The organism is Modicisalibacter sp. MOD 31.J (assembly GCF_020147985.1).
GTDB classification, from domain to species: domain Bacteria; phylum Pseudomonadota; class Gammaproteobacteria; order Pseudomonadales; family Halomonadaceae; genus Modicisalibacter; species Modicisalibacter coralii.
The window spans coordinates 1-227,513 of record NZ_JAGXFF010000005.1 but is presented as its reverse complement, the minus strand read 5'-3'; the positions used below and the strand labels follow the sequence as shown (position 1 = coordinate 227,513).

The 227,513-nt window shown below is 67.5% G+C and carries 204 protein-coding genes and 11 tRNA genes (1 of these 215 running past the window's edge); 130 read left to right on the top strand and 85 right to left on the bottom strand.

Annotation, left to right across the window (positions count from 1 at the left end; all coding sequences use genetic code 11):
• From hemN to ccoN, 10 genes are all read right to left on the bottom strand, one after another.
• Positions 1-818: the 5' portion of an oxygen-independent coproporphyrinogen III oxidase gene (gene hemN / locus KGR00_RS17875; protein WP_224418872.1), read on the bottom strand. 595 nt of this gene lie to the left of the window's left edge; only the first 818 of its 1,413 coding nucleotides appear in the window; its start codon is at positions 816-818; its stop codon lies beyond the left edge, outside the window.
• 70 nt (positions 819-888) lie between these two features.
• Positions 889-1,605, bottom strand: a complete 717-nt coding sequence (locus tag KGR00_RS17870) for a sulfite exporter TauE/SafE family protein (RefSeq protein ID WP_224419861.1) — start codon at positions 1,603-1,605, stop codon at positions 889-891.
• Positions 1,605-1,838: a cbb3-type cytochrome oxidase assembly protein CcoS gene (gene ccoS, locus KGR00_RS17865; RefSeq protein ID WP_224418873.1), complete on the bottom strand. Its 234-nt coding sequence runs from the start codon at positions 1,836-1,838 to the stop codon at positions 1,605-1,607. The genes KGR00_RS17870 and ccoS overlap by 1 nt, the downstream gene beginning before the upstream one ends.
• Positions 1,835-4,282, bottom strand: a complete 2,448-nt coding sequence (locus KGR00_RS17860; protein ID WP_224418874.1) for a heavy metal translocating P-type ATPase — start codon at positions 4,280-4,282, stop codon at positions 1,835-1,837. Before KGR00_RS17860 ends, ccoS begins: the two co-directional genes overlap by 4 nt.
• A complete protein-coding gene (locus KGR00_RS17855) occupies positions 4,279-4,785 on the bottom strand; it encodes a FixH family protein (protein WP_224418875.1) in 507 nt (168 codons plus the stop codon). The genes KGR00_RS17860 and KGR00_RS17855 overlap by 4 nt, the downstream gene beginning before the upstream one ends.
• Before the next feature lie 2 nt (positions 4,786-4,787).
• A complete protein-coding gene (ccoG, locus tag KGR00_RS17850; RefSeq protein ID WP_224418876.1) occupies positions 4,788-6,197 on the bottom strand; it encodes a cytochrome c oxidase accessory protein CcoG in 1,410 nt (469 codons plus the stop codon).
• Positions 6,198-6,299: 102 nt separating this feature from the next.
• Positions 6,300-7,223 (bottom strand): cytochrome-c oxidase, cbb3-type subunit III, encoded by a 924-nt coding sequence (ccoP, locus tag KGR00_RS17845; protein WP_129142135.1) that lies wholly within the window; start codon positions 7,221-7,223, stop codon positions 6,300-6,302.
• Positions 7,220-7,429 (bottom strand): cbb3-type cytochrome c oxidase subunit 3, encoded by a 210-nt coding sequence (locus tag KGR00_RS17840; RefSeq protein ID WP_129142143.1) that lies wholly within the window; start codon positions 7,427-7,429, stop codon positions 7,220-7,222. Before KGR00_RS17840 ends, ccoP begins: the two co-directional genes overlap by 4 nt.
• Positions 7,430-7,434: 5 nt before the next feature.
• Complete coding sequence (gene ccoO / locus KGR00_RS17835; RefSeq protein ID WP_224418877.1) at positions 7,435-8,043, bottom strand: cytochrome-c oxidase, cbb3-type subunit II; 609 nt, start codon at positions 8,041-8,043, stop codon at positions 7,435-7,437.
• Between the two features lie 21 nt (positions 8,044-8,064).
• Positions 8,065-9,489: a cytochrome-c oxidase, cbb3-type subunit I gene (gene ccoN, locus KGR00_RS17830; RefSeq protein WP_224418878.1), complete on the bottom strand. Its 1,425-nt coding sequence runs from the start codon at positions 9,487-9,489 to the stop codon at positions 8,065-8,067.
• Positions 9,490-9,692: 203 nt separating this feature from the next.
• Here ccoN and KGR00_RS17825 point away from each other — a divergent pair, with 203 nt between their 5' ends.
• From KGR00_RS17825 to KGR00_RS17800, 6 genes are all read left to right on the top strand, one after another.
• Positions 9,693-10,427, top strand: coding sequence for an alpha/beta family hydrolase (locus KGR00_RS17825; RefSeq protein WP_224418879.1), 735 nt, complete (start codon positions 9,693-9,695; stop codon positions 10,425-10,427).
• 40 nt (positions 10,428-10,467) lie between these two features.
• Positions 10,468-10,543 (top strand) — tRNA-Val (locus KGR00_RS17820).
• 20 nt (positions 10,544-10,563) lie between these two features.
• A tRNA-Asp gene (locus KGR00_RS17815) sits at positions 10,564-10,640 on the top strand.
• A 78-nt stretch (positions 10,641-10,718) separates the two neighbouring features.
• Positions 10,719-10,795, top strand: a tRNA-Asp gene (locus tag KGR00_RS17810).
• A 28-nt stretch (positions 10,796-10,823) separates the two neighbouring features.
• Positions 10,824-10,900: transfer RNA gene (locus KGR00_RS17805), tRNA-Val, on the top strand.
• Positions 10,901-10,906: 6 nt separating this feature from the next.
• A tRNA-Asp gene (locus tag KGR00_RS17800) sits at positions 10,907-10,983 on the top strand.
• Positions 10,984-11,553: 570 nt separating this feature from the next.
• Here KGR00_RS17800 and KGR00_RS17795 read toward each other — a convergent pair.
• Both KGR00_RS17795 and KGR00_RS17790 read right to left on the bottom strand, forming a co-directional pair.
• Positions 11,554-12,057, bottom strand: a complete 504-nt coding sequence (locus KGR00_RS17795; protein ID WP_224418880.1) for a MarR family transcriptional regulator — start codon at positions 12,055-12,057, stop codon at positions 11,554-11,556.
• A complete protein-coding gene (locus KGR00_RS17790; protein ID WP_224418881.1) occupies positions 12,050-12,481 on the bottom strand; it encodes an organic hydroperoxide resistance protein in 432 nt (143 codons plus the stop codon). Before KGR00_RS17790 ends, KGR00_RS17795 begins: the two co-directional genes overlap by 8 nt.
• A 343-nt stretch (positions 12,482-12,824) precedes the next feature.
• Here KGR00_RS17790 and KGR00_RS17785 point away from each other — a divergent pair, with 343 nt between their 5' ends.
• From KGR00_RS17785 to KGR00_RS17765, 5 genes are all read left to right on the top strand, one after another.
• On the top strand, positions 12,825-14,840 hold the full coding sequence (locus KGR00_RS17785) for an FAD-dependent oxidoreductase (protein ID WP_224418882.1): 2,016 nt from the start codon (positions 12,825-12,827) through the stop codon (positions 14,838-14,840).
• 188 nt (positions 14,841-15,028) lie between these two features.
• On the top strand, positions 15,029-16,078 hold the full coding sequence (locus tag KGR00_RS17780; RefSeq protein ID WP_224418883.1) for a low specificity L-threonine aldolase: 1,050 nt from the start codon (positions 15,029-15,031) through the stop codon (positions 16,076-16,078).
• Positions 16,079-16,484: 406 nt separating this feature from the next.
• Entirely contained in the window at positions 16,485-18,407 is a 1,923-nt protein-coding gene (locus tag KGR00_RS17775) for a PrkA family serine protein kinase (RefSeq protein WP_129142140.1), read from the top strand.
• A gap of 127 nt (positions 18,408-18,534) precedes the next feature.
• Positions 18,535-19,818, top strand: coding sequence for a YeaH/YhbH family protein (locus tag KGR00_RS17770; RefSeq protein ID WP_224418884.1), 1,284 nt, complete (start codon positions 18,535-18,537; stop codon positions 19,816-19,818).
• A gap of 22 nt (positions 19,819-19,840) precedes the next feature.
• A complete protein-coding gene (locus tag KGR00_RS17765) occupies positions 19,841-21,391 on the top strand; it encodes a SpoVR family protein (protein ID WP_129140556.1) in 1,551 nt (516 codons plus the stop codon).
• Positions 21,392-21,516: 125 nt separating this feature from the next.
• On the opposite strand, the gene KGR00_RS17760 is transcribed toward KGR00_RS17765, so the two are convergent.
• Positions 21,517-21,831 carry a high-potential iron-sulfur protein gene (locus KGR00_RS17760; RefSeq protein WP_129140557.1) on the bottom strand — a complete coding sequence of 105 codons (315 nt, stop codon included), beginning with the start codon at positions 21,829-21,831 and terminating at the stop codon, positions 21,517-21,519.
• A gap of 243 nt (positions 21,832-22,074) precedes the next feature.
• Here KGR00_RS17760 and KGR00_RS17755 point away from each other — a divergent pair, with 243 nt between their 5' ends.
• From KGR00_RS17755 to KGR00_RS17745, 3 genes are all read left to right on the top strand, one after another.
• The gene (locus tag KGR00_RS17755) at positions 22,075-22,536 is read left to right on the top strand and encodes a methylated-DNA--[protein]-cysteine S-methyltransferase (RefSeq protein ID WP_224418885.1); all 462 of its coding nucleotides are present in this window, start codon (positions 22,075-22,077) and stop codon (positions 22,534-22,536) included.
• A gap of 91 nt (positions 22,537-22,627) precedes the next feature.
• Positions 22,628-22,903 carry an Lrp/AsnC ligand binding domain-containing protein gene (locus tag KGR00_RS17750; RefSeq protein ID WP_224418886.1) on the top strand — a complete coding sequence of 92 codons (276 nt, stop codon included), beginning with the start codon at positions 22,628-22,630 and terminating at the stop codon, positions 22,901-22,903.
• 81 nt (positions 22,904-22,984) lie between these two features.
• Positions 22,985-23,830, top strand: coding sequence for a DNA/RNA non-specific endonuclease (locus tag KGR00_RS17745; RefSeq protein WP_224419862.1), 846 nt, complete (start codon positions 22,985-22,987; stop codon positions 23,828-23,830).
• A gap of 53 nt (positions 23,831-23,883) precedes the next feature.
• Here KGR00_RS17745 and KGR00_RS17740 read toward each other — a convergent pair whose 3' ends face one another.
• The 6 genes from KGR00_RS17740 to KGR00_RS17715 all read right to left on the bottom strand — a co-directional run bounded on the left by KGR00_RS17740 (position 23,884) and on the right by KGR00_RS17715 (position 27,353).
• A complete protein-coding gene (locus KGR00_RS17740; RefSeq protein ID WP_224418887.1) occupies positions 23,884-25,350 on the bottom strand; it encodes a benzaldehyde dehydrogenase in 1,467 nt (488 codons plus the stop codon).
• Between the two features lie 29 nt (positions 25,351-25,379).
• Positions 25,380-26,147 carry a coniferyl-alcohol dehydrogenase gene (locus KGR00_RS17735; protein WP_224418888.1) on the bottom strand — a complete coding sequence of 256 codons (768 nt, stop codon included), beginning with the start codon at positions 26,145-26,147 and terminating at the stop codon, positions 25,380-25,382.
• Between the two features lie 64 nt (positions 26,148-26,211).
• Complete coding sequence (locus tag KGR00_RS17730; RefSeq protein WP_203234861.1) at positions 26,212-26,622, bottom strand: MarR family transcriptional regulator; 411 nt, start codon at positions 26,620-26,622, stop codon at positions 26,212-26,214.
• A 360-nt stretch (positions 26,623-26,982) separates the two neighbouring features.
• Positions 26,983-27,069: transfer RNA gene (locus KGR00_RS17725), tRNA-Leu, on the bottom strand.
• 24 nt (positions 27,070-27,093) lie between these two features.
• Positions 27,094-27,180, bottom strand: a tRNA-Leu gene (locus KGR00_RS17720).
• 86 nt (positions 27,181-27,266) lie between these two features.
• Positions 27,267-27,353 (bottom strand) — tRNA-Leu (locus KGR00_RS17715).
• A 198-nt stretch (positions 27,354-27,551) separates the two neighbouring features.
• On the opposite strand from KGR00_RS17715, the gene rnr reads away from it, so the two are divergent.
• The 10 genes from rnr to KGR00_RS17665 all read left to right on the top strand — a co-directional run bounded on the left by rnr (position 27,552) and on the right by KGR00_RS17665 (position 37,405).
• Complete coding sequence (rnr, locus tag KGR00_RS17710; RefSeq protein WP_129140563.1) at positions 27,552-29,942, top strand: ribonuclease R; 2,391 nt, start codon at positions 27,552-27,554, stop codon at positions 29,940-29,942.
• 92 nt (positions 29,943-30,034) lie between these two features.
• Complete coding sequence (gene rlmB / locus KGR00_RS17705) at positions 30,035-30,766, top strand: 23S rRNA (guanosine(2251)-2'-O)-methyltransferase RlmB (protein WP_224419863.1); 732 nt, start codon at positions 30,035-30,037, stop codon at positions 30,764-30,766.
• Between the two features lie 305 nt (positions 30,767-31,071).
• Positions 31,072-31,464, top strand: coding sequence for a 30S ribosomal protein S6 (gene rpsF / locus KGR00_RS17700; RefSeq protein WP_129140564.1), 393 nt, complete (start codon positions 31,072-31,074; stop codon positions 31,462-31,464).
• Positions 31,465-31,554: 90 nt separating this feature from the next.
• Positions 31,555-31,782 (top strand): 30S ribosomal protein S18, encoded by a 228-nt coding sequence (rpsR, locus tag KGR00_RS17695; protein ID WP_031382360.1) that lies wholly within the window; start codon positions 31,555-31,557, stop codon positions 31,780-31,782.
• A 14-nt stretch (positions 31,783-31,796) separates the two neighbouring features.
• Positions 31,797-32,648, top strand: a complete 852-nt coding sequence (locus KGR00_RS17690) for a hypothetical protein (RefSeq protein WP_224418889.1) — start codon at positions 31,797-31,799, stop codon at positions 32,646-32,648.
• Positions 32,649-32,663: 15 nt separating this feature from the next.
• Positions 32,664-33,110, top strand: a complete 447-nt coding sequence (gene rplI / locus KGR00_RS17685) for a 50S ribosomal protein L9 (RefSeq protein WP_129140566.1) — start codon at positions 32,664-32,666, stop codon at positions 33,108-33,110.
• Between the two features lie 203 nt (positions 33,111-33,313).
• The gene (gene dnaB, locus KGR00_RS17680) at positions 33,314-34,702 is read left to right on the top strand and encodes a replicative DNA helicase (protein ID WP_129140567.1); all 1,389 of its coding nucleotides are present in this window, start codon (positions 33,314-33,316) and stop codon (positions 34,700-34,702) included.
• 134 nt (positions 34,703-34,836) lie between these two features.
• Positions 34,837-35,139, top strand: a complete 303-nt coding sequence (locus tag KGR00_RS17675) for a hypothetical protein (RefSeq protein ID WP_129140568.1) — start codon at positions 34,837-34,839, stop codon at positions 35,137-35,139.
• 62 nt (positions 35,140-35,201) lie between these two features.
• Complete coding sequence (locus KGR00_RS17670) at positions 35,202-37,007, top strand: EAL domain-containing protein (RefSeq protein ID WP_224418890.1); 1,806 nt, start codon at positions 35,202-35,204, stop codon at positions 37,005-37,007.
• Between the two features lie 95 nt (positions 37,008-37,102).
• A complete protein-coding gene (locus KGR00_RS17665) occupies positions 37,103-37,405 on the top strand; it encodes a DUF6482 family protein (RefSeq protein WP_129140570.1) in 303 nt (100 codons plus the stop codon).
• Between the two features lie 26 nt (positions 37,406-37,431).
• Here the strand turns inward: KGR00_RS17665 and KGR00_RS17660 are convergent, their stop codons facing one another.
• On the bottom strand, positions 37,432-37,815 hold the full coding sequence (locus tag KGR00_RS17660) for a DUF393 domain-containing protein (RefSeq protein WP_129140571.1): 384 nt from the start codon (positions 37,813-37,815) through the stop codon (positions 37,432-37,434).
• A gap of 288 nt (positions 37,816-38,103) precedes the next feature.
• On the opposite strand from KGR00_RS17660, the gene hemH reads away from it, so the two are divergent.
• Positions 38,104-39,093 (top strand): ferrochelatase, encoded by a 990-nt coding sequence (gene hemH / locus KGR00_RS17655; RefSeq protein ID WP_224418891.1) that lies wholly within the window; start codon positions 38,104-38,106, stop codon positions 39,091-39,093.
• 13 nt (positions 39,094-39,106) lie between these two features.
• Here the strand turns inward: hemH and KGR00_RS17650 are convergent, their stop codons facing one another.
• Genes KGR00_RS17650 through KGR00_RS17625 form a run of 6 tightly spaced genes read right to left on the bottom strand, consistent with a single transcriptional unit; the run spans position 39,107 to position 44,927 of the window.
• Positions 39,107-39,493: a Na+/H+ antiporter subunit G gene (locus tag KGR00_RS17650; RefSeq protein ID WP_129140573.1), complete on the bottom strand. Its 387-nt coding sequence runs from the start codon at positions 39,491-39,493 to the stop codon at positions 39,107-39,109.
• Positions 39,490-39,759, bottom strand: coding sequence for a K+/H+ antiporter subunit F (locus tag KGR00_RS17645; RefSeq protein WP_129140574.1), 270 nt, complete (start codon positions 39,757-39,759; stop codon positions 39,490-39,492). Before KGR00_RS17645 ends, KGR00_RS17650 begins: the two co-directional genes overlap by 4 nt.
• Positions 39,753-40,250 carry a Na+/H+ antiporter subunit E gene (locus KGR00_RS17640; RefSeq protein ID WP_224418892.1) on the bottom strand — a complete coding sequence of 166 codons (498 nt, stop codon included), beginning with the start codon at positions 40,248-40,250 and terminating at the stop codon, positions 39,753-39,755. Before KGR00_RS17640 ends, KGR00_RS17645 begins: the two co-directional genes overlap by 7 nt.
• On the bottom strand, positions 40,247-41,782 hold the full coding sequence (locus KGR00_RS17635) for a monovalent cation/H+ antiporter subunit D (protein ID WP_224418893.1): 1,536 nt from the start codon (positions 41,780-41,782) through the stop codon (positions 40,247-40,249). The genes KGR00_RS17640 and KGR00_RS17635 overlap by 4 nt, the downstream gene beginning before the upstream one ends.
• Positions 41,779-42,129: a Na+/H+ antiporter subunit C gene (locus tag KGR00_RS17630; RefSeq protein WP_224418894.1), complete on the bottom strand. Its 351-nt coding sequence runs from the start codon at positions 42,127-42,129 to the stop codon at positions 41,779-41,781. The genes KGR00_RS17635 and KGR00_RS17630 overlap by 4 nt, the downstream gene beginning before the upstream one ends.
• A complete protein-coding gene (locus tag KGR00_RS17625) occupies positions 42,129-44,927 on the bottom strand; it encodes a monovalent cation/H+ antiporter subunit A (protein ID WP_224418895.1) in 2,799 nt (932 codons plus the stop codon). The genes KGR00_RS17630 and KGR00_RS17625 overlap by 1 nt, the downstream gene beginning before the upstream one ends.
• Before the next feature lie 657 nt (positions 44,928-45,584).
• Here KGR00_RS17625 and KGR00_RS17620 point away from each other — a divergent pair.
• Together KGR00_RS17620 and KGR00_RS17615 are read left to right on the top strand one after the other, a co-directional pair.
• On the top strand, positions 45,585-46,028 hold the full coding sequence (locus KGR00_RS17620; protein WP_129140579.1) for a DUF3429 domain-containing protein: 444 nt from the start codon (positions 45,585-45,587) through the stop codon (positions 46,026-46,028).
• A 99-nt stretch (positions 46,029-46,127) separates the two neighbouring features.
• On the top strand, positions 46,128-47,435 hold the full coding sequence (locus tag KGR00_RS17615; protein ID WP_224418896.1) for a lytic murein transglycosylase: 1,308 nt from the start codon (positions 46,128-46,130) through the stop codon (positions 47,433-47,435).
• Positions 47,436-47,462: 27 nt separating this feature from the next.
• Here KGR00_RS17615 and KGR00_RS17610 read toward each other — a convergent pair whose 3' ends face one another.
• Positions 47,463-48,176: a 16S rRNA (uracil(1498)-N(3))-methyltransferase gene (locus tag KGR00_RS17610; RefSeq protein WP_224418897.1), complete on the bottom strand. Its 714-nt coding sequence runs from the start codon at positions 48,174-48,176 to the stop codon at positions 47,463-47,465.
• 118 nt (positions 48,177-48,294) lie between these two features.
• Here KGR00_RS17610 and phaR point away from each other — a divergent pair, with 118 nt between their 5' ends.
• From phaR to KGR00_RS17590, 4 genes are all read left to right on the top strand, one after another.
• Entirely contained in the window at positions 48,295-48,744 is a 450-nt protein-coding gene (phaR, locus tag KGR00_RS17605) for a polyhydroxyalkanoate synthesis repressor PhaR (protein ID WP_129140582.1), read from the top strand.
• A 129-nt stretch (positions 48,745-48,873) separates the two neighbouring features.
• A complete protein-coding gene (gene purD, locus KGR00_RS17600; protein WP_224418898.1) occupies positions 48,874-50,160 on the top strand; it encodes a phosphoribosylamine--glycine ligase in 1,287 nt (428 codons plus the stop codon).
• 22 nt (positions 50,161-50,182) lie between these two features.
• A complete protein-coding gene (locus KGR00_RS17595; protein ID WP_129140584.1) occupies positions 50,183-50,632 on the top strand; it encodes a thioesterase family protein in 450 nt (149 codons plus the stop codon).
• Position 50,633: 1 nt separating this feature from the next.
• On the top strand, positions 50,634-51,506 hold the full coding sequence (locus KGR00_RS17590) for a phosphoribulokinase (protein WP_129140585.1): 873 nt from the start codon (positions 50,634-50,636) through the stop codon (positions 51,504-51,506).
• Positions 51,507-51,666: 160 nt separating this feature from the next.
• Here the strand turns inward: KGR00_RS17590 and KGR00_RS17585 are convergent, their stop codons facing one another.
• Together KGR00_RS17585 and KGR00_RS17580 are read right to left on the bottom strand one after the other, a co-directional pair.
• Positions 51,667-53,175 carry a chemotaxis protein CheW gene (locus tag KGR00_RS17585; protein WP_224418899.1) on the bottom strand — a complete coding sequence of 503 codons (1,509 nt, stop codon included), beginning with the start codon at positions 53,173-53,175 and terminating at the stop codon, positions 51,667-51,669.
• Positions 53,172-54,908 carry a PAS domain-containing methyl-accepting chemotaxis protein gene (locus tag KGR00_RS17580; protein ID WP_224418900.1) on the bottom strand — a complete coding sequence of 579 codons (1,737 nt, stop codon included), beginning with the start codon at positions 54,906-54,908 and terminating at the stop codon, positions 53,172-53,174. Before KGR00_RS17580 ends, KGR00_RS17585 begins: the two co-directional genes overlap by 4 nt.
• Before the next feature lie 375 nt (positions 54,909-55,283).
• Between KGR00_RS17580 and KGR00_RS17575 the strand changes: the two genes are divergently transcribed.
• The 3 genes from KGR00_RS17575 (at position 55,284) to KGR00_RS17565 (ending at position 57,038) form a co-directional block, all read left to right on the top strand.
• Entirely contained in the window at positions 55,284-55,625 is a 342-nt protein-coding gene (locus KGR00_RS17575; RefSeq protein WP_129140640.1) for a histidine triad nucleotide-binding protein, read from the top strand.
• Between the two features lie 159 nt (positions 55,626-55,784).
• Positions 55,785-56,426: a 2-polyprenyl-3-methyl-6-methoxy-1,4-benzoquinone monooxygenase gene (gene coq7 / locus KGR00_RS17570; protein WP_224418901.1), complete on the top strand. Its 642-nt coding sequence runs from the start codon at positions 55,785-55,787 to the stop codon at positions 56,424-56,426.
• A 6-nt stretch (positions 56,427-56,432) separates the two neighbouring features.
• A complete protein-coding gene (locus KGR00_RS17565) occupies positions 56,433-57,038 on the top strand; it encodes a DNA-3-methyladenine glycosylase 2 family protein (protein ID WP_224418902.1) in 606 nt (201 codons plus the stop codon).
• A 70-nt stretch (positions 57,039-57,108) separates the two neighbouring features.
• Here KGR00_RS17565 and KGR00_RS17560 read toward each other — a convergent pair whose 3' ends face one another.
• The 3 genes from KGR00_RS17560 to KGR00_RS17550 form a co-directional block, all read right to left on the bottom strand.
• Positions 57,109-57,528: an OsmC family protein gene (locus tag KGR00_RS17560; protein WP_224418903.1), complete on the bottom strand. Its 420-nt coding sequence runs from the start codon at positions 57,526-57,528 to the stop codon at positions 57,109-57,111.
• Positions 57,529-57,595: 67 nt separating this feature from the next.
• A complete protein-coding gene (gene murU, locus KGR00_RS17555) occupies positions 57,596-58,270 on the bottom strand; it encodes an N-acetylmuramate alpha-1-phosphate uridylyltransferase MurU (protein ID WP_224418904.1) in 675 nt (224 codons plus the stop codon).
• Positions 58,267-59,301, bottom strand: a complete 1,035-nt coding sequence (locus tag KGR00_RS17550) for a phosphotransferase (protein WP_224418905.1) — start codon at positions 59,299-59,301, stop codon at positions 58,267-58,269. Before KGR00_RS17550 ends, murU begins: the two co-directional genes overlap by 4 nt.
• A gap of 152 nt (positions 59,302-59,453) precedes the next feature.
• Here KGR00_RS17550 and KGR00_RS17545 point away from each other — a divergent pair, with 152 nt between their 5' ends.
• From KGR00_RS17545 to KGR00_RS17510, 8 genes are read left to right on the top strand one after another with little or no spacing between them, the layout of a single operon-like run.
• Entirely contained in the window at positions 59,454-61,871 is a 2,418-nt protein-coding gene (locus KGR00_RS17545) for an LPS-assembly protein LptD (RefSeq protein WP_224418906.1), read from the top strand.
• A 15-nt stretch (positions 61,872-61,886) separates the two neighbouring features.
• On the top strand, positions 61,887-63,191 hold the full coding sequence (locus KGR00_RS17540) for a peptidylprolyl isomerase (RefSeq protein WP_224418907.1): 1,305 nt from the start codon (positions 61,887-61,889) through the stop codon (positions 63,189-63,191).
• Positions 63,191-64,216 carry a 4-hydroxythreonine-4-phosphate dehydrogenase PdxA gene (pdxA, locus tag KGR00_RS17535; protein ID WP_224418908.1) on the top strand — a complete coding sequence of 342 codons (1,026 nt, stop codon included), beginning with the start codon at positions 63,191-63,193 and terminating at the stop codon, positions 64,214-64,216. Before KGR00_RS17540 ends, pdxA begins: the two co-directional genes overlap by 1 nt.
• Positions 64,217-64,255: 39 nt before the next feature.
• Positions 64,256-65,074 carry a 16S rRNA (adenine(1518)-N(6)/adenine(1519)-N(6))-dimethyltransferase RsmA gene (gene rsmA / locus KGR00_RS17530; protein WP_224418909.1) on the top strand — a complete coding sequence of 273 codons (819 nt, stop codon included), beginning with the start codon at positions 64,256-64,258 and terminating at the stop codon, positions 65,072-65,074.
• Complete coding sequence (apaG, locus tag KGR00_RS17525) at positions 65,071-65,457, top strand: Co2+/Mg2+ efflux protein ApaG (RefSeq protein ID WP_203234862.1); 387 nt, start codon at positions 65,071-65,073, stop codon at positions 65,455-65,457. Before rsmA ends, apaG begins: the two co-directional genes overlap by 4 nt.
• Positions 65,458-65,495: 38 nt before the next feature.
• Positions 65,496-66,320 carry a symmetrical bis(5'-nucleosyl)-tetraphosphatase gene (locus tag KGR00_RS17520; RefSeq protein ID WP_224418910.1) on the top strand — a complete coding sequence of 275 codons (825 nt, stop codon included), beginning with the start codon at positions 65,496-65,498 and terminating at the stop codon, positions 66,318-66,320.
• Positions 66,321-66,363: 43 nt separating this feature from the next.
• Positions 66,364-66,708 carry a thiosulfate sulfurtransferase GlpE gene (gene glpE, locus KGR00_RS17515; protein ID WP_224418911.1) on the top strand — a complete coding sequence of 115 codons (345 nt, stop codon included), beginning with the start codon at positions 66,364-66,366 and terminating at the stop codon, positions 66,706-66,708.
• Entirely contained in the window at positions 66,705-67,844 is a 1,140-nt protein-coding gene (locus KGR00_RS17510) for a polynucleotide adenylyltransferase (RefSeq protein WP_224418912.1), read from the top strand. The genes glpE and KGR00_RS17510 overlap by 4 nt, the downstream gene beginning before the upstream one ends.
• On the opposite strand, the gene KGR00_RS17505 is transcribed toward KGR00_RS17510, so the two are convergent.
• From KGR00_RS17505 to folB, 3 genes are read right to left on the bottom strand one after another with little or no spacing between them, the layout of a single operon-like run.
• Complete coding sequence (locus KGR00_RS17505; RefSeq protein ID WP_224418913.1) at positions 67,841-68,341, bottom strand: DUF523 domain-containing protein; 501 nt, start codon at positions 68,339-68,341, stop codon at positions 67,841-67,843. The genes KGR00_RS17510 and KGR00_RS17505 overlap by 4 nt on opposite strands.
• Before the next feature lie 25 nt (positions 68,342-68,366).
• Positions 68,367-68,885, bottom strand: a complete 519-nt coding sequence (gene folK, locus KGR00_RS17500; RefSeq protein WP_224418914.1) for a 2-amino-4-hydroxy-6-hydroxymethyldihydropteridine diphosphokinase — start codon at positions 68,883-68,885, stop codon at positions 68,367-68,369.
• Positions 68,886-69,239 carry a dihydroneopterin aldolase gene (gene folB / locus KGR00_RS17495; RefSeq protein ID WP_224418915.1) on the bottom strand — a complete coding sequence of 118 codons (354 nt, stop codon included), beginning with the start codon at positions 69,237-69,239 and terminating at the stop codon, positions 68,886-68,888.
• A 91-nt stretch (positions 69,240-69,330) separates the two neighbouring features.
• Here folB and plsY point away from each other — a divergent pair, with 91 nt between their 5' ends.
• Positions 69,331-69,921: a glycerol-3-phosphate 1-O-acyltransferase PlsY gene (gene plsY / locus KGR00_RS17490; protein ID WP_224418916.1), complete on the top strand. Its 591-nt coding sequence runs from the start codon at positions 69,331-69,333 to the stop codon at positions 69,919-69,921.
• 61 nt (positions 69,922-69,982) lie between these two features.
• Here plsY and tsaD read toward each other — a convergent pair whose 3' ends face one another.
• Complete coding sequence (gene tsaD / locus KGR00_RS17485; RefSeq protein ID WP_224418917.1) at positions 69,983-71,014, bottom strand: tRNA (adenosine(37)-N6)-threonylcarbamoyltransferase complex transferase subunit TsaD; 1,032 nt, start codon at positions 71,012-71,014, stop codon at positions 69,983-69,985.
• Between the two features lie 270 nt (positions 71,015-71,284).
• On the opposite strand from tsaD, the gene rpsU reads away from it, so the two are divergent.
• From rpsU to rpoD, 3 genes are all read left to right on the top strand, one after another.
• Entirely contained in the window at positions 71,285-71,500 is a 216-nt protein-coding gene (rpsU, locus tag KGR00_RS17480; protein WP_031382407.1) for a 30S ribosomal protein S21, read from the top strand.
• 135 nt (positions 71,501-71,635) lie between these two features.
• On the top strand, positions 71,636-73,453 hold the full coding sequence (gene dnaG, locus KGR00_RS17475; RefSeq protein WP_224418918.1) for a DNA primase: 1,818 nt from the start codon (positions 71,636-71,638) through the stop codon (positions 73,451-73,453).
• A 242-nt stretch (positions 73,454-73,695) separates the two neighbouring features.
• Positions 73,696-75,555 carry an RNA polymerase sigma factor RpoD gene (gene rpoD / locus KGR00_RS17470; RefSeq protein WP_129140605.1) on the top strand — a complete coding sequence of 620 codons (1,860 nt, stop codon included), beginning with the start codon at positions 73,696-73,698 and terminating at the stop codon, positions 75,553-75,555.
• A 71-nt stretch (positions 75,556-75,626) separates the two neighbouring features.
• On the opposite strand, the gene KGR00_RS17465 is transcribed toward rpoD, so the two are convergent.
• Together KGR00_RS17465 and gcvA are read right to left on the bottom strand one after the other, a co-directional pair.
• A complete protein-coding gene (locus tag KGR00_RS17465) occupies positions 75,627-76,253 on the bottom strand; it encodes a hypothetical protein (protein WP_224418919.1) in 627 nt (208 codons plus the stop codon).
• A 121-nt stretch (positions 76,254-76,374) separates the two neighbouring features.
• Complete coding sequence (gene gcvA / locus KGR00_RS17460; RefSeq protein ID WP_129140607.1) at positions 76,375-77,301, bottom strand: transcriptional regulator GcvA; 927 nt, start codon at positions 77,299-77,301, stop codon at positions 76,375-76,377.
• Between the two features lie 144 nt (positions 77,302-77,445).
• Between gcvA and KGR00_RS17455 the strand changes: the two genes are divergently transcribed.
• The gene (locus tag KGR00_RS17455; protein ID WP_129140608.1) at positions 77,446-78,825 is read left to right on the top strand and encodes an L-serine ammonia-lyase; all 1,380 of its coding nucleotides are present in this window, start codon (positions 77,446-77,448) and stop codon (positions 78,823-78,825) included.
• A 290-nt stretch (positions 78,826-79,115) separates the two neighbouring features.
• On the top strand, positions 79,116-79,910 hold the full coding sequence (locus KGR00_RS17450; protein ID WP_224418920.1) for a Crp/Fnr family transcriptional regulator: 795 nt from the start codon (positions 79,116-79,118) through the stop codon (positions 79,908-79,910).
• Positions 79,911-79,914: 4 nt separating this feature from the next.
• Here KGR00_RS17450 and KGR00_RS17445 read toward each other — a convergent pair whose 3' ends face one another.
• Positions 79,915-80,793 (bottom strand): LysR family transcriptional regulator, encoded by an 879-nt coding sequence (locus KGR00_RS17445; protein WP_224418921.1) that lies wholly within the window; start codon positions 80,791-80,793, stop codon positions 79,915-79,917.
• A 141-nt stretch (positions 80,794-80,934) separates the two neighbouring features.
• Here KGR00_RS17445 and KGR00_RS17440 point away from each other — a divergent pair, with 141 nt between their 5' ends.
• A complete protein-coding gene (locus KGR00_RS17440) occupies positions 80,935-82,044 on the top strand; it encodes an S-(hydroxymethyl)glutathione dehydrogenase/class III alcohol dehydrogenase (RefSeq protein WP_224418922.1) in 1,110 nt (369 codons plus the stop codon).
• Positions 82,045-82,093: 49 nt separating this feature from the next.
• Positions 82,094-82,948: an S-formylglutathione hydrolase gene (gene fghA / locus KGR00_RS17435; RefSeq protein ID WP_129140612.1), complete on the top strand. Its 855-nt coding sequence runs from the start codon at positions 82,094-82,096 to the stop codon at positions 82,946-82,948.
• A 117-nt stretch (positions 82,949-83,065) separates the two neighbouring features.
• Here fghA and KGR00_RS17430 read toward each other — a convergent pair whose 3' ends face one another.
• Positions 83,066-83,947, bottom strand: coding sequence for a helix-turn-helix domain-containing protein (locus tag KGR00_RS17430; protein WP_224418923.1), 882 nt, complete (start codon positions 83,945-83,947; stop codon positions 83,066-83,068).
• 174 nt (positions 83,948-84,121) lie between these two features.
• On the opposite strand from KGR00_RS17430, the gene pobA reads away from it, so the two are divergent.
• A complete protein-coding gene (gene pobA / locus KGR00_RS17425) occupies positions 84,122-85,306 on the top strand; it encodes a 4-hydroxybenzoate 3-monooxygenase (RefSeq protein ID WP_129140614.1) in 1,185 nt (394 codons plus the stop codon).
• A 171-nt stretch (positions 85,307-85,477) separates the two neighbouring features.
• Complete coding sequence (locus KGR00_RS17420) at positions 85,478-86,338, top strand: ion transporter (protein WP_224418924.1); 861 nt, start codon at positions 85,478-85,480, stop codon at positions 86,336-86,338.
• Between the two features lie 20 nt (positions 86,339-86,358).
• Here KGR00_RS17420 and KGR00_RS17415 read toward each other — a convergent pair whose 3' ends face one another.
• Together KGR00_RS17415 and KGR00_RS17410 are read right to left on the bottom strand one after the other, a co-directional pair.
• The gene (locus KGR00_RS17415) at positions 86,359-86,736 is read right to left on the bottom strand and encodes a hypothetical protein (protein ID WP_224418925.1); all 378 of its coding nucleotides are present in this window, start codon (positions 86,734-86,736) and stop codon (positions 86,359-86,361) included.
• A gap of 36 nt (positions 86,737-86,772) precedes the next feature.
• Positions 86,773-87,189: a hypothetical protein gene (locus KGR00_RS17410; RefSeq protein ID WP_129140617.1), complete on the bottom strand. Its 417-nt coding sequence runs from the start codon at positions 87,187-87,189 to the stop codon at positions 86,773-86,775.
• 177 nt (positions 87,190-87,366) lie between these two features.
• Here KGR00_RS17410 and KGR00_RS17405 point away from each other — a divergent pair, with 177 nt between their 5' ends.
• The 16 genes from KGR00_RS17405 to tal all read left to right on the top strand — a co-directional run bounded on the left by KGR00_RS17405 (position 87,367) and on the right by tal (position 102,619).
• On the top strand, positions 87,367-87,711 hold the full coding sequence (locus KGR00_RS17405) for a PepSY domain-containing protein (RefSeq protein ID WP_224418926.1): 345 nt from the start codon (positions 87,367-87,369) through the stop codon (positions 87,709-87,711).
• 7 nt (positions 87,712-87,718) lie between these two features.
• Positions 87,719-88,390: a response regulator transcription factor gene (locus KGR00_RS17400; RefSeq protein ID WP_129140619.1), complete on the top strand. Its 672-nt coding sequence runs from the start codon at positions 87,719-87,721 to the stop codon at positions 88,388-88,390.
• Complete coding sequence (locus KGR00_RS17395) at positions 88,387-89,781, top strand: HAMP domain-containing sensor histidine kinase (protein WP_224418927.1); 1,395 nt, start codon at positions 88,387-88,389, stop codon at positions 89,779-89,781. Before KGR00_RS17400 ends, KGR00_RS17395 begins: the two co-directional genes overlap by 4 nt.
• Before the next feature lie 71 nt (positions 89,782-89,852).
• Positions 89,853-90,815 (top strand): sugar-binding transcriptional regulator, encoded by a 963-nt coding sequence (locus tag KGR00_RS17390; protein ID WP_224418928.1) that lies wholly within the window; start codon positions 89,853-89,855, stop codon positions 90,813-90,815.
• A 113-nt stretch (positions 90,816-90,928) separates the two neighbouring features.
• Positions 90,929-92,236, top strand: a complete 1,308-nt coding sequence (locus tag KGR00_RS17385; protein WP_224418929.1) for a sugar ABC transporter substrate-binding protein — start codon at positions 90,929-90,931, stop codon at positions 92,234-92,236.
• Between the two features lie 93 nt (positions 92,237-92,329).
• Positions 92,330-93,217 (top strand): sugar ABC transporter permease, encoded by an 888-nt coding sequence (locus KGR00_RS17380; RefSeq protein ID WP_129140622.1) that lies wholly within the window; start codon positions 92,330-92,332, stop codon positions 93,215-93,217.
• Between the two features lie 8 nt (positions 93,218-93,225).
• Entirely contained in the window at positions 93,226-94,047 is an 822-nt protein-coding gene (locus KGR00_RS17375; RefSeq protein ID WP_129140623.1) for a carbohydrate ABC transporter permease, read from the top strand.
• A 10-nt stretch (positions 94,048-94,057) separates the two neighbouring features.
• Complete coding sequence (gene ugpC / locus KGR00_RS17370) at positions 94,058-95,203, top strand: sn-glycerol-3-phosphate ABC transporter ATP-binding protein UgpC (RefSeq protein WP_129140624.1); 1,146 nt, start codon at positions 94,058-94,060, stop codon at positions 95,201-95,203.
• A 10-nt stretch (positions 95,204-95,213) separates the two neighbouring features.
• A complete protein-coding gene (locus KGR00_RS17365; protein WP_224418930.1) occupies positions 95,214-95,888 on the top strand; it encodes an HAD-IA family hydrolase in 675 nt (224 codons plus the stop codon).
• 27 nt (positions 95,889-95,915) lie between these two features.
• Positions 95,916-96,704: an L-iditol 2-dehydrogenase gene (locus KGR00_RS17360; protein ID WP_224418931.1), complete on the top strand. Its 789-nt coding sequence runs from the start codon at positions 95,916-95,918 to the stop codon at positions 96,702-96,704.
• A gap of 1 nt (position 96,705) precedes the next feature.
• Positions 96,706-96,858, top strand: a complete 153-nt coding sequence (locus tag KGR00_RS17355; RefSeq protein WP_224418932.1) for a hypothetical protein — start codon at positions 96,706-96,708, stop codon at positions 96,856-96,858.
• Positions 96,859-96,862: 4 nt separating this feature from the next.
• The gene (locus KGR00_RS17350) at positions 96,863-97,612 is read left to right on the top strand and encodes a GolD/DthD family dehydrogenase (RefSeq protein WP_224418933.1); all 750 of its coding nucleotides are present in this window, start codon (positions 96,863-96,865) and stop codon (positions 97,610-97,612) included.
• A 17-nt stretch (positions 97,613-97,629) separates the two neighbouring features.
• Positions 97,630-98,313, top strand: a complete 684-nt coding sequence (locus KGR00_RS17345; RefSeq protein ID WP_224418934.1) for a nucleoside triphosphate hydrolase — start codon at positions 97,630-97,632, stop codon at positions 98,311-98,313.
• A 198-nt stretch (positions 98,314-98,511) separates the two neighbouring features.
• Positions 98,512-99,990 carry a mannitol dehydrogenase family protein gene (locus KGR00_RS17340; RefSeq protein WP_224418935.1) on the top strand — a complete coding sequence of 493 codons (1,479 nt, stop codon included), beginning with the start codon at positions 98,512-98,514 and terminating at the stop codon, positions 99,988-99,990.
• A 90-nt stretch (positions 99,991-100,080) separates the two neighbouring features.
• Positions 100,081-101,577, top strand: coding sequence for a xylulokinase (gene xylB / locus KGR00_RS17335; protein WP_224418936.1), 1,497 nt, complete (start codon positions 100,081-100,083; stop codon positions 101,575-101,577).
• An 88-nt stretch (positions 101,578-101,665) separates the two neighbouring features.
• Positions 101,666-102,619, top strand: a complete 954-nt coding sequence (gene tal, locus KGR00_RS17330) for a transaldolase (protein WP_224418937.1) — start codon at positions 101,666-101,668, stop codon at positions 102,617-102,619.
• Between the two features lie 73 nt (positions 102,620-102,692).
• Here the strand turns inward: tal and KGR00_RS17325 are convergent, their stop codons facing one another.
• The 6 genes from KGR00_RS17325 to KGR00_RS17295 form a co-directional block, all read right to left on the bottom strand.
• A complete protein-coding gene (locus KGR00_RS17325) occupies positions 102,693-103,691 on the bottom strand; it encodes an LLM class flavin-dependent oxidoreductase (protein WP_129140630.1) in 999 nt (332 codons plus the stop codon).
• 96 nt (positions 103,692-103,787) lie between these two features.
• On the bottom strand, positions 103,788-104,462 hold the full coding sequence (locus KGR00_RS17320; protein WP_224418938.1) for a hypothetical protein: 675 nt from the start codon (positions 104,460-104,462) through the stop codon (positions 103,788-103,790).
• A gap of 28 nt (positions 104,463-104,490) precedes the next feature.
• The gene (locus KGR00_RS17315; protein WP_129140632.1) at positions 104,491-105,276 is read right to left on the bottom strand and encodes an SDR family oxidoreductase; all 786 of its coding nucleotides are present in this window, start codon (positions 105,274-105,276) and stop codon (positions 104,491-104,493) included.
• Complete coding sequence (locus tag KGR00_RS22520; protein ID WP_343232810.1) at positions 105,263-107,437, bottom strand: AMP-binding protein; 2,175 nt, start codon at positions 107,435-107,437, stop codon at positions 105,263-105,265. The genes KGR00_RS17315 and KGR00_RS22520 overlap by 14 nt, the downstream gene beginning before the upstream one ends.
• Complete coding sequence (locus KGR00_RS17300) at positions 107,430-108,122, bottom strand: thermostable hemolysin (RefSeq protein ID WP_224418939.1); 693 nt, start codon at positions 108,120-108,122, stop codon at positions 107,430-107,432. Before KGR00_RS17300 ends, KGR00_RS22520 begins: the two co-directional genes overlap by 8 nt.
• 114 nt (positions 108,123-108,236) lie before the next feature.
• Positions 108,237-108,839 (bottom strand): DedA family protein, encoded by a 603-nt coding sequence (locus KGR00_RS17295; RefSeq protein ID WP_224418940.1) that lies wholly within the window; start codon positions 108,837-108,839, stop codon positions 108,237-108,239.
• A gap of 119 nt (positions 108,840-108,958) precedes the next feature.
• On the opposite strand from KGR00_RS17295, the gene KGR00_RS17290 reads away from it, so the two are divergent.
• A complete protein-coding gene (locus KGR00_RS17290) occupies positions 108,959-110,593 on the top strand; it encodes a BCCT family transporter (protein ID WP_224418941.1) in 1,635 nt (544 codons plus the stop codon).
• A 214-nt stretch (positions 110,594-110,807) separates the two neighbouring features.
• Here KGR00_RS17290 and KGR00_RS17285 read toward each other — a convergent pair whose 3' ends face one another.
• Positions 110,808-111,887: an alpha/beta hydrolase gene (locus KGR00_RS17285; protein ID WP_224418942.1), complete on the bottom strand. Its 1,080-nt coding sequence runs from the start codon at positions 111,885-111,887 to the stop codon at positions 110,808-110,810.
• 265 nt (positions 111,888-112,152) lie between these two features.
• On the opposite strand from KGR00_RS17285, the gene KGR00_RS17280 reads away from it, so the two are divergent.
• The gene (locus KGR00_RS17280; protein WP_224418943.1) at positions 112,153-112,341 is read left to right on the top strand and encodes a hypothetical protein; all 189 of its coding nucleotides are present in this window, start codon (positions 112,153-112,155) and stop codon (positions 112,339-112,341) included.
• 19 nt (positions 112,342-112,360) lie between these two features.
• Here KGR00_RS17280 and KGR00_RS17275 read toward each other — a convergent pair whose 3' ends face one another.
• Both KGR00_RS17275 and KGR00_RS17270 read right to left on the bottom strand, forming a co-directional pair.
• The gene (locus tag KGR00_RS17275; RefSeq protein ID WP_224418944.1) at positions 112,361-113,236 is read right to left on the bottom strand and encodes a PhzF family phenazine biosynthesis protein; all 876 of its coding nucleotides are present in this window, start codon (positions 113,234-113,236) and stop codon (positions 112,361-112,363) included.
• A 20-nt stretch (positions 113,237-113,256) separates the two neighbouring features.
• On the bottom strand, positions 113,257-113,418 hold the full coding sequence (locus KGR00_RS17270; RefSeq protein WP_224418945.1) for a DUF1127 domain-containing protein: 162 nt from the start codon (positions 113,416-113,418) through the stop codon (positions 113,257-113,259).
• 165 nt (positions 113,419-113,583) lie between these two features.
• On the opposite strand from KGR00_RS17270, the gene KGR00_RS17265 reads away from it, so the two are divergent.
• Positions 113,584-115,023 carry a PLP-dependent aminotransferase family protein gene (locus tag KGR00_RS17265; protein ID WP_224418946.1) on the top strand — a complete coding sequence of 480 codons (1,440 nt, stop codon included), beginning with the start codon at positions 113,584-113,586 and terminating at the stop codon, positions 115,021-115,023.
• Positions 115,024-115,038: 15 nt separating this feature from the next.
• Here the strand turns inward: KGR00_RS17265 and KGR00_RS17260 are convergent, their stop codons facing one another.
• The 10 genes from KGR00_RS17260 to KGR00_RS17215 form a co-directional block, all read right to left on the bottom strand.
• Positions 115,039-115,464 (bottom strand): hypothetical protein, encoded by a 426-nt coding sequence (locus KGR00_RS17260; protein WP_224418947.1) that lies wholly within the window; start codon positions 115,462-115,464, stop codon positions 115,039-115,041.
• 37 nt (positions 115,465-115,501) lie between these two features.
• Positions 115,502-116,788 carry an MFS transporter gene (locus KGR00_RS17255; RefSeq protein WP_224418948.1) on the bottom strand — a complete coding sequence of 429 codons (1,287 nt, stop codon included), beginning with the start codon at positions 116,786-116,788 and terminating at the stop codon, positions 115,502-115,504.
• Between the two features lie 140 nt (positions 116,789-116,928).
• The gene (locus KGR00_RS17250; protein ID WP_129140848.1) at positions 116,929-118,431 is read right to left on the bottom strand and encodes a CoA-acylating methylmalonate-semialdehyde dehydrogenase; all 1,503 of its coding nucleotides are present in this window, start codon (positions 118,429-118,431) and stop codon (positions 116,929-116,931) included.
• 33 nt (positions 118,432-118,464) lie between these two features.
• Entirely contained in the window at positions 118,465-119,394 is a 930-nt protein-coding gene (iolE, locus tag KGR00_RS17245; RefSeq protein WP_224418949.1) for a myo-inosose-2 dehydratase, read from the bottom strand.
• Positions 119,395-119,449: 55 nt separating this feature from the next.
• Positions 119,450-121,297 carry a 3D-(3,5/4)-trihydroxycyclohexane-1,2-dione acylhydrolase (decyclizing) gene (gene iolD, locus KGR00_RS17240; RefSeq protein ID WP_224418950.1) on the bottom strand — a complete coding sequence of 616 codons (1,848 nt, stop codon included), beginning with the start codon at positions 121,295-121,297 and terminating at the stop codon, positions 119,450-119,452.
• A complete protein-coding gene (gene iolC / locus KGR00_RS17235) occupies positions 121,294-123,246 on the bottom strand; it encodes a 5-dehydro-2-deoxygluconokinase (protein WP_224418951.1) in 1,953 nt (650 codons plus the stop codon). Before iolC ends, iolD begins: the two co-directional genes overlap by 4 nt.
• A gap of 114 nt (positions 123,247-123,360) precedes the next feature.
• Complete coding sequence (locus KGR00_RS17230) at positions 123,361-124,485, bottom strand: Gfo/Idh/MocA family oxidoreductase (RefSeq protein ID WP_224418952.1); 1,125 nt, start codon at positions 124,483-124,485, stop codon at positions 123,361-123,363.
• A 10-nt stretch (positions 124,486-124,495) separates the two neighbouring features.
• A complete protein-coding gene (locus KGR00_RS17225; protein ID WP_224418953.1) occupies positions 124,496-125,359 on the bottom strand; it encodes an ATP-binding cassette domain-containing protein in 864 nt (287 codons plus the stop codon).
• Positions 125,359-126,477 carry an ABC transporter permease gene (locus KGR00_RS17220; protein ID WP_224418954.1) on the bottom strand — a complete coding sequence of 373 codons (1,119 nt, stop codon included), beginning with the start codon at positions 126,475-126,477 and terminating at the stop codon, positions 125,359-125,361. The genes KGR00_RS17225 and KGR00_RS17220 overlap by 1 nt, the downstream gene beginning before the upstream one ends.
• A gap of 45 nt (positions 126,478-126,522) precedes the next feature.
• A complete protein-coding gene (locus tag KGR00_RS17215; RefSeq protein WP_224418955.1) occupies positions 126,523-127,473 on the bottom strand; it encodes a sugar ABC transporter substrate-binding protein in 951 nt (316 codons plus the stop codon).
• Between the two features lie 206 nt (positions 127,474-127,679).
• On the opposite strand from KGR00_RS17215, the gene KGR00_RS17210 reads away from it, so the two are divergent.
• From KGR00_RS17210 to KGR00_RS17195, 4 genes are all read left to right on the top strand, one after another.
• Entirely contained in the window at positions 127,680-128,534 is an 855-nt protein-coding gene (locus KGR00_RS17210; protein ID WP_224418956.1) for a MurR/RpiR family transcriptional regulator, read from the top strand.
• A gap of 22 nt (positions 128,535-128,556) precedes the next feature.
• Complete coding sequence (gene iolG / locus KGR00_RS17205) at positions 128,557-129,552, top strand: inositol 2-dehydrogenase (protein WP_224418957.1); 996 nt, start codon at positions 128,557-128,559, stop codon at positions 129,550-129,552.
• A 28-nt stretch (positions 129,553-129,580) separates the two neighbouring features.
• Entirely contained in the window at positions 129,581-130,384 is an 804-nt protein-coding gene (gene iolB, locus KGR00_RS17200) for a 5-deoxy-glucuronate isomerase (RefSeq protein WP_224419865.1), read from the top strand.
• Between the two features lie 131 nt (positions 130,385-130,515).
• On the top strand, positions 130,516-131,235 hold the full coding sequence (locus KGR00_RS17195) for an extensin family protein (protein ID WP_224418958.1): 720 nt from the start codon (positions 130,516-130,518) through the stop codon (positions 131,233-131,235).
• Here the strand turns inward: KGR00_RS17195 and aguA are convergent.
• The 3 genes from aguA to KGR00_RS17180 all read right to left on the bottom strand — a co-directional run bounded on the left by aguA (position 131,232) and on the right by KGR00_RS17180 (position 135,172).
• On the bottom strand, positions 131,232-132,356 hold the full coding sequence (gene aguA, locus KGR00_RS17190; protein WP_224418959.1) for an agmatine deiminase: 1,125 nt from the start codon (positions 132,354-132,356) through the stop codon (positions 131,232-131,234). The genes KGR00_RS17195 and aguA overlap by 4 nt on opposite strands.
• A gap of 8 nt (positions 132,357-132,364) precedes the next feature.
• A complete protein-coding gene (locus KGR00_RS17185) occupies positions 132,365-133,711 on the bottom strand; it encodes a Na+/H+ antiporter NhaC family protein (RefSeq protein ID WP_129140837.1) in 1,347 nt (448 codons plus the stop codon).
• A 63-nt stretch (positions 133,712-133,774) separates the two neighbouring features.
• Entirely contained in the window at positions 133,775-135,172 is a 1,398-nt protein-coding gene (locus KGR00_RS17180; RefSeq protein ID WP_224418960.1) for an aminotransferase, read from the bottom strand.
• 165 nt (positions 135,173-135,337) lie between these two features.
• Between KGR00_RS17180 and KGR00_RS17175 the strand changes: the two genes are divergently transcribed.
• Positions 135,338-136,576, top strand: coding sequence for a M20 family metallo-hydrolase (locus KGR00_RS17175; RefSeq protein ID WP_224419866.1), 1,239 nt, complete (start codon positions 135,338-135,340; stop codon positions 136,574-136,576).
• A 178-nt stretch (positions 136,577-136,754) separates the two neighbouring features.
• Positions 136,755-138,251, top strand: coding sequence for an aldehyde dehydrogenase (locus KGR00_RS17170; protein ID WP_224424459.1), 1,497 nt, complete (start codon positions 136,755-136,757; stop codon positions 138,249-138,251).
• Between the two features lie 78 nt (positions 138,252-138,329).
• Here KGR00_RS17170 and KGR00_RS17165 read toward each other — a convergent pair whose 3' ends face one another.
• On the bottom strand, positions 138,330-139,172 hold the full coding sequence (locus KGR00_RS17165; protein WP_224418962.1) for a helix-turn-helix transcriptional regulator: 843 nt from the start codon (positions 139,170-139,172) through the stop codon (positions 138,330-138,332).
• 125 nt (positions 139,173-139,297) lie between these two features.
• Between KGR00_RS17165 and KGR00_RS17160 the strand changes: the two genes are divergently transcribed.
• From KGR00_RS17160 to KGR00_RS17135, 6 genes are all read left to right on the top strand, one after another.
• Positions 139,298-139,924, top strand: coding sequence for a YbhB/YbcL family Raf kinase inhibitor-like protein (locus KGR00_RS17160; RefSeq protein WP_224418963.1), 627 nt, complete (start codon positions 139,298-139,300; stop codon positions 139,922-139,924).
• Positions 139,925-140,019: 95 nt separating this feature from the next.
• Positions 140,020-141,675: a VRR-NUC domain-containing protein gene (locus tag KGR00_RS17155; RefSeq protein ID WP_224418964.1), complete on the top strand. Its 1,656-nt coding sequence runs from the start codon at positions 140,020-140,022 to the stop codon at positions 141,673-141,675.
• Complete coding sequence (locus tag KGR00_RS17150) at positions 141,672-143,978, top strand: ATP-dependent DNA helicase (RefSeq protein WP_224418965.1); 2,307 nt, start codon at positions 141,672-141,674, stop codon at positions 143,976-143,978. The genes KGR00_RS17155 and KGR00_RS17150 overlap by 4 nt, the downstream gene beginning before the upstream one ends.
• An 82-nt stretch (positions 143,979-144,060) precedes the next feature.
• Positions 144,061-144,993 carry a cobyrinic acid a,c-diamide synthase gene (locus tag KGR00_RS17145; RefSeq protein WP_129140825.1) on the top strand — a complete coding sequence of 311 codons (933 nt, stop codon included), beginning with the start codon at positions 144,061-144,063 and terminating at the stop codon, positions 144,991-144,993.
• A gap of 198 nt (positions 144,994-145,191) precedes the next feature.
• Positions 145,192-146,361: a toxic anion resistance protein gene (locus KGR00_RS17140; RefSeq protein WP_224418966.1), complete on the top strand. Its 1,170-nt coding sequence runs from the start codon at positions 145,192-145,194 to the stop codon at positions 146,359-146,361.
• A 446-nt stretch (positions 146,362-146,807) separates the two neighbouring features.
• Complete coding sequence (locus KGR00_RS17135; protein WP_129140823.1) at positions 146,808-148,079, top strand: malic enzyme-like NAD(P)-binding protein; 1,272 nt, start codon at positions 146,808-146,810, stop codon at positions 148,077-148,079.
• A 75-nt stretch (positions 148,080-148,154) separates the two neighbouring features.
• On the opposite strand, the gene KGR00_RS17130 is transcribed toward KGR00_RS17135, so the two are convergent.
• A complete protein-coding gene (locus KGR00_RS17130; RefSeq protein ID WP_129140822.1) occupies positions 148,155-148,934 on the bottom strand; it encodes a DUF481 domain-containing protein in 780 nt (259 codons plus the stop codon).
• Positions 148,935-149,043: 109 nt separating this feature from the next.
• The gene (locus KGR00_RS17125) at positions 149,044-151,572 is read right to left on the bottom strand and encodes a penicillin-binding protein 1A (protein ID WP_224418967.1); all 2,529 of its coding nucleotides are present in this window, start codon (positions 151,570-151,572) and stop codon (positions 149,044-149,046) included.
• Positions 151,573-151,811: 239 nt separating this feature from the next.
• Between KGR00_RS17125 and pilM the strand changes: the two genes are divergently transcribed.
• The 13 genes from pilM (at position 151,812) to eno (ending at position 169,587) form a co-directional block, all read left to right on the top strand.
• The gene (pilM, locus tag KGR00_RS17120) at positions 151,812-152,885 is read left to right on the top strand and encodes a type IV pilus assembly protein PilM (RefSeq protein WP_224418968.1); all 1,074 of its coding nucleotides are present in this window, start codon (positions 151,812-151,814) and stop codon (positions 152,883-152,885) included.
• Positions 152,882-153,469 carry a PilN domain-containing protein gene (locus tag KGR00_RS17115; RefSeq protein ID WP_224418969.1) on the top strand — a complete coding sequence of 196 codons (588 nt, stop codon included), beginning with the start codon at positions 152,882-152,884 and terminating at the stop codon, positions 153,467-153,469. Before pilM ends, KGR00_RS17115 begins: the two co-directional genes overlap by 4 nt.
• Positions 153,466-154,089, top strand: coding sequence for a type 4a pilus biogenesis protein PilO (locus tag KGR00_RS17110; RefSeq protein ID WP_129140818.1), 624 nt, complete (start codon positions 153,466-153,468; stop codon positions 154,087-154,089). Before KGR00_RS17115 ends, KGR00_RS17110 begins: the two co-directional genes overlap by 4 nt.
• Complete coding sequence (locus tag KGR00_RS17105; RefSeq protein WP_224418970.1) at positions 154,086-154,643, top strand: pilus assembly protein PilP; 558 nt, start codon at positions 154,086-154,088, stop codon at positions 154,641-154,643. The genes KGR00_RS17110 and KGR00_RS17105 overlap by 4 nt, the downstream gene beginning before the upstream one ends.
• A 137-nt stretch (positions 154,644-154,780) precedes the next feature.
• Positions 154,781-156,847, top strand: a complete 2,067-nt coding sequence (gene pilQ, locus KGR00_RS17100) for a type IV pilus secretin PilQ (RefSeq protein WP_224418971.1) — start codon at positions 154,781-154,783, stop codon at positions 156,845-156,847.
• A complete protein-coding gene (aroK, locus tag KGR00_RS17095; protein WP_129140815.1) occupies positions 156,847-157,389 on the top strand; it encodes a shikimate kinase AroK in 543 nt (180 codons plus the stop codon). The genes pilQ and aroK overlap by 1 nt, the downstream gene beginning before the upstream one ends.
• A gap of 4 nt (positions 157,390-157,393) precedes the next feature.
• Complete coding sequence (gene aroB / locus KGR00_RS17090; RefSeq protein WP_224418972.1) at positions 157,394-158,503, top strand: 3-dehydroquinate synthase; 1,110 nt, start codon at positions 157,394-157,396, stop codon at positions 158,501-158,503.
• 409 nt (positions 158,504-158,912) lie between these two features.
• Complete coding sequence (gene gltB / locus KGR00_RS17085; RefSeq protein ID WP_224418973.1) at positions 158,913-163,364, top strand: glutamate synthase large subunit; 4,452 nt, start codon at positions 158,913-158,915, stop codon at positions 163,362-163,364.
• A gap of 17 nt (positions 163,365-163,381) precedes the next feature.
• Positions 163,382-164,800 (top strand): FAD-dependent oxidoreductase, encoded by a 1,419-nt coding sequence (locus tag KGR00_RS17080; RefSeq protein ID WP_224418974.1) that lies wholly within the window; start codon positions 163,382-163,384, stop codon positions 164,798-164,800.
• 142 nt (positions 164,801-164,942) lie between these two features.
• Positions 164,943-165,512 (top strand): cupin domain-containing protein, encoded by a 570-nt coding sequence (locus KGR00_RS17075; RefSeq protein ID WP_224418975.1) that lies wholly within the window; start codon positions 164,943-164,945, stop codon positions 165,510-165,512.
• A 125-nt stretch (positions 165,513-165,637) separates the two neighbouring features.
• Positions 165,638-167,293 carry a CTP synthase gene (locus tag KGR00_RS17070; RefSeq protein WP_224418976.1) on the top strand — a complete coding sequence of 552 codons (1,656 nt, stop codon included), beginning with the start codon at positions 165,638-165,640 and terminating at the stop codon, positions 167,291-167,293.
• 17 nt (positions 167,294-167,310) lie between these two features.
• Positions 167,311-168,156 (top strand): 3-deoxy-8-phosphooctulonate synthase, encoded by an 846-nt coding sequence (kdsA, locus tag KGR00_RS17065; protein ID WP_224418977.1) that lies wholly within the window; start codon positions 167,311-167,313, stop codon positions 168,154-168,156.
• Between the two features lie 135 nt (positions 168,157-168,291).
• Positions 168,292-169,587 carry a phosphopyruvate hydratase gene (gene eno, locus KGR00_RS17060; protein ID WP_224418978.1) on the top strand — a complete coding sequence of 432 codons (1,296 nt, stop codon included), beginning with the start codon at positions 168,292-168,294 and terminating at the stop codon, positions 169,585-169,587.
• A gap of 581 nt (positions 169,588-170,168) precedes the next feature.
• Here the strand turns inward: eno and fdxA are convergent.
• Both fdxA and mutS read right to left on the bottom strand, forming a co-directional pair.
• On the bottom strand, positions 170,169-170,492 hold the full coding sequence (gene fdxA, locus KGR00_RS17055; protein WP_224418979.1) for a ferredoxin FdxA: 324 nt from the start codon (positions 170,490-170,492) through the stop codon (positions 170,169-170,171).
• A gap of 187 nt (positions 170,493-170,679) precedes the next feature.
• Positions 170,680-173,274: a DNA mismatch repair protein MutS gene (gene mutS, locus KGR00_RS17050; RefSeq protein WP_224418980.1), complete on the bottom strand. Its 2,595-nt coding sequence runs from the start codon at positions 173,272-173,274 to the stop codon at positions 170,680-170,682.
• A gap of 341 nt (positions 173,275-173,615) precedes the next feature.
• Between mutS and KGR00_RS17045 the strand changes: the two genes are divergently transcribed.
• The 9 genes from KGR00_RS17045 to KGR00_RS17005 all read left to right on the top strand — a co-directional run bounded on the left by KGR00_RS17045 (position 173,616) and on the right by KGR00_RS17005 (position 181,097).
• Complete coding sequence (locus tag KGR00_RS17045; RefSeq protein WP_224418981.1) at positions 173,616-174,149, top strand: nicotinamide-nucleotide amidohydrolase family protein; 534 nt, start codon at positions 173,616-173,618, stop codon at positions 174,147-174,149.
• A 148-nt stretch (positions 174,150-174,297) separates the two neighbouring features.
• A complete protein-coding gene (recA, locus tag KGR00_RS17040) occupies positions 174,298-175,365 on the top strand; it encodes a recombinase RecA (RefSeq protein WP_224418982.1) in 1,068 nt (355 codons plus the stop codon).
• Positions 175,366-175,374: 9 nt separating this feature from the next.
• Positions 175,375-175,839, top strand: coding sequence for a regulatory protein RecX (locus KGR00_RS17035; protein ID WP_224418983.1), 465 nt, complete (start codon positions 175,375-175,377; stop codon positions 175,837-175,839).
• 260 nt (positions 175,840-176,099) lie between these two features.
• Complete coding sequence (gene alaS / locus KGR00_RS17030; protein WP_224418984.1) at positions 176,100-178,709, top strand: alanine--tRNA ligase; 2,610 nt, start codon at positions 176,100-176,102, stop codon at positions 178,707-178,709.
• A gap of 119 nt (positions 178,710-178,828) precedes the next feature.
• The gene (locus KGR00_RS17025; RefSeq protein ID WP_224418985.1) at positions 178,829-180,079 is read left to right on the top strand and encodes an aspartate kinase; all 1,251 of its coding nucleotides are present in this window, start codon (positions 178,829-178,831) and stop codon (positions 180,077-180,079) included.
• 213 nt (positions 180,080-180,292) lie between these two features.
• Complete coding sequence (gene csrA / locus KGR00_RS17020; protein WP_129140800.1) at positions 180,293-180,487, top strand: carbon storage regulator CsrA; 195 nt, start codon at positions 180,293-180,295, stop codon at positions 180,485-180,487.
• Positions 180,488-180,667: 180 nt separating this feature from the next.
• Positions 180,668-180,760, top strand: a tRNA-Ser gene (locus KGR00_RS17015).
• 56 nt (positions 180,761-180,816) lie between these two features.
• Positions 180,817-180,893: transfer RNA gene (locus KGR00_RS17010), tRNA-Arg, on the top strand.
• A gap of 127 nt (positions 180,894-181,020) precedes the next feature.
• Positions 181,021-181,097, top strand: a tRNA-Arg gene (locus KGR00_RS17005).
• Positions 181,098-181,291: 194 nt separating this feature from the next.
• On the opposite strand, the gene KGR00_RS17000 is transcribed toward KGR00_RS17005, so the two are convergent.
• The 3 genes from KGR00_RS17000 to lexA all read right to left on the bottom strand — a co-directional run bounded on the left by KGR00_RS17000 (position 181,292) and on the right by lexA (position 183,468).
• Positions 181,292-182,248 carry a tRNA-dihydrouridine synthase gene (locus KGR00_RS17000; protein ID WP_224419868.1) on the bottom strand — a complete coding sequence of 319 codons (957 nt, stop codon included), beginning with the start codon at positions 182,246-182,248 and terminating at the stop codon, positions 181,292-181,294.
• Between the two features lie 117 nt (positions 182,249-182,365).
• Positions 182,366-182,995, bottom strand: a complete 630-nt coding sequence (locus KGR00_RS16995; protein WP_224418986.1) for a YigZ family protein — start codon at positions 182,993-182,995, stop codon at positions 182,366-182,368.
• On the bottom strand, positions 182,995-183,468 hold the full coding sequence (gene lexA / locus KGR00_RS16990; protein WP_129140798.1) for a transcriptional repressor LexA: 474 nt from the start codon (positions 183,466-183,468) through the stop codon (positions 182,995-182,997). Before lexA ends, KGR00_RS16995 begins: the two co-directional genes overlap by 1 nt.
• 188 nt (positions 183,469-183,656) lie before the next feature.
• Between lexA and ccmA the strand changes: the two genes are divergently transcribed.
• The 15 genes from ccmA to KGR00_RS16915 all read left to right on the top strand — a co-directional run bounded on the left by ccmA (position 183,657) and on the right by KGR00_RS16915 (position 200,710).
• Positions 183,657-184,286: a cytochrome c biogenesis heme-transporting ATPase CcmA gene (gene ccmA, locus KGR00_RS16985; protein ID WP_224418987.1), complete on the top strand. Its 630-nt coding sequence runs from the start codon at positions 183,657-183,659 to the stop codon at positions 184,284-184,286.
• 1 nt (position 184,287) lies between these two features.
• The gene (gene ccmB / locus KGR00_RS16980) at positions 184,288-184,986 is read left to right on the top strand and encodes a heme exporter protein CcmB (protein WP_224418988.1); all 699 of its coding nucleotides are present in this window, start codon (positions 184,288-184,290) and stop codon (positions 184,984-184,986) included.
• An 11-nt stretch (positions 184,987-184,997) separates the two neighbouring features.
• Positions 184,998-185,735 (top strand): heme ABC transporter permease, encoded by a 738-nt coding sequence (locus KGR00_RS16975; protein WP_224418989.1) that lies wholly within the window; start codon positions 184,998-185,000, stop codon positions 185,733-185,735.
• 131 nt (positions 185,736-185,866) lie between these two features.
• Complete coding sequence (gene ccmD / locus KGR00_RS16970; protein WP_224418990.1) at positions 185,867-186,058, top strand: heme exporter protein CcmD; 192 nt, start codon at positions 185,867-185,869, stop codon at positions 186,056-186,058.
• Complete coding sequence (gene ccmE / locus KGR00_RS16965) at positions 186,055-186,510, top strand: cytochrome c maturation protein CcmE (protein WP_224418991.1); 456 nt, start codon at positions 186,055-186,057, stop codon at positions 186,508-186,510. The genes ccmD and ccmE overlap by 4 nt, the downstream gene beginning before the upstream one ends.
• A gap of 14 nt (positions 186,511-186,524) precedes the next feature.
• Complete coding sequence (locus KGR00_RS16960; RefSeq protein WP_275423191.1) at positions 186,525-188,513, top strand: heme lyase CcmF/NrfE family subunit; 1,989 nt, start codon at positions 186,525-186,527, stop codon at positions 188,511-188,513.
• Positions 188,510-189,043 (top strand): DsbE family thiol:disulfide interchange protein, encoded by a 534-nt coding sequence (locus tag KGR00_RS16955; RefSeq protein WP_129141948.1) that lies wholly within the window; start codon positions 188,510-188,512, stop codon positions 189,041-189,043. Before KGR00_RS16960 ends, KGR00_RS16955 begins: the two co-directional genes overlap by 4 nt.
• Positions 189,028-189,501, top strand: coding sequence for a cytochrome c-type biogenesis protein (locus KGR00_RS16950; RefSeq protein WP_224418992.1), 474 nt, complete (start codon positions 189,028-189,030; stop codon positions 189,499-189,501). Before KGR00_RS16955 ends, KGR00_RS16950 begins: the two co-directional genes overlap by 16 nt.
• Positions 189,498-190,745, top strand: coding sequence for a c-type cytochrome biogenesis protein CcmI (gene ccmI / locus KGR00_RS16945; RefSeq protein WP_224418993.1), 1,248 nt, complete (start codon positions 189,498-189,500; stop codon positions 190,743-190,745). Before KGR00_RS16950 ends, ccmI begins: the two co-directional genes overlap by 4 nt.
• 106 nt (positions 190,746-190,851) lie before the next feature.
• The gene (smc, locus tag KGR00_RS16940) at positions 190,852-194,361 is read left to right on the top strand and encodes a chromosome segregation protein SMC (RefSeq protein WP_224418994.1); all 3,510 of its coding nucleotides are present in this window, start codon (positions 190,852-190,854) and stop codon (positions 194,359-194,361) included.
• A gap of 197 nt (positions 194,362-194,558) precedes the next feature.
• The gene (gene zipA / locus KGR00_RS16935; RefSeq protein ID WP_224418995.1) at positions 194,559-195,950 is read left to right on the top strand and encodes a cell division protein ZipA; all 1,392 of its coding nucleotides are present in this window, start codon (positions 194,559-194,561) and stop codon (positions 195,948-195,950) included.
• Between the two features lie 132 nt (positions 195,951-196,082).
• Positions 196,083-198,137 (top strand): NAD-dependent DNA ligase LigA, encoded by a 2,055-nt coding sequence (gene ligA, locus KGR00_RS16930; protein ID WP_224418996.1) that lies wholly within the window; start codon positions 196,083-196,085, stop codon positions 198,135-198,137.
• On the top strand, positions 198,134-198,400 hold the full coding sequence (locus tag KGR00_RS16925; protein WP_224418997.1) for a YheU family protein: 267 nt from the start codon (positions 198,134-198,136) through the stop codon (positions 198,398-198,400). The genes ligA and KGR00_RS16925 overlap by 4 nt, the downstream gene beginning before the upstream one ends.
• A gap of 318 nt (positions 198,401-198,718) precedes the next feature.
• On the top strand, positions 198,719-199,861 hold the full coding sequence (locus tag KGR00_RS16920) for a patatin-like phospholipase family protein (RefSeq protein WP_224418998.1): 1,143 nt from the start codon (positions 198,719-198,721) through the stop codon (positions 199,859-199,861).
• Positions 199,862-199,906: 45 nt separating this feature from the next.
• Entirely contained in the window at positions 199,907-200,710 is an 804-nt protein-coding gene (locus tag KGR00_RS16915; protein ID WP_129141958.1) for a 3-hydroxybutyrate dehydrogenase, read from the top strand.
• A gap of 7 nt (positions 200,711-200,717) precedes the next feature.
• On the opposite strand, the gene mnmC is transcribed toward KGR00_RS16915, so the two are convergent.
• From mnmC to KGR00_RS16885, 6 genes are all read right to left on the bottom strand, one after another.
• Positions 200,718-202,745: a bifunctional tRNA (5-methylaminomethyl-2-thiouridine)(34)-methyltransferase MnmD/FAD-dependent 5-carboxymethylaminomethyl-2-thiouridine(34) oxidoreductase MnmC gene (gene mnmC / locus KGR00_RS16910; RefSeq protein ID WP_224418999.1), complete on the bottom strand. Its 2,028-nt coding sequence runs from the start codon at positions 202,743-202,745 to the stop codon at positions 200,718-200,720.
• A gap of 152 nt (positions 202,746-202,897) precedes the next feature.
• Positions 202,898-203,926 (bottom strand): patatin-like phospholipase family protein, encoded by a 1,029-nt coding sequence (locus KGR00_RS16905; protein WP_224419000.1) that lies wholly within the window; start codon positions 203,924-203,926, stop codon positions 202,898-202,900.
• Positions 203,923-205,065, bottom strand: coding sequence for an alpha/beta fold hydrolase (locus tag KGR00_RS16900; RefSeq protein WP_224419001.1), 1,143 nt, complete (start codon positions 205,063-205,065; stop codon positions 203,923-203,925). Before KGR00_RS16900 ends, KGR00_RS16905 begins: the two co-directional genes overlap by 4 nt.
• 15 nt (positions 205,066-205,080) lie before the next feature.
• Positions 205,081-206,814, bottom strand: coding sequence for an alpha/beta fold hydrolase (locus tag KGR00_RS16895; protein ID WP_224419870.1), 1,734 nt, complete (start codon positions 206,812-206,814; stop codon positions 205,081-205,083).
• 263 nt (positions 206,815-207,077) lie between these two features.
• Positions 207,078-207,377, bottom strand: a complete 300-nt coding sequence (locus KGR00_RS16890; protein ID WP_129141961.1) for a YciI family protein — start codon at positions 207,375-207,377, stop codon at positions 207,078-207,080.
• 33 nt (positions 207,378-207,410) lie between these two features.
• Positions 207,411-207,962, bottom strand: a complete 552-nt coding sequence (locus KGR00_RS16885; RefSeq protein WP_129141962.1) for a septation protein A — start codon at positions 207,960-207,962, stop codon at positions 207,411-207,413.
• Between the two features lie 90 nt (positions 207,963-208,052).
• On the opposite strand from KGR00_RS16885, the gene KGR00_RS16880 reads away from it, so the two are divergent.
• Both KGR00_RS16880 and KGR00_RS16875 read left to right on the top strand, forming a co-directional pair.
• Positions 208,053-208,943 carry a PHP domain-containing protein gene (locus KGR00_RS16880; protein WP_129141963.1) on the top strand — a complete coding sequence of 297 codons (891 nt, stop codon included), beginning with the start codon at positions 208,053-208,055 and terminating at the stop codon, positions 208,941-208,943.
• Positions 208,944-209,019: 76 nt separating this feature from the next.
• Positions 209,020-209,643, top strand: a complete 624-nt coding sequence (locus tag KGR00_RS16875; protein ID WP_129141964.1) for an L-threonylcarbamoyladenylate synthase — start codon at positions 209,020-209,022, stop codon at positions 209,641-209,643.
• Positions 209,644-209,752: 109 nt separating this feature from the next.
• On the opposite strand, the gene KGR00_RS16870 is transcribed toward KGR00_RS16875, so the two are convergent.
• Both KGR00_RS16870 and KGR00_RS16865 read right to left on the bottom strand, forming a co-directional pair.
• A complete protein-coding gene (locus tag KGR00_RS16870; protein ID WP_224419002.1) occupies positions 209,753-210,637 on the bottom strand; it encodes an ion transporter in 885 nt (294 codons plus the stop codon).
• Between the two features lie 20 nt (positions 210,638-210,657).
• Complete coding sequence (locus tag KGR00_RS16865) at positions 210,658-211,536, bottom strand: CYTH domain-containing protein (RefSeq protein WP_224419003.1); 879 nt, start codon at positions 211,534-211,536, stop codon at positions 210,658-210,660.
• A 102-nt stretch (positions 211,537-211,638) separates the two neighbouring features.
• Between KGR00_RS16865 and KGR00_RS16860 the strand changes: the two genes are divergently transcribed.
• From KGR00_RS16860 to KGR00_RS16825, 8 genes are all read left to right on the top strand, one after another.
• Positions 211,639-212,319, top strand: a complete 681-nt coding sequence (locus KGR00_RS16860) for a TIGR00153 family protein (protein ID WP_129141967.1) — start codon at positions 211,639-211,641, stop codon at positions 212,317-212,319.
• Between the two features lie 61 nt (positions 212,320-212,380).
• Entirely contained in the window at positions 212,381-213,652 is a 1,272-nt protein-coding gene (locus tag KGR00_RS16855; protein ID WP_129141968.1) for an inorganic phosphate transporter, read from the top strand.
• Between the two features lie 151 nt (positions 213,653-213,803).
• Entirely contained in the window at positions 213,804-215,117 is a 1,314-nt protein-coding gene (gene argA, locus KGR00_RS16850; protein ID WP_224419004.1) for an amino-acid N-acetyltransferase, read from the top strand.
• Positions 215,118-215,961: 844 nt separating this feature from the next.
• On the top strand, positions 215,962-217,455 hold the full coding sequence (locus KGR00_RS16845; protein ID WP_224419005.1) for an ATP-binding protein: 1,494 nt from the start codon (positions 215,962-215,964) through the stop codon (positions 217,453-217,455).
• Between the two features lie 4 nt (positions 217,456-217,459).
• Positions 217,460-217,984 (top strand): hypothetical protein, encoded by a 525-nt coding sequence (locus tag KGR00_RS16840; protein ID WP_129138287.1) that lies wholly within the window; start codon positions 217,460-217,462, stop codon positions 217,982-217,984.
• A 69-nt stretch (positions 217,985-218,053) separates the two neighbouring features.
• On the top strand, positions 218,054-219,424 hold the full coding sequence (gene glrR / locus KGR00_RS16835; protein WP_129138288.1) for a two-component system response regulator GlrR: 1,371 nt from the start codon (positions 218,054-218,056) through the stop codon (positions 219,422-219,424).
• A 455-nt stretch (positions 219,425-219,879) separates the two neighbouring features.
• A complete protein-coding gene (locus KGR00_RS16830) occupies positions 219,880-220,689 on the top strand; it encodes an SUMF1/EgtB/PvdO family nonheme iron enzyme (protein WP_224419006.1) in 810 nt (269 codons plus the stop codon).
• A gap of 475 nt (positions 220,690-221,164) precedes the next feature.
• The gene (locus KGR00_RS16825) at positions 221,165-222,136 is read left to right on the top strand and encodes an SUMF1/EgtB/PvdO family nonheme iron enzyme (protein ID WP_224419007.1); all 972 of its coding nucleotides are present in this window, start codon (positions 221,165-221,167) and stop codon (positions 222,134-222,136) included.
• A gap of 25 nt (positions 222,137-222,161) precedes the next feature.
• Here KGR00_RS16825 and KGR00_RS16820 read toward each other — a convergent pair whose 3' ends face one another.
• Genes KGR00_RS16820 through KGR00_RS16805 form a run of 5 tightly spaced genes read right to left on the bottom strand, consistent with a single transcriptional unit; the run spans position 222,162 to position 227,355 of the window.
• On the bottom strand, positions 222,162-224,369 hold the full coding sequence (locus KGR00_RS16820; RefSeq protein ID WP_224419008.1) for a hypothetical protein: 2,208 nt from the start codon (positions 224,367-224,369) through the stop codon (positions 222,162-222,164).
• Positions 224,366-225,772: a type VI secretion system tip protein TssI/VgrG gene (gene tssI / locus KGR00_RS16815; protein WP_224424458.1), complete on the bottom strand. Its 1,407-nt coding sequence runs from the start codon at positions 225,770-225,772 to the stop codon at positions 224,366-224,368. Before tssI ends, KGR00_RS16820 begins: the two co-directional genes overlap by 4 nt.
• The gene (locus tag KGR00_RS22455) at positions 225,769-225,900 is read right to left on the bottom strand and encodes a hypothetical protein (RefSeq protein WP_275423190.1); all 132 of its coding nucleotides are present in this window, start codon (positions 225,898-225,900) and stop codon (positions 225,769-225,771) included. Before KGR00_RS22455 ends, tssI begins: the two co-directional genes overlap by 4 nt.
• A gap of 4 nt (positions 225,901-225,904) precedes the next feature.
• Positions 225,905-226,897, bottom strand: a complete 993-nt coding sequence (locus KGR00_RS16810) for a type VI immunity family protein (protein ID WP_224424457.1) — start codon at positions 226,895-226,897, stop codon at positions 225,905-225,907.
• 50 nt (positions 226,898-226,947) lie between these two features.
• A complete protein-coding gene (locus KGR00_RS16805; RefSeq protein WP_224424456.1) occupies positions 226,948-227,355 on the bottom strand; it encodes a hypothetical protein in 408 nt (135 codons plus the stop codon).
• Positions 227,356-227,513: the final 158 nt, after the last annotated feature.

Here is a 227,513-nt window from a genome sequence, read left to right as displayed (position 1 = left end):
GCCGGGTCGATGCGACGCTGGGCCTTGAAGCGCGCCGGCAGGTGGGCGTAGTTGAACACCGACAGCCGGGCCGGTGCCAGGCTGATCACCTGCTGCAGGGTGTCGGCGAAACTGTCGCGGGTCTGGTGCGGCAGCCCCACGATCAGATCCAGGTTGAGCGACGAGAAGCCCAGCCGGTGGGCCTCCTCGACCAGGTTCTCGGTCAACTGGCGCGGCTGCACACGGTTGATGGCACGCTGCACCTCGATGTCGAAGTCCTGCACGCCGAGGCTGATGCGGTTGAAGCCCAGCGACTGAAGATGGCGCAGGGTCAGGACATTGGCCTCGCGGGGGTCGATCTCGATGGCGTAGTCGCGATCCGGCGCGGACGACAGCCCGAAGCGGGCGTGCAGCCGGTCGATCAGATCGCTCATCTGGTCGAGCGTCAGGAAGGTCGGCGTACCGCCACCCCAGTGCAGTTGCCGGACCTCGCGGCGGGTGTCGAGGTGTTGGCCGACCAGCACCATCTCGCGATCCAGGCGGCTCAGGTAGGCATCGGCCCGCCGCGAGTCCTGCGCGCCGATCTTGTTGCAGGCGCAGTAGAAGCAGATCCGCCGGCAGAAGGGGATGTGCACGTAGAGCGACAGCGATCGCTGCGAGCGATTGCTGTTCTCGAGGGCCTCAGCATAGGCCTCGGCGCCGAAGCCCGGAGCGAAGTCCAGGGCGGTCGGGTAGGAGGTGTAACGCGGCCCGGTGTGGGCATAGCGTCGGATCAGGGCCGCTTCCCGTTCGGCAGGCGTGGCCGTGACGGCGGGGAGATCGGCGACGGTGGCTGGCATGACTGCTCTCTCGAACCGGGGGCGATGCGTTCATCGTACGTGGCCGGTCGGGGAGGCGGCGTGACCTGGATCAAGCGCCGTGAGGATGGCCGCCGGCGAGCATCGTGGCGAGTTGCCAGCCCTGCCAGAGGGCGAAGGCGAGGATCGTCAGCGCGGCGACGGTACGGGTCGCCGGATGCCGGACCAGCATCGCCAGTCGATGGGCGGCGGCGCCGGTGGCCAGCAGCGCGGGCAGGGTGCCCAGGCCGAACGCCCCCATCAGCGCCGCGCCCCGCCAGGCGTCGCCGCCGGTGAGGCTCCAGGCGAGCATCGAATAGACCAGCCCGCAGGGCAACCAGCCCCACACCGCGCCCAGCGCCATCGCCTGGGGCACGCGGACCACCGGCATCAGGCGCCGGCCGAACGGTTCCAGCCGGCGCCACAGCCGCCGCCCCAGCGCCTCGACACGGCTCAGGCCGCGCCACCAGCCGCCCAGATAGAGCGCCATGAGCATCAGCATCGCGGCGGCGAGCCCCTGCAGCAGCAGACGCAGTACGCGGTGGACGTCGCCGGCCAGCATGCCCAGCGTGGCGACCAGCGCCCCGGCGAGCATGTAGCTGGCGATGCGCCCCAGGTTGTAGCCGAGCAGCAGCCCGGCCAGACGTTGCGGGCTGCGCTGGCTGGGCGGCACGGCGAAACTCAGCGCACTCATGATCCCCCCGCACATGCCGATGCAGTGGGCGCCGCCGAGCAGGCCGACGATGAAGGCCGCGGCGAGCGGCGGCAGATCGAGCGCGCCGGGGGCCATCATTCGCGCGGCCTCCGCGCCTTCTGGGGAGCATTGCCGGATGCCCTCGGGCGAGGGTTGGAATCGCCTCGACGCGCCGCCGGCAGGTCGCCCTCGTCGTCGTCGAAGAGGATGCGATGGGCCGGGCCCTCCAGGTCGTCGAATTGCCCCGACCTCACCGCCCAGAAGAACGCCCAGACGGCGAAGCCGAGCAGCATCAGCGACAGCGGGATCAACAGATAGAGGATGCTCATGGCGACGCCTCCGCCTCCGCCGGCGGGACAGCCTGCGGGGCGCTGCGCCCCAGGCGCAGGGCGTTGCCGACCACCAGCAGCGAGCTGGCCGACATGCCCAGCGCGGCGGCCCAGGGCGGCACCCAGCCGAGCGCGGCGAGCGGTAGCGCGCAGAGGTTGTAGCCCAGCGCCCAGGCGAGGTTCTGGCGGATCACTCGGCGCGTGGCGCGGGCCAGGTCCACGGCGTCGACCAGCCGCCACAGCCGTGACGACAGCAGCACGCCGTCGGCGCGGGTGCGGGCGAGATCGGTGGCGCTGTTCATCGCCAGCGAGACGTCGGCGGCGGCGAGTACCGGCACGTCGTTGATGCCGTCGCCGACCATGAGTATCCGCTCGCCGCGGGCCTGGAGCGCGCGAAGATGGGCGAGCTTGCCCTCGGGGGTGGCGCCGGCGGTCCAGGCCTCGATGCCGACCCGCTCGGCCAGCGCGGCGACCGTCTGCCGGGCATCGCCCGAGAGCAGTTCGACGTCGAGCCCCGCGCGTTTCAGCGCGGCCACGGTCGCGGCGGCATCCTCGCGCAGGCGGTCGTCGAGGCGGAACCAGGCCAGTGCGGTGCCGGCCCCGGCGAGCAGCAGCCATTGGCCGTCGGGCGAGGGCGGCGAGGGTGGCGCGTCCAGCACGAAATCGGCGCGACCCAGGCGGTAGTGGCGATCGCCGATCCACCCTTCGAGCCCGCAACCGGGGTGGTTGATCACCTCGGTGGCGGCCAGTGACGCATCGCGCCAGGCGGCGAAGGCGCCGGCGATGGGATGCTCGGAGTGGGCCTCCAGTGCCGCGGCCAGGGCGCGTGAGCGCTCGCCGTCGACGGCGGCGCCGAGCGCCACGGTCTCGCAGAGCCGCAGGCGACCTTCGGTGAGGGTGCCGGTCTTGTCGAACACCACGCGGCTGATGCGGGCCAGGTCGTCGATCGCCGGCGCGCGGGTGATCAGCACGCCCCGCCGCTTGAGTCGCCCGTGACAGGCGGTGAGCGCGGCGGGCATGGCCAGCGCCAGGGCACAGGGACAGGTCACCACCAGCACCGATAGCGTCACCCACAGCGCGCGCCCGGGGTCGACCAGGCTCCAGGTCCCGGCCACGACACCGGCGATCAGCAGCACGCCGAGCACGACGCCTCGGGCCAGCCGGGCGCTGCGCTCGGCGACGGGCGAGCGTTCGGCGAAGGCCCGGTCGGCCAGGGCGATGATCCCGGCGGCGCGGGAATCGCGCCCCCGGCGCACGACCTCGATGGTCAGCGGGCTGTCGACGTTGAGGCTGCCGCCGGTCGCCGACTCGCCGGGGCCGCGCCGGACGGGCTGCGACTCGCCGGTGAGCATCGCCTCGTCGAGCCGCGAGGTGCCGGTGACGATCACCCCGTCGGCGGGGATGCCTGCGCCCGGCGTGACGCGTACCCGATCGCCGGGTTCGAGCCGGTCGGCGGGCACGATGCGCTCGCCGCCGTCGGCGTCGAGCCTCAGCGCACTGCTCGGCAGCACGCCGGCCAGGGCATTGCCGCTGCGCCCGTGACGCTGCCGGGCGCGTCTCTCGAGATAGCGGCTGAAGAGCAGGAAGAAGGTGAACATGCTCAGTGAGTCGAAGTAGACCTCGCCGCCGCCGGTGACCACCGCCCAGGCGCTGGCCAGGTAGGCGCCGAGAATCGCCAGCGATACCGGCACGTCCATGCCCGGGTGGCGGCTTCGCAGGTCACGCCACGCGCCACGCAGGAAGGGCTGCGCGCAATAGCCCACCACCACGGTGGCCAGCATCAGCGACAGGGCGTGGAAGAGCCCCTGGAAGGACGCGCCGATGCCACCCTCGCCGGCGACATAGAAGGGGATCGAGAACATCGCCACCTGCATCATGGCGACGGCGGCGACGATCAGCCGGCGGATCAGTCGGCGCTCGTCGCGCTGCAGCCGGCGTTGGGCCTCGTCGGGCGCATAGGGTTGCGACGGGTAACCGATCGCCGCCAGCTCGGCGAGGATGCGCGAGAGCGGCAATTGCCGGCGGTCCCACTGCAGATGCAGGCGGTGATGGCTGAGATCGACCGCGCTGCGCTCGAGCCCGTCCAGGGCGTCGAGGCGATGTTCGATCAGCCAGGCACAGGCCGCGCAGGTGATGCCGTCCACCGCCAAGGTTGCCGAGACGCGCGCGCCGGTCTCGTCCAGCGGATGCACGAAATCGGCCTGCAGTTGCGGGTCGTCGAAGACCTGCCAGGTCTCGGCACGGGCGGCGGGTCCCGCATCGGGGCGCTCGGGCAGCCGATCGCGGAAGCGGTAATAGCTCGCCAGACCACCGTCGACGATGGCCCGGGCCACGGCCTCGCAGCCGGGGCAGCACAGCGGATGGCGCGCGTCGTCGAGCACGAGGTGCCACGCGGCACCAACCGGCACGGCGCCACCACAGTGGTAGCAGGTCGCGGCGGTCACGTGCCGCTCCCGCGGGGGGCGAGCCACAGCGCGTCGTGGCGGGGCAGGGTGATTTCGCCGGTCAGGCGCCACACCGGCTCGGTCGCCTCGGGGTGGAGCTGCACGTACCAGCGATACGCCAGGCGTTCGCCCAACTGGCCGTGGTAGCGCCTGCCGTGGACGTGATCGAGGGTCACGCGCTGGTCACGGTCCTGGGTGGGGAACACCAGTTCCAGCAGCAGGCGCTCGGGACGCGCGTCGCCGACGAGATCGACGGTCACGTCACCGGTGAGGTCGTCGATGCGCAGGCGCGCGCGCATGCCCAGCTCGCGGGCGGCGGCGTCCTGCTCGAGCACCTTGTTGATCGCCAGTCCCTGCTTGTAGTAGTTGTCCGCGACCATGCCGTCGAAGCTGGTGATCGACAGCACCAGCGTGGTGGTGCCCATGACCACGGCCAGGCCGAGCACGGCCAGCAGGAACCAGGGCCAGAACTCCTTGTACCAGGGGCGAACCGGCTGTTGCATGGTCATCTCCTCGCGGGGCCCAGGAAACGGGCCTCCTTGGTCAGGGCGATAGCGGGGGCATCGACGGCGCTCACCGCGATGCTGATCGTGCGTCCGGGCCCATCGAGTGCCGCGGGCGGCGCCGTCAGTTGCAGGGGCAGGCGCCGGCTGGCGCCGCCGGCGAGATGCAGCTCGGCGTCGCTGGTCAGGCGCAGACCGTCGATGCCGCGCACGGCGATGCGGAAGTCATGGGCGTGCCGGTCGAGGTTGCGGACCTGCAGGGTATAGACGTTGCGGATGTCGCCCTCGGCGGTCAGGTCGTAGAGCTGGTTGCGATCGCGCTGGACATCGATGTCGAGTGCCACGCGGGTGCTCAGGGCCCAGACCAGCAGGCCGGTCATCACCAGCAGCGCCGCCAGGTAGCCGAGCAGGCGCGGTCGCCACAGGCGCGTGCGCCTGCCCTCCAGGGCGTGTTCGGTGGTGTAGCGGATCAGCCCGCGGGGGGCGTCCAGGCGATCCATCACGCCGTCGCAGGCGTCGATGCACGCCGCGCAGCCGATGCAGGCGTATTGCAGGCCGTCGCGGATGTCGATGCCGGTGGGGCAGGCCTGCACGCACAGGCCGCAGTCGATGCAGTCGCCCTTGCCGGCGGCGCGATGATCGAGATCCCGGCGTCGCGCGCCGCGGGGGTCGCCACGGGCGGCGTCGTAGGAGACCACCAGGGTGTCCTTGTCGAACATCACCGACTGGAAGCGCGCATAGGGGCACATGTACAGGCAGACCTGCTCGCGCAGCCAGCCGGCGTTGAGGTAGGTGAACAGCGTGAAAAAGCCGATCCAGAACCACGCCCAGCCGCTCGCCGAGAGTGTCGCCAGGTCGACCGTCAGGCCGCGGATCGGCGTGAAGTAACCGACGAAGGTCACCCCGGTGGCGACGGCGATCATTAGCCAGAGCCCGTGCTTGAGGCTCTTGCGGGCCAGCTTGGCGGCATTCATCGGCTGGCTGTCGCGCCTGATGCGGCGGTGGCGCGGCCCTTCGGCGAGTGTTTCCACCCACAGGTAGAGCCAGGTCCAGACGCTCTGCGGGCAGGCGTAGCCGCACCAGACCCGGCCGGCGAACACGGTGATGAGGAACAGCCCGAAGGCGCAGAGGATCAGCAGCCACGCCAGCAACGCGAAATCCTGCGGGTAGAAGGTGGCGGCGAAGACGTGAAATTCCCGTCCGGGCAGGTCGAACCACACCATCGGGCGGCCCTGCCAGGTCAGCCAGGGCAGGCCGAGGTAGAGAGCCATCAGGATCCAGTTGGCGTTGCGCCGCAGGCGCTGGAAGCGGCCGTGCACGGCGCGCACGTAGACGTGCCGGCGTTTGGCGTAGAGCGCCGCCGTGGCGTCCGCTGGCGCGGCAGGGTCGTGAAGCGGGATGTGTTCGCGCATGTTGCCACCATCGCGTCGGGCTCGGACCGGGGCCGACGGGCCATCATAGTCGAGTGGGCGGCCGTGCAGGCGGGGTGCGACGGCGGGTCGCGCCCCGCGCCGTCAGTGCGACAGGCCGTAGATGTAGGCCGCCACCAGATGCACCTTGTTCTCGCCGATGTACGCGGCCTGGGCCGGCATGGTGCCGTTGCGGCCCTGGCGCAGCGTCTCCAGCACGGCATCCAGCGTCGCCTGGCCCGGGCGCCGGTAGAGCCAGGTGTCGTCGGTCAGGTCGGGGGCGCCGAGGGCCGTGTTGCCCTTGGCGTCGCTGCCGTGGCAGGCCACGCAGGTCGCGGCGAACAGCGCCTTGCCCTGGGCGGCACGCGCCGTGTCGTGCTCGCCACCGGACAGGCCGACCACGTAGTTGGCGATGTTGCGCAGGTTGTCCTCGCCGAGCTGTTGCCAGGCCGGCATCACGCCGCTGCGCCCCTGGGCGATGCTCCGGGTGATCGCCTCGGGAGAGCCGCCGTAGAGCCAGTCGCCGTCGCTGAGATCGGGAAAGCCGTAGCCGCCCCGGGCGTCGGAGCCGTGGCACACCGCGCAGTTGTTGAGATACAGCCGCTCGGCGACGCGCATCGCCTCGGCATCCCCAGCCAGTTCGGGGATCGGTACCTGCTGGTAGCGGGCGAAGATCGGCGCGTACGTCTCGTGGGCCCGCTGCATCTCGGCCTGCCACTGCGTTTCCTGGGTCCAGCCCAGCAGGCCGCGATAGTTGCCCAGCCCCGGGTAGAGCGCCAGGTAGCCGAGAGCGAAGACCAGGGTGGCGATGAACAGCAGGAACCACCAGCGCGGTAGCGGGTTGTCGTATTCGTCGATGCCGTCGGCGCTATGGCCGGTGGTCTCGACCTCGCCGTGGGCGTCGGGCGACTTGTCGGTGCGGCGGTTGCCGAACAGTATCCAGGCGCAGAAGACGATGGTGCCCAGGGTGATGACGATGACCCAGGCGCTCCAGAAGCCGGGGAGGCCATGCCCCCATAGATCCTTCATGTGTCGTTGCCTCCCTTCTTCTGGCGGGCGGGGGGAGCGTCGCGGCCCGGTGGCGTGGCGTCCTCGTCCTCGTCGTCGGCGAAGGGCAGGCGGCTGGCCTCGTCGAAGTCGGACTTGCGGCGTGTCGAGTAGGCCCAGGCGACCACGCCGAGGAAGGCGATCAGGATCAGCAGGGTCATGAGGCCGCGAAAGGTGCCGATATCCATTGGGCTCACCGAGTGTCCTTGATGACGGTGCCGAGCTGCTGGAGATAGGCCACCAGCGCGGTGATTTCCTGTCTGCCCTGCACGGCGTCCCGGGCGCCGTCGATCTGCGCCTGGGTGTAGGGCACGCCGAGGCGCTTCAGGGCGCGCAGCTTGTCGGCGGTATGCGCGCCGTCGAGGGTGTTGTCGAACAGCCAGGGGTAGGCCGGCATGATCGACTCGGGGACTACGTCGCGGGGATTGTAGAGGTGAGCGCGGTGCCAGGCGTCGCTGTAGCGCCCGCCGACGCGGGCGAGATCCGGGCCGGTGCGCTTGGAGCCCCACAGGAAGGGATGGTCATAGACGAATTCGCCGGCCACGCTGTAGTGGCCGTAGCGCTCGGTCTCGGCGCGGAACGGGCGGATCATCTGCGAGTGGCAGTTGTTGCAGCCCTCGCGGATGTAGATGTCCCGGCCCTCGAGCTCGAGGGCCGAGAGCGGCTCGAGGCCCTCCACCGGCTCGGTGGTCTCCTGCTGGAAGAACAGCGGCACGATCTCGGCCAGCCCCCCGAAGCTGATCACCACCAGCACCAGCACGGCGAGCAGACCCACGTTCTTTTCGACGATCTCGTGTCTCATGCGTGTCGATTTCCCCGGTGATCAGGCGGTCTGGGCGGACGACGGGCGCAGCGTCTCGCCGCGCCGGACGGTCATCGCCACGTTGTAGGCGAGCAGCAGCATGCCGGCGAGGAAGAATCCGCCGCCGGCCCAGCGCACCACGTAGCCGGCGTGACTGGCCTCGAGCGTCTCGACGAAGGTGTACATCAGGGTGCCGTCGTCGTTGACCGCCCGCTGCATGAGCCCCTGCAGGATACCGTTGACCCACATCGCGGTGATGTAGAGCACGGTGCCGATGGTCGCCAGCCAGAAGTGCACGGCGATCAGCTTCACCGAGTACATCTCGCGCTGGCCGTAGAGACGGGGGAAGAGATGATACAGCGCGCCGAAGGTGATCATCGCCACCCAGCCCAGCGCCCCCGAGTGAACGTGACCGATGGTCCAGTCGGTGTAGTGGGAGAGCGCGTTGACGGTCTTGATCGCCATCATCGGCCCCTCGAAGGTCGACATGCCGTAGAACGACAGCGCCACCACCAGAAAGCGCAGCGTCGGGTCGGTGCGCAACTTATGCCAGGCGCCGGAGAGCGTCATCATGCCGTTGATCATGCCGCCCCAGGAGGGCGCGAGCAGGATGATCGACATCACCATGCCCAGCGACTGGGCCCAGTCGGGCAGCGCGGTGTAGTGCAGGTGGTGGGCGCCCGCCCACATGTAGGTGGTGATCAGCGCCCAGAAGTGGACGATCGACAGCCGATAGGAGTAGATGGGGCGTCCGGCCTGCTTGGGCACGAAGTAGTACATCATGCCCAGAAAGCCCGCGGTGAGCAGAAAGCCCACGGCGTTGTGGCCGTACCACCACTGGGCCATGGCGTCGATGGCGCCGGCGTAGGCGGAATAGGACTGGGTCAGCGAAACCGGGATTTCGGCGGAGTTGACGACGTGCAGCACGCCCATGGTGATGATGAAGGCCGCGTAGAACCAGTTGGCGACGTAGATGTGCGAGGTTTGGCGCCGCTTGATGGTTCCCAGGAAGACCACGCCATAGGCGACCCAGACCACGGCGATCAGGACGTCGATCGGCCACTCGAGTTCGGCGTACTCCTTCGAGGTGTTGTAACCCATCGGCAGGCTGATCAGGGCCAGCACGATCACCGCCTGCCAGCCCCAGAAGGTGAACGCCGCCAGGCCGTCGGAGAACAGCCGCGCCTGGCAGGTGCGCTGCACCACGTAGTAGGAGGTGGCGAACAGCGCCGAGCCGGCGAAGGCGAAGATCACCAGGTTGGTGTGCAGCGGGCGCAGGCGACCGAAACTGGTCCAGGGCAGGTCGAGATTGAGTGCCGGCCAGGCGAGCTGGGCGGCAATGAAGACGCCCAGGCCCATGCCCACGACCCCCCATACCACGGTCATGATCGCGAACTGTCGGACGACGCGGTAGTTGTAGGTGGGGTGTTCCAGAGCTGTGTTCATGTCAGGTTCCCGTCGAACTCAGGGCGTGGCCGTGTCGCGACCCGGTCTGCCCGCCGATGGCCACTCGCCTGCTGATGCAGGTCAACGCCGTCGAAGGATTCCCGGCGCGCCTTCGGGTAATCTGTATTCGTCGAAGCGCGGCGTCTCGCGGCAGTATAGAGAGGTGTCGACAGAAAGTGTATACAACGATTGGATACAGTAAGGTGGCCAAGCACGACTGGGCCGACAGGCTACGCGAGTCGGGCGATGCGCGACTCTACCTCGAGGGCCTGGGGCCACTGGAGATCGCCGGAGAGGCGCGCCTGGGGCGATTGCTGCTGGCGCACGGTGCCGGCGCCGGCCAGGATGCGCTGTTCATGCAGCGCCTGCGTCAGGCGCTGGCTGGGCACGGGGTGCAGACCCTGGCCTTCGAGTTCGCCTACATGCAGCGCATGCGCGAGGAGCGGCGTCGCCGCCCGCCGCCGCGTGCCGAGCGGCTGGTGGAGGAGTTTCAGGCCTGGTGCGAGGCGGTGTCGGTGGCGGGGCTCGCCGACCCCTGGCTGGGCGGCAAGTCGCTGGGTGGGCGAGTGGCGAGCCTGCTCGCCGCCGAGGCGGGCGCCCCTGGTCTGATCCTGTGCAGCTATCCGTTCCACCCGCCCGGCAAGCCGGCGCGTACCCGGCTGGCGCACTGGCCGCGACTCGCCTGCCCGACTCTGGTGCTGCAGGGCAGCCGCGATCCGTTCGGTACCCGCGAGGAGGTCGCGAGCTATACGCTGCCGGCCTGCGCCGAGGTCCATTTCCTCGCCGACGGCGAACACGACTGGCGTCCGCGCAAGGCCTCGGGGCGTACCCAGCAGTCGCTGATCGACGAAGCGGCGGAGCAGGTGGCGCGGATGATGGCGACGCATCGCAGCGCCCCAGCGCGTCGATCCGGGGTGGAAGGGACTGAAAGGCGTTGACATTGCTCGGATGGCCTGTAGAATGCAGCGCCACGTGACCGGGTGGTTAGCTCAGTCGGGAGAGCACCAGCCTTACAAGCTGGGGGTCACTGGTTCGAACCCAGTACCACCCACCATCACGTCGGAAAAGTAATGCGGACCGGTAGTTCAGTCGGTTAGAATGCCGGCCTGTCACGCCGGAGGTCGCGGGTTCGAGTCCCGTCCGGTCCGCCACGCTTTCCCGGACAGCGTTCGCGTTGTCGAATCAGTCAGGTGGTTTGCGCTCTCGGCGGTGACAGCCAGGCGCCACGTGGACCGGTAGTTCAGTCGGTTAGAATGCCGGCCTGTCACGCCGGAGGTCGCGGGTTCGAGTCCCGTCCGGTCCGCCATCGACGCCAGCAGTTGCAGTACGACCCCGGGTGGTTAGCTCAGCCGGTTAGAGCACCAGCCTCACATGCTGGGGGTCACAGGTTCGAGTCCTGTACCACCCACCAAAATGCGGACCGGTAGTTCAGTCGGTTAGAATGCCGGCCTGTCACGCCGGAGGTCGCGGGTTCGAGTCCCGTCCGGTCCGCCATTTTCTCTCCCCGTCGTACTTTCCCGTTTTCCCGATAGTCTCTAGCGCTTTTCGTTCGTGCCGGTCCCGGCTATTCAGTCCCGGTTCCCGTGTCAGTCCCGACTTTCGTGATGCCGTAGCCTTGCCATGTAGGGTAGCTCTTCGTCACAACCGCCGATCATGCGCCCATAGCGTGCTTCGCTTCTGCTCGTCGGGCATGCCGGATTGGAGTCGTGAACGGACTGGCGGCTCCCCGTGGCGATCGGGCCCCGCTCCTCGTTACGTTCGTGCCATCAACAGGCGCATCACCTGTACCCCTGTATCTTGGATAGGCTCTGGTCGAGGACCGCCGTCCTCGCCCACCTCCGCCACGAATCGCATCGTCTTACCGGACCCGGCAAGCGGTCGATCTCATAGTGACTTCGCCTCGCGCAGGCGACGTTGTCGTCCAGACCGCGCCCTCGTCGGGTTGCGTTGACGATCTGTTGTTCGGCATCCGGCGCTCGACAAAAGGACGGGGAGCCGGGCCGGAAAGCATCCGGCCCGCGATGGGAAGGGGCGGTGGGGGCGTCAACAGCCCCCTGATCGGCGCTACTGGTGCGAGTGTTGCGACGGTGGCGTCGAGTCGCCAGCGCCCTTCTTGCCCCTGGTGATGTCGTCGGCCAGCCGATCCACCAGAGACACCACGGAACTGCGCAGCGTTCGGATCTCGTCGGGGGCGAGCTCCAGCCGTCGAGCCAGCTCCTCGGGGATCTTGGCGGCCTGCGCGCGAAGTGCCTTGCCATGGGGCGTCGGGGCGATCAGTACGCGGCGCTCGTCGCGCGGGTCGCGGCGGCGGGTGATGAAGCCGCCGCGCTCCATGCGCTTCAAAAGAGGCGTCAGCGTGCCGTTGTCGAGGTGGAGGCAGGCGCCGATATCGCCGACCGTCACCGGCTCGCGCTCCCATAACATCAGCATCACCAGGTACTGCGAATAGGTGAGTCCAAGCGGCTCCAGCAGCGGCCGGTAGAGCCGCTGCAGGAGGTTGGTCGCCGCATAGAGCGGAAAACAGACCTGGTTGGCCAGTCGCAGGCGGTCGTCGTGCCACTCAGCCATCGGTGGCCTTCACGGACAGTGCCACGTCGATGTTGCCCTTGACGGCGTTGGAATACGGGCAGGTCTCGTGGGCATCGGCGACGATCTCCTCGGCGCTGGCCTGATCGACGCCCGCGATGGTGACATCGAGTGCCACCGACAGGCCGAACCCGCCGTTGCCGTTGGACACCATGCCGACCGTGGCGACCACGGTGACATCCTCGTCCTTGATCCTGCTTTCCCGATTGCGCGTGACGTGGATGACGGCGTTGCCGAAGCAGGCCGCGTAGCCGGCCGCGAAGAGCTGTTCGGGGTTGGTGGCGTCTTCCTTGCCGCCAAGTTTCTTGGGAAGGCCGAGACTCAGCTCGAGCAGCCCGTCATCGCTCTTGACGGTGCCGGCGCGTCCGCCGACGGCGGTGACAGTGGTGGAATAGATCGTGCTCATTGGGAGGCTCTCTCGTTGGTGGTTTATGTTGGATACTATTATATGGCTAGCCATATGCATAGAAAATTTCCGCGGTGGGGCGAGAGATGGCTCGGGTGGCCGAGGCAGGGTCGGCAATGGCGTGTCGGCAGGCGGTCAGTAAGAGCGGGTGAGGCCCGTTCGGCGTCTCGGAGGGGGAGTACCGTTCGAGTGCCGATGCCGATGCCGATGCCGGTGCGGCCGGGCACACGCGGCGGGGGCATGGCGCCTTTTGTCGGGTTGCGTGCCGGCCCTGACCGGGTACACTCTTTCATACGATTGTTTGAATCGCTCGTCGACAGAGTTCTCCCGGGAGGAACCGCTCGTGACCGCTGCCTATCCGCACCTCTTCCAGCCGCTCGACGTGGGCCCGCTGACCCTGCGCAATCGCGTTCTGATGGGTTCCATGCACACCAACCTGGAAGAGGCGCCGGAGGGCTTCGCGCGTCTGGCGGCGTTCTATGCCGAACGGGCCCGGGCCGGGGTGTCGCTGATCGTCACCGGGGGCATCGCGCCCAACGCCGAGGGGGCGGTCTTCCAGGGGGCGGCCAAGCTGACCGACGCCACCGAGGCCGAGCGGCATCGGGCGGTGACCCGGGCCGTCCACGCCGAGGGTGGTCACATCTGTCTGCAGATTCTGCATGCCGGGCGCTATGCCTATTCGCCGGCACTGGTCGCGCCCTCGGCGATCCAGGCGCCGATCAACCCTTATCCGCCCCGGGCGCTCGGCGCCGACGAGGTCGAGCGGACCATCGACGATTACGTGAACTGTGCGCGCCTGGCCCGCGAGGCCGGCTACGACGGCGTCGAGGTGATGGGCTCCGAGGGTTACCTGATCAACCAGTTCGTGTGTCGGCGCACCAACCGGCGAGACGATGAATGGGGCGGCGACTTCGCCAACCGCATCCGCTTCCCGGTGGCGATCGTCGAGCGCATCCGCGAGACGCTGGGGGCGGATTTCCTGATCATCTTCCGCCTGTCGATGATCGATCTGGTCGAGGAGGGCAGCACCTGGCAGGAGGTGGTGGCGCTGGGCCGCGCCATCGAGGCGGCGGGGGCGAACCTGATCAATACCGGCATCGGCTGGCATGAAGCGCGGGTACCGACCATCGTCACCAGCGTGCCGCGCGCCGTGTTCAGCGAGGTCACCCGGCGCATGAAGGCCGAAGTGACGATTCCCCTGATCACCACCAACCGTATCAACATGCCCGACGTCGCCGAGCGTCTGCTCGCCGAGGGCGTCGCCGACATGGTGTCGATGGCGCGGCCCTTCCTGGCCGACCCCGAGTGGCTGGCCAAGGCCGAACGCGACGACGCGGCGGCGATCAATACCTGCATTGCCTGCAACCAGGCGTGCCTCGACCACACCTTCCAGGGCAAGCTGACCAGTTGTCTGGTCAACCCGAGCGCCTGCCACGAGACGGAACTGGCCCTGGCGCCGGTGGCCACGCCACGCGCGGTGGCCGTGGTCGGGGCGGGACCGGCGGGGCTGGCCTGCGCGGTGAGTGCCGCCCAGCGCGGCCATCGCGTGACGCTCTTCGAGCGCGAGGCCGAGATCGGCGGCCAGTTCAATTTCGCCCGGCGCATTCCCGGCAAGGAGGAGTTCGCCGAGACGCTGCGCTACTATCGGGTGATGCTCGAACGACTCGGTGTCGCGCTGCGCCTGAACACCGCGGCCCAGGCGGAACAGCTGGTGGGTTTCGATGCCGTGGTGCTGGCCTCCGGCGTGCGCCCGCGTGCCCTCGACCTGCCGGGCATCGATCATGCCTCGGTGCTCGACTACCCGACCGCGATCCGCCATCCCGACCGCGTCGGCCGACGCGTGGCGATCGTCGGCGCCGGCGGGATCGGCTTCGACGTCGCCGAGCTGTTGACCCATGCCGGCCATCCGGCGCTCGATGGCGAGGCGTGGTGCGCGGAGTGGGGCGTGGATCTCGCCGTCGCCGAACCGGGCGGGCTGGCGCCGATGGCGGCGCCGGCCGTGCCGCGCCAGGTGTATCTGCTGCAGCGCAAGACCTCGAAGCCCGGCAAGGGGCTGGGGACCACCACCGGCTGGGTGCACCGGGCGGCGCTGCGGCACCGTGGCGTGCAGATGTTGCCCGGTTGCGAGTACCTGGGGGTCGAGGACGGCGGCCTGCGTCTGCGTGTCGACGGCGAGGAACGCCTGCTCGCGGTGGACAGCGTGGTGGTCTGTGCCGGTCAGGAGTCGGTGATCGAGTTGCTCGCGCCGCTGCGCGAGCGCGGCGCGGATGTCCACGTGATCGGCGGCGCCGAGAAGGCCGCCGAACTGGATGCCAAGCGCGCCATCGATCAGGGGACGCGCCTCGCCGCCGTGCTTTGAGGCGGGCGGCCCGCGGGGCCACCTTCCTCCCTTCGGGCAGGGTGTTAGACTGGAGTCTGTCGAGATGCCCGATGCGCCTCGCACGAGACGTCTCGACAGGCCCACGGCGTGCGATCCACGCCGACGCTCGGATGCGATGGCACCCTGTCGCGTCCGTCAACAACAACAGTCTCGCGAAAGGAACCCCCATGCCCTCCGATTGCTCGCCACGCTTTCTGGCCAGTGACAACACCTCAGGCATCTGCCCGGAAGCGCTGGAATATCTGATCGCCGCCAACCAGAGCGATGATCTCGCCTATGGCAACGACGCCTGGACGCAGCGCGCCAGCGATCGCTTTCGCACCCTCTTCGACTACGACTGTGACGTCTTCTTCGTTTTCAACGGTACCGCGGCCAATTCGCTGTCGCTGGCCTCCCTGAGCCAGAGCTATCACAGCGTGATCTGTCACGAGCTGGCGCACATCGAGACCGACGAGTGCGGCGGTCCCGAGTTCTTCTCCAACGGCTCCAAGCTGCTCACCGCCAGCGGCGAGCACGGCAAGCTGACCCCCGACGGCATCGAGCGCCTGGTGACCAAGCGCAGCGACATCCACTACCCCAAGCCGCGGGTGGTGTCGATCACCCAGGCCACCGAAGTGGGCACGCTCTACACCCGGGAAGAACTGCTGGGCATTCGCGCCATGGCCGACAAGTACGACCTGCGCCTGCACATGGACGGCGCGCGCTTTGCCAACGCCTGTGCGGCGCTCGAGGCGTCGCCGGCCGAGCTCACCTGGCAGGCCGGTGTCGACGTGCTGTGCTTTTCGGGCACCAAGAACGGCCTGCCGATGGGCGAGGCGGTGGTGTTCTTCAACCGCGACATGGCCGAGGACTTCGACTACCGCTGCAAGCAGGCCGGTCAGCTTGCCTCCAAGATGCGTTTCATCGCCGCCCCCTGGCTGGGGCTTCTGGAGACCGGCGCCTGGCTCGACAACGCCCGGCATGCCAACGCCATGGCCCGTTACCTGGCCGAGGGGCTGACCACGCTGCCCGGCGCCCGGCTGATGTTTCCGCCCCAGGCCAACAGCGTGTTCGTCGAACTGCCGCCCGACGTGCTGGCGCGTTTGCGCGAACTCGGCTGGACCTTCTATACCTTCATCGGTGCTGGCGGGGCGCGCTTCGTGTGTGCCTGGAACACCTCGACCGAACTGCTCGACGAGTTGTTGACCGACATCCGGACGGCGCTCGAGGCCGCTTAGGCTTTGTACGAAAACTGCCTGCGCTTGGCAATACAGCGTTAAAATCGGCTCAAAATGCTCATTTACACCCCGTAAACTCCGCTTTTTCGCCGATTTTGCCTTGTCTTGCCTTCACTCGCCGACTTTTCGTACAAACCCTGGGCGTTTTCCGAAAACTGCCTGCGCTCGTCACTGTCGTACAGGCGTCAAGCCGGCCCCGGCTTGACGAATTTCCTTATTTCGCGATCGAACCTTCGCGGGGCCCGGGGCTCTTAGCTTGAAAGAGGGGCACCGCGCGGTTGCGTTGAATGACCTCATGGCCAGCTCTCCATCGTCAGTCGTTTATCCGTCTACGCTGATCAATACGCCAGCCCGGAAATCACAGACTGTTGTCAGCGACCGGGTGTCGCGATCTAAGGAGGCCTCAATGAGCATCTTCGACCATGTGCAGAACCGCTACGAGCAGGTTCAGCAGGAAGAGATGAGTCTTCAGGAATACCTGGAACTGTGCCGAACGGACCCCGGGGCATATGCCAGCGCCGCGGAGCGCATGTTGAAAGCCATCGGCGAGCCGGAAGTGATCGACACGTCGAAGGACTCTCGCCTGTCGCGTATCTTCACCAACAAGGTCATCCGGCGTTACCCGGCCTTTTCCGAGTTCTACGGCATGGAGGAGGCGATCGAGCAGATCGTCGCCTATTTCCGCCATGCGGCGCAGGGCCTCGAGGAGCGCAAGCAGATTCTCTACCTGCTGGGCCCGGTGGGGGGCGGCAAGTCGTCGCTGGCCGAACGGCTCAAGCTCTTGATGGAGCGGGTGCCCTTCTACGCCATCAAGGGGTCTCCGGTCTTCGAGTCGCCGCTGGGGCTGTTCTCCCCCGAGGAGGATGGCGAGCTGCTCGAGAAGGAGTACGGCATTCCCCAGCGCTACCTGAAGAGCGTGATGTCGCCCTGGGCGGCCAAGCGGCTCAAGGAGTACGGCGGCGACATCTCGCAGTTCCGCGTGGTGCGCCTGCACCCGTCGCGGCTCAACCAGATCGCGGTCTCCAAGACCGAACCCGGCGACGAGAACAACCAGGACATCTCCTCGCTGGTGGGCAAGGTCGATATCCGCCAGCTCGAGCTCTATTCCCAGGACGACCCCGACGCTTACAGCTTCTCCGGGGGCCTGTGCAAGGCCAACCAGGGGCTGATGGAGTTCGTCGAGATGTTCAAGGCACCGATCAAGGTGCTGCACCCCCTGCTGACCGCGACCCAGGAGGGCAACTACAACCCCACCGAGGGCATGGGCGCGATCCCCTTCGAGGGCGTCATCCTCGCCCACTCCAACGAGAGCGAGTGGCAGCAGTTCCGCAACAACCGCAACAACGAGGCCTTCCTCGACCGCGTGTTCATCGTCAAGGTGCCCTACTGCCTGCGCGTCTCCGAAGAGATCAAGATCTACCAGAAGCTGCTCGAGCACTCCTCGCTCAACGAGGCGCCCTGCGCACCCGACACCCTGCGCCTGCTGGCCCAGTTCTCGGTGCTCTCGCGGCTCAAGGAGCCGGAGAATTCGAGCATCTACTCGAAGATGCGCGTCTATGACGGCGAGAATCTCAAGGACACCGACCCCAAGGCCAAGTCGATTCAGGAGTATCGCGACGCCGCCGGGGTCGACGAGGGCATGGACGGGCTGTCGACGCGCTTCGCCTTCAAGATCCTCTCCAAGGTGTTCAACTTCGACAGTCACGAGGTCGCCGCCAACCCGGTGCATCTGCTCTACGTGCTCGAGCAGCGACTCGAGCAGGAGCAACTGCCCAAGGAGACCCACGAGCGCTACCTGCGCTTCATCAAGGAGTTCCTGGCGCCGCGTTACGTCGACTTCATCGGCAAGGAGATCCAGACCGCCTATCTCGAGTCCTACAGCGAGTACGGCCAGAACATCTTCGATCGCTACGTGACCTACGCCGACTTCTGGATCCAGGATCAGGAATACCGCGATCCCGAGACCGGCCACATGTTCGACCGTCAGGCCCTCAACGAGGAGCTGGAAAAGATCGAGAAGCCGGCGGGCATCTCCAACCCCAAGGACTTCCGTCACGAGGTGGTCAACTTCGTGCTGCGGGCGCGTGCCCAGAACAACGGCATGAATCCCAGCTGGCAGTCCTACGAGAAACTCAAGGGCGTGATCGAGCAGAAGATGTTCGCCAACACCGAGGAACTGCTGCCGGTCATCTCCTTCAACGCCAAGGCCTCGGAGGCCGACAAGCGCAAGCACGAGGATTTCGTGGCCAGGATGGTCGAGCGGGGGTATACCGAAAAGCAGGTGCGCCTGCTTTCCGAATGGTATCTGCGCGTCCGCAAGTCGCACTGACCGTCGCTATCGGCCGGGGGCGGGGCGTCGATGGCGTCCCGCGCTCCCCGTCGCGACCCAACGCGAGAGCGCCGAATGGTGCGGCGAGAGCCGACAGGCATCCCGTGCGCTCCCTGGGGAGGCATGCATGAGCTATTTCATCGATCGACGGCTCAACGACCGTCACAAGAGCGAGGTCAACCGGCAGCGGTTCCTGGACCGCTACCGGACCCACATCAAGCGCTCGGTGGAGGAGGCCGTCAACAAGCGCTCGATCACCGACATGGAACGCGGCGAGAAGATCTCGATTCCTGCCCGCGACATCTCCGAGCCGGTCTTCCAGCACGGGCCGGGCGGCAAGCGTACCGTGGTCAGTCCCGGCAACAAGGAGTTCGTCGCGGGTGACCGGCTGCGTCGCCCCGGCGGTGGCGGGGGTGGCGGGGGCGCCGGCGAGGGCAGCGCCTCCAACCAGGGCGAGGGCATGGACGAGTTCGCCTTCTCACTGACCCGCGAGGAGTTTCTCGACTTCGTCTTCGACGGCCTCGAGCTGCCGCACCTCGAGCGCAAGCAACTGCTCGATCTCGACGAGGTGCGGCCGGTGCGCGCGGGTATCGCCCGCGACGGGGTGCCGGCACGCATCAACATCGTGCGCTCGATGCGTCAGGCCCAGGCCCGGCGCATCGCCATGCGCGCCCCGATCCGGCGCGCCCTGCGCGAGGCCGTGGCGGCCCTCGAGGAGGAGGAGCGCAAGGATCCGGTGCTGCGCAATCCGGCGCGGATCGCCGAACTCAAGGCCGAGATCGAACGTCTCGAGAAGCGTCTCGAGTCGGTGCCGTTCATCGATACCTACGACCTGCGCTACAACAACCTGATCAACCAGCCGCAGCCGTCGAACAAGGCGGTGATGTTCTGCGTGATGGACGTCTCGGGGTCGATGACCCAGGCGCACAAGGACATCGCCAAGCGCTTCTTCCTGCTGCTCTACCTGTTCCTCGAGCGCAACTACGAAAAGGTCGAGCTGGTCTTCGTGCGTCATCACACCGCCGCCAAGGAGGTCGACGAGGAGGAGTTCTTCTACTCCCGGGAGACCGGCGGGACCATCGTCTCCAGTGCCCTGACGCTGGTCGACGAGATCGTTCGCGACCGCTATCCGGCGAGTCAGTGGAATCTCTACGTGGCCCAGGCCTCGGATGGCGACAACTGGGACGACGATTCCACGACCTGCCGGGAGCTGCTGGTCAAGTCGCTGATGCCGCGCCTGCAGTACTTCACCTACGTCGAGATCACGCCCCACGCCCACCAGGCGCTGTGGGAGGAGTACGAGAGCGTGCAGGCCGAGTTTCCGCAGCGCTTCGCCATGCGGCAGATCGTCGAGGCCGGGGACATCTATCCGGTGTTCCGTGAACTCTTCCGGCGCCGCGCCGAGCAGTGAATTCGGCCCAGGAGGCAGCATCATGACCCGACGCACCCCGATCGCCACCGGTTCGGACTGGAACTTCGAGACGCTCACGGCCTACGAGCGGGAGATCGCCCGCCTGGCCGACGAGTATCGCCTGGATACCTATCCCAACCAGATCGAGATCATCACCTCGGAACAGATGATGGACGCCTATGCCAGCGTGGGCATGCCGATCGGCTATCACCACTGGTCGTTCGGCAAGCAGTTCCTGGCAGTGGAGCAGGCCTACCGGCGCGGTCAGATGGGGCTCGCCTACGAGCTGGTGATCAACTCCGATCCCTGCATCGCCTATCTCATGGAAGAGAACACCCTGATGATGCAGATATTGGTCATGGCGCACGCCTGCTATGGCCACAACTCCTTCTTCAAGGGCAACTACCTGTTCCGTACCTGGACCGACGCCTCGGCGATCGTCGACTACCTGGTGTTCGCCCGCAAGTACGTCTCCGAATGCGAGGAACGTCACGGCGTCACCGCCGTGGAGCAACTGCTCGACGCCTGTCACGCGCTGCAGAACTATGGGGTCGACCGCTACAAGCGCCCGTCGCCGATCTCCGCCGAGGAGGAGGCGCGGCGTCAGGCGGAACGTGCCGAGTACCTGCAGTCGCAGGTCAACCTGCTGTGGCGCACGATTCCCGATACCGCCTCCGCCCTCGGCCCCGAGCACGACGACGGGGACGACCCGCTGGGTCTGCACCGCCACGGGCGCTACCCGGCGGAGCCGCAGGAGAACCTGCTCTACTTCATCGAGAAGAACGCGCCGCTGCTCGAACCCTGGCAGCGCGAGATCGTGCGCATCGTCAGAAAGCTTGCCCAGTATTTCTATCCCCAGCGCCAGACCCAGGTGATGAACGAGGGCTGGGCGACCTTCTGGCACTACACCATCATGAATCGGCTGTTCGACGAAGGGCTGGTGGACGAGGGGGTGATTCTCGAGTTCCTGCAGTCGCATACCGCCGTGGTCAGCCAGCAGGGCTTCGACAGTCCCTACTTCAACGGCATCAATCCCTATGCGCTGGGCTTCGCGATGTTCACCGACATCAAGCGCATCTGCCAGGAACCCACCGCCGAGGACCGCGAGTGGTTTCCCGACATGGCTGGCAGCGACTGGCTGGAGACGCTGCATTTCGCGATGCGCAACTTCAAGGACGAGTCGTTCATCCAGCAGTTCCTGTCGCCCAAGGTGATCCGCGATCTCAAGCTGTTCTCGCTGGTCGACGACGATCAGGACGAGATGCTGACCATCGAGGCGATCCACGACGAAGACGGCTACCGGCGCATTCGCGAGGCGCTGTCCACGCAGTATGCGCTGTCGGTGCGCGAGCCCAACATCCAGGTCTGGGAGGCCGACATTCGCGGCGATCGTTCGCTGACGCTGCATCACGTGCAGGACCGTCGGCGGCCGCTGGCCAAGAGCGTCTATCCGGTGCTGCGTCACCTGCACCAGTTGTGGGGGTTCCCGATCAAGCTGCTGTCGATGGAGGGCGAGGAGGTCGTGCGGCGCTATCAGTGGCCACTGCCGGCGGATCTCGAGACGCGCGCCTGACGCCCGCGCTCCGCGTCAAATGGGGCGGGCAGGGCGGCGGATGGGCGAGACAACGGCAGAAGAGGGATAGTCAGTGGGGAGAGAGGACGGCACGTCGTACTGAAGTGGCGTGCCGTCCCGTGTGCTCAGCCTTTCTTGGTCCAGGACTGGCACCAGCCTTCCGGGGCGACGCTGTTCTGCGGGAACAACTGGCAACCGTTGTTGGCGTCCTTGAAGAACATGCAGTTGGCGCACGTCTCGCCCTTCGAGTAGGCCGGGTTGTCACTGGCCTGGCTGGCCTCGGTCACGTAGTGCAGGGCCTTGGCCTGCGGGTTGTTCGGGTCCAGCGGCGGCAGGTCCTGGGCGAAGGCGCGCTGCGAGAGGATGCCGGCTCCCAGGGGCAGGGCGGCGAGTCCCAGCAGGCTATGGCGCATGAAGTCGCGACGACTCTGATTGGCCATGGTGTCTCCTCGTTTCTGGCTGTCGATCAGGCCGCCTCGGCGTTGTCACGCCTCGGTGGCGTTGTCAGGTTTTGTCACGGTCGGGCGATGCCCCGTCGATGGTCGGTCGCCGGGGCTCGACGACATCGAGCGTAAAACATCGTCCTTCATTAGCCTAGTAGAAAGTGTATACAGAAAACCAGGATAAAATGTATACAGTCGCGACAAGGGATATCGATCGCGACTCGCCATCGAGGAGGGCGCATGCGTTTCACCACCTTCACCACGCCATTCGGCGAATGGTTGCTGGCCGGCGATGCCCAGGGCCTGCGGCACCTGCGCTTCGATGCTACCCATCGGGACGCGGAATGGTCGCGCGACGATGCGTCGCTGGCGCCGGCACGCGATGAGATTCTCGCCTATCTCGACGGGCGTCGGCGCCATTTCGACATCGATGTCGCCCCGCAGGGCAGCGAGGCCCAGCGCGAGGTCTGGGCGGCCGTGATGCGCATTCCCTACGCGGCGACCCGCACCTATGGCGATCTGACCCGGCGGCTGGGCGACGACAAGGCGGTGATCGCCGTGACCGGCGCCGTCGCCGCCAATCCCTTGCCGGTGCTGGTGCCCTGTCATCGCGTGGTCACGGCCAGTGGCCCGGGGAGCTATCAGGGCGGCGAGGCGCTCAAGCGTCGTCTCCTCGAACTGGAAGCGGCGCCCGGCGCGTGACGCCACTGCCTCGCGAACCTCGGCGCTGATATACTCCCGGCAGTCGTGAGCCCCGGCTCACCGAGCGCACGCTGGTAGCGAGGAGAACCCGATGCAGAACGCCGTGATTCTGATCAACGCCGAAAAGGGCCGGATCAAGGCCGTCGCCGAGAAACTGGCCGAGGTCGATGGCATCAGCGAAGTCTATTCCACCTGCGGTCGCTACGATCTGGTGGCCATCGCCCGGACCCGGGATTTCGAGAGCCTCGCCACGCTGGTCACCGAGCGTCTGATCAAGGTCGAGGGGATCCGCGAGACCGAGACGCTCAACGCCCTGCAGGTCCACTCCCGGCACGACCTGGAGACGATGTTCAGCGTCGGGCTCTGAGCGCATGATGCGAATCCTTGTCGACCCATTGTCACCCCGCCGATGCCACGTCGCCGGGGGGATCTCGTGATCGACGCCGTCATGGACGTCCTCGGTCGCGGGGCCCGCAAGCTGGGTATCTCGCTGGCCTTCGTGGTGGTCGCCAGCGGGCTCTGGTACTGGCAGGAGCGCGATGTCCGCGAGCGGCTGGTGTGGATGGGACTGCCCGACTGGGACATTTCGCAGCCGCTCGGCCTGTCCCGGGTGCTGCGCAACGACGGCGTGTTGATCGGCTGGTCGGATCTGCGCGTGGGGGCGCTATGGGTCGGCTATCAGTTGCGCCCGGTGAGGGACGACGCTTCCATCGGCGAGCGCCCCGGCTTCCGCCGCGACTGGCGCGCCTTGTGGCCGGTCGCCCCGGACGACTACCTGGGCAGCGGCTACGATCGCGGCCACTTGGCCCCCAACTACGCCATCGCCGCCAACTACGGGCGCCAGGCCCAGCGCGACACCTTCCTGATGTCGAACATCGCGCCGCAACGGCCGAACCTCAACCGGCGGCTCTGGCAACGCCTGGAAGAGGTGGTGATCGACGACTTCGCGCCGCGCTTCGGCACCCTGCAGGTGATCGACGGGCCGATCTACGCCGAGCCCTGGTACCGCGGGGCGCTGCGCCGGGTGGGCTTCGTCGAGATTCCGCAGGCCTTCTACAAGATCGTCGTCGTGCCGGGACCGCACCCGCGGGCGCTGGCCTTCGTCATGCCGCAAGAGGTGCGCGGCAACGAGCCTCTCGACCGCTATTTGGTGAGCATCGATCAGATCGAGGCGCGCACCGGGCTGGATTTTTTCCCCCAACTGCCGGGGCCCGTCGAACACTCTCTGGAGTCGACGGTCGATACCCGGGGCTGGCACCTCGACAGCGTGGCACGGCAGCCGGCGCGCTTCTGAGGCTGACGCGCTCCACCGCCCACGACCCCTGGGTGGACGGTCGAGTGCAGGCGTCAGAACGGGTAGGGCGGTGGGGCGTCCTTGATCGTCACCCATTGCCAGTGAGTGTACTGCTCCCAGTCGGCGGGGCCGCCGACGCTGGTGCCGTTCCCCGAGGCGCCGGTGCCGCCGAAGGGGTTGATCACCTCGTCGGCCACGGTCTGGTCATTGATGTGCAACAGCCCGGTGTGCAGGCGTTCGCCCAGCGCCATGGCGCGCCCCACCGAGGCCGAGATGATCCCGGCCGACAGGCCGTAATCGGTGTCGTTGACCCGGTCCACGGCCTCGTCGTCATCGTCGAAGGCAATGATGTTGGCGACCGGGCCGAACACTTCCTCCTCGAAGGCGCGCATGCCCGGGGTGACGTTGGAGAGTACCGTAGCCGCGTAGAACAGGCCGTCATGGGTGCCGCCGGCTTCGAGCGCCGCGCCGGCGGCGACCGAGTCGTCGACGATCGACTTGACGTGCTGCAACTGCGTGTCATCGATGATCGGGCCCAGCGCGACCTCGCCGGCGGCCGGGTCGCCCACCGGCAACTGGCGGGCCTTGTCGGCCAGGCGTCGTGTCAGTTCGTCGGCGATGCTGCGATGGACCAGGACGCGCCCGGTGGCCATGCAGATCTGCCCCTGGTGGAAATAGGCGCCGAAGGCGATCGCCGAGACCGCCAGGTCGAGATCGGCATCCTCGCACACGATCAGGGCGTTCTTGCCGCCCAGTTCCAGCGAGACTTTCTTCAAGTGCTTGCCGGCCAGCTCGCCGATGCGCCGCCCGGCGGGCGTGGAGCCGGTGAAGGCGATCATCGGTACGCCGGGCGCCTCGACCAGTGCCTGTCCGGCATCGGCACCGCCGGGCAAGACATGCAGCAGGCCCTTGGGCAGGCCGGCGGCGTGCAGGACCTCGGCAATGGCGAAGCCGCCGGCGAAGGGTGTGCGCGGGTCCGGCTTGAGCACCACCGCGTTACCCACCGCCAGGGCCGGCGCCACCGAGCGTAGCGAGAGCACCAGTGGGAAGTTGAACGGCGAAATCACGCCGATCACGCCCAAGGGCAGGCGGCGTGCCAGACTCAGGCGTCCCGGGGCGCTGGGCAGCACCTGGCCGCAGGCCTCGAGCGGCATCGCCGCGGCGCGTTGCAGCAGCACGACCGCTTCGTTGACCTCGTGACGACCCTTGGCGAGGATGCCGCCCGTCTCGCGGGCGATCAGGCTCGCCACCGTATCCGCCTGTTCCTGAAGGAGGGCGGCGGCGCGATGGAACACCGCTGCCCGCTCGCGGGGCGGGGTTGCCGCCCAGTCGCGCTGAGCGTCACGGGCACGGGTCACGGCGCGGGTCACCGCCTCGGGGCCGGCCTTGCCGACACGATGTAGCGGCTGGCCGGAGGCCGGCTCGATCACCTCGAGGGAGTCGGGGGCGTCTATCCAGTCGCCGTCGAAGAGCCTGTCTCGCCAGGTCTCGGCCTGGGCCAGGGGAGTCGAAAGGGGCATGTCTTGTCCTCGACAATGGAAAAAGCGTGTCAGATGGCCGTGGCCGCCAGGCCACCATCCACCGGCAGGTTGACGCCATTGATCCAGCGTGCCGCGTCGCTGGCCAGGAACACGATGGCTTCGGCGACCTCGTCGGCATAGGCCGGGCGTTTCATCTTGGCCGCATCGGCTTGCACCCGCTCTTCGCCCAGCATGGTCACGAAGTCATCCAGGATGGGAGTGAAGACTGGGCCCGGCGCGACGCTGTTGACCCGCACGTCGTGCTCGGCGAACCAGTCCTGCGAGCGGCGCGCGCTCCACACGATCAAGGCTTCCTTGAAGTACTGATAACAGGTCTCCCGGGCGACGGGATGGTCGTCGAGCCAACGCTCGCCGGCCGCGAAATCCGGAGTCTCCGCCAGCTCGCGGTGCAGGGCCAGGCGGTCGGGCCATTCGGCGCCAAGGATGGAGGCGACGTTGACGATGCTTCCACCGGACGCGATGCGCGGCAGCAGCGCCTGGCTGAGATGCCTCACCCCCAGGTAATTGACCCGCGCGACCGTTGCCGCCGGCGCCGTGCCGGGGACGCCGGCGATGTTGGCCAGGGCATCGATGCGCTCGGGCAAGCGTGCCACCAGGGCGTCGATCGCCTCGGGGTCGCCGAGATCGGCCTGATGGAACGCATCCAGGGACTGGGCGGCCGGGTTGCGATCCACGCCGATGACGCGGGCGCCGTGGAACCGTGCCAGACGCGCGACCTCTCCACCGATGCCGGAGGCGACGCCGGTCACCACCAGGGTCTTGCCGAACAGGTTCATGAGAGGGTCTCCTTGTCGGGTAAGTTCGGGACGGCTCGGAAGGCGAGGATGCCGGTGCCCCTGGCTAGCTGCCGGGCGAGAGCCGGTCCTCGAGACGCTGCAGGACATCGAGCAGCGTCTGGCCCTCGTCGCCGAGGCGTTCCATGAGCCGCGCTTCCAGCCGCTGCACGGCCTGTTCGGCCTGGGCGATCAGGGCATGGCCCGACGGGGTCAGATGCAGGTGCTGCCGGCGTCGATCCCGGCGGCCGCGTACCTGCTGCAAGAGCTCCCGGCTGGCCAGGCGCGCCGTCACGGGCGTCAGGTTGGGCGGGTAGACATCGAGCAGCTCGGCCAGTTGGCGTTGCGTGATACCGGGGTTGGCGTCGGCCAGTAACAGTATCGAAAACTCCACCGGCTTGAGCTCGAAGGCGTTCAGGCATGCCTGGGTCTGGCGCCGAACCAGCAGTTCGCTGCGTGTCAGGCGATAGCCGACCAAGCGGGTCAGGCGTCGTTGATCGATCGGGGGTTCCGGTTCTCGTGTGTCGTGGATAACGGGTGTCTCCGTGTACCGCTCGCCACGCGTGACGGCGTTGCGCGGGGCCGTGAGGTCGGTGTGGCATGGCGTGAACTCGTCTCTTGTCTTGTTATTGCCCTCGAGGAGGGGAGTTGCTTGATGGGTTCGACATTCAAGTTAGCAGGCAGGTAATTACTCTCAATAATCATTATGTCTAATAACTATTATGGCGAATCGGTAAGTCGCCGGCCGGGTAGGTCGTGTCGAGAGAGGGCAAATGAGAGGGGGCAAATGGCGGCCATGAAAAAGCCCCCAAGCAAGGCTTGGGGGCTTTCCGGAATCTGGTGCCCAGGAGAGGACTTGAACCTCCACGTCCGTAAGGACACTAGCACCTGAAGCTAGCGCGTCTACCAATTCCGCCACCTGGGCGCATCATGTTCGGCCGTATTCGCGTGGTGCCCAGGAGAGGACTTGAACCTCCACGTCCGTAAGGACACTAGCACCTGAAGCTAGCGCGTCTACCAATTCCGCCACCTGGGCGAATACGCAACCGAGTCTTGCATCAAGGGACTTTCACCCCCATGTCTGTGGCGATCGAGGGATACATCGTCACACGACATCGTCGTTGGTGCCCAGGAGAGGACTTGAACCTCCACGTCCGTAAGGACACTAGCACCTGAAGCTAGCGCGTCTACCAATTCCGCCACCTGGGCAAGTGGCCACGAATCATACCGATTCACGGCCCGAATGCAAGCCCCGTCGGGCAATTTCTGGTGTCGGATCCCGCACCGTCGCAGCGGAGCGATGGTTGGGTCGGCTTGTGCGCAACGCTATACTGCGCGCATGACACGACTTTCATACGCCATGCCGCGTCCGCTGCCGCCCGAACGACCATCAAGGAAGCAACAATCATGAATCACTGGACGTTAGACGACGATCCGTACGCAGCGCGCGAAGCGGACAAATACGACAAGCCGATCCCCAGTCGCGAATTCCTGCTGGCGCGACTCGAGGAGTACGGCAAGCCGATCACCGACGAGAACATGAGCCGCATGCTCGGCCTGACCGACGAGGATCAGGCCGAGGCGGTGCGCCGCCGGCTGGCGGCCATGGAGCGCGACGGCCAGATCCTGCGCAACCGCCGCGGCGCCTATGCGCTGATCGACAAGCTCGACCTGATCAAGGGCAAGGTGCTGGGCCATCGCGACGGCATCGGCTTCCTGCTCCGCGATGACGGCAAGAAGCCCGACCTGGTACTGCCGCCGCGCCAGATGCGCCGGGTGTTCCACGGCGACCACGTGCTGGTGCGCATCAGCGGTCGCGATCGTCGCGGCCGCGACGAGGCGACCATCGTCGAGGTGCTCTCCCGCAATACCCAGACCCTGGTCGGGGTGTATCGCGAGCGCTCGAGCGAGTTCGGCGTGCTGATCCCCGAGAACACGCGTATCACCCAGGAGGTGATCGTTCCCAACAGCGCCACCGGCGGGGCGCGCGACGGCCAGGTGGTGTCGGTGCGCATCACCCAGCAGCCGGAAACCCGCGTGCAGCCGGTCGGTGAAGTGGTCGAGGTGCTCGGCGAACGCATGGACCCGGGGATGGAGATCGACATCGCCATCCGCAGCTACGAGATCCCCGATCACTTCCCGCCGGAAGTCGAGGAGCAGATCGCCGGCATGTCCGCCGAGGTCGCCGAGGCCGACAAGCGCAATCGCATCGACCTGCGCGACTACCCACTGGTGACCATCGACGGCGAGGACGCCAAGGATTTCGACGACGCGGTCTGCGCCTGGAAGACCAAGTCGGGCAGCTGGAAGCTGATCGTGGCGATCGCCGACGTCTCGCACTACGTGCGTCCCGGCACGGCGCTCGATCAGGAAGCGCACATCCGCGGCAACTCGGTGTACTTCCCCGGGCAGGTGGTGCCCATGCTGCCCGAGCTGCTCTCCAACGGGCTGTGCTCGCTCAACCCCGAGGTCGACCGCCTGACGCTGGTCTGCGAGATGAACATCTCCAAGACCGGGGCGATCAGCCGCTACCGCTTCTACGAGGCGGTGATCCGCTCGCACGCCCGGCTGACCTACAACCAGGTCGGCGAGATGCTCGAATCCCCCGACACACCACTCGGCCAGGAGCTCTGCCAGCGCTACAGCGAGCTGCTGCCGGCGCTGACCAACCTGCACTCGCTCTACAAGTTGCTGCGCCAGTCCCGGGAGCAGCGCGGCGCGATCGATTTCGAGACCACCGAGACCGAGATCCTGTTCAACGCCGATCGCAAGATCGAGGCCATCGTGCCGCGCTCGCGCAACGACGCCCACAAGCTGATCGAGGAGTGCATGCTGGCGGCCAACGTGGCCACCGCGAGATTCCTCGACAAGCACGATCTGCCGGCGCTGTACCGCATCCACCAGCCGCCCTCGGCGGAACGCCTCGACAAGCTGCGGCTGTTCCTCAACGAACTGGGCCTGACCCTGCCGGGCGGCGACGAGCCCACGCCGCAGGACTTCCAGCAGCTGCGCGAGACGATCAAGGATCGCCCCGACGCCGACATCATCCAGACGGTGATGCTGCGCTCGATGAGCCAGGCGGTCTATTCGCCGCACAACGAGGGGCACTTCGGCCTGGCCTACCAGGCCTACGCGCACTTCACCTCGCCGATCCGGCGCTACCCGGACCTGCTGGTGCACCGCGCGATCCGCTCGGTGATCCGCGGGCCGCGGCAGACCAACACGGTGCTGCGTGCCGAGGGCGCGCCGGTGGAGAAGCCGTCCACCTGGTGCCCCTACACCTTCGAGCAGATGATCGAGCTCGGCGAGCACTGTTCGATGACCGAGCGCCGCGCCGACGACGCCACCCGCGACGTCGCCGACTGGCTGAAGTGCGAATTCATGTCCGACAAGGTCGGCGAGGTGTTCGAGGGCACCATCGCCTCGGTGATCCAGTTCGGCCTCTTCGTGCGCCTCAACGACGTCTACGTGGAAGGCCTGGTGCACGTCACCTCGCTGCCCTCCGACTACTACCACTACGAGCCCGAGAAGCATCGCCTCAAGGGCGAGCGCGGCGGCCTCGCCTACCGGCTCGGCGACGGAGTCACCGTGCAGGTCGCGCGGGTCGATCTCGACGAGCGCAAGATCGACTTCGAGCTGTTCGACGAGCGTCCGCGCCGCCAGCGGAGCGCGCCCAAGGCCAACGTGGCCGGCGGCTCGGGCGAGGACAAGTCCGGCCGCAAGAAGCCGCGCCGGCGCAAGCAGCGTCCCGGCAAGGGCGAACGCACGCGGCGCGGCCCGTCGGGGGACCGCTCGTGAGTCGTGGCGACAAGAGCGGCAAGCCGCGGCGGCGCGGCAAGTCGCACGGCGCCGCGGTCACGGCGCCTGCCGGCCTGGACGGGGTGTTCGGCGTGCATGCCGTCGACGCCCTGCTGGCGCGTGGCGAGCGCCCCCGGGAGGTGTGGTATCAGGACGGCGAGGCCCGCGCGCGCCTCGGCGAGCTGCTCGAGCGGGCCGGCGCCGCCGGCGCCCGGCTGGTGGCGCAGCCCCGCGAGACCCTGGACGCGCTCTCCCAGGGCGCCAGTCATCAGGGGGTCGTCGCCTTCTGCCCGCCGCTCGCGCCGCACAGCGAGGAAGAACTCTGGCATCGGCTGGGCGGCTGGCCGCATGCCGCGCCGCCGCTGCTGCTGGTGCTCGACGGCGTCACCGACGTCCACAACTTCGGCGCCTGCCTGCGCAGCGCCGACGCCGCCGGCGCGCACGGTGTGGTGGTCCCCAAGGACAAGGCGGCGCCGCTCAACGCCACGGTGCGCAAGGTGGCCTGCGGGGCCGCCGAGAGCGTGCCGGTGTACCGCGTCACCAACCTGGCGCGAGCCATCGGGCGGCTCAAGGAGGCGGGCGTGTGGGTCATCGGCACCGCCGGCGAGGCCGACATCGAGCTCTTCGAGGCCGATTTCGCCGGCCCCTCGGCACTGGTGATGGGTGCCGAGGGCAAAGGGCTGCGGCGCCTGACCCGCGAGGCCTGTGACGTGCTCGCCCGGTTGCCGATGGCCGGCAGCGTCTCCAGTCTCAACGTATCGGTGGCCACCGGCATCGGGCTGTTCGAGGCGGTGCGCCAGCGGCGTGGTGCATCGGCGCGCTGATTCTCGTTGAGATAGAGCCTCGCCGAGGGCGCCGTCGACAGGTCGAAGGGGAGGTCTTTTGCCACGGATGGCATAAGTAGCGTCCAGGGAAGGATCGACAGCGCCTCCCTGCAGATCTGTCGATGGTTCAGCCCCGAGTTGCAAGAGCGTCGCGATTCTCGATGTGGCGGCTTGCATGGGCGGGGCGGCGTCACTACAATTGTGCGGTTCTTCGAACACCCTCACCCAGTATCCACGACTCCTTGCTTCCGTCTGGCCAGTTCGTCTGTTGCCACGGGGAAGCTGTCAAACCGAAAGGAGACACCATGCGTCATTACGAAATCGTGTTCATGGTCCATCCGGATCAGAGCGAGCAGGTTCCGGCGATGGTCGAGCGCTACACCAGCCTCGTCACCGAAAACGGCGGTACCGTGCATCGTCTCGAGGATTGGGGGCGCCGTCATCTGGCCTACCCGATCAACAAGATTCACAAGGCTCACTACGTGCTGATGAACATCGAGTGCCGCGGCGAGACTCTCGAGGAGATCGAGAACATCTTCCGCTTCAACGATGCGATCATCCGCAGCCTGGTCGTGCGCTGCAAGGAAGCCGTGACCGAGGCCTCGCCGATGATGAAGGCCGCCGAGGACAAGGGCCGTCGTCGCGACGAGAAGTCCGACAAGCCGCGTACCGAGCGCGCCGAAGCCGCCGCCAGCTAAGCACGCACGCGTCGGCCGGCGAGCGCGTCGCGCTCGGCGGACGGCGAATCCGTGTTCCCGTGAATCTTTGCTCGTCCAGGAGGACAATCCATGGCACGCTTTTTCCGTCGCCGCAAGTTCTGCCGCTTCACTGCCGAAGGCGTGAAGTATATCGATTACAAGGATATCGATACCCTCAAGGCCTACATCACCGAGACCGGCAAGATCGTCCCCAGCCGCATCACCGGGACGCGTGCGCGTTACCAGCGTCAGCTGTCGACCGCCATCAAGCGGGCTCGCTATCTGGCGCTGCTGCCGTACACCGATAGCCACCAGTAAGCCGATATCGCGCAATGTTGCCCCTGGCTCGCTGGGTCATGCGCGGCACCCCGCACGCCACGGGGGCCGCTGCCGCTGCCGCCCTGGTTCCCTGGCTGTTCTGGCTGAGTGCCGCGATCGCCGCCCTGGTGACGTTGCGGCGCGGCCTGGCGCCGGCCCTGCCGGTGATCATCGCCGCGGCACTGCCCACCGGCTGGTGGTGGATGCGCGGCGACGCCATCCCGCTGGCCAGCCTGCTGCTGGTGACGCTGATGGCGGTGGTGCTGCGCGCGCGGATGCGCTGGAGCGAGACGCTGATCGTCGCCACGCTGGTCGCGGCGGTGATGATCCAGATCGGCGTGTTCCTGCCGCCGGGGGGCGCCGGGCCGCTGCTCGACACCCTGCGTCAGAGTTCGCCGGAGGTCGGGCGCATGCTCGACGATCTGGCCGCTCGGGGGGTGGACACCCAGCGGATGGCCGCGCTGCTGATCGGCGGCGCCACCGGACTGATCGTCACGCTGGCCAGCGTGGCCTGTCTGGCGCTGGCGCGCAGCTGGCAGGCGGGGCTCTACAACCCGGGCGGGTTTCGCAGCGAGTTCCACGCCCTGCGTCTGGGCAGTCGCGAGCTGCTGATGCTGCTCGCCATCGCCGTGGTCGGCGGTCTGCTGACCTGGCCGGCCCTGGCGATCATGAGCTGGGTACCGCTGCTGGTGAGCGGCGTTGCGCTGATACACGGACTGATTGGTCTCAAGGGGATGAACGGGCTCTGGCTGGTGGCATTCTATGCATTGCTGCTGACCACCTGGCCCATGATTCTGATTGTGCTGCTGCTGGGTCTCATCGACACCTTCGCGGACTTCCGCGGCCGGCTGGCCCGCAGCCAATGACAAGAGGTTAACGAGATGGAAGTCATTCTGCTCGACAAGATCGGCAAGCTGGGTGCCCTGGGTGACAAGGTCACCGTCAAGCCCGGTTACGGCCGTAACTATCTGGTGCCCTACGGCCTGGCCGTACCGGCAACCAAGGAAAACGTCTCCGCCTTCGAGGCGCAGCGTGCGGAACTGGAAGCTCAGGCCGCCGATCGCCAGCGCGAAGCCGAAGCGCGTGCCGAACAGCTCAACGACATCGAGCTGTCGCTGGTCGCCAAGGCCGGCGACGAAGGCAAGCTGTTCGGTTCCATCGGTCCGCGTGACCTGGCCGACGCCCTGAGCCAGGCCGGCATCGACGTCGCCAAGAGCGAAGTGCGCATGCCCGAAGGCCCGATCCGCGCCACCGGCGAATACGACATCCAGCTGCACCTGCACGCGGAAGTCGACGCCACCGTGCGTATCGTGGTGGTGGCCGAGTAAGCCACGCCGCGTGGCCGGCCGAGCCGGCAGACGACAAAGCGCGACCGCCTTCGGGCGTCGCGCTTTCTTTTTGAGGCCGTGGCGACCATGGGGTCGCCGCGGCAGCTGGGGTAGAATGGGCGCGGCCGCCTCGACGGGGCGCCGTGAGTCCCGGCTCGCGCGGCCTGCACCGGCGCGAGCCTGCAATCTCGGATGAACCTCCCATGACTGACTCCCTGGAACTGGATCAGGAAACGGCCGCCCTCAAGGTGCCGCCCCATTCGCTCGAGGCCGAGCAGTCGGTGCTCGGCGGGCTGATGCTCGACAACACCGCCTGGGATACCGTTTCCGAGCGTCTGGTGGCGGACGACTTCTACCGCTACGAGCACCGTCTGGTGTTCAACGTGATGATCCAGCTCGCCGAGGGCGCCCATCCGCTCGACGTGGTGACGCTCTCCGAGGCGCTGGAATCGCGCGATCAACTCGAGACCGTGGGCGGGCTGGCGTATCTCGCCGAGCTGGCGCGCAACACGCCCTCGGCGAGCAACATCCGCGCCTACGCCGACATCGTTCGCGAGCGCGCCACCCTGCGCAAGCTGATCCAGGCTGCCAACCAGATCGCCGAAGGGGCCTTCGCCCCGCAGGGCCGCCCCTCCGACGAACTGGTCAACGAGGCCGAGCGACTGGTCTTCCAGATCAGCGAGTCGCGCCCCAAGATGGGCGGGCCGATCGGCATGAGCGATCTGCTCGCCAAGGCGGTGGACCGCATCGACGAGCTGTTCAACATGCAGGGGCAGATGACCGGGCTGTCGTCGGGCTTTCGCGATCTCGACGACATGACCTCGGGGCTGCAGCCCTCGGATCTGGTGATCATTGCCGGGCGCCCGTCGATGGGCAAGACCACCTTCGCCATGAACCTGGTCGAGCACGCGGTGATCTCCAGCGACAAGCCGGTGATGGTGTTCTCGATGGAGATGCCCGCCGAGTCGCTGATGCTGCGCATGCTCTCCTCGCTGGGGCGCATCGACCAGACCCGGGTGCGGACCGGTCAGCTCGAGGACGAGGACTGGCCGCGGCTCACCTCGGCGGTCAATCTGCTCAAGGACAAGCAGTTGTTCATCGACGATACCGCGGCGCTGTCGCCCAACGAGATGCGCTCGCGGATCCGGCGGATCGTGCGCGAGCACGGCAACCTCGGCCTGATCATGATCGACTACCTGCAGTTGATGCAGATCCCTGGCTTCGCCGAGAACCGCACCGGCGAGATCTCGGAGATCTCGCGCTCGCTCAAGGGGCTGGCCAAGGAGTTCGGCTGCCCGGTGATCGCCCTGTCGCAGCTCAACCGCTCGCTCGAGCAGCGGCCCAACAAGCGCCCGGTGATGTCGGACCTGCGCGAGTCGGGTGCCATCGAGCAGGATGCCGACCTGATCGCCTTCGTCTATCGTGATGAGGTCTACAATCCGGACAACCCCGACAACAAGGGGCTGGCCGAGCTGATCATCGGCAAGCAGCGTAACGGCCCCATCGGCACCGTGCACCTGGCGTTCATCGGCAAGTACACGCGTTTCGAGGATCTCGCCCCGGACAGTTACGGGCAGCATTTCGGCGAGTAGCGGCGTCGCACGACGTTCGGGGTTGAGCCTGTGGTGGGGGGTCGTATAATGCCGCCCCTCCATCGACGCGCCGGGCGTCCCGGTCAGCTCGATCGGTCGGCGGCGATCACGCAGTGAATTGAAAGGAGAGACCCATGGCGGGCGGATTCCGACGCGGTTATCGCAAGCGCGCTCCCAAGCTGGAAATGCGAGGCACCCTCGAGAGCGTCGAGCGCGAGGGCCCCTTCAAGGAGTGGCTGGGGATGCCGGACCTGTATCGCTACACGCTGGTGGTCGACGGCGTGACCTACAGCTACCAGACCGAGGACGCCGAGCTGCCGGTCGGCGAGGGCGACTACGTGGTGTTCCGCTACAAGGAGACCAAGGCCGGCAACTGGGTGGATCGCAATTCGCTGGGTACCGCCATCGACCCCTCGACCTACCGGCCCGACGCCTGATCGATGGCGCCCGCGGGCGCCATTGTCATCTTCCTGTCATTCCGGTGTCGCTCAATGGCAGCATGAGCCACGACACCCTGACTTCCGCATCTGCCCCGACGCTGTCCTCGATCATCGACGACGCCCGCATCGATGTGCACTATCAGCCCATCGTGGCGGTGCACGCCGGGCGCGTCTTCGCCTACGAGGCGCTGTCCCGCGGCCCGTCGGGAACGCCCTTCGCCAGGCCGGTGCCGCTGTTCCAGGCGGCCCGCGAGGCGGGGCTGCTGGCGTCGCTGGAGTCGGTGTGCCGCGAGCGGGCGGTGCGCGATTTCGTGGCCGAAGGACTGGGCGAGCGACTGTTCGTCAATGTCTCGCCGGAAGTGCTTCTCGACCCGCTGCATCGCAGCGGCGAGACGCGCCGCCTGCTGGATGCCCTGGGGATGGCACCGCACCGGCTGGTGATCGAACTCACCGAGCAGTCGCCGGGGATCGATCCCACGCTGATGGCCGAGGCGGTGCGCCATTACCAGGCGATGGGCTTCTCGATCGCTCTCGATGATCTCGGCGAGGGCTATGCCGGGTTGCGGTTGTGGTCCCAGATCGCCCCGGATTACGTCAAGCTGGACCGGCACTTCGTCAGCGGCCTCGATGCGGACCGCATCAAGCGTCGCTTCGTGCGCGCAATCATCGACATCGCCCATGGCATGGGCTCGCAGGTGATCGCCGAAGGCGTCGAGCGTGAGGCAGAGCTCGAGTGCCTGCTGGAGCTGGGCGCCGACTACTACCAGGGCTGGCTGTTCGCCCATCCCGAGCCGCATCCCGCCAGTTGTCGGCCGGTGCTCGACGCCACGCTGCGCGACGTCGCCGCCCGTCATCGGCGCTCGCTGGAAACGGTGGCCGTCGAGCGGTTGTGTACGCCACTGGCGCCGTTGCCGATGAGCCTCAGCGTGGCCGAGGCCAGCGAGCGTTTCGGCGCCGAGCCCCACGCCAACTCGCTGGCGGTGGTCGACGGGCGTGGCATGCCGGTCGGCGTGCTGAGTCGCCAGCGGATTCTCGCGCTGGTCGGCAAGCGCTTCGGTTTCGACCTCTACGGGCGCGAGCCGGTGGCCAAGGTGATGCATCCCTCGCCCTTGTGCGTGGAGGCGAGCACGCCGCTGGAGCGGGTCTCGCGCAAGGTCACCAGCCGCGAACGCGAGCTGCGCGACGAGGATTTCGTGGTCACCGAGGGCGGCCGCTATCGGGGCATGGGGCAGGTGGTCAATCTGCTCCAGTTGATCACCGAGCAGCGCATCGAGATCGCCCGTCAGGCCAACCCGCTGACCCAGCTGCCCGGCAATGCGCCGATCCGGGCCGCCCTGGATCGCTTCAGTCGCGTCGGGCAGGGCTTCGTCGCCTGCTACCTGGATCTCGATCACTTCAAGCCGTTCAACGATCGCTTCGGCTACGCGCTGGGCGACCGGCTGCTGCTGGCCCTGGCGCAACTGCTCGGTGAGACCCAGCAGCCCCGCGACTTTCTCGGCCACCTCGGCGGCGACGACTTCGTGTTGCTGCTCGCCGACGCCGAGAACCTGCATGCCCGCCTGGCCGGACTGCAGCGTCGCTTCCATGAGGCCTGTTGTGACCTGCTGCCGGACGAGGTCGTTGCCAGCGCCGGCTTCGAAGGGCAGGACCGTTTCGGGCAGCCGCGCTTCTTCCCCCTGCCGCGTGTGTCGATCGCCGCGCTGGTGCTGCCCGCGGGGCGCGTGCCGAAGAGCTTCGGCGACTGCTGGAGCCGACTCAAGCCGATCGCCAAGCGCGAGCCCTTGGGGCGCGTGGTGGTGCGCTACCCCGTGCAGTCGGACGAGACCGGGGACGACGCTGAACTTCGCGATCGGGAGCCTGTCTGATCGATGATCGACCCGCGCAACGTCGCTGTCATGTGTCACGGATAGCCTGGCAGGACGCCTTATCCGCCCACCGGGGTCGAAAACAGGAGGGAGCCATGGAACTTCATGCCTTCAAGCATTACGTGCAAGAGCACGACAATTTCGAAGTCCGCGTCATCAGTCACGCCGGCAGTCGCTTCTATCAGGTCGAACTCGAGGACATCGAGGGCGAGCGGCACCTGCTGACCCAGCGTGGCAAGCCGATGCTCTTCCGGGCGCTCGACGATGTCTATCTGGAGCTCAAGCGTGCCGGTATCCACCGCGCCTATCTGGTCCAGTTCGTCGCCCACGACGAGATGGTCGGCCACGAGGCGCATTATCACGAGCCGCTGGCCTCGCGCATGCCGCTGGTCTTCTAGTCGGTAGTAAGCAATAGGACCGAACCTCATCGCCGATCCGGCAACAGGCGGCCCAGCGTGAAACGGTGCCGCGCCACCCACAGATATCCCCGATCGAGAATCCCCTTCAGCCCCGGCCGGTGTGACAGCCATACCAGCCGGCGATAACCCAGCAGGGCGAGCATCGCCCGCACCGCATCCATCCCCGCGAACCACTCGCCCCGACCATCCCGGGCGAACATGCGTCCCAGCAGCTCTTCCCAGTCGCGCCCCCAGGCCGCCGACGAGAAATCCGCCGCGCGGATATCCACGCAGCGGATACGCGCGCGATGACGGCGTCGCTGGATCCAGGCGACCTGGCGTTGGCAGATCGGGCAGTCGCCGTCGTAGAGCATCTCGAGCGGCGTTTGGGCATTGGCCGGTGACGTCATGAGGTCTCCGTCGTGGGGCGATAGCCGGTGAGCGGTTCGCCGCGAGCATCGGTGGCTTTTCCCATTCAGGGTAGCGAGGAACGTCTCGGCCTGCTCGCGCATCATCGCCCGGCGCTGTCGAGGGACAACTGGTCGCCGAGAGCAGGATCAGCGTCTTGGACATGGCCTATCCAGAAGTTGTACAAATGAGCAGAATAGGCGTTATCGATTGCCGCCGCGAACGGCCGGCTTGTTACACTCCCGGCCAGCGCACTGCGTTCGCCCGTTCAACCGCTCAAGGAGAAAGGCATGACCCAGGCCCGTTTCGGCGTATTGCTCGCCAACCTCGGTACGCCGGATGCGCCCACCCCCGCTGCCGTGCGCCGCTATCTGGCCGAGTTCCTGTGGGACGAGCGGGTGATCGACGTCTCGCGGCCACTGTGGTGGCTGATCCTCAACGGGGTGATCCTGCGCTTCCGTCCGGCCAAGGTGGCCAAGGGCTACGCCGCGGTCTGGCAGGATGAAGGTTCGCCGCTGCTGGCCATCGGCCGCCGCCAGCAGCGGGCGCTGGCCGAGCGTCTCGCCGAACGCTTCGGCGAGACGATTCCGGTGGAACTGGCGATGACCTACGGCAATCCGAGCATGGAGGAGGCCGGCAAGGCGCTGCGCGACGCCGGGGCGTCCCGCATCCTGGTGCTGCCGCTGTACCCGCAGTATTCGCGCTCGACCACCGCGGCGGTCTTCGACCGTCTGGCGCGGGCGCTCAAGCCCTGCCCGCACCTGCCCGAACTGCGCTTCGTGCGCGATTACCACGATCACCCGGGATACATCGAGGCGCTGGCCGCCAGCGTGCGGGAACACTGGGCGCGTCACGGGGGCGAGCGCGGGCGCCTGCTGATGTCCTATCACGGTATCCCCAAGCGCTACGCCGAGGCGGGCGACCCCTATCCCGAGCAGTGCGCGGCCACCAGCCGGGCGCTGGCGACATCCCTGGAACTGGGTGACGACGACTGGCTGATGAGCTATCAGTCGCGCTTTGGCCGCGAGGAGTGGCTCAAGCCCTACACCGACGAGAGGTTGAAGACCTGGGGGCACGAGGGCGTCGAGCACGTCGACGTGATCAGCCCGGCCTTCGCCGCCGACTGCCTGGAGACCCTCGAGGAACTCGAGGTGGAGAACCGCGGCTACTTCCTCGAGGCCGGCGGCAAGACCTATCGCTACATTGCGGCGCTCAACGACCGGCCCGAGCACATCGCCCTGTTCGAACGGCTCGTCGAGCAGCACACCCAGGGCTGGTGAGTTTCGATCGTCGTCAGGAGCGGCGTTCGCCGCTCGTCTCTTCCTCGTCGTCGTCCTCGCGCAGCTCCTCGATATCGTCCTCGGTGCGCGGGTCGCGGGGGAGCTTCTGATGCAGGGCGCTCTTGGCCAGCAGGTGCGCCGAGACCGGGGCGGTGATGAACAGGAAGATGGTGATCAGCATCTCCTGAAAGCTCACCCCGCCGTGGAGCAGCGAGAAGTAGCTCATTGCCGCGATCAGCACGCAGCCCACCCCCAGGGTGGTGGTCTTGGTGGGGCCGTGCAGGCGCATGTAGAAATCGCGCAGGTGGGTCAGGCCCAGCGCGCCGATGAAGGCGAAGGCGCCCCCGGCGATCAGGAAGAAGGCGATCACGCCCTCCATCACGGTATAGAAGCCGATCATTCGATGATGTCCCCGCGCAGCAGGTACTTGCAGACCGCGACGGTGCTGATGAAGCCGAGCATGGCGATCAGCAGGGCGGCCTCGAAATAGGTCTTGTCGTCGAGCCACAGCCCGAACAGCACGATCAGCGCGATCGAGTTGACGTAGAGGGTGTCCAGCGCCAGCAGGCGATCGGGCAGGTCGGGGCCGATCGCCGCGCGATACAGGCACAGGAGCATCGCGGCGGTGAACAGCGCCAGGCTGATCCAGAAGGCGATGTCTAGCATCCGAAGATCTCCTTGAGCGGCCGCTCGTAACGTTCCCGGATGGTGTCGATGGTCGCCGGGATGTCGTCGGTGTTCAGGGCGTGGATCAACAGCGTGCGCCGGTCCTGGCGGAGGTTGGCGGAGACCGTGCCCGGCGTCAGGGTGATGGTGCTGGCGAGGATGGTGATCGGGAACAGCTCCTCGAGCTCCAGCGGATACTCGATGAATGCCGGCTTCATGCGCCCGCGCGGGTCGAGGATCAGCTTGGAGACCTCCAGGTTGGCGACGATGATGTCACCGAGCACGCGCAAGACGTAGCGCACCAGCAGCCAGGGCCGCTTGATGGTCGGCTGTGGTTCCCAGAAGTGTCGCGTGACCAGAGGGATGACGATCGCCAGCAAGGTGCCGAGCAGGAGCTGCCCCAGGGCCACGCTCTGCTGGAGCATCAGCCACACGGCGAGCAACAGCACCGAGAGCAGCGGCATGGGCAGCCAGGGTTGTACGGGTATCATGAGCCGCCTCCCGTCTTGTCGCGTTCGATGATCGCCTGAATATAGGCCTCGTGATCGGCCAGCTGATCGGCCGTGGCGTCGGTGTACTCGCTCAACGGTCCGGCGAAGGCCACCAGCAGTGGCGAGGCGCCGAGCAGCAGCATCAGGCCCGCGGTGCGCAGGGGGCCCGCCTCGTGGATGTCCTTGTCGCTGCGCTCGCGATTGCCGCCGCCCGAGACGCGCCAGAACAGCGTCGAGCCGGTGCGGGACAGGGCGACGATCGCCGCCAGGCTGCTGAGCAACAGTATCGGCCATAGCCAGACCTGCTGTCCCGGCGTGGCCGACTGCAGGATCAACGCCTTGCCCACCGCGCCCGAGAAGGGGGGCACCCCGGCCACGGTCAGTGCGCCGACGAAGAACAGCGTACCCAGCAGGGCGACCTGTTCCACGGCCCGGCCGCGCACGATGCGCGCCCCGGCCTTGCCGCGCTGATGGGCGATGGTATCGGCGAGCAGAAAGAGCCCGCCGGTGACCAGGGTGGTATGGACCATGTAGAACAGCAGTGCACTGTGAGAGCCGAGGCTGTTCATGCCGATGCCGGCGAGCAGCGTGCCCACCGAGATGATGATCAGGTAGGCGACCTGGGTGCGCAGGTCGCGCGCCGCCAGCACGCCGATACCGCCCAGCGCCAGGGTCGCCAGCGACAGCCACCACACCCAGGGCTGGGCGATGTTGGCCAGCGATCCGGCCTGGGGGCCGAAGATCAGCGTGAATACCCGCAGGATGGCGTAGATGCCGACCTTGGTGAGAATCGCGAACAGCGCCGCGACCGGCGCCGGCGCCGAGGCATAGGCGCGGGGCAGCCAGAAGTACAGCGGCAGGATCGCCGACTTGAGACCGAACACCACCAGCAGCAGCATGGCGCCGGCTTCGGCGAGCACCAGGCGGCTGCTGTCCAGCCCGGGCACCTTGGCGGCCATGTCGGCCATGTTGAGGGTGCCGAGCGTGCCGTAGAGCACCCCCAGGCCGATCAGGAACAGCGCCGAACCGGCAAGGTTGAGCACCACGTAGTGAAAGCCCGAGTGGATGCGCGCCTTGCCCCCGCCGTGCATCAGCAGCGAGTAGGAGGCGATCAGCAACACCTCGAAGAACACGAACAGGTTGAACAGATCGCCGGTGAGGAAGGCGCCGTTGATGCCCATCAACTGCAGCTGGAACAGGCCGTGGAAGTTCGAGCCCTCGACGTCGACGCCGGCGCTGGCATAGCACAGGCTGCCCAGTGCGAGCAGGGCGGTCAGCGTGACCATCAGCGCCGACAGGCGATCGAGCACCAGGATGATGCCGAACGGGGGTTGCCAGTCACCGAGCGCGTAGTACTGGATGGTGCCGCTGCTGCTCTGGATCATCAGCAGCGCACACACCACCAGCAAGGCCGCGGTGGCGGTCAGGCCCACGACCCGTCGCGGGACGGCAGCGCCATCGCGATTGAGCAGCAGCCCGAGCCCGGTGACCAGCGGCAGCAGGATGGGCAGCGCGATCAGGTGGTTCATCAAGTGCGCTCCTCCCGCGGCTCGTCGAGGCGGTTGCCGTTGACGTGGTCGCTGCCCAGGTCGCCGCGGGCGCGCATGGCGAGAATCACCGAGAAGGCGGTCATGGCGAAGCCGATCACGATCGCCGTGAGCACCAAAGCCTGGGGCAACGGATCGGCATAGGCGCCACCCTTGTCGCCGATCACCGCCGCACCGCCGGTGGTCAGCCCGCCCATCGAGAAGAGGAACAGATTGACGGCGTAGGAGAGCAGCGTCAGGCCCACCACCACCGGAAAGGTCCGTCCGCGCAGGGCGAGGAACAGGCCGCAGGCGGCGAGCACGCCGGTGGTTATCGAGAAGAGCGCTTCCATCAGGCTTTCTCCTTCTGCTTGGTGGGGCGGTGCGGCGTGGTCAGCTTGCCCAGGTTGGCGAGGATCATCAGCGTGGCGCCGACCACGGTCAGATACACGCCGAGATCGAACAGCAGCGCCGTGGCCAGTTCGACGTCACCGATATAGGGGATATGGAAGTGGCCGTAGGCGGAGGTCAGGAAGGGGTAGCCGAACAGCCAGCTGCCCAGGCCGGTGAGCGCGGCGACCCCGACCCCGGCCACGGCGATCGGCTGGTACTGGAAGGTCAGCCGCCGCTGGCACCAGTCCACCCCGCGGGCAATGTAGAACAGCAGCAGGGCGACGGCGGTGACCAGCCCGGCGATGAAGCCGCCGCCCGGCGCGTTGTGGCCGCGCAGGAAGATGAACACCGAGACCAGCAGTGCCAGCGGCAGGATGGTCTGGGTGACGCTGACCAGAATCATCGGATGGCGGTCCTTCGACCACGGGCGGCCGTCGGCATCGCTCGACGGCATGAACAGACGCAGGCGGTTGAGCAGCTTGTAGATGCCCACGGCGGCGATGCACAGCACGGTGATCTCGCCCAGGGTGTCGAAGCCACGGAAGTCGACCAGGATCACGTTGACCACGTTGTGGCCGCCGCCGCCCGGCACGCTGTTGTCGATGAAGAACTGCGAGATCGATTCCAGCGGGCGGGTGAGCACGGCGAAGTTGAGGCTGGCGACGATGCCGCCGAAGCCCGCGGCCAGCAGGGCATCGCGCAGGATGCGCGGGCCGCCGGACTCCTTGGGGGTCTTCTGCGGCAGGAAGAACAGCGCCAGCATCAGCAGGATCATGGTCACCACTTCCACCGCCAGCTGGGTCAGCGCCAGGTCGGGGGCCGAGAAGCGGGCGAAGGCCAGCGAGGTCACCAGCCCGACGATCGACAGCATCAGCAGCGACACCAGTCGCCGGCGGTGGAGGACGGCGGTCGCCAGGCCGGCGAACATCGCTATCCCCGCGCCGGCCACGAGCAGCCCGTCGAGCGGCTGCAGCGGCAGCGGCCCGCGCAACTGCACGGCATGGGTCAGCGCGCCGCCCACCAGGCAGAGGATGGTGATCACCAGCCACAGCATGTAGCGCTGCAGCGAGCCGTTCTCCAGCGAGTCGACGAGGTGCTGGGTGGCGCGCACCAGCGTCTGGACCGACGCTTCGAAGATCGTCCGCGCGTTGCGGGAACGGAACTGGCGCTGGAAGGCGAACACGTGGCGGCGCTTAAAGTAGAGGATCACGCCGCCGACCAGGGCGACGGCGCTCATCAGCAACGGCAGGTTGAAGCCGTGCCAGATGGCCAGGTGCAACTCGGGGGCCTCGCCGACGAGCACGGCCCGGGCGGCGGTCTCGAGCAGCGTGGTGGCGGCGAAGGCCGGGACCACGCCGACCACGATGCAGATCGCCGCCAGCAGGATGCCGGGGGCGATCATCAGCCGTGGCGGCTCGTGGGGTGTCTTGGGCAGTTCGGGCAGCGGGCCGTTGAAGAACACGTTGTGCACCAGGCGTACCGAGTAGGCCACCGAAAGCAGGCTGCCCAGCGTCGCCAGCGCCGGGATCAGCCAGCCCAGCCCACCGAGCAACGAGGTCTCGAGCGTCTCGGTGAGCATCATCTCCTTGGAGAGAAAGCCATTGAACAGCGGCACCCCGGCCATCGCCATCCCGGCGACCACCGCCACGCCGGCGGTCAACGGCATGACCCGCCACAGCCCCTGCAGCTTGCGGATGTCGCGGGTGCCGGTCTCGTGGTCGATGATGCCGGCGGTCATGAACAGCGCCGCCTTGAAGGTGGCGTGGTTGAGGATGTGGAACAGCGCGGCGACCACTGCCATGCGGACGTCGAGCCCCAGCAGCAGGGTGATCAGCCCCAGGTGGCTGATCGTGGAGTTGGCCAGGATGCCCTTGAGATCGTACTTGAGCAGGGCGAAGTAGGCGCCGTAGAGCAGCGTCATCAGGCCGGTCAGGCTGACCAGGTAGAGCCAGGCCTCGCTGCCCGCCAGCGCCGGGTGCAGGCGCGCCAGCAGGAAGACCCCGGCCTTGACCATGGTCGCCGAATGCAGGAACGCCGACACCGGCGTGGGCGCGGCCATGGCGTGGGGCAGCCAGAACTGGAAGGGGAATTGCGCCGACTTGGTGAAGGCGCCCAGCAGCACCAGTACCAGCACCGCCAGGTAGCGCGGGTCGGCCTGGATCATGTCGCGGCTGTCGAGCACCGTCTGCAGGTCGTAGGTGCCGACGATGTGGCCCAGCAGCAGGAAACCGGCGAGCAGGCACAGGCCGCCGCCGCCGGTCACGGTCAGGGCCATGCGCGCGCCCTTGCGAGCGTCGCTCTGATGATACCAGTAGCCGATCAGCAGGAACGACGAGAGGCTGGTCAGTTCCCAGAAGAACCACAGCAGGAGCAGGTTGTCGGCCATCACGATGCCCAGCATCGCCGCCATGAACAGCATCAGGAAGGCGTAGAAACGCGGCAGGCTGTCGCCCGGCGCCAGGTAGTAGCGGGCGTAGAGGATGATCAGCAGACCGATCCCCAGGATCAGCAGCACGAACAGCAGCGACAGCCCGTCGAGGCGTACGGCGAGATCCAGTCCCAGCGCGGGAATCCAGTCGAGCGCGACGCGCGGAACCGACCCGGCGATGGTTTCCCGAGCATGGTGGAGCGCCACGCCCAGGGCGATAACCGTGGGCAGGGCCGTGACGAGGGCGCAGGTGTTGCGCCGCTCGTTCGAGCCGAAGGCAGGCAGCAGACTGCCGACCAGGGGCAGCAGCACGATCAATAGCAGGGACATGAACGACTCGCTCTTGTCGTTGGCGTTCTGGCGGACCTGGCGCTGGGGAGCGCCGTAGCGTAGATCACAGTTCAGCCGTTACGGAAACGACCATCAAGCGCCAATGCAGGGCGGGTCGGTCAGGAAGGGGCGCCGCACGGCGCGGGGCGTGAGCATCCAGGCTGGGGTGCGGTCGACAGGCCGCTGGGTCGTCAGAGTGTCGGCACCGGAATGGCGGCGCGCGCGGTGCGGTCCGCGCGGGTCATGGCCCGTCATGGTGTCTTCCTCCCATCGTGGCTTCCCGGCGTGTCAGGTGCTGCTAATTGACTGACTTTGTTGTGGAAATCGTCAAAGGCGACAGCGCCGACGCGAAGTCGGCCTTCGACTCTATCACGCCCCCGGGGGGTTATCTAGCGACCCCGGTGGTTCGGCGTCGCATCCGGGACGGCAACCGGTTCGCCCCGGGCGGCGCGGTTCGTCGCTCGCCGGGATGTTGCGCATCGGTTACGGACGCGCCGGCGGCTCGCGGCGAGGCGGCGTACTGCCGGTTTTCGGGGCCACGCCTGACGGAACCGCATTGTTACTAGCCAGTAAACGCCAGGACGTCTAGGCTGTAGCGTCACTCGAACGCTCACCGGCTGCAAGGATGCTGCCATGATTTCCGAGACGTCTTCGTCCATGAGGCGGTTACCCGTCTGCCTGGGGGTTGCGGGTCTGACCCCCTTCGTCATCACCACCGTCGCGGTGTTCATCGCTCCCGTCCTCTGGCAGGCCGTGGCGATCAAGGCCTTTCTCTTCTATAGCGCGGTCATCCTTTCCTTTCTGGGCGGCATCCACTGGGGCGTGGCAATGAGCCTGGATCGCGACACGAGTCCGGCCTTCAACGTCCGTCTGGCGGTCAGCATCGCACCCGGCCTGCTGGGCTGGGCGGCGCTGATGATCGACTATCGTCTTGGTGCGCTGACACTGATGATCGGTTTCTGGCTGATGCGCCTCTACGAGCGTCAGCCCGAGAGTCTCGAGCGACTCCCCGGCTGGTATCAGGGCCTGCGTAGCCTGCTCACGGCGGTGGTGGTCGCCTGTCACCTGGCGGTCGTGGCGCGGCTGAGCCTGATCGGCTGACAGGCGGTGCGCCTACGGCCGAGTTACCGAAAATCACTAGGCGCCGGCAGGCGCTTGCGCCAAGATGGGCGCGTTTTCACGCCGCATCAAGGAAGCTCCATGCCTCGCCGTGCCCGTTACGTGCCCCTTGCGCTCATTGCCCTGCTGCCGATGTCCGGTTGTCAGGTCGCCGCCCAACCCGCCGCCGCCGATGGGGGCACCGCGTCGCCGGCATCGACGGTGGCAAGCGCCGCCAGCGAGACGGCGAGCGCCCCGCGCGAGGGGCAGGCGTCGCCGGGTGACACGCGACCGGCCTTCAGCGACTGGGTGAGCGACTTCCGTGGCGTGGCGCGGGAGCAGGGCATCGATGCCGCGACCCTCGACGCGGCCTTCGACGACATCGAATACCTGCCGTCGGTCATCCGCCACGACCGCGCTCAGCCCGAGTTCACCCGCCAGGTCTGGGATTACCTCGACACCGCCGTTTCGGCGGCGCGCGTGCGCCAGGGCCGCTCGGCCTGGGAGGCACACCGCCAGGCCATCGCCGCCGCCGGTCAGCGCTACGGCGTGCCGCCCGAGGTGCTGGTGGCCATCTGGGGGATCGAGAGCAACTACGGCGGCAATTTCGGCAACTACGAGACCATCGACGCCCTGGCGACCCTGGGCTACGACGGTCGGCGCCCCGACTTCGCGCGCAGCGAACTGCTCAGCGCCCTGCGTATCCTCCAGCGCGGTGACATCGATCGCGAGCACATGCGCGGCTCCTGGGCCGGGGCCATGGGCCACACCCAGTTCCTGCCGTCGAGCTTCGAGCAGTACGCCAGGGACGCCGATGGCGACGGGCGCCGCGACATCTGGGGCAGCGTCGCCGACGTCATGGCCTCCACCGCCTACTATCTCTCCCGGGTCGGCTGGCGCCAGGGCGAGCCCTGGGGCATCGAGGTGCGCCTGCCGGACGACTTCGACTATGCCCGGACCGAGCTCGACGTGCGCCAGGACAGCCGGGCCTGGGCGGCGCAGGGGGTGACGGCGAGGCACGCTGGCGCGCTGCCGACATTCTCGGATGCCTCGGTGATCGCCCCCGCCGGCGACCAGGGGCCGGCCTTCCTGGTCGGCGGCAATTTCCGGGTGATCATGCGCTACAACGCCTCGACCAGCTACGCGCTGGCCGTGGGGCTGCTCGCCGACCGCCTGGCCGGGCGTCCGGGGCTGGTCGCGGACTGGCCCCGCGACGAGCCGGCGCTGTCGCGCCGTCAGGTCGAGCTGCTGCAGCGGCGCCTCAACGCCGCCGGCTTCGACGTCGGCGCGCCGGACGGGGTGATCGGTCCCAACACCCGGGGGGGCGTGCGGGCCTATCAGCGCAGCCTCGGCGAGACCCCCGACGGCTTCGCCACGCTCGAGCTGCTCGAGCGGCTCGGCGATGGCTGAGATTGGCCGAGGATTGGTGGCGCCGCGTTAGAAGAGGCGAGCCAGCAACGCGGTAACCGCGGTCTCGACGCGCAGGATGCGCTCGCCGAGGTGGATGCCCTCGCAGCCGGCCTCGAGCAGGCGCTCCACCTCGTAGGGGATGAAGCCGCCTTCGGGGCCGATCAGCAGGACGCAGGGGGTGTCGATGCCGCGCGGGCAGGGCGACGGCATGCCGGGGTGGGCGAGCAGGCCGCGGCGTCCGGCGAGCAGCGCCGGCAAGCTATCCTCGACGAACGGCTTGAAGCGGCGTTCCAGCGTGACTTCCGGCAGCAGGGTGTCGCCGGCCTGCTCCAGACCCAGCACCAGGTGCTCGTGGATCTTCGCCGGGTCCAGTTCGGGGGACTGCCAGTAGCTCTTCTCGACGCGGCGGGTGTGCAGCAGGGTAAGCCGTTTGACGCCCAGCGCCGTGGCATGTTCCAGGGTACGGGCGAGCATGCGCGGTCGCGGCAGCGCCAGTACCAGGTGCACCGGCAGCGCCGCCGGCGGCGGCTGGTCGAGGCCCAGCAGCGTGAAATGGGCGGCCCGCGAGTCGAGCGTCTCGAGTCGCGCCCGACCGCGCAGGCCATCGCGCAACCCCACGCTCAGGCAGTCGCCGGGTTCGGCGCGATGCACCTCGCGCAGGTGGCGCAGGCGGCGGGGGTCGGTCACCCGGATATCGCCGGCGGGACCGAGGTCGGCGGGCTCGAGCAGGATCAGGTTCATGGGGCCTCCTGGCGACAGGCGGCCATGATAGCCGAGCCGGGCAGCGATGACAGTGGTTTGCAAGCTCACGGGGGCAATGCACAATGCAGGCATATCGACCATCGAGAGGAACCGCGCCGTGCGAGTGATACGCAAATATGCCAATCGCCGACTCTACGACACCCAGCAGAGTCGTTACGTGACGCTCGAGGACCTGCGGCGCCTGGTGCTCGAGGACGAGCCGTTCCGGGTCGAGGATGCCAAGAGCGGCGAGGATCTCACCCGTACCATCCTGCTGTCGATCATCATCGAGCAGGAGCAGGCCGACGGCGACGCCGAGGTATTCTCCAACGACCTGCTGGCCCAGTTGATCCGCGTCTACGCCATGTCGCAGCCGCTGCCGCTGGCCCACTACCTGGAGCAGGGCACCCAACTGATGCTCGAGCAGCAGAAGCGCTTCCAGGACCAGTGGCAGCAGGCGATGCGCAACTCGCCGATGGAGATGATGCGCGAGATGGCCGAGGAGAACATGCGCTTCTGGCAGCAGGCGATGACCCGCCAGTCCCGCGACAAGGACGACGACGCCTGAGCGGTGCCCGCGAGTGCCGCGTGACTGGTCGGGTGACTGCCGGTACCCCGTTGCATGCGGGGGGCGAGGTGGCCGGCTTTCTGACATAATGCCGGGCAATCGATCTCCATTTTCGAGCAAGGTTTGCCCATGAAGGTTCTGATCATCGGCGGCGGTGGCCGCGAACACGCGTTGGCCTGGAAGGCGGCGCAGTCGCCCTATGTGGAGTCCGTCTTCGTCGCCCCCGGCAATGCCGGCACCGCCCGCGAATCCAAGCTCACCAACGTCGACATCGCCGCCGACGACCTGGACGGCCTGGAAGCCTTCGCCCGCGAGCAGGGCGTGGGGCTGACCATCGTCGGCCCCGAAGCGCCGCTGGTCGCCGGCGTGGTCGACCGCTTCCAGGCCGCGGGGCTGGCGATCTTCGGTCCCACCCGGGCGGCGGCCCAGCTCGAGGGGTCGAAGTCCTTCACCAAGGACTTTCTCGCCCGGCACCACATACCCACCGCGGAATACGCCACCTTCCGCGAGGTCGATGCCGCCCTGGCCTATCTCGGCGAGAAGGGCACGCCGATCGTCATCAAGGCCGACGGCCTGGCGGCGGGCAAGGGGGTGATCGTCGCCATGACCGATGCCGAGGCCGAAGCCGCGGTACGCGACATGCTCGAGGCCAACGCCTTCGGCGACGCCGGGGCCCAGGTGGTGATCGAGGAGTATCTCGACGGCGAGGAAGCGAGCTTCATCGTCATGGTCGACGGCGAGCACGTGCTGCCGATGGCCACCAGCCAGGACCACAAGCGCGTCGGCGACGGCGACACCGGCCCCAACACCGGTGGCATGGGCGCCTACTCCCCGGCACCGGTGGTCACCGAGGCGGTCTACCAGCGCATCCTCGACACGGTGATCCTGCCCACGGTGCGCGGCATGGCCGCCGAGGGCACGCCCTATACCGGCTTCCTCTATGCCGGGCTGATGATCGATGCCCATGGCGCTCCCAAGGTGATCGAATACAACTGCCGTTTCGGCGATCCCGAGACCCAGCCGATCCTGTTGCGCCTGAAGAGCGATCTGGTCGAGCTGTGCCTGGCCGGGGCCGAGGGGCGGCTCGACGGTGAGCGTTGCGACTGGGACACCCGCGCCGCGGTCGGCGTGGTGATGGCCGCCGGCGGCTACCCGGACCGGTATCGCAAGGGCGATCCGATCGAGGGGCTGGAGGCCGCCGAGGCGGCCGGCTGCAAGGTCTTTCATGCCGGTACCGCGGAGGACGATCAGGGGCGCATCGTCACCAGCGGCGGGCGCGTGCTGTGCGTGACCGCGCTCGGCGAGCGGGTCTCGCGGGCCCGCGATCGCGCCTACGACGGGGTGGCGGCGATCCACTGGGAAGATGCCCTCTTCCGGCGCGACATCGCCTACCGCGCCATCGCCCGCGAGTCCTGAGCGCCGCGGCCAAGGAGTCAACATGGAACGGGTCAGGCTCGAGTTTCCCGCCGCCGATGGCGTGCACCGCGACACCTTCCGGGTGCGTATCGGCGATATCAACTACGGCCGCCATCTGGGCCACGATGCGATCGTCACCCTGCTGCACGAGGCGCGTGCCCGGGCGCTTGCCGCGCTCGGCGTCGACGAGGCCGATACCGACGGCTCGCCGAGCGTGGTCGCGGATCTCACCGTGCAGTACCGCGGCGAGGCCCGCTGGGGGGACGAGCTGCTCGCCGAGACCGCCGTGCCCGAGGCCGACGGCAAGGGCCTGCCGGTCTATCATCGCCTGACCCGGGTCGGCGATTCGCGCCTCGTCGCCGTGGCTCGGGTCACGCTGATCTGGCTGGCCCCCGACGACGGTCGGCCGGTGGCCATTCCATCGTCGTTGCAGGCGGCGCTGGCCCGGGTTCGTTCGCAGGGAGTCGACTGACATGTCGCGTGAATACCCGATCGTCGCGGTGACCGGTTCCTCGGGGGCCGGCACCACCACCGTGCGGCGCACCTTCGAGCGCATGTTCACGCGGGAGGACATCCACGCCGCCTATGTCGATGGCGATGCCTTCCATCGCTATACCAAGGACGAGCTGACGCGGATCTTCCGCGAGGAGCCCGAACGCACCGACGAACTCTCTCACTTCGCCGTCGAGGCCAACCTGCTCGATCGCCTCGAGACGCTGTTTCAGGAGTACGGCGAACACGGCAGCGGCACGTCCCGGCACTACATCCATGCCGAGGACAAGCGGATGATCGAGGCCGGCTACAAGGTCGGCACCTTCACCGAGTGGCAGTCGCTGCCGATGGGCACCGACCTGCTGTTCTACGAGGGCCTGCACGGCGGGCTGGTCACCGCCGACTGCGACATCGCCCGCCACGTGGACCTGCTGGTGGGCGTCGCGCCGACCATGAACCTGGAGTGGATCCAGAAGATCGACCGCGACACCAAGCTGCGCGGCTACTCCCAGGAAGCGGTGATCGACACCATCCTCGGCCGCATGCACGACTACGTGCGCTACATCCAGCCCCAGTTCTCGCGGACCCACATCAATTTCCAGCGCGTGCCCACGGTGGATACCTCCAACCCCTTCGAGATCCAGGACATCCCCACCGACGCCGAGTCGTTCGTGGTGATCCGCTTTCGCGATCCCTCGACGGTGGACTTTCCCTACCTGCTGGCGATGATCCAGGATGCCTTCATGAGCCGGCCGCACACCCTGGTGGTGCCCGGCTCGCGGCTGTCGCTGGCCATGGAGCTGATCCTGGCGCCGCTGGTGCGCCACCTGCTGGCCCAGCGCCGGTTCCGCTGACGGCGACTCGCGGCTTGCTCGGCGCTACCCGGCAACCGCCATTTCCGCGTGTCGATCGACTCCCGTTCTGATCTTCCCGCGTCGCGCTCCGACCACGCTGTGGCCAGCGCTTCTTGATGCACGCCGTCGGCGGCGCGGTCGGGGCGCAGAGACGCTCGGGTCAGGCATGCCGCGCGTCGTCGGCAACGGTCAGCGCTGCGCTGCTCGCTGCCAGGTCGATCGCCAGTCCCTGCAGACAGATCATGGCCATCACCTGGTGGCGCTCGCCGCTGCCAAGGGCGATCAGCCGCTTGGCGCGCTCGACCGCCGGGGCCGCGGGGTCGATGTCGCCGCGCCAGCGCACCACCAGGCTCTCCTCGGCTGCCTCGATGTAGTCGATGCGCTGCACCGCGTCGGTGAGAAAACCGATCAGCCCCTGGCCACTGTCGGCGATCAGCACGTGCTGGGGCGGACGCGAGGCGTCGCGGCCCAGCAGACGACGCAGGTCGACCAGGGCCACGCTGCGCCCATGACGGCGCCACACGCCGACGAAGCGCGGGTCGCCGCCGCTGGCGAGATAGTCGGTGGGGGCGGCATCGACGGCATCGAGCTGATCGAGCAGTGTGGTGTAGTCGCCGGCACAGCTGAAGCGCACCAGCGCGAAGCGCCGCCGGGGCCGATGCTCGGCGGCTGCGCTGCCCGCCTGTGCGCCGTCGAGCCGCGCATGCAGGCGCGCCAGGGCACTTAGATTGAGCGCCGACAGCAACACCCGGTGATCGAGCGCCAGTGCGTCGCGCCCCGAGGGGCCGACGACCAGCCCGGCCACCGCCGCCGCCTGGCCCGGGCCGGCCGGTGACAGGGTGCCGCTGGCGCTGAGCGCGGTGACGTGCTCCAGGGCCAGCGCCAGACGCCCCTCAGGGCCATCGAGCACCACCATGTAACTGGGTCGCGTCCGTTGGGGCGCGCGGCCGATCAACGCGCCGGGGTCGAACAGCGGCAGCCGCGCACCGCGCAGCGTGACATTGCCGAGGTAGGCGTCGAGCTCGATCGGCGGCGGTTCGATCTCGGGGCAGTTGGCGACCTCGCCGACGATGGCGGTATCCAGTGCCAGCGCCTGGCCGCCGCTCTCCACGATCAGCCAGCGCCGGGCGGTGAGCTGCGTCGGCGTGGCGTCACTGGTGACTGTCGGCGACGTCGAGGCCCCGGGCGACTGGTGCCCGGGCTGCGTGGCCGCCGGTGTCACCGCGACCATCTCTTCCAGCGCGAACAGCGCATCCAGGTCGAGCACATAAGCCGGGTGGGCCAGGTTCGGGTGATCGATCAGCGAAGGCGTCAGCGCCAGCGGGCTGCCGTCGCCCTGGTTCACTGCATGGCGCTGCTGCGGCCGCACCTCGATCACATCGACGATCTGGGTCACACACAGCCCGAACCGCGCCCCGCGATGCGCCACCACGGCGACGAAGCTGGCCTGGGGCTCGACGGGCGGATCGCGATCGAGCTGCAGCAGCCCCGCCAGGTCGACCAGCGGCAATGGCTGGCCGCGCAGTGACAGCGTGCCCCGCGACCAGGCCGGCGCTCGCGGGCGCGGTGGCGGCAGGCGTTCCAGGCGCACCACCTCTTGCAGATCGTGAGCATCGAGCGCGACATCGCCGGTCCCGACGCGCAGGATGCCGAAGACGCGCGTGCTCATGATCTGGCCCGCTCCTCGCCGCGGGTCGCCCGGGCCAGTTCATGGATCGCGCTGTCGACCCGGTTGGCGGTCTCGAGCTGGGCGCTGGCAGTGGTGGCGATCTCCTCGATCGAGTCGGTGGTCCGGGCCACGCCCTCGACGATGCGCGCGAAGGAGTCGGTGGCGCGCTGGGTCACGGCATTGCCGCTGTCGATGCGCTTGAGCGACTCGCCCAGCAGACGGTTGATCTGGCGGGTGGCATCGGCGGACTTCTCGGCCAGCTTGCGCACCTCGTCGGCGACCACCGAGAAGCCCAGGCCGTGCTCACCGGCGCGGGCGGCCTCGATGGCGGCGTTGAACGCCAGCAGGTTGGTCTGGGAGGCGATCTCGCCGATCACCTTGACGATGGCGTCGATATCCTCGGACGACTTCTGGATCGCCGCCATCGCCTCGCGCGAGTCGTTCAGCGCCTGGGTGCCGCGGTTGGCCTCCTGCTGGGTCTCGCGGGCCAGCGAACGGGTCAGATGAGTATTCTCGGCGATCGAGGCGATGGAGGCGTTGAGCGCATGGATCGACTGGCTCATGGCCTCGGTCTGGGCCTGGATGTGTTCCTCCAGCTCGACCTCGGCGGTGATGTCGGTGGCGAACTTGATCACCTTGTAGGGCTTGCCGTCGGCATCGAAGATCGGGTTGTAGGTCGCCTGGATCCAGACCCGGCGGCCATGCTTGCCCAGGCGCATGAAGCGGCCGTCGAACAGCTCGCCGCGGCTCAGCGCCAGCCAGAAGTCGCGATACTCGCGGCTGACCACATGCTCGGGCGTACAGAACATGCGGTGATGCTGGCCCTCGATCTCGTCGGCGTGATAGCCCAGCGTGTCGAGGAAGTTCTGGTTGGCGGCGAGAATGTTGCCCTTGAGATCGAACTCGATCACCGCCTGGGCGCGGTCGATGGCGTTGATCCGGCCCTTGAACTCGGCGTTGCGCTGGCGCTCGGCGGTGACGTCGTGGGCGAACTTGACCACCTTGTAGGGGCGCCCGCCGGCGTCGAGGATCGGGTTGTAGGTGGCCTGTAGCCAGATGTCACGGCCGTGCTTGTCGAGACGGCGGAACTCGCCGCTGTAGAACTCGCCCTGGCGCAGGCGCGCCCAGAACTGCCGGTAGTCGTCGCTCTTGGCGTACTCCGGCTGACAGAACAGCGCGTGGTGACGGCCCTCGATCTCCTCCAGGGTGTAGCCCACGGTGTCGAGAAAGTGCTGGTTGGCGGTGAGCACATGACCGTCGAGATCGAACTCGATCACCGCCTGGGCGCGATCCATCGCCTTGACCTTGCCCTCGTACTCGGCGACGGCACGCTTCTGCAGGGTGATGTCCATGGCCAGCTTGATCACCTTGTGCGGCTTGCCCTCGTCATCGAGCACCGGGTTGTAGGTCGCCTGCAGCCAGACCTCTTCGCCCTGGCGGGTGACGCGCTTGAACTCGCCGCTGACGAACTCGCCGCGTCCCAGGCGCCCCCAGAACTCCTGATAGGCGCGGCTCTGGGCATGGCGCTCGTCGCAGAACAGGCGGTGGTGCTGGCCGATGACCTCGTCGCGGCGATAGCCCATGGCCTCGAGAAAGCGCGCATTGGCGTCGAGTACGTGGCCGTCGAGATCGAATTCGATCACGGCCTGGGAGCGGTTGACCGCCTGCCAAAGTGCCTCAAGGGGCGGGTTGGCAAGGGTCTCGGCGTCGGCAGTGGGAGTATCCAAGGGCATGGCGCGCCTCCGGCAGGCAGAAAGGGGATCCGAGCCAGCCTGGGACCAGCGGCTCTCGCGGACACTGCTCAACATCGGCGGGGCCGAAGCGAAGTTTAATAGGGCCCGGCTATTGCGAAGATCGGCATTGCCCGAACGGGCGATGTCGCCCCGAGGGGCATCGAAGTCGCTATCGAAGCATCGAGTCTTCAGGCCGTCATTGGCCGCTGCCCTTGATCGCCGGCTATCGTTACGCAACCCCGACGAGCGCATGCGGTTTTCGTGCCGAGACCGCTGACCCACGGGTCAGCGCGTTACGGACTGACAACCTCGTCGTGAGGGGGTAACCTCATGGCAGACGCCTATCCCCAGTCACTGATCCAACCGGAGCGACGCATGGATTGCCTGTTCTGCAAGATGGTCAATCGCGACATCGAGCCCGACGTGGTCTACGAGGACGACCACGTGCTGGCCTTCAACGACATCGACCCCAAGGCGCCGCGTCACGTGCTGATCATTCCCAAGAAGCACATCGCGACGCTGAACGACATCGCGGAGGACGACCTCGCGCTCGTCGGACGGCTGCAGTACACCGCCGCCCGGCTGGCCAAGGAGTTCGGTTTCGCCGACGACGGCTATCGGGTGGTGATGAACTGCAATGAACACGGTGGCCAGTCGGTCTATCATATTCACATGCACCTGATGGGCGGCCGCCACTTCACCTGGCCGGCGGGGTAGCCGGCAAACGCCGAACCGGGCGCTCTTCGCAAGCGCGGTGCCATCGGGGCATGGCGGGCCGCTCGCGATCCCGTGTCACGCGCGGTCCTTCTCGTCCGTGGCCGGCTTGCCGGCCCGCTCGGCCCCGCTTCTCATCAAGGACGACCACAGGGAACCCCCATGCTCCGCAAGCTGACGCGTACCGACCAGTTGATCCACCAGTTCGATACCGTGCTGCGCACGCTGGTGCCACATGCCGCCCAGCCGTCGCGCCCCTCACCGGCCGGCGACACCCGCGACGAGACGCTCGACCCGGACGCGCGCCGGCACGCCGCCGGGCTGATGCGCATCAACCACACCGGCGAGGTATGCGCCCAGGCCCTCTACCAGGGGCAGGGGATGACCGCTCAGCTCGCCGATGTCCGCACACAGATGGAACAGGCCGCTCAGGAAGAGATCGACCATCTGGCCTGGTGCGATGCGCGGCTCGTCGAGCTCGACGGCCGCACCAGCTATCTCAATCCGCTGTTCTACGCCGCCTCCTTCGGTATCGGCGCCGTGGCCGGCGCGGTCGGCGACCGGGTCAGCCTGGGCTTCGTCAACGCCACCGAGGAGCAGGTCGGCAAGCATCTCGACGACCATCTGGAAAAGCTGCCCATGGGTGACCGGCGTTCGCGGGCGATCCTCGAGCAGATGCGCGAGGACGAGGCCCATCATGCCCGCTGGGCGCTGGAAGCCGGCGGCAAGCGCTTTCCGGCGCCGGTCAAGTTCGGCATGTCGTTGATGTCGAAGGTGATGACCCAGAGCGTCTACCGGCTCTGAATCGGCATGTCGCAGGTCGTCCATGAACGCTTCGTGGCGATCGCCGAGACGCTGAGTCCGGCGCTCGCCGAGGCCTTCGCCCGCGGCGGGCCGGTGAACTTCCGGCCCGACGACTCGCAGCCGCTCGCCGAGCGGCTGTGTCGTTCCGTGGCCGGGCAGCAGTTGTCGGTCAAGGCGGCGGGGACGATCTGGCGGCGCGTCGTCGAAGCGGCGGGCGACGTCCCCTTGACCGACTTCCTGGCCGAGACCGATGTCGAGGCGTTACGCGCCTGCGGCCTGTCGGCGGCCAAGGCTCGCGCGATCGGTGCCATCGCCGGAGAGGCACGCCTGGGCGGGCTCGAGACCGAGACGCTGCGCGGGCTCGATCACGCCGAGCGCTCGCGCCGGCTCACCGCGCTGTGGGGCGTGGGGCAATGGACCGCGGACATGATCTCGATCTTCCACTTCGGCGACGAGGACGTCTGGCCCGACGGCGACGTCGCCGCCCGCAAGACCCTGATTCGCTTGACCAGCCCGCGGCGCAAGACGACGCGTACCGCCGCGCGTTTCGCGCCGCACCGTTCGTGGCTGGCGCTGTATCTGTGGCGGCACGTCGACGCGCCGCCACTATAGATGGTCTTTCCCTGGAGGGCGTTCACAAAACCGACGAGCGACGGCCGGGCCGGGGCGCGCCGCGCGCCGCTTACGATTCGACGATCTCGTAGGAATGGGACATCTCGACGCCGCCCTGGGCGAGCATGATCGAGGCGCTGCAGTACTTGTCGGCGGAGAGTTCGACGGCGCGCTTGACCTGCTTGTCCTTGAGCCCCGTGCCGGTGACCGTGAAGTGCACGTGAATCTTCGTGAACACGCTGGGCACGGCGTCGGCGCGCTCGGCCTCGACCGCGGCCACGCAGTCGCTGACCGGGGCGCGGGATTTCTCGAGGATCTCCAGCACGTCGAACGAGGTGCAGGCGCCGAGTCCCATCAGTAGCATTTCCATGGGTCTGGGGCCGGTGTTGCGACCGCCGTGGTCCGGCGGCCCATCGATGACCACGCTGTGGCCGCTGCCGGATTCGGCGACGAACTGGCGACCATCGGTCCATTTGACGCTGGCTTTCATGAGCGGACGATCCTCTGACAGGAGTGGACGAAAGAGCCGGGCAGCATAGCAGGTGTGCGACGCCGGCTCAGCCCGGCGATGGCGCGCGCAGCCGGGCGTCGAGTTCGGCGAGGCGCTGTGGGGTGCCGACGTCGACCCAATGACCCCGGTGATGCACGCCGGCGACGCGATCGGTGTCCATCGCCTCGCGCAGCAGCGGGGCGAGCTTGAAGGCTGCCTCGTCATGGCCGGCGACCAGCGCCGGATCGATCAGGCCGATGCCGGCGTAGGTCAGACGCGGCTCGCCCTCGACGTGGACGCGGCCCGCCGGGTCGAGATGGAAGTCGCCCCCGGGGTGATGCACGGGGTTGTCGACCAGCACCAGGCGGGCGAGATCGCCGTCGAGCGGTGCCAGCCAGTGCCGGTTCAGCTCGCACCAGACGTCGCCGTTGACCAGGAGAAAGGGTGCCTCGCCGAGCAGTCCCAGGGCGTGGCGGATGCCCCCGCCGGTCTCCAGAGGAACCGTCTCGTGGCTCCAGCGGATCGTCACGCCGTAGGCCGTGCCATCGCCGAGTGCCGCGACGATCTGATCGGCGCGGTAGCTGACGTTGATCACCACCTCGCGGATGCCCAGCGCCGCCAGCCGTTCGAGGTGATGGCCGATCAGCGGCTTGCCGCCGGCCTTGAGCAGCGGCTTGGGGCAGTGATCGGTGAGCGGGCGCATCCGCGTGCCGAGCCCGGCGGCGAGCAGCATGGCCTTCATGAGCTGGCCTCCCCGCGGGCGGCGAGCTCGCGCTCGAGCGCCGGAGCGAAGTCGCTTTCCAGCCAGCCGGTGAAAGCGGCGAACGCCGGCCAGGGTGCCAGGCTGTCGCGCAGGTGATCGAGGAAATGCGGCAGGCGGGCCAGATAGCCGGCCCTGGCATCGCGCAGGGTCAGCCGGCAGAAGATGCCCAGTACCTTGAGCGAACGCTGGGCGGCCATGGCATCGGCCTGATGCAGGAACGCCTCGGCGTCGAGCTGGCCGCTGAGGCGGCCGTCGAGCACGGCGGTCCGGCGGAAGGCCTCGACGCGCGCGCGGAAGGCCTCGCGGGGCAAGCGCCGGTAGCGCCCACGCAGCAGCGAGATCAGATCGTAGCTCAGCGGCCCGTGGACGGCGTCCTGGAAGTCGATCAGCCACAGCCGGTCGCGATGGCACATCAGGTTCATGGCGTCGTAGTCGCGGTGCACGGTGACGCGCGGCTGCGTCAGCGCCGTGTCGATCAGCCGGGCGCGCAGCCCCGGCCAGGCGGCGGGCACCGGCAGCGCCAGGAGCTGCCCCAGGCACCATTCGGGGAAGAGGTCGAGTTCGCGGCCCAGCAGGGCGGCATCGTAGTCAGGCAGCGCCCCAGCGGGGGCGACGTTCTGCAGTTCGGCGAGCAGGGCCAGGGCGTCGTCGTAGTGTGCATCATCGGCCGCCGTATCGGCCCCCAGGCAGGTATGCAGGGGCGTGTCGCCGAGATCCTCGAGTTCGATGAAGCCGGCCTCCAGGTCGACGGCGTGGAGCGCCGGCACCGCCAGCCCGGCCCGCCGCCACGCCTCGGCGATGGCGACGAAAGGGCGGCTGTTCTCCTTGTCGGGCGGGGCGTCCATGACGATGCGGGTCTCGCCCGAGTCGAGCCATAGCCGGTAGTAGCGCCGGAAGCTGGCGTCGCCGGCGGCGAGTTCGAGCCGTAGGCGCTGCGGCGGCAACTGGTGGCGCCCGCCGGCCCAGTCGCGCAGGGCCTCAAGGCGGGTGGTTTGTCGCGCGTCGGACATGCGTTCTCCTTCGGTTGACGGGGTCGGTCGGCCGCCGCATGCTGAGGGCCCTGCTCTGTTCCGCATCTCCGCGTCCACGCCTGCGCTCGGGGAGGACGTGCGGCACGGGGACTGTATAATACCGATTCCAACCGCCAAGGACACGAGGACCCATGGGCAAGCGATTGTTATGGACTGCCCTGGCCGGCCTGGTTACCCACAGTGCCCAGGCCGCCCCGCCCGAGCCGTTGCCGGCGGACCAACTCGACTTTCAGCCCTGGGGCGAGGACGCGCCGGCCGATGCCCTGTGTCGCGGGCGCTACGTGATGCCCGCGTATCGCCTGGCGCCGGGCGACACGCCTCGCGAGGTGCTCTCGACCTCCGATGAGGCCGAATACGGCGAGACGGGCGAGACGCTCCTGCGTGGCGAGGTGATCCTGCGTCGCGACAGCAGCCAGCTCGAGGCGCCGCGGGTGCGGGTCAACGCCGCCCGCGACACGGCGTTCGCCGAGGGCCCGCTCACCCTGCGCGATCGCAACGTCCTGGTGCGCGGCGGTGACGGGCAGGTGTCGCTCGACAGCGATGCCGCCCAGATCGATACGGCGCACTACGTGCTCCACGGTCAGCACCTGCGCGGCGACGCCGTGCAACTCGCCCGTCTCGAGGATGGTCGCTATCGGCTGCGTGAGGCCAGCTTCACCACCTGCGATCCCGGCAGCCGCTTGTGGCGCGTGGTGGGCAACGACGTGCTCCTCGACCGCGAGGCCGGGTACGGCACGGCCCGGAACGCCCGGCTGGAAGTGGGTCGGGTGCCGGTCTTCTACTGGCCCTGGGTCCGCTTCCCCCTCGACGATCGCCGTCAGTCGGGCTTTCTATGGCCGACGTTGGGGTTCTCGAACGACGGGGTCGATTACGCGCAACCCTACTACTTCAACCTGGCGCCCAACTACGACGCCACCCTGACGCCGCGCTGGATCGGCAATCACGGCGAGATGCTCGGCGGCGAGTTCCGCTACCTGTTCGGCAGCGACGCCGGCCGGGTCGAGGGCGCCTACCTGGCCAACGACAAGGGCGGGGCGAGTTCCAACCCCAACGACCCCGACGACGCCTTCGAGGGCGAGGATCGCTGGTACCTCGACTATCGCCACGCCGGCACCTTCTCGCCGCGTACCCGTTATGCGCTGCGTTACGGGGCGGCCAGCGACGGCCGCTACTTCGACGATTTCGGGCGCAGCTTCGCCGAGCAGGAAACCGATTACATGGAGCGGCTCGCCCAGCTCGATTACAGCGGCGATACCTGGCAGCTCCAGGCCAAGGCGCAGGGCTACCAGAAGCTCGACTATCCGCTGCTCGATCGCGACAAGCCCTTCTACCGGCTGCCCAGCCTGACCGCCAATGCCCGCTGGTCACAGGGCGGCTTCTACGAGCAGTGGCTGTCGAACGTCACCTACTTCTGGCGCGACGTCGACGAGACCCAGGTGCCGAGCCGCGAGGCGGCGACCGGCACCCGGCTGCACCTGGCGCCGGCCTTCGGCTGGCGCGGCGAGCCGAGCTGGGGCTTTCTCGAGCCCCGCCTGCAGCTCTGGCACAGCCAGTACCAGCTGGATTACGGCAATCGCGACACCGATCGTGACACCCGGTTGAGCCTCACGGTGCCGGTCTACTCGCTCGACTCGGGGCTGGTCTTCGAGCGCGACACCCAGCTGTTCGGCGACGCCTGGCGCCAGACCCTGGAGCCGCGGCTCTACTACGCCTATGTGCCCGAGCGCGACCAGAGCGAATTCCCGGACTTCGACACCGACGAGCAGGCGATCTCCTACGGCCAGCTGTGGTCGCCTTTCCGTTTTTCGGGCAGCGATCGCATCGGCGATACCAACAAGCTCTCCTACGGGGCAGCGACGCGCTTTCTCGAGGACGACAGCGGCCGCCAGCGCTTCTCGCTGGCCGTCGGTCAGAGCGCCTACTTCTCCGATCGCAACATCGACATGGGCGGCGATCCTGACACCCTGCCCAGCCGGGAGAACGACTACCAGGCCTGGTACAACGCCACCCGCGACCATTCGCCGGTGATCACCCAGCTCGACTGGCAGCTCAGCGATCACTGGAGCACCCGCTACGAGTGGTTCTACGATCCGCATCGCTCGCTCACCGAGCGCACCGCCGCCTACCTGCGCTATCGGCATCCCGAGGGCCACGTGCTCAACCTGGGCTATGTCTGGCAGCTCGAAGGCTTCGACCCCTCGGCGGAGGACGAGGACCGCCTCGGTTACGATCGCGAGGATTTCGACGTCTCGTTCGCCTACCGCTTCGGCGCCAAGCTCGACCTGATCGGCCGCTACACCTACGACAACACCAACAGCCGGTCGCTCGACCAACTGGTCGGCGTGCAGTGGAACGACTGCTGTTACGGGGTCCAGGTCGCCTGGCGCGAATGGGTCGAGGACAACGACACCGCCAACACCATCGCCGACGACTACACCGATCGCGGGCTGTTCCTGCGATTCGTCTTCAAGGGCCTGGGGGGTGTCGGACAGGGAACCGACGCATTCTTCGAGCAGTCCATTCCCGGATACCAACCGGCCCCACTCTGATCTACGAGGTTATTCATGCGCAGAGGTCTGTTAGCTTCATTGAGTCTGGCGCTTTTGCTGGTCCTGCCCGGCGTGGCGGCGGCCGTCGAGCAGCCGCTCGACCGTATCGTCGCGGTGGTCAACGACGACGCCATCATGGCCAGCGAACTCGCCGATCGCGTCGCCCAGGCGCGTAGCCAGCTGGCGCAGCGCAATATCTCGATGCCCTCCGACGCGGTGCTGCGCAAGCAGGTGCTCGATCGCATGGTGGTCGAGCAGATCCAGCTGCAGATGGCCAGGAAGGCCAACCTGACCGTCGACGACACCCAGCTCAATCGCGCCGTGCGCTCGATCGCCCAGAACAACGGCATGACGCTCGATCAGTTCGCCGACGCCCTGGAGCGCGACGGCCTGTCGCTGGCCGACGTGCGTGAGCAGGTGCGCCGCGAGATGCTGATCCGCCAGGTCCAGCAGCGCCGTGTGGCCAGTCAGGTCAAGATCTCCGACCAGGAGGTCGATCGTTATCTGACCCAGCAGGGTGGCGATCGCAACGTCCGCTACGAGCTCGGCCATATCCTGGTGGCCCTGCCGCAGTCGCCGTCGCCGGATGCGGTCAAGCAGGCCCAGCAGCGTGCCCGGGCACTCTATCGCCAGTTGCAGGATGGGGCCGGCTTCGCCGATCTGGCAGCGGCCGAGTCCGACGGCGCCAACGCCCTGCAGGGCGGCAACCTGGGCTGGCGCAGCGGCGCCGAGCTGCCCACGGTGTTCGCCGACGTGGTGCCGCAGCTTGATGTCGGTCAGGTCAGCGAGCCGATCCGCAGCCCCAGCGGCTTCCATCTGGTCAAGCTGCTCGACCGCAAGGGTGGCGATGCACAGCAGAAGGCGGTGGTTCAGGAGCAGAAGATCCGCCACATCCTGATCCAGACCAACCCCAACCGCGACGACGACGAGGCACGGCGCCTCGCCGAACAGGCACGAGCGCGGATCGTCAACGGCGAGGACTTCGCCAGCGTCGCCCAGCAGGTCAGCGACGATCGCGGCAGTGCGCTCAACGGCGGCGAGCTGGGCTGGGTGCGTCCGGGTCAGATGGTCCCGGCCTTCGAGGACGCCGCCAACGATCTGGCGGTCGGCGAGGTCAGTCAGCCGGTGCGCTCGCGCTACGGCTACCACATCATCCAGGTCGAGGACCGCCGCCAGCGCGACGTCAGCGGCGAGACCCAGCGCGACGAGGTCCGCCAGACGCTGTTCCAGCGCAAGGTCAACGACGAGCTCGAGGCCTGGCTGCAGCAGATTCGCGCCGAGGCCTACGTCGACGAACGCCTCGACGATCAGGGCGCGTGATGCCAGGCCCCGTTCTGGCCCTGACCACCGGCGAGCCGGCCGGCATCGGTCCCGACCTGGCGGTCATGCTGGCCGCGGACGGCCAGGCGCTTCCCGGCCGGGTCGTCGCCATCGGCGACCCCGGGCTGCTCGCCGACCGCGCCCGGCGGTTGGGTCTGACGCTCACGCTCGAGCCCTGCGACCCGGCTGCGGCGCTGCCCGCACCGCGACCCGGGGTTCTGCCGGTGTGGCCGGTGGCGCTGGCGGCGCCGGTCGCGCCCGGCGTGCTCGAGGCGGCCAACGCGGGGTACGTGCTCGAGACGCTCGACGTGGCCATCGCCGCCTGTCGCGACGGCCGGGCCGGGGCGATGGTCACCGCGCCGTTGCACAAGGGCGTGATCATCGACGGCGGCCACCCCGGCTTCACCGGTCACACCGAGTACCTGCGCGATGCCTGCGGCATCGACGAGGTGGTGATGATGCTGGCCACGCGGCTCGATCACGGCGACGGCGCCCGGGCGCTGCGTGTCGCCCTGGCCACCACCCACCTGCCGCTGCGCGAGGTGGCCGAGACCATCGACGCGGACGGCCTGACACGCGTGCTGACGATCCTCGCGGCGGATCTCGAGCGCCACTTCGGTATCGGGCGACCGCGCATCGCCGTCTGCGGTCTCAATCCCCATGCCGGCGAGGGCGGGCATCTGGGGCGCGAGGAGATCGAGGTCATCGAGCCGACCCTGGCCCGGCTGCGCGAGACCGGGCTCGACCTGCGCGGACCGCTGCCGGCGGACACCCTGTTCACGCCGACGCGCCTGGCGGATATCGATGCGGTACTGGCGATGTATCATGACCAGGGCCTGCCGGTACTCAAGTACGCCGGTTTCGGCCGGGCCGCCAACATCACCCTGGGGCTGCCGATCATTCGCACCTCGGTGGATCACGGCACGGCGCTGGACCTGGCCGGCAGCGGTCGCATCGACGACGGCAGCCTGCGCGTGGCGCTGGCGATGGCCGCCGACATGGCCACGGCCGCCGGCGCCGGCTGACACCCGGGCATTCGTTCGTTCACAAGGACTCCATTGAGTATGTCCCCAAGCTCTTCCGAGCCACGGCTTTCGCATCGCGCCCGCAAGCGCTTCGGCCAGAACTTCCTGCGCGATCCGGGGGTGATCTCGCGCATCGTCCGTGCCATTGCCCCGCGACCGGGGCAGCGGCTGGTCGAGATCGGCCCGGGACAGGGCGCCTTGACCGAGCCGTTGATCGACGCCGCCGGCGGCGTGCTCGAGGTGGTCGAGCTCGACCGCGACCTGATCCCCGGGCTGCGGGTGCAGTTCTTCAACTACCCGCACTTCGTGATCCACGAGGGCGATGCGCTGAGCCTGGACTTCGCCGCGCTGCGCGGCGAGGGCGAGCCGTTGCGGGTGGTCGGCAATCTGCCCTACAACATCTCCACGCCGCTGATCTTTCATCTGCTGACGGCGCGCGAATCGATCGCCGACATGCACTTCATGCTGCAGAAGGAGGTCGTCGATCGCCTCGCCGCCACGCCGGGCAGTGCCGACTGGGGGCGGTTGTCGATCATGACCCAGTATCACTGCCGCGTGGACGCGCTGTTCGTGGTGCCGCCGGAGGCCTTCGTGCCGCGCCCCAAGGTCGACTCGGCGATCGTGCGCCTGGTGCCGCATGCCGAGCTGCCGTCGCCGGCCCGTGACGAGGCGCTGTTCGCCGATGTGGTGCGCGAGGCCTTCGGCCAGCGGCGCAAGACGCTGCGCAACAACCTCAAGGGGCGGCTGTCCGGCGAGGCGCTGGAGGCGCTGGGTATCGATCCGTCACGCCGCCCGCAGACCCTGAGCGTGGCCGAACTGGTCACGATCGCCAATCATCTGGCCGGAGAGACGCCTTGAGCGAGGAGTTGAGCGACGCCATCCACGTCGACGTGGAGCCGAGCTACCGGGCCGACGAGTCGTCGCCCGCCGAGCAGCGTTACGTGTTCAGTTACACCATCACCGTGCACAATCATTCGTCGCGGGCGGTCCAGTTGCTGGCGCGCCACTGGACGATCACCCAGGGCAGCGGCAAGGTCCAGGAGGTGCGCGGCAAGGGGGTGGTCGGCAAGCAGCCGCTGATCGCCCCGGGCCAGACCTTCCGCTACACCAGCCGCGCGGTGCTGGATGGCCCAGTCGGGGTGATGGAGGGCGATTACACCTGCGTCGACACCGCCAGCCAGCGGCCCTTCGAGGTGCCCATCGCGCCGTTTCGCCTGGCCGGGCCCAATCAGGTGCACTGACCCACCAGGCTTTCTACCATCGGCAACGCGAGGACCCCATGCCCACCTACGCCATCGGAGACCTGCAGGGCTGTCACGCCGAGTTCGTGGCCCTGCTCGACCGGCTCAGCTTCGACCCGCGCCGCGACCGCCTGTGGATCGCCGGTGACCTGGTCAACCGCGGGCCGGCGTCACTGGCCTGCCTGCGCGAGGTCGAGCAACTCGGCGACTCGGCCCGGGTGGTGCTCGGCAATCATGATCTGCATCTGCTGGCGGTGGCGCGCGGCGGCATGACCGAAAAGCGCAAGGATACCCTGTCGGGGATCCTCGCGGCCGCCGATCGCGAGCGGCTGCTCGACTGGTTGCAGAGCCGGCCGCTGTGGGTCGACGACGGCAGCGATTCCCCCCGCCGGACGCTGATGACCCACGCCGGGCTGTTGCCCCGGTGGCGTCTCGATCAGGCCCGCGACCTGGCCGGCGAGGTCGAGGCCAGGCTGGGCGGCGAACGTGCCGGCGAATTCCTCGAGCGCCTGTACGGCAACGAGCCGGCGTGCTGGCGCGACGATCTTGCCGGTATCGACCGCCTGCGGGCGATCGTCAACGTCTTCACGCGCATGCGCTTCATCGCCGCCGACGGCACCCTGGACTTCGCCGCCAAGGAGGGGCTGGACTCGGCGCCGGCCGGCTTCGCGCCCTGGTTCACCTATGCGCGCGACGACGATCCCCGTATCCTGTTCGGCCACTGGGCGGCCCTGGAAGGACGCACGCCCGGCGCCGCGGTTCGTGTCGAGGCGCTGGATACCGGGTGCGTCTGGGGCGGCAGCCTCACCGCCCTCGACCTGGACAGCGGCGCGCGGATCAGCGAGCCGAGCCATCTCGAGTAAGTGGCGCCACCGCCCGACTACCGCCCATGCCTCAGGAGGCACCATGCCGCAATCCGCCTTCGAACACCTCGATCACCTCACCCTGGAAAGCTGGCTGGACGGCGACGCCTCGTCGGGCGACGCCGCGCCGATCGTGATCGACATCCGCGACCCGTTGAGCTTCTCGCGCGGGCACATCCCCGGTAGTCGTCACGTCGACAACGCCACCGTCGGCGAATTGATCGACGAGACCGCCCTCGACACGCCGCTGGTGGTGGTCTGCTATCACGGTCACTCCAGCCAGCAGGCCGCCGCCTGGCTCGCCGGCCAGGGCTTCGAGCGGGTCTACAGCCTGGATGGCGGCTTCACCGAATGGGAGCACCGCCACCCGCATCGGGTCGAGCGATGAGTCGCGACCGGCGCCTCGCGGGGCTCGAGGTCTACCGGGTCGGCGGCGCCGTGCGCGATGCCCGGCTCGGCTGGCCGGTGGTCGACCAGGACTGGGTGGTGGTCGGCGCCACGCCCGAGGCGATGACGCGGCGCGGCTTCAAGCCGGTGGGGCGCGACTTCCCGGTGTTCCTGCACCCCGAGACCCACGAGGAGTACGCCCTGGCGCGCACCGAGCGCAAGCAGGGCCATGGCTACACCGGCTTCGTGGTGCATGCCGATCCCTCGGTGACCCTCGAGGAGGATCTCGAGCGGCGCGACCTGACCATCAATGCCATGGCCGAGTCGCGGGAGGGGGCGCTGATCGACCCCTTCCACGGCCGCGACGATCTCGAGGCACGGCGGCTGCGTCACGTTTCACCGGCCTTCGTCGAGGACCCGCTGCGCGTGCTGCGCACGGCGCGCTTCCTGGCGCGCTACCGGGGGCTGGGGTTCCAGGTCGCCGACGAGACCCAGGCGCTGATGCGCCGGCTGGCCGAGAGCGGCGAGCTCGCCCACCTGGTCGCCGAGCGAGTCTGGACCGAGACCGAGAAGGCCCTCGGCGAACCCTGCCCGCAGGCCTATTTCGCATGTCTCGACGCGTGCGGCGCGCTGATGGTGCTGATGCCCGAGCTGTGCGCCGATCTCGAGACGGCGCTGGCGCGGCTCGACCGTCTGCCGGACACCGAGGCCGGCATGCCGGCGCAGTGGCGCTGGGCGCGGCTCTGCGAGCACCTCGACGACGGCGAGCGGGAAGCGTTGCAGGCGCGGCTCAAGGTACCCAATGCCTACACCGACCTGGCCCGTCAGGTGGCGCTGACCCGACGGCTGTGGGGGGCGGCGGCGACGCCCTCGGCACTGACGGCCGAGCGGCTGCGCAGCTGGTTCGACGGCATCGACGCCTGGCGGCGCAGCGAGCGGGTCGCGCCGCTGCTGGCGCTGCTCGAGCGCGAGAACGCCACGCTGGCCGCGTGCGCCGAACGGGCCTGGCGGGCGGCGGCGGCGGTGTCGCCGCGGGCACTGCTCGACGAGGGCTTGCGGGGCGGCGAACTGGGCGCGGAGCTTGCCCGGCGGCGCCAGGGCGCGATCGCCGGGGCGCTGGAAGCGAGCGAAGGTTAACCGCCACCGGCCTCCAATTCGGCGAGCCGCTCGACCAGGGCGTCGAAGCGCGTCTCGTCGAAGACCTCGATGCCGGCCTGGCGGCACAGGCTGGCAAAGACGCCGTCACCGGCGCGCTTCCCGCCCGAGAATTGCCCATCGTGAATCGTCCCGCTGCCACAACTGGGGCTGTTCGCCTTGAGCAGGGCGAGTCTCACGCCGGCCTGTTGTGCCTGCTGCAACGCCTTGTGGGCACCATCGACGAAGGCCGTGTCGTAGCGCCTTCCCCGGTCGTCGACCACCTGGGCATCGCCGGTCAGCACGTCGCGGCCATCGCCGCCGACGATCTCGGCGGCGGGGCGCGGTACCGGCAGGCCGCCCAGGCATTCGGGGCAGACGACCAGGCAGCGTCCCTCGCGTCGCCAGGTCTCGAGGCGCTCGCGGGCCAGTCGCTTGTGGCCGCCGTCGAAGCGAACCGGCTCGCCGAGCAGGCAGGCGCTGACCAGTAGGCGTTGCATCGTCGGGCTCCTCTCGCTCGTCGGCTCAATCCGGCGCGGAAATGCGTTGGCCCCGCCAGGTGAATGTCACCGGCCAGAGCCGCTGGTCGTCCACCGTGAAGCGTGCCCAGAGGTCGGCATAGCGTTCGCCGCTGGACGGATGGCGCGCGTCCGGCAGCAGTTCGGCGAGCGGCTGGAGGACGAAGGCGTTGGCGGTGATCTCGGCGCGTGGCAGTTCGACCCCGTCGATGAGACCGCGCTGCTCGCCGACCGTCAGCAGGTCGACGTCGAGCCGCCGGGGGCTGAACTTGGGGCTGTCCGGGCGTCGCCCGTGGGCGAACTCGAGACGCTTGCACCAGGCCTGCAGCTCGCCCACCGAGGCGTCGCTGGAGAAGGCCGCGACCAGGTTGTAGAAGTTGCGACCGTCCTCGAAACCCACCGGCTCGCTCTCGAACACGCGTGACACGCGCAGGTCGGTGAAATCGGCGGCCAGGGCGTCCAGGCAGCGACGCACGTGATGGGTACGCTCGATGTTGCTGCCGATGCTGACGACCACGCGAACCATCTAGACCGCTCCTCGCTCGATGCTCACGCCCACCGCGCGTGCCTGGGCCACGGCGCCGGGCTTGCGAACCGTGAGGCGCAGCCAGGCGATGGCGAACTCCTCGCGCAGCAGTGTCGCCAGGCGTTCGGCGAAGGTCTCGACCAGCGCGAAGTCGCTGGCCGCGGCGAACGCCAGGATGCGCTCGCTGATGGCCGCGTAATCGAGCGTCCGGTCAAGCTCGTCGCCGGCCGCGGCGGGGCGAATGTCGGTGGCCAGTTCCAGGTCGAGTTCGAGCGTCTGACGGATGGTGCGCTCCCAGGCGTAGGCGCCGATCACCGTCTCCACCGTCAGTCCTTCGATCAGCACGCGATCCACGATGTCTCCTTCAGCGGTGTGCAAACCTTCGATTGTAATGCAGCAAACTGGCAGAATCCCGGGTTGCCCCTGCGTTTTTGCGGATGTCGCCATGCCTGAATCCTTCGTCCCCGCTACCGCCGTGCTGATGGCGTTCGGCTATCTGTGCGGCGGGCTGCTGGGCGCGGTATGGGTGTGCCGCGCCGCCGGGGCCGAGGATCCGCGCCGCCACGGCTCGCGCAATCCCGGCTTCTCCAACGTGCTGCGCCTTCACGGGACGCGTCTGGCGCTGGCGACGCTGTGCGTGGATGCCACCAAGGGCATGCCCGTGCTGTGGCTGGCCAAGGCCATCGAGCTGCCGCCCTGGGGCCAGGGGCTGGTGGGGCTGGGGGTGCTGCTGGGTCACAGTTATCCGCTCTGGCACGGCTTTCGTGGCGGCAAGGCGGTGGCCAGCGCCTTCGGCGTGTTGCTGGTGCTGACCCCGTGGGTGGCCTTGCTGTGTGCCTGCTGCTGGGCGCTGCTCGCCTGGCGGGTGCGTACCGCCGCGGTGGCCTCGCTGTCCAGCGCCCTTGCGGCCCCGCTGGCGAGTCTCTGGCTGGCCCCGGACTATGCCGTGGTGGTCAGCGTCTTCGCGGTGCTGGTGCTGGTGCGTCATGCCTGGAACATCCGTCGCCTGCGCGGCGGTGGCGAGCCGGGGTTATAAACCGGAAACGGGAAGCCCGTCCGAGGTCCAGCAGTTTTACCCTGATTTCGGGCTTCGGTTTTCAGCCGGCGGGCGGTGCCAGCTCGGCCAGTGGCCAGCGGGGCGTGGCGAGCATGGCGTCGGCGTCGCGCTCGCCGGCCAGCAGACGCTGGGCCCCTACGTAAGCGATCATCGCCCCGTTGTCGGTGCAGAAGCGTCCCCGGGGGTAGTAGGCCCGGGCGCGGCGCTTGGCCAGTTCGCCGTCGAGACGCTCGCGCAGGCGCACGTTGGCGCTCACGCCACCGGCCACCACCAGCCGCTCGAGCCCCGTCTCGTCCAGTGCCCGGCGGCACTTGATCGCCAGGGTGTCGATCACCGCGTCCTCGAAGGCGCGAGCGATGTCGGCGCGCCCGGCGTCGTCGAGGGTCCCGGCCTCGCGCAGGGCGTTGACGGTGGTCAGGGTGTGGGTCTTGAGACCCGAGAAGCTGAAGTCGAGCCCCGGGCGGTCGGTCATCGGCCGGGGGAAGCGAAAGCGTGTCGGGTCGCCGGACTCGGCCAGCCTGGCGACCTGGGGTCCGCCGGGGTAGGGTAGCCCGAGCAGCTTGGCGGTCTTGTCGAAGGCCTCGCCGGCGGCGTCGTCGACCGATTCGCCGAGCAGGCGGTAGTCGCCCAGCCCGCCGACCGCCACCAACTGGGTGTGCCCGCCGGAGACCAGCAGCGCGACGAAGGGAAAGGCCGGCGGCGCGTCCTCGAGCATCGGCGCCAGCAGATGGCCTTCCATGTGGTGCACGCCGAGCACCGGGATGCCCAGCGCCCGGGCCATGCCGTGGGCCGTCGCGGCACCGACCATCAGCGCCCCGACCAGGCCGGGGCCGGCGGTGTAGGCGATAGCGTCGAGATCGGCGCGGCCGAGGCCGGCGTCGTCGAGCACCTCCTGGATCAGCGGCAACAGCTTGCGGGTGTGATCGCGGGAGGCCAGTTCGGGGACCACGCCGCCGAAGTCGGCATGCATGGCGACCTGGCTATACAGGGCATCGGCCAGCAGGCCGTGTTCGGTGTCGTAGAGGGCGACACCGGTTTCGTCGCAGGAGGTTTCGATCCCCAATACGCGCATGGTTCGGCTCGTCGGTGCTGGGTGAGGGCGCCATTCTACGCGTTTCGCGGCGTATCCGGCAGAGCGTGCGGCGATGGTTTGCAAAGCTCGTCATCCGGCACTAGAATACCTGACTCTGCAAGACTGGGTCGTGCGCCCGATACCCGAATCAGTTCCCCCTTCAGCCGTCTTGGGCCCGCTTCTCGAGAAGCGCGGGGAGTGATCTCATCGGGGTCGCATCGGGGCGTGCGTTCAAACCGAACTCATGATTCCAAGGTAGGTGAGTGCTTAATGCCTTCTGTCAAAGTACGTGATAACGAGCCGTTCGACGTAGCCCTGCGTCGCTTCAAGCGTTCCTGCGAAAAAGCCGGCGTTCTGTCCGAAGTGCGTCGTCGCGAGAGCTATGAAAAGCCGACCGCAGTACGCAAGCGCAAGGCAGCCGCGGCCGTGAAGCGTCACGCCAAGAAACTGCAGCGTGAGCGCAAGCGCTTCGAACGGTTGTATTGATCCGTACTTGGGGCAGTTTCTGCCTCAGAGGGACGCCAAGCGGCCGCCACTCCGGTGGCCGTTTGTTTTTGTGGCCGGCGGGCCGGGCGTCAGGCGTCCGGGCCGTCGCCGTTGGCTGCTTTCGAGAGTGCGTGCATGGCCGGGCAGATCCCCCAGCGCTTCATCGATGACCTGCTCTCGCGCGTCGACGTGGTCGACGTGGTCGGCGAGCGGGTGCAGCTGAAGAAGGCCGGGCGCAATCACGCCGGGCTCTGCCCCTTTCATCAGGAGAAGTCGCCCTCGTTCACCGTCAGTCAGGACAAGCAGTTCTATCACTGCTTCGGGTGTGGTGCCCACGGCAATGCGCTGCGCTTTCTGATGGAGTACGACAACCTGCGCTTCCCCGAGGCGGTCGAGCAGCTCGCCTCGCGGCTGGGCATGGAGGTGCCGCGCGAAGGCGCCGACGACCCGCAGGCCCAGGCCCGCGAGCGCAAGCGCCGCGAGGCGGACAACCTGCTCGAGCTGTCGACGCGCTTCTTTCGCGAGCGCCTGTCGATGGGCGAAGGTCGCGCCGGCCGCGAGTATCTCGAGCGCCGCGGCTTGTCGCCGGAGGTGATCCGCGACTTCGCGATCGGCTATGCGCCGGATGCCTGGGAGGCGCTCAAGCGCCACCTCAACGAGCAGGGCGTGAGCGACGCGGTGCAGGTCGAGTACGGGCTGCTGGTGAGTCGCGAGGACAGCGGGCGCGTCTACGATCGCTTCCGCGACCGGGTGATGTTTCCGATCCGCGACTGGAAGGGGCGCACCCTGGGCTTCGGCGGTCGCGTGCTGGGCGATGCCAAGCCCAAGTACCTCAATTCGCCCGAAACGCCGGTATTCCACAAGGGGCGCGAGCTCTACGGGCTCCACGAGGCGCGCCAGGCCGACCGCCGGCTCGAGCGGCTGGTGGTGGTCGAAGGCTACATGGACGTGGTGGCGCTGGCGCAGTTCGGGATCCGCAATGCGGTGGCGACCCTCGGCACCTCGGTGACCGAGGAGCACGTCAATCGGCTGTTCCGGCTGGTCGGCGAGGTGGTGTTCTGCTTCGACGGCGACAATGCCGGGCGGCAGGCCGCGCGTCGGGCCCTGGAAGCGGTGCTGCCGCAGATGATCGACGGTCGTCAGGTGCGGTTCCTGTTCCTGCCCGAGGGCGAGGACCCCGACAGCCTGGTTCGGCGCGAGGGCACCGAGGCGTTCCGCGACCGGGTGACCTGCGCCAGCCCGCTGTCCGAGTTTCTCTTCGAGCAGGCTGCCGAGGGGCGGGATCTGCGGCGCGTCGAGGACCGGGAACGCTTTGCCAGCAGCGTGCTCCAAGCCTTGAAGCGCCTGCCGGAAGGGGTGCTCAAGTCGCTGCTGCTCGGCGAGCTGGCGACGCGTACCGGCATCGATCAGGGCCGGTTTGCGGCGCTGCTGGATGATGGCAGTCGGGACGAAACCGCGGCGCCGGCCGGCGACGAGATGCCGCCGATCGATGCCGGGGGCGTGTCGGGCGAGACCGCGCCGCGGCGCTCCCGAGGGGCGCTGTCGCTGATGGCGCGTGCCCTGCAACTGCTGGTGCACGAGCCGGGGCTCGCCGAGCGGCTACCTGAAGATTTCGACTGGTGTGCCGATAGTGAGGATGGCGATGCGGGGTTGTGTCGCGATGTGGTCCGGCTGTTGCGCGCCGGGCGCTACCGCAGCCCGCAGGTATTGCTGGCGCATTTCCACGGCACTCCGGAGGGGCAGCGTCTCGAGGCCTTGGCACGGCGCGAACTGCTGATCCCGCGTTCGGCGCGAGCCGCCGAGCTGGATGGTCTGATCGAGCACTTTCGCCGCCAGCGGCAGTCGCCCCAGGAGGAGATCGACGCCCTGCTGGCCAGGCAGGCGAGTGGCGAGCGGCTTTCGCAGGAGGAGCGTCAGCGGCTGACGGCGCTGTTCCTCGCGGACAAGCGCTAGACCCGCTGCCAGCATCCCGAGCCGGCGGGAATTTGGGCAAAGGGTTGAATTATCGCCTAACCTCCCCATCTAAGGGATAAGCAAACGAAAGCGTAACCCAACAAGCTAACACACCTGGATGGCGGCGCAAATACAACGAGTGGCGGGTTGTCGACCAAATCCGCTATACTAGTGGGCTTAGTCAGATTCTCACCGCCTTTTCGTTCAGGTGCTTCATTCTTCTTCGTCGATATAGGGTTTCTATGGCTGGAAATGCACAGCAGTCACGTCTGAAGGAGTTGATCGCGCGCGGCAAGGAACAGGGCTTCCTGACCTATGCCGAGGTCAACGACCATCTCCCTGAGGATATCGCCGACCCGGATCAAGTGGAAGACATCATTGGCATGATCAACGACATGGGTATCAATGTCGTTGAGGAAGCCCCTGATGAAGACACCTTGATGATGTCGGATCAGTCCGCCGACGAGTCGGCCGCCGAAGAGGCGGTGGCTGCGCTGGCGGCGGTGGAAAGCGACGTCGGTCGTACCACCGACCCGGTGCGCATGTACATGCGCGAGATGGGGAGCGTCGAACTGCTGACCCGCGAGGGCGAGATCGAGATCGCCAAGCGTATCGAGGAAGGCACCCGCGAGGTGATGTCCGCGCTGGCCTATCTGCCCGGCGCCGTGGACTCGATCCTCGAGGCCTACGATACCGCCCAGGACGAGGAGGCGCCCGGCCGCCTGTCCGATCTGTTCTCCGGTTTCATCGACCCCGACGAGGGGATTCCCGGCGTGGCCGAGGCCGAGGTTCCCGAGGAGGAGCCGGCGGCCGAGCTCGACGATGGTGACGAGGCGTCCGACGACGACAGCGACGACGACGAGGAAGACGACAGCTCCTCCAACGAGGGTGGCCCGGATCCCGAGGAGGCGCGGGCGCGCTTCGAGCAGATCCGCGAGCAGAACGAGCTGGTCAAGGCGTTGATCGCCAAGCATGGCCTGGGCTCGGCCGAGGCGAATGCCGAGCAGGCGCGTCTGGCCGAGTTGTTCTCGCCGATCAAGCTGGTTCCCAAGCACTTCGAGCGCCTGGTCGGTCAGGTGCGGATCAGCGTCGAGCAGGTCCGCGACCAGGAGAAGTCGATCCTTCAGGTGTTCGTCAAGCGTGGCAAGGTGCCGCGCAAGACCTTCATCAAGACGTTCCCGGGCAGCGAGTCCGATCCCGAATGGATGGATCGCTTCCTGGCCGACAACCCCAAGTACGCCGATCGCCTCGAGCCGTTCCGCGGCGACGTCCAGCGTGCCCAGCGCAAGATCGCCTTCGAGGAGGAGCTGATCCAGCTGCCGGTGGGCGAGATCAAGGAGGTCAACCGCCGGCTGTCGATCGGCGAGGCCAAGGCGCGGCGGGCCAAGAAGGAGATGGTCGAGGCCAACCTGCGCCTGGTGATCTCGATCGCCAAGAAGTACACCAACCGCGGCCTGCAGTTCCTGGATTTGATCCAGGAGGGCAACATCGGCCTGATGAAGGCGGTGGACAAGTTCGAGTACCGGCGCGGCTACAAGTTCTCGACCTACGCCACCTGGTGGATCCGCCAGGCGATCACCCGCTCGATCGCCGACCAGGCGCGGACCATCCGCATTCCGGTGCACATGATCGAGACCATCAACAAGCTCAACCGTGTCTCGCGGCAGATGCTCCAGGAGATGGGCCGCGAGCCGACGCCGGAAGAGCTCGGCGAGCGTCTCGAGATGCCCGAGGACAAGGTGCGCAAGGTGCTCAAGATCGCCAAGGAGCCGATCTCCATGGAGACGCCCATCGGCGATGACGACGACTCGCACCTCGGCGACTTCATCGAGGACGGCACCATGCTGCTGCCGATCGACTCGGCCACCGGCGAGGGCCTGATCGAGGCCACCCGCAACGTGCTCGGCGGGCTCACCGCGCGCGAGGCCAAGGTGCTGCGCATGCGCTTCGGCATCGACATGAACACCGACCACACCCTCGAGGAGGTCGGCAAGCAGTTCGACGTTACCCGTGAGCGCATTCGTCAGATCGAAGCCAAGGCATTGCGCAAGCTGCGCCACCCGAGTCGCTCGGAGCCGCTGCGCTCGTTCCTCGACGAGTAAGCCGCTGCCCGCCGACGCCGCCAGGCGCGTCGCTCAAAGGCGCCCGCGAGGTTTTTCTCGCGGGCGCTTTTTCATGGGCGTTCGTCGGCTCGCCGTCGTCTCAGGCGGCGGGCCAGCAGCAGCAGTTCGACGACGGCGAACAGGATCAGCGTATAGCCGAACGTCTCGGTGACTTCCTCGGCCGCCGTCTTGAACAGCCGCAGATAGTGATCCTGCAGCACCGCCTGCCAGAAGCGCTCGCTGCCGAACAGGCGCGAAAAGACATAGGTACACAGGAAGCCGCCGGCAAACAGCCCGAAGGCGAAGCTGTCGGCGTAGCCCTGGAATTCGGCGAGAAAGCGCCGCCGGTGGCGCCAGGTATCGCCGAGCGCGGCAATCACCACCAGTGCCACCATCACTTGCCAGGCACCGTCGGCGACGTGGGTGTCAAGAAAGGCATCCTGTTCGCGGATCGACGAGGCGAGCAGAAAGCCCAGCAGCAGTCTGGCCACGTGACAGTAGGGGCGGCCCCCGGGCGCCTGGGTGGCCAGCAGGAGGACGCCGGCCGCCAGCAGCAGCGACTGCAGGTGCTCGGTCAGGCCGTCTTCGCTGAGCGCGATGCCGTGATGCGTCGCGCTGTACCACTGGACGGCCAGCAGCTGCGCGGCGGTGGCCAGTGAGTAGAGCAGGGCGCGCAGGCAGGCGGCTTGGAAATCCATGCGCCGCGTCGGTGCTTGGGAGGGTGCAGTCATTGCGATGAGTCCCGCTGGAAGTTGGCAAACGGCGTTTCTTAAGGTTTTATTATACTCAAATGTTAGCCTGCCAACTATTGGTGCGTGCTCAATCCTGCCCGGGCTGGCGCCGGGCCTCCTCGACCAGCCAGTCGTGCACGGCACGGATGCGGCGGTCGTCGAGCGCCCCGGGGGCGTGCACGATGCCGTAGTGCTTGTCGGTGGCCACCCGCTGCGCGAAGGGCGCGACCAGTCGCCCGGTCTGCAACTCGGTGGTGATCAGGGTGCGGCGGGCGATGGCCACGCCCATGCCGTCGATGGCCGCCTCCATGGTCAACTGGTTGCGGTTGAAGGTGTAGCCGCGTCGCACGTTGACGTGCGGGGCGTCGATGGCGGTGAGGTAGTGCTCCCATTCGGCATAGTCGTGGCTGCCGCGCCAGGCGGTGACGTCGTGCAGCAGCGGATACCAGGCGAGGTCCTCGGGGCGTCTCAGGGGCGGGCGGCCGCGCATCAGGCCGGGGGCGCAGACCGGGAAGATCACCTCGTCCATCAACGGCGTGATCGCCAGCCCCGGGTAATGGCCGTCGTTGAGGTCGAGGGCCAGGTCGAAGTCGCCGTCGCGCAGCGACAGGTTGCTGTCCTCGGCTGTGACGTGCAGTTCGATGTCGGGAAAGCGTGCCTGCAGCCGCGGCAGTCGCGGCATCAGCCACTTGGCGAGGAACGACGGTACGCTGCGCAGGCGCAGCACGCCGCTCATCACCCCCGAGCGCAGGCGGCGCACCTCCTGGCCTACCGACTGATAGGCCTCGTCGACCACGCCGGCCAGGCGCCGCCCTTCGTCGGTGAGTTCGAGTCGCCGCGGCAGGCGGCGGAACAGCTTGAAGCCCAGGCGCTCCTCGAGCTGCTTGATCTGCTGACTGACGGCGCCGGTGGTCACGTGCAGCTCCTCCGCAGCGCGGGTGAACGAGAGGTGGCGGGCGCTGACGGCGAAGACCTTCAGCCAGGCGTGGGTCTGGGCGTTGAGTGTTCGGCTCATGGTTTAGCTATTCTAAAGGGAAAGCCAGTTATTCTGGGTTGTTCCTCGTATAAAGGGCGCGCAGTCTAGAGTCAATCCCGCCTGGTGACTGGCGGGTTTAGTGATTCTCATACAAGAAGACGTCGAGACGACGGAGGAGGCAGCGTGGCCATCAGTGTGTTCGACCTGTTCAAGATCGGTGTCGGCCCGTCGAGTTCGCACACCGTCGGCCCGATGCGGGCGGCCTGCACCTTCATCGAGTCGCTGCGCGAACAGGACCTGCTCGAACGGGTCGCGCGGATCGAGGTTCAACTGTTCGGCTCGCTGTCGGCCACCGGCATCGGTCATGGCACCGACCGCGCGGTGATCATGGGGCTGATGGGCGAGCGGCCGGACGCCATCGATCCGGCGATCATCGCGCCATGCATCGAAGAGCTGCTGGAGGCCCAGACCCTGCTGCTGGACGGCCGGCTGGCGATCCCCTTCGTCTGGGCCCGCGACATGCAGTTGCTCGACGACAACCTGCCGCACCATCCCAACGCCATGCGCCTGATCGCCCACGGCCACAGCGACGAACTCTATCGCAACACCTACTATTCGGTGGGCGGCGGTTTCGTCATCGACGAACGCCAGGCCCAGGCCGGCGAACTGGACGTCGATCACACCGCGTTGCCCTACGATTTCAACAGTGCCGGTGAATTGCTGGCGCTGTGCCGCCTGCACGGCCTGCGCATCAGCGAACTGATGCTGGCCAACGAAAAGGCCTGGCGCGACGAGGCCGAGATCCGTGCCGGTCTGTGGCGGATCTGGGAAGCGATGCAGGAGTGTGTCGACAACGGCCTGCACCACGAGGGCGTGCTGCCCGGCGGGCTCGACGTCAAGCGCCGGGCCAAGCGGCTGCACGAGCGGCTGCTGGCCGCCGAGGACGATCCGGGGCTGATCGTCTCGACCTTCTCGGCGATGGACTGGGTCAACGTCTTCGCCCTGGCGGTCAATGAAGAGAACGCCGCCGGCGGCCGCATGGTGACCGCGCCCACCAATGGTGCGGCGGGGATCATCCCGGCGGTGCTCCACTACTACATGAAGTTCAAGGCCGGCGCCTGCGAGCGCGACGTGGTCGATTTCCTGCTCGCCGCCGGCGCGGTGGGCATCCTGTGCAAGAAGAACGCCTCGATCTCCGGCGCCGAGGTGGGCTGTCAGGGCGAGGTCGGCTCGGCCTGCGCGATGGCCGCCGCCGGGCTCGCCGAGGTCATGGGCGGCACGCCCGCCCAGGTCGAGAACGCCGCCGAGATCGGCCTCGAACACAACCTGGGGCTGACCTGCGACCCGATCGGCGGCCTGGTTCAGGTGCCGTGCATCGAGCGTAACGCCATCGCCTCGGTCAAGGCGATCAACGCCGCCCAGATGGCGCTGCGCGGTGACGGCGATCATTTCGTGTCGCTGGACAAGGCGATCCGCACCATGCGCGACACCGGGGCCGACATGCAGGACAAGTACAAGGAGACCTCGCGCGGCGGCCTGGCGGTCAACGCCATCGAGTGCTGACGTTTCCGGCGTCCGGCGCGCCCGAGCCGGACGCTCTTCTCTTCCCCCTCCCGCTTTCCGGTCCGCTTGCGTATCCTGCCCGTGTGCTGCTAGTAAAGAGTGATCAATGCACCGACGCGAGGCCCTTCTTCGAGCAGAGGGTGGCGCTGTATTAACTTGAGTTATCGGCGTTTTTGCTGGGACGGGCCACCATAAGGCGTTTTCGTGTTGCGGCGAAAAACGTTGTCCGTCATGGAACCAACGAAGAAGAAGACGCTGCATGCGCTGGATAACCGGGAGAGCGTACCGACGTGAACCGTAACGATAGCTGTATCATTCGCCATTTCAGCCACTACTGCGCCCTGTCCGACGACGACAAGGCATTGCTCTGCGAACTCGAGGACAGCCCCCAGGACGTCAAGTCGGGGGATGTCCTGTGGAAGGAGAACGACCTCGCCAGCGAATTCTGCACGGTGAGCCGTGGCTGGGCCTATTCCTATCGCAATCTGGGCGACGGCAGCCGCCAGATCCTCGAGGTCTTCCTGCCCGGGGACATCATCGGCCTGCGTGAATTCGCCTTTTCCCAGCGCCTGGCGGGCGTGTCGATGATCGACGACGGGGTGATCTGTCAGTTCCCCCATCGCCGTCTGCTCGACATCTTTCGCCAATCGACCACCCTGACCGCCGTGCTGTTCGCGATCTCGAGTCGTCAGCAGTCGCTGCTCACCGAGCGGCTGGTCAACCTGGCGCGGCGCACCGCTCATCAGAAACTCGCTCACTTTCTCTACGAGATGTACGTACGCCTCGATCAGACCGGTGCCGCCGGCGAGGGCAAGTTCCGCCTGCCACTGTCGCAGGAGCAGCTGGCCGACACCCTGGGGCTGAGCGCCGTGCATGTCAGCCGGACCTTTTCGGCCTTCCGCGAGGAGGGGCTGGTGCTGCGCGAGCGCCACAAGGTCACGCTGCCCGACCCGCAGGCCCTGGCCCAGGTCGCCGAGTTCGACGCCTGCTATCTCAACGACAGCGTGCGGCCGATCTTCCTGGAGAACGACAATGCGGCGATGCGCCCGCCCAACGGGGTGAGTGCCTCGGCCGTGAAATCGTGAGGCGTCAGAGCGCGGCCGGCAGGTGTGCCACCAGGTGATCGACGAACTGGCGGACCTTGGCGGACAACTGGCGGTGGCGGGGATAGACGGCCCATACCGCGGTCTCGGTGAACTGGTAATGGTCGAGCACCGAGATCAGCTCGCCCGCGGCCAGGTGGGGGGTCACGTAGTAGTCGGGCAACTGGGCCAGCCCCAGTCCCTTGAGGGCGGCGTCGAGCAGTGCCGGGCCGGAATTGGCCTGCCAGCGCCCGCTGACCCGTACCTCCCGGCGCTGGCCGTCGACGGCGAACAGCCAGCTGTCCCGCGAGCCGAGCAGGCACTCGTGACTGGCCAGCTCGGCCAGGCTATGGGGGCGCGAGACCTGCTGGAAGTAGTCGCGGGAGCCCACCACGTACTCGCGGCGCTCGCACAGGCGCCGGGCGATCAGGCTGGAATCCTTGAGCACGCCCATGCGGATCGCCAGGTCGAAGCCTTCGTCGACGAGATCCACCTGACGGTTGGTGAAGTGCATGTGCACCGCGAGTTGCGGGTGGCGGCACCGGAAGTCGTTGACCAGCGGGGCGATGTAGCGCTCGCCGAAGGTCGTCGCACAGGTCAGTCGCAGGGTGCCCTTGGGTCGCGCCTGGAAGTCGTTGAGGGCGGTTTCGGCCTCGCGGAAGCCGTCGAGGAGATGGCGACAATGCTCGTAGTAGAGCGCCCCGGCGTCGGTCAGGCTCGAGCGCCGGGTGGTGCGATAGAGCAAAGGTGTGCCCAACTGGTTCTCGAGCTGGCCGACCAGGCGACTGACGTGGGAGGTGGAGACCCTGAGCTGGCGGGCGGCGGCTGAGAAGCCGCCCTGACGGACCACTTCGACGAAGGCTTCGACACGATCCCAGCGCTGCATTGTTGCTCCCTGGCAATAATCTTGTGACGGCGACGGCATTTATCGTGCCCCGCCGAGGGCCTAGACTGGTGACACAGGTTCATGATGCCACGCCCGCCACGCTGAGGGGCCGGCGTCCACCGTTCACGAGGAGAATGATCGATGAAATCACGCGCCGCCATCGCCTGGGAAGCCGGCAAGCCGCTGGAGCTGGCCGAGATCGACGTCCAGGGTCCCAAGGCCGGCGAAGTGCTGGTCCAGATTGCTGCGACCAGCGTGTGCCACACCGATGCCTACACCCTGTCGGGCAAGGACCCCGAGGGGCTGTTCCCGTCGGTTCTGGGTCACGAAGGGGCGGGGATCGTCCAGGAAGTCGGCGAGGGTGTCACCAGTCTCCAGCCCGGCGATCACGTGATCCCGCTGTATACCGCCGAGTGCGGCCAGTGCAAGTTCTGCCTGTCCGGCAAGACCAACCTTTGCAGCGCGGTGCGCGCGACCCAGGGCAAGGGGTTGATGCCCGACGGTACCTCGCGTTTCTCGCTGGACGGCAAGCCGATCCACCATTACATGGGGTGCTCGACGTTCTCCGAGTACACCGTGCTGCCCGAGGTCTCGCTGGCCAAGGTCTCCAAGGAGGCGCCGCTCGACAAGATCTGCCTGCTCGGCTGCGGGGTGACCACGGGCATCGGCGCGGTGCTCAACACCGCCAGCGTCGAGCCGGGCTCGACCGTCGCGGTGTTCGGCCTGGGGGCGATCGGTCTGGCAGTCATTCAGGGCGCGCAGATGGCCAAGGCCTCGCGGATCATCGCCATCGACGTCAATCCGGACAAGTTCGAGCTGGCCCGTCAGTTCGGCGCCACCGAGTTCGTCAATCCCAAGGACTACAGCGACCCCATCCAGCAGGTGATCGTCGATCTGACCGACGGCGGGGTCGACTACTCCTTCGAGTGCATCGGCAACGTCAACGTCATGCGCTCGGCGCTGGAGTGCTGCCACAAGGGTTGGGGCGAATCGATCATCATCGGCGTCGCCGGCGCCGGCGAGGAGATCTCGACGCGGCCCTTCCAGCTGGTCACCGGGCGCGTCTGGAAAGGCTCGGCGTTCGGCGGGGTCAAGGGCCGCACGCAGTTGCCGGGCTATGTCGAGGACTACATGAACGGCAAGATCAAGATCGACGAGTTCGTCACCCACGACATGCCGTTCGAGCAGATCAACGAGGCCTTCGAGCTGCTGCATCAGGGCAAGAGCATTCGTACCGTCCTGCATTACTGATGGCCATGGCGGGCGCTTGAGCCCGCCACTCACGACACGAGGAGAACGCATGAGCATGTCCGAAACGCTGGAGCTGGTTTCCGCCACCAAGTCGTTCGGCGGCTGGCTCAAGCGTTACAAGCATCACGCCCGCTCGCTGGATTGCGAAATGGTCTTTGCCATCTACCTGCCGCCGCAGGCGGAGGAGGGCAAGGTGCCGCTGCTGTGGTGGCTGTCGGGGCTGACCTGCACCGACGAGAACTTCATGCAGAAGGCCGGCGCCCAGCGCCTGGCTGCCGAGCTGGGCATGGCCATCGTCTGCCCCGACACCAGCCCGCGCGGGCTGGACCTGCCCGGCGAGCACGACAGCTACGACTTCGGCTCCGGGGCCGGTTTCTACGTCAACGCCAAGCGCGAACCGTGGTCCCGGCACTACCGGATGTACGACTACGTCAACGACGAGCTGCCGTCGGTGGTGCGCCAGCACTTCCCGGTCAACGGCCGCGAGGCGATCAGCGGGCACTCGATGGGCGGTCACGGGGCGCTGGTACTGGCACTGCGCCAGCCGGGTCGCTTCGCCTCGGTATCGGCCTTCGCCCCGGTGGTCAATCCCAGCGTGGTGCCGTGGGGGCAGAAGGCCTTCACCAACTATCTGGGCGACGACCACGGCCTGTGGACCCAGTACGATGCCTGCGAGCTGGTCGCCAAGGGCGTGTCGCGCCAGCCGCTGTTCATCGACCAGGGCGAGGCCGACAACTTCCTCGAAGAGCAGTTGCGGCCCGAACGGCTCGAGGCGGTGTGCGAGAAGCACGATCACCCGCTGACCCTGCGTCGTCAGCCGGGCTATGACCACAGCTACTTCTTCATCGCCACCTTCATCGATGACCACCTGCGCTATCACGCCAAGCATCTCAAGCTGCTCTGAGACGCGGCGACCGCGCCTTGCGAGAACCCGAACCCCCGCCACCCGGCGGGGGTTCGTCGTTCCCGGGTCGGTACGACAAGTCGGCGAGTTAAGGCGGTTCTCGTACAAGGCCCGGGGTCAGCGCGAGAGCCGGAATGCCTTGGGCGATTGCCCGCTCAGGCGCTTGAAGAAGCGCGTGAAATAGGCCGGTTCGGAGAAGCCCAGCATGTCGGCGATCTGACCCACGGTCATGTTGGTGTAGGTGAGCTGGCGCTTGGCCTCGAGCAGCAGTCGCTCGTGCAGCAGCTGCAGGGCGCTGCGACCGGCCAGGCGCCGGCACAGGGTATTGAGATGGGCGCTGGTCACGCCGATCCGGGCGGCGAGGGACTCGATGCTGGGCTGTTCGGTGTAGTGGTCGTCGATCAGCGCCAGGAAGTGTTCGAGGTGAGCCTGACCGCGATCGTGGCTCGGTGCGCGGCGTGGCCGGCGACGTTCGGCACGCCGCGCGATCTGCACCGCCAGGGCCTGGACCAGCGCGTGCAGCAACGGTTCGCGGCCGGGCGCGGGGCGGTGATACTCGCGCTCGACCTGCCCCACCAGGGTGTCGATCGTCACTGCCTCGGGCTGCTCGGCGAGCGGGTAGTGTGCCGGCCGGTTCAACACCTCGCCGAGTGCCGCGAGACGCTCGTGGAGGTGGCTGGCGAGCGGCTTGGCGAGGCTGATGATGTGCCCGTCGATGTCGGTCGAGAAGTGGAATCCATGGATCGTCACCGCCGGGACGACGATCACCAGCGGCCCTTCGAGATGGCGCTCGTTACCCTCCAGGCTCAGGTGGACCCGGCCGCTGCGGATGTGCAGCAGATGCAGCAGGTCGGCATGGCGGTGGGGCTTGATATGCCAGTCGTGCAGGCGGCTGCGGGCGGCGATCGACTCGCAGTGCAGCAGGTCCGGTGTCGGCCAGTGGCCGGTTTCGCCATAGAGCTGGAAGACCGGGATGCGGTCCTGGCGACGTTCTGGCATGCGCGTCCCCGGCGTGGGTTTGGAAGGTCGACCAAAGTCAGGGGTGGTTCTTGAAAATGTCCAACCCTGTCTATCGATTTTGCCTTAAATGGCGTCTGGAATCGATGAAAAATACAACTCATCGATTCCCGTGACGACGGGTGGCTTGCTGCCCGGACCCAAGAGGCAATAACCATGAAGACACAAGTGGCGATCATCGGGGCCGGCCCCTCCGGCCTGCTGCTGGGCCAACTGCTGCACCGGCAGGGCATCGACAACGTGATTCTCGAACGACGCAGCGGCGAGTACGTGCTCAGCCGCATCCGTGCCGGGGTGCTCGAGCAGGGGATGGTCGACCTGCTGCGCGAAGCCGGCGTCGATGAACGCATGGACGCCGAAGGGCTGCCCCACGACGGCTTCGAGCTGGCCTTCGACAACCGCCGCGTGCGTGTCGACCTCGCCGAACTCACCGGCGGCAAGCGCGTCATGGTCTACGGCCAGACCGAGGTCACCCGCGATCTGATGGCGGCGCGTCGCGAGGCCGGCGCGACGACCCTCTACGAAGTCGACGACGTCCAGCCCCACGACCTGGAGACCGACCACCCCTACGTCACCTTCGAGAAGAACGGTGAGACGCTGCGCCTCGACTGCGACTACGTGGCCGGCTGCGACGGCTATCACGGGGTCTCGCGTCGCTCGATCCCCGAGGATCGTCTCAAGACCTTCGAACGGGTCTATCCGTTCGGCTGGCTGGGGCTGCTCGCCGACACCCCGCCGGTTTCCGACGAACTGATCTATGCCAGTCATGCCCGTGGTTTCGCGCTGTGCAGCATGCGTTCGAAGACCCGCAGCCGCTATTACGTGCAGGTCGGGGCCGACGAGAAGGTCGAGGACTGGTCGGATGCGCGTTTCTGGGAGGAACTCGCGGCGCGCTTGCCGGAGGACGTCGCCGCGAAGCTGGTGACCGGCGAGTCGCTGGAGAAGAGCATCGCGCCGCTGAGAAGCTTCGTCGCCGAGCCGATGCAGCATGGTCGCTTGTTCCTGGTCGGCGACGCCGCGCACATCGTGCCGCCCACCGGCGCCAAGGGCCTCAATCTGGCCGCCAGCGACGTCAACACGCTCTATCGCTTGCTGGTCGGGGTCTATCGTGACGGCCGGGACGATCTGATCGCCCGCTACTCCGAGGTCTGCCTGCGGCGTATCTGGAAGGCCGAACGCTTTTCCTGGTGGATGACCTCCAACCTGCACAAGTTCTCCGACGACGAAGACTTCACGCGGCGCATCCAGCAGGCCGAGCTCGACTACTACACCAGTTCCCGGGCCGGGCTCACCACCATCGCCGAGAACTACGTGGGCCTGCCCTACGAAGCCCTCGAGTAATCCCCCCGGGCCTGCCCGTCCATGCCCGGCTGCGGCGGGGCTGGCGAGCGCCCCGCGGCGCGGCGTCACGCCCTCGCGGGGCCTCGGGCTCGCCAGAGCGTCTTCCCGCGCGTATCCTGACACGCTTCGACCCGCCCCCAGCCGGAGACGCGTACCGCGCCGCATCGTGCCATGGAAGACCGCATCACCCCCTTTCAGCTTTTCATCCTGGTACTGTCCTTCTACGTGCTCGGTGCCTTGATCGCCGACACCTTCTTCGCGCTGTCGCCGGAAGTGTCGCGGCTGCTGCAATACATCGACCTGATGGTCTGCGTGTGCTTCTTCATCGACTTCTGCCTGCGTTTTCGGGCGGCGAAGAACAAGTGGCACTACATGCGCTGGGGCTGGATCGATCTGCTGGCCAGCATCCCCGCGGGCTGGCTGATGGGGGCCAAGGCCTTCCGCGTGGTGCAGTTGATTCGTCTGTTGCGGGCGCTCAAGTCCCTGGAGCTGATCTGGCGGCTGATCTTCCGCAACAAGGCCAAGGGTGTACTGGCCTCGGCGGCCACCCTGACGGTGTTGCTGGTGGCCTTCAGCGCACTGGTCATGCTGCTGGTGGAAAGTCCCGATCCCGACAGCCCGATCGATACCGCCGAGGAGGCGCTGTGGTGGGCGGTCGTCACGGTGACCACCGTGGGCTACGGCGACTACTACCCGGTGACGACGCCGGGGCGCGTGGTGGCGGTGCTGCTGATGGTCTGCGGGGTGGGGCTGTTCGGTAGCTTCGCGGCCTACATCAGCTCGCTGTTCGTCGCCGATCAGGGCGAGCGCGAATCCCGCCAGCACCGCGCCGACCGCGAGATGGTCCGTCATCTCAATCAGCAGATGGCCGCCCTCAGCGAGGAAGTGCAGGCGTTGCGCGAGGTGCTGGCCCGCCACTATCCGGAACTCGATGCCGACGCGGCGTCCGGTAACGAAACGCCGCCGGCAAGCCGGGAAGAGGGCGGCACGCGCCCCGAGCCCGGACCCGACGACGCGCCGCGCGGCGGTTAAGCGCCACGCGGCCGGGGGGCTCAGCCCTTGTCCAGATAGTCGCCCTCGAGTACCTCGTGGCGCGCGTCCGGTCCCGAGCGGGGCGACGCGGCGTGCGCTCCGCCGGCATTGCCGCCGACGTCCTGGGCGCGCTCGGCGCGCAGCGCGTCGATGCGCTTCTTCATGCGATGGCGCAGCAGGGGCATCATCAGCCAGCCGACCAGCAGGAAGAACAGCCCCAGCACGGTGCCCACGAGCATCAGGGTGCCGAACAGCAGCCAGGTGAAGAAGAGTTTCACGCCGCCCCCCGACGTGGAGGGGCGCGCCTGGCGGGCACGCTGCTGCCAGTCGCGTGCCGCCTGCCAGGCGGCGTTCTCACGGCGGGCGCGGGCATGCAGGGTGTCGTGATGATCAGTCATGGTTCACTCCGGTGACCGGTAAAGTCGTCGAACGGGTCAGATGACGTGAGTGGCGGCGTCATCGATGTCGACATGGCCTGTGTCATCGACAGCGAGGGACGCGAATCGTTGCACGTCGTCGTGTTGCGCGTCGTTCAGCGCCCGGGTGACCTCGGCGCCGGACAGTCGCCAGTGCAGGCCATCGGCGGCCGCGTCGTTCGGGGAGGCGAGCGAGCCGTCGCGCAGCAGCCGGTCGACATCGACCTGCCAGCCCGCGTCGCGCCAGCCTTCGCCCTCGCGCCGGTCACGATCGTCGACGGCGATCTGGCGATAGGCGGCGATGCCGTGGCGATCGGCCTGGGCGAGCAGCGAATCCAGCTCGCCGGGCGCGAAACTGCCTTCGTCGGCGAATGCCAGGCTGGACAGGCTGCCGGAAAAGGCGACGGGGACCATCATCAGACGCAGTGATTTCATGGCGCTTCTCCTTGGTCGACGGACGCGCGGTCCGGGTTCTCGACATCCGTTTTACGCCGTGCCACCTTGCTGCGACCTGAAGAAGTCGTTCATGGTGCGTTCATCCGGGGCGCGTCCCGCCGAAAGCCAGCACGCCAGTTCATGGTGCATTCATGCAGCCTTTGGCAGGCTGGCGCCATGAACGCACACTATCGCTTTCCTTGCTGTCGGGCCGTCCTGCTGGCCATGGTGCTGGTCACGGCCTCGGCGTCCGTGGCGGCCGACGACGACTGGCGGCAGCTCCACGAGGCGGTCCGCCAGGGGCGTCTGGTAGCGTTGCCCAGTGTGCTCGACTGGCTGCAGCAGCGCTACACGGGACAGATTCTCGAGGTCGAGCTCGAGAGTGACGACCAGGGGGCGCCTCGCTACGATGTCGAGATGATCGGCCCTCAGGGGCAGGTGGTGCGGTTCGAATTCGATGCCGCGACCGGTGAACTGCTCGACAGCCAAGGCAGCCATATCGAGGCGATGAAGCGACGATGACGCGATCATGAAGATACTGCTGGTAGAAGACGACCGGGCCCTGGCCGAGGCACTCGGCGAGGCGCTGCGCGACGCGGGGCTGCTGGTCGAAACCGCCGAGAGCGGCGGTGAGGCCGACTTTCTGGTGCGTACCGAGCGTTACGATGCCGTGGTGCTCGACCTGGGGCTGCCGGACGGCGACGGCACCCGCTGGCTGGCGCAGTGGCGCGACGACGCCATCGACCTGCCGGTACTGGTGCTCACCGCCCGCGAGCGCTGGTCGGACAAGGCGGCGGGGTTCTCCGCCGGGGCCGACGACTATGTCACCAAACCGTTCGAGACCGCCGAGGTGCTGTTCCGCCTGCGTGCCCTGGTACGCCGCAGCCACGGCCACGCCCATCCGGTGCTGACCCTCGGCGAACTCACCTACGACACCCATGCCGGCAGCATCAGCGTGGCCGGTCGGCCGGTGACCCTGACCGCCCAGGAATCGCGGCTGCTGGCCTACCTGATGCACGCCGCCCCGCGTATCGTCAGCCGTGGCGAACTCGCCGAGCACGTCTACGACCGCGACCACGAACCCGATTCCAACGTCATCGACGTCCAGATCAGCCGCCTGCGGCGCAAGCTGGGCAGCGAGCGCATCGAGACCCTGCGCGGGCAGGGCTATCGGGTGGTCGCGCCCGAGGATGGTGCGTGACGGCAACCGCCGGCTCGCGCCTGCGCGCCCTGGCGTCGCGCCCCGCCGGCTGGTCGCTGGGCCAGCGACTGCTCGCCGCCGCGCTGGGCCTGGTGGTGGTGATCCTGCCACTGGCCGGACTGGGCCTGGCCTACAATTTCCGCGAATCGGTCACCGCCTCGTTCGACCAGCGACTCTCCTCGCTGTTGCAGGTGGTGCTGGCCGATCTCGACTACGACCCCGCCGAGCAGCGCCTGCAGGTCTCGCACTCGCTGGGCGACGCGCGCTTCCAGCGGGTGTTCTCGGGCTGGTACTGGCAGATCACCGACCGGCAGGGCACCTCGCTGGTCTCGCGTTCGCTGTGGGATCAGCGGCTGCCGGTGTCGATGGCCGACGGCATCAGCGTGCGCAACATCAGCGGTCCGCGCGGCGAACCGTTGCGGGTGATCGAACGCGACGTCCACCTGCCCGGGCACCCGCAGCGGCTGCACGTCAGCGTCGCCGCCTCCCGCGAGGAACTCGACGCCGAGGTGGCGCGCTTCGAATGGCTGCTGGGACTGTCGCTGTTGACCCTCGGCGGGCTGCTGATCGGCGGCCTGGCGTTGCAGATCCGCTGGGGGCTGGCGCCGCTGCGACGCCTGCACGCCGACCTGGAGCGGGTCGAGTCGGGGGCCGGGGAGCGGCTCGACACGCGCCTGCCCGGCGAACTCAGCGAGCTCGCCGAGGCGATGAACGAGGTCCTCGAGCGTGACCGCGGCCTGATCGAACGCGGCCGCAGCGCCGCCGGCAACCTGGCCCACGCGCTCAAGACGCCGGTCAGCGTGCTCAAGACCGTCGCCGACCGGCTGCCCGAGGCCCAGCGTCGCCAGGTACGCGACGAGCTCGGACGCATCGACGAGGCCGTGCGTCACCATCTCGCCCGGGCGTCGGCGGCGGGCGGCTCGACGCTCACCGGGCGGGTGCGGATCGGCGAGGCGATCGCCCCGGTGGTCGACGGTCTGGCACGGCTGGCGGGGCGTCGCGGCATCGCCCTCGAGCGCGAACTCGATCCCGAGCTGACCGTGCGCATGGACCCCCAGGACCTGCAGGAGCTGGTCGGCAACCTGCTCGACAACGCCATGCGCTGGGCCGAGCGGCGGGTACGGCTGAGGGTGCACGCCGAGGACGACGGCGTTTGCCTGCTGATCGAGGACGACGGGCCGGGAATGAGCGCCGCGCAGCGCGAGGCGGCACTCGCCCGCGGCGCCCGGCTCGATGAACATCGCTCCGGTTCGGGGCTGGGCCTGGCGATCGTCGAGGACCTGATGACCCTCTACGGCGGTTCGCTGAACCTCGAGACCGCCGCGCTCGGTGGGCTCGCGGCACGCGTGCGTCTGCCCGGCGGCACGCCGGCCTCGCCCCGCCACCGCTGAGCCCGCGTATTGTGCCCGCTCTTGCCGGCTGCGATGATCGGCCCCTTGGCAAGTGACGAGAATACCCCGCCATGGATAAGTACGACCTCAAGCTCGATCAGGCGGCCCGGGCCGCCTGGCTCTCCTATGTGGGCGGACGTACCCAGGACGAGATCGCCGGTCAGCTCGGCGTGTCGCGCCCCGGGGTCCAGCGCCTGCTGGCCCTGGCGCGCCAGGAGGGACTGGTCAAGGTCCACATCGATCATCCGCTCGCCGGCTGCATGGCCATGGGGGAAGCCCTGGTGTCGCGTTTCGATCTGAGCTTCTGCGACGTGGTGCCCTCCGATCCGGCGCCGCAGGACAACGGCTCGGCCTTTCTCGCCCTGGCCGGCGCCGAGCGGCTGTCGCGCTACATCGACCGCAGTGAGCCCTTGACGCTGTCGCTGGGGACCGGCCGCGTGGTGCGTGCCACGGTCGAGGCGTTGAGCCGCACGGAGCGCCCCCAGCATCGCTTCGTCTCGCTGGTGGGCAACGTCGCCCGCGACGGCTCGGCCAACCGCTACGACGGGGTCATGGTGCTCGCCGACAAGACCGGCGCCGAGCGCTTCCTGCTGCCGGCGCCGGTGGTCGCCGCCTCGGTGGCCGAGAAGGACGCGCTGCTCGCCCAGCATCTGGTCCAGGCGGTCAGTGCCGTGGCCATGGAAGCCGAGGCGGGGTTCATCGGTATCGGCCGTATCGACCCCCAGGCGACGCTGTTTCAGGATCACTTCATCAGCGAGGCCGAGCTCCGGGAACTGCTCGATGCCGGGGCGGTGGGCGAACTGCTGGGCTGGCCGCTGAACGCCGCCGGCGAACTCGTCGAATGCCCGCTCACCCGGCGGATCACCAGTCTGCCGTTGCGCCGCCTCGCCGGACAGACGCTGGTCGGTCTGGCCGGCGGGCGCGACAAGGGGCCGGCGATTCTCGCCGCCTTGCGTGGCGGCTGGCTCAAGGGGCTGGTGACCGACGAGGCGGCGGCGCGCTATATCGTCGAGCAGGCGGAGGCATCCTCTTAGGCCAAAGTCTAAGCGCCGCGGTTTGCTTTTTTTGGGGCCCTAAATGATCATTTGAATGGTCATTGAGTAGATTGATCAAAACAAACCCAACAATCTCCTCCAAGGAGCTCGACATGCGGTTACAGCACGCCATCCCGCTGGCCGGGGCCCTGGCTCTCGCCTCCGTCTCTGCCAGCGCCGAGACCCTCACCGTGGCGACGGTGAACAACAACGACATGATCATCATGCAGGGTTTGACCGACGAATTCGAGAAGGCCCATCCCGACATCAAGCTCGATTGGGTGGTCCTCGAGGAGAACGTGCTGCGTCAGCGCCTGACCACCGATATCGCCACCAACGGCGGGCAGTTCGACGTGATGACCATCGGCACCTACGAGGTACCCATCTGGGCCAAGCAGGGCTGGCTGACCTCGCTCGACGACCTGCCCGAGGATTACGACGAGAACGATCTGCTCAAGCCGATCCGCGACGGCCTGAGCCACGACGGGTCGCTCTACGCGCTGCCGTTCTACGGCGAAAGCTCGATGATGTACTACCGCAAGGATCTGTTCGACAAGGCCGGCATCACCATGCCCGAGCAGCCGACCTGGAAGGAGGTCCGCGACTGGGCGAGCAAGGTCAACGATCCCGACAACGGCGTCTACGGCATCTGCCTGCGCGGCAAGCCCGGCTGGGGCGAGAACATGGCCTTCCTGTCGACCCTGGTGAACACCTACGGCGGACGCTGGTTCGACGAGGACTGGCATCCCGAGATCGACTCACCGGCCTGGCACCAGGCGATCGACTTCTACGTCGACCTGATGAACAAGTACGGTCCGCCGGGGGCGACCTCCAACGGCTTCAACGAGAACCAGGCGCTGTTCTCCAGCGGCAAGTGCGGCATGTGGGTCGACGCCACCTCCGCCGCCGGGCGCATCTACAATCCCGACGAGTCCCAGGTCGCCGACGAGCTGGGCTTCGCCCCGGCGCCGGTCGCCGAGACGCCCAAGGGCTCGCACTGGCTGTGGTCCTGGGCACTGGCGATTCCCCAGTCGTCCAACGCCAAGGATGCCGCGCAGACCTTCATCACCTGGGCGACCTCCAAGGACTACGTGAAACTGGTCGGCGAGAAGAAAGGCTGGACCAGCGTTCCCCCGGGTACCCGCGAGTCCACCTATCAGAACGCCAACTACCAGGAAGCCGCGCCGTTCGCCGACTTCGTGCTCAAGGCGATCCAGACCGCCGACCCCACCGACCCGAGCGCCAAGCCGGTGCCCTATACCGGGGTGCAGTACGCCGACATCCCCGAATTCCAGGCCATCGGTACCCAGGTGGGGCAGATGATCGCCGCCGCCCTGGCCGGGCAGCGCAGCGTCGATGACGCCCTGAGCGCCGCCCAGCGTGCCGCCGACCGCACCATGCGCCAGGCCGGTTACTACTGATCAGGCAATCGCACGGCCAGCGTGCCGTGCTCTTGGCCGGGGCCCCGACCCCGGCCGCTTTCCCCAGTCACGACTTTCCAGGTGGGCTCAGCCATGCGCGATAGAGCTTCCGGCCGCACCGTCGGAGGGATGCGTACGTTCTTCCTCCAGGCGCCCGCGGTTTCCATGCTGCTGCTGTGGATGCTGGTGCCGTTGGGCATGACCCTGTGGTTCTCCTTCCAGCGTTACAACCTGCTCAATCCGATGATCTCCGGCTTCGCCGGGGTCGACAACTACACCTACCTGCTCACCGATCCGGCCCTGTGGACGGCGATGGGCAATACCCTGCTGCTGGTCGGCTGGGTGCTGGCGATCACCGTGGTCGGCGGCACGCTGCTGGCGGTGCTCTTCCAGCAGGAGTTCTTCGGCCGCGGCATCGCCCGGCTGCTGGTGATCGCGCCGTTCTTCGTCATGCCCACGGTCAGTGCGCTGATCTGGAAGAACATGATGATGCACCCGGTCAACGGGGTGCTGGCGTGGCTGTTCAATCTGTTCGGTTTCCAGGCGGTGGACTGGTTCTCGTCGCTGCCGCTGACCTCGATCGTGATCATCGTCTCGTGGGAGTGGCTGCCCTTCGCGCTGCTGATCCTGCTCACCGCCATCCAGTCCCTCGACGATGACCAGGTCGAGGCGGCGCGCATGGATGGCGCGGGGCCCATCGCGATCTTCTGGTTCATCACCCTGCCGCACCTGAAACGGGCGATCAGCGTGGTGATCATGATCGAGATGATCTTCCTGCTGACGATCTTCGCCGAGATCTTCGTCACCACCTCGGGCGGCCCGGGGCTGGCCTCGACCAACCTGGCCTACCTGATCTACATCCGTGCGCTGCTCGACTTCGATGTCGGTGGGGCGTCCGCCGGCGGGGTGATCGCCATCGTCCTGGCCAACATCGTGGCGATCTTCCTGGTCCGCACCGTGGCCAAGAATCTCGAGACCTGAGGTGGACCATGAATCAGACGCTCTCCAAGAAACTCATCCTCACGCTGCTGGCCTGGTTCATCGCCTTGGTGGTGTTCTTCCCGATCTTCTGGATGATCCTCACCGGCTTCAAGACCGAGGGCGAGGCGGTGGCCACGCCGCCCAGCCTGTTCTTCGATCCGACGCTGGTCGGCTATCACGAGGTCATGGCGCGGGCCGACTACGTCAAGTTCGCCATCAACAGCGTGATCGTGTCGGTCGGCTCGACGCTGCTGGCGCTGCTGGTGGCGGTGCCGGCGGCCTACTCGATGGCGTTTCTGCCCACGCCGCGCACCCGCGGCACGCTGCTGTGGATGCTCTCCACCAAGATGCTGCCGCCGGTGGGCGTGCTGATGCCGATCTATCTGATCTTCCGCGATCTGGGGCTGCTCGACAGCCTGACCGGGCTGACCATCGTCTACATGCTGATGAACCTGCCGATCGTGGTGTGGATGCTCTACACCTTCTTCAAGGACGTGCCCAAGGACATCCTCGAGGCGGGCCGCATGGACGGCGCCGGCACCCTGCAGGAGGTGCTCTACCTGCTGGTGCCGCTGACCCTGCCGGGGATCGCCTCCACCGGGTTGCTGTCGGTGATCCTGAGCTGGAACGAGGCGTTCTGGAGTCTCAACCTCACCACCTCCGACGCGGCCCCGCTGACCGCCTTCATCGCCTCGTTCTCGAGCCCCGAAGGGCTGTTCTGGGCCAAGCTCTCCGCCGCCTCGACGATGGCCATCGCGCCGATCCTGATCCTGGGTTGGATGACCCAGAAACAGATGGTTCGCGGCCTGACCTTCGGCGCCGTCAAATAAGGAATTCACCATGGCAACGCTCGAACTCAACAACATCGTCAAGGAATTCGGTGACACCCAGGTGATCAAGGGGGTCGACCTGGAGGTCAAGGACCGCGAATTCGTGGTCTTCGTCGGCCCCTCCGGCTGCGGCAAGTCGACCCTGCTGCGCATGATCGCCGGGCTGGAGAGCGCCTCCAGCGGCGACATCAAGGTCGACGGCCAGCGCATCAACGAGGTCGGCCCGGCCGAGCGCGGCCTGGCGATGGTCTTCCAGAGCTATGCGCTCTACCCGCACATGACCGTCGAGGACAACATGGGCTTCAGCCTGCGCCTGGCCGGCGTGGCCAAGGAGCAACGCCGCCAGAAGGTGCTCGAGGCGGCGCGCATCCTGCAGCTCGAGCCCCTGCTCGACCGCAAGCCCAAGGCGCTCTCCGGCGGCCAGCGTCAGCGCGTGGCGATCGGCCGGGCGATCGTGCGCAACCCCAGCATCTTCCTGTTCGACGAACCGCTGTCGAACCTCGACGCCGCGCTGCGCGTGCAGATGCGCATCGAGCTGGCGCGTCTGCACGACGAGCTCGACGCCACCATGATCTACGTCACCCACGACCAGATCGAGGCGATGACCATGGCCGACAAGATCGTGGTGCTGCAGGGGGGCATCGTCGAACAGGTCGGCTCGCCGATGGAGCTCTACCACCATCCGCGCAACCGCTTCGTCGCCGGCTTCATCGGCTCGCCGAAGATGAACTTCACCGACGTCGAGGTGCTCGACGCCAACGCCGACGGCGTCGCGGTGCGCCTGCCCGGTGGCGGCGAGTGCCGGGTGCCGGTGGACGGCAGCAATGCCCGGCCCGGTGCGACCCTGACCCTGGGCATTCGCCCCGAACACCTGATGCTCGACGACGACGGCCCGCTGGGCGGCGAGATCGTGGTCATCGAGCGTCTCGGCGGGGTGACCTCGCTCTATGTGCAGTGTCACGGCGACGAGTGGATCCTGGTCACCGACGGTGATGTGCGCCATCGCGTTCATGACGCGATTCGCTTCGGCTTCGAGCCCGGCCGCGCGCACCTGTTCGCGGAAGACGGCCTGGCCCTGGCCAGTCTCGAGCGCCATCCGCTGGTCAACGTCGAGCGCAAGGAGAACCGCGCCTCGACCGCCAGTGACGACCGCTGAGGAGGCGCGCGTGGCTCTGCTGATCTTCGATTGCGACGGCGTGCTGGTCGACAGCGAGTCGATCGCCGAGGGGGTGCTGCTCGAACGGCTTTCCGCCTGGTTGCCCGATCTCTCCGCCGAGGACGAGGTACGCCACGCGCTGGGCATGACCACCGCGGCGATTCTCGATCACCTGCAGGGACTCAGTGCCCACCGCCTGCCCGATGATGCCCTGGCGCGCATCGATGCGGCGATCGAGGCCCGCCTGGCCGAAGAGCTCGAGGCCATGGCCGGGGTTGCCGAGGCGATCGATGGCCTCGACCTGCCGCTGGCGATCGTTTCCAACAGCAGCCGGCGGCGAGTGCTGGCCTCGCTCGCCAATACCGGGCTCGATGCCCGGTTGAATCAGGCGCCGCTGTTCACCGCCGAACAGGTGACGAAGCCCAAGCCGGCGCCGGATGTCTACCTGCTGGCGGCGCGCAGCCTCGACGTCGCGCCCGACGACTGCCTGGTGGTGGAGGACAGCGTCTCCGGCACGCGCGCCGCCTGCGCCGCGGGCATGACGGTGATCGGCTTCACCGGGGCCAGCCATATCGAGGACGGCCACGCCACGCGGCTGCGCGAGGCCGGCGCCTGGGTCGTGCTCGAGCACATGACGCAACTCGGCGACTGCGTCGCGCGCTGGCGGCAACGCCGCGGCGCGTGACGACGCCACCATCGACAAGGAACTCCCATGAAACTCGACAAGCGTACGGCAGTGGTGACGGGCGGGGCGCGAGGCATCGGTCTGGCCATCGCGACCCGGTATCTGGAAGAGGGCGCGCGGGTGGCGATCGCCGACATCGACCTGGCCGCCGCCGAGCGGGCGGTGGCCGATCTGCGCGCCGCCCGCGGCGGCGAGGCGGCGGTGATGGCGGTGGCGCTCGACGTCTGTGACGGCGCCTCGCGTACTGCGATGATCGACGCCGTCGAAGCGACGCTGGGGCCCATCGACATCCTGGTCAACAATGCCGCGGTGTTCGGCATGGCGCCGGTGCTGGAGGTCAGCGAGGCCAGCTACGACAAGCAGTTCGGGGTCAACGTCAAGGGCACCTTCTTCACCCTGCAGGCCGTGGCGGCGCGCATGGTCGAGCGCGGCGAGGGCGGCAAGATCATCAACATGGCCTCCCAGGCCGGCCGGCGCGGCGAGGCGCTGGTGAGCATGTACTGCGCCTCCAAGGCGGCGGTGATCAGCCTCACCCAGTCCTGCGGGCTCGACCTGATCAAGCATCGCATCAACGTCAACGGTATCGCCCCCGGGGTGGTCGACACGCCGATGTGGGAGGAGGTCGACGCGCTGTTCGCCCGCTACGAGGGACGCCCGCTGGGCGAGAAGAAGCGTCTGGTCGGCGAGGCGGTGCCCTACGGCCGCATGGGGCGCCCGGAGGATCACGTGGGGGCCGCGGTGTTCCTGGCCAGCGCCGACAGCGACTATGTGGTGGCGCAGACCCTCAATGTCGACGGTGGCAACTGGATGAGCTGACATGCCCGACACCACGTCCACTGGCGACATCGCCGCCGGAGAGCGGCTCGCCGAATTCGTCGCCGAGCCGCGGGCGCCGGCCCACGATCGCCTCGACGCGGCGCTGCGCGATGACGCGCGGGCCTGCCGTCCCGACACCCACCCCCGGGGATGACGTCATGAGCCAGGTGCAATTCGACTTTCACGACAGCGTGGTGCTGATCACCGGCGCCGCCAACGGCATCGGTCGCGAACTGGCCGAGCGCTTCGCCGCCGCCGGTGCGAAGCTGGTGCTCGTCGACAAGAGCGACACCGTCGATACCGTGGCCGCGGGGCTGGGCGGCGAGACACTGACGGCGGTGCTCGACATCACCGACGAGGCCGGCGTCGAGGCGCTGGTCGAACGCGGCGTCGCGCGCTTCGGGCGTATCGACGTGCTGGTCAACAACGCCGGCATCGGCCCGCTGGCGCCGGCCGAAGCGATGGACACCGCGCTGTGGGACGCCACCCAGGCGGTCAACCTGCGCGGCGTGTTCTTCGGCTGCCGCGCGGTGGGGCGGCGGATGCTGGCGGCGGGCTACGGGCGCATCGTCAATCTTGCCTCCCAGGCCGCCAGCGTGGGGCTCGAGGGGCACCTGGCCTACTGCACCAGCAAGTCCGGGGTGCTGGGCCTGACCCGCACCCTGGCACTGGAATGGGGACCGCGTGGGCTCACCGTCAATGCCGTCTCGCCGACCGTGGTCGACACCGAGCTGGGGCGCTACGGCTGGGCCGGCGAGAAGGGCGAACGCATGAAGGCCCTGATCCCCACCCGGCGCTTCGCCACGCCGGCCGAGATCGCTCACGGGGTGATGTTCCTGGCCTCGCGGGAGGCGGCGATGATCAATGGCGCCGATCTGCGGATCGACGGCGGCTACACGGCCTGTTGACGGTGAGGTGACACCCGATGCGAACGACGACGCCCGATGCGCTCGATGACCTGCCCATGACGCCGACGCTGGCGGCCATGGCCGAGCAGGTACTGGGAGCGGTGACCCCCGGCCGGCGGACCCTGGTGGCCATCGCCGGGCCGCCGGCGGCCGGCAAGTCGACCCTCTCCGAGCGATTGTGCGAGCGTATCGACGCCCTGAGCCCGGGCATCGTCGCGCTGGTGCCGATGGATGGCTACCACTTCGACAACGCGGTGCTGGTTCCGCAGGGCAAGCTCGACATCAAGGGCGCCCCGGAGACCTTCGACGTCGCCGGGCTGGCCCGCGACCTGGAACGGCTTCGGCGCGACGATGGCCCGGTGGCGGTGCCGGTGTTCGACCGTCCGCTCGATCTGGCCCGGGCCGGGGCCCGGCTGATCGCCCCCGAACATCGCCTGGTGCTCGTCGAGGGCAATTATCTGCTGCTCGACGAATCGCCCTGGCGCGAACTGCGCCCCTTCTTCGACCGCACGCTGTTCATCGACGTCCCCGACGCGGTGCTGGTCGACCGGCTGATCCGCCGCTGGCGCGGCATGGGCCAGGATGCCGACGGCGCGCTGATCCGCACCCACGACAAGGACATGCTCAACGCCCGGCTGGTCAAGGACCGGTCGGCGGCGCCCGACTGGCGCTGGAGATTTCAGGAAGCGCTGAACAAATAGGCGAGCGGGATGAAGCGGGCGTCGCCACGCCGCAAGGCGCCCGGCGCACAGGAACCGCAGCATATGGGGTATATGTGAGGATTCCGACCGGGCTGGCGTTCCAGCACCGCGCAACGCAGCGATTCGCCCGTGCAGGCATTTGTGCAGTGTTTCCTTTACGTCTGACAACCCGGTTGCGGCCGGCTCGAGGAGACTGCGATGACAGCACTGACCAACGACACCCTGACCGGGCTCGACGCCGCCGTGGCCACGCCGCGCTACGATCGTCGGCAGGTGACGCCGGGCATCGTCCACTTCGGCGTGGGCGGCTTCCATCGCGCCCACCAGGCGATGTATCTGGACGAACTGATGAATCGCGGCGAGGCGCTCGACTGGGGCATCGTCGGCGTCGGCGTGATGCCCGGCGACAGGCGCATGCAGGCCGCCCTGGCGGCGCAGGACCACCTCTATACCCTGGTGGTCAAGCACCCCGACGGCCACTACGAACCGCGGGTGATCGGCTCGATCGTCGATTATCTCTACGCCCCCGACGATCGCGAGGCGGTGATCGAGCGCATGGCCGACCCGGCGACGCGGATCGTCTCGCTGACCGTCACCGAGGGCGGCTACAACTTTCATCATGTCACCGGCGACTACGACCTGAGCCAGCCCGACGTCGCCCACGATCTGGCCGAGCCCGACACCCCGCGCACCACCTTCGGGCTGGTGGTCGCCGCCCTGCGGCGGCGGCGCGAACGTGGCATCGCGCCGTTCACGGTGATGTCCTGCGACAACATCCAGGGCAACGGCGATGTCGCCCGCAAGATGTTCACCGCCCATGCCCGGGCGCTCGACGCCGAGCTGGGGGCGTGGATCGACGCCGAGGTGAGCTTTCCCAATGCCATGGTCGACCGCATCACCCCGGTGACCACGGCCGACGACATCGCCGCGCTCGCCGAACGCTTCGGCGTCGACGACCGCTGGCCGGTGGTCTGCGAACCCTTCACCCAGTGGGTGCTCGAGGATCACTTCCCCCAGGGCCGCCCGCCGTTCGAGCGGGTCGGCGTGCAGATGGTCGACGACGTGATCCCCTATGAGCTGATGAAGCTGCGCCTGCTCAACGCCAGCCACCAGGCGCTGACCTACTTCGGCTATCTGGCCGGCTACCGTTACGCCCACGAGGTCTGTCAGGATCCGCTGTTCGTCCGGTTCCTGCTCGACTACATGACCCTCGAGGCCACGCCGACGCTGGCGCCGGTGCCCGGCGTCGATCTCGCCGACTACCGGCAGACGTTGATCGAGCGCTTCGCCAACCCCGAGATCCGCGACACCCTGGCGCGGCTGTGCGCCGAGAGTTCCGACCGGATCCCCAAGTGGCTGCTGCCGGTGATCCGCGAGCAGCTCGAGCGCGGTGGCGAGATCCGCCGCAGCACCGCGGTGGTGGCCAGCTGGGCGCGCTATGCCGAGGGCGTCGACGAGCAGGGCGAGCCCATCGAGGTGGTCGACCGGCTCAAGGACGAACTGATGGCGCTGGCCGGGCGCAACCGCGAGACACCCACGGCGTTCATCGAGAACCGCCAGTTGTTCGGCGACCTGGCCGACGAGGCGCGCTTTCGCGAGGCCTATCTCGAGGTCCTGACGCGGCTCCACGACAAGGGCGCGCGAGCCACCCTCGAGGCGCTGGTCGATGCGCGCTGAGCATGACCGGGCGGGCGGCTTGCAATCGCTGGCGTCTACCCTTGTACTGAAAGGCTCGCGAACGGGACGCGGGTGGATAAGGAGTCGGGCATGTATCTAGGGGTCGATTGCGGCACCCAGAGCACCAAGGTGGTAATCGTCGATGCCGAGCGCGCGACGATCGTCGGCGAGGGCAGCCGGCCTCATCGGCTGGTCGAGGGCGACGGCGGGCGTCGCGAGCAATCGGTCGACGACTGGCTCGACGCCCTGCGCGGGGCCTTCGCCGAGGCGGTTGCCGCGGCGGGCATCGATCCCGGCTCGATCCGCGCCATCGGTGTCTCCGGCCAGCAGCACGGCATGGTCGCGCTGGATGCCGAGGGCGAGCCGGTGTACCCGGCCAAGCTGTGGTGCGATACCGAGACGGCACTGCACAACGAGTCGCTGATCGAGACGCTGGGCGGGCCGCAGGGCTGCATCGACAAGCTGGGGCTGCTGCTGCAGACCGGCTACACCGCGTCGAAGGTAGCCTGGCTGCGCGAGCGGCATCCCGAGGCCTATCGGCGCATCGACACCCTGCTGCTGCCCCACGACTATCTCAACTTCTGGCTCACCGGCCAACGGGTCACCGAGTGTGGCGACGCCTCGGGCACCGGCTACTTCGACACCCGGGCGCGTCGCTGGCATCACGAGGTGTTCGCGGCCGTCGCCCCCGAGCTCGATCCGCACCATGTGCTGCCGCGGCTGATCGACTCCCGGGAGCCGGTGGGCCGGGTGCGTCCCGCCGTGGCCCGTGAGCTGGGGCTCGCCGACGACGTGCTGGTCGCCAGCGGCGGTGGCGACAACATGATGGCGGCGATCGGCACCGGCAACATCGCCCCGGGGCTGGTGACCCTGAGTCTGGGCACCTCCGGGACGGTGTGCGCCTACGCCGAGGCGCCGGTGATCGATGTCGACGGCATGGTCGCCAACTTCTGTGCCAGCAGCGGCGGCTGGCTGCCGCTGGTCTGCACCATGAACGTGACCTCGGCGACCACCCGGGTGCGCGAGCTGTTCGGGCTCGACGTGGCCACCTTCGGCGAGCGGGTGGCGGCGGCCCCGGTAGGCGCCGACGGGGTGATGGTGATGCCGTTCTTCAACGGCGAACGGGTGCCCGCCCTGCCACATGCCACCGCCAGCTTCGTCGGCCTGACCAGTCTCAACACCAGCGTCGACAACCTGTGCCGGGCGGTGGTCGAGGGCGCCACCTTCGGCATGCGCTACGGGCTCGAGCTGCTCGGCCCGCTGGCCGCCGACGCCAGTCAGGTGCGGCTGGTCGGTGGCGGTGCCAAGAGCCCGGTATGGCGGCAGATCGTCGCCGACGTGCTGGACGTGGAGGTGGTCTGCCCGACGATCACCGAGGCCGCCGCGCTGGGGGCGGCGATCCAGGCGGCCTGGTGCGAATCCGCCGAGCGCGGCGACCAGGCGTCGCTGGCGGCACTCTGCGAACGGCTGGTGAGTCTCGACGAACAGACCCGGACCCGGCCCCGCAGCGAGCCCCGAACGCGTTATGATGCCCTCTATCGACGCTACCGGCAGGCGCTGGCCGAGCGCTACGCCATCGCGCCGTGACCGCCGGCGAATTCGACAGGTGCCGATGCCCCTGCGTGGGGCCCCGATCGGGACCGTCTCCATTGATCGACATGCAGGACGATACGTCATGACCCAACTCGACGCGCTGAAACGCCTCTCCATGGTGGTCGCCGACACCGGCGACCTCGACGCCATCCGTCGCTATCAGCCGCACGACGCCACCACCAACCCGTCGCTGATCCTCAAGGCCTTCGATCTCGACGGCTATCAGGCCCTGATCGACGAGACCCTGGCCGCGGTGAAGGCCGAGGTGGCCGACCCCGACGCGCGCATCGAAGAGGCGGTGGACCGGCTGTCGGTGGCGATGGGCAGCGAGATCACCAAGCTCGTGCCGGGGCGCGTTTCCACCGAAGTCGCGGCCAAGCTCTCCTTCGACGAAGCGGCCAGCATCGACAAGGCCCACCACCTCATCTCGCTTTACGAGAAGCAGGGCGTCTCCCGGGATCGCGTGCTGATCAAGCTCGCCTCGACCTGGGAAGGCATCCGCGCCGCCGAGAAGCTCGAGAAGGAGGGCATCAACTGCAACCTGACGCTGCTGTTCTCCGATGCCCAGGCCCGCGCCTGCTTCGAAGCCGGCGTCTACCTGATCTCGCCCTTCGTGGGCCGCGTCACCGACTGGTACAAGAAGGCCACCGGCACCGAATCCTACGCGCCGGACGAAGACCCGGGGGTCAAGTTCGTGCGCGGCGTGTGCGACTACGCCAGCCGCTACGGCTACCAGACCGTGGTGATGGGCGCCAGCTTCCGCAACACCGACCAGATCCTGGCGCTGGCCGGCTGCAACCGCCTGACCATCTCGCCGGCCCTGCTGGAAGAGCTCTCCTCCACCGAGGGCGATGTGACGCGCAAGGTCACCGACCAGAGCGATCGCGCCGAGCACCCGGGCCGGATCGAGGAAGCCCGGTTCCGCTGGGAGCACAACGAGGATGCCATGGCGACCGAAAAGCTCGCCGAAGGCATTCGTACCTTCGCCGCCGACCAGAAGAAGCTGGAAGGGCTGCTGGCCAAGCGCCTCGGCTGATACGCCTTTCCGCTATCAAGACCCACGACACCCGGCCATGTGCCGGGTGTCGTCGTTTCCGGAGGAGCGAGACTCAGGCGCTCTGCCATACCTCGGCCAGGATCTCGAAGGAACGCCGCCGGTCCCGGTGGTCGTAGACGTCGGTGACGACCATCAGTTCGTCGGCCTGGGTTTCTTCCAGGAAACGCTCCAGCCCCGCCTTGACGGTCTGCGGACCGCCGACCACCGCGGCGCCCAGGTTCTGCGCCACCGCCGCGCGCTCCTGCGGCGTCCAGTCGAGCGCCTCGACCGGCGGCAGCGCCACGGTGCGTCGACCGCGAATCAGATTGAGAAACTTCTGTTGCGAGGTCGTCGCCAGGTAATCGGCGTGGTCGTCGTTGTCGGCGGCGATCAGCGGCATGCCGACCATGGCGTAGGGCGCATCGAGCACCGCGGAGGGCTGGAACTGGGTGCGGTAGAGATGCAGCGCCTCGAACAGATAGCCGGGTGCGAACTGCGCGGCGAAGGCGAACGGCAGCCCCAGGCGCGCGGCGAGCTGGGCGCTGAACCCGCTCGAGCCGAGCAGCCAGAGGGGCACGTGGGTGCCCTGGCCGGGGACCGCCTTGACGCGCTGGTCCGGCGTGGCATCGCCGAGATAGCGGCGCAGTTCGTCGAGACGGTCGGGGAAGTCGTTGACCCCGGCGTAGGGATCGCGACGCATCGCCGCCATGGTCGCGCCGTCGGAGCCCGGCGCACGACCCAGTCCCAGGTCGATGCGTCCGGGATAGAGGGTTTCCAGGGTGCCGAACTGTTCGGCGATCATCAGCGGCGGATGGTTGGGCAGCATGATGCCTCCGGAACCCACCCGAATGCGCGAGGTGGCGCCGGCGACATGGCCGATCAGCACGCTGGTCGCGGCGCTGGCGATGCCGTCGATGTTGTGATGCTCCGCCAGCCAGTAGCGCGTGAAGCCCAGGTCGTCGACCTGGCGGGCCAGGTCGACGCTGTTGTCGAAGGTCTCGCGGATGCTGCCGCCCTGGCGGATCGGCGCCAGGTCGAGCACGGAGAGCGGTGTTTGGGCGAGTCGGGACATGGGCACCTCGGTGAAGACGGGAGAGTCGTTAGTCGGCTCAATATTTCTTCACTCTGGGGGCGTATGCCCGACAACGCAAGGTCTGCCGTCGGCCGCTCAGTCCAGTGCCTCGAGCAGTTCGTGGATCTGCGCGCGACGTCCCTGGTCGGCCACCTCGCGGCCCGGGCGTGGCGCTGCCTGCAGAGCCTTCTGCAGTGCCCGGCGGGCCTCGGCGTCGTGGCCCTGGTCGTGCTGGTAGTCGCCCCAGAAGTAGAGCGGGTCGATGCCGTCGGGGTTGAGCGTCAGCCCCTTCTGCAGCATCACCTTGGCCTTGTCGTCGTCGCCGAAGCCGATCGGCCAGCCGGGCACCTGATAGTAGAGGGCGCCGAGGCTGGTATAGGCCGAGCCGTCGAGGGCATTGGCGTCGAGCGACAGGGCCTTCTCCAGATCGCCCTTGGCTTCCTTGACCAGTGACAGGGCGCCCAGGCCGCCCTTGGCACCGGCCTCGCTGCTGCGAATGATGCCCGCCCAGATGTAGAGTTCGGCGGCGCCGGGGTGGGCGTCGATCAGTGCCCGGGCTCGCTGGTAGAGCTGATCGAAGCCGTCGACACGCCGCTCTTCGGGGGTCTTGTACTGGATCTGCGCCCAGCGGCTCTGCAGCTCGTGGACGCCGCCGGCGACGGTATCGCTGATTGCCGAGGCGGCGTTCGATAGACCGAGTGTCAGGCCGACGAGGGCGGCGATGGCCACGCCGCGGCGGGCGTGACGATGGATTCGGGATGTGGCGGACATGAGCATTCTCCGGCGTTCTCGTTGCGTGTCAGGGGCGGCTGGCAAAGCGCTGGATGGTGGCGAGCTGACGGCGCAGCGCCCGGTCGACGAGGCCGGGCACCACGGCGTTGAGGCGCACGAAGAGCCGTTCCGGCCAGCCCAGGTGGCGGTCGGCGGCACGCTGGTCGACCGCGCGGACGATCGCCTCGGCGACCCGCTCGGGGTTGTCCATGGCGTTGCCCAGTTCGGCGTTGAGGGCATCGACCGTGGCATCGTTCATCGCCGTGCGGGTGGCCCGCGGGGCGACGTAGTGAACGTGAATCGCGGTGTCGGCGAGCTCACGGCGCAGGGCCTGCGAGAAACCGCGCAGTGCGGCCTTGCTGGCGCAGTAGCTGGCGTAGCCGGGATAGCCGATGGCGCCGAAGGTCGAACCCAGGTTGACGACCCAGGCCTCGTCGGCGGCCTTGAACAGCGGCAGCATCGCCTGGGTGAGCTGCAGCGTGGCGGTGACGTTGAGCGAGATCAGCTCACTCACGCTCTCCGGCGACTGATGGGCGAACAGTCCGAAGCGGTTGACGCCGGCGGCGTTGATCAGCATGTCGATGTCGAGTTCGCGGGCGGTCTCGACCAGACCCCGGCGGGCCTCGGCGTCGCACAGGTCGACGGCCCGCCAGTCGGCGTCTGTCGGCAGTTCGTCGACCAGTGCCTGCAGCGCCGCCGGGTTGCGGCCCACCAGCAGCAGTCGCGCGCCGCGGCGTGCCAGTTCGCCGGCCAGGGCGCGACCGATACCGCCGCTGGCGCCGGTGAGAAGAATGCGTCGATCAGACCAGTGCATGGCCGAGTGCCTCCGTGGGATCGCCGCCGGCGTCGAGCCCGCGGAACATCGCCCCGTAGAGGCGATAGACCATGTTGGCGGTGTCGATCACCGCCTGCAGATCGGCCGCGTCGTCGAGGCGGTCGATCAGGCCCTCGAAGAACGCCAGATGGCCGACGTCGAGATCGCCATGGGACTCGAGGTAGTGAAACGCGCCCTCGGGCAGCCCCAGGCCGTCGCGGATCGCGCCGGCGGCGCGGGTGGCCAGCGCGGTACTGGTGCCCTCGAGGACGAAGACCATGCCGAAGAAGCCCACCGGATTGTCGTGGGCGATGACGTCGCGCACGTGGCGCACCATCAGCTCGGTGGCCGGTGCCGGCCGGCTGGCGGCCGCGTGGTCCGGGTCGCCGCCCGCGTTGCGGATGTCGTCGAGGATCCAGCGCTGGTGGCCGTACTCCTCCGCGATGTACTCGACCAGCGCGCCACGCAGCCACTCGAGGCGCTCGGGGAGGCGTGCGCCGCAGGCCATCATCAGTGGCACGGTGTACTTGACGTGGTGGTAGGCCTGGCCGAGGAAGGCGAGGTATTCGTCGCGGCTGATGCGCCCCTCCAGAGCACGTTGAAGGATCGGGGCGGCGAGCAGCCAGGCGCGCGAGTCGGCGGTGGCCTGCTGAAGGCGTTGATAGGGGCTCATGGGGTCTCCTCCGGGGAGTGATGGGCCGGAATGGGGAACAGCGGCAGCGTCGAGCGGGGCCTCGAGCCAGTCGCGATGGCGCGCGGCCAGCACCTCGCGGCGCAGCCGGCCGTTGGCGGTGATCAGGCCTTCGGCGGCGCTGAAGGGCACGGTGCGGCGCCAGTGGGTGATTCGCGCATAGTCCGGTAGCCGGGCATTGGCCACGGCGACGGCCGCCGCGAGGCGCGTCTCGTCGAGATCGGCGCGTGCCGGCACCAGCAGGGCGCGATTGGCGGGCAGGGCCTCGCCGTACACCCAGGCCTGGGCGATGGCCGGCTCGGCGGTGAGTTCGGCCTCGACCCAGGCCGGGTCGACGTTGCGCCCGTAGGCGGTGATGAACAACTGTCGGCGCCGCCCCTCGAGGATTAGGTGCCCGTCTTCCCAGCGTGCCAGGTCGCCGGTGGGCCAGGCCGTGGGCATCGGCGATGCGTCGCCCAGATAGCCGAGCATCAGGTTGCCGGCGACGTGTATCTCGCCGTCGTCGGCGAGGGTCAGGCGGGCGTGGGGCAGCGGGCGCCCCAGGCTGCCGGGACGATTGTCGCCGGGGCGGTTGAGGGTCACTACCGAGGCACACTCGGAAAGACCATAACCTTCGAAGACCGGCCAGCCGGCGGCGTGGGCCGCTTCGAGCAAGCTCGGCGCCACCCGGGCGCCGCCCACGGCGATGAAGCGTGCCTCACGGTTCGTCGATTGCCGTGACGTGGCGAGCAGCGCCTCGAGCAGTTGCGGTACCAGGATCAGACTGTGGGGGCGGTGTGTCTCGAGCTGGCGATGGGCGAGGGTGACGTCGAAGCCGCTGGCGCCCTGCCAGCCGAGCGTCGCCAGGCCGGGCAGCACGCTCGTGGCACCCAGCCACAGGGGCGCGTAGAGCCCGCCGATGTTCTCCAGCAAGGTGGCCAGCGGCAGCATGGCCAGGTGGCGCTGCACGCCGCACTCGCCGGCCACCTCGGCCAGGCTCTCGGCGACGCGCAACGGGGCCTCGGCGTCCAGGCACACGCCCTTGGGCGCGCCGCTGGTGCCGGAGGTGAAGGTGATCTTGACGGTCCCGGTCGGCAACGGGGGCGGCGCATCGACCCCGCGTTCCCAAAGCGCTGCGTCTGCCCCGGGGCTGAAGCCCAGCGCCTCGCCGAGTGCGGACGGGCCGATCAGGGTGTCGAGCCCGGCCTGGTCGGCAACGTGCGTCAGTTGTGTGGCCGAGAAGAAGCCCGGCAGGGGCACGTTGACGATACCGGCGAACAGCAGCGCCAGGTCCCAGAGCGCCCAGTCGACGCCGTTGTCCAGCGCCAGTCCGACGCGGCTGGCGCCGGCGGCACGCAGGCGGGCGATGCGGGCCTCGATCTCGGCGATCAGCGAGGCGTAGTCCACCCGCCGTTCGGCATCCTCGAGCGCGAGGTGCTGCGGGCGCGATCGCGCCAGATCCGCGAGGCGGCGATGAAAGCGCTCAGACATGACCGACCCCCCGCCGCGGTGCGTCGCCATGCCCGGACGCGGCGGCCGGGAGCGTCACGATGGGGGCGACGTTCAGGCTGGTCAGGGCCCCGGCGCGTGCCTGCAGGTGTCGCCAGGCGGTGAGCATGTCGCCGCCCATCACCAGCGGGGCGTTGGCATAGTAGCGGCCCCAGTCGGTGCGTTCCGCGCCCAGCCGCGCCGGGTCGGCGTCGGCCAGTGGCCAGGCTTCCAGGCCCAGGCGGCGAAAGGCATTGCGTACCTGGCGGGTGGCGGTGAAGGTGAGCCACTGCATCTCCTCGGCGACCAGCGTCTCGATCAGCGTGACGATCAACGGGCGCAGCAGGCCCCGGCGCAGGGTGGCGAGGTTGCCGACCTCGACGATGCGCGCGCGGTCGACCGTGACGCCGAGCGCCTCGCCGAGGCGCTGTTCGATCGGCTCGTCCAGGTAGCGCTCGAGAAACAGCGCATCATCTGCGGCGTGACGCACACCGAGGGCGGCCTGCAGATGGTGTTCCTGCCACAGGCCGAACAGGCGCGGCTGGAAGTGGCTGAGGGCGGCGCCGTGTTCACGGGCGTAACCCTGGGCGATGAAGCGTTCGAGCTCGGCACGCTCGGCGTCGGCGGCCTCGCGCCAGGCCAGGGGCCCGAGCGCGGGAGTGGAACGGGGACTGCGCGGTTCGTGCATCACGACACCCTCGGCGAAGGAACTCGAGGGTAGAGTGGCGAAGCGGGCTTAACGAATGCTTAACGCGGCGTGGCCATGTCAGCGGGTCGGTCGATGTGGCTCACTGGGTCGTGCCTACTGGGCTATCTGCCAGTAGCCCCACACGGCGAACGCCACCAGGCCGAACGCCCCCACCGGCCGGGCGTGCCGTTTCCAGAGGCGCGTGGCGTGCTCGCCGGCCACGGCGACCAGTACCGCCAGGCCGAAGTAGCGCACGCCGCGGGCCAGCAGGGCGGCGAGCAGGAAGAGGGGCAGCGGGTAGTCGCTGGCGCCGGCGACCAGCATGGCGATCTGGAAGGGGACCGGGGTGATGCCCACGGCGACGATCGCCTGGAAGCCATCCTCCGAGACACGCTGTGCAAAGGCGTCGTAGGCCGCCTGCCCACCGAACAGCGGGATCAGGGTGTCGCCCCATTGCGCGATGGCCAGGCCACCCAGGGCATAACCCAGCAGCGCCGCGCTCAGGTTGCCGGCCAGCGCCACCGCGGCGAGTCGCCACTTGGCAGCCGGGTGGGTCATCATCCAGGGTATCAGGATCAGCTCGATGGGGATCGGCACCAGCAGCGTCTCGAGCATCGAGGCGACGAACAGTACGACCAATGCATGACGCGACGCTGCCAACCGATCGAGCCAAGCGGTGGCGGAAGCCAGCGATCTGAGCGACCTTGGTAGGGGCATGTCGTGAAATTCCAGCGATGTCGGGGCGAGTCGGCACGCCCGCGGTGGAGTGAGAAGCGACTGCAGGCAGCGTAAGCGTAAGCCCAGGAAAACGCGAATACTCAGGAAGAGGACATTCCATGGCCAAATTCGGACGGCAACGCGTCTTTTTCAGCTCTGCGCTGATCATCTTCGCCCTGGTGGCGGTGGGCGCGGCATTTCCCAATCAGTTCGGTGCGGTGGCGGATACGGCACTGAAGACGATCGGCCGCTACTTCGGCTGGTTCTATCTGTTCTCGGTGTTCGGCTTCGTGATCTTCTTGATCGCGCTGGCCCTGAGCAAGTACGGCAAGATCCGCCTGGGGCCACAGGACTCCAAGCCGTCTTACAGCTTCTTCTCGTGGGTCGCCATGCTGCTGGCGGCCGGTTTCGGCGTGGGGCTGGTGTTCTACGGCATGGCCGAGCCGATGACCCACTACCTGCACCCGCCGTTCGGCGATCGCGAGCCGGAGACCGCGGAAGCGGCACGCTACGCGATCCAGTACAGCTTCTTCGACTGGGGTATCCACCAGTGGGCGGCGTTCTCGATCGTCGGCCTGATCATCGCCTACTTCCAGTTCCGCAAGGGCCAGCCCGGGCTGGTCTCCTCGGTACTGTCGTCGGTGACCGCCAAGCGGCCCAAGCTGCGCAAGCTGGGCCCGGCCCTCGATGTCTTCGCGGTGGTGGCGACGATCATGGGGGTGGCGACCTCCATCGGCCTGGCCGTGCTGCAGATCAACGGCGGGCTCAAGTCGGTGTTCGGTGTCGAGGAGAACGCCTTCTGGAAGTTCAGCATCATGGGCGCGATGTTCGTCTGCTACATGGCCTCGGCCTGGGGCGGGCTGGACAAGGGCATCAAGCGGTTGTCCAACATCAACCTGGTGCTGTGCTTCGCGCTGATGGTCTACGTACTGGTCACCGGGCCGACCCTGGCGATCCTCAAGACCATCACCCTGGGCATCGGCGACTACCTGCAGCACTTCATCGGCATGAGCCTGCGCACCTCGCCCTACGAACACAGCGAGTGGGCCAACAACTGGACAGTCTTCTACTGGGCCTGGGTGATCGCCTGGTCGCCGTTCGTGGGGACCTTCGTGGCACGTATCTCGCGGGGGCGCACCATCAAGGAGTATGTGTTCGGCGTGCTGATCATGCCGCCGCTGCTGGCCTGCCTGTGGATCGGCGTGTTCGGCGGGGCGGCGCTCAACATGGAGCTGACCGGTGACGTCGGCCTGGCCGCCGCCACCGACGACAACATCACCTCGGCGCTGTTCCAGATGTTCGACCTGATGCCGTTCACCGCCGGCCTGTCGATCGTCGCGCTGCTGCTGATCTTCATCTTCCTGGTGACGTCGGCGGATTCGGCGACCTACATCGTCTCCCAGATGACCGACGGCGGTTCGATCAACCCGCCGCTGTTCAAGCGCATCAGCTGGGGGCTGCTGATCGCCGCGATCTGCCTGACGCTGTTGATCGCCGGTGGCCTCAAGGGGCTGCAGTCGGCCGCGGTGCTCTCGGCGTTGCCGTTCACCTTCATCATCTACGGCATGATATTCGTGCTGATCAAGGAGTTGCGCAGCGATCGCAAGGCGATGCTCACCGCGCTCTACCGCCGTCACGGCGAAACCCCGGTGGGGGCGGACGTCTTCGAGGCCGACGAACTCGCCGAGGCGGATCGCTACCGGCGTGCGCCCGGGGTGGTCAATCGCCGGATCAATCCCCGCGAAGGGTTCTGATGGAGATGCCGGCGTGCCCGGCCTTGGCCGGGCCGCTGGCGTCGCCCTACCTACGGCGCCGGTCTCCTCGATGACGGGGGGACAGTCGGTACTGTGCCAGGCTCTCTTTTTTATTCAGAAGACAGCAACGGGGCTGCTAATTGCTGCACGAGGTCGAACGGCGCTTTCTCATCAATGATGGTCATGGTTTCACCCAGGCCATCAAAGCGACGATTCACTGATTGGTGGCCTGGGCGACGGAAGGCGTGGCTTTGGAATCAGCGTCTACCTGAGTGACTTTGTTGATCCAGATGCTGATCGTATCCAAGGCACGCGGTGCGTAGGCATGATGCCCCATTAAAATAAACAACCCCTTGCGCCAGAGAGACCACTCTGCGGGAAGCTGGTAGTTGAACCATTGTGCTTTCAATAGGCCATGAGTGGCATGATTGATAATCGCCGTTACTTGTTCTTGATCAGGGTGCAGTTTCTGATGGTAGATGGCCTGATTATAGCGAGGGTCGACATTCTTGTCGACCGCGCCCCATAGAGCCAATATGGGCCCCTGCATTGAGCCGAGGTATGGCGTGGCGTCACTATCGTAATTACGGGCGACAAAGTCAAAACGGTCCCGAGACATGTCCGGGCGCAGGCTAGGGTTGGCAGTATCTGGACTGGCAAATGCTGCGTCATTCACTTTTAGGTTATCGGTCACTTTTTGGGTGACTTGCTCTGGGCTCAGTCCCGCTGTTTCTAATTGGCGTTTGGTGTAATAGGCGCCCTGGTGACGCCAGCTGACAGCAGCGCCTACGAGTACGGTAAAAGCGGGTTTTATCTCGTTATCGGTAATTGGCAAGACCCAGCCTGCTTGAGAGAAACCCAGAAAGCCAATCGGGCTGTTCTTTAGATGAGGTAAGGACTTGATCTCTGCATAAGCCGCTCGAGCTTCATTGCTGCGATCTTGCATGGATTGTCGTAACCAATCTCCCGTGCTTTTCCCGATTCCTGGTTTGTCCCAGGTGAATACGCCGATGCCATGAGATAATAGGCTGTTTATCAAGGGTAAGTAGCCGGAGTTGGAAAAGCGATCCTGCGGGCCGTCGCCATGGATGATGAGCGCAATAGGCGGTGATTGTGCTTGTTTGGGTAAGACTAAAGAGCCGAAAAGTGTGTCGTTGCCTGAGCTGAAGGAGATGTTGGTCACATTGTGTTGGCTCAAGTCAAAGTCTTTGAGGCCAGAGAATTGCAAGAGCGTCGCGCTAACGGTAATGATGACCAGGAGCGCGGAAAAGAGCCATTTCGTGCTACGTTTCACCTTGTTAGATTCCAATCAAAAAGGCCGGCGTTCATTATGGATAATAGTGTCAATGGACCAAAGGGGTGGATGTAAGTTCCACACGGGCTCTTTAGGCGTTGCGGTGGTGTCACGGGTGAAGTCAGCTGATCGCCGGCGGCCTCAAGGGGCTTATGACGACGCGTACTTGGCCCCGGGCGGGCACGCCGGCGTTGATCCGCCCGCTGGTGTCACGATCGGCTAGCGCTTATGGTTAGCGGACGAAGCCCAATGATAAAGGCCTCCCATGTCCCCGGCCGGTCGCACCTCCCGTCACCCCCGTCATGGCGCCACCCGGCGGCGTCAACCGCGTCGCCCGGCCCAGGGCCGTTCGTTGGGCAGTGCTGACCGCTGGCTCGATGTGCTGGTGACGCTCAGCGTCGTCACGGCATTGGTGACCGGCCTGGTGGCACTGGCCGTCACCTTGCTGAAGTGACGCGGCCTCGCCGGTGGCGTCACAGGTAGAGCCGCCCTTCACCGACACGCACGGCGTCACCGGCAATGTGTACCGTCAGGCCGCCGCCCGCGGTGCGGCGTGCGCGAGCGTGAATCCGGCTGGGTCGGCCCATCTCCACGCCCTGATCGATCTGCCAGGACCACTCGCCGTGGCCCTCCCGCTGGCCGGCCAGATGACTGGCGAGTGCCGCCGCGGCACTGCCGGTGGCCGGGTCCTCGCGCAGGCTGTCTTCCATCGAGATCATCCGGCTGCGCACCCGGCCGCCCTCGGTGTCGGTCTCCTCGATGACGTGGCAATAGATCGCCTGCTCGCCGCTGGGGGTGATCGCGCGCGACCATTCCTCGGGTGAGGGGCAGGCCCTTGCCAGCGACTGCCGCGAATCGAGCTCGATGAGATGGAAGGGCAGCCCGCACGAGGCCAGCACCGGCTCGCCGATCACCTGGTGCGGCGCCAGCCCGAGCAGCCTGGCGGCATCGCGTCGCGAGAGCCGACCGCTGGCGGGAGACATCGGCGGCGGGGTGGTGACGCTCGGTCGCCCCTCGACGACCGCGATGGCCAGGGCCCCGGCGGGGACGTCGAGATGCAGCGAGCCATCCACCGCCAGGCCGAGCGCGTCGAGCAGGAAGGCGGCGCCGACCGTCGGGTGGCCGGCGAACGGCAGTTCCATGGTCGGTGTGAAGATGCGCAAGGCAAAGCGCCCGGGCCGGTCGCCGCGCGACACGAAGACCGTCTCCGAGAGATTCAACTCGTTGGCGATCGACGCCATTTCCTCCTCCGTGACGTCGGCATCGACGAATACCGCCAGCGGGTTGCCGGCGTAACGCCGTGTGGTGAAGACATCCAGCAGGACATAGTCGGCGTGACGTCGAGACATGGTGGTTCCTCATGGGTGAGTTATTGCCAGAATCGTTTGGTCCCCTCGCGGCGGGCCTCGTCACGGGTAAGTCCGATATCGCGGAGTTGGCGGTCGTCGAGATCGAGCAAGCCGTGGCGCGAATGGTGACGGCGGGACTGACGCAGGAGACGGGCGAAGAGGCGCGACAATGGGCGTGACATGGTGCTGTTCCCCCGATGGATGGTGTCCTGTCAGGGTATGTCGCTCCCTTCTGTCCATACAGATTCAGATTTGATAGCTTCATGGATACAGATAAGCGAGAAGGCGCGCTGTATCGTTGGATCCTGCCGGATCTGTATGGTGGAGTCTCTGGCCTGGAGTGTCCCATGACCCGTTATGAACAGGTGGCGGAAGAACTGCGTCGGCGTATCGAACACGGCCTTTACCGGGTCGGCGATCGGCTGCCCTCGATCCGTGCGCTGTGTCAGGAATTCGGGGTCAGTGTCTCCACCGTCCAGGAGGCCTACCGGCGCCTGGAAGACGTGGCGCTGGTCGAATCGCGGCCCAAGTCGGGCTTCTTCGTGCTGCCGCGCCAGGTGCCGACGCAATTGCCCACCATGACGCGCCCCGCCCAGCGGCCGCTGGACGTTTCGCAGTGGGATCAGGTCCTGGCGATGGTCGGCTCGCCCGGCGACGAGACGGTGCTGATGCTGGGCGGGGGCATCCCCGACCTGGAGAGTCCCACGCTCAAGCCGCTCCAGCGCCTGCTCGGCGGCCTGCACCGGGGCAGCGGCGCCCAGGGCTACAACTACGACCCGCTGGCCGGCAGTCTCGAACTGCGCCGTCAGGTCGCCCGGCTGACCACCGCGTCGGGCTGCCTGCTGCACCCCGACGACATCCTGACCACCACCGGCTGTCAGGAAGCGCTGGCGATCGCCATTCGCGCCCTGGCCGGCCCCGGCGACGTGGTGGCGGTGGATTCGCCGAGCTTCTACGGCACCCTGCAGATTCTCAAGGCCAACGGCCTCAAGGCGCTGGAGATCCCCACCGATCCGCAGACCGGCATCAGTCTCGAGGCGCTGGAACTGGCCCTCGAACAGTGGCCGATTCGCGCCATTCAGGTCACGCCGACCTGCAACAATCCGCTGGGCTACACCATGCCGGAGGCCAAGAAGCGCGAGCTGGTCCGCCTCGCCCAGCGCTTCGACGTGGCGATCATCGAGGACGACGTCTACGGTGACCTGGCCTATGGGCTGCCGCGGCCGCGTACCCTCAAGTCCTTCGACGACGACGGCCGGGTGCTGCTGTGCAGTTCGTTCTCCAAGACCCTGATGCCGGGGCTGCGGGTCGGCTGGATCGCCCCGGGCCGCTATCGCGACCGGGTCGCCCACATGAAGTACGTCTCCACCGGCGCCTCGGCGACCCTGCCGCAACTGGCAGTGGCGGCCTTCGTCGAACGCGGCCACTACGAACGTCACCTGCGCGAGATCACCCGCCAGTATCAGCGCCATCGCGATATCCTGCTGGGCTGGATCGAACGCTGGTTCCCCACGGGCACCGCAGTGAGCTACCCCCAGGGCAGTTTCCTGCTGTGGCTGGAGATGCCGGCGGGCATCGACTGCGTGGACCTCAACGCGCGGCTGGCCGCGTCGCGGATTCGTATCGCTCCCGGCTCGCTGTTCTCGGCCTCCGGCAAGTATCGCGACTGTCTGCGGCTCAACTACGCCCCGCTACCGACCGCCGATACTGCCCGGGCGGTGCGCACAGTGGGCGAGACGCTCTCCGCGATGCTCGACGAGGAACGTGCCTGGCAGGCCTCGTCGTGATACTCGTTCGCCGCGCTACGGGTGTGGCGCGCCTTGCCGGGCGATGAAGCAGCGGGTGAAGACCCACATGCCCAGCCCCCAGGCGCCGTTGACGACGAAGCCGATGGGAAACACCGCGGGGTTGAAGCCGCGCCCCTTGAGCGGGAACACCACCAGCAGGGCGACCAGGGTCAGCACGACGCCGCCGAACAGCCCGCTCTTCCACCACAGGCCCCGGTCGACGCCAAGCCGGGCGAACAGGCCGAGCATGACCACGCCCCAGACGCCGCCCCAGAAGCTCGCCGAAAACCACTGCGGCACGCCCAGCGGGGCCACCGGCGCGGTGGCGTAGGGCGCGAAGGGGATCACGCCGTAGGCGTGCAGCAGGCCGACGGCGGGCTGGTGGAAGCAGAGCACGGCGAGAAAGCCGGCGACGAAGGCGAGTAGCACGAAGCGAGGCATCACGGGGCTCCCGATGAGGATACCCCCGCAGTATGGCTCACGCCCGGGCGGGCGTGGCCTCGACAATGCCCTCGTCTTGGGTCTCGACCTCATTGAAGCGATCGACCCGGCGCAGCACGGGGAAGCCCTTCATCCACAGCCCGACCACCGCCAGGGTGCCGAGACCGCCGATCACCGCCGCCGGTACCGCCCCCAGCCAGGCCGCCACGGTACCGGCGCGGAACTCACCCAGCTCGTTGGAGGAGCCGATGAACAGCATGTTGACGGCATTGACGCGCCCGCGCATGGCATCGGGTGTGGCCAGTTGCAGCAGCGTCAGGCGGATGTTGATGCTGATCATGTCGGCGGCCCCGGCGATCACCAGCGCGGCGAATGACAGCCAGAAGGTCTCGGACAGCGCGAATACCAGGTTGGCCACCCCGAATACCGCCACCGCGGCGAACATCACCCGACCGACGTGACGACGGATCGAGCGCACCCCGAGATACAGCCCCATCAGCAGCGCGCCGACGGCGATCGCGCTGCGCAGCGCGCCGAGCCCGGTGGGGCCGACGTGGAGGATGTCCTGGGTATAGATCGGCAGCAGGGCGATCACCCCGCCGAGCAGGACCGCGAACAGGTCCAGCGAGATCACCCCGAGGATGATCGGCTGGGCGCGAACGTAGGTAATGCCGGCGGTGAAGCGCTGCCAGGCGCTCCCCGTCTGCGGCGCGATCGGGCCGGCGTAGCGCACCGGTACGGGCACCAGCAGTGCCAGCGCGAGCAGGAAGCAGCCCAGGCACACCGCGTAGGCGACGCTGCCACCGAATGCATAGAGCAGGCCGCCGAGCAGCGGGCCGCCGATCACCGCGATCTTCATGATCGCGCTGTTCAGGGCGATCGCCTGGGCGAGCTGGTCGCGCGGCACGATCTGTGGCAGCAGGCTCTGCAGGGTGGGGCCGGTGAAGGCGCGGGCGCAGCCGAACAGCGCCAGCACCGCGTAGAAGGGCGTCACGTCGTGGGTCGAGCGCGAGGCCAGCCACAGCAGCAGCGCGCTGCACACGGCCTGCAGCGCCCAACTGGCGATCAGGATGGGCTTGCGCGGCAGGCGATCGACCAGGTCGCCGGCGGGCAGCAGCAGCGCCACCATGGGCAGGAATTGGGCCAGCCCCACGTAGGCCAGCGACAGCGGTTCATGGGTGATGTCGTAGACCTGCCAGGCGACCACCACCGCCTGGATCTGCATGGCGAAGACCGCCGCCAGCCGCGAGACGAGAAAGGCCAGAAAGCCGGACTGGCGGTAGACGCGCGATGCGTCACCAACGGGGGCAGGGGCGGGGGACATGCGGCGTTCCGGTCGGCGGCGATGGCGCCTATTCTACGCCGCCGGCGGGGAAAGATCATTGCGGCTAATTGCTAACCGGCTAAGCATGTCAGGCAGGAACCGGGGCGTACGGGGCCGGCCCGATACGCCCTGGGCCAAGGTCAGTGCGTGGGCATGTTGAAGTGATTGGTTTCTTCACGAATGCCGCTCGGCCAGCGCTGGGTCACGGTCTTCATGCGGGTGTAGAAGCGCACCCCGTCGCTGCCGTGCATGTGTAGCGGGCCGAACAGCGAGCGCTTCCAGCCACCGAAGCTGTGGAAGGCCATGGGTACCGGGATCGGCACGTTGACGCCGACCATGCCCACCTGGATCCGCTCGCAGTACTGGCGTGCGGCGTCGCCGTCGCGGGTGAAGATCGCCGTGCCGTTGCCGAACTCGTGGGCATTGATCATCGCCACCGCCTCGTCGAAGCTCGCCGCGCGGGCGATCGCCAGCACCGGGCCGAAGATCTCTTCGCGGTGGATACGCATGCCCGGCTTGACGTGGTCGAACAGGGTGCCGCCGATGAAGAAGCCGTTGCCGGCATTGGCGATGGTGGTCTCGCGGCCATCGACGACCAGTTCCGCGCCTTCCTCGACCCCGGTGGCGATGTAGCCCTTGACCTTCTCCAGATGGTCTTTCGTGACCAAGGGGCCCATGTCGTTGTCGGGACCGTCGACCAGACCGGGGCCGACGCTGAGCGTGGCGAGCTTTTCGACGAGTTTCTCGCGCAGGCGGCTGGCGGTCTGCTCGCCGACCGGCACGGCCACCGAGATCGCCATGCAGCGCTCGCCGGCACTGCCGTAGGCGGCGCCCATCAGGGCGTCGACGGCCTGATCGAGATCGGCGTCGGGCATGATCACCATGTGGTTCTTGGCGCCGCCCAGTGCCTGGACCCGTTTGCCGTGGGTGGAGCCGGTGGCGTAGATGGCCTCGGCGATCGGCGTGGAGCCGACGAAACTGACCGCCTCGACACGCTCGTCGGTGAGCAGCACGTCGACGGCTTCCTTGTCGCCGTTGATCACGTTGAACACGCCGTCGGGCAGGCCGGCCTCGGAGAGCAGTTCGGCCAGGCGCAGCGGCGTCGACGGATCCTTCTCGGAAGGCTTCATGACGAAGGTGTTGCCGCAGGCGAGGGCGATGGGGAACATCCACATCGGCACCATTGCCGGGAAGTTGAACGGGGAGATACCCGCGCACACACCCAGCGGCTGCATCATGGAGTAGCTGTCGACGCCGGTGCCGACGTTCATCGAATGCTCGCCCTTCTGCAGGTGGGGAATGCCGCAGGCGAACTCGACCACCTCGAGGCCGCGGGTCAGCTCGCCCTTGGCATCCGAGAATACCTTGCCATGCTCCTGCGAGATCAGCGTGGCCAGCTCGTCGGCGTGCTGCTCGACCAGCGTCTTGAACGTGAACAGGATACGCGCGCGCTTGAGCGGTGAGATCGTCGACCATTTGGCGAATGCCTGGTCTGCGCTGGCGATGGCCTCGCGGGTCTCGTCGGCGCAAGCCAGCGCGACCTGGGCACTCTGCTCGCCGGTGGCGGGATCGTAGACCGGGGCGAAGCGCTCGCTGCGGCCGGTCACGGTGGTGCCGTCGAGATAATGGGGAATCGTGTTCATGGGGTTGCCTTTCGAGTCATGGGTAAGGGGGCGTCATCGAGGGGCAGCGCTGCCCGGCCCCGTTCGATCGTCGACGCTGAAGCCCGCCCGTTCGGCCAGTCGGCGCAGGTTGCGATAGCCCAGGCGCGCGTAGGTCAGCGGATGGGCGACTTCCGGGTCCTGTTCGGCCTCGACCACCAGCCAGCCCTGATAGCCGGATGCCCGCAAATGCTCGAGCGTGGGGAGGAATTCGACATTGCCATCGCCCGGGACGGTGAACAGGCCGTCGAGGACCCCGTCGAGGAAGCTCTTGTCACGATTGTGCAGATCATCGAGCACCGGGAAGCGGATGTCCTTGCAGTGGACATGCCTGATACGCGACGCATGGCGCTGGGCGATCGTCAGCGGATCGCCGCCGGCGCCCACCAGGTGCCCCAGGTCGAGCAGCAGGCCCACCGAATCGCGGGTCGATGTCATCAGCCGCTCGACGTCGGCCTGGCTCTCGATAACGGTGCCCAGGTGATGGTGGTAGGCCATCCGTATGCCGCGTGCCTCGAGGTGATCGGCGACCACGTTCAGGCCGTCGGTAAGTCGCGCCCAGTCGGCCTCGTCGAGGTGCGGACGCTGGGAGAGCGGGTGCGATTGGTCGCCGTGCACGCAACGGCTGACCTCGCAGAACACCATCACGTCGGCACCGCAGGCCTTGAGCAGGTCGAGGTGCGACTCGAGTGCCTCGATCTCTTCCTCGGGGCTGCGTTCGAGTAACCGGGCGGAGTACCAACCGGAAACCAGCGCCAGATCGTGGCGGGCCAGCACCTCGGACAATGCCTGCGGGGTACGCGGGAACTTCTGTCCCAGCTCGAAGCCGGAGAAGCCGGCCTGGCGACCCTCTGTCAGGCACGTTTCGAGCGGGGTGTCGCCACCCAGGCTGGGCAGATCGTCGTTGGTCCAGGTCAGCGGGTTGATGCCGAGACGTACGCTCATGGTCATGCTCCCTGCCGGCCGATGTCGTCGGCCGAGCGCTAGTGAATGGTCGCCATCAACGATGCTGGCGCTGCTTGGCGTCCAGGTAGCGGCGGTAGGCCTGCTGCACCTGAGGACGCCGGGAAACCTCCGGTACCGCCACATCCCACCAGGCGCCACCTTGCTCGGTGCTGGGCAGCGGGTCGGTGTCGATGGCGATGACGTAGGTCGAATCGGCGGCGCGAGCACGTCCCAGGGCGGCCTCCAGCGCTGCGATGCCGGTCACCGACTCGGCCCGGCAGCCCAGCGAACGGGCATGCGCGGCGAAATCGATCTTGGGTGCCCCCGCGGGCAGGGTGCGGCAATCCTCGAGCAGATTGTTGAAGCCGGCACCGCCGGTGGCCTGCTGCAAGCGGTTGATGCAGCCGAAACCCCGGTTGTCGAGCACCACCACGATCAGCTTGTGCCCGAGCATGACCGATGTGGCGAGTTCCGAGTTGTGCATCAGATAGCTGCCATCGCCGACCATCACGAACACCTCGCGCTCGGGACGAGCCATCTTCACGCCCAAGCCGCCGGCGATTTCGTAGCCCATGCACGAGAAACCATATTCGACGTGGTAACTGCCGGGCCCGGCGCAGCGCCACAGCTTGTGCAATTCGCCGGGGAGCCCGCCGGCGGCACAGACCACGGTACCGTCATCGCCGGCCTGGCGGTTGACCGCGCCGATGACCTCGGCGTCACTGGGCAAACGCGTTCCATGGTCGGCCGTCACGGTGTCGACGACCTGCTGCCATTCGCGCTTGAGACGCCCGGCGAGTTCGCGCCAGTCCTCGGCGGCGTGCCAGGCATCGAGTCCGTCGTCGAGGCGCTCGAGCCCGACGCGGGCATCGCAGGTCAGCGGCAGTGCACCGTGTTTGTGGCTGTCGAAGCGGGCGACATTGAGTGCGACGAGTGTCAGGTCGGCGCGTTCGAACAGGGCCCGCGAGCCGGTGGTGAAATCCTGCAAGCGGGTGCCGACGGCGAGGATCAGGTCGGCGTTCTCGGCCAGCCGGTTGGCGGCCTCGCTGCCGGTGACGCCGATGGCGCCGACGTTGCAGGGATGGTCATCGGGCAGCGCGCCCTTGCCGGCCTGGGTCTCGGCGACCGGGACGCCGTGCCGGCGGGCAAAATGCGCCAGGGTGTCGCAGGCGTCGGCGTAAGGCACGCCGCCGCCACTGATGATCAGGGGGCGGTTCGCGCGTTGCAGGGCGTCCAGCGCCGCGGCCATTTCGTCGAGATCGGGCTGCGGTCGGCGGATGCGGTGCACACGCGTGGCGAAGAAGGTCTGGGGGTAGTCATGGCTGTAGGTCTGCACGTCCTGCGGCAGCGACAGCGTCACCGGGCCGCAGTCCACCGGGTCGAGCAGGGTGGCGATGGCCTGGGGCAGGCTGGAAAGCAGTTGTTCGGGGCGCGTCAGGCGATCGAAGTAGCGCGACACCGGTCGGAAGCAGTCATTGACGGTCACGGTGGGGTCGGCGAAATTCTCGAGTTGCTGCAATACCGGGTCGGGCGCGCGCGAGGCGAAGGTATCACCGGGCAGCAATAGCAGTGGCAAGCGATTGGCATGGGCCAGGGCGGCGGCGGTAACCATGTTGGCGGCGCCGGGCCCGATCGAGGAGGTCGCGGCCATCAGACGGCGCCGTCCATGGGCCTTGGCGAAGGCGATCGCGGCATGCGCCATGGTCTGTTCGTTGTGCGCGCGCCAGGTCGGCAGTTCCTCGCGGGCGTGGTAGAGCGCTTCGCCGAGCCCGGCGACGTTGCCGTGGCCGAAGATCGCGAACACCCCCTCGAACAGCGGATACTGTTGCCCCTCGATCTCGATGCGCTGGGCGGCGAGGTAGCGGACCAGCGCCTGCGCCATGGTCAGTCTGACGGTGGTCATGACAGGTCTCCTTCGACATGTGCGGGGGTGGCACGCAGGCGCTGCCATTCCCCGATCAACTCGGCGTAGTTGCTCGCCACCCTGTCGATCAGTTGGGTATCGTCGAGAACGCCGGCCAGCCACTCGCGGCTGGGGCCGGCAAATAGCGTGCGACCCACGGTGAACCCCTTGCACCGGCGGTGGGTGGCGGCGGCGGCAAAACCCCGCTTCATCGCTTCCATGGGGGCATCCAGGCCCAGCAGTACCACGCCGCGACAGTGGGGGTCCTGCGCGTCGATGACGCGGCTGACGGCCGCCCAGGCGGCATCCGGCATGGCCGGCAGCTTCCACCAGTCGGGCCGGATGCCCAGGTTGTAGAGCCGGGTCAGCGACCGGGCCAGGGTCCGATCGTCGATGTCCGACGGGTCGGGGGGAATCACTTCGATCAGCAGTTCCAGGCCGGAGGCGCAGGCCGCCTGGTAGAGCTGGCGCAGTCGCGCTTCCTGTTCGAGACGCAGACTCAACGGGTCGTCAGGGTGGTAGAACACCAGGCACTTGATGATGTGCTCGCGTGGCCAGTGGCGCAGTTGGCTGCCCAGGTCGTCACCATGCTGGAAGCGCAGTGGCCGTGAACCGGGCAGCTCGACCGGCCGACCGATCCACCACTGCTTGCCGGTGGCATCGTTGAGGGCGTCCTGGCCGAAGATGTCGTCGACCAGAATCGCCGGTGTCGCGAGTCCCGTACGGCGGGCGCCCTCCTCGGCGGCCTTGACCAGCAACTGCTTGAGAAGGGAGAGGCGAGCCGGATCGGCCTTGACCTCACGGGCCATGTCGGTGAGCTGGCGGCGGTGATCGAAGGCCAGCCCGCAGACCTGCGGCCATTCGATGGGCACGCGGGTGGTGACGCGGTGCAGATGGTTGAGACGCGCGTCGCGGTCGGGGCGCTCGAGGGTCTCGCGTCGACTCAGATAGTCGAACAGTTCTTCTTCGGTGGGCATCGCCGGCGCACAGCCGTGGCGCGACACCACCAGCGCGCCGCAGGCATTGGCATAGCTGGCGCTGGTCGCCCAGCTTTCCCCCCTCAACCAACCACGGAGCAAGCCGCTCATGAAGGCGTCGCCGGCACCCAGCACGTTGAGTACCTCGACCTCGACGCCCTCGATCAGGATGCCGTCTGCGAGTTGATCGGGAATCGCGCCCTCGATGATCACGCACCCCAGGGCGCCCAGCTTGCACACCAGGGTGGCGTCGCTGAACTCGCGGACCCTGCGCAGCGAGGCCAGGGTATCGGTGCTGCCACCGGCGATGTGAAACTCCTCTTCGGTGCCCACGATCAGGTCGAAGTCGGCCAGCCAGCGCTGCAGGTGACGGGTGACCTGTTCGTCGGCGACGAAGCGGGTTTCGCCGTCGCCGGGAGGGGTCAGCCCCCAGAGTACCGGCCGATAGTCGATGTCCAGAATGCGCTTGACGCCGTGTTCGGCGGCGGCGTCGAGTGCCTTGCGGCAGGCGCGCTGGGTGGTCTCGGTGGACAGGTGGGTGCCGGTGATCGCCAGCGCCTTGGTGCGGGCGATGAAGGCCGGGTCGATCGCCTCGGCATCGACGGCCATGTCGGCGCAGTCGCGACGATAGAACAGCAGCGGAAAGGTGTCGCGATCCTTGATGGCGAGGATCGCCAGCGCAGTGTGACGGTCGGGGTCGGTCTGCAGGGCGCTGACATCGACCCCGGCGCGACCCAGTTCCTCGCGCACGAAGTTGCCCAGCTGCTCGTTGCCGACCCGCGAGAGCATGGCCGATCTGAGGCCGAGCCGCGCGGTACCGTAGGCCATGTTGCCGGAACTGCCGCCCAGGTACTTGGCGAAGCTCGAGACATCCTCCAGACGGCTGCCGATCTGTTGCGAATAGAGATCCACCGCGACACGACCGAGGCAGATCAGGTCCAGAGCGTGTGGATCCTTGGATGATTCGAGCATGGGGGCTCTCCCTGTCGCTTGTCGTTGGTCTGGCATCCGATCCGGGCAGGTCGGGTGCGTCATGACGTGTTGTGGCAACGAATCGAGTGGTTGCAGGCGTCTCGAATCGTCGGGTCAGTGCAGTGCCACCCAGCCGGCTTGGTGATGGGAGGCTTCTATCGCCTCGATCAGCCGGTTGACCCGCCAGGCCTCGCGGAAATCGGGGTAGAGCGGCCGGTCGGCGGCGATGCCCTCGACGAGATCGCGGATCTCGATGACCTTCTGGTCGTTGTAACCGAGGCCATGACCGGGAGCGGGGCTGAAGGCGCCGTAATCCCCGTGCTCGGGACTCGACAACAGGGTGGTGAAGCCGCGTCTGCCAGGCGGGCCGTCGTGGCGGTAGAGGTGCAGTTCGTTCATGCGCTCCTGATCGAAGATCAGCGAGCCCTGGGTTCCGGTCACGGTGTAGGCGAGCCCCATCTTGCGGCCGCAGGCGATGCGCGAGGTCTCGATATTGCCCATCAGGTCGCCCTCGAAGCGCAGCAGGGCCTGAGCCTGATCGTCGTTCTCGACACGTGCCGTGTCCGTGCCTTGCGGCGAGGGGCGTTGCACGATCAGGGTCTGCAAGTCACCGCAGACGGCGACGATGCGTCGCCCGGTGAGATATTCGGCGAGGTTGAGGATGTGAGCGCCGAGATCGCCCAGCGCTCCGGCGCCCGCGGTGGCGCGGCGTGTGCGCCAGCCGTGGGGCAGTTCGGGGTCGGCCAGGTAGTCTTCATCGTGGCGGCCCCGGAAGTGAACGAGTTCCCCGATCTCGCCGCTGGCGATGATCTCCCGGGCCAGGCAGGTCGCCGGGTTGCGGATATAGTTGAAACCCACCAGGGTCTTGACCCCCCGGCGTTCGGCGGCCTCGGCCATCTCCCGTGCCCCGGCGGCGCTCAGGGCCAACGGTTTTTCCGCGTAGACGTGCTTGCCGTGAGCGATCGCGGCAAGTGCCATCTCCTGGTGCAGGAAGTTGGGGGCGCAGATGTCCACCACGTCGATGGCCGGGTCGGCGACCAGGGCCTGCCAGTCCCCGGTGGCTCGGGCGAAGCCCAGTTCGCGTGCCTTGCGGCTCGCCAGTTCGGGGTCGACGTCGGCGAGCAGATCGCAGACCGGGTGCGCCGACAGGGCGAAGACGCGCGGTGCCGCATGCAGGGCGACGGCATGGGCCTTGCCCATGTAGCCGGTACCGATCAGGCCGATGTTGAGTGACTGCATGGGGCGTTCCTCAGCCGCTGGTCAGAGGCGTTCCGTTGCCCGGATGGGCAGCGGATGAGGCCGACGAATCCGAGGCGGCTTCCTGGTCACGCTGGAATTCGGCCAGCTCGGCGTCGAGGCTTTCCAGTTCGGCGCCACCGGCCATCATGTTGAGGACCTCCTCGCGGCTGATCGCGTCCTTGCGGAAGGTGCCCAGACTGGAGCCGCGCTTGAGCAGGGTGAAGGCGTCCGCCACCGGGTAGGCGTGGTGTACGTTATGGGTGATGAATATCACCGCCAGGCCGTCGGCGCGGGCCTTGGCGATGTAGCGCAACACCACCGAGGCCTGCTTGACGCCCAGTGCCGAGGTCGGCTCGTCGAGGATCAGCACCTTGGCCCCGAAGTAGACGGCCCGGGCGATCGCCACGCACTGGCGCTCGCCACCGGAGAGCGTACCCACCGGCTGGCTGGGGTCTCGCACGTCGATGCCGATCTTGGCCATCTCGGCCATGGCGATCCGGTCGGCGTAGTGCCAGTCGATACGCTTGAAAGGCCCCCAGCCGACGGTCGGTTCTCGGCCCATGAAGAAGTTGCGGGTGATCGACATCAGGGGAATCATCGCCAGATCCTGGAAGACGGTGGCGATACCGGCATCCAGCGCGTAGGCGGGCGACTTGAAGCGGATCTCCCGGCCTTCGACGAACATCTGGCCATGGCTTGGCTTGTGCACGCCCGATAGGGTCTTGATCAACGTGGACTTGCCGGCGCCGTTGTCGCCCAGCAGACACATGACTTCGCCGGCGTGCACCTTCAACGAGATGTCGTTCAGGGCGATGACGTTGCCGAAATGCTTGCTGACGTTGCGCATCTCGATCATGGGAAGGGATTCGCTCATCATTTGGACTCCATCGCCTTCTTGCGCACGAAGTTGTTGAAGAGCACGGCCACCAGCAGCATCACGCCGAGGAATACCTTGAACCAGTCGGTATTGACGCCGGTGTAGAAAATGCCCATCTGCACCATGCCGAAGATCAACGCGCCCAGGGCCGCGCCGATCGCCGAGCCGTAACCGCCGGTCAGCAGGGCGCCGCCGATGACCACGGCGATGATCGCCTCGAGCTCCTTGAGCAGACCACGAATGGTGTCCGCCGAGCCCGTGTCCATGACCTGGAGGCTGGCGAAGACCGTCGCCGACAGGGCCGTGAATATGAACAGCGATATCTTCACCCGGCGAACCGGAACGCCCGAGTTGCGCGCCGCGTTGGCGTCGCCGCCGCTGGCGAAGATCCAGTTGCCGTAGGGGGTGCACAGCAGCACCCAGGTGGCGATGGCGGTGAGCGCCAGCCACCAGACGATCGAAACCGGGATACCGGTCACCACCGGGTTGCCGGCGAAGTTGGTGCCGATCCAGCCGTGCGTCGCCAGCCAGGCGAACAGGCCGCTGCCGACTTCGCCGGAGAACAGCGCCGCGAACCAGTCGCCGGGGATGCGCTCGGCGATGCCGCCGATCTGTGTACGACCGGTGAGCAGCCGGCTGAGGCCGATGGCCAGGCCACGCAGGATGAACAGGAAGGCCAGTGTGACGATGAAGGACGGCAATCCCGTGCGGTTGACCAGGTAGCCGTTGATCCAGCCGACCAACACGGCGCAGGCAAAGGCCAGCAACAGGGCGGCCCACAGCGGCCAGCCGTATTCCATGGTGGGAATGGCGATGACGATGCCGGCCAGGCCGACCATCGAGCCGATCGACAGGTCGAATTCACCGCCGATCATGAGCAGTGCGGCGGCGGTGGCGAGGATACCGAGCTGGGCCGATACCTCGAGGAAGTTCATGATCCCCGCCGGGGTGAACATGCCGGTGCCGCTGGCCGCGACCAGGAAGAAGGCGATGACCAGGATGGTGCCGGCCACGGCGCCCAGCTCGGGTCGTCTCAGCGCCTTCTTCCAGAAAGGAATGGCGGTGATGCGCTCATCGTCCCCGTTCGGCGAGCGGGTCTGCGTCATGGTGTTCATGGAAGTCTCTCCCGGGCCCGGCTTGCCGCCGGGCCCCGATAGGGTTCAGCGGATGCCCTGCTTGCTCAACTCGATGACCTGGGCGGCGTTTTCCTGGGTGACGAAGGCCGGGCCGGTGGCGACATCGCCGGCGGGCATCAGTCCGTGTTCGGCGTATTGCTCGAGGAAGATCACCGGCAGGTAGCCCTGCAGGTATTGCTGCTGGTCGATGGCAAAGTCCAGTTCGCCGGCGTCGACGGCCTCGAGAATGATCGGGGAGAGATCGAAGGTTCCGAGCACGAACTGATCGGTGGCGCCCTGGTCCTGCATGGCCTGGATCATGGGGTCGGCGGTTAGCGAGCCGAGGGTGAGGATGCCATCGATGTCACGATGTTGGTTGAGGTAGGCGACGATGGCGTTGCGGATCTCGGTGGGGTCGTGGGAAGTCGCCAGTTGATCGGCGTTGCCGTCGAAGCTGCTGATGAAGCCTTCACAGCGCTGATCGAGGCCCTGGTTGCCCTGCTCGTGGTTGACGCAGAGGCCTTTCTCGACGCCCATCTCCTGCATTTTCTCGGCGGCGCGTTGGCCCGCCTCGTATTCACTCTGGCCGACGTGCAACAGCGCCCCGTACTGTTTCGACAGGTCGCCGCCGGAGTTGATGGTGATGACCGGGATACCGTTGTCGGTCGCCTCGCGTACCACCTTGCCGAGGGCGTCCTCGTCGGTGAAGGAGAGGATCAAACCATCGGGATCCGAGGCCACTGCGGCCTCGGCGAGCTGCTGCATCTTGGCCATGTCGAAGGTCGATGGCGCGCGGTATTCGAGCTCGGCGCCGACCTCGTCGGCCGCCGCTTCGGCGCCGTTCTTGACGACCGTCCAGAAGGGATCGGAGGGAACCCCGTGAGTCACCATGACGAAGCGATGAGGGGAGTCCTGGGCCAGGGCCGGCAGCGCCGGTAGCGAGAGCAGCAGCGTGGTGGCGAGCGAGCCGGCGATACGTCGGGTGAGAGTTGGCATGGCGCAATCCTCTTTGTCGTTGTCGTTGAGTGGGCGAGAGGCATGTCCCGCACGCTGAAATGAAATCTAGATTCCAGAATCGCTGATAACAAACTTTTTATTCTATACTTTGGTATATGTGGAATTTTTATTCCATGGCGCCTAGCCTCATCCCATCATCCACGCATCGCGACCCGGTGGACCCCGCGGTCGTCCGAGGACGCTCAATGACTCCCCAGAACTTCGCCGAACTCGAAGCGCGCATCACCGAGGGCTATGGCTCCTTGAGCCGTCGTCTTCAGCAGACGGCCCGGTTCCTGCTCGACCATCCCCAGGAAGTGGCTTTCGCCACCGTGGCCAAGCTGGCCGATCAGGCCGGGGTGACACCGTCGACGCTGATCCGTTTCGCCAACAGCTTCGGCTTCAAGGGCTTCTCGGAAATGCAGGAGCTGTTCCGCGCACGCCTGGTCAACGAGCTGCCCAATTACGCCGAGCGCATCCGCGCGGTGCGCTCGGCGACCGGCGAGACCCCCGACAGCACACAGTTGTTGTGGGAGTTCGCCGAAGCCAATCGCGACGCGCTCGAGGCCCTGCCGAGTCGTATCGACCCGCGTGATCTGGAGCGCGCGCTGGATATTCTCGACGGCGCGGAGATCGTGCATGTGCTGGGCGCGCGACGCAGCTTCGTGGTGGCCAGTTACATCACCTATGCGTTGCACCACATCGACAAGCGCGCCGTGCTCGTCGATGGCCTGGGTGGCATGCACGGCGAGCAGATGAAAGCGGTGGGGCCCCGCGATGCGCTGCTGGCGGTGAGTTTATCCCCTTATGCGGAGGAAACCCGGCAGGCCGCCGCCGAGGCACGCCAGCGCGGGGTTCCGGTGGTGGCGATCACCGATTCGAATCTCAGTCCACTGGCGCGGTCGGCCGACGTGGCGCTGGTGGTGCTGGAGGCGGAGGTGAAGAGCTTTCGCGGTCTGACCGCCTCGTTGTGCCTGACCCAGAGTCTGGCGATCGCCCTCGGCGTCCGGCGGGACAAGGCCGCCGACCGCGATGACCGCGATCGATCCGACCGCGCATGAATTCCACGACCAAGGAGCCCGCATGAAACTCGCTCTGATCGGCGCCGGACGCATCGGCAAGGTGCACGCGGCCGCCATCGACGCCCACCCTCAGGTCTCTCTGGCCGCCGTCGCCGACGCGCAGTCGGCTGCGGCAGAGGCGCTGGCCGACCAGTTCGGCAGTCGCGCCTTGCCGGTAGACGCGGTGTTCGCAGACGCCGGTATCGACGCCGTGCTGATCGCCTCGAGTACGCCGACCCACGCCGACTACCTGGAGCGCGCCGCGCGTGCCGGCAAGGCGATTCTCTGCGAGAAACCGATCGCCCTCGACCTGGAGCGCACGCGTGCGGCACTGGCCGTGCTGGCCGCGCACCCGGTGACTTGCGCGCTGGGCTTCAATCGCCGTCACGATCCGCAGTTCGCGGCCCTTCAGCGGGCGGTGGCCGGCGGGCGTATCGGCACCCTCGAGACATTGAGCATCACCAGCCGTGACCCGGCGCCACCGCCGGCCGAGTATGTCGCCGCGTCCGGCGGGTTGTTCCGGGACATGACCATTCATGACTTCGACATGGCGCGCTGGTTGCTCGGCGAGGCGATCACCCACGTCGACGCCGCCGGCAGTTGCCTGATCGATCCGGCGATCGGTGCAGCGGGCGACATCGACACGGCGATGGTCACGCTGACTACCGCCAGCGGCCGGCTGTGTCATATCGGCAACTCGCGGCGTGCCTGCTATGGCTACGATCAGCGCATCGAGGCATTCGGCAGTGCCGGCATGCTCCAGGCGCAGAACGAAACCGACACCCGGCTGCGCTTCACCGGCGAGGCCGGTCAGGTCGAGGAAACGCCGCACTGGTTCTTCCTCGAGCGCTATGCGACTGCCTACCGCAACGAGATCGCCGATTTCGTCGCCGCCTGGCGGGAGAAGCGCGACGCCCTGACCACGGCCGAAGACGGCCTGCAGGCGCTGCGTCTCGCGGAGGCCGCCGAGCGGTCGTTGCGCCAGGGCCGCCGCGTCGCGTTGGACGAGATCGATTGATACACCGAACGTCAGTCAGGAGGGCATGATGACTTCGCTTCTGGTTCGCCCCCAACAACCCGACGAGCAGGGCAAAGTGCTCGAAGTGACCCCCGAATCCGCCGGCTGGGACCATGTCGGCTTCCGCGTCCACGATCTGAAGGCGGGACAGCGTATCGAGGGTGACACCGGCGATCGCGAACACTGCCTGGTGCTGCTGTCCGGCCGTGCCACCGTGACCGGTGGTGAGGCGCGCTGGGAGGATATCGGCGAGCGCATGGACATCTTCGAAAAGATTCCGCCCTATGCCGTCTACCTGCCCAACGGGGTGGGCTTCAGCGTCGAGGCAACCACCGACATGCAACTGGCGGTCTGTAGCGCACCCGGTCACGGTAACCATGGCGCGCGGTTGATCACTCCGGATCGGATCAAGCGCAGCACTCGGGGCAGCGGCACCAACACACGACATATTCAGGACGTGCTGCCCGAGACCGAGCCGGCCGACAGCCTGCTGGTGGTCGAGGTCTACACGCCGGACGGCAACTGGTCGAGCTATCCACCGCACAAGCATGACGTCGACAACCTCCCCGAAGAGTCGATACTCGAGGAGACCTACTACCATCGCCTCAATCCTTGCCAGGGGTTTGCCTTCCAGCGGGTCTACACCGATGACCGCTCGCTGGACGAGACCATGGCAGTGGAGGATGGCTGCGTGGTGATGGTGCCCCGCGGCTACCATCCGGTGGGAGCGGCGCACGGCTACGAGCTCTACTACCTCAACGTGATGGCCGGCCCCAAGCGGGAATGGAAGTTCCAGAACGATCCAGCCCACGCGTGGATCGTCAAACAGTAAGACGCGTGTCCGGGCCGTCAGCGTATCGGGCGCCGATGCGGGGGTGTCTCGTGCCCCGCATCGCGGAGGTTTCCCGTTCGTTACTCAGCCGACTACGCTGAACCAAGCGACCGGTGACAGGCAGGGAGGCCATGCGACTATTGCCGCGCGAGGTGATCGCGATCGTGTTCATCGCGGCGGGTGTCGCCGTCGACAAGGGCCTCTGGCAGGTGCCGCGCGAATGGAATCCGTTCGCCGCGTTACGCATCGAGGACCCCTTGACCCCGGTGACGCGCTGGAAGCTCGGGCGGCTGGCCGACGACAAGGACGCCTGCCGGGCGGTGCTCTCCCGGGCCTCGGCGTCGTTCGACTCACCCGGCTCACTCGACTACACGCCGCTGGCCGATTACACCCCGGTCGAAGGGTGCCCGCTGCGCAACGTGGTTCGTCTGCGCCGCAGCAGCGTGGCGTTCAACCGCAGCTTCGTGGCCAGCTGCCCGCTGGCGGTGGCCTGGCTGATGTTCGAGCGTCAGCGCCTGCAGCCCGCCGCGCAGGCGTTGTTCGGCGAGCCCGTGACCCGGGTCGAGCACTACGGCAGCTTCGCCTGTCGCAACATCTACCATCGCAAGAACGCGCGACGCAGCGCCCACGCCAGCGCCAATGCCCTGGATGTCGCCGCCTTTCGGCTGGCCGACGGCCGGCGCATCACGCTGCTCGACGACTGGGACGGTGACGCTGCCGCGGGCGAGTTCCTGAAACGTGCCCACGACGGCGCCTGCGACGTCTTCGGCACGGTGCTGGGGCCGGACTACAACGCCGCCCACGCCAATCACTTTCATCTGGCCATGCGCGGCTTCAGCGTCTGCCGTTAGGCCTCGGATCGCGGTGCGGCGGCCGGCTGCTGCTGGGTGATGCAGTGGATGTTGCCGCCGCCGAGCAGGATCTCGCGGGCGTCGATGGCGACGATCCGGCGCCCCGGAAACAGCCCCTCGAGGATCGCCCGCGCCGTGTCGTCGTGGAGCGGATCGAGCTTGGGCATCACCACCACCGAGTTGCCGATGTAGAAGTTGACATAGGAACCGGCCATGCGGTCGCCCGGCTGGCGCGGCCGCGAGCTCGACAGCCGGTCGACGCCGCTGGCTTCCGACTCGGCGATCGCCAGTGGCCCGGGCATCGGCAGCTTGTGCACCGTCAGACGGCGCCCGCGGGCGTCGGTGGCGGCCTCGAGGACCGCCAGTGCCTCGCGGGAGATGGCGTGCTGCGGGTCGTTCACGTCGTCGGTCCAGGTCAGCGCCACTTCGCCGGGGGCGACGAAACAGCACAGGTTGTCGACGTGGCCGTCGGTCTCGTCCTGGAAGCACCCCCGGGGCAGCCAGATCACCGTCTCGACGCCCAGGTAGGCGCACAGTCGCCGTTCGATCTCGGCGCGGTCGCGATCGGGATTGCGGTTGGGGTTGAGCAGGCACTCCTCGGTGGTGATCAGGGTTCCTTCGCCGTCGACGTGGAGCGCCCCGCCCTCGACCACCAGCGGGGAGATGAAGCGCTCGATGCCGAGGATCTCGGCGATCTTCTGACGGATGCGGCGATCCTTGTCCCAGGGGAAGTAGAGCCCGCCGTCGAGCCCGCCCCAGGCGTTGAACTCCCAGTCGACCATCGCCAGCCGGCCGTCCGGATGGGTCAGAAAGGTCGGGCCGACATCGCGCATCCAGGCGTCGTTGCTGGAGAGTTCGATCACCCGGATGTGACTCGGTAGCTGGTTGCGGGCATTCTCGTACTGGTCGTCGTTGACGCCGACGAACACCGTCTCGCTCTCGGCGATCGCCCGGGCCACGGCGACGAACGCGGCCTGGGCCGGCTTGGCGCCGTAGCGCCAGTTGTCGGGCCGCTGCGGCCAGAGCATCCAGCAGGCGTCATGCGGGGCGAACTCGGCGGGCATGCGAAAGCCCAGTTCGGCGGGAGTGGAGGAGTGACGCTCGATAGTCGCGATGGGCATGACGAACCTCAGAGATAGCCTGCCGCCAGGAATACCAGCGTTGCCAGGGCGGCGGCAATCAGCGCGTAGGGGAGCTGGGTCAGGGCGTGGGCCATCGGCGTGCAGCCGCTGCCCTGCGCCGAGAGTACCGTGGAATCGCCGTAGAAGCAGGCGTGGCTGCCGAAGGCGCTGGCCGAGATCAGTGCCCCCACCACGAGTGGCATGTCGGCGTCGACGCTGACGGCCAGCGGAAGCACGATGGGCATGGCCACGGCGAACAGGCCCCAGAATGATGCGGTGGCGAAGGCCAGGAAGGCCATGGTCACGAAGACCACCGCCGGCAGCAAGCCCGGCGTCATCAGCGGCTGGACCGTGGCGATGACGAAGTCGGTGAGGCCCAGGCCGTCGTTGACCTCCTTGAGCACGAAGCCGGCGATCAGCGTGCCCAGCGGCATCAGCATCGACTTGAAGCCGTCCAGCGCGGTATCGAAGGTGGCGTTGAAGCTCATCAGACGCTGGCTGAAGATCAGTACCAGGGTCACCGCCAGGGCCACGATCACTCCGCGCAGGATGTCGATGTCGAAGTACCAGGTGAAGAAGATCAGGCTGGCGATGGGCAGCAGGAAGTTGAGCAGGTGCGGTCGGCGCTGGCCCTCGTCCTCGATCTCCAGGGCATTCTCCTCGGCGCCGTCGGGCATCACCTGGCCGCCTGCGGCGCGGGCCTCGGCGGTCTTCATCGGGCCGATGGCGGGGACCCAGCCCAGTGCCACCAGGGGCACCACCGCGGCGGCGATCCAGGCGTAGAACATGTAGGGGATCGACTGGATATAGAGCCCCATGCCGTTGCCGGTGGTGCCGTTGTCCTCGAGCAGGCCGGCGAAGAACACCGCCCAGGTGGAGAAGGGCACCAGGATGCAGATCGGCGCGGCGGTCGAGTCGACGATGTAGGCGAGCATTTCCCGCGAGACCTTGAAGCGGTCGGTGATCTTCTTCATCGAGGCACTGATCGCCAGGGCGTTGAGGTAGTCGTCGACGAAGATCACCAGCCCCAGTACCCAGGTGGCCAGCAGCCCCTGGCGACGCCCGTTGATGCGCCGCGTCATCACGTCGCCGAAGGCCAGTACGCCGCCGGTGCGGACCAGCAGCGCGATCAGGCTGCCGAACAGCCCGCAGACCAGGATGATCCAGGTCACGGTGTCGTTGCCGAGCACCGTGAGCAGGGTATCGGAGGTCTGGCTGACCACGCGGGTCGGGTCGAGCATCAGCATGCCCACCAGGGCGCCGGTCATCAGCGACTCGATGGTGCGACGGGTGATGAGCGCCATGACCAGCACGATCAAGGTCGGAAACAGGCTCCAGAGTCCGTAAGTGTCCATGGTTGCCTCGTCTTGTCGTTGTTGAGAGAGCGGAGCCAGCCGGGCCCGTGGGGCCCGGCGGGGTTACAGGTAGCCGTCGGCCTGGAGAGTCTCGGTCGTCGCGGCCAGCGCCGCGTCGAGGATCGCCACCACCTCGTCGACCACCTCGCGGCTCCAGATCAGCGGCGGCGAAACGATGTTGAGATGGCCTACCGGACGAATGATCAGGCCGCGTTTCTGGGCTTCGAAGGCCACCCGGTCGCCGACCCGTGCCTCGACCGGCAGCAGCGCCTTGGTCGTCTTGTCGGCGACGTTCTCGAGACACATCATGAAATGGCTGCCGCGCACGTCGCCCACGGTGGCATGGTGTGACAGCGATTTCAGACGTTCCTCGAGATAGGGGCCCACCGCGCGGACATTCTCGCAGATCGCCTCGCGTTCGATGATCTCGATGTTCTTGAGTGCCGCCGCGCAGCTCACCGGGTGGCCGGAGTAGGTGAAGCCGGTGCTCAGCACGCCGCCCGGCCCCTGCGGGGTGGACAGCACCGCGTAGAGGTCGTCGGAGATCAGCGTCGCGCCCAGCGGCGCATAGCCCGACGACAGCCCCTTGGCGCAGTTGATGATGTCGGGCTGGGTCTCGAATACCGTCTCGGAAGCGAAGAAGTGGCCCAGGCGGCCGAAGCCGGTGACCACCTCGTCGGCGATGTAGAGGATGTCGTTGGCCCGGCACACCGCCTGCATGCGCGCATGGTAACCGCGCGGGGCGACCAGGACGCCGCCGGCGCCCATGATCGGCTCGGCGATGAAGGCGGCGATGTTGTCGGCGCCGATCTCGGCGACGGTGTCCTCGAACTCCTGGACCAGGTGATCGCAGTACTCGGCTTCACTCATCCCCGCGGGGCGGCGGTAGCAGTTGGCCTCGCTCAAGTGGGTGACCAGGTGATCGAGGGTGTCGAAGTCCCAGTTGTTGCTGGCGATGCCGGTCAGGGTGGCGGCCATGTAGGTGGTGCCATGGTAGGCGTTGTTGCGCGACAGGATGCGCTTCTTGGCCGGCTTGCCGAGGCGGTTGAAGTAGTAGTGCACCAGGCGGATGGTGGCGTCGTTGGCCGCCGAGCCGCCGCAGCTGTAGAAGACGTGGTTGAGGTGCGCGGGCGCCAGCTCGGCGAGCTTGGCGGCCAGTTCCGCCGCCGGCGCGTTGGAAAGGTTGTTGAAGGTCGAGAAGTAGGCCATGCGGGTGGCCTGTTCGGCCATCGCTTCGCCGATCTCGGCCCGGCCGTGGCCGACGTTGACGCACCATAGCCCGGCGATACCGTCGATGAAGCGATTGCCGTGGGCGTCCTGGACGTGGATGCCCTCGCTTTCGGTGATCAGGTCACACCCCTGCTCCTTGAACACGCTGAAGTCGGTGAAGGGGTGAATGAAATGGTCCTTGTCCTTCTGCCACAGCTCGCGGGCGCTGGCGCTATCGAGGGTGTTGCTCATGGCGGGGCCTCTTGTTGTCGGTGATGGGCTGATGTCACAGCCGGATCACCCGCGAGACTAGCGACTTCCATCAGGCCGGCGACATATCCCGATTGGGGTATATCGGGGATCCTCGCCCCCGCCTATCGTCGATGGACACGCCAACAACAACGCGAGGACGACATGATGCGAGTCGCCATCGATACCCAGCGACTCTGGGAGTCGCTGATGGCCATGGCCGAGATCGGCCCCACCGAGAACGGCGGCAATTGTCGGCTGGCGCTGACCGACGAAGACGCCGCCGGGCGCCGGAAACTGCTCGACTGGTGCGAGGCGCTGGGCTGCCGCTGGCGCGTCGACCGGGTCGGCAACCTGTTCATCCGCCGTGAGGGGCGCCGTGCCGATCTCGATCCCGTCGCCACCGGCAGCCATCTCGACACCCAGCCCAAGGGTGGACGCTTCGACGGCATTCTCGGCGTGCTGGCCGGGCTCGAGGTTTTCCGCGCCCTCGACGAGCGCGGCATCGTCACCCAGCGGCCACTGGAGCTGGTGGTGTGGACCAACGAGGAGGGCAGCCGCTTCGCGCCGGCGATGGTCGCCTCGGGGACCTACGCCGGCGAGTTCAGCGTCGAATCGACCCTGGCCCGTACCGACCGTGACGGCGTGACCTTCGGCGAGGCGCTGGAAGCGAGCGGCTTCGCCGGCGACATGCCGGTGGGCCAGCCGCGTCTCGATAGCTTCTTCGAGTTGCACATCGAGCAGGGCCCGGTGCTCGAGGCGGCGAACGAGAGCATCGGCGTGGTCGCCGGCGTGCAGGGCATGCGCTGGTACGATGTCACCTTCATGGGGCAGGCCGCCCACGCCGGGCCCACGCCAATGGCCCTGCGCCACGACGCCCTGGCCGCCGCCGCGCGGCTGATCGACCGTCTGCAGAGCCACGCCCTGAACGACGCCAGCGGCCACACCCGGGTGACCTGTGGCCGCCTCGAGATCCCCCAGAGTTCGCGTAACGTGATTCCCGGCGAGGTGCATCTGACCGTCGACCTGCGCCATGTCGACGAGACCGAACTCGACGCCCTCGAGCAGCGCTTCGTGCAGGAGCTGGCGGCCTGCGGCGAGAGCTTCGGCGTGACCGTCGGCCATGAGCGCCTCTGGAAGTCGCCGGTGGTCCATTTCGATGCCGACTGCGTCGAGGCCGTCGAAACGGCGACCCGCGAGCGCGGCTTCGCCTACCGGCGCATGCTCAGCGGCGCCGGCCACGACTCGGTCTACGTCTCGCGTGTCGCGCCCACGGCGATGATCTTCGTGCCCTGCCGCGACGGCATCAGTCACAACGAGGCCGAGTACGCCACTCCCGAGCACTGCGGGCAGGGTTGCCAGGTGCTGGCCGACGCCCTGCTCAGTCGCGCTGGTGTAGCGAGTTAAGGTGCCCTTTCACTAGGGCTGTCCGTCGGCAAGCCTTCGCGAGGGCGCTGTAAACCCGTCCCTGGGCGCTACTTTTGCCCTCCTTGGCAAAAGACCCTCGCTTCGGTTTGCCCCCGGCGCCCCTTATCGCTGGGTAACGGGTGAAAGCAGACCGATTACCGAGCGGGAGAAACGACCGATGAGTAACGCACTGACCCACGCCGACTGGCAGCGCCTGGCCGGCGACCTGACCTTCGAGACCCGCGCCTTCGTCGACGACGCCTTCGTCGCGGCGGTGAGCGGCGAGACCTTCGCCACCGTCAACCCGGCCACCGGTGAGACTCTCGCCGAGGTGGCCAGTTGTGACGCCGCCGACGCCGAGGTGGCGGTGGCCCATGCACGGCGTGCCTTCGCCGAGGGTGGCTGGTCGCGGCGCGCCCCGGGCGAGCGCAAGGCGGTGCTGCTGCGCCTGGCCGCGCTGATGGAGCAGCACAAGAACGAACTGGCGCTGCTCGACACCCTCGACATGGGCAAGCCGATCGCCAGCTCGCTGGGTGACATGGCCGGCGCCATCGGCTGCCTGCGCCACCACGCCGAGTCGATCGACAAGCTCTACGGCGAGGTCGCGCCCACCGGCGAGGACGCCCTCGGCCTGGTCCTGCGCGAGCCGCTCGGGGTGGTCGCCTCGATCGTGCCGTGGAACTTCCCGCTGATGATGACCGCCTGGAAGATCGCCCCGGCGCTGGCCGCCGGCAACAGCGTGATCCTCAAGCCCTCCGAGAAGTCGCCGCTCTCCGCGTTGCGCCTCGCCCAGCTGGCCAAGGAGGCCGGCCTGCCGCGGGGCGTCTTCCAGGTGTTGCCCGGCTTCGGCCACACCGTGGGCAAGGCCCTGGCGCTGTCCATGGACGTCGACTGCCTGGCCTTCACCGGCTCCACCGGGGTGGGCAAGCAACTGATGCAGTACGCCGGCCAGTCGAACCTGAAGCGGGTGTATCTCGAGTGCGGCGGCAAGAGTCCCAATCTGGTCTTCGCCGACTGCAAGGACCTCGACGCCGTGGCCCGTCACGCCGCCGAGGCGATCTTCCACAACCAGGGCGAGGTGTGCATCGCCGGCTCCCGGCTGCTGGTCGAGAATTCGATCCGCGAGGCCGTCGTCGACAAGCTGCTCGCCGCCGCCGAGAGCATGCAGCCCGGCGATCCGCTCGACCCGGCGAGCTTCATGGGCGCCATGGTCGACCGCACCCAGTATGAGCGAGTGCGCGACTACATCCGCCGTGGCGTCGAGGAGGGCGCGACCCTGCGTACCGGCAGCGACTCGGCCGCCGAGGGGCCGGGGCTGTTCATCGCGCCGACGGTGTTCGACGGCGTCACCCCGCAGATGGCGATCGGCCGCGAGGAGATCTTCGGCCCGGTGCTGGCGGTGTTCGGCTTCGACAGCGAGGAAGAGGCCGTGCGGCTGGCCAACGACAGCGAGTACGGCCTGGCGGCCGGGGTCTGGAGCCAGGACATCGACCGCATCATGCGGGTGTCGCGGCGTCTCGAGTCGGGGCAGGTGTTCGTCAACAACTGGGCGGGGATGGACCAGACGGTGCCGTTCGGCGGCGTCAAGCAGTCGGGCAACGGCCGCGACAAGTCGCATCACTCGCTGGAGGAGTATTCCGAGCTCAAGACGGTGTGGCTGTCGCTGGTGCCCTGAGTCAACACCGTATCGTCATGCCCTGCCATGTCGCTTGCCGGCCGCCGACGTCGCAACCGGGGGTCGGCTTTTCTGGGGTCAGGAGGGGGGCTCCGGGGTGTCCGCCTGCCGCCGCGAGACCAGTGCCACGTGATCGAGGAACAGCCGGAACAGCTGCGACTGGCTGGAGACGTCGAGGCGCTGGTAGAGGTGCTTGCGGTGGACCTTGACGGTGCCGTCGCTGATACCCAGTTCGCGGGCCGCCGACTTGGTCGAGTGGCCGGCCAGCAGCAGCCGGACGATCTCCTGCTCGCGGGCGGTGAGCTGGCCCTGGCCGAAGCTGGCGAAGGCGGCCTCCACCGGTGCCTGGGCGTCCAGTCGTTCCTGGAACTGGCCGGCCTGCCAGTGCCAGTACTCGCCGAGCAACGTCTCGACGACCGGGGCGATGTGGCGCAATGCCAGCAGGCCGCGCCGGGTCAGGGGCGTGGCGTCGTGGCGAAAACCCAGCGACACCACCATCACCACGTCCTCGGCGACCCGGGCGAACAGCCCCACCTCGTCGCCCAGGCCCAGCGCGCGATAATAGCGGTGGTAATAGTCGCTGGCCTCGAAACGGTCCGGGGCGAGTTCGCGCAGGCGGTGCGCGCCGCCGTCGAGGCCGCGACGCACGGCGGTGAAGATGGGATCGAGCAGGTAGGCCTCGCTCAGGTATCGCTCGATGTCCTGCTCGCGACGCTCCGGCGGGTAGTCGTCGTGGATCAGCAGTGGCCGGTGGTGCCCCTTGTAGGTGTTGATCAGGATCGAGTCGAAGCCGATGTGCTCACGCAGACTGTGTTCCAGCAGGGCGGGAAAGCCGCTGCCCGAGGCATCGCGGATCAACCGGGCCAGGCTTTGATGCCAGGCGTGGCTGGCGGTCTGGGCGAGCAGGTCTGTGACGTTCATGGCGGGTGCGCTTTCTCGGCAGCGGAACCGCGAGCGTACCACCGTCGCGGCCGGGAAACCTGGCCCGCATCCCGACGGCTACGCTAGGCTGATACGCGATTATCCATCGAGCCATGGAGGTGATGATGAAACTGACCGTCAAGGGTATCGAGAATGGACAGCCGATCCCCCGGACATTCGCCTTCGGCGTGCCCGGCGACGGGGAGCCGATGACGCTGGGGCCCAACCACAATCCGGCGCTCCACTGGACGGAGATTCCCCAGGGCACCCAGAGCTTTGCGGTGATCGTCTGCGACCCCGACGTGCCCGGCGACGCGACCGATGCCAATCAGGAGGGCAAGACCCTTCCCGAGAGCCTGTCGCGGGTGGACTTCTACCACTGGGTGCTGGTCAACGTGCCCGCCGGCACCCATCGCATCGACGAGGGCGAGGCCGCCAACGGCGTCACGCCCCGGGGCAAGCCGCCCGGCAAGAGTTCGCTGGGACTGGAAGGGGTCAACGGCTTCACCGGCTTCCTCGCCGGCGACCCGGACATGGAAGGCACCTACGGGGGCTATGATGGACCCTGCCCGCCATGGAACGACGAGTTGATCCACCGTTATCGCTTCACCGTCTATGCGCTGGACGTCGAGGCGCTGGATCTCAAGGGCGAGTTCACCGGCGACGAGGCGCTGGGCGCCATGCAGGGGCATATCCTCGGCCAGGCCACGGTCACCGGCACCTATACCCTGAACCCCGATCTGCAGCCCTGAACGAAGGCCTTTTCAGGCACCAGGCGGGCCGGCGATTGTCGCCGGCCCGCGCGCTCTGTACCATGGATGCCCATCCAGTACCCTCCGGGTGATCCATGGCCCGCCCCACGCTCGACGACCCACTCTATTACCTGCACAACTTCCGTTTCGTGCTGCGCTGGCTCGAGACGCGCTATACCGATCTGCTCGCGGACGACGAGCGCGCCTTCATCGAGGATTTCGCCGCGCTGCCCGAGGCGTCGCAGGCGCTGCTGGTGCGCATGACGATGCGCAAGGGGGCGCTGTTCCGGGCCTCCCGGTTGCGCTATGCGGAGATCGGCGACACGCCCAGCGCCGCCGCGCCGCTGATCGAGCGGGGCTTCGTCGAGGCGGGCCCGCCGTTGTCGCTCGAGGCGCTGTTCGGGCTCTTGACCAAGGCCGAGCTCGCGCGTCTGTTCGGCGAGCGGCTCACCGCGCTCGGCCTGGGTCAGGCGCGCAAGGACGCCTGGCTCACGGCACTCGGCGAGGCGTTCACCGAGCCGCGCACGCCCCCTGAGTGGGGGCTGGACGACGAACCGGTCTACGCGCTGCACGTCGAGGCCCTGGGCGAGCGGTTGCGGCTGATGTTCTTCGGCAACCTGCGCCAGGACTGGTCGGAGTTCGTGCTCGCCGATCTGGGCGTGGCCCGCTACGAGCCGGTGGACTTCTCGCCGGCCTCGCGGGCCTTCCAGCAGCGCGACGAGATCGACACCTACCTGCATCTGCAGCGCTGCCGCGAACGACTCGACGCCGAGGAAGCGCCCGTCACGATCCGCGTCGACGTACCGGACACGGCGCTGGCCAACCCCTGGCTCGAGGCGCGCCGCGCCCGGCTGCTCTATCGCCTCGCCCAACAGGCCGAGCGTCGCCATGAACTGACCGCGGCCGAGACCCTTTATGCCGAGTCCGCCCATCCCGGCGCACGCGGGCGGCGGCTGCGCATGCTCGAGCGCCTCGAGCGTTTCGAGGCGGCGCTGGCCCTGGCCCGCGAGATCCATGAGGCGCCCGAGAGCGAGGCCGAACGCCAGCAGGTGCGCCGCGTCCTGCCGCGGCTGCATCGCCGGCTGGGCCTGGCGCGGCCGTCGCCGGCAGCTACCTCGCCGGTGGTGCGGCTCGATCTGACGCTGCCGCCGGGGCCGGGCCGGGTCGAGTTCGCCGTGCGGCGTCACCTCGCCACCCCCGAGGGGCCGGTGCATTATGTCGAGAACACCCTGATCGGCGGACTGTTCGGCCTGCTCTGCTGGGATGCGATCTTCGCGCCGCTGCCCGGGGCCTTCTTCCATCCCTTCCAGAGCGGCCCCGCCGATCTCGGCCGCGCGGACTTCCGCGAGCGTCGGGCGGCACTGTTCGACGCCTGCCTGGCCCGGCTCGACGACGGCACCTATCGGCAGACGATCCGTCGTCATCATCGCGCCAAGGCGGGCCGGCTCTCGCCCTTCGTCGATTGGGCGGTACTCGATGACACCCTGCTCGAGCAGGCGCTGACCTGCCTGCCGCCGGCACACCTGCGGCTGTGCTTCGAGCGGCTGCTCGACGACGTCACCGCCAATCGCGCCGGGTTGCCGGACCTGATCCAGTTGTGGCCCGATGCGGGCCGCTATCGGATGATCGAGGTCAAGGGGCCGGGCGATCGGCTGCAGGACAACCAGCGGCGCTGGCTGGACTTCTTCCATCGCCACGGGATGCCGGTGGCGGTGTGTCACGTGCGCTGGGCCGAGGCGGGCGAGGCATGAGCTACCGTGTGGCGGTGCGGGCCTTGTGCGAGTTCACCGCCCGTGGCGGCGATCTCGACCGGCGCTTCACGCCCTCGCCGAGCGCCCAGGAGGGTATCGCCGGGCATGCCACGGTGACCTCGCGTCGCGGCGCCGGCTACGAGCGCGAGGTACCGCTCGTCGGCGTCCATGGTGCCCTCGAGGTGCGCGGTCGGGCGGACGGTTACGACCCGGCGACAAACCAGCTCGAGGAGATCAAGACCCACCGTGGCGACCTGACCCGGATGCCCGACAATCACCGCCAGTTGCACTGGGCGCAGGTCAAGGTCTACGGCGCGCTGCTGTGCCGCGAGCGGGGGCTGGAATCGCTGACCCTGGCACTGGTCTATTTCGATATCGCCACCCAGCGCGAGACGCGGCTGCGCGAGACCGTCGACGCCGAGACGCTGTGGGGCTTCTTCGAGACCCAGTGTCAGCGCTTCATGGCCTGGGCCGAGCAGGAACAGGCCCACCGCCGGCGGCGCGACGCGTTCCTCGAGGCACTCGTCTTTCCGCATGCCGACTTTCGCCCCGGCCAGCGCGACCTCGCCGAAAGCGTCTACAAGGCGGCGGGGACCGGCAGTGGCCTGCTGCTTCAGGCGCCCACCGGCATCGGCAAGACCCTGGGCACGCTGTTTCCGATGCTCAAGGCGTTGCCGCGCCAGCGCCTCGACCGGCTGTTCTTCCTCGCCGCCAAGACCCCCGGTCGGCGGCTGGCGCTGGACGCCCTGACGACACTGGGCGGTGAGGCGGACGAGGCCGACGTGACGGCACTGCGGGTGCTCGAACTCACTGCCCGCGACAAGGCCTGCGAGCACCCCGACAAGGCCTGTCACGGCGAGTCCTGCCCGTTGGCCAGCGGCTTCTACGATCGCCTGCCGGCGGCGCGCGACGCGGCGGTGGCGCGCGGCCGGCTGGATCGGGCCGCGCTGCGCGAGGTGGCCTCGACGCACGGAATCTGCCCCTATTACCTGGGCCAGGAGATGGCTCGCTGGTGCGACGTGGTCGTCGGCGACTACAACTACTTCTTCGACCTGCACGCCATGCTCTACGCGCTGACCCGCGATCAGGAGTGGCGGGTGGTGCTGCTCGTCGACGAGGCGCACAACCTGGTCGACCGCGGGCGCGGCATGTACAGCGGCGAGCTCGACCGGGGCGCACTGAAGGCGCTCAAGCGCCGGGTGCCCACCGAGTTGCGCCGACCGCTCGACGCGCTCGATCGCCAGTGGCGAACCCTGCACGAGGAGCTCGGCGACACGCCCGGCGCTGGCGACGCCGCGGACTATCGCGTGCTGGCCGAACCGCCGACGAAGTGGCTCGCCGCGCTGCAGCGCTGCACGGCGGCAATCGGCGAGTATTACGCCGAGCGTCCTCCCGAGACCCAGCCGGCGGAGAGCGACGCCGATCTGCAGCGCTTTCACCTGGATGCCCTGCACCTGTCGCGGTTGAGCGAGTCGTTCGGCGCGCATTCGCTGTTCGACCTGTCGCTGCGCGACGGGCGGCGCGGCAGTCGTCTGTCGCGGTTGTGCTGTCGCAACGTCTCGCCGGCGCCGTTTCTCGCCGAGCGCTTCGCCGCGGCACACGCCACGGTGCTGTTCTCGGCGACGTTGAGTCCGGCCGGCTACTATCGCGACCTGCTCGGCCTGCCGGCGCAGACGCCGTGGCGGGAGTCGCCGTCACCGTTCTCGGCGACCCAGCTCGCGGTGCATCGCGCGCGACACATCTCGACGCGCTACGCCGACCGGCCGGCCTCGCTGGCGCCGATCAGCGCGCTGATGGCCGAGCAGTACCGGGCGCGGCCGGGCAACTATCTGGCCTTCTTCAGCAGTTACGCCTATCTGGAGCAGGTCGCCGCGCGTTTCGCCGAGCAGCACCCCGACATCCCCGTGTGGTGCCAGCAGCGGCGCATGGACGAGGCCGCCCGCCAGGCGTTTCTCGATCGCTTCGTCGAAGACGGCCGGGGGGTCGGTTTCGCCGTGCTGGGCGGGGTGTTCGGCGAGGGCGTCGATCTGCCCGGCACGCGGCTGATCGGCGCCTTCGTCGCCACCCTGGGGCTGCCCCAGGTCAACCCGGTCACCGAACAGTTGCGCCGGCGGCTGGAGGGGCTGTTCGGCCAGGGCTACGATTACGCCTATCTCTATCCCGGCTTGCAGAAGGTGGTGCAGGCCGCCGGTCGGGTGATCCGCACGGCCGAGGACCGCGGCGTGGTGCATCTGATCGACGACCGCTTCACCCGCTCCGATGTTGCGCGGCTGTTGCCGCAGTGGTGGTCGCGCGTGGAATGACGCCCGTGGTGACGGGGTTTATCGCCAGGCCGGCCTTACTCTACAATCGGGGTTCCTTCCTTGATCGGCGGGTCCGTGTCGCATGCTGGGATTCTTGCAAGGACTGGCCTATGGGCTGTTCGTCACCTGTCTGCCCTGGTTTCTGATCGGCATGGTGAATCCGCGCCTGGCGTTGGCCGAGCCTCATCCCAACCGCCTGCAGGTGATCATTCGCTACTGGCTGCTGGTGCCGTTCGTGGCTTTCGTGCTGTGGCTGACCTCGCTGTGGGGCGGCTTCGGCCCGTCGCTGGGCGGCTGGCTGGCCGGGCTGGCGGCGATCGCCGTGGAACTGCCGCTGGAGCGGGGCTTCCGGGGCTGGCTGGCGCGGCGCCGGGCGCGGCGCCAGGCCGCCCGTCAGGCCGCGGGTCGCCGCGCCGAGCAGGCCCGCGAGGCCCGTGAGAAGGGCGCTCTGACCCTCGATCCCGCGCATCCGCCCGCCGATGCCGACGACCTGGTGCTGGCGATCGCCGATGCCAAGCGCCAGTTGATGGACGCCGCCCGGGAGGATATCGCGGTCCAGGCGGACCGTCTCTACAGTCGCTATCACCACGTGATGGCGGTGCTGGGGGCGCGATTTTCCCCGGAAGAGCTGGCCTTCCAGCGTGCCCACTCGCTGGTCGGCGAGGTCTGTCTGGGCGCGGTCGACACGCTCAATACCATGGCCACTCAGGCGCGCGGCGTCGCCGAAGTCGACAGCGATTTCGTCAAGCGCCGCCTGGCGCGCGAGGGCGAGTCGTTGTCGGTGGCCGAGCGCCTGGCGCTGAAGCGACGCCTGGAACTCGTCGAGCAGACCGAGCGCCACCTGCGTGAACTCTCGGCGCGCAACGAATCCGCGCTGACCGCCCTCGACGATGCCGCGGTGGCCCTGACGCGGGTCGAGACGCATCGTCCGCAGGCCTCGGTCGCCGCCGATCAGGCGCTGGCCGAGCTGCGCCGTTTCGTCGATGGGGCGGGGCGATACAGCCGGACTCCCTGAGCGGGGCCGACCACGGGCCCTGCACGCGCCACGACGACGTTGAAATCGCTCGGGGGAGGTCGACGTAAAAGGCGCATTGACGCTGTCGTAAACTCGAGTGCGAGTCCAGTGCGCCTTTCCGTTCAATGTCGCCCTGGCTTGCCTGCGTTCGACTGTGTTGCAAGCGCCCTCTTGGATCCGCATGGGAAGGAGCCGCCGATGACCGAAGACCGCCATTCTTCCGAGCGCCCGCTGGCGCTGCCGCCGGTGGAAGAGATCGCCGAACGGCTCGATGCCGCGCACGACGGCGACACCGCGAGCGACGACGATCTGGCCGCGCAGGCCGATGCCTTCGTCGAGGTGCTGTTCGCCGGCCGGGACGGCGCGGCAGACCCGCGTCAGACGGTCGACGAGATGGGCCTCGACCTGCAGCGTGAATCGGCGCGCCAGAGCGAGATGCTCAAGACGCCGTTGCGCCGGCTCGCCCACCAGGGCGACGAGGGCGGGCCGGTGGCCAAGTCGCTGATGCAGTTGCGCGAGCGCATGAGCGCGCTCGATCCGCAGCACCAGTCGCTGGAAAACGGCGGGCTGGATCGCATCCTGGCACGCCTGCCGGGGGTGGGTAGCCGGCTGCAGCGTTACTTCCAGAAGTTCGAGAACGCCCAGCAGGCGCTCGATGCAATCATTCACGACCTGGAGTCCGGTCGCGACATGTTGCGCCGCGACAACCTGACCCTGGCCGACGATCAGGCCTCGCTGCGCGACACCCTCGATCGGCTGGCGCGGCAGGTCGCGCTGGGACGGCTGATCGACGAACGGCTGGAACGGCGGATCGTCGGGCTCCCCGAGGCGGATGCCCAGCGCGCCTTCATCGAGGAGGAGCTGCTCTTTCCGCTGCGTCAGCGGATCGTCGATCTCCAGCAGCAGCAGGCGGTGAGCCAGCAGGGCGTGCTGGCGCTCGAGGTAGTGATCCGCAACAACCGCGAGCTGATGCGCGGGGTCGACCGGGCGATCAACGTCACCGTCGCCGCGCTCAACGTGGCGGTCACCGTGGCCATGGCGCTGGCCAACCAGCGTCTGGTGCTGGACCGGGTCGAGGCGCTCAACAGCTCGACCTCGGCGATGATCAAGGGCACCGCCAAGGCACTGCGTAGCCAGGGCGTGGAGATCCAGAGTCGCGCCGCCGAGGCGACGCTGGATCGCGAGACCCTGGAGGAAGCGTTCAGCGAGGTGATGGCCGCGCTCGACGATGTCGCCCGTTATCGTCGCGAGGCGCTGCCCCGGCTCGACGAGCAGATCGACCGTCTGGATGCCCTGGCGAGCCGTGGCGGCGAGGCCATCGAGCGTCTCGAGCGCGGCAATCGCGAACAGCCCGGTGAGAGCCTGTGATAGGGAAATGCTGAATAAATCGACGAGCGGGATGAAGCGCGAGGCGCATGGAACGTAGAAAACGAGACATAACATGAAGTTAGGCGAGTTTTCGAGTACCACGCAACGAAGCGATTCGCTCGCGCAGGCATTTATGCAGCGTTTCCATAGCGGGGCGTGATAGCGGGTGAAAAGCATCGATGAGGCTCCCGATCGGGGGCCGTTTTTTTGGCAGGACAAGGGGCGTTTCTTGTGCATTGCAGCGCGAAACGGTCGTCAAAAATCCGCTCACGATAAGCTTTGTATTATGCAAGAAGGCGCAGCCATAATGCCTTTCGAATAACTGGAAACGTTTTCAAACTGCCGGCTAAAATCCTTTTTTGACAAAGACTTGGCGCAAGTTGTGAGGCCGGATTTTTTTCTATATTCTTGCCGGAACATCCCTCACGATCGACCGGATACCGAGCATGAGCGACGCCAAGAAACAAGCGGCACTGGATTATCATTCCCAACCCATTCCCGGCAAGCTGTCCATCGAGATCACCAAGCCGACCGAGTCGGCCAAGCATCTCGCGCTGGCCTACAGTCCGGGTGTGGCGGAGCCGTGCCGCGAGATCGCCAGGGACCCCGAGAATGCCTATCTCTACACCGGCAAGGGCAACCTGGTGGCGGTGATCTCCGATGGCAGCGCGATCCTCGGCCTGGGCAATCTGGGGCCGCTGGCCAGCAAGCCGGTCATGGAAGGCAAGGGCGTGCTGTTCAAGCGTTTCGCCGGCATCAATTCGGTGGACATCGAGGTCAATGCCGAGAGCCCGCAGGCGTTCATCGACACCGTGGCGCGCATCGCCGATACCTGGGGCGGCATCAACCTCGAGGACATCAAGGCGCCGGAGTGCTTCGAGATCGAGCGCGCGCTGGTCGAGCAGTGCAACATTCCGGTCTTTCACGACGACCAGCACGGCACCGCGATCGTCACCGCAGCGGGCATGCTCAACGCGCTGGCCATCGCCGGCAAGCCGATCGAGGAAGCGCGCATCGTCTGTCTGGGCGCGGGTTCGGCGGCGATCGCCTGCATGAAGCTGCTGGTGTCCTGCGGGGCGCGGGCCGAGAACATCTTCATGCTCGACCGCAAGGGGGTGATTCACAGTGGGCGCGACGATCTCAACCAGTACAAGGCGATGTTCGCCACCGAGACGCCGTTGCGGACCCTCGACGAGGCGATCGAGGGGGCCGATGTCTTCGTGGGACTGTCCGGCCCCAATCTGCTCTCGCCGGAGCAACTGAGCCGGATGGCCGAGAGCCCGGTGGTCTTCGCCTGCTCCAATCCCGACCCGGAGATCCATCCCGACGTCGCCCGCGAGACCCGTGACGACGTGATCATGGCCACCGGGCGTTCCGACTTCCCCAACCAGGTCAACAATGTGCTGGGCTTCCCGTTCATCTTCCGCGGAGCGCTGGACGTGCGTGCGACCTGCATCAACGAGGCCATGAAAGTTGCCGCGGTCCATGCCATCAAGGACCTGGCCCGCGAACCGGTGCCGCAGGTGGTGCTCGACGCCTATGAGGTCGAGTCGCTGACGTTCGGGCGCGGTTACATCATCCCCACGCCGCTGGATCCCCGGTTGCTCGGCGAGGTCTCCTCGGCGGTGGCCCAGGCGGCGATCGATTCCGGCGTGGCGCGGCGCTCCTATCCGTCCCACTATCCGCTCACCAGCGTCGACGAGGTCTACGGCGGCTGAGCCGTTGCTGTCTTTGCGTCATGCACCCAGCCGGCCGCGTGCCGGCTGGGTGCGTTTCGGGGGCCGCTCGGCGGACTACCAGCGATAGAGCAGCGAGGCGGCGGTGGTCAGGTCGGTGTCGGACTCGGTGCCTTCCGGGGGGTTGGAGTTGTTCTTGATCTCGTGGGACAGGCGCAGCGCCAGGTGGGCATTGAGTTGGGCGGTGATCGCCGAGAACGAGCGGGTGGTGACGTTGGTGTCGGTGCCTTCGACGGAGAGCTCCTGCTCGAAACTCGATCCCTCGTTGAACTGCCACTGGTAGTCGAGCGCGCCGTAGCCCACCGCCAGATCGTCGTCGCTGCCGCTTTCCAGCTCGTCGTGACGGTAGCCGGGGCCGGCCTCGAGCGACAGGGTATGCGTCGGCCCCGCGAGGAGCTGGCGGCCGTAACCGATGATGGTGGTGAACTGGTAGTCGTAGCCGCTGAAGCGGTCCTTTTCCCAGCGCGTGAAACCGAACAGGTAGTGCGGCCCCTCGAGCTCGTAGCGCTCGCGCCCGGCGACCAGGTACTGCTCGGCACTGGCCGAGTCGTCCTCCTTGACCTGGCGGGTCTCGCCGCGCAGCGTGTGGGTCCACTTGTCGTCGGTGATCCAGGTCAGTCTTCCCTTGGCGATCAAGGTTTCGCTGTCGGTGTTGCCGGCCAGATGGGTGTACCCCAGTTCCGCCTGGCCACTGAACTCGGGGGCATCGTCACCGGGCTGGGGCGGCGCATAGAACAGCGAGTCCTGCGCCGGCGACGGCGGACTCAGCGTCAGTCCCAGCAGCGCCAGGGCGGCGCATCGGCGCGAGGCCGTACGAGGCCATGTCAGCCGCGACATGTCGGGCTCCTGTGAATGTCTGATGGCGAACGACGTCGGGCGATGCCGGGGTACGGACGGCCCCGGCGCCGGACGTCACGGACGAGCCGGGTCGGGCCCGGCTCACCCTTCAAAAGATCGCTTCGTAAGTCCCCGTGCCCTGCGAGCCGCTGCTGTTCTCCAGTTGCTGGTCGATGCGCCGCGGTTCGTAGTCGGGCAGATGGTCCTTGCGGAATATTTCCTGGATACCACCGGGCTGGTCGTCGTGCAGGCGTCGGCCGGTATCCGGGTCGATACGCGCGGTGACGATGTCGTCCGGACGCTCCGGCACGGTTTCCGGCGTGCCCTCGAGCGCCGGACGCATGAACATCTTCCAGATCGGCAGGGCAGCCTGGGCGCCATACTCGCCGGTACTCGAATTGTCGTCCTTGCCGACCCAGACGGTCGTCACCAGGTGCATGTTGAAGCCCGAGAACCAGGCGTCGCGCTGATCGTTGGTGGTGCCGGTCTTGCCGACGATGTCGCTGCGGTTGAGGTCGAGGGCGCCGCGGCCGGTGCCTCGTTCGATCACGTCGCGCATGATGTCGCGCAGGATGTAGAGCGCATCGGCGTCGACCACTCGCGGGGCGACCGGGTAGGTCTTGCCGTCGATCTGCGTCTCGCTGACGCCATCGGCGCAATCGCGGCAGGCGACCTGCGGGGTGTTCTCGAGGATCGGCTGCTCCTGATCGTTCTTGTCGACGCGCTGGATGTACCAGGGCGAGACCTTGAAACCGCCGTTGGCGAGAATCGCATAGGCGTTGGCGACCTCGAGCGGGGTCAGCGAGGCGCTGCCCAGGGCCAGCGACAGGCCCTGGGGCAGTCGGCTCTTGTCGAAGCCGAAGTTCTCGAGGAAGGTCAGGGCGTTTTCCAGACCCAGCGACTGCAGGATGCGGATGGTCACCAGGTTGCGCGACTGATACAGCCCCACGCGCAGCCGGGTCGGGCCCTTGAACTCGCCTTCGGCGTTCTCCGGGCGCCAGTCACCGCCGACGTCGGCCATGACCACCGGGGCGTCGTTGACCACCGTGGCGGCCGTCATGTCGCCCTTCTCGAGGGCGGCGAGATAGACGAAGGGCTTGAAGTTCGAGCCCACCTGGCGCTGTGCCTGCACGGCGCGGTTGAACTTGCTGGCGGCGAAGCTGAAGCCGCCCTGCAGGGCACGAATGGCGCCGGTCTGCGGGTCGAGCACGACGATCGCCGCCTCGGCGCCGGGCTGCTGCGCCAGTCGCCAGCCGTTGTCGTCGCCGTCCTTCATGATCCGCACCAGCGAGCCGCGCTGGGCGATCGCCTGGGCGTTCTTGGGCACCTCGCCGCGCCACTGGGGACTGTGGTATTCGCGGGCCCATTTCAGGCCGTCCCAGTCGAGGGTCACGACCTTGGCATCCTTGGTCAGCACGCGCATCCGGCGCCCTTCGCTGTCGATGACGATGGCCGGCTGCAGGGGCCCCAGCACCGGCGTGCGCTGCAGGACCTTGAGCCAGTTGCTGACGTCGCCATCGACGCCCTCGACCTCGGCCTGGCTGCTCTGGGCCGCCTGGCGGGCGGTCTCGATGACCTCGGGGGACTCGGACAGCTCCTCCTCGAGACCTTCCTTCTGGGTCTGGTCCTGGGCCTCGACCAGGCTCGGCGGAATTTCCGTCTGTTCGGCACCGCGCCAGCCGTGGCGACGGTCGTATTCGAGCAGGCCCTGGATCAACGCCTGACGGGCGTCGCCCTGCAATTGGCTGTCGAGGGTGGTGGTGATCCGGTAGCCGCCGGTGTAGGCGTCGTCGCCGAAGCGATTGACGGCGAACTGACGGGCCATCTCTGCCACGTAGGGCGCCTCGACCTCGGCCTGGGTGGTGTGCTGGTGGGCGCTCAGCGGCTCCTTGACGGCCTTCTGGTAGGCGGCCTGGTCGATGAAGCCCAGCTCGCGCATGCGATAGAGGATCCAGTTGCGCCGGATCAGTGAGCGCTCCGGGTTGGCCAGCGGGTTGAGCGCCGAGGGGGCCTTGGGCAGCCCGGCGATCATCGCCTTCTCGGCCAGGGTCAGTTCGTCCAGCGACTTGTCGTAGTAGGTCTCGGCGGCCGCGGCGATGCCGTAGGCGCGGTTGCCCAGATAGATCTTGTTGACGTAGAGCTCGAAGATCTGGTCCTTGGAGAGGATCTGCTCCATCTGCAGCGACAGCAGGATCTCGCGGATCTTGCGGGTGAAGGTGCGATCCAGCGTCAGCAGGTAGTTGCGTGCGACCTGCATGGTGATGGTACTGCCACCGGACTGGATGTTGCCGCCGTGGGCAACCAGCTCGATCGCGGCGCGAGCGAGGCCCTTGGGATCGACCCCGGGGTGCTCGAAGAAATGCGCGTCCTCGGCGGCCAGGAAGGCCTGCACCATGTCATGGGGAATCGCATCGTAGTCGACCGGGGTGCGGCGCTCCTCGCCGAACTCGCCGATCAGCTTGTCGTCGCGGGTGACGATGCGCAGCGGGGTCTGCAGCTCATAGCCCTGCAGCTGATGAACGTCGGGCAGGCCCGGGGCGAAGTACAGGGCGGCGCCGATCACGGCCAGCAGGGTGGCCGCGCCCAGGGACAGGATGAACCACAAGGCCGAGGTCAACAGGCGTCTGAGAAGCTTCATGAAAGGGTGATATCCATGGTGAACGGGTGGCGGTCGGGCCGCGAAGAGCGAGGCAATCCATTGAAGAGCGCATTATAAGAACCCGGCCGGGCTTGAACCAGCGTTGAAGCCCGCAACCGGCAGAGTGTGTATAAAGCCGAAGACATCAGGTAGTCTCACCCGCATGGGCGATGGGCCTGATGCGTTGGCATGACAATCATAACAATTGCCGCCTCGTCGCCGTCTCTTTACGCAGGGGTATGCCATTGTTGGGTCTGGGCCAGTCCGCCAAGGGACTGATCGGTATCGACATCACCTCGGCCACGGTCAAGTTGATCGAATTGAAGCCGACGGGGGCGCATTTTCGCGTCGACAGCTATGCGGTGCGGCCGTTGCGCGAAGGCGCGGTCGTCGAGCGTCGCGTCCGCCAGATGGGCGACGTCGTCGAGGCCATCAAGCGCGCCGTCGACCATGCCCAGCCGCATTCCCGGCGGGTCGCGGTGGCGGTGCCCGCCAGCGCCGCGATCACCAAGACCCTGACCCTGCCCGCCTCGCTGAGCGATGACGAAATCGAGGCGCGCATCCAACTCGATTCCGACAAGCATATCCCGTTTCCGTTCAACGAGGTCGCCTTCGATTTTCAGCGCCTGGGGTTGAATGCCCGCTTCGGCGATCAGCAGGACGTGCTGCTGGTCGCCTGTCGACAGCAGGACGTCAGCCAGTTGACCCAGGCGGTCATGCAGGCAGGGCTCGAGCCGGCGGCGGTGGACGTTGAAACCTTCGCCATGGAGCGTGCCTTCGGCGAACTGCGCCATCAATTGCCCTCGCTGGCCGATGACCCCGACAAGAGCGTGGCGCTGGTCGACATCGGTGCCAACATGAACGCCTTTCACGTGCTGCGCGGCGGGCGCATCGTCTACAGCCGCGATACCGTGTTCGGCGGTCGTCAGCTGACCGAGGAGATCCGCAATCGCTACGGGCTGAGCTTCGAGGAGGCCGGCCTGGCCAAGAAACGCGGCGGCCTGCCGGAGGAGTACCAGGCCGACGTGCTGACCCCGTTCATCGACACCCTGATCCAGCAGATCGGCCGCTCGCTGCAGCTGTATTACACGGCGGGGCGCAACCCTCAGGTCAGCCGGCTGATCCTCGCCGGTGGTTCGAGCGTGATCCCCGGGCTGCGCGAACGACTGGCCGAGGACAGCGGTCTGGCCATCGAAATCGCCAACCCCTTCGTGCGCATGGCAATCAGTTCACGTATCGACATCCATACCCTGGCCGGCGATGCGCCGGCGATGCTCACGGCCTGCGGCCTGGCGATGAGGGCGCGAGGATGACCATCGAGATCAACCTGCTGCCCTGGCGCGAGGCGCGCCGTGAACGGCGCCACCGGCGATTCAAGCAGGTCGTCGTGCTGGCGGCGCTGCTCGGCGTCGGCAGCGCCTGGGGGGTGGCCAGCTTCTACCAGCAGCGTCTCGATACCCAGCAGCAGCGCAACCGCTACGTGCAGACCCAGACCCAGCAACTCGACCGCGACATCGCCACGCTGCGCGACTTCCGCACCACCCGCGAGCAGATGCTGACCCAGATCCAGTTGATCCGCGAGCTGCAGTTCAGCCGGCCGCAGACGGTTCGTGTGTTCAACCAGCTGACCCACAGTCTCCAGGATGGGGTCTACTACACCAAGCTCTCCCGCGAGGGAGACGTGCTGCGCCTGACCGGCAAGGCCGAGGCCAATCGTCAGGTCTCCGACCAGATGCGTGCCCTGGCCGCGATGCCGGTGTTCGGCGTGCCGACGCTCTCGGCCGTGGAGGCCGGTGACGACGGCCAGCGGCGCTTCGATCTCACCGTGCGCGAAGTGAACACCAGCCCGCCGCCGGACGTCGGCGAAGGGGCGAAGGACAAGGGGGCGACGCCATGAATCTCAAGGCGGAATGGCGGCGCCTGCGCGACATCGACTGGCGCGAGCTGGACCTGCGCGAGGCCGGCAACTGGCCGCTGTCGCTGCAGGTCATCAGCCATCTGGTGGTGGGCGTGGCGCTGTTCTGGCTGGTCTATCACTTTGCCGCCGCGCCCAAGCTGGAACGTCTGGCCCAGGCCCGCGCCGAGGAGAAGACGCTGCTCGAACAGTATCAGAGCAAGGCCTATCAGACCGCCAACCTGCCGGCGATGCGGCGCCAGATGGATACCCTCGAGTCGCGCATGGCCACGCTGCTCGAGATGCTGCCGACCGGTGCCGAAGTGCCGTCGCTGCTCGACAATATCAGCGACACCGCACTGGCCAATCAACTGACCATCGATTTCATCCGTCTCAAGGACCCGGTGGTCAAGGCGTACTATATCGAGCAGCCCTTCGACATCCAGGTGGAGGGTGACTACCACCGGATCGCCGCCTTCCTGTCGGGGGTCGCCGGGCTGCCGCGTATCGTCACCCTGCATGACTTCACCCTGACGCCGGTGGACGATCAGGACACGCTCAAGCTGTCGATGCTCGCCAAGACCTACAATCACCGTGCGGATGCCCCGCAGGAGGCGCCATGACCCGGCGTCTCCTCGTGGGTCTGGCGGTCGTGGCGGCCTTGCTCGCCGGGTGTGGTGATCCGCACCTGGAGGCGCTCGACCAGCGGCTGGCGTCGCTGCGCGAGCGGCCCAGTGGCGAGCTGCCGAATCTCCCCGAGACCCCCGACTACCAGCCGGTGACCTATGACCAGGCCGGCTCGCGCAGCCCGTTCATGCCCGAACGGCCGCAGGCGCAGACCCAGGCGGACGAGGGCGACGATCTGGCGCCGGACCTGTCGCGCCCCCGCGAGGCGCTGGAACGCTACCCCCTGGATGCCCTGAATCTGGTCGGCACGCTGACCATCGATGGACGCCATTCGGCACTGATCCGCGACCCCCGGGGCGAGGTGCACGCCATCCGGGTCGGCGCCCATGCGGGTACCGACTTCGGCAGGATCGTGCAGATCACCAACGATGCGGTGACGCTCGTGGAGATCGTCTCCAACGGTCAGGGCGGCTGGGTGGAGCGCCGGCGTTCGCTGTCGCTGAGCGCGGGTGACAAGAGCGGGGCTGGCAACACGGCCGGCGGGCAATAGGCGCGGTTTGCGGGCGCTAAACGGGCCTTTGACGCCGTGACGACGGCGTATCGTCGAGGCAGCGGAGCGTGCGGTCTGCCGCCGGCGCGGCTGCCCGAAGACAAGACCCGAAGACAAGAGAACGACAGGGGAAGCACATGAGGGCAATCATTCGCACGCTGCTGGCGGCGTCGCTGCTGGCGCTGGCCGCGCCGGCCCTGGCGATGTCGACGCTGACCGGCCTCGACTTCGAGCAACGCAGCGATGGCCAGCTCGAGGTGTCGCTGCACTTCTCGGGCGGCCTGCCCGAGGTGCGCGGCTACCGGATCGATGCCCCGCCACGCCTGGCGATCGACCTGATGAACACCGCCAGCGGTCTCGACAAGCGGCGCTTCGAACTGGGCGTGGCCGGTGTCGATCACATTGTCGCGCTCGATGCCGGCACGCGGACCCGGCTGGTCTTCAACCTCGACCGTGCCTTGCCCTATGCCACCCGCGAGCAGGGCGACACCCTGGTGCTGAGCCTGGGCGACGGGGTCTCGAAGGCGAGTGCCGATCCACGTCAGGCGTCGGCGTCCGCCGAGGCGACCTCGCCGGCGGCCACCGGCGGGCCGACCATCGACGACATCGACTTTCGCCGGGGCGAGGATGGTGCCGGCCGCCTGGTGGTGACCTTCGACCGCGAGGGCGTTGCCGCCCGGGTCAGCGAGCGGGGCGGCAGGATCGTCGCTGAACTCGATGACGTCGGCCTGCCCGCCGAATGGAACCAGACCCTCGATGTCAGCGATTTCGGCACGCCGATGCAGCGCGTCGTGCCTCAGCCCTCTCGCCAGGGGGCGCGTCTGGCGATCACCACCCGCGGCGAGTACGCCATGCTCTCGACCCAGAGCGGGCGGCAGCTGGTGATCGAGGCCAAGCCGGTGAGCCAGGCCGAGCAGCGCGTGCAGCAGAAGGAACGGTTCCCCTACACCGGCAAGCGCATCACGCTCAATTTCCAGGACATCCAGGTCCGCGAGGTGTTGTCGATCATCGGCGAATACACCGGCCTCAACGTGGTGGCCAGCGACAGCGTGCAGGGCAGCGTGACCCTCAATCTGCAGGACGTGCCCTGGGACCAGGCGCTGGACCTGGTGCTCAAGAGCCATGGCCTGGCCAGTCGGCGTTCCGGCAACGTGCTGATCGTCGCCCCGGCCGACGAGCTGGCGGCGATGGAGCGTCAGGAACTCCAGGCCAAGCAGCAGCAGCAGGAGCTGGCGCCGCTGACCACCCAGTACATCCAGGTGCGCTACGCCAAGGCCTCGCAGCTCGCCACGCTGCTGCGTGGTGGCGACGGCCTGGGGCTGCTCTCCGAGCGGGGGCGGGTCAGCGTCGACGAACGCACCAACACCCTGATCCTCCAGGAGACGGCGGAGCAGATCGAACAGATCCGCCAGGCCATCGATCAACTCGACATTCCGGTCCGCCAGGTGCAGATCGAGGCGCGTATCGTCATCGCCCGCGACACCGCGGCCCGCGAGCTGGGCGTCAACTGGGGGCTGTCCTCGCCCGAGGGCAGTCGCTTCAATCTCAGCGGTGCCGCCGACGGCGATCCCACGACGGTGCCCACCACCAGCAACGACCCGGCGTCCTACGGCGGCGGCCTGGCGGTCGACCTGGGCAACGACACCAATCCCAGTACCGCCTTCAGCTTCGGTTACCTGTCCGGCGACATCCTGCTCGATCTGGAGCTGCGCGCGCTGGAGAGCGAAGGCAAGAGCCAGACCATTTCCCAGCCCAAGGTGATCACCGCCAACCAGCAGGCGGCGGTGATCAAGCAGGGCCAGGAGATCCCCTATCAGGAGTCGACCTCGAGCGGGGCGACCAACGTCGAGTTCAAGGAGGCGGTGCTGTCGCTGGAGGTGACGCCGCAGATCACCCCCGATGACCGCATCATCATGGATCTCAACATCAACAACGACGACGTCTCCAACACCCGCTACGACGGCGCGCCGGCGATCGATACCAACCAGATCAGGACCCAGGTGCTGGTCAACAACGGCGAGACGGTAGTGCTGGGCGGGATTCTCACCACCGAACAGCTGCGTAATCTCTACAAGACTCCCTTCCTCGGCGACCTGCCGGTTCTCGGGCACCTTTTTCGCTATACCGAACAGAGCAATGAAAAGGTAGAATTGCTGATCTTCATCACTCCGAAGATCATCGAGGACAATCTGGCGATTCGCTGATGCAGGGTTTTCCCAATCTCTATCTGGTCGGCCCGATGGGGGCCGGCAAAAGCACCATCGGCCGCCTCCTGGCGGCCGAGTTGCAGCGCGACTTCTTCGACAGCGACCATGAAATTCAGGCTCGCTGCGGCGCGGACATTCCCTGGATCTTCGACATCGAGGGCGAGGCGGGCTTTCGCGAGCGCGAAGTGCAGATGATCGACGAACTGACCGGCCTGTCGGAGATCGTGCTGGCCACCGGCGGCGGTGCGGTGATGAACGAGACCAACCGCCGCGCCCTGCGCGAGCGCGGCACGGTGATCTACCTGTACACCACGGTCGACCAGCAGTTGAAGCGCACCGCCAAGGATCGCAACCGACCGTTGCTGCGCAACAAGGACCCGCGTGCAGTGCTCACCGGGCTGTTCGAGTTGCGTGACCCGCTCTATCGCGCCACCGCCGACCTGGTCGTCAAGACCGACCGGCGTGGCCCGCGCTCGGTGGTCAATGAAGTCCTGCGGCGCATCGAGCGCCTCGTCGATCCTCTGCAAACCAAGGTGTGAAGCCATGAGCGCTGATGATGCCGTCCAGCCCCGGACCCTGACCGTCGATCTCGGCGAGCGCAGCTACCCGATCCACATCGGCCCCGGGCTGCTCGGCGCGTCGCGCTGGCTGCGCCCCTACCTGGCGGGCCGGCAGGTGATGATCGTCACCAACGAGACGGTGGCGCCACATTATCTGGCGGCCCTGAAGCGCGGTCTCGACGACGACCTGACGGTGCGCGAGGTGATCCTGCCCGACGGCGAGGCGACCAAGACCCTGGCCAGCGTGGAGCGCATCTGGGATGCGCTGCTCGCGGAAGGCTTCAATCGGCGCTGCACGCTCGTCGCCCTGGGGGGCGGCGTGATCGGTGACATGACCGGTTACGCCGCGGCCTGCTACCAGCGTGGCGTGGCCTTCGTCCAGGTGCCGACCACGCTGCTCGCCCAGGTCGACTCCTCGGTGGGCGGCAAGACCGGGGTCAATCATCCGCGCGGCAAGAACATGATCGGCGCCTTCTGGCAGCCGCGTGCGGTGCTGATTGATACCGCGACCCTGGCGAGCCTGCCCGGGCGCGAGCTGTCGGCGGGGCTCGCCGAGGTGATCAAGTACGGGCTGATCCGCGATCGTGATTTCCTCGCCTGGCTGGAGACGCACATGGCGGCGCTGCGCGGGCTCGACGACACGGCGCTGAGCGAGGCGATCCGCCGCAGTTGCGAGATCAAGGCCGAGGTGGTCGCCGAGGACGAGACCGAGCAGGGGGTGCGTGCCCACCTCAACCTGGGCCATACCTTCGGTCATGCCATCGAGGCGCATCAGGGCTACGGGGCCTGGCTGCACGGCGAGGCGGTGGGGGCCGGCATGGCCATGGCCACGGCGCTGTCTCAGCGGCTCGGCTGGCTCGATGCGCAGGCCGTCTCGCGCGTCGAAGCCGTGCTGCGTGCCGCCGGGCTGCCGGTGGCCGCACCGGCCGGCATGGATGCCGAGGCCTTCATCGCACGCATGCGCCTCGACAAGAAGAATCTCGACGAGCGCATTCGTCTGGTCCTGCTGCGTTCGCTGGGCGAGGCCTGCCTGCATGACGAGCTGCCCGCGGCCGAACTCGAGGCCTTCATCGCAGCCTTTCCCCGCCACTGATCGATCCGCCGGTCATACCGCGAAAGCCCGCTTACCGAGCGGGTTTTTTGTGCTTCGAAACGCGACGCCGCTACCAGGATTCGCATGGCTCATGCAGGATTGGCATGGGCGTGGTGTCGACAATGACGCGCCGCGACAAGCCAGGGGCGCTTTCCGGAAGGACTAGTCTAAGCCTTTGAGCAGCTTGGTTTTTTACCGAGAGGTGGCGCTAAGGGTGCGTTTTTCGGGGAGTTTTTTCGGGCGTTGAAAGGGCATGAGAATTGCGCTGGCGGGCAAGACTGGCTATTCTGGACGGCCTTTTCACGTCAGAGAGCGGCCAAAATGGCGCCGCTAAAATAATAAGCAACCGACCAATATACCGCGCTTTCTGTCTGGACACAAGTACCCTGGATTTCTGTGAGGCACGCCCATGATGAGAGGTCTCCACCAGCCTGGCGAGTTCCGCGATAACTGTGGCTTCGGCCTGATCGCCCACATGCAAGGTCAGGCCAGCCACGATCTGCTGAAAACCGCCATCGAGTCGCTGACCTGCATGACCCACCGTGGCGGCATCGCCGCCGACGGCAAGACCGGCGACGGCTGCGGCCTGCTGTTCAAGATGCCGGTCGATTTCATGCGCGTCCTGGCACGCGATTCGCTGGGTGTCGAACTCGGCGCGCGCTTCGCCGTGGGTTGTGTCTTCCTGCCCGACGACGATGCTCGCGAGGCGCGTGCCCGCGAGATTCTGGAAGGTGAGCTCGCGGCCCGTCACGTCAAGGTGCGTGGCTGGCGCGATGTGCCGGTCAACCCCGACGTCTGCGGTCCGATGGCGCTCGACTGCCTGCCGCGGATCCGCCAGATCTTCGTCGAGCCCAGCGACGACCGGCTCGACCAGGCGTTCAACGTCGATCTGTTCATGGCCCGGCGACTGGCCGAGGAGAAGCTGCGCGACGAGGAGGACTTCTACGTCTGCTCGCTGTCGTCCAGGGTGGTCTCCTACAAGGGCCTGATGATGCCCGTCGACCTGCCGACCTTCTATCATGACCTCGGCGACGAGCGCCTGGAGACGTCGATCTGCGTCTTCCACCAGCGCTTCTCCACCAATACCGCACCGCGCTGGCCGCTGGCCCAGCCGTTTCGCTTCCTCGCCCACAACGGCGAGATCAATACCATCGAGGCCAACCGCGGCTGGGCCAACTCGCGCAAGGAAAACTTCGTCAGCGAGCTGCTGCCCGACATCACCGAACTCGACGAGATCGTCAACACCGTGGGCTCCGACTCCTCGAGCATGGATAACATGCTCGAGGTGCTGATGACCGGCGGCATGGACCTCTACAACGCCATCCGCATGATGGTGCCGCCGGCCTGGCAGAACGTCGAGACCATGGACGGCGAACTGCGCGCCTTCTACGAATACAACTCCATGCACATGGAGCCCTGGGACGGCCCGGCCGGCCTGGTGATGACCGATGGCCGCCACGCGGTGTGCATGCTCGATCGCAACGGCCTGCGTCCGGCGCGCTGGGTGATCACCGACAACGGCTACATCACGCTGTCTTCCGAGATCGGCGTGCACGACTACGCCCCCGAAGACGTGGTCGCCAAGGGCCGCGTGGGTCCGGGTCAGATTCTCGGGGTCGATACCGAGACCGGCGAGGTGCTGCATACCAGCGACGTCGACGACCGTCTGAAGTCGGCCTACCCCTACAAGCGCTGGCTCAAGGACCATGCCCATTACCTGGAGTCCGCGCTCACCGAGCTGGCGCGTTTCCAGCCCTTCGATCACGATGCCCTGAACGTCTACCAGAAGATGTTCCAGGTCACCTTCGAGGAGCGCGATCAGCTGCTGCGGCCGCTCGCCGAGGGCGGCCAGGAAGCGGTCGGGTCGATGGGCGACGATACGCCGATGGCGGTGCTGTCGCGCCAGAACCGGCTGCTCACCGACTTCTTCCGCCAGAAGTTCGCCCAGGTCACCAATCCGCCGATCGACCCGCTGCGCGAGGCGATCGTGATGTCGCTGGAGACCTGCATCGGTGCCGAGCTCAACGTCTTCGAGGCGACCCCGGAGCACGCTCACCGGATCATCCTGACCACGCCGGTCCTCTCGCCGCGCAAGTTCACCGCGCTGCTCACCCAGGAGGATCCGGCGTTCCGCTGCCATACGCTGCGGTTGGCCTACGATCCCGAGCAGTCGACGCTCAAGCAGGCGCTGCTGACGCTGTGCGAGCAGGCCGAGCAGGCCGCCCGCGATGGCGCGGTGATGCTGGTGCTCTCCGACGCCGACCTGGAGAAGGGCAAGCTGCCGATCCAGGCGGTGCTCGCGGTGGGGGCGATCCACCATCATCTGGGCCGTCTGGCGCTGCGCCCCCGCGTCAACCTGGTGGTCGAGACCGGCTATGCCCGCGACGCCCACCAGATGGCGGTGCTGTTCGGGGTCGGCGCGACCGCGGTCTACCCCTACCTGGCCTATCAGGTGATGGCCGACATGCACCGCAGCGGCGAACTCACCGGCAATCCGGCGGACACCCGCGAGAACTACCGCAAGGGCCTGCAGAAGGGGCTCTACAAGATCCTCTCCAAGATGGGGATCTCGACGCTCGCCTCGTATCGCGGCTCGCAGCTGTTCGAGGCGGTGGGGCTCTCCTCGGAGATCATGGATCTGTGCTTCCCGGGCATGATGTCGCGTGTCCAGGGCACCGGTTTCGCCGAGCTGCAGCTCCAGCAGGAACTGCTGGCCCGCGATGCCTGGATTCCGCGCAAGGGCATCCGCCAGGGCGGGCTGGTCAAGTACGTGCACAATCACGAGTACCACGCCTACAACCCGGACATCGTCAAGGCGCTGCAGGAGGCGGTTCAGCAGGGCGACTACGCCAAGTGGAAGAAATTCGCCCAGCTGGTCAACGAGCGCCCGGTGGCGACCATCCGCGACCTGCTCGCGCTCAAGGCGGCTCCCGAGCCCCTGCCGCTCGATGACGTCGAGCCGGTCGAGGAACTGCTGCCGCGTTTCGACAGCGCCGGCATGAGTCTCGGCGCGCTGTCGCCCGAGGCCCACGAGGCGCTGGCCCAGGCCATGAACGAGACCGGCGGGCGCTCCAACTCCGGCGAGGGTGGCGAGGATCCCGCGCGCTACGGCACCATCCGCTCCTCCAAGATCAAGCAGATCGCCTCCGGGCGCTTCGGCGTGACCCCGGCCTATCTGGTCAATGCCGAGGTGCTGCAGATCAAGGTCGCCCAGGGTGCCAAGCCCGGCGAGGGCGGCCAGCTGCCGGGCGGCAAGGTCAACGAGATGATCGGGCGGCTGCGCTACGCGGTGCCCGGCGTGACCCTGATCTCGCCGCCGCCCCATCACGACATCTACTCGATCGAGGACCTGGCGCAGCTGATCTTCGACCTCAAGCAGGTCAACCCGGATGCCCAGGTGTCGGTCAAGCTGGTCTCCGAGCCGGGCATCGGCACCATCGCCACCGGCGTGGCCAAGGCCTATGCCGACCTGATCACCGTCTCCGGCTATGACGGCGGCACCGCGGCCAGCCCGCTGACCTCGATCAAGCACGCCGGCTCGCCCTGGGAACTGGGGCTGCCCGAGGTCCACCAGGCGCTGCGCATCAACGGCCTGCGCGACAAGATCCGGCTGCAGACCGACGGCGGGCTCAAGACCGGTCTCGACGTGGTCAAGGCGGCGATCCTGGGGGCCGAGAGCTTCGGTTTCGGCACCGCGCCGATGGTCGCGCTGGGCTGCAAGTACCTGCGCATCTGCCATCTCAACAACTGCGCGACCGGCGTCGCCACCCAGCACCAGTACCTGCGCGACGAACACTTCCGCGGGACCGTCGACATGGTCAAGCACTACTTCCGCTTCATCGCCGAGGAAGTGCGCGAGCTGATGGCCATGCTGGGCGTGGCCAGGCTCACCGACCTGATCGGGCGTACCGATCTGCTCGAGATCCTCGAGGGCGAGACCGCCGCGCAGCGCAAGCTCGATCTGACGCCGCTGCTGACCAACGACTTCGTGCCGGCCGAGGCGCCGCAGTTCTGTCAGGTCAGCCGCAACGTGCCCCACGACCCCGGTGCCAAGAACCAGGAGGTGCTGGAGACGCTGCTTCCGGCGATCGACGCCAGGAGCGGCGGCGAGTTCGAGTTCCGCATCACCAACTGCGACCGCAGCGTCGGTGCCCGCGCCTCCGGCGAGATCGCCAAGCGCTATGGCGAGGCCGGCCTGGAGGATGCACCGATCGTCGCCCGCTTCACCGGCGTGGCGGGGCAGAGCTTCGGGGTGTGGAACGCCCGCGGCCTGCATCTCTATCTGGAAGGCGATGCCAACGACTACGTCGGCAAGGGCATGAACGGCGGCAAGGTGGTGATCGTCCCGCCCCGGGCCAGCCGCTTCAAGTCCCACGAGACGGCGATCATCGGTAACACCTGCCTGTACGGCGCCACTGGCGGCAAGCTGTTCGCCGCCGGTACCGCCGGCGAGCGCTTCGCGGTGCGCAACTCCGGCGTGCATGCCGTCGTCGAGGGCGCCGGCGATCACTGCTGCGAGTACATGACCGGCGGCCTGGTCGCCGTGCTCGGCAAGACCGGCGTCAACTTCGGCGCGGGGATGACCGGCGGTTTCGCCTACGTGATCGACGAGGACCGTACCTTCGTCGACCGCTACAACCATGAACTGGTGGAGATCCACCGTATCAACACCGAGGCCATGGAGGCCTACCGGCGCCACCTGCGCGAGGTGATCGAGGAATACGTCGCCGAGACCGGCTCCGCACGCGGCCGCGAGATTCTCGAGGACTTTTCCGAGTTCATCCGTCATTTCTGGCTGGTCAAGCCCAAGGCGGCAAGCCTCAACGGCCTGCTCGCCGAATCCCGCCGGCGGCCCGAGTAAGCAGAGGAGAGACGACCATGGCAAACCGTCTGAACAACGACTTCCAGTTCATCGATGTCGGCCGTCAGGATCCGCAGAAGAAGGATGCGCGCAAGCGGGCCAGGCAATTCGCCGAGATCTACGAGCCCTACAAGCCCGGCGAGGCGGCCAGCCAGGCGCATCGCTGCCTGCACTGCGGCAACCCGTACTGCGAGTGGAAGTGCCCGGTCCACAACTACATCCCCAACTGGCTGAAGCTGGTCAGCGAGGGCAGCATCCTCGAGGCCGCCGAGCTCTCGCACCAGACCAATACCCTGCCCGAGGTGTGCGGCCGGGTGTGCCCGCAGGACCGGCTGTGCGAGGGCGACTGCACCCTCAACGACGGCTTCGGCGCGGTGACCATCGGCTCGGTGGAGAAGTACATCACCGACACCGCCTTCGCCATGGGCTGGCGCCCGGACATGTCCAAGGTGACCTGGACCGACAAGCGCGTGGCGGTGATCGGCGCCGGCCCGGCCGGGCTGGGCTGTGCCGATATCCTGGTGCGCAACGGCGTCAAGCCGGTGGTCTACGATCGCTACCCGGAGATCGGCGGCCTGCTGACCTTCGGCATTCCCGAGTTCAAGCTCGAGAAGCACGTCATGGAGCGCCGTCGCGCGGTGTTCGAGGAGATGGGCATCGAGTTCCGCCTGAACACCGAGATCGGCAAGGACGTCGCCATCGACGACCTGCTCGAGCAGTACGATGCGGTGTTCATGGGCATGGGCACCTACAAGTACATGCAGGGCGGCTTCCCCGGCGAGGACCTGCCCGGTGTCTACAAGGCGCTCGACTACCTGGTGGCCAACGTCAATCACTGCCTGGGCTTCGAGAAGGACCCCGCCGACTACGTGTCGATGGAAGGCCGGCGCGTGGTGGTGCTGGGCGGCGGCGACACGGCCATGGACTGCAACCGCACGGCGATTCGCCAGGGCGCGACCGGCGTGACCTGCGCCTACCGTCGCGACGAGGAGAACATGCCCGGTTCCAAGCGCGAGGTGGCCAACGCCCGCGAGGAGGGGGTCGAGTTCCTGTTCAACCGCCAGCCGGTGGCGGTGGTCGGTGAGGAACGCGTCGAGGGCGTCAAGCTGGTGCGCACGCGTCTCGGCGAGCCCGACGAGAACGGTCGCCAGCGCCCCGAGGTGGTGCCCGGCTCCGAGGAAGTGCTGGCGGCGGATGCGGTGATCATCGCCTTCGGCTTCCAGCCCAGCGACATCGTCTGGTTCGACGAGCAGGGCATCCAGGTCGACGAGCGCGGCCGGGTAACTGCTCCGGAGCATGGCCAGTTCGCCTTCCAGACCAGCAACGAGAAGGTCTTCGCTGGCGGCGACATGGTGCGCGGCTCCGACCTGGTGGTCACCGCGATCCACGAAGGCCGCCAGGCCGCCGAGGGAATTCTCGACTACCTCGGGGTGTGATTCGTTGACACGTTTCACTCGGCATCCGACGCCCCGCCGTGACGGGGCGTCGTCGTCGATGATGGTTCGCTCGCAATCGATTTTGGATTTGCCGCCAGGGTGGATAGACTGACGTTATCGTTGATGACGGGACGTCGGTGCCATGGAGGATGAATTGGAAACCCCGGGGGTGGGCGCGCCCGCCGCAGAGGCGATCGCCCCCGAACGCTTTTGCTTCCAGGACGACGGGAGGATTCCCAACAGCCGCCTCGCCACCCTGGTCTTTCGCGCCCGTTCCGATGTCCGGCTCGGCGATCTCGACCGAGAACGGCTGGCGACGCTCTTCGGCGAGCGTTTCACCGCCAGCGGCTGGCGACCCAGCTGGCGCGGCGGGGTATTCGACTATCACCATTATCACTCCACCGCTCACGAGGCATTCGGCGTGCTGTCCGGCTGGGGGCGCCTGCGCCTGGGCGGCGAGGCGGGGAGCGACGTCGAGCTGCGCCTCGGCGACGTGGTGGTACTGCCCGCCGGCACCGGTCACTGCCATCTGGAATCCAGCGAGGACTTCCTGCTCCTGGCGGCCTATCCCCAGGGGCAGCCGAGCGTGGACCTGATCGGCGCCGACCCGGCCCGGCACGACGCCGCGGTGGCGCGTATCGCCGCGGTGTCGCGACCCGCGCGCGACCCCCTGGGCGGCGAGATGGCACGCTGGTGGCCCGCGCCGGCGTGACGCCCGTCGGGGGCGGCCGGTGGCAACGGGGCAAATTGAGCGCCCGGGACGAATCTGCTATTCTGGCGTCCCATCCGGGCCCGTTCCCTCCAGGCCATTATTGATCACGTTTCAACAGGTTCTCCATGACACGATATATCTTCGTGACCGGCGGCGTTGTGTCCTCTCTCGGCAAGGGCATCGCGTCGGCCTCGCTGGCGGCGATTCTCGAGGCGCGTGGCCTCAAGGTCACCATCCTCAAGCTGGACCCGTACATCAACGTCGATCCGGGCACCATGAGCCCGTTCCAGCACGGCGAGGTATTCGTCACCGAAGATGGCGCGGAGACCGATCTCGACCTGGGGCACTACGAGCGCTTCATCCGCAGCCGGATGACCCAGAGCAACAACTTCACCACCGGGCGCGTCTACGAGCACGTGCTGCGCAAGGAGCGCCGCGGCGACTACCTGGGCGGCACGGTGCAGGTGATTCCGCACATCACCGACGAGATCAAGCGCCGGGTGATCGAGGGTGGCAAGGATTACGACGTGGCACTGGTGGAGATCGGCGGCACGGTGGGCGACATCGAGTCGCTGCCGTTCCTCGAGTCGATTCGCCAGTTGCGCAGCGAGGTGGGCGCCAATCGCGCGCTGTTCATGCACCTCACGCTGGTGCCCTACATCAAGACCGCCGGCGAGACCAAGACCAAGCCCACCCAGCACAGCGTCAAGGAACTGCGCTCGATCGGCATTCAGCCCGACATCCTGATCTGCCGCAGCGAGGTCGAGCTCGAGGAGACCGAGCGGCGCAAGATCGCGCTGTTCACCAACGTCGAGGAGCGTGCCGTCGTCCCCCTGCAGGACGCCGATACCATCTATCGCATTCCGCTGATGCTCCACGAGCACGGTCTCGACGAGATCGTCTGCGACAAGTTGCGCCTCGAGGCGCCGGCCGCCGATCTGGCCGAGTGGATCCGCGTGCTCGACGCCAAGCTCAACCCGCTCAAGTCGATCAACATCGCCATGGTCGGCAAGTACATGGAACTGCTCGACGCCTACAAGTCGCTCAACGAGGCACTGGTCCACGCCGGCATCCAGACCCGCGTCAAGGTCAACATCGACTACATCGACTCCGAGGACATCGAGCGCCACGGCACCGAGCGCCTGGCCGGCAAGGACGCCATCCTGGTACCCGGCGGCTTCGGCGAGCGCGGTGTCGAGGGCAAGATCGCCACGGCGCGTTACGCCCGCGAGAACGGCATTCCGTATCTCGGCATCTGCCTGGGGATGCAGGTGGCGGTGATCGAGTTCGCGCGCAGCCAGGCCGGCTGGGGCGACGCCAACTCCACCGAGTTCACCCGCGACACCCAACACCCGGTGGTTGGCCTGATCACCGAGTGGATCAATCCCGAGGGCAAGATCGAGCTGCGCGACGAGGCCTCGGACCTGGGCGGCACCATGCGTCTGGGCGGTCAGGTCTGCCATCTCAAGCCGGGTACCCGTGCCCGCGAGGTGTACGGCATGGAGGCGATCACCGAACGTCACCGCCATCGCTTCGAGGTCAACAACCAGTTCGTCGAGCAGCTCGAGGAGGCCGGCCTGGTGGTCTCCGGCAAGAGCGTCGACAATTCGCTGGTGGAGATGATCGAGTTGTCCGACCACCCCTGGTTCGTGGCCTGTCAGTTCCACCCGGAGTTCACCTCCACGCCGCGCGATGGCCACCCGCTGTTCACCGGTTTCGTCAACGCCGCGCTGGAGCAGAAGGCGGCGCGTGCCCGTGCCCACGCGAGCGTGCAGAGCTGAACGCCACAGGAGGGGTAATGACGCAGAAGACACTCGAATTCGCCGGCCTCAGGGCCGGCAATTCATTGCCGCTGATGCTGTTCGGCGGCATGAACGTGCTCGAATCCCGCGAACTGGCTCTCGAGGTCGCCGAGACCTACGTCGAGGTGACGCGTCGCCTGGGCATCCCCTATGTCTTCAAGGCCAGCTTCGACAAGGCCAATCGCAGTTCGATCCACTCCTTCCGTGGACCCGGGCTGGAAAAGGGCCTCGAATGGCTGGCCGAGATCAAGGCGCGCTTCGACGTGCCGGTGATCACCGACGTCCACGAGCCTTGGCAGGCCGCGCCGGCCGCCGAGGTCGCCGACGTCATCCAGTTGCCGGCCTTCCTCGCCCGCCAGACCGATCTGGTGGTGGCGATGGCCGAGACCGGCGCGGTGATCAACATCAAGAAGCCGCAGTTCCTGGCCCCGCACGAGATGCGCCACATCATCAACAAGTGCCTCGAGGCGGGTAACCAGCGGCTGATCCTCTGCGAACGCGGCTCGAGCTTCGGCTACAACAACCTGGTGGTCGACATGCTGGGCTTCGGCGACATGAAGGAGACCGGCTACCCGGTGTTCTTCGACGTCACCCATTCGCTGCAGCGTCCCGGCGGACGCGCCGACAGCGCCGGCGGACGCCGTCAGCAGGTCGCCGAGCTGGCCCGGGCGGGCGTCGCCGTGGGGCTGGCGGGTCTGTTCCTCGAGGCCCATCCCGATCCCGACAATGCCAAGTGCGACGGGCCCTGTGCGCTGCCGCTCGATCGCCTCGAGCCCTTCCTGACCCAGCTCAAGTCGCTCGACGAGATGGTCAAGGGCTTCGAGCCGCTAAGGATTTCCTGAAGGGCATGCTGCCGCCGTGTCGCGATGCCGAAGCCCGGCCGGCGATGCGGCAGCATGGCCCGTCCTGCCTGCGGCGGGACCCCCATGCGGAGCCGTGAGTACGCTACTCTCAACGCTGACAAAGGACGATTCACGATGAGCAAGATTGTCGATATCCAGGCCCTCGAGGTCCTCGATTCCCGCGGCAACCCCACGGTCCAGGCCGAGGTGACCCTCGACGACGGTTCCCGCGGTACGGCCTGTGCCCCGAGCGGTGCCTCCACCGGCTCCCGCGAAGCGCTGGAGCTGCGTGACGGCGACAAGTCCCGTTACCTGGGCAAGGGCGTGCTCAAGGCGGTCGAGGCGGTCAACGGCAAGATCCGCGAGACGCTCGTCGGCCTGGAGGCCAGCGATCAGCGCGCACTGGATCAGGCCATGCTCGATCTCGACGGCACCGACAACAAGGCCAACCTCGGCGCCAACGCCATCCTCGCCGTGTCGCTGGCCGCCGCCAAGGCCGCCGCGACCAGCCGGCAGCAGCCGCTCTACGCCTACATCGCCGGGCTCTACGGTCGGCCGGGGCAGTACAGCATGCCGGTGCCGATGATGAACATCCTCAACGGCGGCGAGCATGCCGACAACAACGTCGACATCCAGGAGTTCATGATCCAGCCGGTGGGCGCGCCGAACTTCCGTGAGGCGCTGCGTATGGGCGCCGAGATCTTCCACGCCCTCAAGAAGGTGCTCGCCGGTCGCGGCCTGTCCACCTCGGTGGGCGACGAGGGCGGTTTCGCCCCCAACCTGGCGTCCAACGCCGAGGCGCTGGCGGTGATCAAGGAAGCCGTCGAGAAGGCCGGTTACACCCTGGGCAAGGACGTGACCCTGGCACTCGACTGCGCCTCCAGCGAGTTCTACGAGAACGGTCAGTACAACCTGGCGGGCGAGGGCAAGTCCTACGACGCCGCCGGCTTCACCGAGTATCTCGCTGGACTGTGCGACGACTACCCGATCGTGTCCATCGAGGACGGCATGGACGAGTCCGACTGGGACGGCTGGAAGGCGTTGACCGACAAGCTCGGTGACAAGGTGCAACTGGTCGGTGACGACCTGTTCGTCACCAATACGCGCATCCTCAAGCGTGGCATCGACGAGTCCATCGGCAACTCGATCCTGATCAAGTTCAACCAGATCGGCTCGCTCTCCGAGACGCTGGACGCCATCAAGATGGCTCAGGATGCCGGCTTCACCGCGGTGATCTCGCATCGCAGCGGCGAAACCGAGGACACCACCATCGCCGATCTGGCGGTGGCGACCTCCGCCGGCCAGATCAAGACCGGCTCGCTGTGCCGCAGCGATCGTGTCGCCAAGTACAACCGCCTGCTGGTGATCGAGCAGCAACTGGGCGATCAGGCCCGCTATCCCGGCCTCGCCGCCATCAAGGGCCAGGGCTGAGTCCCGCCACCGCCGGGCCCTGGTGCCCGGCGGCTTCCCTCTATCCACTCCACGCCCCCCTTCCCCCCTTTCTTCGGCATTCGGCACCGGCGTATCGAACGCTGCCGGCGCCTGACCGGCTGGATGATTTGTCAGCCAAAGCCTAACGGCGTGTAAGTCATTTCCTACAAAATGTGTCCGCCGCTGGTATTTCGTTACGCTGTTCGTGTCCGACATATTTTCTTAGTCAATTGATTTTTGGGTATTTTTTAGAAAATTTGTCGAAGGGTGGCGGACAGGCGAGTGACAGGGACCCATTGGGTCGTTTCCCGCACTGCGTCAAAATACAGCCTCGGAATGGGAAGCGACTTGGCTCTCTACGGCAGGATGCCACGGGATGCAGCGTGACGATCCGTCCCTCGCCGCAGGAGGCGGCGGGGGGCAGGGAAAGGGTCGAAGGAAGCGGGCAGAGGGCGTTGCCCAGCATGGAGCGATTGGAGCGGGCGGCCGACTATGGCCGCCTTTTTTCGTGGTCTGTCGACGCTGGTCTGACGTGTCCGTCGCGTCGGTGCCGAGCGGGGGTGTAGACGGCGTCCGGCCGCTCAGCGCTCGAGCAGGGCCTTCTTGCCGGACTTGCCGTCCCATTCCTCGGCGTCGGCCGGCGGGTCCTTCTTCTCGGTGATGTTGGGCCACACCTCGGCGAGTTCGGCGTTGAGTTCGAGGAACTCTTGCTGGTCGTCGGGCATCTCGTCCTCCGAGTAGATCGCCTCGGCCGGGCATTCCGGCTCGCACAATGCGCAGTCGATGCACTCGTCGGGATGGATCACCAGAAAGTTGGGGCCTTCATAGAAGCAGTCGACCGGACAGACCTCGACGCAGTCGGTGTATTTGCACTTGATGCAGTTTTCGGTGACGACGAATGTCATGGCATCTCCCTCGGAACATGGCAGGTCCGACGCGACCGATTCGCCGGGCCTTGTCGGTCATGACTGGTTATAAGTAATGAGGCCATTATGAGCCTCTATTCTAAATCGGGGCTCATTCTAGTCCCGCCCCGCGCGGAACGGCAAGCCGCCCCATCGAACGTTTGGGCATGATCTCATGCCGCCCGGGTCATAGCCGTTCCCGCCAGCGATAGAGCAGTTCCAGCGCCTGACGCGGGGTGAGTTCGTCCAGCGCCAGACCGCCGAGCTCGTCGACGAGCGGGTGAGTCGTGCTGGCGAAGAGGTCGGGCTGCTGGGGGCTGGCGGTTGCCGATGCCGTCGGCGCACGCGGGCGCGCCTGCCCCTGGTCGATCTCGTTCTGCTCGAGCCCGGCCAGCTTCTCGCGGGCGCGTGCCACCACCGCCGGCGGGACGCCGGCGAGCTGGGCGACCTGCAGGCCGTAGCTCTGACTGGCCGGGCCCTCTTCGACGCGGTGCATGAAGACGATGCCATCGCCGTGCTCGGCGGCGGTGAGATGGACGTTGGCCACGCCGTCGAACTGCTCGGTGAGGGCGGTCATCTCGAAATAGTGGGTGGCGAACAGCGTCAGGGCGCGCAGGTTGGCGAGGTGCTCGGCGCTCGCCCAGGCCAGTGACAGGCCGTCGAAGGTGCTGGTGCCGCGGCCGATCTCGTCCATCAGCACCAGGCTCTCGGCGGTGGCGTTGTTGAGGATGCTGGCGGTCTCGGTCATCTCGACCATGAACGTCGAACGACCGCCGGCCAGGTCGTCGCTGGAGCCGATACGCGTGAAGATGCGGTCCAGCGGCCCGATCTCGGCGGCGTCGGCGGGCACGAAGCTGCCGCTGTGGGCGAGCAGGGCGATCAGCGCCGCCTGGCGCATGTAGGTCGACTTGCCGCCCATGTTGGGCCCGGTGATCACCAGCATGTGGCGCGCCGGGTCGAGGTGCAGGTCGTTGGGCACGAAGGGCGCGTCGGAGACGTGCTCGACCACCGGGTGACGACCGCCGTGGATGGTCAGGCCGGGGGTCTCGGCGAGCCGCGGGCGCACCAGGTCGAGCGCCAGGGCGCGTTCGGCGAAGGCCACCAGCACGTCGAGGGCGGCCAGCGCGCGGCCGCTGGCCTGCAGCGCCTCCAGTTGCGCGCCGAGGGTATCGATCAGGCTCTCGTAGAGCAGCTTCTCGCGGGCCAGCGCCCGCGACTTGGCGGACAGTGCCTTGTCCTCGAACTCCTTGAGTTCGGGAATGATGAAGCGTTCGGCGTTCTTCAGCGTCTGGCGGCGGATGTAGTCGGCCGGCGCCTCGCGGGCCTGGGCGCGGGGGATCTCGATGTAGTAGCCGTGGACGCGGTTGTAACCGACCTTGAGCCCGGTGAGTCCGGTGCGTTCGCGCTCGCGGGTCTCCAGCTTGACCAGGAAGTCGCCGGCGTGTTCGGCCAGGCCGCGGAACTCGTCGAGTTCGTCGTCGAAGCCCTCGGCGATCACGCCGCCGTCGCGAATCACCACCGGCGGGCTCTCGACCAGGGCTCGGGTCAGGGTGTCGGCGAGTTCCGGATAGGGACGGATATGACGCTTGAGCCCGTCCAGGGCGGTACCCTCGTCGAGGCTGGCAAGGGTCGCCTGAAGGTCGGGCAGGGCGTTGAGCGCATCGCGCAGGCGGGCCAGGTCCCGCGGCCGGGCGCTGCGCAACGCGACGCGGGCGAGGATCCGCTCGACATCGCCGATCTGCTTGAGCGTTTCGTGCAGGGGCAGATAGGTGTCGCCGTCGAGCAGCAACTGCACGGCGCCCTGGCGCGCCGAGACCTGGTCGCGATCGCGCAACGGGCGGTTGAGCCAGCGCTTGAGCAGCCGCGAGCCCATTGCCGTGGCAGTGGTATCGAGCACGCTGGCCAGGGTGTTCTCGCCGCCGCCGCCGAGGTTGGTATCGATCTCCAGGTTGCGCCGGCTGGCGGCGTCGATCACCACCGAATCGTCGCGGCTCTCGACACCCAGCGAGGTGACGTGCGGCAGGCGCGAGCGCTGGGTATCGCGGGCGTAGTCGACCAGCACCCCGGCGGCGGTGATCGCGCACTCGAGATGCGCGCAGCCGAAGCCGCGCAGGTCGGCGACGCCGAACTGGTCGCACAGCAGGCGATGGGCCGACTCGGGGTCGAACAGCCAGGCGCTCTGACGCTTGAGGCCGGCCCGCTCGGCGAGCGTCGGCGGCAGGTCGGCGCCATCGGCGACCAGCAGTTCCGCCGGCGACAGGCGCTGGATCTCGGCGAGCATGTCGGCGTCGCCGTCGACTTCGAGCACGCTGAAGCGCCCGCTGGAAAGCTCCAGCCAGGCCAGCCCCCAACGCTCGCCACGGGCGTGCAGGGCCAGCAGCAGGTTGTCGCGGCGGGCGTCGAGCAGTGCCTCGTCGTGCAGGGTGCCGGGGGTGACGATGCGCACCACCTTGCGCTCCACCGGACCCTTGCTGGTCGCCGGATCGCCCATCTGCTCGCAGATCGCCACCGACTCACCGGCCTTCACCAGTCGTGCGAGATAGCCCTCGGCGCTGTGATAGGGCACCCCCGCCATGGGAATCGGCGCACCCGCCGACTGGCCGCGGGCGGTGAGGGTGATGTCGAGCAGCTGCGCGGCACGCTTGGCGTCGTCGTAGAACAGCTCGTAGAAATCACCCATACGATAGAAGAGCAGCACGTCCGGGTGGTCGCGCTTGATCTTCAGGTACTGAGCCATCATCGGCGTGTGAGTCTGCGACTTGCTGGCAACCGCATCTGACATGGCGTCTGGCATCTTCCGTCTGACTGGGGCTCCGCCGGAGCCGAGGTTGGCCGATCATTCTAGCGCAGTCCCGCGAAGGCATGACAGGGCGGGCCTCGCCTCGGCGGGTCGACGTCGGCCTTGCCCGGATCGGCTATGCGCCTGCTGGTCGTGCCATCGCCGGCGATCCTGCCCTGGGTCGGGTCGGGTCGGGTCGGGTCGGGTCGGGCCGGGGCTAGGCGATGGGGCCGGGCCCGGCTGTCGTCAGGCCGTCGAGACGTCCGACAGGCCGGCGACGCCGGGTAAACCCTCGGCGGTCGGGTCTGCTAAGCTGTCGCCGTCAACCGCCAAGGAGCCTTTCGGTGAGCCACGACGATTCCCTGAGCCGTCTCGATCTCGCGACCCTCGGCGAACGCCTCAAGCGTGCCTGCCTGGCGCGCGGCGCCACGGTCACCACCGCGGAGTCCTGCACCGGTGGTGGGGTGGCCAGTGCGATCACCGACATCGCCGGCAGTTCCGCCTGTTTCGAAACCGGCTACGTGACCTATTCCAACGCCGCCAAGACGCGCCTGCTGGGCGTGCCGGCGGCCTCGATCGAGCGTCACGGCGCGGTCAGCCGCGAGACCGTCGAGGCGATGGTCGTCGGGGCCTGCCGGGAGAGCGGCGCCACGCTGGGGGTGGCGATCAGCGGCGTCGCCGGCCCCGACGGCGGCACGCCCGACAAGCCGGTGGGCACGGTCTGGTTCGCCTGGGGCGACGCCGCCGGGGCGGACAGCGAATGCCGCCACCTCGCCGGCGATCGCCGGGCCGTCCGCGAGCAGGCGGTACGCGTGGCGCTGGCCGGGCTGATCGACCGGCTGGAAGCGGCTGTCGACGATCCGGCCTCGCGTAATTAAAGACCGGGCGAGGGATAGGCGCGCGACGATTTTTTCGCCATAATACTGTTCAACCATACAGTAAGCGAGCCAGACCAGTCGAGGCGGGCCAACGGGGCCGAATGCCGTCGCGCTGGAGCGGCTTTCACGCGTTTTCAGGAGGCCTTTCATGGCACAGGACGAGAATCGTTCCAAGGCGCTCAACGCGGCGCTGTCGCAGATCGAGCGGCAATTCGGCAAGGGCACGGTGATGCGCCTGGGCGATACCCCGCGGGTCACCATGCCCTCGGTGTCCACCGGCTCGCTGGGCCTGGACATCGCACTGGGCATCGGTGGCCTGCCGCTGGGCCGGGTGGTCGAGATCTTCGGTCCCGAGTCCTCGGGCAAGACCACGCTGACGCTGTCGGTGATCGCCCAGGCCCAGAAGCAGGGCAAGACCTGTGCCTTCATCGATGCCGAGCACGCCCTCGACCCGAGCTACGCCGAGAAGCTCGGCGTCAATCTCGACGATCTGCTGGTCTCGCAACCGGACACCGGCGAGCAGGCGCTGGAGATCTGCGACATGCTGGTGCGTTCCGGCGGGGTCGACGTGATCATCATCGACTCGGTGGCGGCACTGACGCCGCGCGCCGAGATCGAGGGCGAGATGGGCGATTCCCACGTCGGCCTCCAGGCGCGGCTGATGTCCCAGGCGCTGCGCAAGATCACCGGCAACATCAAGAACGCCAACTGCATGGTGGTGTTCATCAACCAGATCCGCATGAAGATCGGCGTGATGTTCGGCAGCCCCGAGACCACCACCGGCGGCAACGCGCTGAAGTTCTATTCCAGCGTGCGTCTGGACATTCGCCGCACCGGCTCGGTCAAGCAGGGCGACGAGGTGACCGGCAACGAGACCCGCGTCAAGGTGGTCAAGAACAAGGTCTCGCCGCCGTTCCGCCAGGCCGAGTTCCAGATCCTCTACGGCAAGGGCATCTACCACGCCGGCGAGGTGGTCGATCTGGGCGTGCAGTGCAAGCTGGTCGACAAGGCCGGCGCCTGGTACAGCTACCAGGGCAACAAGATCGGCCAGGGCAAGGCCAACGCCGCCCAGTACCTCGAGGACAACCCGGCGGTGATGGAGGAGATCGAGAGCCAGATCCGCGCCCAGCTGCTCAGCACGCCGGAGCCCAAGGCCAAGGAGGGCGAGGCCGAGCCCGCCGAGACGCCCGCCGAGGACGACAACGATCTGCTGTAAGCGTTGGCCATGACCGCTGATTCATCGTCCACGCCGCGCGACGACGCCATTCGCCTGCTGGCGCGTCGCGAATATGCCGCGGCCGAGTTGCGCAGCCGCCTGACCGCCAAGGGCCACGACCCGGCAACGGTCGAGGCGGCCATCGCCCGGCTCGCCGAGGAGGGGCTGCAGTCGGATGCGCGCTTCGTCGAGCATTTCGTGCGCAGCCGTGTCCAGCGCGGCCAGGGGCCGGTCAAGGTCCGTGCGGAACTCGGCCAGCGCGGCGTGGCTGACGAACTGATCGGCGAAGCCCTTCGCGACGCCGAGTGCGACTGGTACGCCCTGGCCTGCGAGGTGCTGGCCAAGCGCTTTGCCGGCCCCGGCGACGCGCCGCGCGAACGGGCCCGCCGGCAGCGTTTCCTGGCTCAGCGGGGCTTCGATGCCGAGCAGACCCGCCACGCCCTCGAACATGCCTGGCACGGCGCCGACGACTGAACGCCGGACGGCGTCGCCGTCGTCCGCCCACCCGTTTTTCCGACGTCCTGCGCGCCGCCTCCCGGCGTGCCTCGACGCCACCCCTTCTTTAGTCCCCCGCTGAACGCGTTATACTAGTGCGCCTTGCGACGGCTCAGGACGGCCTGTTTCCGTCATTTTCCGCCACGCTTCGCGCACGTTTCGTGCCATCGCGTCGGGCGAGCATGGCCGAGCGCAGTCCGTTTTCGGAAAAGCCTAAAGCCCATTGCCATGGACTCATTATGAAAAGCGCAGACATCCGACAGGCCTTTCTGACCTTCTTCGAGGAGCAGGGGCACACCATCGTGCCGTCGAGTTCGCTGGTCCCCGACAACGACCCGACCCTGCTGTTCACCAATGCCGGCATGGTGCCGTTCAAGGACGTCTTCCTGGGTCGCGACCCGCGCCCCTACGTGCGCGCCACCTCGGCCCAGCGCTGCGTGCGCGCCGGCGGCAAGCACAACGACCTCGACAATGTCGGCTACACCGCGCGCCACCACACCTTCTTCGAGATGCTCGGCAACTTCAGTTTCGGCGACTACTTCAAGCGCGACGCGATCCGTTTCGCCTGGACCTTCCTCACCGAGCGTCTGGGCCTGCCGGCCGACAAGCTGTGGGTCACCGTCCACGTCAGCGACGACGAGGCCGAGAAGATCTGGAAGGAGGAGATCGGTGTCGATCCCGAGCGCTTCTCCAAGCTCGACGAGGACAACTTCTGGCAGATGGGCGACACCGGGCCCTGCGGGCCGTCGTCGGAGATCTTCTTCGACCACGGTCCCGAGGTCGCCGGTGGCCCGCCGGGCAGCCCCGACGAGGACGGCGATCGTTACATCGAGATCTGGAACCTGGTGTTCATGCAGTTCGATCGCGACGCCGCGGGCAACCTGAATCCGCTGCCCAAGCCGTCGATTGACACCGGCATGGGGCTGGAGCGCGTCGCCGCGGTCCTCCAGGGCGTGCACTCCAACTACCAGATCGATCTGTTCCAGAACCTGCTCGAGGCGGCCGCCGGCATCATCGGCCACGCCGATACCGCGACGCCATCGCTGCGGGTGATCGCCGACCATATCCGTTCCTGCGCCTTCCTGATCGCCGACGGTGTGCTGCCCTCCAACGAGGGACGCGGCTACGTGCTGCGCCGGATCATCCGCCGCGCGGTGCGCCACGGCCACAAGCTGGGCGCCCGCGAGCCGTTCTTCCACAAGCTGGTGGCGGCGCTCGACGGCGAGATGGGCGAGGCCTACCCGGAGCTGCGCAAGGCGCGCGAGCAGATCGAGAAGGTCCTGCTCAAGGAAGAGGAGCAGTTCGCGCGTACCCTGGACCACGGCATGGGCCTGCTCGAGGCGGCGCTGGCCGAGCTGCACGGCGAGGTGCTCGCCGGCGAGACGGTGTTCAAGCTCTACGACACCTACGGCTTTCCGTTCGACCTGACTGCCGATATCTGTCGCGAGCGTGGCGTGATCCTCGACGAGGTGGGCTTCCAGCGCGAACTCGAGGCCCAGCGCGAGCGCGCCCGGGCGGCCAGCCAGTTCGGTGCCGACTACAGTGCGGCGGTCGACGTCGAGGGCGAGACCACCTTCACCGGCTACGAGCGCCTCGAGGACGAGTCCCGGGTCACCGCTATCGTCGACGGCGAGGGCAACGCCCTGGCGGCGCTCGAGGCCGGCCAGAGCGGGGTGGTGGTGCTCGACCGCACGCCGTTCTACGGCGAATCCGGCGGTCAGGTGGGTGACACCGGCTATCTCGAGGCCGACGGCGTGCGCTTCGAGGTCAGCGACACCCAGAAGCAGGCCGGGCACCACCTGCATCACGGCGTGGTGATCGAGGGCACGCTCGAGGTCGGTGCCACGCTGGTGCCGCGGGTCGACGCCTCGCTGCGTGCCGCGACCATGCGCAACCACTCGGCCACCCACCTGCTCCACGAGGCGCTGCGGCGGGTGCTCGGCGAGCATGTCCAGCAGAAGGGCTCGCTGGTCACCGCCGAGCGTTTGCGCTTCGATTTCAGCCATTTCGAGGCGATCGGCGCGGAACAGCTCGACGAGATCGAGGCGATCGTCAACCGCGAGATTCTCGCCAACGCCGCGACCCGCATCGAGCACATGACTCTCGACGAGGCCAAGGCCAGGGGCGCGGCGGCGCTGTTCGAAGCCAAGTACGGTGAGGACGTCCGCGTGCTGACCATCGGCGCCGACGATTTCTCGGTCGAACTGTGCGGCGGCACCCACGTGGCGCGCAGCGGCGACATCGGCGCCTTCCACATCCTCGCCGAGACCGGCGTGGCCGCCGGCGTGCGGCGTATCGAGGCGGTCACCGGCGAGGGCGCGCTGGCCTACTTCCGCGACCAGGAGGCGCGCCTCGTGCGGATCGGCGAGCGGCTCAAGGCCAAGCCCGAGCAGGTCGAATCGCGTGTCGAATCGCTGCTCGAGCGCAACCGCACGCTGGAAAGGGAGCTCGAGCGGCTCAAGGCCAAGCTGGCCAGCGCGGCGAGCAGCGACATGCTCGACGAGACCCACGAGGTCGCCGGGGTCCGGGTGCTGGCCAAGCAGCTCGAAGGCGTGTCCGGCAAGGAACTGCGCACTCTGATGGACCAGCTCAAGAACAAGCTGGGCTCCGGGATCCTGGTGCTCGGCGTGGCCGACGAGGCGGCCGGCAAGGTGAGCCTGATCGCCGGCGTCACCGACGATCTCACCGCGCGGGTCCGGGCCGGGGAGCTGGTCAACCACGTCGCCGGTCAGGTCGGCGGCAAGGGGGGCGGTCGCGCCGACATGGCGCAGGCCGGCGGCAGCCAGCCGGCGGCGCTCCCCGAGGCCCTGGCCAGCGTTCCCGGCTGGGTCGAACGACAACTGGGCTAGACTCTTCGCAAGGGCCGTGCGGCATGATGCCTGCGGCCCTTTCTCGTGACCGGCTGGTGACCGGCCGGTCGGCGGTGGACTAGCTCGACATTCATGAACCCAACACCAATAGGCAACCCATGGCGCTATACGTACAGAAATTCGGCGGCACCTCGGTGGGCTCGGTGGAGCGCATCAAGGCCGTTGCCGAGAAAGTGAAGCGGTTCCGTGACGAAGGCCATCAGATCGTGGTCGTGGTCTCGGCGATGAGCGGCGAGACCAACCGGCTGATCGAGCTGGCCGGCCAGATCAACGACGAGCCCACCCCGCGCGAGATGGACATGCTGGTCTCCACCGGCGAGCAGGTGACCATCTCGCTGCTGGCGATGGCCCTGCACAAGCTCGGTGTCCCGGCGACCTCGTATACCGGTGCCCAGGTCGGTATCCAGACCGACAGCGCCCATACCAAGGCGCGTATCCAGCGCATCGACACCGAGGACGTGCGCCAGGACCTCGACGACGGTCAGGTGGCCGTGGTGGCCGGTTTCCAGGGCGTCGACGAGGAGGGCAACATCACCACCCTCGGTCGCGGCGGTTCCGACACCACCGGGGTGGCCCTGGCGGCGGCGCTCAAGGCCGACGAATGCCAGATCTACACCGATGTCGATGGCGTCTACACCACCGATCCGCGAGTCTGCTCGCGCGCTCAGCGCCTCGAGAAGATCACCGTCGAGGAGATGCTCGAGCTGGCCAGCCTGGGCTCCAAGGTGCTGCAGATTCGTGCCGTCGAGTTCGCCGGCAAGTACAACGTCCCGCTGCGCGTGCTGTCGAGCTTCGAAGAGGGCCCGGGCACGCTGATCGTCGCAGATTCAGATGAAGAAGAGGATTCCATGGAAGAACCGCTGATTTCCGGCATCGCCTTCACGGCCAACGAAGCCAAGCTCACCCTGCTCAACACGCCCGACGTGCCGGGGGTTGCCTCGCGCATTCTGGGGCCGATCGCCGACGCCAACATCGAAGTCGACATGATCGTCCAGAACGTCGCACCGACCGGCAACTACACCGACTTCACCTTCACGGTGAACAAGAGCGACTTCAAGCAGACCCAGCGTATCCTCGAGAACGACATCATTCCGTCGCTGGGCGAAGGCGAACTGCGTGCCGACGACAACATCGCCAAGGTCTCGCTGGTGGGCGTGGGCATGCGTTCGCACGCCGGTGTGGCGTCCAAGATGTTCCGGGTGCTCGCCGACGAGAACATCAACATCCGCATGGTTTCCACCTCGGAAATCAAGATCTCCGTGGTGATCGACGAGAAACAGATGGAATTGGCGGTGCGTGCCTTGCACAAGGCGTTCGGGCTGGACAAGGATAGCGTGGAGAGCGAATGAGGCCCACGGAACCGAACAGGGGTTCTACGCTAGGGGTGTAAGGATACGCCATGGTCCATGGCAGGGCTTTCATTCAACGTGACTATGCGGTCTCATGAGTTGCGGTGAGTTGGCCTGATAGAAGCGTATGGCGCATAATCACGGCCGCGCTTCTTCTATGGACCATAGCTGTTGCGCGCACCCCGTTGGAAGAAGTCTGAAAGGAGATCAGCCATGCTCATCCTGACCCGTCGAGTCGGCGAGACCTTAATGATCGGAGACGAGATAACCGTCACCGTGCTCGGTGTGAAGGGGAATCAGGTCCGGATTGGTGTCAATGCACCGAAGGATGTCTCCGTGCATCGTGAAGAGATCTACCAGCGCATACAGCGTGAAAGGTCCGATGACAGCAGTGAATCGGGAACGTGAAGGCCGCGGGGGAATGGCGTGAATCGCGAGGATTGATCGGCGTGACCCCGCAACGTTCGTGAAGAAGCGGTACCAGGGAGCGTTTAACCGCTGAAGCGAAGCCGGCTCGACGGCAGAATTTTTTCGCCAAGGGTGGACAGGAACCAACAGAAACGGTAACCTACGCGCCGTGTTGATGAGGGAGAGATGGCCGAGTGGCTGAAGGCGCTCCCCTGCTAAGGGAGTATAGGGTTTATAGCCCTATCGAGGGTTCGAATCCCTCTCTCTCCGCCATTCAAGTGCCTTGAATCTTGAATGAAGGACATCGACGCGGTGAAGAGGCAAGTCAAGCGCCCGTAGCTCAGCTGGATAGAGTACCTGACTACGAATCAGGTGGTCGGAGGTTCGAATCCTCCCGGGCGCGCCATCTTCCCTTCGCTCGGTAGTCAGGCATGTCGCTTGCCACTGCCCGGAAACGCCAAGGCGTTTCACCCATTTGGTCGAACTCGCCCGTCATGTTAGCCGACGTCAGCGACTCTGCCGAATCATGACAAGCGCCCGTAGCTCAGCTGGATAGAGTACCTGACTACGAATCAGGTGGTCGGAGGTTCGAATCCTCCCGGGCGCGCCAGATTTACAGTCCGCCCTCCCCTTCGGGGAGGGCGGATTTCGTGGTCGTATCGTATTTTTTCCTTGACAGCTCATGGGGAGACCGGCATCGCGAGCCGGGTATCCCGTGGCGGTCGTTCGAGGCGCGTCGCCCATCGGCGCGCCTTTTTTTTGCCTGATTGTTGCCTGACGTTTGTGCGACCGGCGAAGGCGCTGTCAGCCGGCCTGCCTGGCGGCGGCGTCGAGCGACGGCGCGTCGAGCCCCTCGAGGAACGCCGTCAGCCTTGTCTCGCGGCGCAGGGTCGCGAAGCGCGAAGCCGCCTCCCCGTTCTGCCCGCGCATGATGTTGAGCCACTGCTTGAGCAGCGAGACCACTACCTTGTCCGGCAGGCCCTGGCGCTGGCGTTCGGCGTAGCGGGTGAGGATCTCGGCACGCTCGGCCCAGGGCGTCGCCGGCAGCACGGCGCCGGTGCGCTGCCAGTGGCGGATGCGCCGCGCCAGCAACGGATCGGCGAGCACCGCGCGGCCCAGCATCACGTCCTCGCAGCCGGACAGGCTGCGTGCCTTCCAGTAGTCGGCCAGGGTCCAGATGTCGCCGTTGGCGATCACCGGGATCGACAACCGGGCGCGGATGCGGGCGATCCACTCCCAGTGGGCCGGCGGGCGATAGCCTTCGTTGCGGGTCCGCGCGTGAACGACCAGGTGATGGGCACCGCCGGCCTCGGCGGCCTCGCTGCAGGCCAGCGCCAGACGCCGGTCGGCGAAGCCCAGGCGGATCTTGGCGGTCACCGGGATGGCACCCTCGACGGCGCCGGCCACCGCGGCCACGGCGCGCTCGACACGCCGAGGGTCGCGCAGCAGGCTGGCACCGCCGTCGTGACGGTTGACCGTCTTGGCCGGGCAGCCGAAGTTGAGGTCCAGGCTCGTGGCGCCCAGCGCCAGGGCCTGACGCGCGTTGGCGGCCAGCGCCTCGGGGTCGGAGCCCAGCAGTTGCAGGTGGACCGGCACGCCGCTCGGCGTGACGGCGGCGTCGCGGAGTTCGGGGCAGTGCTTGTAGAAGACCCGGGGCGGCAGGCGCGTGTCGACGACGCGCACGAACTCGGTCACCGTCCAGTCGAACCCCTCGTGGCGGGTCAGCAGCTCGCGCGTGACGGCGTCGATGACGCCCTCCATGGGGGCCAGGCCGATACGGCCCGGATAACGTAGTGACTGCACGATGCGACCTCGTCCGACGACAATGCGCCGGCATTCTAGCAGGTCGTCCCGGGCTTGCTGAGCGGTGCGGGGCGTTCAGCCCTCGACGGGGTCGGCGAGGCGCCACAGGCGCCCCTTGAGCCGCGCCTCGAGGGCGCTCAGGTCGGCATCGGCATCGCTCGGCCAGCCCACGCCGAGCACCACGCCGTCGGGGCCGTAGTCCACGCTGTCGATCGGCACGTCGCGTTCGGCCAGCCAGGCGCGCGCCTCGGCCTCGCCGGCGAAGTCGAGGGCCAGACGCAGCGTGCGCCGCGGCGTGAAGGTGAGGCACGGCAGCGTTTCCAGCGCCTTCTGCACGGCCTGGGAGTAGGCGCGCACCAGTCCGCCGGTGCCCAGCTTGGTGCCGCCGAAGTAACGCGTCACCACGCAGCCCACCTGGCCGATGCCGCTGCCGTCGAGGACCTGGAACATCGGCCGCCCGGCGGTGCCGCCGGGTTCGCCGTCGTCGGAGAAGCCGATCGCCGTCTGCTCGCCGGGCGGGCCGGCGACGAAGGCGCTGCAGTGGTGGCTGGCGTCGGGATAGCGCTGTCGCGCTGCGGCGAGCAGCGCCTCGAAGGCGGCGACGTCGGGGGCGTGTCGGACCCAGGCGATGAAGCGACTGCGTTCGATCTCGATCTCGGCGACGTGCGTCTCGCCGTCTGGCAGGTCGGGAATCGGATAGCTCATCAGGCGGCGATGTCGGTCTGGCGCATCACGCCCATGACCAGCCCCAGCACCTGGATGTCGTCGTTCTTCAAGAAGATCGGCGGCATGGTCGCGTTGGCCGGCTGCAGGCGCACCCCGTTCTTCTCGATGTAGAGCTTCTTGAGGGTGACTTCCTGGTCGTTGATCATCACCACCGCCGTTTCGCCGTTCTCGGCGCTTTCCTGACGCTCGATGATGATGATGTCGCCATCGTGGATGTTGCTGTCGATCATCGAATTGCCACGCACGCGCAGAGCATAGGTGTTGCGGCGGACCATGCGCGAGGGGATCGAGACGCTGCTCTGGTCGGGGCAGGCCTCGATCGGCAGGCCGGCGGCCACCTGCCCGAGCAGGGGCACCTCGACCAGGTCGGTGGCGTCGACCTCTTCCCAGGCGGCATCGTTGAGCGGCAGATTGGGCAGGCGTTGCAGGTAGTGCGGCAGACTGGCGTGCATGACCGTCTCCATCGGCTGCGACAGGGCGGCGGGACGCACCCGCCTCGGGCATCATAGCAAGCGCGGCGAAGCGGGCAAATGCGCGGGTATCGTGGCGGCCAACGCTCTGCCGACGGCGCCGGGGCGCGCTGGTCGCTGGGGGGCTTTGCGTGTACAGTGCCGGGCGGACGGGTGAAGGAGAGGGCGTCGTGACATTCCGCCTCGAGGGCCGCGGGCTGGCCTGTGAACGCGACGATCGCTGGCTGTTCCGGGGGCTCGACCTGAGCGTGGGCCCCGGGGAGATCGTGCGTGTCGAGGGGCCCAACGGCAGCGGCAAGACGACGCTGCTCAAGATCCTCGCCGGCCAGCTGGCGCCCCAGGCGGGCGAACTCGCCTGGGGCGAGCGCCCGCTGCGTCGGGTGCGCACCGAATACCTCGCCAACCTCCTCTATCTGGGCCACGCGCCGGGCGTCAAGACGGCGCTGACCGCGCTGGAGAACCTGGCCTGGTACCAGGCGCTGCACGGCGAGCGCGGCGACACGGCGAGTCGCCTGACGGCGCTCGGGGCGTTCGGGCTGCGCGGCTTCGAGGACATGCCGGCGGCCCAGCTCTCCGCCGGCCAGCAGCGGCGCATCGCCTTGAGCCGGCTGGAACTCACGCCGCGGCCGCTGTGGATCCTCGACGAACCCTTCACCGCCATCGATCGCGAGGGCGTGGCGGCGCTCGAGGCCCGCCTGTGGGCGCATGCCGCGGCGGGCGGCGGGGTGATCCTGACCACCCATCACGCCCTGCCCGGGCATGGCACGCTGAGGCGCGTGAGCCTCGGCGAGGCGGCCTGAGATGCGGCTCGTCGAACCCCGTGGCGGCCTGGTTGTCGCACTAGTGGCGACGGTCAGGCGCGAGCTGACGCTGTCCCTGCGCCGCCGCGGCGAGATCATCAATCCACTGGTGTTCTTCGCCCTGGTGATCACGCTCTTCCCGTTGGGCATCTCGCCCGATCCCGAACGGCTCGCGGCGATCGCCCCGGGGCTGTTGTGGGTGGCGGCGCTGCTCGCCACCCAGCTCTCGCTGGATGCGCTGTTTCGCGGCGATCACGACGACGGCAGCCTGGAGCAGCTGCTGCTGGCGCCCCAGCCGCTGCCCGCCCTGGTGCTGGCCAAGGTCGCCGTGCACTGGCTGCTCACCGGGATGCCGCTGGCACTGATGGCACCGCTGCTGGGGCTGTTCCTGTCGCTGCCGGCGGGCAGCTATGGCGTGCTGGCGATCTCGCTGGCGCTGGGCAGCGCCAGTCTGAGCCTGATCGGGGCGATCGGCGCGGCGCTCACGGTGGGGCTCGCGCGGGGCGGGGTACTGCTGTCGTTGCTGGTCCTGCCGCTGTACATTCCGGTGTTGATCTTCGGCGCCGGCGCGGTGCAGGTGGCGATCCTCGGCGGCGACGTCGCGCCCTGGCTGGCGTTGCTCGGCGCCCTGCTGGCCCTGGCGCTGATGCTCGCGCCCTGGGCGATCGCCGCGGCACTGCGGATCAGTCTCAACGGTTGAGGTAGCCGACCATGTGGTCCTTCGTTCACAAGCTGGTCTCGCCCCGCACCTTCTATGCCATCGGCGGCCGGCTGCAGCCCGCGCTGTGGGTGGCGGCGCTGACGCTGCTGGGCGTGGGCAGCGTCTGGGCGTTGCTCTTCGCGCCGGCCGACTACCAGCAGGGCGACAGCTTCCGGATTCTCTACGTGCATGTACCGGCGGCGATTCTCGCCCAGTCGTGCTTTTTGCTGATGGCCGTCGCCGGGCTGGTATTCCTGGTCTGGAAGATCAAGCTGGCCGACATGGTGGCGGCGGTGACCGCCCCCTTCGGGGCGACGATGACCTTCGTCGCACTGTTCTCCGGTTCGGTGTGGGGCGTGCCCACCTGGGGCACCTGGTGGGTGTGGGATGCGCGCCTGACCTCGATGCTGATCCAGCTGTTCCTGTATGTCGGCGTGATCGCCCTGCGCGGGGCCTTCGCCAGCCGCGACAGCGGTGCCCGCGCCGCCTCGGTACTGACCCTGGTCGGGGTGGTCAACATCCCGATCATCAAGTATTCGGTGGACTGGTGGAACACCCTGCACCAGCCGGCGACCTTCACGCTCACCGAGCGCCCGGCCATGCCCGCCGAGATGTGGCTGCCGCTGGCGGTGATGCTGCTGGGGTTCTACGCCTTCTTCGCGGCGCTGCTGGTGATGCGCACCCGCAACGAGATCCTGCGCCGAGAGTCCGCCAAGCGCTGGGTGCGCGAGCTGGCCGGCGAGGGGTGAAACGGCCAAGGGTGTATACATTTGAGCGGCATAACCTGTATACAGTTGGATAATCCAATCTTGCAGTCCGAGGTCGCCATGCCGTCGGCGACGCGGCAAGTCACGGCGTGCCCGGCGCCGGTGGAGGAACGATGGCCTTCGACTCGTTGCACGCCTTTTTGATGATGGGCGGTTACGCATCGTACGTCTGGCCGGCCTGGGGCGTGACCGCGCTGTTGCTGGTGGGCAGCGTGTGGCATGCGCGGCTCGAGCGCCGGCGAGTGCTGCGCGATCTGCGACGGCGCAATCGCCGCGAGCGCCACGCGACAGCGAGACAATCATGACCCCGAAACGCCGACAGCGTCTGCTCGCGCTGCTGAGCCTGGTGGTCCTCGCCGCACTCGCCGTGGGGCTGACCGGCTACGCGCTGCGCAGTAACATCAACCTGTTCTTCACGCCGAGTCAGATCGCCGATGGCGAGGCCCCGGTGGGCCGCCAGATCCGTGCCGGCGGCATGGTCGAGAAGGGCAGCGTGGTGCGTGATGCCGACAGCCTCGACGTGCGCTTCACGGTGACCGACTTCGACAGCACGCTCGAGATCACCTACAGCGGCATCCTCCCCGATCTGTTCCGCGAGGGGCAGGGTGTGGTGGTGGTCGGCAAGCTGGCCGACGACGGCGTGCTGCATGCCGACCAGGTACTCGCCAAGCACGACGAGAAATACATGCCGCCGGAAGTCGCCGATGCGCTCGAGGCCGCCGGCAAGCTGCCCGCCGGCGACGGTTCGGGCCAATAGCGAGTGGAGTCGCGATGTTGACCCGACTGATTCCCGAACTCGGCCACTTCGCGCTGATCCTGGCGCTGGGGATGGCACTGATCCAGGCGGTCGTGCCGCTGGCCGGCGCGGCCACCCGGCGCCCGCTGTGGATGGCCTATGCCCGGCCCATGGCGCTGGGCCAGTTCGTCTTCCTGCTGATCGCCTTCTTCACGCTGATGGCAAGCTTTCTGCTCGACGACTTCAGCGTCGCCTACGTCGCCGACAACGCCAACTCGATGCTGCCCTGGTACTACAAGGCCACCGCGGTATGGGGCAGCCACGAGGGCTCGGTGCTGCTGTGGTGCCTGATGCTCGGCGGCTGGAGCTTCGCCGTGAGCCGCTTCTCGCGCCGCCTGCCGCGGGACATGCTGGCCCGGGTGCTGGGCGTGATGGGGGCGGTCAGCAGCGGTTTCCTGTTGTTCGTGCTGCTCACCTCCAACCCCTTCTCGCGGCTGTTGCCCGACGTGCCCGGCGAGGGCGCCGATCTCAATCCGCTGCTGCAGGACGTGGGTCTGATCATCCACCCGCCGATGCTCTACATGGGCTACGTGGGCTTCTCGGTGGTCTTCGCCTTCGCCATCGCCGCGCTGCTCGAGGGGCGCATCGATGCCGCTTGGACGCGCTGGGCGCGGCCCTGGACCAATGTCGCCTGGGCGTTCCTCACCGTGGGCATCGCGCTGGGCAGTTGGTGGGCCTACTACGAGCTGGGCTGGGGCGGCTGGTGGTTCTGGGACCCGGTCGAGAACGCCTCGCTGCTGCCGTGGCTGGCCGGCACGGCGCTGATGCACTCGCTGGCGGTGACCGAGAAGCGCGGCAGCTTCAAGAACTGGACGGCGCTGCTGGCGATCTTCACCTTCTCGCTGTCGCTGCTGGGCACCTTCCTGGTGCGCTCGGGGGTGCTGACCTCGGTCCACGCCTTCGCCAACGACCCGGCCCGCGGCACCTTCATCCTCGTCCTGCTGGGGCTGACGGTGGGCGTGTCGCTATTGATCTTCGCCCTGCGCGCCCCGCGCGTCGCCCACGCCACTGCCTTCGGCTGGCCCTCGCGGGACGCGCTGCTGCTGATCAACAACATCCTGCTGGTGATCATGACCGTCACCGTGCTGCTGGGTACCGTCTACCCGCTGATCCTCGACGCCCTGAACCTCGGCAAGATCAGCGTCGGCCCGCCGTACTTCAACACCCTGTTCGTGCCGCTGACGGCCCTGTTGTGCCTGTTCATGGGGCTCGGCCCGCTGGCCCGCTGGAAGCGCATGCCGGGCCGCGAGCTGTGGCGGCGCCTGGCCGTGGCGGGGCTCGGTGCGCTGGTGCTCGGCGCGCTGGCGCCGCTGATCTATCACGGCCGCTGGGATCCGTGGGTCTCGCTGGGGCTGGTGCTGGCGCTGTGGCTGGTGCTCTCGCTGGCCCGCGACCTGCTCGACAAGCTGCGCCAGGCCCGCTCTCCCGCCACCGGGCTGCGTCGCCTGACGCCGGCCTACTGGGGCATGCTTCTCGGTCACCTGGGGCTGGCGGTGACCCTCGTCGGGGTGACCGTGGTGTCGAACTACAACGTCGAGCGCAACGTGCGCCTGGCGGTCGGCGAGCAGGTCGAAGTCGCCGGCTACACCTTCGCCATGCGCTCGCTCGGCAAGCGTCGGGGGCCCAACTTCGTCGCCGACGTGGCGACCATCGCGGTCAGCCACGCCGGCGACGCCCCGTTCATCATGCGCCCCGAGAAGCGCGTCTATCTGGCGCGGCGCATGCCGATGACCGACGTCGCGCTGAGCCCGGGGCTATGGCGCGATCTCTACGTCGCCATGGGCGAGGACCTGGGCGACGGTGCCTGGGCGCTGCGCATTCAATACAAGCCGTTCGTGCGCTGGCTGTGGCTGGGCGCGTTGCTGATGGCCGCCGGCGGGGTGCTGGCGGTGGCCGATCGCCGCTATCGGCGTGGCAAGGCGCGGGCGCGCCGGCCGGCTGGACTCGAGGAGGTCAACGCATGAGGCGTCGTCTGTTGCTGCTGATCCCGCTGGCGCTGTTCGCGGTACTGGCGGTGTTTCTCTACCGGGGGCTGGCGCTCGACCCCAGCGGCCGCGATTCGGCGCTGATCGGGCACGCGTTTCCGGCCTTCGATCTGGCGACCCTGGACGACCCCTCGGTGCGTCATGACGCCGCCTTGTTCGACGGCCGGGTCACCCTGGTCAACGTCTGGGGCGCCTGGTGCCCGACCTGTCGCGAGGAGATGCCGCAACTGCTGGAGCTCGCCCGGCGCGGCGTACACCTGGTGGGCGTGGACTACAAGGACACCCGCGACAAGGGTCGGGCCTTCCTCGACGAGTTCGGCGATCCCTTCGCGGTCAATCTCTTCGACCCCGACGGCGATCTGGGCTTCGACCTCGGCGTCTACGGCGCGCCGGAGAGTTTCCTGGTCGACCGCGACGGCGTCATCCGCTACCACCACACCGGCTACATCACGCCGGCCGACGTCGAGCAGTCGATCCTGCCCCAGGTGGAACAATGGCGCGCGCAATGATCCTGCGGCTCTGGCCGGCGCTGTTGCTGGGCGTGGCGCTGGCGGCCTCGGCGGCGATCGAGGTCCGTCACTTCGACGATCCGGCCCTGCAGCGGCGCTACGCAACGCTGACCCACGAGCTGCGCTGTCCCAAGTGCCAGAACCAGTCGATCGCCGAGTCGGATTCGCCGATCGCCGCCGATATGCGCGACAAGGTCGCCGAGCGACTCGAAGCCGGGCGCTCGGATGCCGCGATCCGCGACTTCCTGGTGCGTCGCTTCGGCGAGTACGTGCTCTACGACCCGCGGCTGACGACGCGGACCTGGCTGCTGTGGGGCCTGCCGGCCGCCCTGGTGGCGCTGGGAGCGCTGGTCGTCGCGCTGATCGTGCGCTCGCGGCGGCGTGGCGCCAACCGCGCGCTGAGTGCCGACGAGCGCGCCCGGCTCGACGAACTGACTCGCCGCGAGGAGCGCTCATGAACCTGCTCTGGCTCGCCCTGGCCCTGCTGCTGTTGCCGGCGTTGTGGCTGGTCATCCTGCCACTGCGCCGTGCCACCGCGGTGCACGCCGCCCAGCGGGCCTACGAGGCCGAAGACACCGGCAACGCCGAGAACCTGGCGGTGTATCGCCAGCGCCTGGCCGATCTCGAGGCCGCCCGCGAGCGCGGCGAGCTCGATGCCGAGCGCTTCGCCGAGAGCCGCCTGGAGCTCGACCGCAGCCTGCTCGACGACACCCGCGAGCGCTGCCATGGGGCGCTCAAGCCGGCCGCCGCGGGGCGTGCCCTGGTGCCGCTGCTGCTGATCGCCCTGGCGGGCGGCAGCCTGCTCTGGTACCAGCATCAGGGTGCCGAAGGCGATCTGGCGCTGTACGCCGCCGAGCAGTCGGTGCGCAACGATCCCGACGGCTCGCTGGCGATGCTGATCGAGCGGCTCGAGACGCAGGCCGAGCGCCAGCCCGACAACCCCAAGGTGTGGTACGAACTGTTCCCGCTCTATCGTGACAGCGGCCGGCTCGACAAGGCCGCCGACAGCCTCGAACGGCTGATCGCCCTGGAGGGCCGGCGCCCCGGACTGCTCGCCCAACTGGCCCAGGTGAAGTTCTTCGCCGCCGAGCGTACCCTCACCGACGAGGTCCAGGCGCTGGTCGACGAGACCCTGGCCAAGGACCCGCGCCAGCCCGTGGTGCTGGGCATGCTGGGCATCGAGGCCTTCGATCACGCGCGTTACCAGGAGGCCATCGACTACTGGCGGCGGGCGATCGCCGGTTACGGCGACTCGGCCTCGGTGCAGGCGCTGCGCGAGGGCATCGCCGCCGCCCGGCAGCGTCTGGGCGTGCCGGCCGAACGCTCCGGCTCCCAGCCCGCCATCGCGGAGGAGGCTTCGCTCAGCGTACGGGTGAGCCTCGCACCGGCGTTGCGCGAGCGGGTTGCGCCGGGCGACAGCGTGTTCCTCGTCGCCCGCGACGTCGCCGGCGAGCTGCCGCCGCTGGCCGTGGCGCGGGCCACGGTGGCCGATCTGCCGCTGACCGTGACCCTCGACGACGGCGACGCCATGACGCCCCAGGCGACGCTCTCCCGGGTCGACCGGGTGCGGCTGGTGGCGCGGGTCTCGAAAAGCGGCCAGGCCACACCGCAGCCCGGCGACCTGGTCGGTGAAGCCGGCCCGGTCGCGGTGACCGGCGACGGCGACGTCCAGGCGGTGCGCATCGACCGGGTCGTCGAATGAGCCGCTCGCGGAATGGCCCCGGCGGACAATCCGCGCTTGGGCGTGACCGGGCACTTCGGTAGACTCGGATCGGTTGTCGTTGGTGTCGAGGATCCCGAACTCCCGCATGCGTCTCAAATCGATCAAGCTGGCCGGCTTCAAGTCGTTCGTCGACCCCGTCACCGTGCCCTTCGACAGCAACATGACGGCGATCGTCGGCCCCAACGGCTGCGGCAAGTCCAACGTCATCGACGCGGTGCGCTGGGTGATGGGCGAGTCCTCGGCCAAGACCCTGCGCGGCGAATCGATGACCGACGTCATCTTCAACGGCTCCACCGGGCGCAAGCCGGTGGGTCAGGCTTCCATCGAGCTGTTCTTCGATAACCGCGACGGCAGCATGGGCGGGCCCTACGCCCAGTACGCCGAGATCGCCGTCAAGCGCCAGGTCAACCGCGACAGCCAGTCCAGCTACTTCTTCAATGGCCAGAAATGCCGCCGCCGCGACATCGCCGATCTGTTCCTGGGCACCGGCCTGGGGCCGCGCTCCTACGCGATCATCGGCCAGGGCATGATCTCGCGGCTGATCGAGGCGCGCCCCGAGGAACTGCGCTCGACCCTCGAGGAGGCCGCGGGCATCTCCAAGTACAAGGAGCGCCGGCGCGAGACCGAGAACCGCATGCGCCGCACCCAGGAGAACCTCGAACGTCTCGACGACATCCGCGAGGAGCTCGACAAGCAGCTCGAGCGCCTGAAGCGTCAGGCCGAGGCGGCGCGCCGCTACCAGACCCTCAAGCAGGAGGAGCATCGCCTCAAGGGCGAGCTGGCGCTGTTGCGCGGCCGGGCCCTGCGCGCCCAGCAGACCGAGCAGGAAACCCGCGTGCGCGAGCTCGAGACCCAGGTCGAGCGCGAGATTCTCGGCCAGCGTGAATGCGAGAGCCGGCTCGAGACCTCGCGGGTCGAGCACGACCGGCTCAGTGAGCAGCTCGAGGCCCACCAGGCGCGTTTCTACGAGACCGGCGCGGCGATCGCCCGCCTCGAACAGCGCCTCGAACACACCCGCCATCAGGAGCAGCAATTGGCTCGCGACCTCGAGGCGTCGCGCCGCGAGCTCGTCGAGCTCGAACGCCTCGGCGAGACCGACGCCCAGCGCCTAGAACGGCTCGACGAGCGCCTCGAGACGCTGGGGCCCGAGCAGGAGGAGGTCGCCGAGGCGCTGGCCGAGCTCGAGGCCACCCTGGAAGAGGCCGAGGCCGCCAATGACGAGGCCCAGTCGCGCTGGCAGGAGTTCCACGAGCGCGACCGGCAGGCCACCCACGAGGCCGAGCGGGCCCAGGATCGGGTGCGTCATCTGGAGCGCGAGCTGGAAACCCACGGCCGCGAGATCGAACGCCGCCGCCAGCAGCAGGCCGAACTGCCCGACGGCGGCGAACTGCGCGAGCGCCGCGAACGGCTCGCCGAGCAGCTCGCCGAGATCGATCTCGAGTTCGAGACCCTGGAAGCCCGGCGCGAGACCCACCAGCAGGAGCGCGACCAGGGCCGCGAGGCGCTGCGTCAGGCCGAGGCCGCCCGCGAGGAGGAGCGCCAGCGGCGCAGCCGGCTGCAGGGCGAGATCGCCTCGCTCGAGGCGCTGATCCGCGCCAGTCTCGACGACCAGGATGTCGCCCTCGATGCCTGGCTCAGCGAACACGGCCTCGAGGCGGCGCCGCGGCTGGCCGAGCGGCTGCGTGTCGAGGCGGGCTGGGAGCGTGCGGTGTCCTGGGTGCTGGGGTCCTGGCTGCACGCCCGCTTGCTGCCGGAGTTGCCGCGCCGGGCCCTCGACGGCGAGCTGCCCAGTGGCGAGCTGTCGCTGGTCGAGCAGAGCGAGCCGTCGGATGCCCCGGCCGGCGCGTCCCGCGGAACCCTGGCCGAACGGGTCAGCGGTGCCGGCGCGGCGGTCGTCGTGCTGTCCCGTGTGCGCTGTGCCGGGGATGCCGCCGAGGCCTGGGCGCTACACCCGCATCTCGCGCCCGGCGAGAGCGTGCTCACCGCCGACGGGCTGTGGCTGGGCGTGGGCTGGGCGCGGCGTCTGGGTCTCGCCGACGGCGACGACAGCGTGATCGCCCAGCAGCAGCGCCGCGAGGCCGCCGAGACGGCGCTCGCCGAGGTCGAGGAACGCCTGGGCACCCAGGCCGAGCGGCTCGAGACGCTCCAGGCCCGCGACGGCGAACTGGAAGCCGCGCTCGAGCACCTGCGCGTCGCCGAACGCGACCTCACGCAGCAGCGCCAGCAGGCGGCACTCGCCGAGGCCAATCTCGGCTCGCGACTCGAGCACGTCGACGGCCGTTTCGCGGAACTCGACGAGGAGATCGCCGATCTTCAGGAGCGTCGCGAGACCTGCGCGCTGGAACTGGAGTCGGCCCGCGAGGCCTGGCAGGCGGCGATGAACGATCTCGAGGCCGCCAGTCAGCAGCGCGACGCCCTGGACCGGGCGCGTCGCGAGGCCCAGGAATCGCTTGCCGCCCAGCGCGGCCGGCTGCGGCCGTTGCAGGAACGCGCCCAGCAGCTGGCGCTGGAGCATCAGCGGCTGAGTACCGAGCGCGCCGGCCTCGACGAGCAGCGCGGGCGCAGCGACGAGACGCGCGCGCGGCTCGAGGAGAAGTGTGCCGAACTCGAGGCGCAGCGCGAGACCCTGCGCGAGCCGCAGGACGAGGAGCGCGAACAATTGGAGGAACTGCTCGATCGCCGCTCGCGCGAGGAGCAGACGCTCAACGCCTGCCGCGACGAAGCGCAGCGGCTCGGCGAGACGCTGCGCGAGACCGAGCTGGCCCGTCAGCAGCACGAGCGCAATCTGGAAGGCATCCGTCACCGCCTGGAGGAAGGGCGCATGCAGGTCCAGGCGCTCAAGCTCAAGGCCGATGCCCAGGACGAGGTGCTCGCCGAGCTGGGTCACCAGGCGACCGATCTCGAGGCCGACCTGGACCCCGAGGCCACCGAATCGGCCTGGCAGAGCCGCCTCGAGGCGACGGGCGAGAAGATCCGCCGGCTGGGGGCGATCAACCTCGCGGCGATCGAGGAGTACGACCAGCAGGCCGAACGCCGCGACTACCTGGAGGCGCAGCATGCCGAGCTCAGCGAGGCGCTGGAGACGCTCGACAAGGCGATTCGCAAGATCGATCAGGAAACCCGCACGCGCTTCAAGGAGACTTTCGAGCGGGTCAACGAGGGGCTGGGGGCGCTTTTTCCCCGGGTTTTCGGTGGCGGAACCGCGTGGCTGACGCTCACCGGCGAGGATTTGCTGGAGACCGGGGTGGCCATCATGGCGCGTCCGCCGGGCAAGAAGAACAGCACCATTCATCTGCTCTCGGGGGGCGAAAAGGCGCTGACGGCACTGTCGCTGGTCTTTGCCATCTTCCAGCTCAATCCGGCACCATTCTGCATGCTCGACGAAGTCGATGCGCCCCTCGATGACGCCAACGTGGGACGCTATGCCAAGTTGGTAAAGGACATGTCCGACACCGTCCAATTCATTTACATTACCCACAACAAGATCGCCATGGAGTCCGCCGATCGATTGATGGGCGTGACCATGCAGGAACCCGGGGTCTCACGCCTGGTATCGGTGGGTGTCGAGGAAGCCGCGGAGCTTGCCGAGGCATGAAGGGCTTGCAGTCGAATCGCGAACGGGTTAACAACGCATATTGCGCAGTAGCGACAGGGAAAAATGAAGGGCGATTGCACTGGGCTTAGGAAAGGCTTGACTTTCTAAATTAAGTAGCCTTTTTTTTGTCAATCGCGCTATGCTAGTGACGAATCGATTATCAGGCATGGCGCCTTAGCAAACAGGCAAGACGACCCATGGAACTAAGAGAGTGGTTGATTATCCTGGGGCTGGTATTGGTGGCGATCATCGTCGTCGACGGCGTGCGCCGTCTCCAGCGTCAGCGTAAGGTGCCCCGCCTCGACGAGGTCGAGGGCAAGGAAGGCGATGCGGTAGACCCCGACGAGGCTGCCCGCCAGGCCGAGATCAACTGGGAGTTGCCCAATGGAGGGGCAAGGGTCGTCAGGCCGGCGTCGCAGACGACCGTCGAGCCCAAGCCCAATCTTGAGCGTCAGGATCACCCCGGGCCGTCCACGGTCTTCGCGCGGCGGAATCGCGAAGCGCCCGGGCGGGCCGAGCCGGCTGCCTCTGCCGAGCCTCGCGTGAGCGAGCGGCGCGGGGAGGCTGCGGCTCGGCCTGAACGGCGATCGGCGGCGGCCCCGGATGACGCGACGGCACGGTCCGCCGAGCGTCAACCCGAACCCCAGCAGCCGCCGGGCGTGGCCCGACGCGAGCAGGACGCCCCGGCTCCGGGCGACGATCTGCCGTTGCGCGCCGAACGCGAGGACATGGCCTATCACGAGGCCGAGGAGGATGCCGCGAAGAGCCGTTTCGGCAGCATGGCCTCGGCACTGCGCGCCGGTAGTCAGCGTGTTTCTCAATCGATGCAGCGGGTTTCCTCGCACTTCCAGCGTCACGACGAGGTAGAGGACGCGCACGAGCCGGCGCGGTCGATGCACCACCACGAACCGACGCTGGGCGACGAGGCGCCGGCCGCCGACGAGGCTCGCGAAGCCCGCCGAGCCCCGCGCTTCGACGAGGCCCCGCTCGAGCCGCTGGACGCGACCCCGGCGGACGCCTCGTCGCGCCGCGCCGAGGACGACGCCCACGATGCCCCGCGTGACGACGTGGTCACCCCGCATCCGGTGGTCGAGAAGGCCCGCCGCCACCACGTCAGCGCCCAGCGGGCCCGCGAGACGCTGGCCCACGCCGAAGAGGTGATCGTGATCAGCGTGCTGTCCCGGGACGAAGAGGGTTTCTCGGGCACCCACCTGCTCAATCTGATGCTGGCCTGCGGGCTGCGTTACAGCGAAATGGGCATCTTCCTGCGCTACGAGACCGAGGACGGCGACAGCGACCTGCAGTTCGCCATGGTCGACGTGATTAAGCCGGGCACCTTCGATCTCGAAGCGATGGACGACTACCGTACCCCCGGCATCACCTTCCTGATGCCGTTGCCCGGCGCCCAGGACTCCGCCGCCGCCTTCGAGGCGATGTTCGAGACGGCGATGGTCGTGGTGCGCAACCTGGGCGGCGAGCTGAAGGACGAGAACCGCAGCGTGATGACCGCGCAGACCGTGGAGTTCGCCCGTCAGCGCGTCCAGGAGTTCGAGCGTCGGCATCGCCTGCATCGTTCGCAAGCCAACTGACGTCCCGCCGCCCGGGCACGCCCTGCGACGACCCCGTGATCGCTCACGGGGTCGTCGCGTTGCAGGGCGGCGCTTACCTGTCATTACCGGCCCGAGTCGGCCCGTCAACGAATCACCGGGATCACTGATCGCATGGCCCAGCCCGACAAGTCCACGCTCGACGAGGTGACGCGCCTGCGCACCGAACTCGACGATGCCAACTACCGCTATTACGTCCTCGACGATCCGGAACTCACCGATGCCGATTACGATCGCAAGCTGCGCCGTCTGCAGGAGATCGAGGCGCAGTATCCGGATCTGGTGACGCCGGACTCGCCCACCCAGCGCGTCGGTGCCGCGCCGGCCGACGGCTTTCCCGAAGTCGAGCACGCGGTGCCCATGCTGTCGCTGGACAACGCCTTCGACGAGGACGAGATCGTCGCCTTCGTCGAGCGCGTCAACGATCGCCTGGAGCGCGGCGACGACGATCTGGGGTTCTGCTGCGAACCCAAGCTCGACGGCCTGGCGGTGTCGCTGGTCTACGATCAGGGCCGGCTGGTGAGCGGCGCGACCCGCGGCGACGGCCGTACCGGCGAGGGCATCACCGCGAACCTGCGCACCCTGCGTTCGATCCCGCTCAAGCTGCGTGGCAGCGAGTATCCCGATCGACTCGAGGTGCGCGGCGAGGTCTACATGAGCCACTCCGGCTTCGCGGCGCTCAACGAACGCGCCCGCGAGGAGGGCAGCAAGGTCTTCGCCAACCCCCGCAACGCGGCCGCCGGCAGCCTGCGCCAGCTCGACCCGAAGATCACCGCGCGGCGGCCGCTGGAATTCTGTGCCTACCAACTGGTCGATCGGCACAACGCCGGCCTCGCCGATACCGGGGTAGTCTCGCACAGCGGGCGAATGCGCCAGTTGCGCGACTGGGGCTTTCGCACCAGCCCCGAACTCGCCGTGGTCACCGGCAGCCGGGGCGTCATCGATTATTGCCGGCGCATCGAGGAGAAGCGCGAACGGCTCGACTACGACATCGACGGCGTGGTGATCAAGGTCGACGATCTGCGCTCCCAGCGCGAGTTGGGGTTCGTCTCGCGTGCGCCGCGCTGGGCCACCGCCTACAAGTTTCCGGCCCAGGAGCAGTCCACCCGGCTCAACGACGTCGAATTCCAGGTCGGCCGTACCGGCACCATCACCCCGGTGGCACGGCTCGAACCGGTCAGCGTGGCGGGGGTCACGGTGTCCAACGCCTCGCTGCACAACGCCGACGAGATCGCCCGACTGGGGGTGATGATCGGCGATACGGTGGTGATCCGCCGGGCCGGCGACGTGATTCCCCAGGTGGTGCGGGTGATCGAGCGCGAGCGTCCCGACGATGCCCGCGAGATCGTCTTCCCGGAGCGCTGCCCGGTCTGCGAGTCCGAGGTCGAGCGCATCGAGGGCGAGGTGGCGATTCGCTGCCCGGCCGGGCTGTTCTGCGCGGCCCAGCGCAAGGAGGCACTCAAGCACTTCGCCAGTCGCCGGGCGCTGGACATCGACGGCCTCGGCGAGAAGCTGATCGATCAACTGGTCGAGCACGGCTGGGTCGAGACGCCGGCCGACCTGTTCGATCTCGAGGCCGACCGGCTGGTCGAACTGCCGCGCATGGCCGAGAAGTCCGCCAACAACCTGATCAATGCCCTCGACAAGGCCCGGCACACCACGCTGCCGCGCTTCGTCTACGCCCTGGGGATCCGCGAGGTGGGCGAGGCCACCGCCAACAACCTGGCGCGTCATTTCGGCACCCTGCAGGCACTGATCGACGCCGATCTCGAGGCCCTCGAGGCAGTCGAGGATATCGGCCCGGTGGTCGCCGCGCACATCCACGCCTTCTTTCGCGAGGCGCACAATCGCGACACCGTCACCAAGCTGATCGACGCCGGCGTCACCTGGCGCGAGGAGGCCGTCGCCGAGCGCCCGCAGCCGCTGGCCGGTCAGACCTGGGTGCTCACCGGCAGCCTGGAGAGCATGACCCGCGACGAGGGCAAGGCGCGGCTGCAGGCGCTGGGTGCCAAGGTTGCCGGCAGCGTGTCGAAGAAGACCGCCGCGGTGGTCGCCGGCGAGGCCGCCGGCAGCAAGCTGACCAAGGCCCAGGAGCTGGGGGTCGAGACGCTCGACGAGGCGACCTTTCTCGAACGCCTGGCGGCCTGGGAGAACGGAGAGGAAGCATGAGCGAGCGTTTCATCGAGGTCCCCTATCGCATGCTGCCGGGCGAGACGCTGGATGCCCTGCTCGAGACCTTCGTCACCCGCCAGGGCTATGACACCACCGACACCGGCGAGGGCATGCGCGGCTGGGTGACCGAACTCAAGCGCCAGCTCGAACGCGGCGAGCTGCTCATCGCCCACGACCTGCGCACCGAAACCACCGAGGTAATGACGTTGGCCCAGTGGCGCGGCTTCGGCCGCGATCTGGCCGATGACGAGGAGGGGTGAACGCGGCTGCGTGACCCGTTCTCCATCGAGGGCGTACTGACTGCCAGTCACGAAGCCGGCATCGCCGTTTGACAGAAACAGCCCGATAACCCCCCACTGCCTGCGCTCACCCTCTGAGCGTAGGCTCATTTCCTCAGCGTATCGTCGCCCGTCACGCCGGGATGCGGTGACGCGCAGCGGGTTTCATGTTGCAGTGCAATACACAACTTCCTAGAGTGGGATGAAGAAACCGTCGTCGGGACGGAACGCATCGCGCGTCGCGGGGTCGACCCGATAGCGCCTCGTGAACGGTCGCAGGGGGATGAAATGGCACGACCCATGAATATTCTGGTCCTCCAGGGCGGCGGCGCTTTAGGGGCCTATCAGGCGGGCGTCTATCAGGCGCTCCATGAAGCCGACATCGAGCCCGACTGGGTGGTGGGGACCTCCATCGGCGCCATCAACGGGGCCTTGATCGCCGGCAATCACCGCCGCGACGTGCTCGCCCGGCTGGAGGATTTCTGGACCCGCGTCGCCCAGCCGTCGTCGAGCAGCGGCGCGGCACTGGAACACTACGAGACCGAAATGGCCAAGTTCCTGGCCTTGTCCACCGGGGTGCCGGGGTTCTTCCGCCCGCGGCCGGTGTGGGAGATCCCCCTGACCCGCAACTGGCACGGCTCGCCGCCGAGCTTCTACGACGTCACGCCCCTCGAGCGCACCCTGGAGGCGCTGGTCGACTTCGACCTGCTGGGGACCCGCGATCGGCACGACGGCAAGCGCCTGAGCGTCGGCGCGGTCAACATCGGCCGCGGCGCGATGCGCTATTTCGACAGTCAGGACGAGACCCTCTCGGTCCACCACGTGATGGCCAGCGGTGCGCTGCCGCCGGCTTTCCCGCCGGTCTGGGTCGACGGCGAGGCCTACTGGGACGGCGGGCTGTGTTCCAACACGCCGATCGACTACGTGCTCGAGAGCGAACGCCCGGGCAGCGACATGGCGGTCAACTGCTACGTGATCGACCTGTGGAGCCCGCGCGGCCCGGTGCCCAAGACCATCACCGAGGCCATGCATCGCGAGAAGGACATCCAGTACGCCACCCGGGCCGGACACAATCTGCACTTCCTCAAGGAGATCCATCGGCTGCGTCATGCATTACGCAAGCTGGGCAAGCACCTGCCCGCCGATGTCCGCGACGACCACGAGGTCGCCGCGCTGCTGGGGCTTGCCCGCCAGGCGCCGGTCAACATCGTGCGGCTGTTGGCGCCGGCCCGCGAGGCGGAGACCGCGCAGAAGGATATCGACTTCTCCTATTCGACGATCATGGAACGCTGGCGCGCCGGCTATCGGGACATGCTGGGGGCGCTGGAGACCTGTCCCTGCCAGCGCGACCCGGTCAGCGACGAGATCGGCGCCAACGTCTGCAGCTATCGCAGCAATCTGGACGGCCACCTCGAGGACATGACCGATGTGCCGTTCGAGTGACGCGGTCGGCCGCGTCCGGTGTGTTAACCAAGGAGGAATACCCGCATGTCACAACATCCCGCGCAGGACCGTATCAAGGACAAGGTGGCGCTGATCACCGGCGCCGCCAGCGGCATCGGCAAGCAGATCGCCACGCTGTTCGCCCAGCAGGGCGCCCGGGTGGTGATCCTCGATCTCGACCTCGAGGCGGCGCAGTCGGCCGCCCGGGAGTTGACCGAGCAGGGCGGCACCGCGATGGGCGTGGGCGCCGACGTCACCGACGAGCAGCAGGTCGAGGACGCCTTCAAGGCGGCGGTCGACGCCTACGGCCGGCTCGACGTGATGGTCGCCAACGCCGGCTCGCAGCACGTCGAGCCGATCCACAAGCTGTCCTACGACAACTGGAAGAAGGTCACCAACATCCAGCTCGACGGCAGCTTCCTGTCGACCCGCGCGGCCTTCCGCCAGATGATGACCCAGGACGGCGGCGGCTGCCTGCTCTACATGGGCTCGGTGCACTCCCACGAGGCCTCGGCGATGAAGTCGCCCTACGTCACCGCCAAGCACGGCCTGCTGGGGCTGTGCCGGACCATGGCCAAGGAGGGCGCCGAGTACGGCATCCGCGCCAACGTGATCTGCCCGGGCTACGTGAAGACCCCGCTGGTGGAGAAGCAGATTCCCGACCAGGCCCGCGAGCACGGCATGAGCGAGGACGAGGTGGTCGAGAAGGTGTTCCTCAAGGACACCGTCGACAAGACGTTCACCACCGTCGAGGACGTCGCCGAGACGGCGCTCTACCTGGCGACCTTTCCCTCCAACGCGCTCACCGGCCAGTCGATCGTGGTCAGCCACGGCTGGTTCATGCAGTAGGCGCGAATCACCGGGTCGTGCCGCGAATCAACTCGGCGATCAGCCGCCGGCCCGGATGCAGGTGATCGACCAGCTCGCGGGGCAGCGGCAACGGCTCGTCGCAGACCCGCGAGGCGATCAGTTCGGCGCACAGCGGTGCGCTGGCCAGCCCCCGGGAGCCGTGAGCGGCGCTGATCCACAGCCCCGGATGATGGCGCCCCGGCGTGTCCGGTACGCGCCGTCGGGCATCCTTGGCCAGCGCGGCATAGTCGCGCTTCCAGGCCGCGGCGTCGGGCAGCGGTCCGGCGTAGGGGGTCTTGTCGGGGCTGGCGGCGCGCACCGCCGTGCGGCCGTCCAGGCGTGCCGGGTCCAGGTCGACGCCGGCGTCGCGCAGCGCGGCGAGGTAACCCGGCAGGGTGCGCTCCAGCTCGGTCAGGTTGGCGGCGTGATCGGCCTCGCTGGGCGTGATGTCGGTGACGTTGGGGTGGAAGGTGGCACCGAAGGTCAGAATGCCGTCCCGTGGCGGCGACACGTAGCCGCCGGCACAGACCACCCGCCGTGGGCGCGGCGCCGCGTCGGTCAGGGCGAGGTGGCTGACCTGACCGCGAATCGCCTGCAGCGGCAGCCAGGCACTCTGGGCGAAGCGGTTGGCCAGGGACGCGGCGGCGATCACCACCTGATCGGCGACGAGGCTGTCGCCGTCGCTGAACCGCAGCGACCAGCCGCCGTCGACCGCGTCGAGTGACGTCACCTCGCCACCCCGGAGGTGGATGCCCGGGGTGTCCGCCAGCCGGCGGCACAGCGCCGCCGGGTCGACCCAGCCCGCCCGGGGATAATCCAGCCCACCCGTCTCCAGCGGCCATCCGGCCAGCCCCCCGGCCGCGTCGTTATCGACGCCCCTCACCACGCTCGCGGGCAGCGGATGACCGTCCAGGAAGCGTCGCTGACGCCGGGCCTCGCGCTCGCCGGCGGCGCGTTGCAGCACGCCGCACTCCCGCCACAGGGTCTGCTCGGGATCGAGCGTCTCGAGCCAGCGGCGACTGTGCAGCAGCCCCGCCAGGTAACAACGGCTCTGGGCGTTGGTCTCGGCGGCCAGCTTGACGTAGAGCGCGCCCTGGCGATTGCCCGAGGCGCCGGCGGCGGGGCCGTCGCGGTCGATCAGCGTCACCGCCACGCCGCGTCGCGCCAGGGCGTGGGCGACGCTGGTGCCGGCCAGCCCGGCACCGATCACCGCGACGTGCCCGGCCGGGCGCGGCGCCGGGGGCACGAACCAGGGACTGTGACGCCGTGATTCGTCCACCGGCGGCTCGGTCAGTTCGGCGACCAGCATCTCGCGCTTGCGGCCGAAGCCGGGCACCTTGCGCCACGCAAACCCCGCCGCTTTCAGGCCGCGCTTGACCACGCCGGCGCAGGTGAAGGTCGCCGCGCTGGCGCCGGGGCGGCTGGCCGCGGCCATCGCCGCGAACAGCTCGGGTTGCCACATGTCGGGGTTCTTGCCGGGCGCGAAACCGTCGAGGAACCAGGCATCGACCCGGCCGTCGAGCTGATTCAGCATCTGCGTGCTGTCGCCGAAGTGCAGGTCGAGGATGACCCGCGCGTCCAGCCACAGCCGGTGCACGCCGGCCACCGCTTCCGGCCACTGGTCCAGCAGGCGTCGCGCCGGCGCGGCGAAGGCCGGCCAGGAGGCGAGGGCCCTGGCCAGATCGTCGCGGGCCAGCGGGAAACGCTCGGTGGAGACGATGTGCAGCCGCGCCCCGGGGGGCGCGTGCTCCATGAAGCAGGCCCAGGCGCAGAGCACGTTGAGCCCGGTACCGAAGCCGGTCTCGCCGATCACGAAGGGGCGCGTTGCGGGCCAGCTGGCGAACCGCTCGGGCAGGCGGTTGGCCTGGATGAACACGTGCTCGGTCTCGGCACGACCGTCGTGGCGCGAGAAGTAGACGTCGTCGAAGGCGACTGAATGCGGCGCGAGCCGGTCGGTCTCGTCCTGGCGCCAGTCGAGATCGGGCGTGTCGAGACCGGCCAGCGGCGGCAACGTCGAGTCGGCGGGAGAAGGCAACGGCTTGGGCTCCGGTGGCATCGGGGTTGATCAAATTTTACCCGATCGTGGCCAGGCAGCGAACGTCTTGGCCTGGCGACAGGCGTCCGCGGGGTTTTCACAGAGTTTTCCACAACTCCTGTGCATGAACGCCGGCTGTGGACGAACCGCCGTCACGTTCCGTCCGAGTCGCCGTGAGTGCCGTTGGGGCGACGCGAGCGCCGGGCGTCGCGGTAACCGTTGGCGATGCGCCGCCGGATCGCGGCCGGGGAGAAGTCGGCCGGACCGCTGTCGTCGGCGTCTCGATTGCCGATCACCCACAGCCGGTCGATGTGCCGGTAGCCGAGCAGGCGCCGATAGGCGGGACGCCGGCGAATCGGGCTGTCTTCGGGCAGGGCGCTCTCCATCGCCTCGACGAGTTCGATCAGGTCGTTGATCCGGCGAAGCAGCTTCAGGTCGAGCTTGAGCTTGCTGGCGAAGTTGATCTCGAAGGCCCGCTCGACGACGTCGAGAAACTGCCGGGGCGCTGGCGCGTGCTGGCGAAAGGCATCGATGACGATCAGTTCTCGCTGCACCTCGCCGTCGCCGGGTGCCAGGGACTCGAGGGCATCGATCGCCGAGCGCAGCGGGGTGTTGGAGACCAGGCCACCGTCCCAGTAGTGGTGACCGTCGAGCGTCGTCGCCGGAAAGCCGGGGGGCAGGCTGGCGCTGGCCAGGATGTGTTCGAGGGTCAGCCCCCGGTGGTTGTCGAACTCGACGAGCTCGCCGCTTTCCACGTCCACGGCGGTGACCGTCACCCGCACGGGGCTGGCGTTGAGACGCTCGACGTCGACCCAGCGCTCCAGCGACTCGCGCAGCGGCGTCGTGTCGTAGACATGGGTGGTAAGCCAGGGCGAGACCAGCCAGGCGGGGTCGAGCCGATACATGGCGGGGTTGGCGAACAGCCCCTGGTTGGCCTGGAAGGCCTCGGGCACCAGCGGCGAGGGGGACAGGGCCAACTGGTCCCACATCGCCGCCAGCGTGGCGATCGGTTCGCCCCGGGCGCCGATCAGCACCGCGGCGGTGACGGCGCCGATCGACACCCCCGAGACGGCGTCCAGCCGCCAGTCGTCGCGTTCGTGCAGCGCCTTGAGCACGCCGAACTCGTAGGCGCCCAGCGCGCCGCCGCCCTGCAGGGCGAGCGCCGTCAGACAGCGACTCACGCGGCGCCTCCGGCGGCGATCCAGCGGGCGATGGACGGCCAGTACTCGGCGAGTGTGTGCCGCCCCATGAACAGGCCGATATGACCGCCCGGGGCGAGCGTGCTGATCACCCGGTCGGCGGGGCTGCCGAGCAGCGTGGCGGCGGCGAAGACCTGCTCGCGGGTGGTGATGTCGTCGTTCTCGCCGGCCAGCAGGTAGGCGGGGCAGGTGACGTCTCCCAGCGCCAGGCGCCGGCCCAGGCCGACGAAGCGGCCGCGGGCCAGCCGATTCTCCTTGAACAGCTCGCCGATCGCCTGCAGGTACCAGCGCCCGGGCAGATCGAGCGGGTTCTCGTACCAGCGCGAGAAGGTCTCCTGCTTGGCCAGGTAGGCGGGGTCCTCGATGTGCTCGTAGAGCTCCAGGTACTTGTCGACGTACTGCTTGTCGGGGTGCATGTTCTTCCAGCCCTGGAGCATGAAGTCGCCGCGCATCAGGCCGTCGCCGAGGGCCACCAGGTGCTCGTAGAAGGCGATCGGCAACTGTTCGACCATGCGCTTGATGGGGCCGTCGCCGGCGGCGGTGTCGATCGGCGAACCGGCCAGCACCAGGGTCGTCACGCGGGCGGGGTAGCGGGCGGCGTACATCGCCGCCATCCAGCCGCCCTGGCATAGCCCGACCAGATTGATCTGCCCGCCCAGGTCGTCGATGCAGACGTTGAGTTCGGCCAGGTAGTTGTCGATGTCGTAGTCCTTCATCGCCGGCGTGGCGCTGTGCCAGTCGGTAACCAGCACTCGCGACAGGCCGTTGGCCAGCAGCGTCTCGACCAGGCTCTGACCGGGGTGATAGTCGGCGATGGTGGCGTGGTGTCCGGCGTAGGGAGCGATGACCAGGGTGGGTGTCTCGTCCGCGTCGGCGTCATCCGGCGAGAAGTCGCGCAGCGTCAGGGTGTGCAGCACCAGGCGTTCACGGTGGGGCGTGACGAATTCCGGCGGCGGGCCGTGATCGATCACCGCGGTCTCGGCGAGGAACTTGAGATTGTCGTTGAACAGCCGCCACTCCTGCTCGGCCAGCGTCGCCGCGGCGGTGAACGGCCAGAAGAGCGGAACGCTGTTCTCGGTGAGGGCGTGGTGGCTGGTCTTGTCGGCTGTCGGCTGGTGCATGGTGGCTTCCCTGGGTCAGGCCTGGCGGACGTAACAGCCCGGGGCCTCGGCCAGTGGCGGATGAGCGTCGCCGCCCGGGTTCGGCGGGGCGACGTCGGCGGTGGAACGTTCGGTGAGCCAGGCCTGCCAGGCCGGCCACCAGGAGCCTTCCCGAGTGGGCACGGTCTGCTGCCAGGTGTCGGGATCGATGTAGGGCGCGTCGTCGCGGTGGGTGTGGATCTGGTAGCGGCGATGCGGATGGCCGGGCTCGCTGACGATGCCGGCGTTGTGGCCGCCGCTGGTGAGCAGGAAGGTCACCTCGCTGGCGTCGCCGAGCAGATGAATCTTGTACACCGACTGCCAGGGCGCGACGTGGTCCTTGAGGGTACCCACCGCGAAGATCGGCACGTGGATGTCGCTGAGGGCCACCGGCCGGCCGTCCACCGTGTAACGACCGGCGGCCAGTTCATTGTCGAGGAACAGCCGGCGCAGGTACTCCGAGTGCATGCGGTAGGGCATGCGGGTCAGATCGGCGTTCCAGGCCATCAGATCGTTCATCGGCTGGCGCTCGCCGAGCAGGTAGTCGCGCACCACCCGCGACCAGATCAGGTCGTTGGAGCGCAGCAGTTGAAAGGCCCCGGCCATCTGCGAGCCGTCCAGGTAGCCCTGGTCCCACATCATGTTCTCGAGGTAGGCGACTTCGCTGTCGCTGATGAACAGCATCAGCTCGCCGGCCTCGGTGAAGTCAACCTGGGTGGCCAGGGTGGTGAGCGAGGCGAGCCGCTCGTCGCCGTCGCGGGCCATCGCCGCCGCGGCGATCGACAGCAGGGTGCCGCCCAGGCAATAGCCCACGCCGTGCACGCGCTGCCCCGGAACGATCGCGCCGATCGCGTCCAGCGCCGCCATCGGCCCCAGGCGCCGGTAGTCGTCCATGCCCAGGTCGCGGTCCGCCGAGGAGGGGTTGCGCCAGGAGATCATGAACACCGTGTGGCCCTGGTCGACCAGGTAGCGCACCAGCGAGTTCTCCGGCGACAGGTCGAGGATGTAGTACTTCATGATCCACGCCGGCACGAACAGCACCGGCTCGGCCTTCACAGTCGCCGTGGTGGGGGTGTACTGGATCAGTTCGATCAGGTGGTTGCGATAGACCACCTTGCCCGGGGTGACCGCCAGGTTCTCGCCGACCCGGAAGGCCTCGCTGCCCACCGGCGGGCGCCCGCTGATCCGGCGTTCGACATCCTCGACGAGATTCTGCCAGCCGCGCAGCAGGTTGGTGCCGCCCTGTTCCAGGGTCGCCCGGGTCACCTCGGGGTTCAGCCAGGGGAGGTTCGAGGGCGACCAGCGGTCGAGCAGCTGGCGGGCGATGAACGAGACCACGCGCTCGGTCGCCGGCGAGAGGCCGTCGATGTCGGTGGTGGCGTTGTGCCAGAACTGCTGGTTGAGCAGAAACCCCTGGTAGATCAGGTTGTAGGGCCATTGCGACCAGGCCGGGTCGGCGAAGCGCTTGTCCTGGGGCAACGGCTCGATGCAGGGCGCGGCGTCCCGCTGGGTGCCCAGCTGGCCGGCGTGGGTGGCGAGGCGGGTGAGCTTGCGCAGCGCCTTTTCCTGCAGTTCGAGCTGCTTGCCCGGCGACAGGGCCAGATGGCCGAGCCATTCGAAGTAGCTGCTCGCCAGGCCCGCCGGGCTGATGCCGAAGGTCAGGCGTGCCAGATTGGCCTTGAAGGCCCGGTCCAGCGCCCGAGCCGTGTAGTAGCCGGGGCCGGGCGGCATCGCCAGCGGCGAGAACGTGGCGGTCGGCCGGTGCGGGGCATCGAGTCGCGGGGGCTCGGTGGCGACGAAGGGGCGTGCGTCATCGTTCATGGCAGCCTCCCAGCCTCGGGGTGAGACGCTCAGCATAGAGAGCCCGTTCGCCCGGGCACAATGGCCGACACCGTCATCCGACGGTTTGTCTGATCTGGGTCAGTACGACGAGGGGCGGCGGGGCATGAAGAGGCCGGTTTGCCGGCGACCGTGGCCGCCGGTGAGGGGAGGGGTCAGGGCAGGACCTTCTTGAACGGCTTGACGCTGACCCGGGCATAGACGCCGGCGATCACGTAGGGGTCGGCATCGGCCCAGGCCTGGGCCTCGTCGAGGCTGGCGAATTCGGCGACCACCAGGCTGCCCGACATGCCGGCCTCGCCCGGGTCGTCGGCGTCGATCGCCGGATGCGGACCGGCGAGGACCAGGCGACCCTCGTCGCGCAGCGTCTCGAGCCGGGCCACATGGTCGGGACGCGCCGACTTGCGCTTTTCCAGGCTGTCCTTGATGTCCTCGCTGAGAATGGCGTAGAGCATGGGCGTGAAACCTCCGTGCAGGTTGGGGATGCCTCAGCGGTCGGAACCGCCGGGTGTCGCGGTCAGGTGGCGGCTCAGGTAGACCCCCTGGGCGAGCATGAACGCCAGGGTCAGGCCGAGCATGCCGAACAGCTTGAAGTCGACCCAGGTGGCCTCGTCGAAGGTCTTGAAGACGTAGACGTTGAGTGCCGCCATGGCGAGGAAGAATACCACCCAGGCCAGGTTCAGGCGGGTCCAGATCGCCCCGGGCAGGCTGATCGCCTGACCCATCATGCGCTGGATCAGCGGCTTGCCGCCGAACAGCGGCGAGACCAGGAAGGCCACCGCGAACAGGGCGTTGACTACCGTCGGCTTCCACTGGATGAAGGTGGCGTCGTGGAAGACCACGGTGGCGCCGCCGAGCAGCAGGATCAGCGCCAGGGTGACGAGTTGCATGGTCTCGACGCGCCGCGTGCGCCACCAGGTGATTCCCACCTGGACGAGCGTCGCCGGAATCAGCACCAGCGTGGCCAGCACGATGTCGCCGCTGAGCTTGTAGACCGCGAAGAAGAGCGCGATGGGCAGGAAGTCGAAGAGCAGTTTCATGGCAGGGTCCTGTGTGAACGGCGTTGACCCGCCCGTGCGGGGCGCGCAACATGACCGACCCCCATTCTGACAAAGACGCCCCGCGGCGTCATGCCAATGATTGCACTCCCCGAGACCTTCGCCGACGCCACCACCATCGACCTGCACATGCACTCCACCGCCTCCGACGGCGCGCTGGCGCCCGGCGAGCTGATGCAGCTGTGTCAGTCGCGAGGGCTCAGCCATGTGGCGCTCACCGACCACGATACCGTGGCCGGCGTCGACGAGGCACGCAGCGAAGCGGAACGGCTGGGGATCGCGCTGCTCGCCGGCACCGAGCTTTCGGTGCAGTGGCGCGGGATGACGATTCACGTGCTCGGCTACCTGCCCGATGGCGTGCGCGGCACCCTGGTCGACGGCCTCGTCGCGCAGGCCGCGGCCCGCGAGGCGCGCAACCTCGAGATCGCCCGGCGGCTCGAGGCGATCGGCCTCGACGATGCCCTGGAACGGGCCCGCGCCACTGTCGAGGGCGACCGGCCGCTGGGCCGGCCCGATTTCGCCCGGGCGCTGGTCGCCGCGGAACTGGTGCCCGACATGGCCGCGGCCTTCAAGCGCTACCTGGGCGCCGGCAAGCGCGGCGACGTCAAGATGCACTGGCCCTACCTCGGCGAGGCGGTGGGCTGGGTGCGCGATGCCGGCGGCGTGGCGGTGCTGGCGCATCCGCTGCGCTACAAGCTGACCCGGCGCAAGCGCGGCCTGCTGCTCGACGATTTCGCCGACGCCGGCGGGGCGGGGGCCGAGCTGATCAGCGGCTTCCAGAATCCCGACGAGACCCGCGATCTGGCCCGTCAACTCAACGAGCGCGAACTGCTGGCCTCGAAGGGCAGCGACTTTCACTTTCCCGGGGGCTATCTCGCCCCGGGCAGCATGAGCGAGGCGCCGCGCACCGCGGTGGCGCCGTTGTGGCAGCACCCCGCACTGGGCGGATTCGCCGTCGGCTGATGTAAGCTCTAGGCTAGCTGGTAGGCTGGAGCGGGCGAAATCGCCGCTCATGACCATCGCAAGGCAAGGAGGGGCCATGACCCAATTCTTCCAGGTTCACCCGGAAACCCCGCAGAAACGCCTGATCGACCAGGCGGTGAAGATCATCCGTGACGGCGGCGTCGTCGCCTACCCCACGGATTCCGGTTACGCCCTGGGCTGCCACCTGGGCGACAAGAAGGCGATCGAGAAGATCAAGTGGCTGCGCTCGCTGGACGACAAGCACAACTTCACCCTGGTGTGTTCGGATCTCTCGGAGATCGGCACCTACGCCAAGGTCGACAACGCGGTGTTCCGGCTGCTCAAGAGCCACACGCCCGGCCCCTATACCTTCATCCTCAACGCCACCAGCGAGGTGCCCCGGCTGCTGCTGCATCCCAAGCGGCGCTCGATCGGCGTGCGGGTGCCCGACCACCGCATCACCCACGACCTGCTCAAGACCCTCGGCGAGCCACTGATGAGCGTGACCCTGATCCCGGTCGACGCCGAACTGCCGATGACCGATCCCGAGGAGATCCGCGAGCGCTTCGGGGCGCATCTCGAGCTGATCATCGACGGCGGTGCCTGCTCGCTGGAGCCCACCACCGTGGTCGACCTGCGCGAACTGCCAGCGACCATCGTCCGCGAAGGGCGTGGCGATACCGCGCCGTTCACCGAATAAGCGTTCCTTTCAGAGCCGGTGTCGGGGATGGGCTTTCCCGGCGCCCATCGTTCACGGCGTTTGCCAATGAACTCCAAGCCCGTTTCGTCACTGACAGAGGGCCGGCCCGTCAGCCGGGGCCGGTCTCTCCGTTAGCGTCGCGTTGCCGGCGCGGGTCCTGGGTCTCCTCGTCGAGCCAGGTGCCGCAGCGCCGGCAATAGCGCGCGTCGCGCTCGTGCCCCTCCTGGCCGCAGCCCGGGCAGGCCTCGTCGGAATAGCGCTCCTCGCGGATCGAACGCATCATCTCCGCCGAGAACACGCCGGTGGGCACGGCGAGGATCGCATAGCCCATCACCATCACCAGCGCCGAGATGAACTGGCCGAAGGGCGTGATCGGCGTGATGTCGCCGTAGCCTACCGTGGTCAGGGTGACGATCGCCCAGTAGAGCGCCTTGGGAATGCTGGTGAAGCCGGCCTCGGGGGGCTCGATCAGATAGATCAGCGAGCCGAAGATGGTCACCAGCATCAGCACCGTGGCCAGGAACAGCAGGATCTTGCGGGCGCTGCGCCTGAGCGACTGCAGCAGGATGTTGCCCTCGCCGAGGAACTCCACCAGCCGCAGCACCCGGAACAGCCGCAGTACGCGCAGGATGCGCACCACCAGCAGCGACTGGGCGCCGGGAATCAGCAGGCTCAGCCAGGTGGGCAGGATCGACAGCACGTCGATCATCCCGTAGAAGCTCTTCAGGTAGCGCAGCGGCCGGTCGAGACAGTACAGCCGCACGGCCAGTTCCACGCTGAAGAGCAGCGTGAAGCCCCATTCGAGGGCGTAAAACCAGCCACCGTAGTGCTGGCGCAGGCTGGCCACGCTGTCGAGCATCACCACCGCGACGCTGAGCAGGATCAGCGTGATCAGCAGGATGTCGAAACCCTTGGCGAGGCGGGTGTCCGATTCGAAGACGATCTGAAAGAGACGGGTACGCAGGTCGAGTCTGTCCGGGGGTAGCGAAGACAAGCAGTGATTCTCCCAAGGGCTCAAGCGCGGTGCAGGGCGGCCAGCAGCGCCAGGCTGTGGCGGCCGAAGTCGCGGTCGAGCCAGTCCGGTTCGCCCAGGGCAGCGGCCAGCGAGACGGCCGGCTCGCGGATCGCGGCGTCGAGCGCATCGTCGTCGGCCAGCATCTGCAGGGCATCGCGGGCCCGGGCGAGAAATGCGGCATCGCCGCTGTCGGCGAGGGCGTCGAGGGCGGCGATCGCGGCGTCGAAGCGGCCCGCCGGCGTGGCGTCGTGCAGGGTCGCGGGGGGCGGCAGCGGCCAGTGGGCGTCACGCAGTGCCGCGCCGCGGGCGGCCTTGCTCAGGTTGGCCGGACGCAGCGGCACTTCGGCCGCGAAGGTCTCGGCGAGCGTCCAGAGCGCCTCGGGCGTGCCGCGCTTGAGCTCGAGTTCCAGCTCGTCGATCGCCGCCCGGCGTTCCCCGGCGAGGATCTCGCCGCGATCCAGCGCCACCTCGACGCTCGCTTCGCCGCTCTCTAGCAGCCAGCTCGTGCGTTCGAAGTCGGTGGTGAAGCGTGGCTCGAGGGCCGTGAGCACGTCGCGGCCCAGCGTCTGCATCGGCGCCAGTGTCTCGAGGCCGGCAAGATCCAGCGTGGGCCCGGTGATCGTCCATTCCCATTCGCCGCGTGCCGACAGCCCGCCCGAGCCCTGACCGGCGGTCTTCAGCGTCTGCAGCCAGCGTTCGGGCGTGCGCCGGATGCGCAGCGCGACCCGCGCGGCCTCCAGATCGCCCGTCGGCGTGTCATAATAGGTATTGGTCAGCGTCTCGCGGCGGGCAGGCTGGCCGGCCAGCCGGGGATGCTCGGCCAGCGCCCGCGCGCCGTCGGCGCCGAGGGCGAGTTTGAGTTCGATTTCCTCAGCCATAAGCAGGGCTCCGTTAATGACGGTTCGATGAATTCCTCATGACGCTGGGGCCCCCAATCACTATACTGACGCCGCCATTCACAACCGACGAATGATGCCGACATGGTGACCACCAACCCCTTTTCCGCGCTGTTCGGGCGTTCGCCGTTCAAGCCGCTGCTGGCCCACATCGTCAAGACCAGCGAGTGCGTCGATCAGTTGCTGCCGTTCTTCGACGCCACCCAGGCCGGCGATTGGGACGAGGCGGCCAAGTACCGCGAGGCGGTGACCAATCTCGAACATGAGGCCGATGTTCTCAAGACCCAGTTGCGCTTAAACCTGCCCAACACCATGTTCCTGCCGGTGTCGCGTTCCGACCTGCTCGAGCTGATCAGCGTACAGGACAAGATCGCCAACCGCGCCCGGGACATCACCGGCATCATGCTCGGCCGGCGCATGCAGATTCCCGACAGCCTCGCCCAGCCCATGCGCGAGTACCTCACTACCGCGGTGGCGGCCGTTTCCCAGGCGCGCAAGGCGCTGGAGGAACTCGAGGACCTGCTCGAGTCCGGCTTCGGACGCAACGTCTCTGATCTGATGCAGAATCTGATCCGCGAGCTGCACGAGCTCGAGCATCAGGCCGACGACCAGGAAGTCATCATCCGCCGTCAGCTCTTCGATCTGGAAGCCCAGCTTCCGCCGGTCGACGTGATGTTCCTCTACAACATCATCGACTGGATCGGCGATCTGGCCGACCGCGCCGAGCGCGTCGGCAGCCGTCTGCAGATCCTGACCGCACGCTGAGCCGGCACGCCGTCACGGCTGCCGGTTCGACGACTCACGCCACTCAGAAGAACATCTGCCTATGTCCATCATTGCGCAATACGGCGACGTATTCATCATCCTCGCCTGTGTCTTTGGCTTTTTCATGGCCTGGGGGGTCGGGGCCAACGACGTGGCCAACGCCATGGGTACCTCGGTCGGTTCCAAGGCCATCACCATCCGTCAGGCGATCCTCATCGCGGTGATCTTCGAGTTCCTCGGCGCCTGGTTGGCCGGCGGACAGGTCACCGAGACCATCCGCAAGGGAATCATCGACCCGGCGCTGCTCACCAATAGTCCCGAACTGCTGGTCTACGGCATGCTCGCCTCGCTGCTGGCCGCCGGGCTGTGGCTGCTGATCGCCTCGGCGCGCGGCTGGCCGGTCTCCACCACTCACTCGATCGTCGGCGCGATCGTCGGTTTCGCCGTCGCCGGGCTGGGCGTGGACGCGGTGGGCTGGCCCAAGGTGGGGCAGATCGTCGCCAGCTGGGTGGTGTCGCCGCTGCTCGCCGGGACCATCGGCTATGTGCTGTTCCGGTCGGTCCAGATCCTGATCTTCGAGAACAGCGACCCGTTCGCCGCCGCCAAGCGCTACGTGCCGGGCTACATCTTCCTGGTCGGCTTCATCATCGCCATGGTCACCTTGGTCAAGGGGCTGTCCCATGTCGGGCTGCACCTGAACTTCGGCCAGAGCGTGCTGATCGCCATCGCCATCGGCGTGGTGATCATGGTGCTGGGCATCCTGCTCGAGAATCGCGTCAACCGCGAGAAGAAGCGCAGCGGCGACAGCTTCGGTTTCTCCAGCGTCGAGCGGGTCTTCGCGGTGCTGATGATGTTCACCGCCTGCGCCATGGCCTTCGCCCACGGCTCCAACGACGTCGCCAACGCCGTCGGGCCGCTGGCCGCGGTGATCAGCGTGGTCGCCTCGCACGGCAACGTCTCCGGATCGGCGGCCCTGCCGTGGTGGATCCTGGTACTGGGCGGCGGCGGCATCGTCGTCGGCCTGGTGACCTACGGCCACCGGGTGATCGCCACGGTGGGCACCGGCATCACCGAGCTCACCCCCAGCCGCGGCTTCGCCGCCACCCTGGCCGCGGCGACCACGGTGGTGCTGGCCTCGGGGACCGGGCTGCCGATCTCCACCACCCACACCCTGGTGGGGGCGGTGCTCGGCGTGGGGCTGGCCCGCGGCATGGCGGCGCTCAACCTGCGGGTGATCGGCACCATCGTGCTGTCGTGGCTGATCACGCTGCCGGCCGGGGCGCTGCTGGCGATCGTGTTCTTCTTCATGTTCAAGGGCATGTTCGGCTTCTGAAGCCCGTTCAGGCGGTGCTGGCACGACGGCGGGACGTCCCTCGGGGAGTCCCGCCTTTTCGTGGGCTCTGATATAGTCGTTCCTTCGAGGGCCGCGTCAGCACGCGGCATCGTCCCTTCTGCCATTCACCGCTGCCGGAGCTCCCCAGGCCGTGCCCACGCGCTTACCCTTCGTCGACTGGTTCCGTAATTCCTCGCCCTACATCAACGCCCATCGCGGCCGAACCTTCGTCATCCTCATCGAGGGCGAGGCGATAGCCAACGGGCGTGGCGAGCAGTTGATCCAGGATCTGGCGCTGCTGCACACCCTGGGCGTGCGGCTGGTGGTGGTCTACGGCATTCGCCCGCAGGTCGGCACGGCGCTGGACGAAGCAGGCATCGAGCCGGTGCGCCATGACGGCCGCTGGATCGCCGACGGCGAGATCATGCGCCGTGTGGAACGTGTCGCCGCCGAACAGCGCCTGTGGCTCGAGGCACGGCTGTCGCTGGGCCTGCCCAACACCCCGCTGCACGGTGTCGAACTCACCGCCGTGTCCGGCAATCTGGTCATGGCCAAGCCGCTCGGCGTGCGCCAGGGCATCGATTTCGACCATACCGGCGAGGTGCGCCGGGTACGCGCCACGGCCATCGGCTCGCTGCTAGATCGTGGCACCCTGGTGATCCTGCCGCCGCTGGGCTTCTCGAGTACCGGCGAGGTGTTCGATCTCGATGCCGCCGAAGTCGCCCAGCAGACCGCCGTGGCGCTCAAGGCCGACAAGCTGATCCTGCTCGGCGAGGCCGATGGGCTGCACGACGAGAGCGGCCAGTTGCAGCGTCAACTGACCCCCGACCAGGCCTCGCCGCTGCAGCGTGCCGCCACCCCGGGCAGCGAGCTGGCCCGCCATCTGGCGGCGGCCTGCGAGGCGGCGCGGCACGGCGTGGCGCGCACCCACCTGCTGTCGTGGCACGATCACGATGCCCTGCTCGGCGAGCTGTTCACCCGCGACGGCGTGGGCACCATGATCACCCAGCACCGCTACGAGCAGCTGCGCCCGGCGGAACTCGGCGACGTGGCCGGGCTGCTCGAGCTGCTGCGCCCCCTGGAAGAGCGGGGCATGCTGGTGGCACGCTCCCGCGAACGCCTCGAGCATCAGATCGACGACTATCTGGTCATCGAGCGCGACGGCATGATCATCGGTTGTGCGGCACTGCACCCGTTCACCGACGCCGCCATGGCCGAGCTGGCCTGCGTCGCGGTCCACGACGACTATCGCGGGGGCGCCCGCGGCGCGCTGCTGCTCGCCGAGGTCGAGCGTCGCGCCAAGCGCACGGGGGTCAGGGCGCTGTTCGCGCTCACCACGCATACCGCGCACTGGTTCTTCGAGCATGGCTTCCGGCTGGCCGATCTCGAGGCGCTGCCGCCGCTCAAGCGTGAGACCTACAATCACGCCCGCCAGTCGAAGGTCCTGCTCAAGGCGTTAAACTAACGCCGTTTTCGACCCGTCCAATCCGCTTCGGCGAGGCTCGTGTGTCGCATTTTTCCCGACAAATCTGATCGGGTGTTTCCAAAATGCGACACAGTAAATACCTGATTTTATTGGTTTTTATCGGGTCTGCCGATTTAGCGTTGCAAAATGGCGACGCTTTTTGCCGAGCAAGCCGCCAGAAACCCCGTTTTTCCGCTCACCTGGTCGAACTGGCACGCAAGTGAGTTACATAAATATTTGAAATAAAAGAAAAATAGGAAAAAGTGGCACACCCTTCGCAATGTATAGGGCGAGCAACGGGAAGCGGTTCAAACGGCTCGTATCACTTCCCGGCTGGGTGCAAGGCGATCTTCCCACGACCCTGTGTAGATCCCGTGACCGCCCAGCAGCGTCTGCTCCACGCGATGTGTGACTTAGGTTGCGATGAGACGGTACCGCTGATCAGCAAGGATTGGTACCTAGAGGGCAAGGATGCCCCGGCAAGGATGCCACTCCCCCCTCAAGGGGGACCCAATTGGGATGCGCCGCCCCGGCGACGCATCGATCGGACGAAGCCAGGCGGTTCGCCGCCACAGTGAGATCATGTCCCTGGCAGACACACGGATGATTTCACGGTTTCGGGGCTCCTCGGGAGTCCAACTCCGAGTCCTCGCGGACGTCTGGCCAGGCAGACTCTTGTGAGTACTCACTTGACCCTTCAGTTCCCTGCGTACCTTGGGCCGGCCATGCCGGCCCTCTTTTTTTGCGCCTCGGGAACGTCGTCGGCTGATCGGGGCGGTAACTCTGTTATGCTGTGCGGAGAGAACGAATGAATCTGGCCCTCTTTCTGCATAGAACGATTTCCATGACCTCCCAGGTGTCGCGCCGCTGGCGCCCCCGGTCCCTCCTGCAGCTGGTTCTGCTGGCCTTCGTGGTCGTGATGCTGCCCATCGCCGTCCTGATGTTTCAGGCCGGCCAGGCCTTGTCGGAGCTTTCGCAACTGGCCAACGTCAGTGCGCGCGAAGCGGTCGACCAGACGCGCCGTGCCCGCACGCTGTCCAATCTCGCCGTGGAAATGGAGCGCAGTGCCCGCCAGTATGCGGTGGTCGAGCAGCCCGGCCTGATGGAGATCTACGCCGACAAGGCCCAGGAGTTCGCCCGCCTGCTCGCCGCCCAGCGGCGTCTGCTCCCCGACAACCCCAATATCGCCGCGCTCGGCGACCAGATCCAGGCGCTGGCCCTGCTGCCCAGCCTCACCCCGGAGGAGCTGCAGGCGCATCTCGACGAATTCGCCAGCTTCTCGGCGCGCACCGATGCCGTCCGCGAGGCCACCAACCGCCAGATCGACGCGCGCATCGACGCGATCAGCGACCAGGCCGGCGAGGTCCAGCGCCGCTTGTGGCTGCAGACCGCGGCGCTGGTCTCGGCGAGCCTGGCGTTGATGCTGCTGTTCACCTGGCTGATCATCCGCCCGATCCGTCAGCTCGAGCGGCGCATTCTCAGCCTGGGCAGCGGCCTGGAGCCGCCCAAGGCGCCGCTCATCCAGGGGCCTGCCGAGCTGGTACGCCTGGGCGATCGACTCGATTGGCTGTCCAACCGCCTCAACGAGCTCGAGGCGCAGAAGCAGCAGTTCCTGCGCCACATGTCCCACGAGCTCAAGACCCCGCTGGCCAGCGTGCGCGAGGGCACCGGGCTGCTCGGCGACGGCGTCGCCGGCGAGCTCAACCCGCGGCAGCGCGAGATCGTCGAACTGATCGATGCCAGCGGCGAGGAACTCCAGAAGCTGATCGAGCAACTGCTCGACTACAACCTGCTGCAGCACAACCAGGGCACCCAGATCGAGCGCTTCGACGTGTCAACGGTGATCAAGGAGGTGCTCGCCAAGCACCAGCTGGCCCTCGAGAAGAAGGGCATGCGGGTGAGTGCCTTCCAGGAGCCGCTCGACTGGTGTGCCGATCGCGAGCGAACCCAGCGCATCCTCGACAACCTGGTCTCCAACGCCATCGCCTACGGCGAGGACGGCGGCGAGCTGGAACTGCGCGCCTTCCGCGACGGCCGGACGCTGGTGATCGACGTGGCCAACAGCGGCGAGCCGATCGCCGACGAGGACCGTGCGCGGCTGTTCGACGCCTTCTACCAGGGGCGGGCGCGTCGCAAGGGCGCGCTCAAGGGCTCGGGCATCGGCCTGTCGGTCGCCCAGGACTGCGCCCGCGCCCAGCACGGCCGGCTGACACTGGCCGATGCCGACCCCCTCGACGTCTGCTTTCGCCTGATCCTGCCCTGGAATGCCGACACGGGGGGCGACCACGATAAACAGCAGCGGCCCATGATTGCCGCTGCCGACGATGCAAGGAACTGACGCGATGAAGCATCTCGCTCTGGGGGCCAGCCTGCTGGCCATCGCCCTCGTTGCCTCCGGCTGCCAGTGGGTCCCTCGGCACGCCGAACAAGATATCGCCGAGCAGGACCAGTGCCTGACGGAAATCCCGACGCTCGAGGAAAATGCCTGCATGCTTGCCGCCTGGGTCGATTTCGGCCTGGCCGCCCAGCGTGGCGACAGCGAATGGCGTCAGCGCATTCTCGAGGAGGCCGACGGCCTGGCGCCCCGCCAGCGGCTGGCGCGGGCGGTGGTGCTCTCCTGGGCCGGCCGCGACCACTGGAAGGACGCCTCCGAACTCTACAAGGCCGACCTGGCCCTGGCGCCCAGCAGCCTGCAGCCGCTGTTGCGGCAGTGGCTCAACGGGCTGGAGGCGCGCCGCGCCCTGGCCGGCGAACTCGCCGACAGCGAGAGGTCGCGCCGTCAGGTGAGCCGCGAGCGCGACTCGCTGGCCAAGAAACTCGATGCCCTCACCGCGATCGAAGAAAGTATCAATTCGCGCCAGCAGTGAACGTCGCGGGCCGCGTCAAGGCCTGACGCAGGCCCCCGGCTGGCGCCGAGACTGTCTAGGAGTGATGACGTGAAGCACGCTGCCCATGTCCTGCTGGTCGATGACGACGCCAGCCTACTGAAGCTGCTGGGGATGCGGCTGGAAAGCCGTGGCTATCGGGTCACCACCGCGGAGAGCGGCAGGCAGGCGCTGGATTGCCTGGAAAAGGCGCGTCCCGACCTGGTGCTCTCCGACCTGCGAATGGACGAAATGGACGGCATGGCGCTCTTCCAGCAGCTCCAGAAGCGCATGCCCGGGCTGCCGGTGATCATCCTCACCGCCCATGGCTCGATTCCCGATGCGGTCAGCGCCACCCGCCAGGGGGTGTTCAGTTTCCTCACCAAGCCGGTCGACCGCGACGAACTGTTCGCGGCGATCGACGACGCCCTGACCCAGACCCCCGGGCCGGCCGCCGAGGGCGACGACGCCTGGCGTTCGGCGATCATCACCCGCAGCCCGCAGATGGAGACGGTACTCGAGCAGGCGCGCATGGTCGCCGGCTCCGACGTCAGCGTGCTGGTCACCGGGCCCAGCGGTTCGGGCAAGGAGCTGCTCGCCAACGCCATCCACCAGGCCAGCTCCCGGGCCGGCAAGCCGTTCGTCGCCATCAACTGCGGGGCGCTGCCCGAGCAGTTGCTCGAAAGCGAGCTGTTCGGTCACGCCAAGGGCGCCTTCACCGGCGCGGTCAGTCAGCACGAGGGGCTGTTCCAGTCGGCCGACGGCGGCACGCTGTTCCTCGACGAGATCGGCGACATGCCGCTGCCGCTGCAGGTCAAGCTGCTGCGCGCCCTGCAGGAGCGCCAGATCCGTCCTCTGGGCTCGACCACCTCGGTGCCCATCGACGTGCGCATCATCTCGGCGACCCACCGCGACCTGGACCGGGCGATGGCCGAGGGCGACTTCCGCGAGGATCTCTACTACCGCCTCAACGTCGTCAACCTGCGCCTGCCGCCGCTCAAGGAGCGCGCCGAGGACGTGCCGCTGCTCGCCAAGCACCTGGTCACCCAGGCTGCCGAGCGTCACAAGCCGTTCGTCAAGGGCTTCTCTTCCGAGGCCTTGAACCTGCTGGCCTCCAGCGCCTGGCCGGGCAACGTGCGCCAACTGGTCAACGTGGTCGAGCAGTGCGTGGCGCTGACCAGCGCGCCGATCATCCCCGAGGCGCTGGTCGCCCAGGCGCTGGCCGCCGAGGAAAACGCGCTGCCGTCGTTCAACGAGGCGCGCGCCGGCTTCGAGCGCAGCTACCTGATCAAGGTGCTCAAGATCACCGAGGGCAACGTCACCCAGGCGGCACGCATCGCCGGGCGCAACCGCACCGACTTCTACAAGCTGCTCGGGCGCCACTCGCTGGAGCCCGGCACCTTCAAGCCCGGCGCCGACGCCGAGACGCTCAACCAGGCATGATTGGGCCCCGTTTCGGGGCCCCTCTGAACTACCCGCTTGGTAAATAGCGCCGGCCTTCCGCTTGCTATTCTTTCATCGTTGCAATCGATGCTTGATGGTGTAGTACGTTTCGGTGCGTGGTTAACCAAATACAATAATGCTCGTGAAATGAACCTCACGGCTTCTATGCGGTTCGGGTCGTCGAATCGACATGGCACTGGGTTTCGTTGAGCCGATTTCCTTGAAAAAGGGGCGGTCGAAACTCGGTGCGATATCGCTCTGCGCCAGGTGCTCGGTCATGTCGCGGTGATGGCGACAGTTAATCTATCCTGGCAGCGCTTCGTTCTATTGCCTGTATTCCTATGGACTCGCCTTTCTGCCTGTCGGCGATAGCATCTTCGCGTTATATTTTTCGTCGATAATTCGCGAGCCGGTTTGGCATAATGATTTACAAGTATCAGTCATCGAGGTTTATCATGAAATCCTTGGTCATTCTGACGATTCTATCGAGTCTGGCGTTGAGCGCCTGTGACGACAGCAGTGCGGAAGGGGGCGACCCCGGAAAAAGCGATAACGAGGCGAAGGCGAATAACCAGGCCGCCATTGATGCCCTGCTCGAAAGGACCGAGAAGCATCTGGTCTATGTGGAAGGTGGAAGCTTCAAGATGGGCGATGTTGGTCTGATCAGTCCCAAGGACAATTATGCCCGTTGGAGTGTCAACAAGGATGACAAGAACATTCATAAAGTGACACTGGATGGCTTTTATATCAGTGATCGTCAGGTGACCTACGCGGATTACGACGTCTACACCCAGGCCACGGGCCAACCCAAAATCAATACCGATAACAGTAGCAGCGAAACTCGGGCACCGGACGTGCCGGCGGGGGTGGACTGGTATCAGGCGCGGGATTACTGCCAGTGGCTGGCCGAGCAAAGCGGCCGGCCGTATGCGCTGCCGACCGAGGCGCAATGGGAATATGCCGCGCGTAGCCGTGGGAAAATGCTGCCCTATGCCACGGATACCGGCCTGCTAAGGCCCGGGGAGAATTATCCCACTCGTGAAGAGCGGCAGAAGGCGAGCCCGGCGAATGATCGCTATGCCCCGTATCCGGTGGCGAAAAAATACCCGCCCAATCCGTTGGGGATCTACCAGATGGGGCTCAATGGGTATGAGTGGGTCAGTGACTGGTACGGTGAGGATTATTACGAACACTCGCCGACGCATAACCCCACCGGCCCGCAGTCGGGTACGCTCAAGGTGCGCCGGGGGGGGAACGGCCGGTAGTTACCTGGGTTTGGTCACGGTCATCCGCTCGCCTTATAACCCCGACCTGGCATTAATGCCCCCGGAAGGCGTTACGGAAGATCTTGACATGTATGCCAATAGAAAGCAGCCGGCTCTGTTAAATACGGTTCGATGTGTAGTCAATCAAACGCAATGATTGTCGTGAAATGAACCTCACGGCTTCTATGCGGTTCGGGTCGTCAAATCAATATAGCACTGGGTTTTGTTGAGCCGATTCCCTTGAAAAGGGGCGGTCGAAACTCGGTGCGATATCGCTCTGCGCCAGGTGCTCGGTCATGTCGCGATGATGGCGACAGTTAACCTATCCTGGCAGCGCTTCGTTCTATTGCCTGTATTCCTAAGGACTCGCCTTTCTGCCTGTCGGCGATAGCATCTTCGCGTTATATTTTTCGTCGATAATTCGCGAGCCGGTCTGGCATAATGATTTACAAGGTATCAATCATCGAGGTTTATCATGAAACCCTTGGTCATTCTGACGATACTGTCGAGTCTGGTGTTGACCGCCTGTGGCGACAGCAGTGCGGAAGGGGACGACCCCGCCAACGGCGATAACGGTGCCAAGGCGGATCATCAAGCCGCCATCGATGCCCTGCTTGACAGGACCGAGAAACACCTGGTCCATGTGGAAGGCGGCAGTTTTCAGATGGGGGACTTCGGCCCTAAGGATCCCAAGAGCGATCATTTGCCTTGGAGCTTCAAGCAGGATGACAAGCATCTCCACAAGGTGACACTGGATGGCTTTTATATCAGTGATCGTCAGGTGACCTACGCAGATTACGACGTCTACACCCAGGCCACGGGCCAACCCAAGATCAATACCGATAACAGTAGCAGCGAGACTCGGGCGCCGGACGTGCCGGCGGGGGTGGACTGGTACCAGGCGCGGGATTACTGCCAGTGGCTGGCCGAGCAAAGTGGCCAGCCATATGCGCTGCCGACCGAGGCGCAATGGGAGTATGCTGCGCGCAGCCGTGGGAAAATGCTGCCCTATGCGACGGATACGGGCTTGCTAAAACTCGGAGAAAATTATCCCACTCGAGAAGAACGTCGGCAAGCAAGCCCGGCGGATGACCCTGCGGCACCGCTTCCGGTGATGAAAAAGTATCCGCCCAACCCGCTGGGGGTCTATCAGATGGGGCTCAATGGTTATGAATGGGTCAGCGACTGGTACGGTGAGGATTACTATGAGCACTCGCCTGTGCATAACCCCACCGGCCCGGAGTCGGGCACGCTCAAGGTGCGCCGTGGTGGCGAGACGAGTGGAGGCGGTTACGTGGGACTAGTTACGGTCATCCGGTCGCCTTACAACCCTGACTTGGCATTAATGCCTCCGGAAGGCGTCACTGATGGCCTGGAAATGTATGCCAATAGAAAGCAGCCGGCTTTGATGAGTACGTTTCGGTGCGTGGTTAATCAAATACAATAATGCTCGTGAAATGAAGTTCTCGGGTTCATGCGGTTCGGGTCGTCGAATCGACATGGCACTGGGTTTCGTTGAAGCAAGGGCGGTCGAAGCTCGGTGCGATATCGCTCTGCGACAGGTATTCGGTCATGTCATTGGCGACGATGGGCGTACCCTTGGAGGCCGTGGGGCGCAGGTGCTCGTAAAAGCGCTGCAGGTTGCCATCGAAGTCCGTGTAGAAGAAGGAAACGACGGGCCAGTCGACTTCGCCCATGTCCAGGAAGGCCTGAACGCGGCGCTTGCCTTCTTCGGTGCCGATGGTGGGCCCGCCGATCGTCGGTATGACCCGCTGCATGATGTTGTCGAATTCCGCTTGTGATTGCACCCAGGTGAATATCCGGATGATCGCCTCTTTGCGGGTGGTCAAGACCCCCGCCTTCCAGAAGGCGGAATCCAGCGGGTTCCATTCCTGCCCCCTCGGGTCAACGATGTCCGCCGCATTGGTCTGTATCAACTGATGGATCAGTTGCCCCTTGGTATCGGGCGAGGTGTATTTCAGCAGGTCGGGGTCGGCGTTGATTCGTCCTGCCAACCGGGCGCGCCTATCTGCAGCCTCCACACCGGACTCAATTTGGTACCAAGTATCTTGGGCATAGTTTTCTATGGCCCTCGTTGAGTCCAACATGAACTTTTTTAACTCTTTGCCGGATTCCAACGCCAAGGCCACGATATTGGATAGTGCCTCGAAAGCTTGTTCGTCAATGAATTCCAGCCGGCTGTAGTCGATGTTCTTGAGCTGATAGGCCACCCATAGTACGAATTCGACGATCAGGTCGCCATCGACTTCCAGGGCCAGGCTGCCCTTGGCGCCCACGCCGTAGCAGAATGCGGCCTTGGCTTTTATTTGGAACTTGCCCCCTTGATAAGAAATAATGAGAGTCGCCTCCGCGCCGGCTCCGATCTGGGCGCCCAACGCGGGGACAATCTTAGCGAAGGGGGCGAATTCATCGACCTCCGGGTTTTTCCACTCGATCTGCCCGCCGACGGTGACTTCCAGCTCGCCACCCGCGAAGGCTTTCAGTTCCGTGCCTTGTTCCGCCTCCGGGGTGGCCATGTCGATGACCTTTCCCCCGGGCAGGCCGTTGTCGCTGGTCGAGCCTTCGATGCCCCTCGCCCTGGCTCCGTCGCCGTTGAATTGCACGTCGAGATTCAGCTCGGCGGCGACGCTGGCGCCGACGCCGCCGGCCACGTTCAGGAAAGTGTGAGAACGCAGCATGCCCAGGTTCATGCCGGCGAAGGCCATCATGTAGCCGCCCGGTGGCTCGTAACATTCGATGCTGCCCTTGGCCTGGGCCAGTGTCAGCGCGGCATGGCCGCTCGCCTTGATATTGCCCTCGCGGGCGAGCGGGTCGGCGTCGCCAGCGAGACCGCTGGCGCCATACGACCAGCGCATCAGTTGCGCCTCCCCACTCAGGTCCACCTTGACGCTACCGGCTTCGTGATCGCCGCCGCTCTGATGGGAGGAGGTGGCGTCCAGGTCCTCGTTGAGCCGCGCACTCCATTGGAAAAGCTCCTTGTCCTGGTCTTCCAACTTCAGCCAGTCCTCGAACCAGGGCACGTCCTGTTTGATTCGGGTGTCGCTGTTGATAGCGTCGAGCTGGCGTTTCAGGGTGTCCCAGTCGATGCGCCCGCCGCTGAGCAGTCCGTCGGCGTTGTCCGTCGGTGCGGATGCCGGGCGGTAGCGCGGCCAGGCGTCGTCGAGCGCCTGCGAGCGGGCGTACGCCAGTCGGAACCCGACCTGAGAGCATGGCGCGCCCCGGCGCTGGAGCGGGATCATTTCCTGGATGTGGTTGGTGTCGTCGTTCAATGGCGTCAGCGGATTGATCGTCTCACGCAGCGCCTTGTTCGCCTTGTCCAGGGCCACTTGGGCGAGGCGCACCTGCCTGGCTAGTTCCTCGGGGCTGTCGGCGGTCTCGCGCCTGGCGCGGGCCTCCGGGTCGATGCCGTCGCCCTGCATGACATGGATGTATTCTTCCTGGGCGGCTTTCAGGTCGGCGACGGCGATTTGCTGGGCCTCGACGACGCCTTCGAGGTGTCGCATTTCTGTCAGCAGGTTCTGCATGGCCGCTTTCGGCACGGCCAGCAGGGTGCTCTTGTCCACCAGATAGAACAACTGATCCGCCGGCTCATGGGTGGCGTCCTGGCCCACGGCGCACAACCGGGTCGTCGTCTGGCCATCGGGTGACGTCTCGCTCATGACAAGTCTCCGTCCATCGCGTCGTCGAAGCGGTCGAGAATCGTGACCCGCATGTTCTGGGGTTGCGCCGTGAATACCTTCTGCGTCTTGCCGTCGCCGTCGCTACGGCCTTCGAAGACCTTGCCGTCGCCGGTTTCGACCCGGTATCGGGCATACGGCAACGGCTGACCGGACTGCTTGTCCTTGAGGGTGAAGAACTCCTCGTATAGCCGGGATTCCGGCAGGTCGGGCATTTGTCGCGTCAGGTTGGTGGGGCCCGAGAAGTTGTGCTGTGCCCCCTTGACGTCCACGGCGCCGGGGCAGTGGATGTCCACGTTGCCGTTCTCGACACGGATATAGCTGCCGCCACTGGTCAACAAGATGCCGTTTTCGGCCGTGATCTCGACCCGGCCCTCGGTCGAGGTGATCTTGACGTCCTTCTTGGCGGTCAGTTCCATGGCGTCGCTCTGGGCCTGGATCTCCACCTTGCCCCGCGCCGCGAACAGCTTCATGCCGGCCTTCTGCACGAACAGCGAGAGTTTGTCGGCGACCGCCGCCACCAGGCGGCGCCCGGCGGCGAGGTTGATGTCCTCGCCGCTGGAAACGCTCAGCGACTTGCCCTGGGCCAGGTGGGTGGATTCCGGCGTGCTCAGGGCGATCCCCGCCGGGGAGGCGAGGTGCAGCCAGGGCGCCTTCAGGCGTGCCGCTTCGCCGCGGCCGCCGCTGTCGGTGGCGTCGTCGAACAGCAGCTCATTGTACTGGCTGCCGCGATAGGTCTTGCTCTTGAACCCGGAGAACAGCCCGTGGCTGTGCCACTCGGGGCGCTGCTCGCCGTTGTAGACCCGGCCGGTGATCAGCGGCCGGTCGGGGTCGCCCTCGAGGAAGTCGACCAGCACTTCCTGGCCGATGCGCGGCACGAACACCCCGCCCCAGCCGGCGCCGGCGTTGGGCTGGGCGACCCGCAGCCAGACCCCGGCGCGCTCGTCGTGGCGGCCCTGGCGGTCCCAGTGGAACTGCACCCGTACCCGGTCGAGAGGATCGGTGTGGATCTCCTCGCCCTCGGGGCCGACCACGGTGGCGGTCTGTGGGCCGCCGACCACCGGCCGGGGGTGGCTCAGCGGGTGGCGGTAGGGCTGGCTGCGGCGCTGGGCCTCGAGGTCGACGAGGAAGTGGCCGGTGCCGATGCGCGCGTAGTCGCTGTCGCGGGCGTCGTCGCGGGCCTGGGGGTCGAGGTCGTCGAGGCCGTGGGCGCGCTTGGCGGCGTCGAGCCGGGGCTGCAGGCTGCCGGGCAGGGTCTTGAGCTGCGCCGAGACCGGCAGCACGTTCTCGGCATGCACCGTGACGCCGAGCAGCAGGAACTGGCGTTCGGCCTCGCCGCCGCTGGACCTGGAGGAATGAGGTCCGAAGCGACGCTGTTCATTCATTCATAACTGTTGGGTCCCGGATGGTCGAGTCGCCCACATAAGTTATCGTCTTCTTGCCGCCGGTAGAGCGCCGAGCTATCCGGGAAGAGCTGTTGAGGAAAAACGTCGAACAGCAGGGCATCGTCCATTTAATTACTCCCTGTTCGATTGCGGTTCATGGCCCGGGCTAAAGCGTGCCAGCCAACGTTGGTAAGCCTCGTCATCCAGGGAGGGCTCGTTCGCCATGCTTGGTGAGTACATGCCATGAATTCCCTGATGGTCCTTGATGCGTACCGGCTCGATGATCGCCGCCACGCGGCGGTAGTCCTGCAGGGCGGCCAGGGTCTCGGGGTTGTCGTTGTCGCCCAGCTGCGGCATGGGGCCGGCGCGCAGGATGGCGCCGTCGGCATAGTCCAGCATCGGCAGCGCGCCCATCTGCTGGCGCACCGCCTCGCGGCCGCCGAGCTTTTCCAGCCAGCTATCGCTCAGCACCGTCAGCCAGTCCACCCCCTTGGGGCCACGGGAGAGGTTCAGCCGGTGTGTCGAAAAACCGTTGATCTGCAGGCCGGGAAAACGCTGGGCGTAGCGGTACTCGAGCAGCTGTGACTGATCGCTGCGATCGTAACCATAGGATTTGGAGAGCGAGAGCCCGGCATAGCCGTGCTCCGGCGCCAGCGCCTCGCACCAGCGCTGCAGCAGCGCGGGCAGCTTCTCCTCACGGTCGATAAAGAAGTCGATGGGAAAATAGCACTGCATGGATGATAGTCGCGGGTGGATCTCATCGTAATGCGAGCCCAAGACGCTGAAGCCGTAGAAGGAGGCGTCGGTGCGCCGTTTGCCGCCGTGATAGGTGAACTCCCACTGGCCACGGCCGTAACTGGGCAGCCAGTCGAAGGGGGTGATGTAGCTATCCCAGCCCTGGAGCTTTTTCCAGCGCCCGGTCTGGGGGTTGGTGGTCCAGGTGAGCTGGTCGCCGACGAGCTCGAGATAGTCGCGGAAGATCGACAGGATCGCCTCGCGCTTGGTCTGACGCTGGGAGCCGGTGAAGTAGAGCGCGACACCGATATCGATGGCGAACAGCACACCATCGTCCGTCTCGACGGTGAGCGCGGTGTCGTTGGCGGCGCTCAGTTGCTGAGGTTGCATGGAGCCTTCCCATGAGTTGTCTATCGAGGCGTCGGGCATCGCTTACTCGATCAGCGTTGCGACAATGCCAATTCGCCTGGCTGCCATTCAATGCCATTGACCGGTATGCCGATCACGAAGCGCTGTGACGCATCGGCTAGGCGGCAGTGAAAATACCACGCCGTCTCGTCGCGCTCGATCAGCAGGAGACTCTCTATCGCGGGGAGCGTGAGGTCGCCCGGATCGACCGGCGACAACGCCGGGGGTTGCCCCAGGTCATGACGGCCGACGCGGGCCTGCCCCTGATAGAAAAACACCATGGTGCCGGCACCGGAGACCAGCGGGATATCCGACTGCAGTGCCCATTCGCTCTCCGTGCAGACCACACGCAGGGCCTCGTCGTCGAGTCTCAGCGCCGCGAGTTCGATATCCGGGAAGAGCTGTTGAGGAAAAACGTCGAACAGCAGGGCATCGTCCATTGTAATTACTCCCTGTTCGATTGCGGTTCATGGCCCGGGCTAAAGCGTGCCAGCCATGCTCTGTAGTTTTCTTTATCCAGACGAGGTTCGTGCGCCATGCTGGGTGTATAACGTCGGTGAATCCCCTGATGATCCTTGATGCGCACCGGCTCGATGAT

Bases quoted from the DNA above. Each gene is read 5' to 3' on its own strand.
- ccmB (WP_224418988.1), top strand. From the start codon at position 184,288: ATGCGGCTCGTCGAACCCCGTGGCGGCCTGGTTGTCGCACTAGTGGCG.
- KGR00_RS16915 (WP_129141958.1), top strand. From the start codon at position 199,907: ATGTCACAACATCCCGCGCAGGACCGTATCAAGGACAAGGTGGCGCTG.
- KGR00_RS16810 (WP_224424457.1), bottom strand. From the start codon at position 226,897: ATGCAACCTCAGCAACTGAGCGCCGCCAACGACACCGCGCTCACCGTC.
- KGR00_RS17110 (WP_129140818.1), top strand. From the start codon at position 153,466: ATGAATCTCAAGGCGGAATGGCGGCGCCTGCGCGACATCGACTGGCGC.
- KGR00_RS16860 (WP_129141967.1), top strand. From the start codon at position 211,639: ATGGTGACCACCAACCCCTTTTCCGCGCTGTTCGGGCGTTCGCCGTTC.
- rnr (WP_129140563.1), top strand. From the start codon at position 27,552: ATGAATCACTGGACGTTAGACGACGATCCGTACGCAGCGCGCGAAGCG.
- KGR00_RS17125 (WP_224418967.1), bottom strand. From the start codon at position 151,572: ATGAAGCTTCTCAGACGCCTGTTGACCTCGGCCTTGTGGTTCATCCTG.
- KGR00_RS17620 (WP_129140579.1), top strand. From the start codon at position 45,585: ATGAGGCGGTTACCCGTCTGCCTGGGGGTTGCGGGTCTGACCCCCTTC.
- KGR00_RS17540 (WP_224418907.1), top strand. From the start codon at position 61,887: ATGCGCAGAGGTCTGTTAGCTTCATTGAGTCTGGCGCTTTTGCTGGTC.
- KGR00_RS17465 (WP_224418919.1), bottom strand. From the start codon at position 76,253: ATGGATTTCCAAGCCGCCTGCCTGCGCGCCCTGCTCTACTCACTGGCC.
- KGR00_RS17430 (WP_224418923.1), bottom strand. From the start codon at position 83,947: ATGCCAGAACGTCGCCAGGACCGCATCCCGGTCTTCCAGCTCTATGGC.
- KGR00_RS17360 (WP_224418931.1), top strand. From the start codon at position 95,916: ATGAAACTCGACAAGCGTACGGCAGTGGTGACGGGCGGGGCGCGAGGC.
- zipA (WP_224418995.1), top strand. From the start codon at position 194,559: ATGGAACTAAGAGAGTGGTTGATTATCCTGGGGCTGGTATTGGTGGCG.
- KGR00_RS17255 (WP_224418948.1), bottom strand. From the start codon at position 116,788: ATGTCCCCCGCCCCTGCCCCCGTTGGTGACGCATCGCGCGTCTACCGC.
- KGR00_RS16995 (WP_224418986.1), bottom strand. From the start codon at position 182,995: ATGAGCTATCCGATTCCCGACCTGCCAGACGGCGAGACGCACGTCGCC.
- gcvA (WP_129140607.1), bottom strand. From the start codon at position 77,301: ATGAGCCGAACACTCAACGCCCAGACCCACGCCTGGCTGAAGGTCTTC.
- KGR00_RS16830 (WP_224419006.1), top strand. From the start codon at position 219,880: ATGAAATCCTTGGTCATTCTGACGATTCTATCGAGTCTGGCGTTGAGC.
- ugpC (WP_129140624.1), top strand. From the start codon at position 94,058: ATGGCAACGCTCGAACTCAACAACATCGTCAAGGAATTCGGTGACACC.
- KGR00_RS16855 (WP_129141968.1), top strand. From the start codon at position 212,381: ATGTCCATCATTGCGCAATACGGCGACGTATTCATCATCCTCGCCTGT.
- KGR00_RS17390 (WP_224418928.1), top strand. From the start codon at position 89,853: ATGGATAAGTACGACCTCAAGCTCGATCAGGCGGCCCGGGCCGCCTGG.
- purD (WP_224418898.1), top strand. From the start codon at position 48,874: ATGAAGGTTCTGATCATCGGCGGCGGTGGCCGCGAACACGCGTTGGCC.
- KGR00_RS17630 (WP_224418894.1), bottom strand. From the start codon at position 42,129: ATGGAAGCGCTCTTCTCGATAACCACCGGCGTGCTCGCCGCCTGCGGC.
- recA (WP_224418982.1), top strand. From the start codon at position 174,298: ATGGCACAGGACGAGAATCGTTCCAAGGCGCTCAACGCGGCGCTGTCG.
- iolB (WP_224419865.1), top strand. From the start codon at position 129,581: ATGACTTCGCTTCTGGTTCGCCCCCAACAACCCGACGAGCAGGGCAAA.
- plsY (WP_224418916.1), top strand. From the start codon at position 69,331: ATGCCTGAATCCTTCGTCCCCGCTACCGCCGTGCTGATGGCGTTCGGC.
- rplI (WP_129140566.1), top strand. From the start codon at position 32,664: ATGGAAGTCATTCTGCTCGACAAGATCGGCAAGCTGGGTGCCCTGGGT.
- KGR00_RS17770 (WP_224418884.1), top strand. From the start codon at position 18,535: ATGAGCTATTTCATCGATCGACGGCTCAACGACCGTCACAAGAGCGAG.
- KGR00_RS17610 (WP_224418897.1), bottom strand. From the start codon at position 48,176: ATGAACCTGATCCTGCTCGAGCCCGCCGACCTCGGTCCCGCCGGCGAT.
- xylB (WP_224418936.1), top strand. From the start codon at position 100,081: ATGTATCTAGGGGTCGATTGCGGCACCCAGAGCACCAAGGTGGTAATC.
- KGR00_RS16900 (WP_224419001.1), bottom strand. From the start codon at position 205,065: ATGCACCAGCCGACAGCCGACAAGACCAGCCACCACGCCCTCACCGAG.
- KGR00_RS17870 (WP_224419861.1), bottom strand. From the start codon at position 1,605: ATGGCCCCCGGCGCGCTCGATCTGCCGCCGCTCGCCGCGGCCTTCATC.
- KGR00_RS17155 (WP_224418964.1), top strand. From the start codon at position 140,020: ATGGCCCGCCCCACGCTCGACGACCCACTCTATTACCTGCACAACTTC.
- KGR00_RS17550 (WP_224418905.1), bottom strand. From the start codon at position 59,301: ATGTCCGACGCGCGACAAACCACCCGCCTTGAGGCCCTGCGCGACTGG.
- fdxA (WP_224418979.1), bottom strand. From the start codon at position 170,492: ATGACATTCGTCGTCACCGAAAACTGCATCAAGTGCAAATACACCGAC.
- fghA (WP_129140612.1), top strand. From the start codon at position 82,094: ATGAGCATGTCCGAAACGCTGGAGCTGGTTTCCGCCACCAAGTCGTTC.
- KGR00_RS17560 (WP_224418903.1), bottom strand. From the start codon at position 57,528: ATGAAAGCCAGCGTCAAATGGACCGATGGTCGCCAGTTCGTCGCCGAA.
- KGR00_RS17140 (WP_224418966.1), top strand. From the start codon at position 145,192: ATGACCGAAGACCGCCATTCTTCCGAGCGCCCGCTGGCGCTGCCGCCG.
- KGR00_RS17000 (WP_224419868.1), bottom strand. From the start codon at position 182,248: ATGGAGGGCGTCATCGACGCCGTCACGCGCGAGCTGCTGACCCGCCAC.
- KGR00_RS16820 (WP_224419008.1), bottom strand. From the start codon at position 224,369: ATGAGCGAGACGTCACCCGATGGCCAGACGACGACCCGGTTGTGCGCC.
- aguA (WP_224418959.1), bottom strand. From the start codon at position 132,356: ATGCCCATCGCGACTATCGAGCGTCACTCCTCCACTCCCGCCGAACTG.
- KGR00_RS16960 (WP_275423191.1), top strand. From the start codon at position 186,525: ATGTTGACCCGACTGATTCCCGAACTCGGCCACTTCGCGCTGATCCTG.
- KGR00_RS17165 (WP_224418962.1), bottom strand. From the start codon at position 139,172: ATGAACGTCACAGACCTGCTCGCCCAGACCGCCAGCCACGCCTGGCAT.
- KGR00_RS16920 (WP_224418998.1), top strand. From the start codon at position 198,719: ATGAATATTCTGGTCCTCCAGGGCGGCGGCGCTTTAGGGGCCTATCAG.
- KGR00_RS17080 (WP_224418974.1), top strand. From the start codon at position 163,382: ATGGCAAACCGTCTGAACAACGACTTCCAGTTCATCGATGTCGGCCGT.
- KGR00_RS17750 (WP_224418886.1), top strand. From the start codon at position 22,628: ATGCAGAACGCCGTGATTCTGATCAACGCCGAAAAGGGCCGGATCAAG.
- KGR00_RS16895 (WP_224419870.1), bottom strand. From the start codon at position 206,814: ATGCCGCCCGGCCCCGGCTACTACACGGCTCGGGCGCTGGACCGGGCC.
- KGR00_RS17260 (WP_224418947.1), bottom strand. From the start codon at position 115,464: ATGCCTCGCTTCGTGCTACTCGCCTTCGTCGCCGGCTTTCTCGCCGTG.
- pobA (WP_129140614.1), top strand. From the start codon at position 84,122: ATGAAGACACAAGTGGCGATCATCGGGGCCGGCCCCTCCGGCCTGCTG.
- KGR00_RS17595 (WP_129140584.1), top strand. From the start codon at position 50,183: ATGGAACGGGTCAGGCTCGAGTTTCCCGCCGCCGATGGCGTGCACCGC.
- KGR00_RS17615 (WP_224418896.1), top strand. From the start codon at position 46,128: ATGCCTCGCCGTGCCCGTTACGTGCCCCTTGCGCTCATTGCCCTGCTG.
- KGR00_RS16845 (WP_224419005.1), top strand. From the start codon at position 215,962: ATGACCTCCCAGGTGTCGCGCCGCTGGCGCCCCCGGTCCCTCCTGCAG.
- ccmD (WP_224418990.1), top strand. From the start codon at position 185,867: ATGGCCTTCGACTCGTTGCACGCCTTTTTGATGATGGGCGGTTACGCA.
- KGR00_RS17520 (WP_224418910.1), top strand. From the start codon at position 65,496: ATGCCCACCTACGCCATCGGAGACCTGCAGGGCTGTCACGCCGAGTTC.
- KGR00_RS17315 (WP_129140632.1), bottom strand. From the start codon at position 105,276: ATGCACTGGTCTGATCGACGCATTCTTCTCACCGGCGCCAGCGGCGGT.
- KGR00_RS17145 (WP_129140825.1), top strand. From the start codon at position 144,061: ATGCTGGGATTCTTGCAAGGACTGGCCTATGGGCTGTTCGTCACCTGT.
- KGR00_RS17350 (WP_224418933.1), top strand. From the start codon at position 96,863: ATGAGCCAGGTGCAATTCGACTTTCACGACAGCGTGGTGCTGATCACC.
- KGR00_RS17275 (WP_224418944.1), bottom strand. From the start codon at position 113,236: ATGTCTCGACGTCACGCCGACTATGTCCTGCTGGATGTCTTCACCACA.
- KGR00_RS16925 (WP_224418997.1), top strand. From the start codon at position 198,134: ATGAGCGAGCGTTTCATCGAGGTCCCCTATCGCATGCTGCCGGGCGAG.
- KGR00_RS17230 (WP_224418952.1), bottom strand. From the start codon at position 124,485: ATGCAGTCACTCAACATCGGCCTGATCGGTACCGGCTACATGGGCAAG.
- KGR00_RS17295 (WP_224418940.1), bottom strand. From the start codon at position 108,839: ATGCCCCTACCAAGGTCGCTCAGATCGCTGGCTTCCGCCACCGCTTGG.
- KGR00_RS17855 (WP_224418875.1), bottom strand. From the start codon at position 4,785: ATGCAACAGCCGGTTCGCCCCTGGTACAAGGAGTTCTGGCCCTGGTTC.
- KGR00_RS17410 (WP_129140617.1), bottom strand. From the start codon at position 87,189: ATGAAATCACTGCGTCTGATGATGGTCCCCGTCGCCTTTTCCGGCAGC.
- KGR00_RS16865 (WP_224419003.1), bottom strand. From the start codon at position 211,536: ATGGCTGAGGAAATCGAACTCAAACTCGCCCTCGGCGCCGACGGCGCG.
- KGR00_RS17565 (WP_224418902.1), top strand. From the start codon at position 56,433: ATGTCGCAGGTCGTCCATGAACGCTTCGTGGCGATCGCCGAGACGCTG.
- rpsF (WP_129140564.1), top strand. From the start codon at position 31,072: ATGCGTCATTACGAAATCGTGTTCATGGTCCATCCGGATCAGAGCGAG.
- rsmA (WP_224418909.1), top strand. From the start codon at position 64,256: ATGTCCCCAAGCTCTTCCGAGCCACGGCTTTCGCATCGCGCCCGCAAG.
- KGR00_RS17160 (WP_224418963.1), top strand. From the start codon at position 139,298: ATGAAACTGACCGTCAAGGGTATCGAGAATGGACAGCCGATCCCCCGG.
- KGR00_RS17290 (WP_224418941.1), top strand. From the start codon at position 108,959: ATGGCCAAATTCGGACGGCAACGCGTCTTTTTCAGCTCTGCGCTGATC.
- KGR00_RS16955 (WP_129141948.1), top strand. From the start codon at position 188,510: ATGAGGCGTCGTCTGTTGCTGCTGATCCCGCTGGCGCTGTTCGCGGTA.
- KGR00_RS17180 (WP_224418960.1), bottom strand. From the start codon at position 135,172: ATGAGCAACACCCTCGATAGCGCCAGCGCCCGCGAGCTGTGGCAGAAG.
- ccoO (WP_224418877.1), bottom strand. From the start codon at position 8,043: ATGAGACACGAGATCGTCGAAAAGAACGTGGGTCTGCTCGCCGTGCTG.
- KGR00_RS16885 (WP_129141962.1), bottom strand. From the start codon at position 207,962: ATGAAACTGCTCTTCGACTTCCTGCCCATCGCGCTCTTCTTCGCGGTC.
- KGR00_RS17795 (WP_224418880.1), bottom strand. From the start codon at position 12,057: ATGGCTGAGTGGCACGACGACCGCCTGCGACTGGCCAACCAGGTCTGT.
- ccoP (WP_129142135.1), bottom strand. From the start codon at position 7,223: ATGAAGGATCTATGGGGGCATGGCCTCCCCGGCTTCTGGAGCGCCTGG.
- KGR00_RS17840 (WP_129142143.1), bottom strand. From the start codon at position 7,429: ATGGATATCGGCACCTTTCGCGGCCTCATGACCCTGCTGATCCTGATC.
- KGR00_RS17105 (WP_224418970.1), top strand. From the start codon at position 154,086: ATGACCCGGCGTCTCCTCGTGGGTCTGGCGGTCGTGGCGGCCTTGCTC.
- KGR00_RS17025 (WP_224418985.1), top strand. From the start codon at position 178,829: ATGGCGCTATACGTACAGAAATTCGGCGGCACCTCGGTGGGCTCGGTG.
- KGR00_RS17265 (WP_224418946.1), top strand. From the start codon at position 113,584: ATGACCCGTTATGAACAGGTGGCGGAAGAACTGCGTCGGCGTATCGAA.
- tssI (WP_224424458.1), bottom strand. From the start codon at position 225,772: ATGAATGAACAGCGTCGCTTCGGACCTCATTCCTCCAGGTCCAGCGGC.
- KGR00_RS17440 (WP_224418922.1), top strand. From the start codon at position 80,935: ATGAAATCACGCGCCGCCATCGCCTGGGAAGCCGGCAAGCCGCTGGAG.
- KGR00_RS17340 (WP_224418935.1), top strand. From the start codon at position 98,512: ATGACAGCACTGACCAACGACACCCTGACCGGGCTCGACGCCGCCGTG.
- KGR00_RS17325 (WP_129140630.1), bottom strand. From the start codon at position 103,691: ATGTCCCGACTCGCCCAAACACCGCTCTCCGTGCTCGACCTGGCGCCG.
- alaS (WP_224418984.1), top strand. From the start codon at position 176,100: ATGAAAAGCGCAGACATCCGACAGGCCTTTCTGACCTTCTTCGAGGAG.
- folK (WP_224418914.1), bottom strand. From the start codon at position 68,885: ATGGTTCGCGTGGTCGTCAGCATCGGCAGCAACATCGAGCGTACCCAT.
- KGR00_RS17130 (WP_129140822.1), bottom strand. From the start codon at position 148,934: ATGTCGCGGCTGACATGGCCTCGTACGGCCTCGCGCCGATGCGCCGCC.
- KGR00_RS17320 (WP_224418938.1), bottom strand. From the start codon at position 104,462: ATGTCCGCCACATCCCGAATCCATCGTCACGCCCGCCGCGGCGTGGCC.
- KGR00_RS17585 (WP_224418899.1), bottom strand. From the start codon at position 53,175: ATGAGCACGCGCGTCTTCGGCATCCTGCGCGTCGGGACCGGCGATGTC.
- KGR00_RS17385 (WP_224418929.1), top strand. From the start codon at position 90,929: ATGCGGTTACAGCACGCCATCCCGCTGGCCGGGGCCCTGGCTCTCGCC.
- KGR00_RS17765 (WP_129140556.1), top strand. From the start codon at position 19,841: ATGACCCGACGCACCCCGATCGCCACCGGTTCGGACTGGAACTTCGAG.
- KGR00_RS17790 (WP_224418881.1), bottom strand. From the start codon at position 12,481: ATGAGCACGATCTATTCCACCACTGTCACCGCCGTCGGCGGACGCGCC.
- KGR00_RS17345 (WP_224418934.1), top strand. From the start codon at position 97,630: ATGCGAACGACGACGCCCGATGCGCTCGATGACCTGCCCATGACGCCG.
- ccoG (WP_224418876.1), bottom strand. From the start codon at position 6,197: ATGCGCGAACACATCCCGCTTCACGACCCTGCCGCGCCAGCGGACGCC.
- KGR00_RS17745 (WP_224419862.1), top strand. From the start codon at position 22,985: ATGGACGTCCTCGGTCGCGGGGCCCGCAAGCTGGGTATCTCGCTGGCC.
- rpsR (WP_031382360.1), top strand. From the start codon at position 31,555: ATGGCACGCTTTTTCCGTCGCCGCAAGTTCTGCCGCTTCACTGCCGAA.
- KGR00_RS17075 (WP_224418975.1), top strand. From the start codon at position 164,943: ATGGAGGATGAATTGGAAACCCCGGGGGTGGGCGCGCCCGCCGCAGAG.
- eno (WP_224418978.1), top strand. From the start codon at position 168,292: ATGAGCAAGATTGTCGATATCCAGGCCCTCGAGGTCCTCGATTCCCGC.
- KGR00_RS17740 (WP_224418887.1), bottom strand. From the start codon at position 25,350: ATGCCCCTTTCGACTCCCCTGGCCCAGGCCGAGACCTGGCGAGACAGG.
- KGR00_RS17280 (WP_224418943.1), top strand. From the start codon at position 112,153: ATGTCCCCGGCCGGTCGCACCTCCCGTCACCCCCGTCATGGCGCCACC.
- KGR00_RS17690 (WP_224418889.1), top strand. From the start codon at position 31,797: ATGTTGCCCCTGGCTCGCTGGGTCATGCGCGGCACCCCGCACGCCACG.
- pilM (WP_224418968.1), top strand. From the start codon at position 151,812: ATGCCATTGTTGGGTCTGGGCCAGTCCGCCAAGGGACTGATCGGTATC.
- ligA (WP_224418996.1), top strand. From the start codon at position 196,083: ATGGCCCAGCCCGACAAGTCCACGCTCGACGAGGTGACGCGCCTGCGC.
- KGR00_RS17170 (WP_224424459.1), top strand. From the start codon at position 136,755: ATGAGTAACGCACTGACCCACGCCGACTGGCAGCGCCTGGCCGGCGAC.
- KGR00_RS17575 (WP_129140640.1), top strand. From the start codon at position 55,284: ATGGATTGCCTGTTCTGCAAGATGGTCAATCGCGACATCGAGCCCGAC.
- KGR00_RS17650 (WP_129140573.1), bottom strand. From the start codon at position 39,493: ATGATCGGCTTCTATACCGTGATGGAGGGCGTGATCGCCTTCTTCCTG.
- coq7 (WP_224418901.1), top strand. From the start codon at position 55,785: ATGCTCCGCAAGCTGACGCGTACCGACCAGTTGATCCACCAGTTCGAT.
- KGR00_RS17775 (WP_129142140.1), top strand. From the start codon at position 16,485: ATGAGCATCTTCGACCATGTGCAGAACCGCTACGAGCAGGTTCAGCAG.
- KGR00_RS17380 (WP_129140622.1), top strand. From the start codon at position 92,330: ATGCGCGATAGAGCTTCCGGCCGCACCGTCGGAGGGATGCGTACGTTC.
- KGR00_RS16950 (WP_224418992.1), top strand. From the start codon at position 189,028: ATGGCGCGCGCAATGATCCTGCGGCTCTGGCCGGCGCTGTTGCTGGGC.
- ccoS (WP_224418873.1), bottom strand. From the start codon at position 1,838: ATGAGCATCCTCTATCTGTTGATCCCGCTGTCGCTGATGCTGCTCGGC.
- tal (WP_224418937.1), top strand. From the start codon at position 101,666: ATGACCCAACTCGACGCGCTGAAACGCCTCTCCATGGTGGTCGCCGAC.
- gltB (WP_224418973.1), top strand. From the start codon at position 158,913: ATGATGAGAGGTCTCCACCAGCCTGGCGAGTTCCGCGATAACTGTGGC.
- KGR00_RS17735 (WP_224418888.1), bottom strand. From the start codon at position 26,147: ATGAACCTGTTCGGCAAGACCCTGGTGGTGACCGGCGTCGCCTCCGGC.
- KGR00_RS16840 (WP_129138287.1), top strand. From the start codon at position 217,460: ATGAAGCATCTCGCTCTGGGGGCCAGCCTGCTGGCCATCGCCCTCGTT.
- KGR00_RS17760 (WP_129140557.1), bottom strand. From the start codon at position 21,831: ATGGCCAATCAGAGTCGTCGCGACTTCATGCGCCATAGCCTGCTGGGA.
- dnaB (WP_129140567.1), top strand. From the start codon at position 33,314: ATGACTGACTCCCTGGAACTGGATCAGGAAACGGCCGCCCTCAAGGTG.
- pilQ (WP_224418971.1), top strand. From the start codon at position 154,781: ATGAGGGCAATCATTCGCACGCTGCTGGCGGCGTCGCTGCTGGCGCTG.
- KGR00_RS17445 (WP_224418921.1), bottom strand. From the start codon at position 80,793: ATGCAGCGCTGGGATCGTGTCGAAGCCTTCGTCGAAGTGGTCCGTCAG.
- KGR00_RS17505 (WP_224418913.1), bottom strand. From the start codon at position 68,341: ATGCAACGCCTACTGGTCAGCGCCTGCCTGCTCGGCGAGCCGGTTCGC.
- KGR00_RS17035 (WP_224418983.1), top strand. From the start codon at position 175,375: ATGACCGCTGATTCATCGTCCACGCCGCGCGACGACGCCATTCGCCTG.
- KGR00_RS16805 (WP_224424456.1), bottom strand. From the start codon at position 227,355: ATGGACGATGCCCTGCTGTTCGACGTTTTTCCTCAACAGCTCTTCCCG.
- KGR00_RS17210 (WP_224418956.1), top strand. From the start codon at position 127,680: ATGACTCCCCAGAACTTCGCCGAACTCGAAGCGCGCATCACCGAGGGC.
- KGR00_RS17220 (WP_224418954.1), bottom strand. From the start codon at position 126,477: ATGAACACCATGACGCAGACCCGCTCGCCGAACGGGGACGATGAGCGC.
- KGR00_RS17780 (WP_224418883.1), top strand. From the start codon at position 15,029: ATGCCCTCCGATTGCTCGCCACGCTTTCTGGCCAGTGACAACACCTCA.
- KGR00_RS16825 (WP_224419007.1), top strand. From the start codon at position 221,165: ATGAAACCCTTGGTCATTCTGACGATACTGTCGAGTCTGGTGTTGACC.
- KGR00_RS17580 (WP_224418900.1), bottom strand. From the start codon at position 54,908: ATGCCCTTGGATACTCCCACTGCCGACGCCGAGACCCTTGCCAACCCG.
- aroK (WP_129140815.1), top strand. From the start codon at position 156,847: ATGCAGGGTTTTCCCAATCTCTATCTGGTCGGCCCGATGGGGGCCGGC.
- ccoN (WP_224418878.1), bottom strand. From the start codon at position 9,489: ATGAACACAGCTCTGGAACACCCCACCTACAACTACCGCGTCGTCCGA.
- smc (WP_224418994.1), top strand. From the start codon at position 190,852: ATGCGTCTCAAATCGATCAAGCTGGCCGGCTTCAAGTCGTTCGTCGAC.
- KGR00_RS17640 (WP_224418892.1), bottom strand. From the start codon at position 40,250: ATGATACCCGTACAACCCTGGCTGCCCATGCCGCTGCTCTCGGTGCTG.
- csrA (WP_129140800.1), top strand. From the start codon at position 180,293: ATGCTCATCCTGACCCGTCGAGTCGGCGAGACCTTAATGATCGGAGAC.
- KGR00_RS17645 (WP_129140574.1), bottom strand. From the start codon at position 39,759: ATGCTAGACATCGCCTTCTGGATCAGCCTGGCGCTGTTCACCGCCGCG.
- KGR00_RS17670 (WP_224418890.1), top strand. From the start codon at position 35,202: ATGAGCCACGACACCCTGACTTCCGCATCTGCCCCGACGCTGTCCTCG.
- KGR00_RS16890 (WP_129141961.1), bottom strand. From the start codon at position 207,377: ATGCTCTACGCCATTCTCAGCGAGGACATCAAGGACAGCCTGGAAAAG.
- KGR00_RS17415 (WP_224418925.1), bottom strand. From the start codon at position 86,736: ATGACTGATCATCACGACACCCTGCATGCCCGCGCCCGCCGTGAGAAC.
- KGR00_RS17070 (WP_224418976.1), top strand. From the start codon at position 165,638: ATGACACGATATATCTTCGTGACCGGCGGCGTTGTGTCCTCTCTCGGC.
- tsaD (WP_224418917.1), bottom strand. From the start codon at position 71,014: ATGCGCGTATTGGGGATCGAAACCTCCTGCGACGAAACCGGTGTCGCC.
- murU (WP_224418904.1), bottom strand. From the start codon at position 58,270: ATGAAGGCCATGCTGCTCGCCGCCGGGCTCGGCACGCGGATGCGCCCG.
- KGR00_RS17400 (WP_129140619.1), top strand. From the start codon at position 87,719: ATGAAGATACTGCTGGTAGAAGACGACCGGGCCCTGGCCGAGGCACTC.
- KGR00_RS17225 (WP_224418953.1), bottom strand. From the start codon at position 125,359: ATGAGCGAATCCCTTCCCATGATCGAGATGCGCAACGTCAGCAAGCAT.
- KGR00_RS17215 (WP_224418955.1), bottom strand. From the start codon at position 127,473: ATGCCAACTCTCACCCGACGTATCGCCGGCTCGCTCGCCACCACGCTG.
- hemH (WP_224418891.1), top strand. From the start codon at position 38,104: ATGACCCAGGCCCGTTTCGGCGTATTGCTCGCCAACCTCGGTACGCCG.
- iolD (WP_224418950.1), bottom strand. From the start codon at position 121,297: ATGACCACCGTCAGACTGACCATGGCGCAGGCGCTGGTCCGCTACCTC.
- KGR00_RS17660 (WP_129140571.1), bottom strand. From the start codon at position 37,815: ATGACGTCACCGGCCAATGCCCAAACGCCGCTCGAGATGCTCTACGAC.
- ccmE (WP_224418991.1), top strand. From the start codon at position 186,055: ATGACCCCGAAACGCCGACAGCGTCTGCTCGCGCTGCTGAGCCTGGTG.
- KGR00_RS17625 (WP_224418895.1), bottom strand. From the start codon at position 44,927: ATGTCCCTGCTATTGATCGTGCTGCTGCCCCTGGTCGGCAGTCTGCTG.
- KGR00_RS16880 (WP_129141963.1), top strand. From the start codon at position 208,053: ATGCCAATGATTGCACTCCCCGAGACCTTCGCCGACGCCACCACCATC.
- iolC (WP_224418951.1), bottom strand. From the start codon at position 123,246: ATGCTCGAATCATCCAAGGATCCACACGCTCTGGACCTGATCTGCCTC.
- KGR00_RS22455 (WP_275423190.1), bottom strand. From the start codon at position 225,900: ATGGACGATGCCCTGCTGTTCGACGTTTTTCCTCAACAGCTCTTCCCG.
- KGR00_RS17175 (WP_224419866.1), top strand. From the start codon at position 135,338: ATGCGAGTCGCCATCGATACCCAGCGACTCTGGGAGTCGCTGATGGCC.
- KGR00_RS17675 (WP_129140568.1), top strand. From the start codon at position 34,837: ATGGCGGGCGGATTCCGACGCGGTTATCGCAAGCGCGCTCCCAAGCTG.
- KGR00_RS17135 (WP_129140823.1), top strand. From the start codon at position 146,808: ATGAGCGACGCCAAGAAACAAGCGGCACTGGATTATCATTCCCAACCC.
- KGR00_RS17270 (WP_224418945.1), bottom strand. From the start codon at position 113,418: ATGTCACGCCCATTGTCGCGCCTCTTCGCCCGTCTCCTGCGTCAGTCC.
- KGR00_RS17545 (WP_224418906.1), top strand. From the start codon at position 59,454: ATGGGCAAGCGATTGTTATGGACTGCCCTGGCCGGCCTGGTTACCCAC.
- iolE (WP_224418949.1), bottom strand. From the start codon at position 119,394: ATGAGCGTACGTCTCGGCATCAACCCGCTGACCTGGACCAACGACGAT.
- aroB (WP_224418972.1), top strand. From the start codon at position 157,394: ATGAGCGCTGATGATGCCGTCCAGCCCCGGACCCTGACCGTCGATCTC.
- KGR00_RS17300 (WP_224418939.1), bottom strand. From the start codon at position 108,122: ATGCACGAACCGCGCAGTCCCCGTTCCACTCCCGCGCTCGGGCCCCTG.
- glpE (WP_224418911.1), top strand. From the start codon at position 66,364: ATGCCGCAATCCGCCTTCGAACACCTCGATCACCTCACCCTGGAAAGC.
- KGR00_RS17355 (WP_224418932.1), top strand. From the start codon at position 96,706: ATGCCCGACACCACGTCCACTGGCGACATCGCCGCCGGAGAGCGGCTC.
- kdsA (WP_224418977.1), top strand. From the start codon at position 167,311: ATGACGCAGAAGACACTCGAATTCGCCGGCCTCAGGGCCGGCAATTCA.
- mutS (WP_224418980.1), bottom strand. From the start codon at position 173,274: ATGTCAGATGCGGTTGCCAGCAAGTCGCAGACTCACACGCCGATGATG.
- KGR00_RS22520 (WP_343232810.1), bottom strand. From the start codon at position 107,437: ATGTCTGAGCGCTTTCATCGCCGCCTCGCGGATCTGGCGCGATCGCGC.
- lexA (WP_129140798.1), bottom strand. From the start codon at position 183,468: ATGCACGCCAGTCTGCCGCACTACCTGCAACGCCTGCCCAATCTGCCG.
- dnaG (WP_224418918.1), top strand. From the start codon at position 71,636: ATGGCCGGGCAGATCCCCCAGCGCTTCATCGATGACCTGCTCTCGCGC.
- KGR00_RS17665 (WP_129140570.1), top strand. From the start codon at position 37,103: ATGGAACTTCATGCCTTCAAGCATTACGTGCAAGAGCACGACAATTTC.
- KGR00_RS17755 (WP_224418885.1), top strand. From the start codon at position 22,075: ATGCGTTTCACCACCTTCACCACGCCATTCGGCGAATGGTTGCTGGCC.
- ccmI (WP_224418993.1), top strand. From the start codon at position 189,498: ATGAACCTGCTCTGGCTCGCCCTGGCCCTGCTGCTGTTGCCGGCGTTG.
- KGR00_RS17185 (WP_129140837.1), bottom strand. From the start codon at position 133,711: ATGGACACTTACGGACTCTGGAGCCTGTTTCCGACCTTGATCGTGCTG.
- KGR00_RS17405 (WP_224418926.1), top strand. From the start codon at position 87,367: ATGAACGCACACTATCGCTTTCCTTGCTGTCGGGCCGTCCTGCTGGCC.
- KGR00_RS17375 (WP_129140623.1), top strand. From the start codon at position 93,226: ATGAATCAGACGCTCTCCAAGAAACTCATCCTCACGCTGCTGGCCTGG.
- rpsU (WP_031382407.1), top strand. From the start codon at position 71,285: ATGCCTTCTGTCAAAGTACGTGATAACGAGCCGTTCGACGTAGCCCTG.
- KGR00_RS17510 (WP_224418912.1), top strand. From the start codon at position 66,705: ATGAGTCGCGACCGGCGCCTCGCGGGGCTCGAGGTCTACCGGGTCGGC.
- KGR00_RS17150 (WP_224418965.1), top strand. From the start codon at position 141,672: ATGAGCTACCGTGTGGCGGTGCGGGCCTTGTGCGAGTTCACCGCCCGT.
- pdxA (WP_224418908.1), top strand. From the start codon at position 63,191: ATGCCAGGCCCCGTTCTGGCCCTGACCACCGGCGAGCCGGCCGGCATC.
- KGR00_RS16875 (WP_129141964.1), top strand. From the start codon at position 209,020: ATGACCCAATTCTTCCAGGTTCACCCGGAAACCCCGCAGAAACGCCTG.
- KGR00_RS17420 (WP_224418924.1), top strand. From the start codon at position 85,478: ATGGAAGACCGCATCACCCCCTTTCAGCTTTTCATCCTGGTACTGTCC.
- KGR00_RS16975 (WP_224418989.1), top strand. From the start codon at position 184,998: ATGTGGTCCTTCGTTCACAAGCTGGTCTCGCCCCGCACCTTCTATGCC.
- iolG (WP_224418957.1), top strand. From the start codon at position 128,557: ATGAAACTCGCTCTGATCGGCGCCGGACGCATCGGCAAGGTGCACGCG.
- KGR00_RS17195 (WP_224418958.1), top strand. From the start codon at position 130,516: ATGCGACTATTGCCGCGCGAGGTGATCGCGATCGTGTTCATCGCGGCG.
- KGR00_RS17115 (WP_224418969.1), top strand. From the start codon at position 152,882: ATGACCATCGAGATCAACCTGCTGCCCTGGCGCGAGGCGCGCCGTGAA.
- rpoD (WP_129140605.1), top strand. From the start codon at position 73,696: ATGGCTGGAAATGCACAGCAGTCACGTCTGAAGGAGTTGATCGCGCGC.
- KGR00_RS17250 (WP_129140848.1), bottom strand. From the start codon at position 118,431: ATGAACACGATTCCCCATTATCTCGACGGCACCACCGTGACCGGCCGC.
- KGR00_RS17590 (WP_129140585.1), top strand. From the start codon at position 50,634: ATGTCGCGTGAATACCCGATCGTCGCGGTGACCGGTTCCTCGGGGGCC.